Annotated in this window: 212 protein-coding genes, 12 pseudogenes and 1 CRISPR repeat array (2 of these 225 running past the window's edge); of the genes and pseudogenes, 95 read left to right on the forward strand and 129 right to left on the reverse strand. The window is 53.0% G+C overall.

Going from position 1 to position 230,686, the window contains the following annotated elements; all coding sequences use genetic code 11:
- Window positions 1-22, forward strand: the 3' end of a protein-coding gene (locus tag U9M73_RS16265; protein ID WP_157273311.1) for a hypothetical protein. 191 nt of this gene lie to the left of the window's left edge; only the last 22 of its 213 coding nucleotides appear in the window; the start codon falls outside the window, past its left edge; it ends in the stop codon at window positions 20-22.
- Between the two features lies 1 nt (window position 23).
- On the opposite strand, the gene U9M73_RS16270 is transcribed toward U9M73_RS16265, so the two are convergent.
- The 14 genes from U9M73_RS16270 to U9M73_RS16335 form a co-directional block, all read right to left on the reverse strand.
- Entirely contained in the window at window positions 24-1,409 is a 1,386-nt protein-coding gene (locus U9M73_RS16270; protein ID WP_260070938.1) for a diguanylate cyclase, read from the reverse strand.
- A 186-nt stretch (window positions 1,410-1,595) separates the two neighbouring features.
- Window positions 1,596-2,153, reverse strand: a complete 558-nt coding sequence (locus U9M73_RS16275; protein ID WP_009223635.1) for a hypothetical protein — start codon at window positions 2,151-2,153, stop codon at window positions 1,596-1,598.
- A gap of 147 nt (window positions 2,154-2,300) precedes the next feature.
- On the reverse strand, window positions 2,301-3,590 hold the full coding sequence (locus U9M73_RS16280; RefSeq protein WP_260070937.1) for an NCS2 family permease: 1,290 nt from the start codon (window positions 3,588-3,590) through the stop codon (window positions 2,301-2,303).
- A 101-nt stretch (window positions 3,591-3,691) separates the two neighbouring features.
- Window positions 3,692-4,726, reverse strand: a complete 1,035-nt coding sequence (gene hemH / locus U9M73_RS16285) for a ferrochelatase (RefSeq protein WP_323078074.1) — start codon at window positions 4,724-4,726, stop codon at window positions 3,692-3,694.
- A gap of 225 nt (window positions 4,727-4,951) precedes the next feature.
- Window positions 4,952-6,448 (reverse strand): MDR family MFS transporter, encoded by a 1,497-nt coding sequence (locus tag U9M73_RS16290; RefSeq protein ID WP_397376615.1) that lies wholly within the window; start codon window positions 6,446-6,448, stop codon window positions 4,952-4,954.
- Window positions 6,449-6,657: 209 nt separating this feature from the next.
- Window positions 6,658-7,227 (reverse strand): TetR/AcrR family transcriptional regulator, encoded by a 570-nt coding sequence (locus tag U9M73_RS16295; protein WP_260070934.1) that lies wholly within the window; start codon window positions 7,225-7,227, stop codon window positions 6,658-6,660.
- A gap of 103 nt (window positions 7,228-7,330) precedes the next feature.
- Window positions 7,331-8,188, reverse strand: a complete 858-nt coding sequence (locus U9M73_RS16300) for a GNAT family N-acetyltransferase (RefSeq protein ID WP_323078077.1) — start codon at window positions 8,186-8,188, stop codon at window positions 7,331-7,333.
- Window positions 8,189-8,217: 29 nt separating this feature from the next.
- Entirely contained in the window at window positions 8,218-9,198 is a 981-nt protein-coding gene (locus U9M73_RS16305) for an aldo/keto reductase (protein ID WP_009223629.1), read from the reverse strand.
- 212 nt (window positions 9,199-9,410) lie between these two features.
- Window positions 9,411-9,809: an ArsR/SmtB family transcription factor gene (locus U9M73_RS16310; RefSeq protein WP_009223628.1), complete on the reverse strand. Its 399-nt coding sequence runs from the start codon at window positions 9,807-9,809 to the stop codon at window positions 9,411-9,413.
- Window positions 9,810-9,812: 3 nt separating this feature from the next.
- Window positions 9,813-10,238 (reverse strand): SRPBCC family protein, encoded by a 426-nt coding sequence (locus tag U9M73_RS16315; protein ID WP_260070931.1) that lies wholly within the window; start codon window positions 10,236-10,238, stop codon window positions 9,813-9,815.
- Between the two features lie 181 nt (window positions 10,239-10,419).
- The gene (locus U9M73_RS16320; RefSeq protein WP_323079151.1) at window positions 10,420-12,522 is read right to left on the reverse strand and encodes a glycoside hydrolase family 36 protein; all 2,103 of its coding nucleotides are present in this window, start codon (window positions 12,520-12,522) and stop codon (window positions 10,420-10,422) included.
- A 105-nt stretch (window positions 12,523-12,627) separates the two neighbouring features.
- The gene (locus U9M73_RS16325) at window positions 12,628-13,950 is read right to left on the reverse strand and encodes an ABC transporter substrate-binding protein (protein WP_323078080.1); all 1,323 of its coding nucleotides are present in this window, start codon (window positions 13,948-13,950) and stop codon (window positions 12,628-12,630) included.
- Between the two features lie 125 nt (window positions 13,951-14,075).
- The gene (locus U9M73_RS16330) at window positions 14,076-15,728 is read right to left on the reverse strand and encodes a response regulator transcription factor (RefSeq protein ID WP_323078082.1); all 1,653 of its coding nucleotides are present in this window, start codon (window positions 15,726-15,728) and stop codon (window positions 14,076-14,078) included.
- Window positions 15,721-17,550, reverse strand: a complete 1,830-nt coding sequence (locus U9M73_RS16335; RefSeq protein WP_260070929.1) for a sensor histidine kinase — start codon at window positions 17,548-17,550, stop codon at window positions 15,721-15,723. Before U9M73_RS16335 ends, U9M73_RS16330 begins: the two co-directional genes overlap by 8 nt.
- A 187-nt stretch (window positions 17,551-17,737) precedes the next feature.
- On the opposite strand from U9M73_RS16335, the gene U9M73_RS16340 reads away from it, so the two are divergent.
- Together U9M73_RS16340 and U9M73_RS16345 are read left to right on the forward strand one after the other, a co-directional pair.
- Window positions 17,738-18,625: a carbohydrate ABC transporter permease gene (locus U9M73_RS16340; RefSeq protein WP_009223606.1), complete on the forward strand. Its 888-nt coding sequence runs from the start codon at window positions 17,738-17,740 to the stop codon at window positions 18,623-18,625.
- Window positions 18,625-19,455, forward strand: a complete 831-nt coding sequence (locus U9M73_RS16345) for a carbohydrate ABC transporter permease (protein WP_009223605.1) — start codon at window positions 18,625-18,627, stop codon at window positions 19,453-19,455. The genes U9M73_RS16340 and U9M73_RS16345 overlap by 1 nt, the downstream gene beginning before the upstream one ends.
- Before the next feature lie 915 nt (window positions 19,456-20,370).
- On the opposite strand, the gene U9M73_RS16350 is transcribed toward U9M73_RS16345, so the two are convergent.
- Together U9M73_RS16350 and U9M73_RS16355 are read right to left on the reverse strand one after the other, a co-directional pair.
- Window positions 20,371-21,105 (reverse strand): AAA family ATPase, encoded by a 735-nt coding sequence (locus U9M73_RS16350; protein WP_323078085.1) that lies wholly within the window; start codon window positions 21,103-21,105, stop codon window positions 20,371-20,373.
- Between the two features lie 16 nt (window positions 21,106-21,121).
- Complete coding sequence (locus U9M73_RS16355) at window positions 21,122-22,720, reverse strand: glycoside hydrolase family 43 protein (RefSeq protein WP_232282226.1); 1,599 nt, start codon at window positions 22,718-22,720, stop codon at window positions 21,122-21,124.
- A gap of 122 nt (window positions 22,721-22,842) precedes the next feature.
- Here U9M73_RS16355 and U9M73_RS16360 point away from each other — a divergent pair, with 122 nt between their 5' ends.
- Entirely contained in the window at window positions 22,843-23,883 is a 1,041-nt protein-coding gene (locus U9M73_RS16360) for an LLM class flavin-dependent oxidoreductase (RefSeq protein WP_009223602.1), read from the forward strand.
- On the opposite strand, the gene U9M73_RS16365 is transcribed toward U9M73_RS16360, so the two are convergent.
- Window positions 23,838-25,367, reverse strand: a complete 1,530-nt coding sequence (locus U9M73_RS16365; RefSeq protein ID WP_323078086.1) for a response regulator transcription factor — start codon at window positions 25,365-25,367, stop codon at window positions 23,838-23,840. The genes U9M73_RS16360 and U9M73_RS16365 overlap by 46 nt on opposite strands.
- 16 nt (window positions 25,368-25,383) lie before the next feature.
- Window positions 25,384-27,144 carry a sensor histidine kinase gene (locus tag U9M73_RS16370; RefSeq protein ID WP_323078088.1) on the reverse strand — a complete coding sequence of 587 codons (1,761 nt, stop codon included), beginning with the start codon at window positions 27,142-27,144 and terminating at the stop codon, window positions 25,384-25,386.
- Window positions 27,145-27,350: 206 nt separating this feature from the next.
- Here U9M73_RS16370 and U9M73_RS16375 point away from each other — a divergent pair, with 206 nt between their 5' ends.
- From U9M73_RS16375 to U9M73_RS16385, 3 genes are all read left to right on the forward strand, one after another.
- A complete protein-coding gene (locus U9M73_RS16375; protein WP_323078089.1) occupies window positions 27,351-28,676 on the forward strand; it encodes an ABC transporter substrate-binding protein in 1,326 nt (441 codons plus the stop codon).
- 73 nt (window positions 28,677-28,749) lie between these two features.
- Window positions 28,750-29,631 carry a carbohydrate ABC transporter permease gene (locus U9M73_RS16380; protein WP_009223598.1) on the forward strand — a complete coding sequence of 294 codons (882 nt, stop codon included), beginning with the start codon at window positions 28,750-28,752 and terminating at the stop codon, window positions 29,629-29,631.
- Window positions 29,631-30,461 carry a carbohydrate ABC transporter permease gene (locus U9M73_RS16385; protein ID WP_009223597.1) on the forward strand — a complete coding sequence of 277 codons (831 nt, stop codon included), beginning with the start codon at window positions 29,631-29,633 and terminating at the stop codon, window positions 30,459-30,461. The genes U9M73_RS16380 and U9M73_RS16385 overlap by 1 nt, the downstream gene beginning before the upstream one ends.
- 286 nt (window positions 30,462-30,747) lie before the next feature.
- Here the strand turns inward: U9M73_RS16385 and U9M73_RS16390 are convergent, their stop codons facing one another.
- The 3 genes and pseudogenes from U9M73_RS16390 to U9M73_RS16400 all read right to left on the reverse strand — a co-directional run bounded on the left by U9M73_RS16390 (window position 30,748) and on the right by U9M73_RS16400 (window position 33,028).
- Window positions 30,748-31,896 carry a family 8 glycosyl hydrolase gene (locus tag U9M73_RS16390; protein ID WP_323078090.1) on the reverse strand — a complete coding sequence of 383 codons (1,149 nt, stop codon included), beginning with the start codon at window positions 31,894-31,896 and terminating at the stop codon, window positions 30,748-30,750.
- Window positions 31,897-32,074: 178 nt separating this feature from the next.
- A pseudogene (locus U9M73_RS16395) lies at window positions 32,075-32,422 on the reverse strand (sugar isomerase domain-containing protein); the annotation flags it as partial.
- Between the two features lie 426 nt (window positions 32,423-32,848).
- Complete coding sequence (locus tag U9M73_RS16400) at window positions 32,849-33,028, reverse strand: hypothetical protein (protein ID WP_260070198.1); 180 nt, start codon at window positions 33,026-33,028, stop codon at window positions 32,849-32,851.
- Window positions 33,029-33,278: 250 nt separating this feature from the next.
- On the opposite strand from U9M73_RS16400, the gene U9M73_RS16405 reads away from it, so the two are divergent.
- The 5 genes from U9M73_RS16405 to U9M73_RS16425 all read left to right on the forward strand — a co-directional run bounded on the left by U9M73_RS16405 (window position 33,279) and on the right by U9M73_RS16425 (window position 37,322).
- Window positions 33,279-33,962 carry a GntR family transcriptional regulator gene (locus U9M73_RS16405; protein WP_260070197.1) on the forward strand — a complete coding sequence of 228 codons (684 nt, stop codon included), beginning with the start codon at window positions 33,279-33,281 and terminating at the stop codon, window positions 33,960-33,962.
- 48 nt (window positions 33,963-34,010) lie between these two features.
- On the forward strand, window positions 34,011-35,084 hold the full coding sequence (uxuA, locus tag U9M73_RS16410; RefSeq protein WP_260070196.1) for a mannonate dehydratase: 1,074 nt from the start codon (window positions 34,011-34,013) through the stop codon (window positions 35,082-35,084).
- Window positions 35,085-35,131: 47 nt separating this feature from the next.
- Entirely contained in the window at window positions 35,132-35,986 is an 855-nt protein-coding gene (locus tag U9M73_RS16415; protein WP_323078094.1) for an SDR family oxidoreductase, read from the forward strand.
- A 41-nt stretch (window positions 35,987-36,027) separates the two neighbouring features.
- Window positions 36,028-36,660, forward strand: coding sequence for a polysaccharide deacetylase family protein (locus tag U9M73_RS16420; RefSeq protein WP_323078096.1), 633 nt, complete (start codon window positions 36,028-36,030; stop codon window positions 36,658-36,660).
- A gap of 392 nt (window positions 36,661-37,052) precedes the next feature.
- Complete coding sequence (locus tag U9M73_RS16425; RefSeq protein ID WP_407673949.1) at window positions 37,053-37,322, forward strand: hypothetical protein; 270 nt, start codon at window positions 37,053-37,055, stop codon at window positions 37,320-37,322.
- 317 nt (window positions 37,323-37,639) lie between these two features.
- On the opposite strand, the gene U9M73_RS16430 is transcribed toward U9M73_RS16425, so the two are convergent.
- The 17 genes from U9M73_RS16430 to U9M73_RS16510 form a co-directional block, all read right to left on the reverse strand.
- Window positions 37,640-38,623 (reverse strand): aldo/keto reductase, encoded by a 984-nt coding sequence (locus U9M73_RS16430; protein WP_323078098.1) that lies wholly within the window; start codon window positions 38,621-38,623, stop codon window positions 37,640-37,642.
- Between the two features lie 158 nt (window positions 38,624-38,781).
- Entirely contained in the window at window positions 38,782-39,804 is a 1,023-nt protein-coding gene (locus tag U9M73_RS16435) for an endo-1,4-beta-xylanase (protein ID WP_323078099.1), read from the reverse strand.
- A 65-nt stretch (window positions 39,805-39,869) separates the two neighbouring features.
- A complete protein-coding gene (locus tag U9M73_RS16440) occupies window positions 39,870-40,829 on the reverse strand; it encodes a carbohydrate ABC transporter permease (protein ID WP_260070190.1) in 960 nt (319 codons plus the stop codon).
- 2 nt (window positions 40,830-40,831) lie between these two features.
- Entirely contained in the window at window positions 40,832-41,797 is a 966-nt protein-coding gene (locus tag U9M73_RS16445) for an ABC transporter permease (RefSeq protein WP_260070189.1), read from the reverse strand.
- Between the two features lie 80 nt (window positions 41,798-41,877).
- On the reverse strand, window positions 41,878-43,581 hold the full coding sequence (locus U9M73_RS16450) for a type 2 periplasmic-binding domain-containing protein (protein ID WP_323078102.1): 1,704 nt from the start codon (window positions 43,579-43,581) through the stop codon (window positions 41,878-41,880).
- Window positions 43,582-43,711: 130 nt separating this feature from the next.
- Window positions 43,712-45,241 carry a response regulator transcription factor gene (locus U9M73_RS16455; protein WP_260070187.1) on the reverse strand — a complete coding sequence of 510 codons (1,530 nt, stop codon included), beginning with the start codon at window positions 45,239-45,241 and terminating at the stop codon, window positions 43,712-43,714.
- 16 nt (window positions 45,242-45,257) lie between these two features.
- Window positions 45,258-47,054 (reverse strand): sensor histidine kinase, encoded by a 1,797-nt coding sequence (locus tag U9M73_RS16460; RefSeq protein WP_260070186.1) that lies wholly within the window; start codon window positions 47,052-47,054, stop codon window positions 45,258-45,260.
- A gap of 18 nt (window positions 47,055-47,072) precedes the next feature.
- A complete protein-coding gene (locus U9M73_RS16465) occupies window positions 47,073-48,647 on the reverse strand; it encodes a response regulator transcription factor (RefSeq protein WP_323078104.1) in 1,575 nt (524 codons plus the stop codon).
- 180 nt (window positions 48,648-48,827) lie between these two features.
- Window positions 48,828-49,463 carry an alpha/beta hydrolase gene (locus U9M73_RS16470; RefSeq protein ID WP_009223570.1) on the reverse strand — a complete coding sequence of 212 codons (636 nt, stop codon included), beginning with the start codon at window positions 49,461-49,463 and terminating at the stop codon, window positions 48,828-48,830.
- A complete protein-coding gene (locus tag U9M73_RS16475) occupies window positions 49,460-50,413 on the reverse strand; it encodes a ring-cleaving dioxygenase (RefSeq protein WP_323078105.1) in 954 nt (317 codons plus the stop codon). The genes U9M73_RS16470 and U9M73_RS16475 overlap by 4 nt, the downstream gene beginning before the upstream one ends.
- A gap of 35 nt (window positions 50,414-50,448) precedes the next feature.
- Window positions 50,449-51,087: a nitroreductase family protein gene (locus U9M73_RS16480; RefSeq protein ID WP_009223568.1), complete on the reverse strand. Its 639-nt coding sequence runs from the start codon at window positions 51,085-51,087 to the stop codon at window positions 50,449-50,451.
- A 53-nt stretch (window positions 51,088-51,140) separates the two neighbouring features.
- The gene (locus tag U9M73_RS16485; RefSeq protein WP_009223567.1) at window positions 51,141-51,539 is read right to left on the reverse strand and encodes a DoxX family protein; all 399 of its coding nucleotides are present in this window, start codon (window positions 51,537-51,539) and stop codon (window positions 51,141-51,143) included.
- A 203-nt stretch (window positions 51,540-51,742) separates the two neighbouring features.
- The gene (locus tag U9M73_RS16490) at window positions 51,743-52,186 is read right to left on the reverse strand and encodes a MarR family winged helix-turn-helix transcriptional regulator (protein WP_260070181.1); all 444 of its coding nucleotides are present in this window, start codon (window positions 52,184-52,186) and stop codon (window positions 51,743-51,745) included.
- A 212-nt stretch (window positions 52,187-52,398) separates the two neighbouring features.
- Window positions 52,399-52,788, reverse strand: a complete 390-nt coding sequence (locus U9M73_RS16495; RefSeq protein WP_009223565.1) for a heme-copper oxidase family protein — start codon at window positions 52,786-52,788, stop codon at window positions 52,399-52,401.
- A gap of 80 nt (window positions 52,789-52,868) precedes the next feature.
- Window positions 52,869-55,193: an ATP-dependent DNA helicase gene (locus tag U9M73_RS16500; protein WP_323078107.1), complete on the reverse strand. Its 2,325-nt coding sequence runs from the start codon at window positions 55,191-55,193 to the stop codon at window positions 52,869-52,871.
- A gap of 105 nt (window positions 55,194-55,298) precedes the next feature.
- Window positions 55,299-56,789, reverse strand: coding sequence for an FAD-dependent oxidoreductase (locus tag U9M73_RS16505; protein ID WP_009223563.1), 1,491 nt, complete (start codon window positions 56,787-56,789; stop codon window positions 55,299-55,301).
- Window positions 56,790-56,873: 84 nt separating this feature from the next.
- A complete protein-coding gene (locus U9M73_RS16510; protein WP_323078109.1) occupies window positions 56,874-57,581 on the reverse strand; it encodes a copper homeostasis protein CutC in 708 nt (235 codons plus the stop codon).
- Between the two features lie 198 nt (window positions 57,582-57,779).
- On the opposite strand from U9M73_RS16510, the gene U9M73_RS16515 reads away from it, so the two are divergent.
- Window positions 57,780-58,553, forward strand: coding sequence for a sporulation protein (locus U9M73_RS16515; RefSeq protein WP_323078110.1), 774 nt, complete (start codon window positions 57,780-57,782; stop codon window positions 58,551-58,553).
- A 359-nt stretch (window positions 58,554-58,912) separates the two neighbouring features.
- Here U9M73_RS16515 and rlmN read toward each other — a convergent pair whose 3' ends face one another.
- The gene (gene rlmN, locus U9M73_RS16520) at window positions 58,913-59,968 is read right to left on the reverse strand and encodes a dual-specificity RNA methyltransferase RlmN (RefSeq protein ID WP_009223560.1); all 1,056 of its coding nucleotides are present in this window, start codon (window positions 59,966-59,968) and stop codon (window positions 58,913-58,915) included.
- A 367-nt stretch (window positions 59,969-60,335) separates the two neighbouring features.
- Here rlmN and U9M73_RS16525 point away from each other — a divergent pair, with 367 nt between their 5' ends.
- The 5 genes from U9M73_RS16525 (at window position 60,336) to U9M73_RS16545 (ending at window position 64,052) form a co-directional block, all read left to right on the forward strand.
- Window positions 60,336-61,178 carry an MGDG synthase family glycosyltransferase gene (locus U9M73_RS16525; protein ID WP_323078111.1) on the forward strand — a complete coding sequence of 281 codons (843 nt, stop codon included), beginning with the start codon at window positions 60,336-60,338 and terminating at the stop codon, window positions 61,176-61,178.
- Window positions 61,114-61,509, forward strand: a complete 396-nt coding sequence (locus tag U9M73_RS16530) for a glycosyltransferase (protein ID WP_323079152.1) — start codon at window positions 61,114-61,116, stop codon at window positions 61,507-61,509. The genes U9M73_RS16525 and U9M73_RS16530 overlap by 65 nt, the downstream gene beginning before the upstream one ends.
- Window positions 61,510-61,572: 63 nt before the next feature.
- On the forward strand, window positions 61,573-62,781 hold the full coding sequence (locus tag U9M73_RS16535; RefSeq protein WP_323078113.1) for an MFS transporter: 1,209 nt from the start codon (window positions 61,573-61,575) through the stop codon (window positions 62,779-62,781).
- 83 nt (window positions 62,782-62,864) lie between these two features.
- Entirely contained in the window at window positions 62,865-63,401 is a 537-nt protein-coding gene (locus tag U9M73_RS16540) for a phosphatase PAP2 family protein (RefSeq protein ID WP_009223557.1), read from the forward strand.
- 51 nt (window positions 63,402-63,452) lie between these two features.
- Entirely contained in the window at window positions 63,453-64,052 is a 600-nt protein-coding gene (locus U9M73_RS16545; protein ID WP_323078114.1) for a YkoP family protein, read from the forward strand.
- Window positions 64,053-64,113: 61 nt separating this feature from the next.
- Here the strand turns inward: U9M73_RS16545 and U9M73_RS16550 are convergent, their stop codons facing one another.
- Together U9M73_RS16550 and U9M73_RS16555 are read right to left on the reverse strand one after the other, a co-directional pair.
- The gene (locus U9M73_RS16550) at window positions 64,114-64,257 is read right to left on the reverse strand and encodes a hypothetical protein (RefSeq protein WP_323078115.1); all 144 of its coding nucleotides are present in this window, start codon (window positions 64,255-64,257) and stop codon (window positions 64,114-64,116) included.
- 20 nt (window positions 64,258-64,277) lie between these two features.
- Complete coding sequence (locus U9M73_RS16555) at window positions 64,278-65,957, reverse strand: bifunctional metallophosphatase/5'-nucleotidase (RefSeq protein ID WP_323079154.1); 1,680 nt, start codon at window positions 65,955-65,957, stop codon at window positions 64,278-64,280.
- Between the two features lie 181 nt (window positions 65,958-66,138).
- Here U9M73_RS16555 and U9M73_RS16560 point away from each other — a divergent pair, with 181 nt between their 5' ends.
- The 4 genes from U9M73_RS16560 (at window position 66,139) to phnE (U9M73_RS16575) (ending at window position 69,829) form a co-directional block, all read left to right on the forward strand.
- Window positions 66,139-67,155, forward strand: a complete 1,017-nt coding sequence (locus tag U9M73_RS16560) for a phosphate/phosphite/phosphonate ABC transporter substrate-binding protein (RefSeq protein ID WP_323078116.1) — start codon at window positions 66,139-66,141, stop codon at window positions 67,153-67,155.
- Between the two features lie 111 nt (window positions 67,156-67,266).
- On the forward strand, window positions 67,267-68,067 hold the full coding sequence (gene phnC, locus U9M73_RS16565) for a phosphonate ABC transporter ATP-binding protein (RefSeq protein WP_323078117.1): 801 nt from the start codon (window positions 67,267-67,269) through the stop codon (window positions 68,065-68,067).
- A complete protein-coding gene (gene phnE / locus U9M73_RS16570; protein ID WP_323078119.1) occupies window positions 68,067-69,020 on the forward strand; it encodes a phosphonate ABC transporter, permease protein PhnE in 954 nt (317 codons plus the stop codon). The genes phnC and phnE (U9M73_RS16570) overlap by 1 nt, the downstream gene beginning before the upstream one ends.
- Window positions 69,017-69,829, forward strand: a complete 813-nt coding sequence (phnE, locus tag U9M73_RS16575) for a phosphonate ABC transporter, permease protein PhnE (RefSeq protein ID WP_009223550.1) — start codon at window positions 69,017-69,019, stop codon at window positions 69,827-69,829. The genes phnE (U9M73_RS16570) and phnE (U9M73_RS16575) overlap by 4 nt, the downstream gene beginning before the upstream one ends.
- A gap of 378 nt (window positions 69,830-70,207) precedes the next feature.
- Here phnE (U9M73_RS16575) and U9M73_RS16580 read toward each other — a convergent pair whose 3' ends face one another.
- Window positions 70,208-70,894, reverse strand: a complete 687-nt coding sequence (locus U9M73_RS16580) for a hypothetical protein (protein WP_323078120.1) — start codon at window positions 70,892-70,894, stop codon at window positions 70,208-70,210.
- Window positions 70,895-71,070: 176 nt separating this feature from the next.
- A complete protein-coding gene (locus U9M73_RS16585) occupies window positions 71,071-71,553 on the reverse strand; it encodes a glutathione peroxidase (RefSeq protein WP_009223548.1) in 483 nt (160 codons plus the stop codon).
- Between the two features lie 163 nt (window positions 71,554-71,716).
- Between U9M73_RS16585 and U9M73_RS16590 the strand changes: the two genes are divergently transcribed.
- The 3 genes and pseudogenes from U9M73_RS16590 to U9M73_RS16600 form a co-directional block, all read left to right on the forward strand.
- Window positions 71,717-72,178: a MarR family winged helix-turn-helix transcriptional regulator gene (locus U9M73_RS16590; RefSeq protein WP_009223547.1), complete on the forward strand. Its 462-nt coding sequence runs from the start codon at window positions 71,717-71,719 to the stop codon at window positions 72,176-72,178.
- Window positions 72,179-72,239: 61 nt separating this feature from the next.
- A complete protein-coding gene (locus tag U9M73_RS16595; protein WP_036644291.1) occupies window positions 72,240-72,422 on the forward strand; it encodes a hypothetical protein in 183 nt (60 codons plus the stop codon).
- A 221-nt stretch (window positions 72,423-72,643) separates the two neighbouring features.
- A pseudogene (locus tag U9M73_RS16600) lies at window positions 72,644-73,656 on the forward strand (MFS transporter); the annotation flags it as partial.
- 15 nt (window positions 73,657-73,671) lie between these two features.
- Here the strand turns inward: U9M73_RS16600 and U9M73_RS16605 are convergent.
- Genes U9M73_RS16605 through U9M73_RS16625 form a run of 5 tightly spaced genes read right to left on the reverse strand, consistent with a single transcriptional unit; the run spans window position 73,672 to window position 76,901 of the window.
- On the reverse strand, window positions 73,672-74,064 hold the full coding sequence (locus U9M73_RS16605; RefSeq protein ID WP_036644146.1) for a DUF350 domain-containing protein: 393 nt from the start codon (window positions 74,062-74,064) through the stop codon (window positions 73,672-73,674).
- Window positions 74,061-74,702, reverse strand: coding sequence for a signal peptide protein (locus U9M73_RS16610; RefSeq protein ID WP_323078123.1), 642 nt, complete (start codon window positions 74,700-74,702; stop codon window positions 74,061-74,063). The genes U9M73_RS16605 and U9M73_RS16610 overlap by 4 nt, the downstream gene beginning before the upstream one ends.
- A complete protein-coding gene (locus U9M73_RS16615) occupies window positions 74,703-75,905 on the reverse strand; it encodes a glutathionylspermidine synthase family protein (RefSeq protein WP_323078124.1) in 1,203 nt (400 codons plus the stop codon).
- Window positions 75,902-76,666 carry a hypothetical protein gene (locus U9M73_RS16620; protein WP_323078125.1) on the reverse strand — a complete coding sequence of 255 codons (765 nt, stop codon included), beginning with the start codon at window positions 76,664-76,666 and terminating at the stop codon, window positions 75,902-75,904. The genes U9M73_RS16615 and U9M73_RS16620 overlap by 4 nt, the downstream gene beginning before the upstream one ends.
- A 31-nt stretch (window positions 76,667-76,697) precedes the next feature.
- Window positions 76,698-76,901 (reverse strand): hypothetical protein, encoded by a 204-nt coding sequence (locus U9M73_RS16625; RefSeq protein ID WP_036644144.1) that lies wholly within the window; start codon window positions 76,899-76,901, stop codon window positions 76,698-76,700.
- A gap of 490 nt (window positions 76,902-77,391) precedes the next feature.
- Here U9M73_RS16625 and U9M73_RS16630 point away from each other — a divergent pair, with 490 nt between their 5' ends.
- The gene (locus U9M73_RS16630) at window positions 77,392-78,066 is read left to right on the forward strand and encodes a hypothetical protein (RefSeq protein ID WP_323079155.1); all 675 of its coding nucleotides are present in this window, start codon (window positions 77,392-77,394) and stop codon (window positions 78,064-78,066) included.
- 474 nt (window positions 78,067-78,540) lie between these two features.
- Here U9M73_RS16630 and U9M73_RS16635 read toward each other — a convergent pair whose 3' ends face one another.
- From U9M73_RS16635 to U9M73_RS16645, 3 genes are all read right to left on the reverse strand, one after another.
- Entirely contained in the window at window positions 78,541-79,959 is a 1,419-nt protein-coding gene (locus U9M73_RS16635; RefSeq protein ID WP_260070203.1) for a hypothetical protein, read from the reverse strand.
- Window positions 79,960-80,071: 112 nt separating this feature from the next.
- Entirely contained in the window at window positions 80,072-80,707 is a 636-nt protein-coding gene (locus tag U9M73_RS16640; protein WP_323078126.1) for a copper amine oxidase N-terminal domain-containing protein, read from the reverse strand.
- A gap of 178 nt (window positions 80,708-80,885) precedes the next feature.
- A complete protein-coding gene (locus U9M73_RS16645; protein ID WP_009223536.1) occupies window positions 80,886-82,724 on the reverse strand; it encodes a sigma-54 interaction domain-containing protein in 1,839 nt (612 codons plus the stop codon).
- A gap of 230 nt (window positions 82,725-82,954) precedes the next feature.
- Between U9M73_RS16645 and U9M73_RS16650 the strand changes: the two genes are divergently transcribed.
- The 7 genes from U9M73_RS16650 to U9M73_RS16680 all read left to right on the forward strand — a co-directional run bounded on the left by U9M73_RS16650 (window position 82,955) and on the right by U9M73_RS16680 (window position 91,616).
- Complete coding sequence (locus U9M73_RS16650; protein WP_323078127.1) at window positions 82,955-83,869, forward strand: proline dehydrogenase family protein; 915 nt, start codon at window positions 82,955-82,957, stop codon at window positions 83,867-83,869.
- Between the two features lie 35 nt (window positions 83,870-83,904).
- Entirely contained in the window at window positions 83,905-85,473 is a 1,569-nt protein-coding gene (pruA, locus tag U9M73_RS16655; RefSeq protein ID WP_009223533.1) for an L-glutamate gamma-semialdehyde dehydrogenase, read from the forward strand.
- Window positions 85,474-85,909: 436 nt separating this feature from the next.
- Complete coding sequence (locus tag U9M73_RS16660; protein WP_323078128.1) at window positions 85,910-87,178, forward strand: Glu/Leu/Phe/Val family dehydrogenase; 1,269 nt, start codon at window positions 85,910-85,912, stop codon at window positions 87,176-87,178.
- Between the two features lie 3 nt (window positions 87,179-87,181).
- Complete coding sequence (locus U9M73_RS16665; RefSeq protein ID WP_323078129.1) at window positions 87,182-88,585, forward strand: NAD-dependent malic enzyme; 1,404 nt, start codon at window positions 87,182-87,184, stop codon at window positions 88,583-88,585.
- Window positions 88,586-88,708: 123 nt separating this feature from the next.
- Complete coding sequence (locus U9M73_RS16670) at window positions 88,709-88,972, forward strand: S-layer homology domain-containing protein (RefSeq protein ID WP_323078131.1); 264 nt, start codon at window positions 88,709-88,711, stop codon at window positions 88,970-88,972.
- 51 nt (window positions 88,973-89,023) lie between these two features.
- Complete coding sequence (locus tag U9M73_RS16675) at window positions 89,024-90,229, forward strand: lysophospholipid acyltransferase family protein (protein WP_323078133.1); 1,206 nt, start codon at window positions 89,024-89,026, stop codon at window positions 90,227-90,229.
- Between the two features lie 19 nt (window positions 90,230-90,248).
- The gene (locus U9M73_RS16680) at window positions 90,249-91,616 is read left to right on the forward strand and encodes a sodium/glutamate symporter family protein (RefSeq protein WP_323078135.1); all 1,368 of its coding nucleotides are present in this window, start codon (window positions 90,249-90,251) and stop codon (window positions 91,614-91,616) included.
- Between the two features lie 104 nt (window positions 91,617-91,720).
- Here the strand turns inward: U9M73_RS16680 and U9M73_RS16685 are convergent, their stop codons facing one another.
- The 5 genes and pseudogenes from U9M73_RS16685 to U9M73_RS16700 form a co-directional block, all read right to left on the reverse strand.
- A complete protein-coding gene (locus U9M73_RS16685; RefSeq protein WP_407673985.1) occupies window positions 91,721-92,686 on the reverse strand; it encodes an HAAS signaling domain-containing protein in 966 nt (321 codons plus the stop codon).
- A pseudogene (locus U9M73_RS22230) lies at window positions 92,660-92,842 on the reverse strand (PadR family transcriptional regulator); the annotation flags it as partial. The gene U9M73_RS16685 and the pseudogene U9M73_RS22230, both read right to left, overlap by 27 nt.
- Window positions 92,843-93,080: 238 nt before the next feature.
- Entirely contained in the window at window positions 93,081-94,193 is a 1,113-nt protein-coding gene (locus U9M73_RS16690) for a sensor histidine kinase (RefSeq protein ID WP_323078139.1), read from the reverse strand.
- The gene (locus U9M73_RS16695; protein ID WP_260070156.1) at window positions 94,186-94,887 is read right to left on the reverse strand and encodes a response regulator transcription factor; all 702 of its coding nucleotides are present in this window, start codon (window positions 94,885-94,887) and stop codon (window positions 94,186-94,188) included. Before U9M73_RS16695 ends, U9M73_RS16690 begins: the two co-directional genes overlap by 8 nt.
- 42 nt (window positions 94,888-94,929) lie before the next feature.
- Complete coding sequence (locus tag U9M73_RS16700) at window positions 94,930-95,301, reverse strand: winged helix-turn-helix transcriptional regulator (RefSeq protein WP_009223526.1); 372 nt, start codon at window positions 95,299-95,301, stop codon at window positions 94,930-94,932.
- Between the two features lie 195 nt (window positions 95,302-95,496).
- On the opposite strand from U9M73_RS16700, the gene U9M73_RS16705 reads away from it, so the two are divergent.
- Entirely contained in the window at window positions 95,497-96,711 is a 1,215-nt protein-coding gene (locus U9M73_RS16705) for an MFS transporter (protein WP_323078142.1), read from the forward strand.
- Window positions 96,712-96,765: 54 nt separating this feature from the next.
- Window positions 96,766-97,608, forward strand: a complete 843-nt coding sequence (locus U9M73_RS16710; protein ID WP_260070155.1) for an aldo/keto reductase — start codon at window positions 96,766-96,768, stop codon at window positions 97,606-97,608.
- A gap of 58 nt (window positions 97,609-97,666) precedes the next feature.
- On the opposite strand, the gene U9M73_RS16715 is transcribed toward U9M73_RS16710, so the two are convergent.
- A complete protein-coding gene (locus U9M73_RS16715; protein ID WP_009223523.1) occupies window positions 97,667-98,173 on the reverse strand; it encodes a hypothetical protein in 507 nt (168 codons plus the stop codon).
- 245 nt (window positions 98,174-98,418) lie between these two features.
- Here U9M73_RS16715 and U9M73_RS16720 point away from each other — a divergent pair, with 245 nt between their 5' ends.
- Entirely contained in the window at window positions 98,419-98,898 is a 480-nt protein-coding gene (locus U9M73_RS16720; protein ID WP_036644137.1) for a DsrE/DsrF/DrsH-like family protein, read from the forward strand.
- A gap of 137 nt (window positions 98,899-99,035) precedes the next feature.
- Complete coding sequence (locus tag U9M73_RS16725; protein WP_323078144.1) at window positions 99,036-100,586, forward strand: aminotransferase class V-fold PLP-dependent enzyme; 1,551 nt, start codon at window positions 99,036-99,038, stop codon at window positions 100,584-100,586.
- A gap of 136 nt (window positions 100,587-100,722) precedes the next feature.
- On the opposite strand, the gene U9M73_RS16730 is transcribed toward U9M73_RS16725, so the two are convergent.
- A complete protein-coding gene (locus tag U9M73_RS16730; RefSeq protein WP_260070153.1) occupies window positions 100,723-101,685 on the reverse strand; it encodes a DMT family transporter in 963 nt (320 codons plus the stop codon).
- Between the two features lie 130 nt (window positions 101,686-101,815).
- Here U9M73_RS16730 and U9M73_RS16735 point away from each other — a divergent pair, with 130 nt between their 5' ends.
- Window positions 101,816-102,862, forward strand: coding sequence for a hypothetical protein (locus U9M73_RS16735; RefSeq protein ID WP_323078145.1), 1,047 nt, complete (start codon window positions 101,816-101,818; stop codon window positions 102,860-102,862).
- Window positions 102,863-102,951: 89 nt separating this feature from the next.
- On the opposite strand, the gene aguB is transcribed toward U9M73_RS16735, so the two are convergent.
- Both aguB and U9M73_RS16745 read right to left on the reverse strand, forming a co-directional pair.
- Entirely contained in the window at window positions 102,952-103,830 is an 879-nt protein-coding gene (aguB, locus tag U9M73_RS16740) for an N-carbamoylputrescine amidase (RefSeq protein WP_009223518.1), read from the reverse strand.
- Window positions 103,831-103,859: 29 nt separating this feature from the next.
- The gene (locus U9M73_RS16745; protein WP_036644135.1) at window positions 103,860-104,903 is read right to left on the reverse strand and encodes an agmatine deiminase family protein; all 1,044 of its coding nucleotides are present in this window, start codon (window positions 104,901-104,903) and stop codon (window positions 103,860-103,862) included.
- 477 nt (window positions 104,904-105,380) lie between these two features.
- Between U9M73_RS16745 and U9M73_RS16750 the strand changes: the two are divergent.
- Window positions 105,381-105,812: pseudogene (locus U9M73_RS16750) on the forward strand (helix-turn-helix domain-containing protein); the annotation flags it as partial.
- 62 nt (window positions 105,813-105,874) lie between these two features.
- On the forward strand, window positions 105,875-106,099 hold the full coding sequence (locus U9M73_RS16755; protein ID WP_232282221.1) for a hypothetical protein: 225 nt from the start codon (window positions 105,875-105,877) through the stop codon (window positions 106,097-106,099).
- A gap of 8 nt (window positions 106,100-106,107) precedes the next feature.
- Here the strand turns inward: U9M73_RS16755 and pcp are convergent, their stop codons facing one another.
- Complete coding sequence (gene pcp / locus U9M73_RS16760) at window positions 106,108-106,716, reverse strand: pyroglutamyl-peptidase I (protein ID WP_009223515.1); 609 nt, start codon at window positions 106,714-106,716, stop codon at window positions 106,108-106,110.
- A gap of 313 nt (window positions 106,717-107,029) precedes the next feature.
- Between pcp and serS the strand changes: the two genes are divergently transcribed.
- The 4 genes from serS to U9M73_RS16780 all read left to right on the forward strand — a co-directional run bounded on the left by serS (window position 107,030) and on the right by U9M73_RS16780 (window position 109,560).
- Entirely contained in the window at window positions 107,030-108,322 is a 1,293-nt protein-coding gene (gene serS, locus U9M73_RS16765; protein ID WP_323078148.1) for a serine--tRNA ligase, read from the forward strand.
- Between the two features lie 102 nt (window positions 108,323-108,424).
- A complete protein-coding gene (locus U9M73_RS16770) occupies window positions 108,425-108,580 on the forward strand; it encodes an SH3 domain-containing protein (protein WP_260070148.1) in 156 nt (51 codons plus the stop codon).
- A gap of 23 nt (window positions 108,581-108,603) precedes the next feature.
- Window positions 108,604-108,762, forward strand: coding sequence for an NlpC/P60 family protein (locus U9M73_RS16775; protein WP_232282232.1), 159 nt, complete (start codon window positions 108,604-108,606; stop codon window positions 108,760-108,762).
- 96 nt (window positions 108,763-108,858) lie between these two features.
- Window positions 108,859-109,560 (forward strand): guanylate kinase, encoded by a 702-nt coding sequence (locus U9M73_RS16780; RefSeq protein WP_260070147.1) that lies wholly within the window; start codon window positions 108,859-108,861, stop codon window positions 109,558-109,560.
- 142 nt (window positions 109,561-109,702) lie between these two features.
- Here the strand turns inward: U9M73_RS16780 and U9M73_RS16785 are convergent, their stop codons facing one another.
- The 4 genes from U9M73_RS16785 to U9M73_RS16800 form a co-directional block, all read right to left on the reverse strand.
- Window positions 109,703-110,419, reverse strand: coding sequence for an ArsR/SmtB family transcription factor (locus tag U9M73_RS16785; RefSeq protein ID WP_323078151.1), 717 nt, complete (start codon window positions 110,417-110,419; stop codon window positions 109,703-109,705).
- A 220-nt stretch (window positions 110,420-110,639) separates the two neighbouring features.
- Entirely contained in the window at window positions 110,640-111,701 is a 1,062-nt protein-coding gene (locus tag U9M73_RS16790; RefSeq protein ID WP_009223511.1) for an LLM class flavin-dependent oxidoreductase, read from the reverse strand.
- Window positions 111,702-112,240: 539 nt separating this feature from the next.
- Window positions 112,241-113,389 (reverse strand): glycerate kinase, encoded by a 1,149-nt coding sequence (locus tag U9M73_RS16795; protein WP_323078153.1) that lies wholly within the window; start codon window positions 113,387-113,389, stop codon window positions 112,241-112,243.
- Between the two features lie 14 nt (window positions 113,390-113,403).
- Window positions 113,404-114,423, reverse strand: a complete 1,020-nt coding sequence (locus U9M73_RS16800; RefSeq protein ID WP_036644128.1) for an SDR family oxidoreductase — start codon at window positions 114,421-114,423, stop codon at window positions 113,404-113,406.
- A 272-nt stretch (window positions 114,424-114,695) separates the two neighbouring features.
- Between U9M73_RS16800 and U9M73_RS16805 the strand changes: the two genes are divergently transcribed.
- Window positions 114,696-116,084 carry an MATE family efflux transporter gene (locus U9M73_RS16805; RefSeq protein ID WP_009223507.1) on the forward strand — a complete coding sequence of 463 codons (1,389 nt, stop codon included), beginning with the start codon at window positions 114,696-114,698 and terminating at the stop codon, window positions 116,082-116,084.
- Between the two features lie 96 nt (window positions 116,085-116,180).
- Here the strand turns inward: U9M73_RS16805 and treR are convergent, their stop codons facing one another.
- The 5 genes and pseudogenes from treR to U9M73_RS16830 all read right to left on the reverse strand — a co-directional run.
- Window positions 116,181-116,903 (reverse strand): trehalose operon repressor, encoded by a 723-nt coding sequence (treR, locus tag U9M73_RS16810; protein ID WP_009223506.1) that lies wholly within the window; start codon window positions 116,901-116,903, stop codon window positions 116,181-116,183.
- A gap of 20 nt (window positions 116,904-116,923) precedes the next feature.
- A complete protein-coding gene (gene treC, locus U9M73_RS16815; RefSeq protein ID WP_323078155.1) occupies window positions 116,924-118,609 on the reverse strand; it encodes an alpha,alpha-phosphotrehalase in 1,686 nt (561 codons plus the stop codon).
- Window positions 118,610-118,675: 66 nt separating this feature from the next.
- The gene (gene treP / locus U9M73_RS16820) at window positions 118,676-120,103 is read right to left on the reverse strand and encodes a PTS system trehalose-specific EIIBC component (RefSeq protein WP_260070143.1); all 1,428 of its coding nucleotides are present in this window, start codon (window positions 120,101-120,103) and stop codon (window positions 118,676-118,678) included.
- A 153-nt stretch (window positions 120,104-120,256) separates the two neighbouring features.
- Window positions 120,257-120,460 carry a hypothetical protein gene (locus tag U9M73_RS16825; protein ID WP_323078156.1) on the reverse strand — a complete coding sequence of 68 codons (204 nt, stop codon included), beginning with the start codon at window positions 120,458-120,460 and terminating at the stop codon, window positions 120,257-120,259.
- A 58-nt stretch (window positions 120,461-120,518) separates the two neighbouring features.
- A pseudogene (locus tag U9M73_RS16830) lies at window positions 120,519-120,893 on the reverse strand (VTC domain-containing protein); the annotation flags it as partial.
- A gap of 839 nt (window positions 120,894-121,732) precedes the next feature.
- On the opposite strand from U9M73_RS16830, the gene U9M73_RS16835 reads away from it, so the two are divergent.
- Window positions 121,733-121,930, forward strand: coding sequence for a hypothetical protein (locus U9M73_RS16835; RefSeq protein WP_323078157.1), 198 nt, complete (start codon window positions 121,733-121,735; stop codon window positions 121,928-121,930).
- Between the two features lie 112 nt (window positions 121,931-122,042).
- Window positions 122,043-122,231 carry a sensor histidine kinase gene (locus tag U9M73_RS16840; RefSeq protein WP_323079157.1) on the forward strand — a complete coding sequence of 63 codons (189 nt, stop codon included), beginning with the start codon at window positions 122,043-122,045 and terminating at the stop codon, window positions 122,229-122,231.
- 62 nt (window positions 122,232-122,293) lie between these two features.
- On the opposite strand, the gene U9M73_RS16845 is transcribed toward U9M73_RS16840, so the two are convergent.
- The 5 genes from U9M73_RS16845 to U9M73_RS16865 form a co-directional block, all read right to left on the reverse strand.
- Window positions 122,294-122,470: a hypothetical protein gene (locus tag U9M73_RS16845; RefSeq protein WP_009223500.1), complete on the reverse strand. Its 177-nt coding sequence runs from the start codon at window positions 122,468-122,470 to the stop codon at window positions 122,294-122,296.
- Window positions 122,471-122,661: 191 nt separating this feature from the next.
- Complete coding sequence (locus U9M73_RS16850) at window positions 122,662-123,201, reverse strand: NADPH-dependent FMN reductase (protein ID WP_009223499.1); 540 nt, start codon at window positions 123,199-123,201, stop codon at window positions 122,662-122,664.
- Between the two features lie 381 nt (window positions 123,202-123,582).
- Entirely contained in the window at window positions 123,583-124,470 is an 888-nt protein-coding gene (locus tag U9M73_RS16855) for a M15 family metallopeptidase (protein ID WP_260070142.1), read from the reverse strand.
- Between the two features lie 198 nt (window positions 124,471-124,668).
- Window positions 124,669-127,053: a GH36-type glycosyl hydrolase domain-containing protein gene (locus U9M73_RS16860; RefSeq protein ID WP_009223496.1), complete on the reverse strand. Its 2,385-nt coding sequence runs from the start codon at window positions 127,051-127,053 to the stop codon at window positions 124,669-124,671.
- Between the two features lie 170 nt (window positions 127,054-127,223).
- Window positions 127,224-127,643, reverse strand: coding sequence for a hypothetical protein (locus U9M73_RS16865; protein WP_323078161.1), 420 nt, complete (start codon window positions 127,641-127,643; stop codon window positions 127,224-127,226).
- Window positions 127,644-127,851: 208 nt separating this feature from the next.
- Between U9M73_RS16865 and U9M73_RS16870 the strand changes: the two genes are divergently transcribed.
- On the forward strand, window positions 127,852-128,619 hold the full coding sequence (locus U9M73_RS16870; protein ID WP_323078162.1) for a class I SAM-dependent methyltransferase: 768 nt from the start codon (window positions 127,852-127,854) through the stop codon (window positions 128,617-128,619).
- Window positions 128,620-128,700: 81 nt separating this feature from the next.
- Here the strand turns inward: U9M73_RS16870 and U9M73_RS16875 are convergent, their stop codons facing one another.
- Window positions 128,701-129,924 (reverse strand): MFS transporter, encoded by a 1,224-nt coding sequence (locus U9M73_RS16875; protein WP_009223493.1) that lies wholly within the window; start codon window positions 129,922-129,924, stop codon window positions 128,701-128,703.
- 103 nt (window positions 129,925-130,027) lie between these two features.
- Between U9M73_RS16875 and U9M73_RS16880 the strand changes: the two genes are divergently transcribed.
- Entirely contained in the window at window positions 130,028-130,363 is a 336-nt protein-coding gene (locus U9M73_RS16880; protein ID WP_323078164.1) for an isoprenylcysteine carboxylmethyltransferase family protein, read from the forward strand.
- Between the two features lie 71 nt (window positions 130,364-130,434).
- Here the strand turns inward: U9M73_RS16880 and U9M73_RS16885 are convergent, their stop codons facing one another.
- The 5 genes from U9M73_RS16885 to U9M73_RS16905 form a co-directional block, all read right to left on the reverse strand.
- Window positions 130,435-131,532: an MBL fold metallo-hydrolase gene (locus tag U9M73_RS16885; protein WP_323078166.1), complete on the reverse strand. Its 1,098-nt coding sequence runs from the start codon at window positions 131,530-131,532 to the stop codon at window positions 130,435-130,437.
- A 321-nt stretch (window positions 131,533-131,853) separates the two neighbouring features.
- Window positions 131,854-132,549: an NAD(P)H-dependent oxidoreductase gene (locus U9M73_RS16890; RefSeq protein ID WP_009223490.1), complete on the reverse strand. Its 696-nt coding sequence runs from the start codon at window positions 132,547-132,549 to the stop codon at window positions 131,854-131,856.
- 51 nt (window positions 132,550-132,600) lie between these two features.
- Window positions 132,601-134,091, reverse strand: a complete 1,491-nt coding sequence (locus tag U9M73_RS16895) for a protein adenylyltransferase SelO (RefSeq protein WP_323078169.1) — start codon at window positions 134,089-134,091, stop codon at window positions 132,601-132,603.
- A gap of 70 nt (window positions 134,092-134,161) precedes the next feature.
- Complete coding sequence (locus U9M73_RS16900; RefSeq protein ID WP_232282218.1) at window positions 134,162-135,328, reverse strand: MBL fold metallo-hydrolase; 1,167 nt, start codon at window positions 135,326-135,328, stop codon at window positions 134,162-134,164.
- Window positions 135,329-135,477: 149 nt separating this feature from the next.
- Window positions 135,478-136,461, reverse strand: coding sequence for an SseB family protein (locus tag U9M73_RS16905; protein WP_036644120.1), 984 nt, complete (start codon window positions 136,459-136,461; stop codon window positions 135,478-135,480).
- A gap of 187 nt (window positions 136,462-136,648) precedes the next feature.
- On the opposite strand from U9M73_RS16905, the gene cas6 reads away from it, so the two are divergent.
- The 14 genes from cas6 (at window position 136,649) to U9M73_RS16975 (ending at window position 154,058) form a co-directional block, all read left to right on the forward strand.
- Entirely contained in the window at window positions 136,649-137,461 is an 813-nt protein-coding gene (gene cas6, locus U9M73_RS16910; RefSeq protein ID WP_323078171.1) for a CRISPR system precrRNA processing endoribonuclease RAMP protein Cas6, read from the forward strand.
- Window positions 137,462-137,688: 227 nt separating this feature from the next.
- Window positions 137,689-138,603, forward strand: coding sequence for a DUF6602 domain-containing protein (locus tag U9M73_RS16915; RefSeq protein ID WP_323078173.1), 915 nt, complete (start codon window positions 137,689-137,691; stop codon window positions 138,601-138,603).
- Window positions 138,572-140,773, forward strand: a complete 2,202-nt coding sequence (locus tag U9M73_RS16920; protein ID WP_323078175.1) for a Cas10/Cmr2 second palm domain-containing protein — start codon at window positions 138,572-138,574, stop codon at window positions 140,771-140,773. Before U9M73_RS16915 ends, U9M73_RS16920 begins: the two co-directional genes overlap by 32 nt.
- A complete protein-coding gene (locus tag U9M73_RS16925) occupies window positions 140,736-141,512 on the forward strand; it encodes an RAMP superfamily CRISPR-associated protein (protein ID WP_323078176.1) in 777 nt (258 codons plus the stop codon). The genes U9M73_RS16920 and U9M73_RS16925 overlap by 38 nt, the downstream gene beginning before the upstream one ends.
- Window position 141,513: 1 nt before the next feature.
- Window positions 141,514-142,500, forward strand: coding sequence for a hypothetical protein (locus U9M73_RS16930; protein ID WP_323078179.1), 987 nt, complete (start codon window positions 141,514-141,516; stop codon window positions 142,498-142,500).
- Entirely contained in the window at window positions 142,497-143,312 is an 816-nt protein-coding gene (locus U9M73_RS16935) for a hypothetical protein (protein WP_323078181.1), read from the forward strand. Before U9M73_RS16930 ends, U9M73_RS16935 begins: the two co-directional genes overlap by 4 nt.
- Window positions 143,313-143,504: 192 nt before the next feature.
- A CRISPR array of direct repeats spans window positions 143,505-146,409; the repeat unit is 32 nt; unit sequence GTCGCACCTTACGTAGGTGCGTGGATTGAAAT.
- 609 nt (window positions 146,410-147,018) lie between these two features.
- Window positions 147,019-148,482 (forward strand): potassium/proton antiporter, encoded by a 1,464-nt coding sequence (locus U9M73_RS16940; protein ID WP_323078183.1) that lies wholly within the window; start codon window positions 147,019-147,021, stop codon window positions 148,480-148,482.
- A gap of 189 nt (window positions 148,483-148,671) precedes the next feature.
- A complete protein-coding gene (locus U9M73_RS16945) occupies window positions 148,672-149,031 on the forward strand; it encodes a hypothetical protein (protein ID WP_260070386.1) in 360 nt (119 codons plus the stop codon).
- Between the two features lie 218 nt (window positions 149,032-149,249).
- Complete coding sequence (locus tag U9M73_RS16950) at window positions 149,250-149,666, forward strand: hypothetical protein (protein WP_323078185.1); 417 nt, start codon at window positions 149,250-149,252, stop codon at window positions 149,664-149,666.
- A 101-nt stretch (window positions 149,667-149,767) separates the two neighbouring features.
- Window positions 149,768-150,478: a lantibiotic protection ABC transporter ATP-binding protein gene (locus tag U9M73_RS16955; RefSeq protein ID WP_016314426.1), complete on the forward strand. Its 711-nt coding sequence runs from the start codon at window positions 149,768-149,770 to the stop codon at window positions 150,476-150,478.
- Between the two features lies 1 nt (window position 150,479).
- Window positions 150,480-151,211, forward strand: coding sequence for a lantibiotic immunity ABC transporter MutE/EpiE family permease subunit (locus U9M73_RS16960; RefSeq protein ID WP_323078189.1), 732 nt, complete (start codon window positions 150,480-150,482; stop codon window positions 151,209-151,211).
- A gap of 1 nt (window position 151,212) precedes the next feature.
- The gene (locus U9M73_RS16965; protein WP_323078191.1) at window positions 151,213-151,977 is read left to right on the forward strand and encodes a lantibiotic immunity ABC transporter MutG family permease subunit; all 765 of its coding nucleotides are present in this window, start codon (window positions 151,213-151,215) and stop codon (window positions 151,975-151,977) included.
- Between the two features lie 33 nt (window positions 151,978-152,010).
- On the forward strand, window positions 152,011-152,670 hold the full coding sequence (locus U9M73_RS16970; RefSeq protein ID WP_036644107.1) for a response regulator transcription factor: 660 nt from the start codon (window positions 152,011-152,013) through the stop codon (window positions 152,668-152,670).
- Window positions 152,661-154,058 carry a HAMP domain-containing sensor histidine kinase gene (locus U9M73_RS16975; RefSeq protein ID WP_323078193.1) on the forward strand — a complete coding sequence of 466 codons (1,398 nt, stop codon included), beginning with the start codon at window positions 152,661-152,663 and terminating at the stop codon, window positions 154,056-154,058. The genes U9M73_RS16970 and U9M73_RS16975 overlap by 10 nt, the downstream gene beginning before the upstream one ends.
- 36 nt (window positions 154,059-154,094) lie before the next feature.
- Here U9M73_RS16975 and U9M73_RS16980 read toward each other — a convergent pair whose 3' ends face one another.
- Window positions 154,095-155,675, reverse strand: a complete 1,581-nt coding sequence (locus tag U9M73_RS16980; protein WP_323078195.1) for a GmrSD restriction endonuclease domain-containing protein — start codon at window positions 155,673-155,675, stop codon at window positions 154,095-154,097.
- Between the two features lie 88 nt (window positions 155,676-155,763).
- Window positions 155,764-156,108: a helix-turn-helix domain-containing protein gene (locus U9M73_RS16985; RefSeq protein WP_323078197.1), complete on the reverse strand. Its 345-nt coding sequence runs from the start codon at window positions 156,106-156,108 to the stop codon at window positions 155,764-155,766.
- 163 nt (window positions 156,109-156,271) lie between these two features.
- On the opposite strand from U9M73_RS16985, the gene U9M73_RS16990 reads away from it, so the two are divergent.
- Entirely contained in the window at window positions 156,272-156,631 is a 360-nt protein-coding gene (locus tag U9M73_RS16990) for a hypothetical protein (RefSeq protein WP_323078199.1), read from the forward strand.
- On the opposite strand, the gene U9M73_RS16995 is transcribed toward U9M73_RS16990, so the two are convergent.
- The 7 genes from U9M73_RS16995 to U9M73_RS17025 form a co-directional block, all read right to left on the reverse strand.
- Window positions 156,628-158,496 carry a DUF2075 domain-containing protein gene (locus U9M73_RS16995; RefSeq protein ID WP_323078201.1) on the reverse strand — a complete coding sequence of 623 codons (1,869 nt, stop codon included), beginning with the start codon at window positions 158,494-158,496 and terminating at the stop codon, window positions 156,628-156,630. The genes U9M73_RS16990 and U9M73_RS16995 overlap by 4 nt on opposite strands.
- Window positions 158,497-158,509: 13 nt before the next feature.
- Window positions 158,510-158,842, reverse strand: coding sequence for a nucleotide pyrophosphohydrolase (locus U9M73_RS17000; protein ID WP_323078204.1), 333 nt, complete (start codon window positions 158,840-158,842; stop codon window positions 158,510-158,512).
- Between the two features lie 181 nt (window positions 158,843-159,023).
- Window positions 159,024-159,488: a DoxX family protein gene (locus tag U9M73_RS17005; protein ID WP_323078206.1), complete on the reverse strand. Its 465-nt coding sequence runs from the start codon at window positions 159,486-159,488 to the stop codon at window positions 159,024-159,026.
- Window positions 159,489-159,531: 43 nt separating this feature from the next.
- On the reverse strand, window positions 159,532-159,993 hold the full coding sequence (locus tag U9M73_RS17010; protein ID WP_323078208.1) for a DUF2269 family protein: 462 nt from the start codon (window positions 159,991-159,993) through the stop codon (window positions 159,532-159,534).
- A 6-nt stretch (window positions 159,994-159,999) separates the two neighbouring features.
- Window positions 160,000-160,614, reverse strand: coding sequence for a TetR/AcrR family transcriptional regulator (locus tag U9M73_RS17015; protein WP_323078210.1), 615 nt, complete (start codon window positions 160,612-160,614; stop codon window positions 160,000-160,002).
- Between the two features lie 218 nt (window positions 160,615-160,832).
- Window positions 160,833-161,219, reverse strand: a complete 387-nt coding sequence (locus U9M73_RS17020; RefSeq protein ID WP_009223468.1) for a retropepsin-like aspartic protease — start codon at window positions 161,217-161,219, stop codon at window positions 160,833-160,835.
- Window positions 161,220-161,221: 2 nt separating this feature from the next.
- The gene (locus tag U9M73_RS17025; protein WP_323078211.1) at window positions 161,222-161,656 is read right to left on the reverse strand and encodes a hypothetical protein; all 435 of its coding nucleotides are present in this window, start codon (window positions 161,654-161,656) and stop codon (window positions 161,222-161,224) included.
- A 212-nt stretch (window positions 161,657-161,868) separates the two neighbouring features.
- Here U9M73_RS17025 and U9M73_RS17030 point away from each other — a divergent pair, with 212 nt between their 5' ends.
- Window positions 161,869-163,113, forward strand: a complete 1,245-nt coding sequence (locus U9M73_RS17030) for an IS110 family RNA-guided transposase (RefSeq protein WP_016310842.1) — start codon at window positions 161,869-161,871, stop codon at window positions 163,111-163,113.
- Between the two features lie 270 nt (window positions 163,114-163,383).
- On the opposite strand, the gene U9M73_RS17035 is transcribed toward U9M73_RS17030, so the two are convergent.
- On the reverse strand, window positions 163,384-164,112 hold the full coding sequence (locus U9M73_RS17035) for a substrate-binding domain-containing protein (protein WP_323078213.1): 729 nt from the start codon (window positions 164,110-164,112) through the stop codon (window positions 163,384-163,386).
- 502 nt (window positions 164,113-164,614) lie between these two features.
- Here U9M73_RS17035 and U9M73_RS17040 point away from each other — a divergent pair.
- The 9 genes and pseudogenes from U9M73_RS17040 to U9M73_RS22275 form a co-directional block, all read left to right on the forward strand.
- Window positions 164,615-165,847 (forward strand): IS256 family transposase, encoded by a 1,233-nt coding sequence (locus U9M73_RS17040; protein ID WP_323078215.1) that lies wholly within the window; start codon window positions 164,615-164,617, stop codon window positions 165,845-165,847.
- Between the two features lie 264 nt (window positions 165,848-166,111).
- Window positions 166,112-166,397 (forward strand): annotated as a pseudogene (locus U9M73_RS17045) (nucleotide pyrophosphohydrolase); the annotation flags it as partial.
- Between the two features lie 5 nt (window positions 166,398-166,402).
- Window positions 166,403-166,516, forward strand: a pseudogene (locus U9M73_RS17050) (HPr(Ser) kinase/phosphatase); the annotation flags it as partial.
- A 66-nt stretch (window positions 166,517-166,582) separates the two neighbouring features.
- Complete coding sequence (locus U9M73_RS17055; protein WP_260070400.1) at window positions 166,583-166,993, forward strand: hypothetical protein; 411 nt, start codon at window positions 166,583-166,585, stop codon at window positions 166,991-166,993.
- A 476-nt stretch (window positions 166,994-167,469) separates the two neighbouring features.
- A complete protein-coding gene (locus U9M73_RS17060; RefSeq protein ID WP_260070401.1) occupies window positions 167,470-167,838 on the forward strand; it encodes a hypothetical protein in 369 nt (122 codons plus the stop codon).
- The gene (locus tag U9M73_RS17065; RefSeq protein WP_323078217.1) at window positions 167,810-168,217 is read left to right on the forward strand and encodes a hypothetical protein; all 408 of its coding nucleotides are present in this window, start codon (window positions 167,810-167,812) and stop codon (window positions 168,215-168,217) included. The genes U9M73_RS17060 and U9M73_RS17065 overlap by 29 nt, the downstream gene beginning before the upstream one ends.
- 61 nt (window positions 168,218-168,278) lie before the next feature.
- On the forward strand, window positions 168,279-168,800 hold the full coding sequence (locus U9M73_RS17070) for a hypothetical protein (protein WP_323078218.1): 522 nt from the start codon (window positions 168,279-168,281) through the stop codon (window positions 168,798-168,800).
- A gap of 79 nt (window positions 168,801-168,879) precedes the next feature.
- On the forward strand, window positions 168,880-169,050 hold the full coding sequence (locus tag U9M73_RS17075; RefSeq protein ID WP_016314439.1) for a hypothetical protein: 171 nt from the start codon (window positions 168,880-168,882) through the stop codon (window positions 169,048-169,050).
- A 376-nt stretch (window positions 169,051-169,426) separates the two neighbouring features.
- Window positions 169,427-169,510: pseudogene (locus tag U9M73_RS22275) on the forward strand (hypothetical protein); the annotation flags it as partial.
- Between the two features lie 110 nt (window positions 169,511-169,620).
- Here U9M73_RS22275 and rbsB read toward each other — a convergent pair.
- From rbsB to U9M73_RS17105, 6 genes are read right to left on the reverse strand one after another with little or no spacing between them, the layout of a single operon-like run.
- Complete coding sequence (gene rbsB / locus U9M73_RS17080) at window positions 169,621-170,571, reverse strand: ribose ABC transporter substrate-binding protein RbsB (protein ID WP_009223461.1); 951 nt, start codon at window positions 170,569-170,571, stop codon at window positions 169,621-169,623.
- Between the two features lie 34 nt (window positions 170,572-170,605).
- Complete coding sequence (locus tag U9M73_RS17085) at window positions 170,606-171,565, reverse strand: ABC transporter permease (RefSeq protein ID WP_009223460.1); 960 nt, start codon at window positions 171,563-171,565, stop codon at window positions 170,606-170,608.
- Window positions 171,555-173,063: a sugar ABC transporter ATP-binding protein gene (locus tag U9M73_RS17090; protein WP_323078222.1), complete on the reverse strand. Its 1,509-nt coding sequence runs from the start codon at window positions 173,061-173,063 to the stop codon at window positions 171,555-171,557. The genes U9M73_RS17085 and U9M73_RS17090 overlap by 11 nt, the downstream gene beginning before the upstream one ends.
- Before the next feature lie 16 nt (window positions 173,064-173,079).
- Entirely contained in the window at window positions 173,080-173,475 is a 396-nt protein-coding gene (gene rbsD, locus U9M73_RS17095) for a D-ribose pyranase (RefSeq protein ID WP_016314443.1), read from the reverse strand.
- A gap of 3 nt (window positions 173,476-173,478) precedes the next feature.
- Window positions 173,479-174,417: a ribokinase gene (gene rbsK, locus U9M73_RS17100; protein WP_323078225.1), complete on the reverse strand. Its 939-nt coding sequence runs from the start codon at window positions 174,415-174,417 to the stop codon at window positions 173,479-173,481.
- 37 nt (window positions 174,418-174,454) lie between these two features.
- Window positions 174,455-175,441 carry a LacI family DNA-binding transcriptional regulator gene (locus tag U9M73_RS17105; protein ID WP_084770884.1) on the reverse strand — a complete coding sequence of 329 codons (987 nt, stop codon included), beginning with the start codon at window positions 175,439-175,441 and terminating at the stop codon, window positions 174,455-174,457.
- A 269-nt stretch (window positions 175,442-175,710) separates the two neighbouring features.
- Between U9M73_RS17105 and U9M73_RS17110 the strand changes: the two genes are divergently transcribed.
- Together U9M73_RS17110 and U9M73_RS17115 are read left to right on the forward strand one after the other, a co-directional pair.
- The gene (locus U9M73_RS17110; RefSeq protein ID WP_323076815.1) at window positions 175,711-177,036 is read left to right on the forward strand and encodes an ISNCY family transposase; all 1,326 of its coding nucleotides are present in this window, start codon (window positions 175,711-175,713) and stop codon (window positions 177,034-177,036) included.
- A 130-nt stretch (window positions 177,037-177,166) separates the two neighbouring features.
- Window positions 177,167-177,361: pseudogene (locus tag U9M73_RS17115) on the forward strand (LacI family DNA-binding transcriptional regulator); the annotation flags it as partial.
- 75 nt (window positions 177,362-177,436) lie between these two features.
- On the opposite strand, the gene U9M73_RS17120 reads toward U9M73_RS17115, so the two are convergent.
- The 5 genes from U9M73_RS17120 to U9M73_RS17140 form a co-directional block, all read right to left on the reverse strand.
- The gene (locus U9M73_RS17120) at window positions 177,437-177,847 is read right to left on the reverse strand and encodes a hypothetical protein (RefSeq protein ID WP_016314447.1); all 411 of its coding nucleotides are present in this window, start codon (window positions 177,845-177,847) and stop codon (window positions 177,437-177,439) included.
- A 66-nt stretch (window positions 177,848-177,913) separates the two neighbouring features.
- Window positions 177,914-178,831 carry an HPr(Ser) kinase/phosphatase gene (hprK, locus tag U9M73_RS17125; RefSeq protein WP_260070448.1) on the reverse strand — a complete coding sequence of 306 codons (918 nt, stop codon included), beginning with the start codon at window positions 178,829-178,831 and terminating at the stop codon, window positions 177,914-177,916.
- A 20-nt stretch (window positions 178,832-178,851) separates the two neighbouring features.
- On the reverse strand, window positions 178,852-179,646 hold the full coding sequence (locus U9M73_RS17130) for an AAC(3) family N-acetyltransferase (protein WP_323078229.1): 795 nt from the start codon (window positions 179,644-179,646) through the stop codon (window positions 178,852-178,854).
- On the reverse strand, window positions 179,643-180,464 hold the full coding sequence (locus U9M73_RS17135) for a sugar phosphate isomerase/epimerase family protein (protein ID WP_323078230.1): 822 nt from the start codon (window positions 180,462-180,464) through the stop codon (window positions 179,643-179,645). Before U9M73_RS17135 ends, U9M73_RS17130 begins: the two co-directional genes overlap by 4 nt.
- Window positions 180,465-180,526: 62 nt before the next feature.
- Window positions 180,527-181,096: a TetR/AcrR family transcriptional regulator gene (locus U9M73_RS17140; protein WP_323078232.1), complete on the reverse strand. Its 570-nt coding sequence runs from the start codon at window positions 181,094-181,096 to the stop codon at window positions 180,527-180,529.
- 227 nt (window positions 181,097-181,323) lie between these two features.
- On the opposite strand from U9M73_RS17140, the gene U9M73_RS17145 reads away from it, so the two are divergent.
- Window positions 181,324-182,772, forward strand: coding sequence for an MDR family MFS transporter (locus tag U9M73_RS17145; protein WP_323079158.1), 1,449 nt, complete (start codon window positions 181,324-181,326; stop codon window positions 182,770-182,772).
- Between the two features lie 673 nt (window positions 182,773-183,445).
- Here U9M73_RS17145 and U9M73_RS17150 read toward each other — a convergent pair.
- Window positions 183,446-183,904 carry a hypothetical protein gene (locus tag U9M73_RS17150; RefSeq protein WP_323078233.1) on the reverse strand — a complete coding sequence of 153 codons (459 nt, stop codon included), beginning with the start codon at window positions 183,902-183,904 and terminating at the stop codon, window positions 183,446-183,448.
- 463 nt (window positions 183,905-184,367) lie between these two features.
- Between U9M73_RS17150 and U9M73_RS17155 the strand changes: the two genes are divergently transcribed.
- The gene (locus tag U9M73_RS17155) at window positions 184,368-186,608 is read left to right on the forward strand and encodes a bifunctional 2',3'-cyclic-nucleotide 2'-phosphodiesterase/3'-nucleotidase (protein WP_323078235.1); all 2,241 of its coding nucleotides are present in this window, start codon (window positions 184,368-184,370) and stop codon (window positions 186,606-186,608) included.
- A gap of 92 nt (window positions 186,609-186,700) precedes the next feature.
- On the opposite strand, the gene U9M73_RS17160 is transcribed toward U9M73_RS17155, so the two are convergent.
- From U9M73_RS17160 to U9M73_RS17170, 3 genes are all read right to left on the reverse strand, one after another.
- Window positions 186,701-187,192, reverse strand: coding sequence for a pyridoxamine 5'-phosphate oxidase family protein (locus U9M73_RS17160; protein ID WP_009223445.1), 492 nt, complete (start codon window positions 187,190-187,192; stop codon window positions 186,701-186,703).
- A 342-nt stretch (window positions 187,193-187,534) separates the two neighbouring features.
- Window positions 187,535-188,485, reverse strand: coding sequence for an SMI1/KNR4 family protein (locus tag U9M73_RS17165; RefSeq protein WP_009223444.1), 951 nt, complete (start codon window positions 188,483-188,485; stop codon window positions 187,535-187,537).
- Window positions 188,486-188,582: 97 nt separating this feature from the next.
- Window positions 188,583-189,503: a PadR family transcriptional regulator gene (locus tag U9M73_RS17170; RefSeq protein ID WP_323078237.1), complete on the reverse strand. Its 921-nt coding sequence runs from the start codon at window positions 189,501-189,503 to the stop codon at window positions 188,583-188,585.
- Window positions 189,504-189,920: 417 nt separating this feature from the next.
- Between U9M73_RS17170 and U9M73_RS17175 the strand changes: the two genes are divergently transcribed.
- Together U9M73_RS17175 and U9M73_RS17180 are read left to right on the forward strand one after the other, a co-directional pair.
- Complete coding sequence (locus U9M73_RS17175; protein WP_050769687.1) at window positions 189,921-190,550, forward strand: TetR/AcrR family transcriptional regulator; 630 nt, start codon at window positions 189,921-189,923, stop codon at window positions 190,548-190,550.
- Window positions 190,551-190,737: 187 nt separating this feature from the next.
- A complete protein-coding gene (locus U9M73_RS17180; protein WP_323078240.1) occupies window positions 190,738-191,154 on the forward strand; it encodes a thioredoxin domain-containing protein in 417 nt (138 codons plus the stop codon).
- Here the strand turns inward: U9M73_RS17180 and U9M73_RS17185 are convergent.
- Both U9M73_RS17185 and U9M73_RS17190 read right to left on the reverse strand, forming a co-directional pair.
- Window positions 191,102-193,048: a heavy metal translocating P-type ATPase gene (locus U9M73_RS17185; RefSeq protein ID WP_323078241.1), complete on the reverse strand. Its 1,947-nt coding sequence runs from the start codon at window positions 193,046-193,048 to the stop codon at window positions 191,102-191,104. The two genes, U9M73_RS17180 and U9M73_RS17185, sit on opposite strands and share 53 nt — an antisense overlap.
- Window positions 193,032-193,271 carry a heavy-metal-associated domain-containing protein gene (locus U9M73_RS17190; RefSeq protein WP_009223439.1) on the reverse strand — a complete coding sequence of 80 codons (240 nt, stop codon included), beginning with the start codon at window positions 193,269-193,271 and terminating at the stop codon, window positions 193,032-193,034. The genes U9M73_RS17185 and U9M73_RS17190 overlap by 17 nt, the downstream gene beginning before the upstream one ends.
- A 995-nt stretch (window positions 193,272-194,266) precedes the next feature.
- Here U9M73_RS17190 and U9M73_RS17195 point away from each other — a divergent pair.
- From U9M73_RS17195 to U9M73_RS17205, 3 genes are all read left to right on the forward strand, one after another.
- The gene (locus U9M73_RS17195) at window positions 194,267-195,520 is read left to right on the forward strand and encodes a saccharopine dehydrogenase family protein (RefSeq protein ID WP_323078243.1); all 1,254 of its coding nucleotides are present in this window, start codon (window positions 194,267-194,269) and stop codon (window positions 195,518-195,520) included.
- Window position 195,521: 1 nt separating this feature from the next.
- Window positions 195,522-196,649: a carboxynorspermidine decarboxylase gene (gene nspC / locus U9M73_RS17200; protein ID WP_009223437.1), complete on the forward strand. Its 1,128-nt coding sequence runs from the start codon at window positions 195,522-195,524 to the stop codon at window positions 196,647-196,649.
- A gap of 301 nt (window positions 196,650-196,950) precedes the next feature.
- Window positions 196,951-200,937 (forward strand): carbohydrate-binding protein, encoded by a 3,987-nt coding sequence (locus U9M73_RS17205; protein WP_323078245.1) that lies wholly within the window; start codon window positions 196,951-196,953, stop codon window positions 200,935-200,937.
- Between the two features lie 107 nt (window positions 200,938-201,044).
- Here U9M73_RS17205 and U9M73_RS17210 read toward each other — a convergent pair whose 3' ends face one another.
- The 7 genes from U9M73_RS17210 to U9M73_RS17240 form a co-directional block, all read right to left on the reverse strand.
- Window positions 201,045-201,716, reverse strand: a complete 672-nt coding sequence (locus tag U9M73_RS17210; RefSeq protein WP_009223435.1) for a GNAT family N-acetyltransferase — start codon at window positions 201,714-201,716, stop codon at window positions 201,045-201,047.
- A gap of 16 nt (window positions 201,717-201,732) precedes the next feature.
- Window positions 201,733-202,413, reverse strand: a complete 681-nt coding sequence (locus tag U9M73_RS17215; protein ID WP_009223434.1) for a GNAT family N-acetyltransferase — start codon at window positions 202,411-202,413, stop codon at window positions 201,733-201,735.
- Between the two features lie 39 nt (window positions 202,414-202,452).
- A complete protein-coding gene (locus U9M73_RS17220) occupies window positions 202,453-203,310 on the reverse strand; it encodes a carbon-nitrogen hydrolase family protein (protein WP_009223433.1) in 858 nt (285 codons plus the stop codon).
- Between the two features lie 91 nt (window positions 203,311-203,401).
- Window positions 203,402-204,088, reverse strand: coding sequence for a DNA/RNA nuclease SfsA (gene sfsA, locus U9M73_RS17225; RefSeq protein ID WP_260070421.1), 687 nt, complete (start codon window positions 204,086-204,088; stop codon window positions 203,402-203,404).
- 22 nt (window positions 204,089-204,110) lie between these two features.
- The gene (locus U9M73_RS17230) at window positions 204,111-205,712 is read right to left on the reverse strand and encodes a gamma-glutamyltransferase family protein (protein WP_323078249.1); all 1,602 of its coding nucleotides are present in this window, start codon (window positions 205,710-205,712) and stop codon (window positions 204,111-204,113) included.
- Between the two features lie 227 nt (window positions 205,713-205,939).
- A complete protein-coding gene (locus U9M73_RS17235; RefSeq protein ID WP_323078250.1) occupies window positions 205,940-206,200 on the reverse strand; it encodes an S-layer homology domain-containing protein in 261 nt (86 codons plus the stop codon).
- Window positions 206,201-206,211: 11 nt separating this feature from the next.
- Window positions 206,212-206,349, reverse strand: a complete 138-nt coding sequence (locus U9M73_RS17240) for a hypothetical protein (protein WP_198136150.1) — start codon at window positions 206,347-206,349, stop codon at window positions 206,212-206,214.
- Window positions 206,350-206,544: 195 nt separating this feature from the next.
- Between U9M73_RS17240 and U9M73_RS17245 the strand changes: the two genes are divergently transcribed.
- Window positions 206,545-207,834, forward strand: a complete 1,290-nt coding sequence (locus tag U9M73_RS17245; protein ID WP_323078251.1) for an NCS2 family permease — start codon at window positions 206,545-206,547, stop codon at window positions 207,832-207,834.
- Between the two features lie 100 nt (window positions 207,835-207,934).
- Here U9M73_RS17245 and U9M73_RS17250 read toward each other — a convergent pair.
- A pseudogene (locus U9M73_RS17250) lies at window positions 207,935-208,048 on the reverse strand (alpha/beta hydrolase); the annotation flags it as partial.
- A gap of 102 nt (window positions 208,049-208,150) precedes the next feature.
- Between U9M73_RS17250 and U9M73_RS17255 the strand changes: the two are divergent.
- A complete protein-coding gene (locus U9M73_RS17255; protein WP_009223426.1) occupies window positions 208,151-208,600 on the forward strand; it encodes a MarR family winged helix-turn-helix transcriptional regulator in 450 nt (149 codons plus the stop codon).
- A gap of 4 nt (window positions 208,601-208,604) precedes the next feature.
- Here U9M73_RS17255 and U9M73_RS17260 read toward each other — a convergent pair whose 3' ends face one another.
- Window positions 208,605-209,312 carry a MerR family DNA-binding transcriptional regulator gene (locus tag U9M73_RS17260; RefSeq protein ID WP_323078253.1) on the reverse strand — a complete coding sequence of 236 codons (708 nt, stop codon included), beginning with the start codon at window positions 209,310-209,312 and terminating at the stop codon, window positions 208,605-208,607.
- Window positions 209,313-209,463: 151 nt separating this feature from the next.
- Between U9M73_RS17260 and U9M73_RS17265 the strand changes: the two genes are divergently transcribed.
- A complete protein-coding gene (locus U9M73_RS17265; RefSeq protein WP_323078255.1) occupies window positions 209,464-210,348 on the forward strand; it encodes an alpha/beta hydrolase in 885 nt (294 codons plus the stop codon).
- 179 nt (window positions 210,349-210,527) lie between these two features.
- Here the strand turns inward: U9M73_RS17265 and U9M73_RS17270 are convergent, their stop codons facing one another.
- The gene (locus U9M73_RS17270) at window positions 210,528-212,036 is read right to left on the reverse strand and encodes a malate:quinone oxidoreductase (RefSeq protein ID WP_009223424.1); all 1,509 of its coding nucleotides are present in this window, start codon (window positions 212,034-212,036) and stop codon (window positions 210,528-210,530) included.
- Between the two features lie 334 nt (window positions 212,037-212,370).
- Here U9M73_RS17270 and U9M73_RS17275 point away from each other — a divergent pair, with 334 nt between their 5' ends.
- The 3 genes from U9M73_RS17275 to U9M73_RS17285 are packed head-to-tail and all read left to right on the forward strand — an operon-like array spanning window position 212,371 to window position 213,895.
- Window positions 212,371-212,853 (forward strand): DUF2975 domain-containing protein, encoded by a 483-nt coding sequence (locus U9M73_RS17275; RefSeq protein WP_009223423.1) that lies wholly within the window; start codon window positions 212,371-212,373, stop codon window positions 212,851-212,853.
- A gap of 12 nt (window positions 212,854-212,865) precedes the next feature.
- Window positions 212,866-213,078 (forward strand): helix-turn-helix domain-containing protein, encoded by a 213-nt coding sequence (locus tag U9M73_RS17280; protein ID WP_009223422.1) that lies wholly within the window; start codon window positions 212,866-212,868, stop codon window positions 213,076-213,078.
- A 34-nt stretch (window positions 213,079-213,112) separates the two neighbouring features.
- The gene (locus tag U9M73_RS17285; protein ID WP_323078259.1) at window positions 213,113-213,895 is read left to right on the forward strand and encodes a DUF817 domain-containing protein; all 783 of its coding nucleotides are present in this window, start codon (window positions 213,113-213,115) and stop codon (window positions 213,893-213,895) included.
- Between the two features lie 59 nt (window positions 213,896-213,954).
- Here U9M73_RS17285 and U9M73_RS17290 read toward each other — a convergent pair whose 3' ends face one another.
- From U9M73_RS17290 to U9M73_RS17300, 3 genes are all read right to left on the reverse strand, one after another.
- Window positions 213,955-214,764, reverse strand: coding sequence for an alpha/beta hydrolase (locus U9M73_RS17290; RefSeq protein WP_323078261.1), 810 nt, complete (start codon window positions 214,762-214,764; stop codon window positions 213,955-213,957).
- The gene (locus U9M73_RS17295) at window positions 214,761-215,813 is read right to left on the reverse strand and encodes an ABC transporter substrate-binding protein (RefSeq protein ID WP_323078263.1); all 1,053 of its coding nucleotides are present in this window, start codon (window positions 215,811-215,813) and stop codon (window positions 214,761-214,763) included. Before U9M73_RS17295 ends, U9M73_RS17290 begins: the two co-directional genes overlap by 4 nt.
- Window positions 215,814-215,897: 84 nt before the next feature.
- Window positions 215,898-217,037 carry an AraC family transcriptional regulator gene (locus tag U9M73_RS17300; RefSeq protein WP_323078264.1) on the reverse strand — a complete coding sequence of 380 codons (1,140 nt, stop codon included), beginning with the start codon at window positions 217,035-217,037 and terminating at the stop codon, window positions 215,898-215,900.
- A 494-nt stretch (window positions 217,038-217,531) separates the two neighbouring features.
- On the opposite strand from U9M73_RS17300, the gene U9M73_RS17305 reads away from it, so the two are divergent.
- Window positions 217,532-217,909, forward strand: coding sequence for a MerR family transcriptional regulator (locus U9M73_RS17305; protein ID WP_009223417.1), 378 nt, complete (start codon window positions 217,532-217,534; stop codon window positions 217,907-217,909).
- Entirely contained in the window at window positions 217,906-218,667 is a 762-nt protein-coding gene (locus tag U9M73_RS17310; protein WP_323078267.1) for an SDR family oxidoreductase, read from the forward strand. The genes U9M73_RS17305 and U9M73_RS17310 overlap by 4 nt, the downstream gene beginning before the upstream one ends.
- A gap of 97 nt (window positions 218,668-218,764) precedes the next feature.
- Here the strand turns inward: U9M73_RS17310 and U9M73_RS17315 are convergent, their stop codons facing one another.
- From U9M73_RS17315 to U9M73_RS17325, 3 genes and pseudogenes are all read right to left on the reverse strand, one after another.
- Complete coding sequence (locus U9M73_RS17315) at window positions 218,765-220,156, reverse strand: MATE family efflux transporter (protein ID WP_009223415.1); 1,392 nt, start codon at window positions 220,154-220,156, stop codon at window positions 218,765-218,767.
- Between the two features lie 102 nt (window positions 220,157-220,258).
- Complete coding sequence (locus U9M73_RS17320; protein ID WP_323079159.1) at window positions 220,259-220,537, reverse strand: sigma factor-like helix-turn-helix DNA-binding protein; 279 nt, start codon at window positions 220,535-220,537, stop codon at window positions 220,259-220,261.
- A 12-nt stretch (window positions 220,538-220,549) separates the two neighbouring features.
- Window positions 220,550-220,711 (reverse strand): annotated as a pseudogene (locus U9M73_RS17325) (sigma factor); the annotation flags it as partial.
- Window positions 220,712-220,891: 180 nt separating this feature from the next.
- Between U9M73_RS17325 and U9M73_RS17330 the strand changes: the two are divergent.
- Both U9M73_RS17330 and U9M73_RS22235 read left to right on the forward strand, forming a co-directional pair.
- The gene (locus tag U9M73_RS17330) at window positions 220,892-223,282 is read left to right on the forward strand and encodes a glycoside hydrolase family 16 protein (protein WP_323078269.1); all 2,391 of its coding nucleotides are present in this window, start codon (window positions 220,892-220,894) and stop codon (window positions 223,280-223,282) included.
- Window positions 223,254-223,580, forward strand: a pseudogene (locus U9M73_RS22235) (ester cyclase); the annotation flags it as partial. The gene U9M73_RS17330 and the pseudogene U9M73_RS22235, both read left to right, overlap by 29 nt.
- Before the next feature lie 84 nt (window positions 223,581-223,664).
- Here U9M73_RS22235 and U9M73_RS17335 read toward each other — a convergent pair.
- Both U9M73_RS17335 and U9M73_RS17340 read right to left on the reverse strand, forming a co-directional pair.
- On the reverse strand, window positions 223,665-224,132 hold the full coding sequence (locus U9M73_RS17335; protein ID WP_009223412.1) for a hypothetical protein: 468 nt from the start codon (window positions 224,130-224,132) through the stop codon (window positions 223,665-223,667).
- 21 nt (window positions 224,133-224,153) lie between these two features.
- Entirely contained in the window at window positions 224,154-224,639 is a 486-nt protein-coding gene (locus U9M73_RS17340; protein WP_009223411.1) for a GyrI-like domain-containing protein, read from the reverse strand.
- 99 nt (window positions 224,640-224,738) lie between these two features.
- Here U9M73_RS17340 and U9M73_RS17345 point away from each other — a divergent pair, with 99 nt between their 5' ends.
- The gene (locus U9M73_RS17345) at window positions 224,739-225,710 is read left to right on the forward strand and encodes a helix-turn-helix transcriptional regulator (RefSeq protein ID WP_323078273.1); all 972 of its coding nucleotides are present in this window, start codon (window positions 224,739-224,741) and stop codon (window positions 225,708-225,710) included.
- A 558-nt stretch (window positions 225,711-226,268) separates the two neighbouring features.
- Complete coding sequence (locus tag U9M73_RS17350) at window positions 226,269-227,762, forward strand: peptide MFS transporter (protein WP_323078276.1); 1,494 nt, start codon at window positions 226,269-226,271, stop codon at window positions 227,760-227,762.
- Window positions 227,763-228,297: 535 nt separating this feature from the next.
- On the opposite strand, the gene U9M73_RS17355 is transcribed toward U9M73_RS17350, so the two are convergent.
- The 3 genes in view from U9M73_RS17355 to U9M73_RS17365 are tightly spaced (at most 47 nt apart) and all read right to left on the reverse strand, a layout consistent with a single transcriptional unit that may run on beyond the window.
- Entirely contained in the window at window positions 228,298-229,062 is a 765-nt protein-coding gene (locus tag U9M73_RS17355) for an MgtC/SapB family protein (RefSeq protein WP_009223408.1), read from the reverse strand.
- A 35-nt stretch (window positions 229,063-229,097) separates the two neighbouring features.
- On the reverse strand, window positions 229,098-229,874 hold the full coding sequence (locus tag U9M73_RS17360) for an endonuclease/exonuclease/phosphatase family protein (protein ID WP_323078280.1): 777 nt from the start codon (window positions 229,872-229,874) through the stop codon (window positions 229,098-229,100).
- 47 nt (window positions 229,875-229,921) lie between these two features.
- A protein-coding gene (locus tag U9M73_RS17365) for an ABC transporter permease (protein ID WP_260070433.1) crosses the window boundary here: on the reverse strand, window positions 229,922-230,686 show its final stretch. The gene runs 951 nt beyond the window's last position; the window shows 765 of its 1,716 coding nt (coding positions 952-1,716); its start codon lies off the right edge, out of view — the gene reads right to left on this strand; it ends in the stop codon at window positions 229,922-229,924.

A 230,686-nucleotide genomic window follows, 5' to 3' on the forward strand; every position in this document is an offset into this window, starting at 1 on the left:
AAACAGAGGGGAGAAGAAATAAGTCAGCTGGGCAGCGGCGTGCTTGGTTCAGCGGTCATCCGGATCGAATCGCCGCCCCGCTTGACGTCATACATCGTTGCATCGGCGAGCCGAAGCATATCCTCTAAGCTGGCGTTCCCGTCCGGCGACAGGCTGATGCCAATGCTGGCCGAGATGCTGATGCGCATTCCCCGATACACATAACCTTCAGCCAGGCTGGATCGAATGCGGTCCAGCACTTTTAATACCCCGTCCTCCTGCAAGTTCACCAGCAGGATCACGAATTCATCCCCGCCCAAACGGCAAACCATATCCTGTGCCCGGACCAGGGAAACCAGCCGGCCTGCGATATGCTTCAACAATTCATCCCCGGCTTCATGGCCGTATGTATCGTTCACTTCCTTGAAATTGTCCAGATCCAGGAACATCAGTGCGACCGGCTCTCCTCGCCCCTGTGTTTCTTCGTATTTCGCATTAAATTTTGCCCGATTGGCAAGTCCAGTCAGCTCGTCATGATAGGCCAAGAATTGAATCTTTTCCTCTAGCTGCTTCCGTTCCGTAATTTCAATAATGACTCCTTCCAGCCTTACGAGGTGCCCGTGCGCGTTGAAATACGGTCGTGCCCGGTTCTGGAGCCATTTGATTTCGCCGTCCGGCCGAACGATGCGGCATTCCTTCACGGAGTTGGTTTTTTGGAGAATGAGTTCATGCTGGATCTCGAAGAATAGCTTTAAGTCCTCAGGGTAAACGATCTCCTGCACCTGCTTCCCCTTCAAACTCTCGCTCGAATATCCGGTAATTTGCTCGAACCCGGCAGAAACCTCCAACTCCATTGTACTGAGATCATAAGTCCAGACCCCAACGGATACGCTTTCAAGGATATCGTTCAATTGCTGTTTGCCACTTTCGGCGCGCGGCGTCCACATCTTCGTGGTCAACACATAGATCAAGCAAAACGATAGAATAAACAGGCCGTATACCAGAAAAAAAGCAGCGTCGGCGCGTTCCAGCTTACCGGTCAGCAGCGCCCCGCGGTCTGCGAGCGCGAAATACAGCATCGACAGGAGATGAAGTGCACCTGCCACAGCGACCGCAAGATAATGATGATACATCAAGCTGAGGAGCGGAAGCAGCCCCAGGAATATATAACTGGTCACGGACAAATCCGTGAATACCATAACATTGAGGTAAATGAACAGCATCACAAGCGTTAAAATCATCGTAAGACGCGGCCAGCGGCGTCTGATAACAAATCCGGCCAGCACCAAGAGCAGGGAAGCGCCCAAGATCGGTTGCGCCACTTCGACATGCCGATGGACAAGCATTTGCAGCACACTGGCAACGACAAACAAGCCGACAAGCAATTTTAACATCCAGATGTTTTTGTTATGAATTTGGTGGGCGTTCATCCGTTCTCCCCCCTTGAAGTGAGGCTCATCCTAATGGCGCAATAGGAAATTTTAGGTACAAAGAACTATGTCTAAGGAAATATTATACTACAACTGCAAAATTGTGCTACACGATTTTATCAGCAACACCCAAATGAAAAAGCCGGAGTGAACGCTCCGACTTTGGTCTAATGCATATGCAGGATTTCACGGCACATATTGCTGCACGATCCGGACGGCCTTGCCATCCTTCAGCGTGAGATGATACGGGAATTGGCTGAGATCCAGCAGATCCGTGTTTTGGAATAACTTGCTGAATTTCTGTAAGGTTACGGTTTCATTTGCCCTAATTTCGATATCCTCCGGCTTGCCGGTCCGGTCATAAATTTGCAGCACAACTTCAGCATCCGTAGAAACCGGATAAGTCACCGATTCCTCCGTCTCATTTACGATATAATAACCGTCCGGCGGTCCGTCAATCCCGGCATCCGGTTCGCGTTCTGCGAAGATCGCCGCCGCCTCATCCCCCTGATACCACAAGATCGGGTCCGCCGTGAGAACTGCCCCGTCAGAGCCAAGCTTCACAGCGTTCAAGTATACCGTGACCGTATCGGGGAACTTAAGCTCCGCCGTTCCAACGGCCGACGTCTTGGCTCCCGTTCCCGCTCCCGGAAGGAATCCGAAGGACGACGGCGCATGGGCATCCAGCCCGGGCAACATTACAATGAGCGCCAGGGGGAGCAGCGCTGTAAACCAATTTTTCATGTCAGGTCCGCCTTTCTATGTCAGCACATCCAGCGAATTACCGCCTCAGGATTTCCATTGTATGGCTTACAGGTTCATTATATGACGGCCTACCGAAAAAAGGGTCTCACCCAGGTTAAAACGGGTAACAAAATCTTCTTCAATTTCCTAATGCGCCGGGAAAAAGGCCAGCTGAATCACGAAGATCACGCCAAACACGTAAAGCAGCGGATGAACCTCCCGCCCTTTGCCGCTGACCAGCTTCATCACAGGATACGTGATGAACCCGACGGCGATCCCGGTGGCGATGCTGGCGGTGAGCGGCATCATGAGCAGGATGGCGAAGGCCGGAAACGCCTCGTCGAACGATTTCCACTGAATCCGGGCCAGCCCTTCCATCATAAAGCAGCCGACGATGATCAAGGCGGGTGCGGTGATGGCCGGAAGACCAGAGATGGCTCCCACCAGCGGCGAGATGAACATCGACAGCAGGAACAGTCCGGCGACGACGAGCGATGTTAGGCCGGTGCGGCCGCCCGCAGCCACGCCGGTCGTCGACTCGATGTAGGCGGTCGTAGGGCTTGTACCAAACATCGAGCCGATGGTGGTTGCCGTCGCATCTGCGAGCAGCGCGGCCTTGGCCCGGGGAAGCTCGCCGTTCTTCATCGCGCCGGTTTGTTCAGTAACGCCAATCAGCGTGCCGGTCGTGTCGAACAACGTGACGAGCAGAAATGCGAATACGGTTGTATACAGCCCTTGGCTAAAGACGCCGGACAAATCCAGATCGAAGAAGACCGGTGCCGGCGGGACGGATACGAAGCCGTCCAATTTCAGCTGGCCAGTGAAATAACCAAGCACCGCGGTCAGCGCCATGCCGATAAACAGCGCGCCGGGAACACGGCGGGCCATCAGCACCAGCGTGACAAAGACGCCAAACAAGGTCAGCAAAGTCACCGAGCGGTGCAAATCGCCAAACGTCACCAGGTTGTCGGGATTCGCCACGACGATACCGGACATTTTTAGCCCCAAAAAGGCGATGAATAACCCGATACCTGCGGTAATACCGAATTTCAGCGAATCAGGAATGGCGCGGATCAGCGCTTCCCGCAGCCGGGTGAAGCTCAGCAGCAGAAACAGTACCCCGGCAAAAAACACCGTACCCAGCACTGTCTGATAAGACAACCCGGTGCTGGCGACAACGCTCGTAAAGTAGGCGTTTAACCCCATGCCGGGTGCGATGGCGATCGGATGCCCGGCGAACAGCGCCATAAACAGCGTGCCGATGACCGCCGCAATCACCGTAGCCATAAACACCTGATCAAACGGAACCCCCGCAGCGCTAAGCACCGCGGGGTTTACGACCAGGATGTAGGCCATCGCCAGAAAGGTGGTTAACCCAGCGAACAGCTCGGTTCGAATGGTCGTTCCATGTTCCTTCAACTTAAAAAACCGTTCCATATAAACTGATGCCCCTTCCTTATGTACTTTCTTGTTGTCAGTATAGCCATTTCGGGAAGTTGTCTTCCCTTGGAAAGCTTGCGGCTTCAGGCCGCGTTCAATTAGTCGTCGATCCAGCCCTTCGTTTGGGTCCGGACAACCTCCGCGAGGACGTCCAGCCAATCCGGCTGATCGTTTAAACAGGGGGCGACCGTAAATCCATCATCGCCCACGGTGCCGCCGCATCGGGCAATGAACTCCTCTTTCGCCTCAATCCCCAGTTCATACAACGTCTCCAGACAGTCGGTGACGAATCCGGGGGTAAACACCAACGGCCGTTTCACGCCGCGGTCGGCCAAGCGCTGCAGCTGCTCTGCCGTGGAGGGTCCAAGCCACGTCTCCGGACCAAACCGCGATTGGTACGCGATATCCCATTGCTCAGGCGTCCAGCCCATCGCCTCCGCCAAGAGGCGCGCGGTTTCGCGGCACTGCTCCGGGTACGGGTCGCCGCCGTCGGCATACCGCTGCGGGATACCGTGAAAGCTCAGCAGGAAGTGATCCGGCGGCTGCGGCAGGCGCTGCAGCAGTGCGGTTAGATGCGTCTGCATCGCGCGAATATAGCCGGGATGGTCGAAGAAGGCGCCCGCCAGGCGAAGCTCCGGCACAAAGCGCTTCGCGGATGAACCCGAGCGCCGGTCCTTGCCGAGGGCGGCAAAGCAAGCCGCATCATAAATGGCGGCGGTGGTCGTGGACGAGTACTGCGGATACAGCGGCAACACGAGGATACGGTCCACCCCCGCTGCTTCCAGGCGGCTTACCGCCTGGGCGATGTCCGGTTCGCTGTAGGCGAAGCCCAGCTCAACCTTATAGCGCTCGCCAAGGCGCTGCTGCAGGCCGCTTTGCTGCCGGCGCGAGATCGCCAGCAGGGGCGAACCCTCCTCGCCCCAAATGCGGGCATACAGCCGGGCCGAGCGCTTGGGGCGAACGGCCAGGATCACGCCGCGCAGCAGCGGCTGCCACAGCAGCGGCGGGTAATCGATCACGCGCCGGTCGGATAGAAAACGGCGCAAAAAGGGCCGCACCGCCTTGGCCGTCGGCTCCGCCGGCGTGCCGACCTGCGCCAGCAGCACACCGATCATACGGGATGAAATAGGCACGAAAAACTCACTCCGTTCATCTTGGTTCTTGCCTGCTCCCCATTTGCAGGTAAGCAATAATCCCCTATTCCATCATCCCTGTTAGTTGCCGGATGATCAATCGAAATCCTCAAGTTTTCCAGAATGTTCACATTTGGTAAACGCAACAAACCGGTCCGATGGAAGCTTGCCACCGAACCGGTCTTTGCCCGTCTGGAGCATAGACGGCCTTTGAATTCCTTAGGATTAACGCGATTCCGGTTGAACCTCCGGCTTAAACTCCGGATGGCTGCCCGCAGCTGCCTGCGTTTCCTCCGGCGCGTAGGTGCGGCGCAAGAACAAGCCGATCAACAACGCCACCACGCCAACGTACATCGAAATGGTAAAGGCTTGGTGCATGCCGGACACCAGCGCGTTCCCCAGCTCGGCCGGATCCTGCGGATTTGCCGAAGCCTTCAGGTAACGCTCTTGGCCATGCGAGAAGATGCTGATGAACAGCGCGGTACCAATCGCGCCTGACACCTGCTGCAGCGTGTTCATGATCGCGGTGCCATGCGGATATAAGTTGCGAGGCAGCTGATTCAGCCCCGTCGTTTGCCCCGGCATCATCACCAAGGAAATCCCGATCAATAACGTGATATGCAAGGCGATGACCTCACCGGTCGAGCTGTCCGTCGACAAGCCGCGCATGAACCACAAGGTGGCGATAACGATGATGAGCCCCGGCGCGATCAGCGCGCGCGGACCGAATTTATCGAACAGCCGCCCCGCCACCGGCGACATCAGACCGTTGATTACCCCGCCGGGAAGCAAGACGAGACCGGCTGCGAACGGTGCCAACAGCAGTGCGCCCTGCAGGTACATCGGCAGGATAATCAGCGTCGAGAACAAGGTCATCATCATGACCATGAGCAGCATCGCCGACAAGGTGAACATCGGGTATTTAAAGACGCGGACGTCCAAGGTCGGCTCAGAGACCCGCAGCTGCCGCCAAACGAACAAGATTAAAGCGATAAATCCGACGACCAGGCAAGTGTAGACGACAGGACTCGACCAGCCTTCACCTTCGCCCGCGTGGCTAAACCCGTATACGATGCCGCCGAAGCCAATCGTCGACAGCAGAATGGACAGCAGATCCACCCGCGGTTTCGTCAATACCGACACGTTCCGCAAATACAGCGCTCCGTAGACGATGGATAATACCGCGAGCGGAATCACCAGATAGAACAGCCAACGCCAATCCAACACATCCAGAATCAGGCCGGACAGGGTAGGACCAATCGCCGGACCAAACATGATGACCAGGCCGATCGTACCCATGGCCGCGCCTCTTTTTTCCGGAGGATAGATCGTCAGAATGGTATTCATCATCACCGGAAGCAGCAGCCCTGTTCCAATCGCCTGAATGATCCGACCGAGAAGCAGCACGCCAAACGAAGGCGCAATACCGCAAACGACCGTTCCGACCAGGAACAGAATCATCGCCGACAGGAACATCTGCCTCGTCGTAAACCATTGAATCAACAGCGCCGTAATCGGCACCAGAATCCCAATCACTAACATATAAGAAGTAGAAAGCCATTGTATCGTCGAAGGCCCCACGTGTAGCTCTTGCATCAAGTCAGTGTAGGCCACATTCAGCAAGGTTTCATTTAATATGGACACAAAGGCCCCGATGACCAGGGCTATTGTAATTGGTAAACGCCTGATCCCTTCCACACCGGCGCCTTGAGCCGATGACATCGTTGATGTATTCATTTGTAGGGTTACCTCCATCTTCTCCTATTTTTGGACTTTGCGTCTCTCTCTAGGTTTCATATATATGAATAAGGCAAAGCATGCCTTGGGGTTCGTGCTGGCGACTGAATAGACCGTTCTATATATAAAATTTAAAATAAAGGGGCGCGATCTCGCTTCCTTCTTCTGCCGCAAGGGCCTCCGAGCAACGGGGCTCAGGCAGGAAAGAGCCGCGGAATCAAACGAGCTGCCGTGTGCAAAGGTTGGCTGCTCTTTTGCGTTAAGCACATGATGATCGAACCTTCTACGATCCCATTGATCAGAACGGCTAAATCCGCCGATTCTTCCGCACTGTAGCCGGAAGCGATAAATTTCTTCTCCAATTCAGCGATCCAGGCGTCATACACTTCGCAGCAGGCTTGACGAATATTCTCGTTGCTGCGGGCGGTCTCGTGGGCGACGATGCCAATCGGCACCCCTAGCTTCGCATCCTCGCGGTCATAGTTCTCGGCAATGAGAAGCAGCAGCGCTTGCACGGCCCCAATTGCATCTTCTGTGGATTCCAGCACGGCGCGCAAGCTCGCCAAAGTGACGTTCTTGGTGTAAACGACAGCTTCACACGCGAGTTGTTCTTTGCCTTCAGGGAAATGGTAATACAACGATCCCTTGGGTGCACCGCTCATTTGGGTGATTTGGTTCAGCCCCGTCGCGTTATACCCTTGGCTCTGCAGCAGCTTGGCCGTCGTTTCGATCAGCAACTGTCGGGTTGGATTCTGATTGGGCATGCATACCGGTACCTTTCCGCGTAAGATTAGACCGATTGGTCTACATGATGATAAGCGATGTCCAAGGCCAATGTCAACACTTTAGGTCCGGTATGCCCCCATTTTATAAGCGCAGGTACATCTCATGCAGGCTGATTTTATCGCGAACAAACCCGTGCCGGTCCAAAAATCCTTCCAGCAAGGCATTATCGGGCAAAGAGGCTGTGAATTTAACGAAGCCTAATTCCTCGCGGGCAGCGACCAGCATCCGGGTGGCCAAGCCTTGTCCCCGATGCCGATTGCTGACAATCAGCATATTAATCTTGCCAGTTGGACTAATCGAGAGCCCTCCGGCCCATTCACCGTCCACCTGAACGCCGTAATAGACGTTGGAAGGAGTTCGCTGCTGATACTCCAAATCGTTTTGCCAGTTTATGTGAAAATATCTCCAAGGGCCCACCAGATCGGCGAAGGTCTCGAACGTAATCTGCTCCACCGGCACTCCCGCAGAAGCCCCAAGCGGGGCTTCCAGTCGGGAAGCATCGGGAAGGGTGAAGAACGAGACGTCGTACACACGGCGGTATCCTCTTTTTAGATAAAAAGCGATCGCCCGGTCGTTCCCGGCAATGACCTCCAGGAACAACTGCTTGCAACCGGCTTGCAGCGCCTCCTCCCGGTGCAGGCCCATCAAACCTGCACTTACTCCCTTGCCGCGGTATTCCGGGCTGACGGCCAGCGCGCCGCAGCGCATCGTTCGGACGGACTCGTAGACCTTGCTGCCGCCCAAGACAACCCCCACGGGTTCTTCGCCGTCGAGAGCCACGAAGGAGTGCTCACGCGCATTGCCTTCCGGACCAAAAAATCGATCCTCAAACTCCGCTTCGGTCAAATTAAATTGGATGATATAATCGGCAAAACCGCGTTGAAACGCCTGATATATCGTGTTCATGTCCAGGTCCGTGCCCCGTACGTATCGCATCATCGTCTCGTTCTCCTTCCTCGCATAGCCTTTTACCAGGCGTAGGCTTTTGGCGCTTCACCGCCCGGACCCGGGAAGATCTCGTCGATGGCCTTCAGCGTCTCCTCGCTCAGCTCGACTTCGACAACCCGCAGCGATTCCTCAAATTGCTGCAGCGTGCGCGGCCCGATAATCGGCGCCGTAACCGCCGGATGCGCCAGCGTCCAGGCGAGGGCCACCGTGGCTTCCGATTCGCCCAGCTCTTTGCACAGCTGGCTGAACCGCTCCAGCTGCGGGCGCAGCTTCTCGATCCGTTCGGTCTGCTTGGCCGTACGCGAGCCCGGCTGCGGATTCAGATTCCCGCCGAGAATCCCTCCGTCCAACGGGCTCCACGGGATGACGCCGATCCCCAGCTCCTCGGCTGCAGGCAGAACCTCCAGCTCCGGCAGACGGCACAGGAGGCTGTACTTATGCTGCTCGGAGACAAGGCCCAGCGCCCCGCGGGCTTTCGCCTCATATTGGGCTTTCACAAGATCCCGCCCGGCAAAGTTGCTGGCGCCAACGTATCCGATCTTGCCTTGTTTTTGCGCGATGTCAAAAGCATTCCATAACTCATCCCAAGAAACGTTCCGGTCGACATGATGCATCTGGTACAGTTCGATATGGTCCGTGCCGAGCCGCCGCAGCGAATCGTCCAGATGGCGGCGGATTTTGTAGGCCGATAAGCCGGAACTGCCTTCATTCGGATCCGACGCAGGATCGCTCATCGCTCCGTACACCTTCGTCGCCAGCACGACCTTCTCTCTACGACCGCCGCCCTGCGCGAACCAACGGCCGATGATCTCCTCAGTCCAGCCGCGATGCGACGTACCGCCGTAGACGTTAGCCGTATCGAAGAAATTGACGCCGGCATCAATCGCAGCGTCCATGATTTTAAACGCTTCCTTCTCATCCGTCGTTGGCCCAAAATTCATCGTTCCCAGGCACAAACGGCTGACCTTCAATCCGGTTCTTCCCAAACTGACGTACTTCATGTCAACAACCTCCTTGAGCGTTTTTTGGAAGTAACTTGCCATGATGAAATAGTCCACACCCATTATATACCAGATGGGAGACCCGGGGAAGACAGCCTGTCCAAGCCAGAAGGATGTCCGGCCCCCTTTTAATCCCTGAGACCAGTAATCCGCCGTGAACAGGAGGAAAGCCTCCGGCTTACCACCTATTGAGGTGCAGCCGGAGGCTTCATTTATTCGCCCGGAGTCTCGCTTGCGCTGCCGGACGGCGGCGTCGGGACGGGGCGAAGTCCCGCCGGTTCCGCGCCCGGTTCGGATTCAACATAGTGCTTGAGCAGGGACAACTTGTTCTCCCAGAACCGCTCGTAATACGCCAGCCAGCGCTTCAGCTCCAGCAGCGGGTCGGCGTCCAGGCGATAGCGCGTCTCCCGACCGACCTTGCGCTCGCGCACGAGTCCGGCTTCGGCCAAGATGCGCAGGTGCTTGGATACCGCGGTCCGGCTGATCGGGAACCGGCTGCTGATGTCCTTCAACGGCAGCTCTTGCCCGCTCAGCAGCTTCAGAAGCTCCCGGCGCGTTGGGTCGGCAATCGCCTGGAACACGTCATGTTTTGCAGAGGCTGCCTCCGCCATGGCTTACCCCTGTACGTATTCGGCCAGCTTGACGACGATACCGGTCCAGCCTTGATCCATGCGGCCGCGAACCAGCTCGTGCGCCTCGCCGAATTCGGTAACTTGGTCGACGGTCCACCCGCCGTGAATCAATGTAAATTCAGTTTGCTCCCCTTTTTCCTCCAGCTCGAAGGTCACCGTCCAATCCTTGCCCCAATTAAACGATAACCGGTGCGGCGGCTCCAATTCCGTCACCTTGCACGGGGAGTCTCCGAACGGGCCGGCATGCAGGACAAACTCATACCCTAATACCGGCTGGAAGCTGTTTGGCATAAACCAGGCGGCAATCCCCTCCGACGTAGCTACAGCCTCCCATACCCGCGAGATGGGTGCATTGAGCAGGATCGTGTGCCGGATATCCGGCAGCTTGCCCGTATTGTTTTGTTCCATCGTCTATTCTCCTTTTTACTCATGATTGTTCAGTTAATATGAAACCAAAAGGTTTCCTAATAACAGTGATTATATGACACCATTTGGTTTCATGTCAACAACACTAGGATTCCATAGGTTCAAAAAAAAGATCCACATCTCCAGCAAAAAGCAGCGATGCGGATCTTTAGATATAAACTTCCTACCGTTTACGGCGGATTTCGAACAATCGGGCAGACGGTGCGGAAGGCAAGGTGACCGTCAGCTGACCCGCAGCGGCATCCCAGTTCCACGCGCAAACCAAGTCCTGCGGATAGGCACAGCGGATGTCCAGCGCCTCCCCTTGCAGCGCTGGAAGCGGCAAGGCTTGAGACGAGGCTTCCCCGCGCGTACGCCATACGGCCAGATATACCGTATCGCTGTCCGGCCGGCGCAGGCCCAGGCTGATCCAGTCGTCCTGCTGCTTGGGCAGCCCCAGCGGCCAGAACGGCAACGACTCTGGAATGTCCGCGCGAATCGTCTTGTAATAGTCCAGCGCCTGCTTCACCAGCTCCCGGCGCCGCGGGCTTAACTCTGCCAGATGACCGCTCTGATGCACACGCAGCAGCAGCGCATTCACCATGTTGAAGACGACCTCTTCATCGTCGCCTTCCCGCAGCGGATACGACCAGATGGCGGATTGCTCCGGCGTCAGCGCAGACGGGGATGCAGCGGCGATGGCCGCATAGTTCACGTAATTCTCCTGGTCGCTGGTCGATTGGATGCTGTAACGACTTAACATCGCGTAATCCATCCGCATCCCCCCGCTGGAGCAGTTCTCGATGACGAGCTCCGGATAGCGTTCGAAAATCCGATCCAGCCAAGCCAAGTACGCGCGGTTATGCTGCAGCAGTCCGTCGCCGAAGCTGTCTGCCGCTGTTTCCGTCCCGATTCCGGCGTTGATGTTGTAGTCCATTTTGATATAGCCGACACCATAGTCCTCCACCAAGCGGCGAATGACCTCATCGGCGTGGGCCACCACCTTCGGGTTGCGGTAATCCAGCTGGTATCGGCTGCGGTCCATCACCCGTTTGCCGTGCCGGATGAAGAACCAGCTGTCGTCCGTGTCAGCCAGCTTCGGACTGTTGATGCCCATAACCTCCAGCTCAAGCCATAATCCCGGCACCATTCCTTTGCTCCGGATATAATCCAACACGTACTTGATCCCTTCCGGGAACCGTTCTGAAGACGGCAGCCATTCTCCCACGCCGTCCCACCACTCACCCGGAGCGTACCAGCCGGCATCGATGCAGAAGTATTCGCAGCCCGCTTCGGCGGCGGCATCGATCAATGGCAGCAGCTTCGCCGTCGTGGGTGAACCCCAAAGGCAATTCATATAATCGTTGAAAATAATCCGCAGCTCCCGGTTATCCGCGTTTGGCCGGCGAATCCGGCGCCGGTAAGCGGTCAGCTGGCCGATCGCTTCCTCAAAGCCGCCATTGGCCGCGCCAACGGCAACCGGTACGCTGATAAACCGCTCGCCAGGCTGAAGCGATTTCCACCAATGGTTATCGTGCTCGGTCGGACCGCTGAGGAGCAAGGTCAGTTGGTCCACCTGGTCGAAGATCTCCCAGTGCCAAGAGCCGTTATGCTCGATTTGCCAGAACAAGACGCTCCCCGCCTCCCGGTTCTCCAGGACAGCCATCGGGATATGCTCGGCCGCCGACCAGGAACCCGTATTGCTGCAGGAGATCCGCTTGGAGCTGCGGTCCGTCAAATGGGATAAGCCGAGCTCAGGCAATTTGTAAGTGCGCCACTGCAGCTCGCTTTGCCATCCGGTGTGGGGGATGGACAGCCACATTTTTTCGTCCCGATCCTGACTGCCTTCCTTATCCAAACCGGTCAATGCAAAGGAAGAAATGTACTCTATACCTACTGCTTCCGGCCCGGCATTGTACAGTTCTGCCCAAGCCCGGACCGTCTGCACCCCGTCGTAAAATTGGATGTGCTGCACCGCCTGCAGCCCGGTCTTCGGGTCGCGCAGCGCAATTTCCAGCTTCCTCCCCAACTCGTTGCGTCCTTTGGTATGGCCGGCATACACCATCCGTAGTCCCGGGTACGATGCCCGGTGGGTTCGTCCGTGATACTCAGCCCGGTCCTCTCCAGTTAATTGCAGCTCCATCAGGCGGAAGCCCGGTTTCTGCTCCTTCTGGATCACCGCTTCATTCAGCGCGTTTGCCCCAAAATGAAGCAGCCGCACATCCTGCTCGTCGGTGACTTCCAATACGAGATGTAAGCCGTTTTCCCGAAGCTCGATTTGATTCATCACCCTCGCACACTCCTTACCTGTCCTAAGTAAAAGCAAAACCCAGCACCGATAGATGGTGCCGGGTTCATTTTGTGGTTTACGAACAACCGAGATTCTCGATGTTTATTCCGCCGAACCCAGTTGTACCCATGCTTGCTCGATTTCGGTCACAGCTTGATCTTTTGTTTTGCTGCCGCCGATGTAAGCTTGCATGATTTCTCCGAATTTTTGATGGAACGTATCCAGCGAATAGTTGATCGCAAGGTCACCCGATGGCTCAGACTTCAGAATTTCGTTCATTTGCTTCGGCATATCCAGTTCTGGAAGCGGAGCGTCCTTGATTGGAGGAATAACCTTCGCAATCGTGGAGAACCAGCTCTTGCCGTAGTCGGAAGTATACAGCCAGTTAAAGAACTCGATCGTTTCGTTGACGACCGCAGAGTCTTTATTGATGCGCAGAGCTTGGTCCGCACCGGTGATGATCATCGATTGATCTGCTTTGTCGCTGACCGGATAGCCGGCAATGCCGATTTGAATGTCTGGGTTAATTTTCTTGATCGCTTCTTCGTCCCATGCACCTTTCCCTGTCATGATCGCCGCTTTGCCGGATGCAAAGTCGCTGACTTGCGCATTGCTGTCGCGTTCCAGCGGTTTGTCGGTGCCATGCTTCACTGTCGTATCGATGAAGTTAAAGAAGCTGTCGTACAGCGCCGGATAATCCTTGATTTTCGCATCACCGGCAATAAAGCTCTTCACCAGATCTTGCGACGTTACGCCAGCGTCTTGAGCGGCAGCGTTCACGAAATGTTGGAAGATGTGTTTCCATACCCACCATTCTTTATACGCATTCGCAAACGGCGTAATGCCTTTGGCTTCCAGTTTAGCGATGGCGTCGTCCAACTCCGCTGTCGTTTTCGGGAATGTCATCACGCCAGCTTCATTCAACAGCTGCTTGTTATAGATTAAGGAGAATAAGTTCCCTTTAACCGGCAAGCCAAGCACTTTACCGTCGGAGGAAGTCATATTGGCGCGTACCGCATCCGTCATGGCCGCAGCCAGCGGTTGATCCGTCAAATCCGCACTGTACTCAGCAAAGGTGTCGATATCCCCACCCGCCGTAGTTTGGAATACGTCAGGCGTGCTTCCCGCTGCGATTCTGGATTTTAATACGGTGTTGTAGTCCGCCTGCATGATTTCCAGGTTAATCGTCACGTTTGGCTTCACTTTCTTATATTCCTCAATGTAGGCGTTAAACGCGTCGGTATATTCCGGAGAAGCCGTGAACATATTGATGGTTACGGGTTTGGAATCATCCGTCGCCGCGCCATTACCGGCACCTGTGTTGCTTGCCCCGTTATTCGCCGCGTTATTGTTGCCTCCGCATGCGGACAACAGGCCCATGATCAACACCAGGCTGAACGATAAGGCCAGAATCTTTTTCTTCATTACTTTGCCCCCACTTTCTTTATGGTTAATATTAACTATGCTCCCTATTTTAATGAAAGGAGTCGGGTAATAAAATGTAGATATGTGGCGAAAAAAGGGTAAAAAAGTGAAGTCCGGTCGCGAGTTCACTTTTTGCCCCTTTCCTCCTCCTGCTGCTGGCGGTATTCGGACGGTGACAAAGCATAGTAATTCCGGAACGCCTTGCTGAAATAGTTCTTATCCTTATAACCCAGCATTTCCGAGATCTCCTGAATTTTGAGTGACGAATCGTCAAGCAGTTCTTTCGCCTTATCCATACGGACCTTCTGCACATATTCATGGATGCCGCAGCCATACTGTTGCTTAAACAGCTTCATCAAATACTCGCGGCTCAAAAAAAATCTCTCCGTGAACATGGAGATTTTGATGTCCTCAAAATAGTGATGGTCGATATATTCCTTGATCACCTCGACGCTGAATGGACGGCCTGCGGCCATGGAGCGGCGGACTTGCTCGTGATAATACTCGGTTAGATGGAGCAGCAAGGCCTCGAACTGATCAAACGTAGCCACATCCGTGCAGATTCCAAGCGCTTGCAACGAACGATCCACGCCGGGGGAAGGAAGCTTGTCCGCCGGAACGCCCAGCTCCGAAGCCGTGTCATTCATCAGCACGACGATTTCCCGCAGCAACCGATCGGCTGCGCCGATGCTGAAGAAGCCGGCGGCCTTGATGCTCTTGGTAAACTCGGCCATCACCGATTTGGCATGGTTTACATTGCCTGCCTCTAACGCTCCCCGCAAGATCGGCATCCGGTTGGAGAAGGAGAACGTCTCCTTGTTCGCTGCCTTGTCCGCTTCTCCAATGACGGCGGTCCCTTTGAGCTTCAGCAGGTCGATGCTCTGAATGCCGGCAACGGCCTCATCATACGATTCAGCCAGGTTCAGCACATCCTCGCAATACCGGCCGATCCCTCCGGCTGCCAGCATGCCAAACAGATCGCTTAACGTCGAAACGATTTTCCGCATCAGTTCCCCTGCACGAAAAGCGATCTCTTGCGGGTAGCCCCCCTTCACCGTGTAGACGGCGATCACTTCCCGCTCCTGCTTCGGATTGGCAAAGCTGAAGCACTGCAGATTGTCCACCACGATCTCATTAATCACATTGGCCACCGCGAAATGGAGCAGCTCCCGGTCGCGATGGAACCGGCTGTCCTGCACGGCTTCCATGTTCAAGATTCGCAGGACGAGCGCCCCAAATCGATGATCCGGTTCATCCGCCCCAATTAACGAGAGGAACGCCTGGCTGCTCTGCTTCTTAAAGCTCCGTTCAATAATGGAAAAGTAGATTTTCTCCTTTAATTTCGGGAGCGACATATTAAACGCAATGTTTCGAGTGATCGATTCCTTCTGTCGCTCGCGTTTGGCATTCAGCACATCTACCGCCTTGCGCAGCGCCTGATTCAAATCCTGACGATTGACCGGCTTCAGCAAATAATCGACCACTTTGGCATGAATCGCCTGACGGGTGTATTCAAAGTCGTCATACCCGCTGATCACAATGGTCAGCAGCTCGGGATACTTCTCCTCTACAATCCGCAGGAAGTCGACCCCGTTCAGCTCCGGCATTTTCATATCCACCATAACGATATCCGGCTTGTATTGTTCCAGCATGGCGAGTCCCATCTTGCCGTCCGTTGCTTCCCGGATTTCATCCACCTCAAGTTCCTGCCAATTCCCTAAAATCCGAATCGCTTCGCGAAGCGGTTCCTCATCGTCGATAATCAATACTTTATACATGACTGCTGCCCCCCCGCGGTATTAACATACACATCTCCGTCCCGTGCTCATCGCTCTGGATCCGTAGCTCCGCTTCTTTCCCATAGAGAAGCTTCAAGCGGGTATACAGATTTTTGAGCCCGATGTTCTCTCCTTCCTGCTCCTCCCAATCTTGGAGGAAGGACGCCTGGATTTGCTCCATCTGTTCCGGAGAAATACCTGGACCGTTGTCGCTGACGGAGATTACCGCATGCGTGTCCCCCAGCTCGGCACGAATACGAATGGAGATGCCGCTCGACATTTTCTCTAGCCCATGCTTAATGGAGTTTTCAACCAGGGATTGAATGGACAGCTTGGGAATTTGCAGCTCCTTGAGCGCTTCCTCCCACTCGACCGTTACCTGCAGACGACTGCCAAACCGGGCCTTCTGTAACGCGAGATAACGTTCGATATGCTTCAGCTCCTCCCTAGCGTTCACGATGTCTTTTCCACTTATGCAATATCTTAGCGTCAGCGCCAAGGCATCCACCATATCGGCCACTTCGTCATCCCCGCTCTTGAGCGCTTTGGTCGAAATTGCCTGCAGCGCATTATACAGAAAATGCGGGTTAATCTCGGCCTCCAGTGCCTTGAGGATCGCGTTCTTCTCAACCAGCTTCATCTTGTAGCGCTCATTGATCAAATCGTTGGTCCGCCGCACCATCCGGTTGAAATGCCGGGATAAATAAGCGATCTCGTCCCGACCTTTCACCGGGATTTCCGCGTCAAAGGTCCCTTCGCTAAAGCGGCGCATCTGAAGAGACAAATCCTTGAGCGGACTCGTAATTTTATTGGAAAACAAAGTCACCAGAATGAGCGAAATCAACAAAAAAATCAAGCCGATCAAATATCCGATATTCCGCGTGGCTCTGGCAGCCGCGTAAAGGTTGCTGTACGGAATCGGTTTGACCAGCTTCCAACCTCCGTTCGCTTCAATGTTGTAAATAATCAAATATTTATCGCCAGCCTCGTCGGTCCAGGTGACCGGCTTCTTAGAACCGTTCTTGTCAAGCCGGGCGAGCCATGGCGCATCCTCAATCTGCTCCAAAAAAGCAGGATCATCCACATGAAAAGGAACATTGTTCGGATCCAGATAAAGCAGATGCTCGCCTTTCTCGAACGGAACATCCTTCAGAATCTGGTCTTTGACCGTTGGCTTCAAATAGAAGGAGACGATCGCTTTCGGCTCGCGAGTCACCAAGGCGCGCAGCACACGGTGGTACCCCATAAAGTCAGGTTCCACGGTCATGTTGTAACCCGACTTCGCCCCCGGCACGATAAACGATTGATAGGCCTCGTTATGACGGCTCTCCATCGCCTGCTTGTACCACGGCTGATTCGGAATGTCTTCCTGATAGCTCACCCGAACCGAAACGTTATAAGCTTCGCGCGTAATGGAGTAGTATTTGTGTTGGTCGATCAAATAGAGATAAATGCTCTCCAGGTCGTTCCGCGAGTAAAACAGTTCACGCAGATAGTCCTCCAGGTACATTTTCGACGCATAATCCGATTCTTCGTTCATAATCGCCTGCAGGATGTCCTCGTAGTGAATCTGCGGAAGAGACATCTGTTCCACGCCGGCGAGGTAATCTTCCAGCTTCTGATTAATCAGCTTCAGATTGTTGGTGGTGCTGATCATGCTGTGCTCCACGGATTCTTGTTCTAGCATCTCATAGGAGATAATCGTCAGAAGACCAACCACTAGAATAATAATCGTCGTAAACAACAAAACAAGCTTATTGACCAGCCTGCGCGAAATCCGGTCAGTAAGCGTTGTCAGCATGCTTCGGATGCGGTTGAACATAGCTCCTCATTTCTAGTACCTCGGGCAAAAAAGCGAGTTCACCTTTTTACCCTTAACTGTTTTCTTAAATCCATTTTGACGGCAAAACCGCTGTTTTATAATCATTATAGTCGAAAAAGCCCAAGTGTATAGGGGAGACGGTAACACCGCTGTTTAAACCAATACGTCACGAAAAAGAGGTGCCATTATGTTCAAACTAGGGAGAAAACGGGACGAGAAATTAGAGTTTGGCGCATTTACCCTGCCGATTCTAATTGCCATCATCGCGGTCTTCTATTATCCGTTTGTCATGACGATCCGTTATTCCCTGACCAAGTGGAACGGGATATCCAAGCATCCGAAATTTATCGGACTGGACAATTTCAAGCAAATTTTCATGGGCGACGCGAACTTCTCGCAGGCCGCCTGGTTTACGATTAAATACGCGATTCTGTATATCGTAATCATCAATGTACTGGCGATTTTGCTGGCGCTGGTGCTGGATATGAAGCTGAAGACGACCAACTGGCTGAGAGCCGCCTTCTTTATTCCGTACATTCTCAGCTTGGTGATTGTCGGCTTTATCTGGAAGTTCATTTTTATGCAAGGCTTTGAGTCCCTTGGCGAAAGCACCGGATGGGGCATATTCTCGCTAAGCTGGCTGGGGGAACCCGGACTCGCCTTCATTTCGATATTGTTTGTCTCCATCTGGCAATCGATTGGTTTTTACATGGTCATTTACATTGCAGGTTTGCAATCGGTTCCAGATGACTTGAAGGAAGCAGCAACCGTGGACGGCGCGGGCCCATTCCGCAGATTCTTTAACGTGACGCTGCCGCTGCTTGCACCATCGATTACGATCTCCGTCTTTATGGCGTTGACCAACTCGATTAAGGTATTTGACGTCATCCTGTCCTTGACCGGCGGCGGCCCTGGCGGCACGACGTACAGTGTGGCGTACGACATTTACCGCGATACGTTCCAGAACAACCTGTACGGCTATGGTACAGCGAAAGCGCTGATCCTGTTCGTCGCCGTGCTGATGATTACAGCGATTCAGCTGACGATCTTCAAACGCAGGGAGGTTGAGGCGTAATGAAAAAGAATACGGCTGGCCGCATCATCCTGGAAATCGTGATGGTGCTGCTCTCAATCCTGTTCCTGTATCCGTTGTTCCTGACGATCATCAACTCGCTGAAGAGCTTCTCCGAGGTCATGACCGACGTCATCGCCTTGCCGAAGAAGCTGGCTTTCGAAAACTACAGCTATGTATGGGAGTTTATCAACTACCCGCGGCTGTTCCTGAATAATGCGGTGGTGACCATCCTCGGCTTGGCCGGGATCGTGTTGATCTCGTCCATCGCCGCGTACAAGCTGGCCCGCACGAAATCCAAAGCCAGCTCGATCATCTACTTTATCTGCATCATGCCGATGCTGATTCCGTTCCAATCGATCATGCTGACGGTGCTGCAGATGGCGAAGAACCTCCATCTCTCCGACAGCACGTGGGGACTTGGTATTCTGTACTGGGGCTTCGGCGCTCCGCTGGCCCTGTTCATCTACCACGGCTTCGTGAAGGGGATTCCGAAGGAAATCGACGAAAGCGCTACGATCGACGGCGCCTCCGGCTTCCGGTTATTCTTCAGCGTCATCTTCCCGCTGCTGAAATCGGTCACCACTACGATCATCATCATCGACGTAATGTGGATCTGGAACGACTTCCTGCTCCCATTGCTGATGGTTAACGGCTCGCCGGCAACCAAAACGCTGACGCTGGCCGCATACACCTTCGTCGGACAATACACCTCCGACTGGCAATATGCGATGACCGCTATGGTGATGGCGGTACTGCCTTCGATCATCGTCTTTATCTTCCTGCAAAAATACATCGTCAAAGGCGTTGTCGCCGGCGCGGTGAAAGGGTAATGAATACAGCCCCTGGTCCAATGGATCGGGGGCTGTTTGCGCGCTTAGACAATAACTGCAAAAGTGTCAAAAGTACAGTTATATTCGGCGAAAACCCGAAATTCCGGCGAAAGCCCCCTCATAAGCGTTAGATTCTCAACGCCCCCGTTTTGGGCCCAATAGCGTTGCTGGCAAGCGTTAGAGCGCAGGTTCGCTGTTGCGCCTAACTGCGCTTACCTGCTACGAACCCACCAGGCGACGTGTGCAGCTCCGGCTAACGCTTGCTACAGCGCTTATTTGCGCCAAATGAGGGGGATTTCATTTCTAACGCTTGCCAACGAGCTTATTTGCGCCAAAAGGCCCCGTTTCGAGGGGGAAACCGGCAAATAAGCTCTCTCATAAGCGTTAGATTCTCAACGCCCCCGTTTTGGGCCCAATAGCGTTGCTGGCAAGCGTTAGAGCGCAGGTTCGCTGTTGCGCCTAACTGCGCTTACCTGCTACTAACCCACCAGGCGACGTGTGCAGCTCCGGCTAACGCTTGCCACAGCGCTTATTTGCGCCAAATGAGGGGGATTTCATTTCTAGCGCTTGCCAACGAGCTTATTTGCGCCAAAAGGCCCCGTTTCGAGGGGGAAACGGGCAAATAAGCTCTCTCATAAGCGTTAGATTCTCAATGCCCCCGTTTTGGGCCCAATAGCGTTGCTGGCAAGCGTTAGAGCGCAGGTTCGCCTCAACGGTGTTCGCCGGAGCCCATCAACGCACACGAGTTCCCTCACCGAGTCAGCGGCCCACTCACCGCGATATCGACTCGCTCAGGCTACAGTGGCTTGCTCACGTGACAGCACTCGCTCACCGCAACAGCAAACCCGCACCGGGACTGACATGACTTTGTAACACGTAGATAACTCAACAATATGAGATGTCTTCTTCATTTGCCTAAACCAAGTCCCCCTCGTCCTCGTCTTCATCCTCAAACAACGTGTGAAGCACGCTGTTCCGGTTTTCGAGGAAACGACGCGTAATTTGGTAGTGATCCGTATCCTCGTAACGGATCCGCCCCAGCTGATCGCCATCGAAATTCAGGATGTCCGCGTCCGGATAACCCATCAGAATCGGCGAATGGGGAGCTATGATGAACTGGGCACGATCCGATAAGTCGTGGATGATCCGCAGTAATGACAACTGCCGGGCCGGGGACAAGGCGGCCTCCGGTTCGTCCAACAGATAAATGCCCCGGCTGCCAAATCGATACTTGAACAAGCTGAGGAACGACTCGCCATGCGATTGACTGTGTAAGGACACCCCGCCGTAGGCCCGCGTTGCTGCGACATCATCGATATGCGAGGCAAATGAATAAAACGATTCCGCCCGCAGAAAGAAGCCGTTCGTCACTTTCGGGTTCCATGAGAGACGCAGATAGTCGCCAAGCGCCGATTCCGATCGGTCCACCTCGTAGACGTTGTTTCTCCCGCCCCCGGCTGGATTAAACCCGCATTGGTAGGCAATCCCCTCCAGTAACGTGGATTTCCCCGAACCGTTCTCCCCGACAAAAAAGGTGACCGGACGGCGGAGATGAAGCTTATTCATCTTCCGGACCAGCGGGAGCGAGAAAGGGTACTGGTGGAAGGAGGGCATTTTCTCCTTCAAAAGCGTTACCTCTCTTAAATACACCCTCTTACTCCCCCCTTCACATTGAGAATGAATCAAGCTCCTTATAAATAAAATAGTCGAAATCGGCAGGCTTGCGCATCCCGCTGAGGTCCTGGGCGCAGACGCCAAGGAAGGTGCCGGTGAAGCGCACTTTCTCTGCGGGATCGTCGGATAGGTGGCTAACGTCAACGGCTTCGCCTACGGCATGCCAGGTTTCCCCGTCCAGGCTGTAGTAGAAGCGTGCCAGCTCGCGTTCGATGACCACCCGCAGCCAGCAGCGCGAAGCCCCTTCGATCGAGATGTCTTCCGCCAGCAGCTCGTCGTAGACGCCATATTTTGTCTGGATCAAATTCAGGCTCTTGCCTTTCGTCTCATCTCGGGAAATCCGCAAATACACATGATCGTTCGTATCGTAAAACACGGTCAGGCCGGCCATCTGCTGGAACGTCTCCGGCTCGAACTCCACCACCGTCTCCGCCAGGCAATGGAACGATTGCTGCCGCCGCGCCACCAGACTCTGCCGGAACAGCGAGTTCATCGACTCACGGCCATACAAGCGCAGGAAGCCAGGGCGCTCGCGGAGCGTCAGCCAATCCTCCGTGGCCGGAACGCGCAGCGTGCTCCAATGCACCCCCAGCGTCACCGCCTCGAAATCATCCCGTTCCGGCTCCGGCTCAAACGGGTGCGGCGGTAAAGCGGGAGCGGGCACCTTCACCTGCGGCTCATTCCCGCCGGTTTCTAACCGGAACCAGCCGTCTTCCGTCCAGAAGCCGCGCTGGATCGCCGTTTCCCGACCGAGCGTGCAGTAGATGTCCTTCGTTGGCCGCCCGGTCAGGTGCACCATGTACCACTCGCCCGTTTGCGTCTCGACCAGCGAGCCATGTCCCGCCTTTTGCAGCTCCAGGTGCGGTTTGCCCGACGAGGTGAGGATCGGATTGGTTGGGTCCACTTCATACGGTCCGTCGATCGTCCGCGACCGGGCCATTGTGACCGCATGATCGTAATACGTGCCGCCTTCTGCGGTAAGCAGGTAGTAGTAGCCGTTTCTTTTATACAAATGCGGGCCTTCGGTTAACCTAAGCTCGGTGCCTTGGAAAATATTTTTCACCGGACCCACCAACTTCTGCTGCTTCGGATCATATTCTTGAAGCACGATCCCGGCAAACCGGTTCTTCCCTTTCCGGTGATCCCACAGCATGTTGACCAGCCATTTGCGCCCGTCGTCATCATGGAACAAGGAAGGGTCGAAGCCGCTGCTGTTCAGATAGATCGGATCCGACCAGGGGCCGCGGATATCCGGGGCGGTGACCAGAAAGTTTGGAGTGTCCTTGAATGCGCCGTGGCGGCTTTTGACATCGGTATAGATCAGATAGAACAAGCCGTTATCATAGCTGAGGCAGGGGGCCCATACCCCGCAGGAGCCGGGGTTGCCCAGCATGTCCAGCTGAGACACCCTTGTCAACGGGTGACCGATGAGCTGCCAGTGCACGAGATCCCGAGAATGATGAATCTGCACACCCGGGAACCACTCGAAGGTAGAAGTCGCAATATAGTAGTCATCTCCGACCCGCAAGATCGAGGGATCGGGGTTAAAGCCGCGTAAAATCGGATTCGTGATCATTGGACGTTCGCTCATAATTTCCTCCCGTTCAAAACTGTTATCGATTTGATTATTGTTTTTTCGCTCATTTCTTTAAATTCGATTATAATAGAAATTAGGTTTTTGCATTTCATTCCTGCCTAAGGAGGCTAGATTTTATGCCTGATTCAAGAACAACCAACGATTCATCGCATCGTTTATCCCATATTCCGGTCTCGATTCTCGACCTCGCGCCGATTACCGCCGGCAGCACCGCGGCCGAATCGCTGCGCAATTCGCTGGACCTCGCCCAGCATGCCGAAAACTGGGGTTATCACCGCTATTGGCTTGCGGAGCATCACGGCATGCCCGGCATTGCCAGCTCGGCGACCTCCGTCGTGATCGGTCACATCGCCGGCGGCACCAAGAAGATCCGCGTTGGATCCGGCGGCATCATGCTGCCAAACCATGCGCCGCTCGTCATCGCTGAGCAATTCGGCACGCTGGAGTCGCTGTACCCGGGGCGGATCGATCTCGGCCTCGGTCGGGCGCCCGGCTCCGACCCGCTGACCTCGCACGCGCTGCGGCGCGGGCCGGGCAGTGACGGGCAGGATTTTCCGGAGCGGCTTGCGGAGCTGCGGAATTACTTCCAGCCCGTCTCCGGCTCATCGATGCGCGTGCGCGCGATTCCCGGCGAAGGCCTACACATCCCGATCTGGCTGCTCGGCTCCAGCGGCTTCAGCGCGCAGCTGTCCGCCCAGCTCGGTCTGCCGTTCGCCTTCGCCAGCCATTTCGCGCCGGACTACTTGCTCCCGGCGCTTGATCTGTACCGCACGCACTTCCGCCCGTCGGCGGAACTGGCGAAGCCTTACGCGATGATCGGCGTGAACGTGATCGTCGCCGATACCGATGCGGAGGCCCGCCGTCTGGCGACCTCCCAGCACCAGCAGTTCTTGAACCTGATCCGCCGGCGTACCTCACAGCTTAACCCGCCGGTGGATCAGCTCGATTGGACGCCGCAGGAGCAAGCGGTGGTTGAACGCCAGCTCAGCTATTCGGCAATCGGCTCACCGGAGACGGTGCGGAACCGGCTGGAGCACTTGCTGGCGGAGACCGATGCCGACGAGATCATCGTCGCGGCCCAGATCTATGACCACAAGGCCCGTTTGCGTTCTTACGAACTGCTGTCAGAGCTGTTCGGAGGACAACGCTCCTTGTAATCCGACGGACTGTATCCCGTGTACTCCTTAAAGACTTTGGAGAAATAGTGCTGATCGCTGAACGATAAGGCGTCAGACACTTCTTTAATTCGCATTTCCGGCTTGCAGGCGATCAGCCTGCAGGCCTCTTTGATTTTTAGGCCGGTATAATACTGCACGAACGTGCTTTGAGCATATCTCTTCATGACCCGGCTGACGTACGAGGGGCTGACGTGAAATTTCTGCGCCACATCGGCGAGCGAAAGATACGAGTACAGGTTGAGCTTGACGTATTCCTCGATTTGCCGAAACAGCTCCTCCCCGCTTTTCCGGTTCAACGCCTGCAGCCACTCGAAGGATTGCTTGGCCCATTCCAGCAGGTTCTCACCAAACCTCTCAAAGCTGTCGGCTTCAAGCAAACGGCGGGAGGAAGCCTCGAGCTCCAGCCGATGCCCGGTCTCCTGATCGCCTCCCGCTTGCGAGAAGGCATCGGCCAAGAGCGCGACGAACCGTTCCAGTTCCGCCAGCCGAATGTTGTCGCCGGACCATTTGGTCAGCAGTTCATTCAGCTTCAACAAGAACTGCTCCTTCCTCCGCCCCAGAATGAGCTCGGTAAAGGCTGCCGCGGTCGCCCGATCCAATTCGGATCCCCCCGGTTTGCCCAACGCATGGGTAATCTCCGTATCCATCACGATTCCCTGGTGAATAGGCTGCCGTTCGTCCAAAATGCCTGACATGCGGTGATACAGCTCAGGCAGCCGATCTGGGTCCCCGGACTGCAGCTGTCCGCCAATCGTCGCCGCAAGCCCAGCCGCCTCCAACGCTTTGCGGACGAACTCAAGGCATTCATACACCGAGGAATACGAGTCCACCACGGTTTTTGGCACCAAAGCAAGAAATTGACCGGGCACTTGAGTCGGGAACACCCAGCACAGCTGCGGAGCAAATAAAGCATCCAATCTGCGCTGAAGCTCATCCGCACGCCAAAGCTCCCGCACGCCGGCAAACGGCTGCCTCCGGATGAGGATCAACAGCTTTCCGTAATGACGGAATTGGTCCCCGAGCTGCAGTTCCTCGTAAACCTCCGGAGCTACAATTTCCTGGAATAGCTCCGCTTCACTGGGAATCCGGCTGCGGAGGCGCTCAAGCGCCCGTTCCATCACTTCCGACAGCTGCTTGCGTTCGACGGGCTTGAGCAAATAGTCAAACACCTGCAAATTAATCGCTTTGCGCGTGTATTCGAAATCGTTGTATCCGCTGATCAAAATAAATAACAGCTGCGGGCGGATCTGCTTCGCCTGTTCAATGAACGCGAGGCCGTCCAGCTTCGGCATGCGGATATCGGTCAGCACCAAGTCCACCGGCTGCTGCCGGACGAGCTCCAACGCTTCCTCTCCGTTGGCCGCCGTGGCCGTCACCTGAAACGGAAGCTCCAGGGAACCCAGGAGCGTTCGAATGTTCCGCAAGATCGGCTTGCTGTCTTCCACGATCATGACGTTGTACATGCTGTGCCCTCCTCGTTCAGTAGAAGTCCTTCGTTAACGAACCGATGATCTGAACCGTGGCGCCCTTTTCCCCATCCGCATGGTTAAACAGATTGAAGAACAGCCGGTTCTGGTACATTAACTTCAGTCGGCCTACGCTGTTCACGATGCCCATGTTGCCGATCGAGGCGGGCCGTTCGTCCCCCTCTCCGGCAGCAGCTTCGCTCTTCCGCAGGTTGTCCATGATTTCATTGATCTTCCCGGGCGGAAACCCGTCTCCGTTATCCTTAATCTCCACCGCCCATAACCCGTTGAACTGCTTCACCGTAATCTCGATCCGCCAAGGCGGGTCGCTGTGGGTGAAGGCATGCTCGATGCAGTTCTCCACGAAGGGCTGGAGCACCAGCCGTGGCAGCTGTACGTTCCGCGCCGATTCGTCCGCATGGATCTCCCAAACGAGATCGTCTTCGTACTTTTGCTGGACGAGGGACAAGTAGTGCCGGGTATGCTCCAGCTCGTCGGCTAAGGTGACATGCGCGTATGGTGAAGATACGATGTAACGCAAGCTGTCCGATAAGTGCTTGCACATATCGGTGACGACATCGGTCTTGCCCTCCTGGGCCGCGATGCTGATCAAATACAGCACGTTATGGATAAAATGCGGTGCAATTTGGGCCTGGAGCGCGGAGTTTCGCGCCTTGACCTCCTCGTGCAGGGCGATTTTCTCCCGTTCAATCGATTCTTGCAGCCGTTCCATCAAATCCTGAAAGGCCTCGTTTAATAGAATTAAATCGTTATTTTGCGTAGGGTTGTCCCATTTGAGATTCATATTGCTATAGCTGATCCGCCAAATCTGGCTGCGCAGCTTCCGGATCGGCAACAGCAGATTTCGCGTAGAAAAATAAATATATACGAAAGACAACAGCATCAACGACGTAATCAGCAGAATGGACAAGTATTTCACCGAGTTGACGGGCCCCAGCACATCCTGCTTGGGTGTCACCAGATAGGTTGTCCACCCGGTGCTTTCCGACCGGGCGTAAGCTACATAGTTCCCGTGATCGTCCACATACACACCGTCAACTGGATTTCGTGCGGTCAGCTCGGCAAGCTCCTCGTCGGGGATGGAACCGACCACCGGCTCACCATTCCGGTCCAAAATGTACACCTGGCCGCTGCCCACGCCTTGCGAAATTCTTTGCAAGAACGCATTGTCCAACAGGATGCTCAGATATCCGAATACGGTGCCGTTCTGATTATTAATTGAACGAATAAACGAAACGGCCTCTCCCTGCCGTTCCAGGATATATCCGCTGCCGCTCCAGCTTCCGTCGATGAGGCTCTTCTTCAGATAGCTCTCGAAAGAGGCCGCGTCCCCTTGTAACTCAATATAGGACACGATCTTGCGGCCGGCCTTGTCGTAAATCACCATATCCTTGATACTCATTCTGGGGCCGATGGCCTGAAACATCAGATCCTTCAGCCTGCGGCTTTGATTCAGCCGTTCGAGATTGACGTCGGTTTGATAACCTCTCTCCAGGATCGAGAAGAGGTCCTTGCTGGATAGGATCCGCTGTGACAGTTGGTTTTGGCTGTCCACATAGTCGTCGAGCTGCTGGCTCACCTTGGTCGCCGCCGCCAGCTTGGCCTCCACCGTTTTCTCCTTCAGCGGTTTGATGACGACCAGATTCACGTAGACGATAAAGCAACCAAGTATAAACAGAAGCAAAGCCACAAAAGTTAAAAAGACTTTATTTTGCAGGCTAAGCTGACTTCTGCGGAGGAAGAAAGGTTTCATGACGTTGGCTTGGGCCTCCTTTGGCTATGGCCAGGTTGCATTAGGATGGTTTAACTGTACCACTTCGCTTCACGTCATGACAACGGTTACAAGTTCACAATTTTACACCTCATCAGTCACCCTCAGACATGTACCTTAGACTCCCAGAAATCTATAATCAAGTTGCAAGCGCATTCAAAGACATATCAAACAGAGGGGGATTTGCCTTGAATTACGCACTGAAAAGAACAACCATCGCAGTCATCGCGGGTTTGCTGGCGCTATCGCTCGCAGCCTGCGGATCCGGAGGCGCCAAGTCCAACAACGCAGCACAAGACGGCAATAACAGCGGTGCCGCCAAGGGCGACAAAGTCACCATCGAGTTAGCCATCTCTAAGAGCTCGCAGGACTCCGCCTTTATCCAACAAGATATCCTCGACGAATTTGAGAAGCAGACGAACATCAAAGTTAATTTGCAGCTGATCCCAGCCGAGCAAACGACAACCGTCCTGCAAACGAAGCTGGCCGTTGAAGAAACGCCGGACATCATTCAATACAATCTGGCCAGCGCAACCACGGACCTAAATCTAGAGCGCAACTTTGAGATTCTTGATAACGAGCCTTGGGCCAGCCGGATTTTGAACAAAGACGTCCTTTCCGCTTACGGGCATATTTACAGCTTCCATGTCAGCCAAGATACAGGGATGCAAGGCGTTGTGTACAACAAAGACATCTTTGACGACCTGGGCCTGTCCATTCCGAAGAACTTTGAAGAGTTCCTCGCTGTCTGTGAGAAGATCAAAGCCAGCGGAGTTACTCCAGTATTTATGCCGTACAAGGACAACTGGGCCGCGAATATTTGGCCGGCTGCCGCTTTTGCGAACTTCGTAGCCAAGAACGATCCAACCTTCTTCGACGACCTGAACAGCAATAAGAAAAAATGGTCCGACATCCCAGAATTCCAAACGTTCCTGCAGCAGCAGTACGAGGTGTATAAGCAAGGTTACACCAACGCCGACGTTCTGAGCGACAGCTACGATATGGCGGTGGGTAAATTCCTGAACAAGGAAGTTGCCATGATGTTCATGGGCGACTGGCTGATCGAAGGCGTGCTCAAGCAGGATCCGAACATGCGTCTTGGCGTCTTCCCGATCCCTTCCGAGGAAGATGCAAGCCTGGGTGCCAGCCCGCTGGGCGGTCAGCTGTTCATTCCGAAGAAAGCCAAGCACTTGGCGGAAGCCAAAGAATTCCTGAACTTCTTAGGCTCGAAAGAAATCGCCCAAAAAATCGTCGATTCCAAAGGGTACGTGTCCAACCTGAGCGATGTCACTACGCCAGAATTGCCGGATTACAAGCAAGAAATCGTCGATAACTACATCACGCCGAAGAAAACCGTATTGACCACCGACGCCTACATGCTGGTTGACCGCAGCGAGCTTTATCGGCTGCTCCAAGACCAATTCGCCGGCGGATTAACCCCGGAAGAAGTGCTGAAGGCTTGGGACGAGAAGTTTAGTCAACTGATGGCAGATAAAGAAATCCCCGGTTTCTAAATCGGAAGAATGGCAGGCAGCATAAGTCCCGTCCGGGGGTTATGCTGCCCCAGTCCATAGTGGGGTGGAGAACATGAAATCAAAAGCATCGGTTAAAAATCTATATTCCTATTATCTCGTATTACCTGCGTTACTCATTTATACGATCTTTTTTGTCATCCCGGCGTTTACGGGCTTTTATTATTCCTTTACCGATTGGCGGCTGGATCGCCTGACGATCAAATTCATCGGATGGGAGAACTTCCAAAAGATCTTCTCCGATAAAACGCTGCTCCTCGCACTCAAAAATACCCTGATCTTCGCCGTCGTCACCGTGGTCGGGAAAAACCTGATTGGGATCGCCCTAGCGGTGGCACTCAATATGCGGCTCAAGACGCGGAACTTGCTGCGGGCAATTTTTTATTCCCCGTCCATCCTGAGTATCCTGGTCATCGGGATCGTGTTTACACCGATCTTGCGCACGGAAGGCGCGATCAACCGGATGTTCGATGCGGTTGGGCTGCACGCGTTAAGCCAAGCTTGGCTCACCAATCCGCATCTCGTCATTTGGACCATTGCCGTCATCTCGATCTGGCAGCATGCCGGCTTTCAGATGGCGATTTACTTGGCTGGACTGCAATCCATTTCCCAGGATTATTACGAAGCGGCCACCATCGACGGGGCCGGCTCCTGGAAAAAGTTCACGAATATCACGCTGCCGCTCCTGCTGCCAGCGATTAATATTAACCTCATGCTCACGCTGATCGGCGGTCTGAAGGTCTTCTCAGAGGTCTTCGTCTTGACAGGCGGAGGGCCGGGCAATGCTTCTCAAGTTGTCGGTACGATCATCTTGCGGTCCTTCGGCGAAGGAAGCTGGGGGCTGGGTACCGCCATCAATACGCTGTTATTCATAGCGGTCACGATCATTGCCATCCCGCTGCTCATCTTCATGCGGCGTAGGGAGGTCACCGAATAATGGGATTTACACGCAAACTCGCCATTCGTAACTATATTGTCGAAGGCCTTCTGCTGCTGGCTTCATTGCTGATTCTTTTGCCGGTGTTAATCATGATCTTTGGTTCCTTTAAGACGAGCGCCGAAGTGCTGGACTTCTCGCTTAAACTGCCCGAAAAGTGGATGTTCTCCAACTACGTGCGCGTTTTTGAAGAAGGCGGGCTCGCCCGGGCGTTCTGGAACAGCGTGTTGATTACCGGCATTTCCTCGATCATCAACATCGTGGCTTCCTCGGCCGCCTCCTTTATTCTGGCGCGGCGCGAGACGAAACTCGCCAATACGCTGTACATGTATTTCTTTATGGGCCTGATCGCCCCGATGTCGACGATCACGACCATCCGGATCGTGCAGGCGCTGGGCTTCTATGGCAGCATCACCAGCGTTATTCTGATCTACGCTTCGCTGAATACCGCCTTTAGCGTGTTTCTGTACAGCGGGTTCATTAAGACGATCCCAAAAGCGCTCGATGAAGTGGCGTTCCTGGAAGGCGCCAACGTGCTTGGCGTATTCTTCCGGATCGTAACGCCGCTCATCCTCCCGGTCAACGCCACCGTTGCGATCATGGTGTTCATGTCGGTGTGGAACGACATCACGATTCCGCTGTACTTCCTAACCGACAGCTCGACCTGGACGATGCCGCTGTCGATCTACAATTTCTACGGCAAGTACAGCCGGGAGTGGAACCTGATCTTCGCCAACCTCGTGCTGACTTCGCTTCCGGTATTCATTCTCTATCTGTTCGGCCAAAAATACATCGTCAGCGGCCTCACGGCCGGCGCGGTGAAGGGCTGATCGTCACTTTTGAAGCGAGCCAGGGAAGGAATTCCGGGCTCGCTTTTTGTACTTACTGTAACGGACCGAAATGACGTTATTTCTCTATTTCCCGACCATTTCCCGATTTAACGGACACTCCAGCCCTTATTTGCCACAACACGATGGTGTAGGACAGAGATTTGCCCCAATAACGTCATCTCAGTCCGTTAGAACCCGATTCCCCACGGATCAGGGGAAATAAAGGCACTGGAGTCCGCTAGATCGACTGCTCCCGCTCCATTACTGCCACCGTTCTGGTTTAGCCTTACGCCTCACCCTGCGGCATCCATATCCGGTAGTTCCCGCTCAGCGCCAACAGCGCAAACAAATACAGACAATTGTCGTAATAGCGGCGCTTGCCGGTGCGGACCGGGGTGTTCCAGAACAACTCAACGCATGCTTTGGCTTGGGGGCCTTCGGCCGCCAGCGAAGCCATCGCGTTGGTTGCCAGCAACCCAACCGGATGCAAAGCCGGTTCCTCAAACGGCTCCCCCGAGATCGTGTAGCGGCGATAATCCTCCGGTTCTTTATCAGCGAAAAACGCCTGAATCTTGCCCACAGTCTCCCGCTGCCAAGGATCGGCGGCAAACCATTCCCAGTCGAGGCCAAGATTTGCCGCAACCCGATACGCATCGCTAAAGAAGTGGCCGTACCCCCTCTCATTATTCGGCGTTCCATCATAATATGCATACTCCGGCGCAAGGCCGGTGACCGGGTGGCACGCAAGGTGCAAATATTGCCGGCTCGCCTCGGCCGCCTCCTTCCAGAACGAACGGTCCTCTGGATAAGCCCACAGCGCAAACAGTTCATAGAAATGAGGAAGATGGTAGGAAGGATCGGAAAACTCACAGTTCGGAACAAATTTGATCAGCTTGTTGTCCGGATTCCACATCGGATAACCTGTTCCGTCTTCCCCCTTATGCAGGCAGGTGCGCAATAAGTCCCGAGCCTGGGTGCCGTAGTCGAATGGCGACTCCCGGTCGCCCCAGCGATGGGACGCGAACAGCAGCGCCAGTGCAAAATATTCCTCCCCGTCCGGCGCCGGCCCGTTCGATAGACGCTTGCCGTCCGGCGCACAGGACCAGGCAAAGTACCCGGCGTTATCCCCTTCAGTCAGGTACATATAGGTTTTCGCCCATTTCCAAAGCCGGTCGAACACATCCTGGCGGTCGTACTGAACGGCCATCATCATCCCGTAGGACATTCCCTCCGTCCGCACGTCCAGATTGCCGGTATCCAACATATAGCCCATATCCTCGCCGGAAGGGTAATAGATACGCGTCTCCTCGTCTCCTTCAAATAACTGCTTCCACGTTTCATCCAACCGGCGCTGAATCGCCTCTTCCCCATAACCGTATTCGGCCAACAAGTTCCGGTACGTTCCCGTATAGTAAGCCCCTTGACGCTCCATCATCCCTTCGCCTCCTCCTCGAGTACAGCTGGTTTTGTCGTGATTTCAACGTTAAGGTAACACGCTCCCCCGCACAATTCCATGTGCATTTCGCGCTTATATTTATCCAAATCGAGCCATCATGAAAAAAAAGCCGCACAGTCAAGGGCGGATCAACTCCTCCCATCACTGTGCGGTTCGATTAGGATAACAAGGGAATCCGATCGCGGTAACGAGCGATCAACTGTCGGTTTCGCTCATCAGCCCCGTCGATATTTCCGCTTAAGAATACGGAAGGCTCATAGCCCTGATCGATCATCATCACGATCGCCTCGGCAAAGATGCCGTTCAGAACGGCAGCCCCGATCACCGTTGACGTCGGCGCAAACGGATCCGGCACTCCCGGATAGGACAGCACGGTGTCGCCCTTCACAGCATAATTATCGATGGCCAAGTCGACGGCCTCGTATAAATGCTTCCCGCTGACATGCCGAGACGGTTGGCTCTGCGAATACTGGAGCGAGGTGATGCCAATCGTGCAGGCCCCCTTCCGAACAATTCCCCAAGCTCTTCGGCGATTTGCGTCGCCGCCTTGAACTGGAGCGTTTCCCGTAAGGCCGCCTTCTCCTCTTCATCCAACTGAACCGTGTGACCTTGCTTCATGCGGTTGGCGGACAACCAGATGCGCAGGGTCAAATGCATAATCGTCTCGTCCGTCCATTCCATGCCAATCCGCTGCTCCGTGGAGACGATTATCCGGTATACGGAGGCCCGCTCCTCTTCCCGGAACGCTGAAAAGTGACGCCGGAATAAATCCGCGTGGATGAGGCCGTCGATGGTGGGAGACGAAGGATTCCAGTCGGCATACAGCAGTTGCTCGAACAAGAAGCGTGACAGGGCGGCCCTAATGTCTTTCTCATTCCCCTGAATAAAATAGCCCTGTTTTCTGTCGAACTGGATGCTCAGCGCGTAAGCTTCATTGCTGCGGCTGCATGGATTGGGCCATGCTCGGAAGCTGGGATCGCGAGGATTCGGGGAGCAAGAAGCCCCGGCTGCGCACATACTGCACGGGAGCTAGCCCGCCTTGGCGAAGCCAGTGATTGATTTTGTCCATATCATAGTAAATCGTCCGCTTTGAGACATGAAAGACGTCCATCAATTCCTGCACCTAAAATTGGATCAAGGGGTATTCCTACCTCAACCGCGCAATTGTTGTATTTTCGATGTTTGCAAATTTATACGGAAGGAAACATGCGGCGTGCATCGATTTCCTCTTGCTAACCAGCGGTTTCCATACTACCATACAAGTATGGTAGATTAACTGCATCAAAGAAGAGCATGAACAAGAACAAGATTGAACTAGAACAACTGCTAGAGCAGGGCCCCGGCCTAAAGGAGGTGAAAGGATGAGCGACAAATGGCTAACACAGACGGGATCGGCGGGCAACGCGGTATATGCCAAGCTGAAGGAGCAGATCGTCACGCTAGAGCTGCCTCCAGGGACAACGCTATCTGAAAAAGAGATGTCTCTAGCCTTTCAGGTGAGCCGCACCCCGGTTCGGGAGAGCTTCGTGCGGCTGGCGCAGGAAGGGCTGGTGGTCGTCCTGCCGCAGCGCGGCACGCGGGTATCGCTGATCGACCCCGAGCTCGTGGAGGAAGCGCGGTTTATGCGGGAACAGCTGGAGCGCGCCGTGATCCGGCTCGCCTGCGAACAGTTCCCGGAAGCGTTGCTGACCCAGCTGGCCGACAACTTGGCCCGCCAACAGGACAGCATCCGCCGGCACGACAACCATGCGATGTTTGCGCTGGACGAGGAGTTCCACCGCATTCTGTTCGCCGGCTGCCGCAAGCTGGGCACCTGGGACGTCATCCAACAGATGAACGCCCATCTGAACCGGACGCGGGTGCTGTGGCTGACGACCGATCCGCATTGGGAAAATCTTTACGAGCAGCATCAAGCCATGTACGATGCGATGGTTGCCCGCGACGCCCATCGGGCCGACCGGCTGATGATGGAGCATTTGCAGCTCAGCATCTCCAATTTACCGGTGTTGCAGGAGCGGTATCCGGACTATTTTAAGCAAAGTTAAAAAAACCATCTCTACCCCAAATAACAAGATAGGCGGTGAAGGTAAAGTATGCGTATGACATTTCGTTGGTTCGGCGAAGGCAACGACACGGTCACGCTGGATCAGATCAAGCAAATCCCCGGAGTCGAGGGCCTCGTGTGGTCGCTGCACGACGTCCCTGCCGGAGAAGAATGGCCCATGGACAAAATCGAAGAGGTGAAGCGGCAAGCGGACCGCTACGGGTTTCACCTCGATGTTGTGGAAAGCGTCAACGTGCATGAGGACATCAAGCTGGGCTTGCCATCGCGCGACCAGTATATCGAAAACTACAAACGGACGATCGAGAAAGTAGCCAAGGTGGGCGTCAAGGTGATCTGCTACAACTTCATGCCAATCTTCGACTGGCTGCGGACGGATTTGCATAAGCCGGGGGCGGACGGTTCGACGGCGTTATTTTATGAAAAAGCCCGCATTCACAATATCGATCCGTTTGAGCTGGTGAAGGTCATCAACCAAAACAGCGCGCTGACGATGCCCGGCTGGGAGCCCGAGCGGCTGGAGCATTTGACCTCTCTGTTTGAGGCGTACCGGGGCGTCACAGAAGAGGATTTGTGGCGGAACCTGGAGTATTTCCTGAAGGAAATCGTTCCGGTGGCTGAGCAGCATGGAATCAAGATGGCTATTCATCCGGACGATCCGCCGTGGTCGATCTTTGGGTTGCCGCGCATCATCACGAATCAGGAAAATCTGCGCCGCTTCCTGAAGCTCGTCGATAGTCCATCCAACGGAATTACCTTGTGCAGCGGATCGCTTGGGGCTAATCCGGACAACGATATCATCGCTATGATCCATGAATTCCATGACCGGATTCCGTTCGCCCATATCCGCAACGTGCGCGTGTTTGATAACGGCGATTTTATGGAAACGTCGCATCGGACTCAGGACGGCACCGTCGATATTGCCGGCATTGTGAAAGCGTATTATGACACCGGTTTCACGGGGTATGCCCGTCCTGACCACGGCCGCCACATTTGGGGCGAAGAATGCCGACCGGGGTACGGCCTGTATGACCGGGCGCTCGGCATCATGTATCTGTGGGGCTTGTGGGACGCCTATGCCAAGCAAGCCGGCCAATTGAACTAATCCAGGATCATCCTTTATTTATGGTGAAAAAAGGAGTGAAGCAACCGATGAGCAACTTGCCAGTACATCCTGCATTGGCCGGCAAAACGGCCGTCATTACCGGCGGCGCCGGGGTGTTATGCCGGGCGATGGCCCGTGAGCTGGGCCGCCAGGGGGCGAAGGTGGCGATCTTGAACCGCACGCTCGCCAAAGCCGAAGCCGTGGTGGATCAAATTCGCACCGACGGCGGCGTGGCTGCGGCATTTGCCTGCGACGTGACGGATGTCGAGAGCGTGAAGACGGCGGAGGCCGCGGTGCGGGAGCTATTTGGCCCGTGCGATATCCTCATCAACGGAGCCGGCGGCAACAATGCCAGCGCCAATACGACAAATGAGATTTTTCGGCCGGAAGATGTCACGAATCCAGAGGTCACCAGCTTTTTTGACCTGAGCATCCCCGGCGTGCACGGCGTCCTGGATTTAAACTTCATGGGGACGTTGATCCCGACACAAATCTTCGCCAAAGACATGATCGGGCGCCCCGGCGCTACGATCATCAACATCTCCTCCATGAGCTCGTACAGCCCAATGACGAAGGTTCCTGCCTACAGCGCGGCAAAAGCGGCGATCAACAACCTGACGCAGTGGCTGGCCGTGCATCTGGCGGAATCCGGCATTCGCGTGAACTCGATTGCCCCGGGATTTTTCCTGACTGAGCAGAATCGCAGCTTGTTGACGAACCCGGACGGGTCGTTAACTGAACGCTCGAACAAAATCATCACCCATACCCCGATGCGCCGATTCGGCGTGCCGGAGGATTTGCTGGGTACGCTGCTGTGGCTGGCAGATGCTGAAACGTCCGGATTTGTGACCGGAACGGTGATTCCCGTCGACGGCGGATTCATGGCTTATTCGGGTGTTTAAAAGGTACGCGGGACTCGATGAAGAAGGAGATGGGTTAGAAAATGGCTGACTTTCAAGTGATCAACGAGCTTCCCGTCCGGGCCAAAGCGATTGCCTTCACGTTCGACGACGGCCCCAATCCGCTGTACACCCCGCAGGTTTTGGAAATCTTCCGGGAGGTGCAGGGCAAGGCAACTTTCTTTATGATCGGCACGCAGATGGAAAAAAGCCCGGAAACCGCCAAGGCCGTCCACGAGCAAGGCCATGAGATCGGCAACCACACGTACACGCACCCGCACCTGCCCGATCTCAGCCCGGAGGAATGCCGCCGGGAACTGCAGTTGACGGAGGAGCTGATCCAGCAGGTCACCGGGGCGAAACCGAAGGTCTTCCGCCCGCCTTATCTCGCTGCCTCCGAGGAGGTTGCTGCCATCACCGCCGGTGAATTCGGTTATCCCGCGATTGGAGCGGTCAACGGCGCGGCGATGGACTGGGAGATGCCCGGCGTGGCGCACATTGTGGAGAAGACGCGGGAGCAGGTTCGCCCGGGCAGCATCCTGCTGTTCCACGACGGCTTCGACGACCGTTCCCAAACCGTGGAAGCCGTGCGCATCCTGGCCGCGGAACTGACAGCCGCCGGATACCGGCTGGTCACGGTCAGCGAGCTGCTGGCGTTAAGCGCTGCCGAGTCGTAATGTCGTAAAAAGGCCAAAAGGATCCGCGCTGATGAAGCACTCCTTTTGGCCTTTTTTCTGGTGCGTATTGGCAACTTTTTTCTGTACGTGCTGCTCTTTTTTTCTCTGCGTGGCGAACTGGATGGCGAAATGCAAAAGTGCAGGCGAATCTTGTCGAACGTACCTTGTAACGGTGGATGAAATGCAAAAGTGCAGTTCACTTGGCCGCCTAACGCCCATTTCCCCTCAAAACCCGCTTACTCAACTGTACTTTTGCACTTCATCTCGCAAAAAAGCGGATTTTTCTCGAAATCAACTGCACTTTTGCAGTTGGGGGAGAAATGATGGGGAGTTGAGCGGTAGTAAACAGTAGTAAACAGTAGTAAACAGCAGTAAGCGGTTGTTAGCAGCAGTTGAATGGTATTGAACGGCAGCAGCTGCACGTTACCGAACAGGTGCTGCAAGGCCAGGCGCACCCGGCTTACGTGAATCAGGTGCTGCTGAACGGGGCGGTCCGCCTGGAGCTCGCCGGGCGTGTCGATTCGATCGAAGAGAGCATTTACACCTGCAAGGCACTCCTGGACGACGGCAGTCCATGGGCGACTTACTGCAGCTGGCGAGACACGCTGCGCCTGGAGCAATCGGCCGCCGCAGAACGTGCAAAAGCCCCCCATCAAGCCTGATACCAAGGCAGATGGGAGGCTTTCTCTGAATAGCAGGCGTATTCGCGATTAGCAATCATCGAAATAGCGGTAAATATTCACCTTATTTCGTTTAACTTGGCCCGTTGGCCGAAAATAACGCCTTTTCTTCACCTTATTCCCGGGAAAAACGCCAAAATGCTGGCCTCGATCGGTGAATAAGGTGATTTTTTACCTCTATTTGGGCGTCCGGACGTGAATCGCGCATAATAAGAACATTTTTTCACCTTATTTGCCCCGCTCCGCTCCGCTCCACGCCATCCCGTCCTCGGCAGCCTACGTCCGGCGCATCTCCAGAATCAGTACGCCCCGCGAATATGCTGCGCGACTTCGTTCTGGTAGAAGAGGGCCAACCGCTCCAGCTCTTCCTTGCTGAAGGAAGGCACGTCGATCGCGCCGAGGTTGTCCTCGACCTGACGCACGTTGCGGAAGCCGGGGATCACGCAGGAGACTTGCGGCTGGTCCAGAATCCAGCGCATCGCCGCGCGGGCCATGTCCCCGCGGCCTTCCGCGATCCAGCTGAGCTGCGCTGCCAGCTCGACACCTTTGACGAACGGCAAGCCTGCAAACGTCTCACCGACGTTGAACTGCTCACCGTTCGCGTTAAAGTTGCGGTGATCGTCGGCAGCAAACGTCGTGTCCGGCGTGAATTTGCCGGTCAGCAGGCCGCTGGCCAGCGGAAGCCGCACAAGGATGCCCACGCCGGCTTCCTGCGCCTTCGGCAGCAACTCTGCGAGCGGCTTTTGGCGGAACAGGTTCAGGATGACCTGCAGCGCCTTAACCCCCGGCACCCCCAGGCAGAACAACCCTTCCTCCACCGTCTCTACGCTCACGCCGTAGTGGCGGATTTTTCCCTCCGCCTGCAGCTTGTCCAACACTTCAAATACCCGGCCGTCCTTCAACACGGACAACGGCGGGCAATGAATCTGATACAGATCGATACGCTCGCGCTCCAACCGTTTTAAGCTGGCTTCGCAATAAGCCCGCACCCGCGCTTCGGAATACGTCTCCAGGTCATGAATATCGCCAGCGCGGCAAAATTTTGTCGCGATATAGATCTCGTCTTCCTTCCCTTTGGTCGCTTTGGCAAGCAGACGCTCCGCATGTCCGTCGCCATAAACGTCCGCCGTATCGAAGAAATTGACACCTTCTCCAATCGCTTTATCCAAGCCCTTCAGGGCCTCGTCATCATTCGTGTTGCCCCAGCTTCCGCCGATGGCCCAAGTGCCAAAGCTCACCTCGCTGACTTGAAGACCCGTATTACCAAGCTCCCGATATTTCATCGATTCTCCTCCTAAGGTTCGATAGGTCTAATCCGAAATAGGTTCAACATACTTCAAAAGAGGCCCTTCCAACCAGAAGGGCCTCTACCATTTTACACCGAAAACGCCACCAGAATAAAGCGTTTTCCGTTATCGTTGTTTTCCCCCATGCGCTGCCTTTATGCCCGCTGCTCCGCAGCCAGGGCCGCAACGCGATGGAACGCCTCCTTCGGCTGGTGCTTGGCGTCGAACAGAAACGGCCAGTTCTTGCGGCCGCGCACCGGAAAATCGTCCAGCCAGGTGTAATCGTCCGCCGCTCCCCAGAAGGTGACTCCGCTGATGACGTCACGATACGCCAGCAACAGCCGGAATACGGCCTCATAACGTTCGGCCTGCCGCTCCAGCATCGCCGGCTCCGGCGCAGTCAAGTCGGTTCGCCGGTCATCGAAGCGGAACATCGAGAGATCCAGCTCCGTCAACTGCAGCTGCAGCCCAAGCGAAGCATACTTCTCGATCGCCGCCTTGATCTCATCCAGCGATGGATCGTACAGGTTCCAGTGCGCCTGCAATCCGATCCCATGGATCGGCACCCCTTGCTCCAGCAGCGATTGGACGAGCGTGTAAATTTTATCGCGTTTCAGAGGGTTCGATTCGTTATAGTCGTTATAAAACAACAGCGCCTGCGGATCGGCTTCATGCGCATATTCGAACGCTTTGGCGATAAATTCATGTCCCGCGATTTTCGTCCATTTGGAAGTGCGCAGCAGCGCTTCCCCTTCGTCCGCGATGACCTCGTTGACGACGTCCCAGGCGTAGATCTCGTTCTTGTACCGGCCCACAACGGTATGAATATGCTCCCGGAGCCTTCCGAGCAGCACCTCCTTGCTTACCCTCCCGCCTTGGCGATCCTGGAACAGCCAATCGGACGTCTGGTTATGCCATACGAGCGTGTGTCCCCGCATGGCCATGCCGTGCTCTCGGGCGAATTCGACCAGCCGGTCCGCCGCCTCGAAGGTATAGGTTTGCTCCTCCGGATGCACGCTGACGAACTTCATCTCGTTCTCCGCAGTCAGGCTGTTAAAATGATAAGCCAGCAACGCCTCCTGCGTCCGGATCGTCGTCGGATTCACCGCCGCCCCGATGTTGAAGTCCGCCGCAAACAGCTCCTTTAATGCCGGTACGGAACTGAACGTTGGATTCATGATGGATCCCCTCCTCTGCCACGCTGGGAAAATACTCAAACGAGCGGTTCACGAAATAAAAACGATTATTCTTTGACACTCCCTACATTAAGGCCTACCACGAAATATTTTTGCATGAAGGGATATACGAGCAGGATCGGAACAGATGCCACCACGGTAACCGCCGCCCGGATCGATAACGGAGTGACCATGGAAGCCGCCGTATCCTGGGTCATGCCCGCCCCGTTGGCAACGGCCGGATTGCTGTTGGCATTCATGCTGGAAGACAGCAGTTTCATCAGCTCATATTGCAGGGTGCTGAGCTCCTGTCTCGAGGACGTATACAGGAACGCATCAAACCAGGAGTTCCAGGCCCCTACGGCCACAAATAACGCGATCGTCGCTAATACCGGTTTGCACAGCGGGAAGATGATGGACCAGAAGATTTTGAAATCGCCTGCCCCGTCAATTCTCGCCGACTCCACCAAGCTCTCGGGAATCGTGCCGATATACGTCCGGATGACGATCAAGTTAAATGCGCTGATCATCGAGGGAACAACGTAAACCCAAAACGTGTTGATCAAATGCAAATCCTTCATCAGGAAATACCCTGGAATCAACCCCGCATTAAAATACATCGTAAGCACGAAAATCAACGTAATCGGCTTGCGGAACACATATTCCCGCCGACTCAGCGTATAGGCGAGCATCGTTGTCAGGAAGATGTTCAGAATCGTGGACAACACCGTTCTCGCCACCGAAATCAGGAAGGCATCGTAGATCGTGCCGGAGACGAAGATCGCCTTATAGTTCTGAAGCGTAAATTGTCTCGGCCACAGGTAGATCCCGCCGCGGATCGTATCGTTCCCCGCGTTAAACGAAACCACGATGGTGTTCAGAAACGGATACAACGTCACGACGACGAGAAAGATCATGAAGATGGTATTCAGTGTATGAAAAATCACCGGCTCCACCTTGCCTCGTCCGACCCGTCTTTGCAAAGCAGCAGCAGATACTCGCTCTGGGGTGATCGTTTGGTTTGCCATCTCTATAACAGCCTCTCTTCCCCTAGTCGTTTGGCGATCCAGTTCGCGAAGAGCAGCATGGTTACGCTAACGACCGTTTTGAATATCCCGCCGGCGGTTGCCAGGGAGTAGTTGCCTTGGGCAATCCCGTATTTCAGCACGAAAATATCAATCGTTTCCGCCCAGTCAACCACCAGACCGTTCCCGAGCAGGTATTGGACCTCGAAGCCGGCTTCCAGAATATGACCGATGGACATGATCAGCAGAATGACAATCGTTGGCTTAATGCCGGGAAGTGTGACATGAAGCATCTTCCGGTATCGGCTGGCTCCGTCGATATCCGCAGCTTCGTATAATGCCGGGTCAATCGCCGCCATCGCAGCCAAATAAATGATCGTGTTCCAGCCAACCTCTTTCCAGACATGGGATGCACCAACGACACCCCAGAAATACTTGCCTTCGCTGAGCCACAGGATCGGCTCCTTGATCAGATGCAGCCGCATCAGAACGTCGTTGACGATGCCATCGGAGGCAAGGGAGGTCGCGACGATCCCGGTGACGATGATCCAGGACAGGAAGTGCGGAAGATACGAGATGGTTTGGACGGTTCTTTTCCAGAAAATCTTCTTGATTTCATTCAGCAGCAAGGCCAGAGCGATTGCGGTGACAAAGCCTAGCACCAGGTTGATGATACTCATTCCCAGCGTATTGCGCAGCACCCGAAGGAAGCTGTCGTCCGTAAACAGGAACTTGAATTGCTTGAACCCGACCCATTCCTGCTGGCCAAAGCTTCTTGCCGGCTTATAATTTTGAAACGCCATCGTCCAGCCCCACACCGGGACATAAGCAAACAATATAATATAAGCCAATAACGGGACCGACATGAAGATCAACTGCCGTTGACTCTTGATCAGGGACCAGGTTATTTGCTGTTGTTTTCGTTTTTTCGCTTTCGGGACGGCGTGTTTTTCCATTAAGGTCTCATCCATAATTTGTTCTCCCCACAAAGCCTAAGATTTCGAAGAATGGAAGGCTTGGATGCCTTCCATTCTCCGCTTGAATCCCTGGATTATTTTACGGTCCAGTTGTCAATTCTCCATTGCAACACTTCGTTGATGCGGTCTTCATAAGCTTTAATGTTGAGCTTGTGGATTTCTCCCACGTATTCATCCCATACCTTGTTGAAGTCGGCTGGGTCAGCCAAAATTGCTTTAGGCAGATATTTCGTAGACAGATCATTTTGTTTGGTGTTCACTACCTTGGCTTCCGAACCCTCCACTAAGTCAACCGACCATGCCGGATAATAGATCGGGTTCTCTGGAGCCGGGCTGAAGAAATCGACATAACTGTTGTATCCGTACGCTTCAAGGAACTTCTTATCATATTCCTCCAGCGAAGCTTTGTATTCTTCCGGTTGAGCGGCGGCATCCGTCGCATTGCCGTCACTGAAATAACCTTGCATTTTCGGGCTGAAGCTATAAAGCGTATCCGCCTTATTGGCCAGCTTCCAAGTGGCATCCGTAAACCGGTCGCGTTGTTCCTGGGTTTTCATAAAGCGGCCCTCTTCGTTCACGATGTAGTCTTCGCCTTCGATCCCCCAGGAGAGGATTTTTTGCCAATCTTCTTGAATCAGGCGATCCCACAGCTTCAGGATCTTGATCGCTTTTTCCTTACCGGCATTTACGCTGATCCCAAAGCCGTTGTTCAAATTCAACGCCGGGCGGTCAAGATAGTAATCTTTAATGCTTGTATCATAAACCAGCGGCAATCCCACATAGGTTCTTTCATGTTTGTCCGCCGTAATCAACACGTTCTCCGCACTTTGGAAGTTCCAGTGTTGATCGAAAAATCCGAGCACCGTGCCGCTGGAAATTTTCGCTTGATATTGGTCATAGTTCTGCGTAAACGTCTCTTTATCGATCAAACCTAAGGCGTTCATTTCATTCAGCTTCTTGTAGTACCGCATCGCATAATCCTTGTCGGCGAAAATCTCCGCTTTGCCGTTATTCACGACAACGCCGCCGTCATTCGGGTGTCCGATCAGATGCTGCGGCGCATTAAACAGCCCCCAGTTTCTCCAGTCATAATTCAGAATTTCGAAACCAATCGTGGGGCTTCCATCGATCGTCGGGTGCTTCTCCTTGTACTTCACAAGCAGATCAAAATATTCGTCAAGCGTTTTGACCTGCGGATATCCCGCTTCCTCCAGAACGGCCTTTTGGATCCAGAACGCCGGGCCCGAATACCAGGTCGTGCTGACTTCCCCGTTATAAGCCCCGTAGTTTGGCAGGATGTAGATATGGCCGTCGTTCGGGTCCTTCATCATGTTCCAGTACTTCTCATAGTGCTTCTTCAAATTCGGAGCATGTTCTTCAATCAGGTCTTCCAAAGGAATATAAGCGCCTGCCGCCGTCAACTTCGTATTGCCGGTCATAATATCGGGATAATCGGAGCCCGCGATCATAACGCCAAGCTTCTGGTTAATATCCCCGGCAAGAAATTCAAATTTGAACGTGACGCCCAGCTCATCTTTAATCTTCTTGTAAATCTTGTTGTCCGGCGTCGGCTGTTGGCCGGCTTCACCGATAAACGCAGTGATTTCAAACGGTTCGACTTTATCTCCGGCATTGTTTCCTGTAGTGGCTGGATTGCCGGTGTTGGTTTCGGCTGTGGTAGCGTTGTTATTACCGCTGCCGCATCCCGCTAGGATGACGCTGAGCGATAACAGCAGGATGACGCTGAGCCGGAGCATTGATTTGGTCTTGCCCCCCATGTAAAGCACCTCCGTAATGATTTGTTGATGTTCAAGCTTTTTTGAAAGCCCTTTCACCAACTTATCTTTAATTCTAAAAGCGCTACCCAGCCGCAACTAGTTCACAATTAAAGGTTCAACCTTCAAAATTTCAGTTCCTGTTTCGGTATTCGTTAGGCGACATTTGCAATCTTTTTTCAAATTGCTTGAGAAATTGGCCATAGTTCGCGTAACCCACTCGCTCGGCCACCTCGCCGTTATTCAAGCTTCCGTCCCGGAGCAGCCTGACGGCTTCTTCAATGCGATAGTTATGGATCATTTCGTTAAAATGAACGCCGTTCTTCTTCTGCAGCAATTGGCCTAAATAGACCGGATGAAGGTAAAACACCTCTGCCAGCTTCTTGATCGTCAATGGCTCGCGGTAATGCTCCCGGATATAGGCGTTGATGTCTTGGATCACCCCTTGGGACCGTTCGGTTTTGTCCTTCAGGAGCCAATCGATGCATTCCATCCCAAACGCATGGATACGGTCCATTAATTCCCGCAGGGTTGGTGCCGCCGAGGCCATGCCGGGAATATCGTATTTGCTCTGCAGCTCCGCCGCCTTGTCCGGGAGTTCCTCCAGGTGTTCCACCATCAGGTAAGATAAATGAATCACAAATTTACGTACGATGTCCGGCGTAAGGTAATGTTCACGGAACTTATGCTCCGCCTCGGACAGACCTTCCTCCAAGCCCGCTTTGTCCAGCAGCTGGAGCGCCCCCACGATGCGATCCGCCAGCTCCGTTTGATCGTACTGGCGGTGGAACTTCAGCGCGGCCACGTTACGGTATACCCTGATCCCGGCAGGGCCCTCCGCATAAAACTGATGCTGCATCGCTATCTGAGCCTGGCTGAACGCTGCTGCAATCTCTTGCAGGCTTGCCACGCCCTGACCCGCGGATGCTACTGCTCCGAGACCGCAGCACAGGCTCTCCAATTCGCGTATCCGTATAGCGCCGTCCGGTCCATCCTCCCCGGGATGAAATCCGTACACCAAGACCAGGCCGCCATAGTCCAGATCGATGAAATACATCGCTTCCCGCTCCCCGGCATAAGCTGCAACTTGCTCCCGGGCCTCGGCGACGCTGCAGCCTCTAGGCTGAATGAGGCAAACATTCCACACCTCCCGAAGGCTCGAGAGCGCAGCGATCCGCCCCGCATCCATGGGAAGCCCCGGCGAGGGGTGGATCAATCCCTTCAGCAGGCTGACCGTTTCCTCGTAGGAGGCGATTCGGTTAATGCGCTGACGCTCCTGTTCCTCCGCCAGCTCCTCATAAATCGCCCCGAGCTCTTCGGCAGCGATCTCCTCGTCAATCGGCTTCAGCAAATACCGGGTGACGCCGAAGCGGAGTGCTTTTTGCGCATATTGAAATTCACTGTACCCGCTGACGATCGCAAAGCTGACCTGCCGGGAATTCTGCTTCTGCCACGCCTCGATCATTTCCAGTCCGTCCATCCCCGGCATCCGCACGTCGGTGACGACCAGATCCGGCTGCAGCTTGCCGATCTTCTCCAGCGCCTCCGCGCCGTTGCTGCTGGTCCCGCAAATTTCAAAGCCCAACTCCGGCCAGTTGATCCACAGCTGCATCCCCTCTAAAGCTGCCGGCTCGTCATCCACCAATAACACCTTGAATCTCATGGCTATTCCCTCCCGATTAATCTTCCTGGTGTTGAAGCAGTTTGACCGGGATTTCGATGCATACTTCCGTCCCTTGTCCCGGCTTGCTGTTGATGTTGAAGCGAACCTGATCGTTGTAGTACAACTCAAACCGGCGATACACATTGCGGATGCCGATGCTGTTCCCAGGCGTGTTCTCACTCCGTACGGAAAGCAGGATTTCCCGCAGCTGCTCCGGTTCGATGCCTTTGCCGTTATCCGAAATGACGATGCGAAGCCGGCCGTCTTCCACGCGGGCTTTGACGGCGACGAGCCCGGTGCCCTGCACCGCCTGGATTCCGTGCTTGCAGGCGTTCTCGACCAGCGGCTGGATGCTCATTTTTGGAATGGTATAATGCAGCGCCTCCTCCTCGATGTCGAAGACGTACTCGAATTTGTCCCGGAAGCGGAACTTCTCGATTTTCAAATACATGTCGATAAACCGAATTTCCTCCTCCAGCGTGACAAGGTCCTCCTTCCAGCGGAGCAGCCGGCGCAGCAGCCTGGACAGGTTTTTAATGATGTCCGTAACATCGGAGTAGTTATTTTTCGTACAGACAACCAAAATCGCGTTCAGCGTATTAAACAGAAAATGAGGGTTCATCTGACTCTGCAAGAAGTTCAGCTCTGCCCGCATCCGCTCGGCTTCGAGGCTCTTCTGCTGGATTTCCAGCTTGTAAACGTTATTGATCAACGCGTTGATACGGGCGGTCATCATGTTAAAGTTGCGGATCAAGCCGCCGATCTCATCGCGTCCTTCATCGATGTTGATCAAATCGAACTTCTCGTTGGTGACCTTCTGCATATGGCGAGACAGCCGCTTTACCCGGTAATGGTAAGATCGGAGCATCACGTAGATAAAGAGCGACGTGAATAAAGTGATCGCTGCCGCCAACATCCCGACGAACAGGCGCATATCGAGCATCGCCTTCGATACCCGGGTTCCCTGCGGAATCCCGATCAGCCGCCAGCCTTTCACATATTTGGCATTGCCGATGGCAACGGACACTACGCCCTTCTCCCGATCCTCGGCAGACAATTCAAGCTTGGGATAACCGACGCTTGCGTCCTGCCGATAGCCGCTGTCCGCCGACACGATGATTTCATCGTTCCCGTTGACCAGATACAAATCCAGGTAGTCCCGCTCCCGGACGATCACGTCGTAAATTTTGCTGAGGTCAATGTCGATCCTTAGCAGCTTGTCGAAGGTGTTATAGGAATCGTAGTAGTCCATCTCCTCGATCACGCTGAAATAAGACTCGGTATTCGCCCGGTTAAAGGCTTGAGAGGCACGGTACGCAGCGACGACCACCGGGTCGGACGAGCTGCTCCAGATCCGGTACCATTCGCTGTTCTTCACCTCATCATCGATCAAATGATAATTGCCCCCGGGGACGATCGTCGGATTGGTCGTGTATATCCCGATCCGCAGAATCTGATTATTGACCGGAATGTAGCTGGTAACCCGATTGCGCAGCTGCTCATCAAACGTTTCGTAAAAATCGACCGGGTCCGAGTAGGTCCGATCCATCTTTTCATACAGCGTCTTATCCGTGTTCAGGGCATGACTGACAGCCACCCCGCCGTCGATAAAATCATGAATGTCCTTTCGGGCACGCTCCATGGAAATCTCCAGGTTCTGCTTCTCGCGTTCTTTAATAAAACCGGTCATCCGCCCCATAAACATCAGGTTAATGACCAGGATCGGCAGCAGTACGCCAATCAAGTAGATCAGCAAAAATTTCGTCTTCAGCGGAATATCGTTCACTTTTCCCCGGAATCTCCATCTTCCCATGCTCGCACCACCTTGGGCTTATTCGGCCGATCTGGACCCTTCCACTTTCTTGGAGCCGTCATTTTGAAACTCGGATTTGTAGGCAGAGGGCAGCATACCGATCGACTGTTTGAATTTGCTGATAAAATAGTCCGTATTCGGATACCCCACCTGCAGCGCAATATCGGAAATTTTCATCGAGGTGCGCTTCAGCAGGCGTTTGGCCTCTTCAAGCCGTTTCTCGTTGAGATATTCGTTGAAGCTTTTGCCCGTTTCTTTTTTGAACACCTGCCCCAAATAGGTCGGATTCATGTGAAACTTCTTGGCGAGGGTTTGCAGCTTCAGCTTGCTGCGGAACTCCTCATCTACGTACTGAATGACCTGAAATACCGTGTTATTCTCGTTCTTCCGGCGCAATCCGGCCAGCAGCAACGAAGCCTCCTGGCACAGCCTATGAAGATACTGCCTGAGCGCCAGGTAGTCGCTGATGCCGTTCGAATCCCCTTCGTCCCCCTGCATGCGGACCATAAAGGCGTCGGCATCACCGCCGGCTTTCTTGATCCTGCGGCATAACGTCAGCTCCATATTGGCTGCGAAGGCCCGCATGGTTTCCACGCCGATCTGGCTGCAGGCAAGTGCGCCAAACACCTCTTCCACCGCCGCCCCCGCTGTTCCGGGATCCCCTTGAAGCACGGCGTCCAGCAGCAGCTCGACCTTTCCCTTCAACACATCCTCCGTACTCTGGAGCTGCGGGTGATGGCAAGGCAAGAAGAAGCCAGTTCTCCCCTTCTCACGCTTCGCTTTGACGGTCTCCATCGTTTGCAGATACAGCTCCCGGATCGAGCGGATCCCCTTCCCGGCGCGGCTGACGGCGATCACTGCCGGCGAACCTATCTCCGAAAGCTCACTGCTGATCGCCAGTCCCATCTCTTCGATACGCGGCTGCGGTATTTCATCTGTCCGAATAATCATCCCGACCCGGCCTGAGCCGTCCAGGAAGGAACGATCCGCATCCGCAGGTTTCGAGAAATAACCAAGCACCCGCTGCTTTAGAGCTTGCGGATCAATCCCGGCGTCGAACAGCATACACCGCAGCTCCGGCTCGCCCCCGAGCTGAAGCGCGGCTGCCGCCTCCTGCTCCAGCCGGGCGCCTTCTTCCCCCTGAATCAATCGGTTCAGGAGGTTATTTTTAAACAACGTCTGCTTCCTTAGCTTGGACTGCTCCATTTCCCGCTCCTCGGCGATCATCTGACCGAGACGGTCCAGAATCGCCCCGAACTCGTCTTCGTCAATCGGTTTTAGCAGATACTCCGCCACCCGTTGCCGCATCGCCGTAAGTGCGTAGTTAAAATCGTCGTATCCGCTTAAAATAACGAACTTAGGGGGCCTTGCGAGCAGCTGTTTACTCCGTTCAATCAGCTCCAAGCCGCTGATGACGGGCATATGGATATCCGTGACGACCAGCTCAGGCCGCAGCTCCTGCATCTTGGTTAAGGCCTCCGGACCGTCCAGCGCTTCGCCGCAGACTTGAAAGCCGTGCTTTTCCCAATTCACCATAGTTCGAAGACCTTCCAGCACCCAAGGCTCATCATCGACCAGAAGCACTTGCAGCATGACTGCCATCCCTCCCCTTTTACGTAAATTCCATGCATCTATAGTTCAACCAATATCCTCCATGTAAGCGCACACATTTTATGCTAGCACAAAATCTCTCATTTGTGGGCACTTAATTTATCCAACAAACAAAGGCAGTCCAGAGCGATGTGCTCCGAACTGCCTTTGATGATACCTGTCTTATTGGTTCAGCAGATGGTCCTGAAACCACTCTGCCGCAGCCTGAACCTCGGTTTCGGTCAACTGATGTCCATAGGGCTCCCAATGCACATGCACTTGGGCACCCGCACCTCTGAGCACCCCTTCCAGTTCCTCGGTTTCTTCCGGCTTACACATCGCGTCATTCCGCCCCGCCCCGATGAAGACAGGGATTCCTGCCATCTCCGGCAGCGGCACGCCCCGCCGCGGGACCATCGGATGGTGCAGAATAGCCCCGCTTAGTGCGGCCGCATGGTGGAACAGGAGGCTCGCTGCGATGTTTGCTCCGTTCGAATACCCCACCGCAACGATGCGGCTCCGATCGAAGCCGTAGTGCGCCGCCGCCTCGTCCAGGAAATCGTGCAGCTCCTTCGTGCGCAGCACCAGATCCTCCTCGTCGAACACGCCCATCGCCAACCGCCGGAAGAAACGCGGCATCCCGTTCTCCAATACGTTCCCCCGGACGCTAAGCACTGCCGAAGCCGGGGAGATGATTTCTGCCAATGGCAGCAGATCCCGCTCCGTGCCGCCGGTGCCGTGGAGAAGAAGCAGTGTAGGTGCCGCCGCTTCACCGCTGGCCGTTAGGGTCCCCGGCTTGAAGATATGCTTCAGCTTCATCCCTGCAGATCCTCCTTCAGCGCCCGGACTTCAAACGGGGTCAGATTTTGTTCGATCAGTGCACGGTGCGGTTCATACCAAGCGGGAAGCATCAGCTTTTCACCCAAATGCTCCGGCGACTCGTCATTGGCGAACCCTGGCGGATTCGTGGCAATTTCGAACAAGATGCCGCCTTCCTCCCGGAAATAAAGCGCGTGAAAATATTGCCGGTCAACGATTGGCGTCGGATGGTAGCCGTGCTCGGCAACCCGAACTCTCCATTCTTCATGTTCCGCGAAGTCCCGGGCTCTCCAGGCGATGTGATGCACCGTTCCGGCTCCGCCCGCGCCGTATTCCATCGATTTGACGTTTACATCGATCACGTCGCCAAGGTCACCCTCGGCTTTAAAACGGGTATAATCGCCCTCTGTGCCAAGCTTCTGTAAGCCCATGACGGTTTCGAGCAACGCGGCAGTTTTCTCCGGGGCCATGCTGTAGAGCACCGCGCCGCCAAAGCCTTTGATCGCCTTGTCGGTTGGAATGCCGCCAAACGACCAAGTGCTTAGCGGGCCGGTAGCGCGTTCCACCAGCTCGAGCTGGAGTCCGTCTTTGTCACGGAAATGCAGATAGGATTCACCGAATCGGCGGGTTTCGGTCGTGGAGATGCCGAATTTGTGCAGACGCTCCTGCCAGAATCCCATTGTGCCAACCGGTATGGCGAAGGTAGTGACGCCGACCTGGCCGCCGCCAACCCGGCCACGCCGAGCCCCGGGCGTCGGGAAGAAGGTCATAATCGTTCCCGGATTCCCATCCTCATCGCCGAAGTACAAATGGTACACCTCCGGGGCATCGAAGTTGATCGTTTTTTTGACCAATCTAAGCCCCAGCACTCCTGCGTAAAAATCGACATTCGCCTGCGGATCGGTAGCAAATGCGGTAATATGATGAATCCCTGAAGTTGGATGTACCATGTGTAGCTCCTCCTTGTTTTGGGTGATAAGCATGCTCAAAAACGGTTAAAGCTGACGAACTCGCCAACCGGCTTACGGTAGCCGCGCGGACGGAAGCTCGAGCTGTCTTCTTTGCCGATCGCTATCAGCATCACCGGCACGTAATTGTCCGGAACGTTCAGCAGGCGGCGCATGGCGTCGGGATCAAACCCGATCATCGGGCATGTATCCCAGCCGCGGTCCTTCGCGATGAGCATCATCTGCATGGCCGATAGGCTGGCGCTGCGAATCGCCTCATCCCGCATAAACGCTTCGCCCCGGCTTTCATAGAACCCGATCGTATCCGACACGAGCATGTCGTACTCCTGCTTGCTGAGAACGCCCAAATTCAGAAGGCCTTCATTCATCATCCCGACATCCTTATGGGCATCCAATTTTCCCAGCACCAGGATCACCGCGGAGGCAGTTCGGACTTTATATTGCTTGGCCGCAGCCTCATACACTTGCTCCTTCAATTCGGGATCCTTCACCACCACATAATGGGTATGCTGCAAGTTAAACGCCGACGGCGCGAATTTCGTAAGATGAAAGATTTCTTCCAGTTCCTTGTCTTGGATTTCTACACCCGGGATAAATTTATTCGCCGACCGGCGGGATTTGATAACCGTGGTAAAATCATGCTCATGCGAATTCATCGATAACTTCCTCCTCAATTAAACCTTTATTGCGTTCATAGTAATCTGATTTGTTATAGCAGAGCATCGAGAGAGTATTCCCCGGCCCCGGACAACATCAAGCCAACCAAAACAGCGATCAGCAGCAAATTGTATTCAAAGCCGCCTGACGTCGACCAGAACCCATTCTTACCATGAACGGATACGATCGCCACGATCATCGTAAGAATCAACAGCGCCGTACCGATAGGCGTAAATAAACCTGCCGCCACCAGCAATCCGCCGCCAAATTCAGCGAGACCCGCTAACACGGCCATCAGCACCCCGGGCTTCATCCCTATCGTTTCAAACCAACCGCCGGTTCCTTTAGGGCCGTGACCGCCAAACCAACCAAACAGCTTTTGCGCACCATGCGCCATCATCGTCAATCCCAACACCAAACGAACAATTAATAACGCCAATTCCAAATTCATGTTTAACTCCTTTGTTTTTTGATTTTATTTGTGTACGTACCTGACATACTTTCCTATCAGATATCTCTTAATGTATAGAATCTTTATATTAAGATATTAGACCTGAAAAGACGTCCTCTGACGCCCTTTCCGCCGCCTGTCGGAGCTTCGTTAAGTCAATTTCTTTCGCGAGCAATGATTTGGGTCCCCTTAATCCCTTGCCGCTATTTAAAGCCGGCCTGCGCCGATTTCCCAAGCTTCTTCAGCAGCATCCCCGCGATCTGCTTCTCTTCCGGCGAAAGACCGCTGACTGCCTCCTCGATGATGCCGGTAATCTGCGGGAACACCTCTTCGATGAACTCGCGTCCCTGCTCGGTGAGTTCTGCGTAAACTAACCGTCGGTCTTCCACGCAATCCTTCCGGGTGACGTACCCCTTCTTCTCCAGCTTATCCACGACATACGTAATATTGCCGCTGCTCATCAACACCTTAGAGCCAATTTGCTGAATCGGCTGTCTGCCTTTATGATACAGCAAGTCTAGTACGCCAAACTCGGTCCGGGTTAATCCGTATTTCCGAATCTCCTTATCCGCATGCGCATGTACCCACTCGCTGGCCCGGGACAAGACGATGAACAAATGCAGCGCCTCATTCTTCGTTGGATCCATCTGTGAACTCACCTCCATGTCGTGTTCGGACTATGATAACTATAGCATAGGGTAGCCTCAAGCGTCTTGAATAATTCTTAATATGAGATATCTTGATATTAAGATACATGATATCGAGATAAGTGTCAACCCAGCTTTGCAAAAAAAACAGCCGACCAGATCGATCTCCCGGGCAGCTGATGAAGAATGCACCTCTTTCACTCGTGCTATAGTTACTTTCTGCCGCGAGCCGACGCGCTGGTCCGCACGTTCGTCAGCACGTTGACTGCAAATATGATGACACTGATCACGACAAGGGTTCCGCCAATCGCTACCAAAGGCTCCAGTTGTTCGGAACCGTTCAGCACCAGAGATAAACTGATCATCATGACCGGAAGCCCGATGGAGTACGTCCAGAACTGGATTTTGCTCAGCAGACTTTCCCCTGCTCCCGGAAACAACACATAAATGACGCCAGCCAACGCAAAGGACGCCCACCCCAGCAAATTCACATGGGCATGAACGCCCGATAAAGTATAGTCATGTTGCATGGACATGTACATGCCTAGCAATACACCGATGACAAAATAAACAACCGAAACCTTAATATACGTGATCCCCAAACCGTCGCCTCCCCCAACCGGAACAAGTTATCCTTACATGTTCAAAATATGTCACAATTGAAGGGAATATTCGGAGTGCTCTAGCGCCATTCCTCCGGCAGCAGCCGTGCGTAATGCGATTGAAGGTAACGGTCGTCGATCAGGGCCAAGCGGCCATAGTCGGTCTCCGAGCGAATCAGGCGCCCGCCGGCCTGCAACACCTTATTCATGCCGGGGTACACGTAAGCATAATCAAAGCCATCTCGTCCGGTCGCCTGAAAGTAGTCGCGAATCAAGTTGCGTTCCGGACCGATTTGCGGCAAGCCGACACCGACGATCGCCACGCCTGTCAACCTGTCGCCAACAAGATCGATGCCCTCCGAGAACAAGCCTCCCATGACGGCAAAGGCGATAAAGGTCCTGCCCGGTTCAGGGTTTGGCACAAAAGCGGCTAAAAACTGCTCCCGATCCTCCTCGGTCATCCCCGCCTGCTGAAGCAACAGCTCTGTCCCTTTGTCCTTGGAGGCGGCAAATTCTTCGTAAATCATGTTCATATAGGCGTAGGATGGGAAGAAAAACAAATAATTTCCCGGCCGGCCGCGGGTCACTTCCTGTAAAGCACGAACGAGCGGACCACGTGTCTGTTCCCGGTCTTGATACCTGGTGGACAGCGGCACAACCACCACTTCCAGCTGATCCCGGGAGAAGGGAGAAGGCAGCGATATCGAATAATCGTCCGGCCCGGCGCCCAACATGTCGCGATAATACCCCATCGGCGACAACGTCGCCGAGAAATAAATCCGCGAGCGAAACCCCTTGCTCATCTCCTGCAGCAAATGAGAAGGATCCAAGCAAAACAGCTTGATCCGCACGTCCTCCCTGGCGATCTCAGCGTAGGTGACGAACCGCTCATCGTACAGCTTGCCCATTCGGCTGAAATGCAGGGCGTCAAAATAAGCCTGAAGCAGCAGCTCCCGCGCCTCGGCTTCCGAACTGCCTGGAGCATTCGCCTGCCCGGCGGCGGAGGGATCAATCGCCAGCTCCCGTTCGGCAGCCTTGGAAAAAGCTTCCACCCGCTGCAGCAGCAGCTCTGGCGCGGCCCGATCAACCCAAAACGACCCTTCCGCCTGCTTCCGCAGCTCGATGAACCCGGCGTTTACCGCCTTAGCCGCCTTCGCGACGGAGGGACTCTTCGCTTTATAGGCCCGTTGCAGCGTTAAGAAGCTGGATTTCAGCAGCTCGGCGGAATACATCTCCCGGGCCCGGTCGACCAGATTATGCGCCTCGTCGATCAGCAGCACGGTTTCCTTCTTCTGCTCGGCGAACATGCGCTGCAAGGACACTTTGGGATCAAACACATAATTGTAATCACAGATCGTTACATCGGCGGCATAGGAGAGGTCCAGCGAAAATTCAAACGGGCACACCCGGTGCTTCCGGGCGTATGCCTCAATCACCGGGCGGGCAAGCTGGGTCTCATTCGCCAGAATATCCTGGATCGCCCCATTAATCCGATCGTAATATCCGTCGGCATACATGCAGTCTTCCTTGGTGCAGCGGACTTCTTCGCGAAAGCAAATTTTCTCCTTGGCGGTCAGCGTGACGACCCAAGCTTGCAGACCCTGCGCTTCCATCAGCGCGAAGGCGTTCTCCGCCGCAGTCCGGGTAATCGTCTTGGCGGTAAGGTAATACAGCTGATTTAGCTTGCCTTCCCCCATCGCCTTAAGCGCCGGAAATGTGGTGGAGATCGTCTTGCCAATGCCTGTTGGCGCTTGGGCAAACAAACCAACGGCTTCCTCGATCGTCTTGTACACCGCGCCCGCCAGCTTCCGTTGCCCGGCCCGGTATCCGGGAAACGGAAACGCCAGCTCCGCGATGCTCCGGTTCCGCTCGCGACGATGGTTGCGAAGCAGCCGGGCATACGGGGCATATCGCTGAACAACGTCATACATAAACGTCTCCAGCTCGTCGATCCCGGCGCGCGTCCGAAACTGCTTCCGCTCCCCCGTATCCAGCTGCACATAAGTCAGCTGGATGCCCATCTCGCTCAGCCCGTTGGCTTTGGCGTACATGTAGGCATAGCACTTCGCCTGGGCCCAATGCACGGGATAGGTGTCCTCGTCGATGGCCGACAAATCGCCGGCTGTCGATTTGATCTCGTCCACGGTCAAGCTTCCGTCCTCACCGGCCAGCAGCCCGTCGCAACGCCCGTCCACGACGAAGAGGAGATCCCCGCAGGGAATCTCCGCCTTCAAATACACTTCTTTCTGGTCTCCTTCGCCGTATTGCTTCTGCACCTGCTGATGCGCCTTCGTGCCTTCCGTCAGCGAAACCGCGGCACGAAAGCCGCCTTCCAAGCTGCCGCTGCGGAACACATACTCCACCAGAGGGCGCACCGCGATCGTAACCGTGGACTCTTTTGCCATAATTCTTTGTGTCACCCGCCGATATCCCTAGGGAACATTTGTTCCACCAGTATATCACGATATGACAGGGATCGCCATGCAAAGCGGTGAACTTCCGTGCGCAGATCATTGATCAATCCGGATGTTGTAATCCTTCTTCAAATATTGGTGGATTCGGCGGAAATCAGCTGGGGTCAGCTCGCTTAACCGCTTATGGCCCTTCTTCCATTCGCGCGCGAGCAGGATGCCCATCGTTTCCGCGGCCAGCGCGGTGGTTGGAATGATGCGGGCGCTTCCGTAGGCTTTGATATCCGCACCGATATTTTTGCCAGCTACCAGGACGTTGTCGTAGGACTTCAGCTCAAAGGAACGCAGGGGAATCCCGTAGCGATCCGGCTTACCGTAACCGATGCCCTTCTTCACGGCGCGGGTCGCCTGCAAATCGACGGGATATCCTCCAAGCGTCACATTGTCCCAGAACATCCGGCTCGACATCACGTCCTTATAAGTCAGCACGTACTCCGTTTCATAACGGTTATAGTCGCGGATGTACAAATATTCGGGATACCCGTTCAGCTCAGCTTTGCTGAAGCCGGGAATATGCTGACGCAAAAATTTGGCGATATACGGCGCTTCGGCCTTGCCCTTAGCCACGGCGGAACGGACCGATTTCGGATCGGCCGGATCGACATCGTAAATCAGCAAGCCATTGACGATCACTTCGCCGTCTTTCTGATAGGTGGCATTCAGTCCTCTCAGCAGTAATTGGGAATCCCGCGGCTTGTACTGGTAGGTGATGTTGCTGAAGCCGGTGGCAAAATCCCAATCGACATATGTATTGGGGCCGTATTTCTTGACGACATTCGTCAGCGGATAATCCTCCAGCACCGCTTGATGCAGCTTCCCCCAGTTGACGCCCTTGAACCGCAGCATATAAGTAGCCGCCATATAATCCGGCTTCTTGCCGTTGTACAAGCTTTCCATCCCTGGGATCCGTTTATTGCCAAGATGGACGGTGAGTGCGTTAAAATCGGTATTTTCCACAAAATACCCCGCCTGTACTTGATACAACTTGCCGTCTTTGGCCAGGTAGGTGATCGATTTCAGCGTTTTCCCTTTCCCAGACTTGCCGGTCTCTTCAATCTCCACGCCGTCGATGGCGATGCCGCTGCGCATAGGAATCCCGCGGATCAGCTTGCGGTAATAGCTTTCAAAGGCGGACAATTTGCGAATCGTCCCGGCATTGTAGCCGTCGTACAGGGATTTCATTTCGCCTTGCACCAAGCTGCGCTTGCGATTGTCGTTGGGTTCGTCCAGCACGAGCATCTGCCCTTGGATCAGCTCCCCGCCCGGCTTCTCGCGCGGATCGAGGATCAGTACGCTTAGCCCGGCATCATGCGCTCGCTTTGCCAAGAGCACCCCTTCAATTTCGCTGCCGATCATGACAATGTCATAACGATTGCAGCCCGGCCCGCAAGATACGGGAGATGCAGTTGAAGTTGATGCTGCCATCGCCGAAGTTGACGCGCCCACCGTTTCAAGCATTAGCAGTACGCACAGGAAAGCCAATACACATCGTTGAGCAAAAGTTTGTTGGTTCTTGGGATGAATTGACATAAATTCAGGAAACGCTCCTCTTTATGGGATATAATGACATCTTATCTCCCGAAGAGGTGTCGTATCCAGTAAATTTTTGTTATATTATGGTGTTCCCTGTCGATTTATGCCACGCAATAAACGAGATAAGCTCAGCAGCTTGGAGGGGTCGAGGGGAGCCAGCCCGTCCCCGCCGATTCGTACGGCAGAACCGAAATGCACTTCGGTCACGCCCGTATTGGCAATGACTTGCGAGACCGTCTCCAGGGTCAAGCCGTGTCCAGCTAAAATGCGCAGCGAGCTGCCGCGTGCCAGCTCCACCAGCTCCCGAATCTCGGAAACCGCCTGCGGCGCAGAGCGCGGTCCGCCCGATGTCAGCACCCGGTTTACCTGCGGGTACTTCATGAGCGTGCGCAATCCGGACGGCAAATCGGCCAACTCGTCAAACGCCCGGTGAAACGTAACGTTAAGCCCGCCGGTCAGCACCAAAATCCGCTCCAGCGCAGCCTCGTCGATCTTACGATCGGCCGTCAGCGCGCCAAACACGATGCCCGCCGCCCCCGCTTCGGCAATCGCTCGGACTTCGGCTTCCATCGTCAGCAAATCGGCTTCTCCGTACACAAAAGACCGGCTATGCGGGCGCACCATCACGTGAACGGGAATGGCCACCGCCTTCACCACTTGTTGAACCAAGCCAATACCGGGGGTCAGTCCCCCTTCCGTGATCGCCGTAATCAGCTCCAGCCGATCCGCTCCATTCGCCTCCGCCACGATGGCGTCCTCCACACAGGTTGCTATAACCTCTAGCAGCACCAGAATACCTCCTTCACCTCGAGGATTACGATTGTACCCCATATGTTAGCTTGTCTATGAAAAAATAACAAACCGTTTATAAAGGATCATTGGGAATGAATGAAACCACAACCATCCTGAATACGTAATAATTTCCGAATCGCACTCATACTTACAAAATCAGTCAGAACCAAATCCATGTTGGAGGTAGGTTGAACTATGTCGTTTATCAAGAAAATGCTAGCCAGTGTGGGGATCGGCTCGGCGCAGATCAATACGGAGCTGGATGTCGACGAAGTCCGGCTGGGCGGTGAGATCAGCGGTACCGTTTATGTGGATGGCGGACAGACTGAGCAATCGATCGGTAACATTTACTTGAAGCTGAAAACCAACTACCTGCGCGAATCCAATGACCGCAAAATAAGAACAACCGGCACGATCGCCAAATACCTTGTCACCGAAGGCTTCGAGCTGCGGCCCGGGGAGCGGAAGCAGATCCCGTTCCGGTTCCGGCTTCCAGAGCAAATGCCGGTGACGCTGCATAACGTGCCGATCTGGGTAGAAAGCGGACTCGACATCGAGATGGCCTTGGATCCAAAGGATGAGGACCTGATTCGTGTCCTGCCGGACGCAAAAATGCAAACCGTGCTGGATGCCGTCGATTTGCTGGGCTTTCGGTTGCGCGAAGTGACCAATGACTATGCCCCAAGACTTGGCGGCGCTCTGCCGTTCGTGCAGGAATTTGAATATGTCCCCGGCACCAAGTTCCGCGGATACCTCGACGAGCTGGAGATCCTGTTCTTCCCGCGGGGCGACGCCTTGGAACTGGTGATGCAGATCGATCGCCGGGCCCGCGGCTTAAGCGGCTTGTTCGCCGAGGCGCTGGAGCTGGATGAACGGTTCGTACGACTGCCTCTGTCGAGAGAGGTACTCCAGAGCAGTCCGCATGCGGTGGCCAGCTTACTGGAGGACGTTATCCGAAGACATCTCTAGTGGAGATTCGGTCGGGGCGACCACCCGCTTGTCGCAAGCGCGGTACGCCACCTTTCCACGAAATGCAAAAGTACATTTCATTTGCGTCAAAACCGGGCATTTTTGAAGGTTCAAGTGTAAAAGTGCAGTTCATTTTCCGAATATCAGCCGAAATCCATCCTAGGTCTCATTTTCAACTGTACTTTTACAGCTAATCGCCCTAAATTTCAAAAAACCCCCGTTTCAGATGTACTTTTGCAGTTGAACGAACGGACGGATACGAGTTGGTCCTATTCCAGCGCCCACCTCCGACAGCCCAAAAGAAAAGGACTTGGAGCAATTCTCCAAGTCCTGCCATTATCCCGCTCGCTCAGCTTAGTTCAGCTCGGCTGCTTCAGCTGCTTGCTGCGCAGCTGTCCGCAGGCCGCATCGATGTCGGCCCCGTGCTCGAGCCGGACGCTGACGCTGAGGCCGCGTTTTTTGAGCGCATCGTAGAAGGCCAACACGGATTTCTGTTCACTCCGCTGATACTGGCTGTGCTCATCCACCGGATTATACGGAATCAGGTTGACGTTCACAAACCGGTCTCCCAGCAGATCCGCCAATTCCTGCGCATGTTCCGTCCCGTCATTCACGCCCTTGAGCAAAATATACTCAATCGTAAGCCGCCGGTTCGTCCGCTCCAGGTAATAGTCGATCGCCGCCATCAGCTTCTCAATCGGAATCGCCTTATTGATCTTCATGATCCGCGTGCGCAGCTCATTGTTTGGGGCATGCAACGACACAGCCAAATTCACTTGCAGATCGGAATCGGCAAACTCGATGATTTTGTCCGCCAGCCCGCTGGTCGACACGGTAATATGGCGCGGACCAATCGCAAGTCCTTTGGGGTCTTGGATGACCCGCAGGAAATCAGCCATATTGTCGTAATTATCAAAAGGTTCCCCGATCCCCATCACCACGATGTGGGAGACGCGTTCACCTTTGCCCTGCCGGTCCAAATGCATCTGCACCTTCATGACCTGCTCTACGATTTCTCCGCTCGTCAGATCCCGGCTCTTCTTCAACAGCCCGCTGGCGCAGAAGCTGCAGCCGATATTACATCCAACCTGGGTTGTCACGCAAACCGACAGACCAAATTTATGGCGCATGAGCACCGTCTCGATCAGGTTGCCGTCCTGCAAGCGGAATAGGAACTTGATCGTCCCATCGATCGACTCTTGGCGGACATGCTCCTCCAAGGTTTCGATAACAAACTGTTCCTTCAGCAGGGCGAGGCATTCGGGATGAACGCCTTCCATTGCATCGAACGCAGTAACCCGTTTGCGGTATAGACCCTCCCATACCATCTCGGCCCGGCCTCGTTTATGTCCACGGTCCAGCAGCCAAGCGGCCAGCTGATCCTTCGTCATACCATAAATCGATTGTTTATTCATCCATATCCTCTTTCTAAACGAACTCAAGTCATTTTTTAATTATACCTAATCCGCCATCCCGAATGCCACAGGTAAAAAAACGAATCCCATCGCCTCACCTCAACGCCCATTTACACAGATACCTATCCCCCTTAAACGAACGTTAACATTAACACTCTAAAGTGAAGGTATATTCACTTGGGTTACTCGGATGTCCTAGGGGGGTTATAATCCCAAGCGGTCCGGCCCGCATACTGGACTAAGGTCGGAATGAAATCACGCCGAACGTCCGGTTTGATTCTTCCAACCTTCCTATATACTGGAACTCGGAATAAATCAACGGAATGAACCGTGCATTTTCGATTTCGGTGGAAAGGCGGCAGCTATCATGAAGCAAAACATGCATATCGTCATCCTGACCGCCGGATACGGCAACGGCCATATCCAGGTAGCGCGGACGCTGGAGCAATCCCTGACCCGTTCGGGCGTCCGTTCGGTCAGCGTGATCGACCTGTACCGTGAAGCCCATCCGGGACTCAATTCTATTTCCCGGCATCTCTACTTATACAGCCCGTGGTTCTCAACCTACGGCTTAGATTATTACGGTTGGAGCTATTACGCAACGAAGGATCTCCAGCAGACGAGCGCTATAGCGAAATGGGGAAACCAGCTGGGCATGAAAAAACTCATCGCCCTGCTCCAAAAGCAGCGGCCAGACGCGATCATCAACACCTTCCCCTTCGGCGGCATTACGGAACACTTGCGAAAACACGGCATTCGGGGGCCGGTCTTTACAGTTGTGACCGACTTCAGCCTGCACAACCGCTGGTTGTTCACGCAGCCGGACCGTTATTATGTGGCGACCGCCGATTTGAAGCGGGAGATGATGGAGCGCGGCGTGCCGGCAGAGGCGATTGTGGTCAGCGGCATCCCCGTGCGGGAGCATTTTTATGAGCCGGGGCGATCCTCAAATCCGCTGACGCAGACCCAGGCAAGGCGATCCTTGGAGAGATCCCGCTCCATTCTGGTCATGATGGGGGCGCATATTCCTTTGCCCGACGCCCAGCGGATCACCGCCAAGCTGTTGGCACTGCCGGACGTGCGAGTGGACCTCGTCTGCGGAGGCAACGAGAAGCTGCGGAGGCAACGAGAAGCTGCGGCGTCGCCTGGAACGGCGTTTTGCCGGTCACGAACGGCTCCGCCTATTCGGTTACGTCGAAGCAATCCATGACCGTATACGGGAAGCCGCTTGCATCGTGACGAAGGCTGGCGGTATCACATTGTCGGAAGCGATCCAGATCCGCACGCCGATCGTGGTCTACAAGCCGTTCTCCGGCCAGGAGCGGGAAAACGCGAGGTATCTGGAGCGCAAAGGCGCAGCCGTAGTGGCCTCCTCGCCGCGAACCTTGGCGGAGCAGGTGCAAGAGCTGCTTGATTCCGAGGTCCGCCGGGCCCGGATGCTCCAGCAATACGACGAACTGGCCGCGGGTTGCGCCACCGAGACGATCGTCCGGGACGTACTGCGCCTGGCGGGCCGACTGCCGGCGTTGGCGGACGGCTAATGATTCAGCGAGCCGCACCGTTGACGATGAAGGCACGAATAAGAAGCAAGGGGTCTTACACATATGAAAAGTACTCGCCGATGGATATCCAGTCATCATCTTACTCCAGCATTTCTGCACTGCGCGGCCATTTTGTTTTTCACAGAAATCGCCCGCAGCGCCTTTCTTATCTCATTCCTGCCCGCCTATGCCAAAGAACGCCAGATTACGCTGGCGGCGGTTGGTTTAGCGATCTCGGTCCATTATTTGGCCGACACGCTGATTAAGGTCCTCACAGGATACGTGCTGGATCGGTTCCCCGCCCGGGTGATCTTGAATATCTTCCTGCTGCTCGGACTGCTCGGCCTGTTCGTCTCTTACGGAGTTCATGCTCCTTGGGCGATTGTCCTTGGGGCGGGCCTGATCGGGATTGGGGTCTCGCCCGTCTGGCTGCTCTGCCTCTCCGAGATCCGGGAGGACCGCCGCGGCTCACAGATGGGATCGATTTATACGATTTGGCTCGTCTCGCTGGGCCTAGGCCCAGTTGGCGTCAATTTTCTGATCGACCGCAGCTATGTGTTATCGTTCTGGCTATTGGCCGGATGCTGGGCCGCGGGGTGGCTGCTGGCCGCCCTGAAACGGATGGATTTCTCATCCCGACGCTTGCTGGAGTCTACGGTCCCATTTAAACAGCAAATACGTGAAATCGGGAGCAAGCTTGCGCAAATGAAGCCGCTTGTGCCCGGCATGATTGTGCAAACGCTTGCCGCCGGTCTGCTGGTGCCCGTCCTGCCGAGCTTTGCCTCCGAGTATTTGGCGCTGGATTATTCGGATTATTCCATCGTGTTGATGGCTGGGGGCTGCATGACCGTCCTGCTGCTCGTTCCGATGGGCCGGCTTGCCGACAAATGGGGTTACAAATGGCTGTTGATCGCCGGTTTTGGCGCCTTAGCCGCCTGCCTTGGATTGCTGATCTACTCCCGGCAGATCTTCAGCACGATGCTGCTCGCCGTCTGTCTTGGTGCGGCGTATGCCGCTGTACTCCCGGCATGGAACGCCATCCTGTCCCACTACGTTCCTGCCGAACAAAAAGCGACCGGCTGGGGCGTCCTCTCCGGCATCGAAGGGATTGGTGTCATCCTCGGCCCCATTCTGGGCGGCTGGATGGCAGAAAGCTTCGACGTCACGGTGACGGTTGGGATCAGCTCACTGTTGTTGTTCGGCATCATGCTGTTTTACTGGATTCGTCCCGTGCGGCAGCATCAACGGGGACAATACCGGCAGCGTAGTTGAGTTGGAGGTTTGGTTTAAATGGTTAGAGTAAGTGGTTTGGGGCGTGTAGAACGTGTTCTTTTTCAGGGATTGGAGGGGTTGGTATGAAACATCGCTATTATCTTCGGCTGCGCGAGTACGATAACCGGCTGTTTCGGTGGTGCAATCATTCGCTGAGTCACCCGTGGCTGGATCGGATTCTGAAAGGACTTACTCATCTGGGGAGTGCTGCGTTTACGATCGCTTTAACCCTTTCTGTGGTCCTCTTCACCACGGGTTCATGGCAACGGGCAGGATGGCACAGCCTGATCGCTCTAACCGTTAGCCATCTGCTTGCGGTAGTGATTAAGAAGCGATTCCAGCGTACGCGCCCATACGAAGCGTTGCAGAATGCAAGGATCTCCATCCACCCGCTCAAGGACTACTCGTTCCCATCCGGGCACACAACGGCCGCTTTTTCGACGTTTATCCCGCTCCTATACGCGGCTCCGGGTCTGGCGCAACTGCTTCTGCCGCTTGCTTTTATCGTTGGCCTGTCGCGAATTTACCTTGGCGTCCATTACCCCTCCGATGTGCTGGCGGGCGGCTTACTTGGAGCCATGACTGCCCTCCTCGTTGTTTTAAGCGCCGGGCTGGTCTAGATGCAGACATCTAAGCACTTCACGATTTAAAAAAGAAAGTGAGGACATTCCATGCAAGTGAAAACGATCATGAAGCAATCCGTCCAAACGGTTTGGATGGGCTGGGAGCGGGTATTTGAGCTGTTTAGCCGACTGCGCTCCAAGTACGCCGGAGAGTTCGGCATCTGCAAAATGTTTGTCACCCAATACCGCGGCAAAAGCATGCAATGCGAGGACGGGACGTGGATTCAGGATGGGGATTGGATTGGGGAGCTGCATTTGGATAACCGCCAAATCCTCGCCATGCTGCAATCCAATGAGGCGAACCGGGTCGCCTTGAAGGTCGCCCGGCTTGCAAAAAACGCGATGTCGCAAATCTGCGCCGAAATGCAAAGAAACCCGCAGCTTAGTCAGGTGAAGGCGCTGCAAGGGATTACGTTGCTGCATCGGGGCATCACGCATGGGTTGGGCTTCGAAACGCACCACGTTGAACAGGGGGCCTTCCGGACATTGACGACCACCTATCTGCGGTTGCTGCTCACCGTCTTTCATCCGAGCCATCGCAAACGGATCACCGGCCATGCGGACAAGCTGATTCCGGTGAAGCTGGTGATGAGCCGCGCGTCACTGTTCCGGAAATTTGGGCAATTGGGGATGGAGAAGGTGATGTAAGGCACGGCAGAGAGGTACGGTTTTTCAGGCTAATCGATGGATCCGGCAAGTCCTTGCTCCGTTAAATAATCCATCTCCAATTCGGATTCGCCTTCGCTAGGGCCAAGGCCAATGTTCCCCAACCCGCTCCCACCTCAACGATGGGGTTGATGAGGGCCTGCAGAGCCACTCCCGCAAGGGCAGCGGCCCGTTCCAGCTGCTTCATTTCCGTAATGACCGCCTGCCTCACGGGAGCGGAAGTGGGCGTGGGCGAAATGCCGTTTCGCCAGCTCCGGTAGACGATCCCTTAATCACTCTCCAGTTCCCATCACATGACGCATAAATCGTACCGTGCCGCTGAATGTACTCCGCCACCAGCTCCGCCATGTCGGTCTGGATCTCGCGAATCACCGGCTTGCCTCGGTACATCTCGTAATCGCCGCCCCCACTGGCGCGGTAATTGTTCATCACGACGTCAACCACGGTGTCGTCTTGCAGCGGCGCTCCGTTCCGGGTCAGCTTCACGACCCGTTGCCCTACAGGCCGGGTGATGTCAAGCTCGTATTCAATGCCCTCCCACATGTCGTAATTGTAATGCTGCGCCTTCGGCCGAGAGTATGCCGGATTCACCGCGATTTCGCCATCCTCACCCATAACAAAATAGTTCGCCGTCTGCTCCAGCGCCTCCCGGATATCCTTCCCGGTCAAACGCAGGACGGTTAACGTGTTCGGGTACATGAAGTTCGTCAGCACGTCCCGCAACGTGATGCTGCCGGCAAACCCTTTGGATGCCTCGCTCAGCAACGCTGCATTGGAGACGTCTACTCCAGCTGCCTCCATCTGAACCCGGTTAACAAACTCCATAAACGGATGATCCGCCAAGCGGCAGGCGAGCGGGCTTTCGATCGTCATATCCCCCTCCACCCGGCCGATCGGCTGGTCGAGCCAAGCCTGCGTAGCCGATTCCAGCGGCCGCACCAGCTCCAGCACCTCTGCATCCGCCTCCACGGCGGCATCCGGAACGAGCAGCTCCGCCGTTTTCTCGCGGACGATCCAGCGTCCGTCAGCCCCGCGCTTGAAGCGGACGGTGATTTGCCCCAACGCTTGTCCGCCTGTCCCCGGCTGGAGCACCGTGACCCCGCCGACTTCGCCCGCGATCATCCGATGCTGATGGCCCGTGATCAACACGTCGATGCCTGGCACTTCGAGGCACATCGCGTAGCCCTGATTTTCGCCGGTTAACCGTTCCGTTGGCGCTCCCGTCGCCAAATCCCGCTCGAACCCGCCGTGATAGCTGACCACCAGCAAATCCGGTTGCTCCGCTTCCCGGATGCGGGGAACCCAGGCTTTCACCGTCTCGAGTGCATCCTGAAACGTCCAACCCGGGATGTGCCGGGGGTGCTCCCAATGCGGGATATAGTGGGTTGTGACACCCAAGATGGCGATTCGCACGCCCTCCTGGGTGGTCTTTATCACGTAGGGCTTACCAAACGCCGGTTCTCCCGACCCCTCATCCAATATCCCCGCCGACAACCACGGAAATCGGGCATCCTTTATCGCCTTCCCTAGCAACTCTTGCCCGTAATTGAACTCGTGGTTCCCTGGTACCGCGGCGTCATACCCCAACAGGTTCATCACCGTGATGGACGGATGAACGTCGTGGGGGTGATTTTTGACGTGAAACGTGCACAGCGGCGTCCCCTGAATGGCATCCCCGTTATCGATCAGCAGCAAGCCGGGCGTATGGGCGCGCTCGCGCCGAATGAGCGTAGCCAGCTTGGCCAGACCCAGCGGCCGTTCCTCCGTCGTACGGTAATCTGTTGGATAAATAAAGCCGTGGATGTCGCTGGTGACCAGGATTTTACAGAGAACTTCCTCCTGCCTCGATGAGATCGCACCAGCACCACGTTCCGTATGTTGTTCCATCACCTTCACCTCGGATTCCAATTCATTGCACTCCTCATTCTAGCAACGAAGATCGCGAGTTTTGTAAACTCCTGAAAAAATGGAATTTTTACATACTTCCACCATTCCGCTGACGGCAGGTTAATAAATCTTTTTTATAGTAGTCACGAACCTAAAAATGAGAATAGTGGAGGTCATACGCTTGAAGAAGATGGGTAAGTTTGTTTTGCCTTTATTTTTGACAATCTCCGTGATCCTGAGCGCTTGTGCAAACAACGCTCCGGCGAACACTAGCGGAAATGCATCGGCCGAATCCGGTCAATCGAATGCTGCGTCTTCCAATGCCGGATCCAACGCATCCACGAATGCGGCTGACACGTCCGCAGATACTGGCTACGTTCCTGAAACGCTGACCGTCCAATTTGTGCCTTCGCAAAACGCTGATACGCTGGAAGCTAAAGCGAAGCCGCTCGAGAAGCTGCTGTCCGACCGTCTGGGCGTTCCGGTTAAAGTCAGCGTGTCGACTGACTACAATACGATCATTGAAGCGATGGCTTCCAAGCAAGTGGATGTCGGCTTCCTGCCTCCCACGGCTTACGTGCTGGCCAAAGAAAAAGGTGCCGCCGAGGTCATTTTGCAAGCACAGCGTTTCGGGGTACAAGATGAGACCGGTGCACCAACGGATGAACTGGTAGATTTCTACAAAGCGATGATTATCGTCAAGAAAGATTCCGACATCCAGTCCGTGGCCGACCTGAAAGGCAAAAAAATCGCCTACCAAAACGTAACGTCTTCCGCCGGTTATGTCTGGCCGGCCGCCAAGCTCCAAGAAGCTGGCTTGGATCCGCTGTCCGACGTGGAGCCGATCACGGTGAAAGGCCATGACCAAGGCGTTATCGCGGTCCTGAACGGCGATGTCGATGCTGCGGCGATCTTCCAGGATGCCCGGAACACGGTCGTGAAGGATTATCCAACCGTGTTCGAAGACACTCGCGTGCTGACGTACACGGAGCCGATTCCAAACGATACGATCTCCGTCCGTTCCGACATGAGCGCCGAATGGGCGCAAAAGCTGAAGGATGCCTTTATCGAGATCGGCAAAGATCCGGAAGGGCACCAAATCATCGCGGATATCTACAAGCATGAAGGCTATGTCGATTCCAACGACAGCGTGTTCGACATCGTCCGCGAGTATAACGAGAAAGTGAAAACGGAATAGGCAATTGTACGAAATTTGACGAATAGCCCCTGCAAGCCAGTCGGAGCACTGTATGCTCCCGGCTGGCTGTGCGTTTTTCCAGATTATTTTTTGTGAAAAAGGAGCCCAAACGTGATAGAACTGCGCAATGTAACAAAAACGTATCCGAACGGCACCAAAGGTCTGGATCAAATCAACCTAAAAATCGAGCCCGGCGAATTCGTAGCCATCGTGGGCTTGTCCGGTGCCGGCAAATCGACGCTGCTGCGGTCCATCAACCGGCTGCACGACATTTCGGAAGGCGATATCCTCATCGACGGCAAGTCGATCACGCAAGCCACCGGCAAGCCGCTGCGGATGATTCGCCGCGACATCGGCATGATCTTCCAAAGCTTCAATCTCGTAAAGCGCTCCTCCGTGTTGCGCAACGTGCTGGCTGGCCGGGTCGGCTACCATTCCACGCTGCGCACCCTGTTTGGCCGTTTTCCGGAGGCGGATGTGGAGTTAGCTTTTCAGGCGCTGGAGCGCGTGAACATCGTGGAAAAAGCCTACGTCCGGGCCGACCAGCTCTCCGGCGGACAGCAGCAGCGGGTGGCGATCGCCCGCGTATTGGCGCAGGAGGCCAAAATCATCCTCGCCGACGAGCCCGTGGCGTCCCTGGATCCCTTGACGACCAAGCAGGTCATGGATGATTTGAAGCGCATTAACGTCGAGCTTGGCATAACGACGGTCGTTAACCTGCATTTTATCAACTTGGCGCGCAGCTATGCCACGCGCATTATCGGGCTCCGCGCGGGCCAGGTTGTCTTCGACGGACCTGTGTCGGAGGCGACGGACGAGCGGTTCGCGGAAATTTACGGCCGCGCGATCGACCGGGAAGAGCTGTTGGCCAGCCGACTCCCGGGGCCGCAAGTGCTGGAGGCGCAGGCTTGATGCACACGAATCCACGTCCAAGCACCGATACGAAGGCCAAAGCTGGAGCAAATATTGCTCCTAGCGCTGATGCCCATGTCAGTACGAGCGCCGACACTAAGACCAATACTAACGCCTACACCAACGCTAACATTAACGCCAGTCTAAGCACTAACCCGTCCGGCCAAGCCGGCTTTAATCGGAATTGGCCCCAGGCCCCCAGCAAGCTGAGGCATTATTTGACCGCTGTGATCATTCTGCTCCTGCTGTGGGGCAGCGCTGTGGACACCGACGCCTCGTGGGGCAAGCTGATCCAGGGCTCGCCGAACATGCTGGATCTGCTGCGGGAGATGTTCCCGCCGAAGTGGAGCTACTTCGACAATATCGTTCCGGCGATGCTAGAGACGATCCGCATGGCGCTGATCGGCACGACGTCTGGCGCGATCCTCGCCGTACCGGTGGCGCTGCTCTGCGCCTCTAACCTCAGCCGCAGCGCTTGGATCTACCAGCCCGTCCGCTTCTTACTGAACCTCGTGCGGACGATTCCAGACCTGCTGCTGGCGGCCATTTTCGTCGCCATCTTTGGGCTCGGCCCGCTTCCCGGCATCATGGCGCTGACCGTCTTCTCGTTTGGCCTGATCGCCAAACTGACATACGAAGCGCTGGAGACGATTGACCGCGGGCCGCTGGAAGCGATGACGGCCGTCGGGGCCACGCCCGTCCAGCGGATCGCCTTTGGCGTTGTGCCGCAGATTCAGGCCCATTTTATTTCTTACGTGTTGTACACGTTCGAAATTAACATTCGCGCCGCGGCGGTGCTGGGTCTGGTTGGGGCCGGCGGGATCGGACATTATTACGAAGTCACTTTAGGTTTCCTGGAGTATGACAAGACGTGCATGATCATCTTGTTTACGCTCGCGGTCGTCCTGTTGATCGATTATGCAAGCACTAAACTGCGGGAGAAATTATTATGACAACAAACACAACGACTTGGCAGCACAAAGTGCCGAAGCCCAAAAAGAACCGTTACCGCTGGCTGATCTATATCCTGCTCCTTCTTCTCTATGTATGGGCTTTTGCTGGAATCCCATTTGACGGAATCAAACAAACGGCCGGCCAAATTACAAAGTCGATCCTCTCGGGCTTGTTCTCGCCAGATTGGGATTACGTCTATTTGCCGGACGGGGAGGATCTGCTGCGCGGCCTGCTGGAGACCCTAACCATCTCGATCCTGGGCACGTTCGTTTCCACACTGGTCTGCCTGCCGTTCGCCTTCTGGGCGGCGGCCAATCGGGGCAAGTCGCGTTTCGTATCCGGCTCAGGCAAAATGCTGCTCAGCTTTGTCCGCACCTTCCCGGAAATCGTGATGGCGCTGCTGTTCATCAAAGCGGTGGGACCTAACGCTTTTGCTGGTGTGCTGGCGCTTGGGCTGCACTCGGTCGGCATGCTCGGCAAGCTGTTCGCCGACGAAATCGAGAACATGGATCACGGTCCCGCCGAAGCGTTGATCGCAGCCGGGGCGAACCGCCTGCAAATCCTGTGGTTTGCTGTGCTCCCCCAAGTGCTGCCGGGATTCCTGTCCTACACGCTGTACCGGTTCGAGATCAACCTGCGCTCCGCGACGATCCTTGGCGTCATCGGTGCCGGCGGCATCGGCACCCCGCTGATCTTCGCCCTGAGCTCGCGGGATTGGGAGCGCGTTGGCATCATCCTGCTCGGAATCATCGCGATGATCACTCTCGTGGACTGGATGTCCGGTTACCTGCGGAAGAAGCTGGTCTAGCCCTAGATCATCAGCAGCCATCCCCGGCCAGTATACTTTGTCTTGCCCTAAGTTTGAACTAGGTCTTGGTATGGACCTGGCCTTGGCGTGGGTTCTGGTGTCGCTCTGGTGCAGCTCTTGTTCCGCTCTGGTGCTGACGCCGTCTCTGAACTGATGCTGGATCTGGCCCTCATTCTATATGATTTTTCGAATACATTTCCTCGAATCCCCGCCAAATCGCTCATTCTATATGAAATTTCGAATACATTTCACCACTTCGCTCTCAATTCGGCCTAATATATATGATTTTTCATATATATTGGGCCATTTCCATCCACTGAGGCCCAAATGTATATGATTTTTCGAATACATTTCCCCAAATCAGCGCCACCCCGCCACTCACACCAAATCCGGGCTCAGCAACGAACCCACATACTCATATGAAGTGACGCGTCCGGAGCTCCCTTTGGCTATGGCGCGGAACTTCCCTTTTTCCACGAGGATTCGGCAGTACTTAATGACTGTCAACGTGTGCAGCTCCAGTTCTCGCGCCACCTCGGTTGGGCGAATGACCCGATGATGGCGAATGGCGGCACGCATGAGCTCCCTTTCAATCTTAGTGTAGGCCCGCGGCGTCACATCCAGGGATCCCCCCTGAACGACAGATAAATACGGTGCCAGAATACTCCGCAAGGAGGAGAGGATAAACGCAGGGTTCTCCTTCATCTCATCCAATGCAATGTAGTAGATCTGAAAGCCTTGGGACTGCAAAAACAGCCCCCTGTTCAAATCCATCCGATATTTCGTTCGATCCGTGCCATGAGAGCCGTAATCCATAATTTCAAACACGACCCGTGCAGTTCCAACCTCCCACATAAAATCTGCAAAGTAGGATCTCCCCCGCCAATCCTTCACCTCGTATTCGGGATGCAATCCGTCAAAGTGTCCCACCAGCGGCCACCAAATCCGCTCGACGAACAACCGATTCCCATAACCATGCCCTCGCCGAAGTGCATCCAGGCGCTCCCCCGTTCTTCGTTTCATATGCTCTTGCAGCCAGGTATCATGTTCCGCTTCGAATCCCATTTGAAACCCTCCCTACATATCCATAGTAAAAAATAAAAAGCCCCGCTCCTCTCCATCTTAGAAAGGAAACGGGGCAGGCTTTGCCTCACGTAAGTTGCTCTATTGATACTAGTGTGACACAGGAGAAAAAGTTACGCAATAGGATCTCGGTCGTTTCCGCGCTGCGCCACGTTGACTTAAACCCCAAGCAGCTCGCGAATCTGCCCTTCGATGCTCTCAGGTTCATCTGTTGGTGCGAAACGCTTAACAACCTTGCCGTCCCGATCCACAAGGAACTTCGTAAAGTTCCATTTGATCGACTTAGAGCCCAGCAAGCCCGGGGCTTCCTTGGTCAAATGCTTGAACAGCGGATGAGCGTTCTTTCCATTCACATCGATTTTCGAAAATAACGGGAACGACACGCCGAAATTCAGCTCGCAAGCCTGTGCCACCTCTTCATCTGTCCCGAGCTCCTGGTTGGCGAACTGGCTTGAAGGAAAACCTAACACCGTGAAGCCTTGGTCCTTGTACGTATCGTGCAGCTTCTGCAGCCCTTTAAATTGCGGAGCAAACCCGCATTTGGTCGCCGTATTCACAATCAGCATCACTTGGCCGCGATAAGGCTCCAGCGTTTGCACTTGGCCTTGAATTGTTTTGACTTCAATATCGAATAATGACATCCATGACACCTCCATCACCAATTTAATTAAGTGTAATTTAATTGTATACAATCTATATGCGCGTGTCAATTTCGACCTCTTCTCTTTACGTAAAAGAAGAAGCAATGCTATAATGGCTCAACAGCAATTACATTGTATGCAATTAAATGGCAGGTGGATATGGATGAATACAGACGAAATGTTGAAGCTGGAGAATCAGCTTTGCTTTGCTTTTTATACTTGCTCCCGGGAGATTATGAAGCTGTACCGGCCTTTGCTGTCGGAACTCGGCTTGACCTATACGCAATACATTACGTTGCTCGCGTTGTGGGAGCGGGACGGGATCACGGTGAAGGAGCTGGGTTCGATGCTATACCTTGACTCGGGCACCTTAACTCCGCTGCTCAAAAAGCTGGAGCACATGAACCTGGTCACCCGGACGCGCGACAAATCCGACGAACGCAACGTCATCATCGCGTTAACCGATGAGGGCAAAGCCTTGAAGGACAAAGCCTGCACCGTACCGATGCGGCTGTTTGAAGGCACCCATGCCGAGGTGGAGGACGTCATTTCCATGCACCGACACATCAACGAGTTTCTCCGCAAAATTGGCGGCGGCTCCGTTCAACCCGAACAATCTGAATAAGCCCAACCTAAACCCTCCATAATAGGAAAGAATCACGGAGTAACCAATGGAGGAGATCAGCATGCTCGAAAATCTCGAGAGTGACTATAACTGCGCCAACGCAGGCGAGGACCTGCACCGGTTGAAGCAAGAACTTGCCGAGATGCGAGGCTTGGGCCACGCCGATCAGGAGACGCAGGAGAAAATCAACCGGCTCGAAAACCAAATCAAGTTTATCATGAACAAATGCGATATTAACCATTAAGATGGTAAAGCACCCGTTTACGCCGCTGAACAAGCGTGTGGTAGGCGGGTGTTTTGGGGGCCGGGGATAGATCGAAGCCCAAAAGTGTGTTACGATTTGCCTGACATCAGAAGGGCTTCCCCTTGAAAGCGCAAACACAGCTCGATGCGGAGAAAACACCGGCCGCTTCCGCCGACGCCAACCCCCGCGCCGCTTCTTCCAAACGAAATTATGTATTCCAACTGTTAACGGTCTTTATCGGTTTCTTGATCTTTGGCTTCTCGGAAAATATTAAAGGACCCGCGATCCCGCGCATCCAAACCGACTTCGGCCTCGACGAGATGCAGATTGGCACGCTCTTGTCGCTCAACTCGCTGGGGTATCTGCTGGCTTGCTCCTTCACGGCTTATTTAACACGCAAATGGGGCGCCAAAACGGTGACGATGCTCGCCTTTGGTTCCATGGCCGCGGCTGGGATCCTCATCTTTGCATCACGCAGCTTCCCGGCGTTATCGGGCTCCTATTTCCTGATGTACATCGGCAACGGGATGCTCGAGATCGCGCTCGCTATCTTGGCCGCCCGCATTTTTGTCGGCAACACCGGTACGATGATGAACCTCGCCCACTTCTTCTACGGGCTGAGTTCAACGGTAGCACCGTTGATCGCCTCGGGGCTGATGACCGTCTCGATTGGCGGGCATACACTTGATTGGAGCGGCATGTACTTAATCATGCTGTCCCTCTCGGTGATCCCGATGATCCCAACGCTGCTAAGCCGGTTCCCCGGCGAAGAAGAACAGGGCGGCGAGCGGGTTCCGTTCACACAGCTGATGCACGATCCGGCGATCTGGTTGATCGTGCTGGTGCTTTCGTTTGGCGTAGTGTCGGAGCTGGCGGTAGGCGGCTGGCTGGTTAATTTTTTGGAAAGAGCATATCACTGGAACACCACAATCGCATCCGGGATGCTGTCCGCTTTTTTCCTTTGCTTTACGTTCGCGCGGCTGGCGGTGGGACCGGTTACCGATAAGATCGGGTTTACGCTCTCCTTGATTTTGTTGCCATCTGGGCTGGCGAACCCGGAGCTTTCCTGTTCGCAGCGGCCGGCATCGGTATCGCCCCGATCTATCCGACCGTCATGGCGTTGATCGCCAAGAAGTATCGCTCTTCCAGCGATTCAACCATTACCTTCATCGTTACACTGATGGTGGTGGGCAATGTCATCGGCAACTATCTGATCGGCTGGATCACGGACGGGACTTTGTCCCCTGCTTCAGATAATTAGGCTGCTCACGGCAAACGCCATGCCGATAAACACCAAGCACAGCAAGGTGCCTACCGCAACGTTCCCCTGCTTCAGCTGATCGGAAATCTTAAATCCTGGGGTTACCAGTTCAAAAATCCAGTACGACGCCACAAGGCACACATAACCTACGGCAAACCACAGGACCATATGTAGTATGGAAGTGTTCGTAAAGGCGGACACCCCCAAAATGATCGCCGTGCCCAGGAATTTGCCGCCCAGCGCCAGGGCTACGGCGACATTGCCTTTTTTCAACTCCTCCATGTCACGGTACGGGGTCATCCAATTGAAGACCACCATCCCCAGCAATTGCAGCAAAATCATCACGACGACACTAACCACAATATTGATAACGATCGTCAATTCGCCCACCCCCGAAATTTCGCAAACGCCAAATCATAATCGGCAAAATCATGCACTTCCTCCAGCACAACCGACACCGTCTTCGCGTTCTCTAATGCCGCATACCGCTCTTCGTCGATCGGCTGCTTGATCCGGTTCCCGGTTGGCAGCTCCAACACGGCGAAGCACCGTGTTTTGCCTTGATATTCCGTTTTGTACACGCCAACTAGGTCGACGTCGGTCGTAACCGATACCTTCAGCTCGGTCAGGTCTTTCTCGGCAGACGCCTGATCCGGATAAGACTTCAGCGTCGTCCAGGAGGATAAGCGCACTTCGTTTTTCTGGTTTGCGTCCGTGGTCAACTCGGCGTCCATAAACTGCAGGATCCAAATTTTATCCCCAGTGGCGTAATTGTTGTCATTCGGCAGCAGATCGTTATCGGGCAAAATCGTCATATCACTGCCCACCAGATCGCCGACCGTCGCTTCCACGATTTTATAATCCCAAGGTACGCGAGCGGTCGTTAATTCCGACTCCGAGCCGCTCTCGGTAGAGAAGACGCTGGTCGTATCCCCGCAGGCTCCAAGTAAGCCCACCGACAACACCAGCATCAACGTAACGAGGAAACGCCGCGCCCAAGGCTGCTTCGAACTATGCATCTATTTCACTCCTAACGCGATAAAATGACTGGTATTGCCCGTAATCGGTCCGCCGGCCCGACCCAACAAGCCGCAAGGCGTCCCGTTCAGGACGAACAGACCGGTCAGCAAATGGCGCTCGCCGAAGACGGTATCGATTCGCGCCAGCTCGGCTCTTTTTTGATACACCGTAGGGAACAAGACGCTGCTGTCAAAGCCCTCCTGATCCTCCATCTCCAGCCGGCCCTCCTCATCAAACAAGCGGACAGAACCGCCTTCACGCCCAAACATCGACTTGGATACGAAGCCGCCGGCGAAGACTGGCTTGTTGTAGGTCGGCAGCATGTACTTCGCTATCGCCTGGCGTTCCTCCGCATCAAACAGCAAGCCCAGCTCGTAAAGCCCCCAGACGGCGGCAAGCAAGCCTTTGGATTGCAGCAAAATGCTGTGCGGCCCGTTGAAGATGGTCAGGCGACCGGTTTCAATCGCGTAGCTGAGCGCCTCGCCGGCATCGTCCACCGCCATCCATTCTTTCGGGTACAACGCGAACATGCGCTCAATGGTACGACCGTCCTTATTTTTCAGGGTGCCTTCGTCAATCCACAGCTCCAGGCAATCCTCATAGTGCAAATCCAGTCCGCTGTGCCGTCCCAACGCTTCAATCGTTCCGGAATCCTCCAGATGCCAGCCGTAATCGACGCAAGCCACGGTATCCGGCCGCTCGATGGCCCAGGCTTCCGCGACCAGGTCTTTCATCCGCGCATTTGGCGAGTCGTATCCTGCCTGCTCCATCAGCCACGGGGTGGCGATCGAGGCTTCGACGTAACCGGTCGGCGTATCCGCGTTCAGTTCCAGCAGCTTGATCGTGCCGTCGTTGGCCACGGCAAAATCAAACCGCGCGTAACGGCTAATCAATCCCGGCTCCGGGATCGGCAGCTCATCAAGCATCGTCCACAGAATCGGCGGAATCCCGATCAGCTCATACAGATCCGGCCGGCGATGGACGTAGCGTGCGGCTTTGTCGAGAATGCGCCACAGCGCAGCGGCGGCCTGCTCGAGCTCCGCATAGGTCTCCTTTGGCATCAACACCAGCTGATCGATCCAATACTCCTCTTCCTCGAGATCCGCCCAGGTAAACCCCAGCTCGGCCAGCTTCGCCACCCGCTCGCTCCGGTCAGGATGCGGCCGGCCCACGACTTCGAAAATGTTGTTCCCGTCCGTCATCCGCCGAAGAACCCCTTGCTGGTACCGCTGGATCTCGAACCGGAAATCGAACTCTTGGAAGAGCCGGTCGAGGAACTCGACGACGAGCCCAGCGAGCTGGATTTCCCGCCGATGCCGCCCGCCTTCGAGGAGGTCGAGCGCCGGACGATGGAGCCGGTCGACGAGGTCGAAGTCTTCGGACGAACGACGGAGCCAGCCATCTGTTTATTTTGGAACGTCTCGCTGGAGTACGTTCTCGGCTTGTACGGCGTCGACGTTCCGGCATAATAACCGCGGTGGTTGTCATACCAGCGGCTGGACGAATAGCTGGACCCGCTGTTAAACAGCAGGTGATACAGCAGCATATCGTCCCAACCGAATCCCCCGCCGTAATGATTGATGACGGTGGTGCCTCCGGAGCCGTTTGAGGCGTTTGCGCCGTCCGCGCTGCCGCCCCCCGAGGTCTCCCCAGATGCCTCTTCATCTTCCTCCGCCGGAAGCGGGATGTTCCAGTCTACATTTTTGTCGAAATATTGCTTTACTTCCTCCGTCGACCAGGCAACGAGCTTCGGTTCGTCGGCCGACGTATCGCTCCCCGCAGCCGTAGCCCCGGCCCCCGGAATCAGAAACGCGTTCGCCAACAGCGCGATGCCAAGCGAGGTGGACAAGACGCGGATCGGCTTCCCTTCCGGGGTCAGAAATTTGGATGCGAACGGCTCCTTCGCCGTTGTCTCTTGTGCGGCAGTGATTTCCGTTCGTGTGGCTTCCTCTTCTTTTGCCAAGACCCATTCCCTCCTACGAAAAAAACTCAGCTTATTCGTGCACAACCGGAACGAGCAGCAGCTCCAGCTTGCCCTCGTCGACATTCAGCCGACCTTCCACCGTTTCAAACTCCCGGTTGCCGACGACCAAATAGTTGACATGCTCCAACGCAGCGACCATATTAGCGTTCCAGACGCGCTCTTCCAGCTCCCGCAGCTCGCCGTCCGGCAATTTTTCGTACAACTTCACACTCATGCCGTTCTCCAATGCAGTTCACCCTTTCGTTATACACACTAAATATTGTTACGCGCACATTCCCGCTTCGTTTCATCCTTTATGCAGGGAGAAGGTGGGAATGAACCAGGGAGTGGACTTGTTCAGCTCTAAGGTTCGGCGCCAGGTGACCGTAAACAACCCGCTAAGCAACAGTTGAAATTCTCAGTTGGAAAACCCTTCCGTTAGCTTACGTCCGTTACTGGAGAAATGCAATGTTAAAATGGGTGGGCGCGAGCACCATTAATCTGTGGGTCATATCCCTAACGTACTCCCACGCTGGACGGAACCATCTGCCGGCACTATACTGAAGCTAAGACGAAGCACGTCCCGTATAGCTCAAGTTTGAACCAAATTCAAGGGCTGGCACCATGACCTTTAGGTTGATGGCGCGCCTGGCGATTAAGGATCAAACTGCAAGGGCTAATGCGGGGCGTTTTTTATTGGAGGAGGCGATTGGCTGATGAGTTCTATGAGTTTTGAGGAAAAGTACACGGCATTTCTGGAGTATCATTTGGCCCGGAGATCCGGGGAACGCCGAGGCAGGCTCGAACGTGGACATGCCCATGCGGAAGCATTGTTCCTGCGGAATGTATGGTGGCCGCTGCGCAGCAACTTTGAAGACCTTCATCCGGAATACGAGGTCAGCGATTGGCGGGGGCGATCGTACTTTGCCGACTTCGCCTGGTTGCCGGGGAACGGAGAGTTAAAGCTGCTATTTGAGATTAAGGGCTACGCTACACACGTCCGCGACATGGACCGGCAAAAATACTGCCACGAACTTAACCGCGAAACGTTCTTGCACGCCATGGGCTACCAGGTGATCTCCTTCGCGTACGACGACGTTGAGCAACGCCCGGAGCTCTGCATCAACCTGCTGCGCATGGTGCTCAGCCGATACCACCCGGAACATATCCCCGTGACGCGCGGTTTGCTGGCGGAAAAGGAGCTCATCCGGCTTGCCGTGCAGCTCGCACGACCGATTCGTCCGGTGGATGTCGAACGTCATTTCGAGTTAAACCATAAAACGGCGGTCCAAATGCTGCAGAAAGTTACTGCTAAAGGATGGATGAGACCGGTTTACCGCGGAAAGGGGAAACGCATCGTCAAATATGAGCTGGTGCGTGGGGTGGTGAACTATTTGTGATGGAGGGTGCTGTAGTGGAACGGTGGGATGACCGGAATGAGGGGCAGTGAGGGGGGCTAGAAAGTTATTAGTGAGTGATTAGTGAGTGATTAGTGAGTGATTAGGAGGTAATGTGGCGGGATAAAGTGGACGGGGGGATGGGGCTAAATGAATTAACGGTAAAAGCTACTGTTAATTTAGGCGGATCGCGGGGTTTTGTCACAATTAGCGGTAAATCCTACTGTTAATTTAGCCAAAAACCGCGATATGGGGCAAATATGCCGAAAATAACGGTAGGTTTTACATGTAATTTGTGCGGAGAGCTCAAACTTACGAAATTAACGGTAGGTTTTGGAGCTAAATTAGTTTACGGGATGTCGGCACAGATTTGGGCGGGTGTCGGCACAGGTTGGAGAAGGACTATCCCCGCCAAAAAAGCAAAGGAGGCGGCCCCCGCCTCCTTCACCGAGCACAAACCAAATACTCTCCCTGGTGTTACACCAGGAACATCGCCACCACGGTGGTCACGGCGAGGCCGATGAGCACCGGCTTGAGGTTGCGGCGGGCCAGCTCGAACGGACTCACGCCGCAGATAGCGGCGGCCGGGATGAGCGCCCACGGGATCAGCGTGCCGCCGCCGACCCAAATGGCGGCGACCTGCCCCAGCGCCGTCAACACGGCCGTGCCGGAGCCGATGGCGGTGCCAAACAGCTGGGCGATCGAGCCGGCCAGCGATATGCCCGAGAAGCCGGAGCCGTCCAGGCCGGTGATCGCTCCGGTAACGGCGAGGGTCACGGCGCCGATGATGCCGTTCAGCGGAACGACGTCGGCCAATGCCACGCCGAGGTCGTTCACGATCCCATGCGACGTTTCGGGCAGCACCTGCCCGAACAGCTCCTGAAACGCCGCGTCGCCAAGATAAAAGAACGCGGCGATCGGGATCACGGGGCCAAACACCTTAAAGCCGAAGGTCAACCCTTCGATCAAATACGAAGTGACCTTCTCCAGGCCCCGGTTCCGGTGTGCCAGCAGCGTCACGCCGATCAGGATCAGCACCGCCGTGCCGCCAACCAGCGCCGTCGCATCGCCGCCTTGCAATTTCAGCAGGAACATGGCAACGACGTCCGCGGCGAACAGCAGCGGGATCAGGAGGGCCAGCCATTTTTTCGCTTGAGGGGAAATGGCTGCGCGATCCTCTTTGCTCGTCGGACGATCCTCGCTAAGCACACCACCTGTGCCTTTTCCGGCCACCAGGCCGTCGCGCCACGTGCCGTTCCGCTGATCACGGCGCATCATCCAAAAAGCGGTCACCGTGCTCACCAGGCCCATGACGAGAACCAGCGGCACGCTGGCCGACATCACGCTGGAGACGGGCAGGCCCGCGGCGTCCGCCGTCAGCTTCGGCGCTCCCTGGATGATATAGTCGCCGGACAAGGCGATGCCATGCCCAAACAAATTCATCGCCATCGCCGCCCCCAACGCCGGCAGCCCAACGCGAATCGCTACGGGCAGCAAAACGGCGCCGATCAACGCAACCGCAGGCGAGGGCCAGAAAAACAGCGAAGTCACCAGCATGATAATCCCGATGCCCCAATACGCCATCGATGGCGTGCGAATAAACCGCGTCAAAGGGGACACCATCGTTTCATTGATGCCCGTGCGGATCAGCACCCGACTCATTGCCACGATGATCGAGATGATCATGATCGTCCCCATTAGCTCCTTGGTCGCATAAATAAACGAATTAAAGATGCCCGAAACCGAGCCGCTGAGCGTTTGTGTCGCAAGCAGACCCAACGTAAAAATCCCCGCCACACAAATCATCGTCGTATCGCGCCGCTTGATCAACAACGCCATGATGAAGACGATAAACGCCAGATACACATAGTGAATCGCCGACAACTCTATCCCTATCATGGAGTCACGCCCCTCTTCCTGCAAGTGTGCTATATGCTATGCAGGAGCCCAAGCAAGGGTTCGGCCCATGTCGAGGTATAGAGCAACCGATTCATGGCTACTTTACATGTTACTTAATTGTGATACTAAGTTTATTAGAATTATCCGCCTTTAAGCTCGCTTCAAGACCTTTAACAAGGCTTTGCAACGGTACATAAGTGACTCCTTTGACAATCATTGGAGCCACATTAATCGTTTCAGCTTCCCCATTGTAATACACTTTTTTGCTTCCTATTGTAAATGTGACCTTATTAGAATTTTTACTTACAGTAATGACACCACTTTTGGCATCATAATTAAAGGTTGCACCTAGTAGATCAGAAATTTCACGCAGAGGAACCATGTTTGTATTTTGATAAATGATTAAATCACTATTAAAATTTGCTTTCTCCCCATTAATAAATACAGTCAGTTTAGATTTCTTATAGGTTGGCTCTGTCGATTTGGGGGCAGAGGAACCTTTGGAAGAGTGTTTGGTAGAACTTTTAGAGGATGAGGAGGAAGAAGAGGATTTCTTACTAGAACTAGAAGAAGAGCTTCCCCCATTATGGTAATGATATTCGCCCGTTGTTAATCCCCATTTTGCGCAATTTGTCCGACACGTATGACCGCCATTAGCATCCGTTCGACCTGGATGTGCATTAGCTACAGTGCTAGACAAAACAAATAATAGTAAAAAAGAACTGAGTAACACTTTCTTTTTCATTGATAGAATCCCCCATTTAGTATAATATTCCAAGGTAATAGTACCATGTATATAATATTGAGGGAATGTTTACTAAGGCCAAAAATTGCCTTTTATGAGGAATACACTCTATAGATTACTCAAAGCAGCGGGGCCTTTGTGTTCTATCACAAAGGCCCCGCCTGTTCTGAAAAAATGGCTATACCAAATTATAATCTCGAATCTTTTTATATAGCGTCCCACGGGAAATACCCAGCAGCTTGGCTGCATTGCTCTTATTCCCCGCCGTTCGCTCCAGCGCTTCCTTCATAAGCTCCATTTCCTCTTCGGGGGTGATGCGCGGACGCAGCATCTTGTCAAGACGATCCGCCTGTTCCACAGAGGACAGCTTCGTTCCCCGCCCGAAGTCGGAACCGGCAACGGCTCCGCTGCCAACCGGCATGCCCACCGCAGAGTCCGCCGCTGCGAACTCCAGCTGAGCTTGCCGCTGCTGCAACACCTCCGGCAAGTGCTCCAGCGTGATTTGCTCGTTCTCGCTTAAAATCACACAGCGCTCGATCACCGCCCGCAGCTCGCTTACGTTTCCCGGCCAGTCGTAATTCGCAAACGCCAGCATCACCTCCGGCGAAACGGCCGGCAGCGGCTTCTGATACTGCAACGAATACACGCGCAAATACATTTGCACCAACGGCCCCAGGTCCTCCCGACGCTCACGCAGCGGCGGCACCTTCAGCGACACCACGTTCAGCGCGTAATACAAATCCGCACGGAATTTGCCCTCCCGCACGAGCTGGCCCAGATCCTGGCTGGTGCCGGCGAAGATTCGCACTGATACCGGCACGGCTTCCGCGGCCCCAATCCGCGTGATCGTCCGGTGCTTGATGTAATGAGCTAACTTCTCCTGTACGTCTAAAGGTAAACACTCAATCTCATTCAAAAAAATCGAGCCGCCGTCCGCCGCCTCCAGCCGACCAGCCTGACCCGACGGCTGTCCCGAGAAGGCGCCGCCTTGATAGCCAAACAGCTCCGCTTCGGCCAATCCCGCCGGGACGGCCCCGCAGCTCAGCGACAGGAACGGCCCCTCCGGCCGCGCGCCGGCGCGATGGATCACCCTGGCCAGCTGCTCCTTGCCCGCTCCAGTCTCCCCGATCAGGAGCACGGTGGAGTCGGTTTCGGCCAGCTTTTTGGCCAGTTTGATCACTTTGCCCATGCTTTCGCCACGCCCGCTGATTAAGCCAAACGGATCCTCGTCGCCGATCCGCTGGGTCAACAGACGGGACGTCGCTACCGTCAATTCGTCGTTCAGCTTCACGAGATGCGTAATATCCTGCTCGGTCGCCACGCCGCCGATAATCCCCCCGCCCGGCTCCACGATCGGCGACGCATTGATCAGCACATGCGTGCCTTCCCGCGGACGATGGTAGGCCCCGCGCAGCCGCCGGCCTTCATCCAGAATCCCCAGCACAACCAATGCGTCGGGATCAAAATGCTCACCGATCGTGCGGCCAACGATGTCCGCTTTGGCGATCCCGTACACTTCTTCCGCCACCGTGTTCCAGCCGATCACCGTACCGTTGCGGTCCACGACCGTTACCGCATCACTGACCGTCTCCAGCAGGGCGTCAAAATACGCCTCCGCCCGCTGCTGCCGGTCCGCCGCTATTTTAAGCAGGTCGATCATCGGAAGATACCCAACGGGCTCCTGTCCATCATTGACCACCAACGCCGGCCGCCCGCTCGTATCTGCGCCGGACCATCGGGATGCCAGTTCGCTGATCGGAAGCGCCAGCTCCGACTCCTTGAACACAACCGAAACGACAAACTTCATCCCGTCAAGCCGCAGTCCTTTGCCGATACTCCCTTCGCCAAAAGCTTCAAGCCGCCCGGCATCATCCGGCGTCAACAGATACAACGCTCCGTCCAGCTCGACTGCCGCCGCCTGACCGCCCTGTAACGCTGCAAGTAATGCACTTGTATTTTCTTCCGGTTTGAAACGGGTCAAGTCCTGCCGGAAGGATATCCGTTCATGATTAAACATAATTACCTCACGCGTAATGAAATTTTACTTGTAAATCTAACACGAAAGCAGGCGAGGTTCAATATTCCCGTCATAAAGATTGCACCTTCACTCAGCCTGGAACTGTTCAATATTGAACATTTTTTCTTTAATTTAAAATTTTTTTGTTTATTTTTTCAACTTATATTGTTCAAAAATCTAAAATATTGTATATTTTGTGTACAATGAGAAATGGAAAAGGATGGATGCCTATGGACGCGTTACTCCGCACCCTGTTTCAATCCTTCGCCAAAAGCCAATCCGTGGGACGTATGGCCCGCCGATACGGACTGCGCTTTGGTGCCGGTCGGTTTGTGGCCGGAGAAACCATTGATGGTGCAATTGAAGCTGTACGCGCATTAAATGCGACTGGTCGGGTAGCCACCCTCGATCATCTCGGCGAGTTCGTGTCCACGGAAGCCGAAGCAGAACTATCCATGCGGATGTGCCTCAAGACGCTGGACGCCATCAACGAAGCCGGAGTCGAAGCCAATCTCTCGCTGAAGCTCACTTCGCTGGGGCTTGGGATTAGCGACGAAATCTGCTTACGTAACCTGACCACGATCCTGAACCGGGCCCGAATGTACGGACTGTTTGTGCGCATCGACATGGAGGATTTTGCCCACTGTGAAAAAACCATCTCGATCTACAAGCAACTGCGCGAACAAATCGACAACGTTGGCATCGTCATCCAAGCTTACCTTTATCGCTCCCTGGAAGACGTCGAGGATCTGAAGCCCCTTAAGCCGAACCTTCGCCTCGTGAAGGGAGCTTACAAGGAATCGCCGAAAGTCGCATACCCGGCCAAGCCGGACGTCGACGAAAATTTCAAACGCCTCATCTCTACCCACCTGATGAACGGCGGTTATGCCGCCATAGCAACCCATGACTCCCAGATTATCGACTACGCTAAGAAAACAATTCAAGATTTAGCCATTCCGCCGGACCGCTACGAATTTCAAATGTTATATGGCATTCGCGAAGATTTACAGCTTGCGCTCGTTCGCGAAGGTTACAAGGTTCGGGTGTACGTCCCGTTTGGCAGCGATTGGTTTGGCTACTTTATGCGCCGCCTCGCGGAGCGTCCCGCCAATGTATGGTTTGTCTTAAAGAACTTATTTAAGTAAATATCCAAAATCTTATTCGTAAGGAGCGCGCCCCTATGAGCACAACCGCAAAACTGGAAGCTTTCCGCAACGAACCGTTTACCGACTTTAGTCAGGAATCGGCCCGCCAGGCCATGGAAGCCGCGATTTCCCAAGTGAAATCGGAGCTGGGACGGGAGATTCCGCTGCAGATCGGCGGTGAGAAGATTTTTACGGAGGCCAAAATCCGTTCAATCAACCCCGGCAATCTCGATGAAACGATGGGTTGGGTCAGCAAAGCCGATCAGGAGCTGGCCGAGAAAGCGATGCAGGCTGCACTTACGGCGTTTGAATCGTGGAAAAAGGTGCCGCCCCGCGAACGCGCACAGTACCTGCTGAAAGCCGCCAAGCTCATGACCGAACGGAAGCATGAGTTCTCCGCCCTGATGGTGCTCGAAGCCGGCAAGAACTACGCTGAAGCGGACGCCGATACGGCGGAGGCGATCGATTTTCTGAATTTTTACGCACGGGAAATGATCCGCCTGAGCGAGATCAACGAAACGATGCCGCTGACGCCAGTCCCGGGGGAGCAAAACCGGCTGACCTACATCCCGCTCGGCGTTGGTGTCATCATTCCGCCATGGAATTTCCCGCTGGCGATCTGCGTGGGCATGACCTCGGCGGCGATTGTGGCTGGCAACACCGTGCTGCTCAAGCCCGCCTCCAACACCCCGGTCATCGCCTACAAGTTCGCTGCGCTGATGGAGGAGGTTGACTTGCCGGCCGGAGTGCTGAACTTCATCCCCGGCAGCGGCTCTGAGGTTGGCGATTATCTGACCACGCACCCGAAAACCCGGTTCATCAGCTTCACCGGCTCGAAGGAGGTCGGACTGCGCATCAGCAAGTTGGCAGCCGATACGGCACCCGGGCAGATCTGGATCAAGCGGCTGGTCGCCGAAATGGGCGGCAAGGACGGCATCGTCGTTGATGAAACTGCAGATCTGGATGCGGCTGCTCAGGCCATCGTGACCTCAGCTTTTGGGTTCCAGGGACAAAAATGCTCCGCCGGATCCCGCGCTTTCATCGTAGAGTCCGTCTACGACGAAGTGGTGGAGAAAGTCGTGTCTTTGACGAAGCAGCTGGAGATTGGCCTCCCCGAGCACAATAAAGCGGTTGGACCGGTGATCGACGAGGCTTCTTTCCGCAAAATCCTCGATTACATTGAGGTCGGCAAACAGGAAGGGCAGCTCCTTACCGGCGGACAGCAAGCCGAAGGCAACGGCTATTATATCGAACCCACCGTGTTCGCCGGCGTTGATGGGAAGGCGCGGATTATGCAGGAGGAGATTTTCGGGCCGGTGCTGGCGATCGGCAAAGCGAAGGATTGGCGCGAAGCGATCGCGTTGTACAACGATACTGAGTTTGGGCTGACGGGGTCGTTCTTTTCCCGGGATGAGGATCGCATCAGCGAAGCGCTGGAAACAATGCACTGCGGCAATCTGTACGTGAACCGCAAATGCACCGGGGCGTTGGTCGGCGCCCACCCGTTTGGCGGCTTTAATATGTCGGGAACCGACTCGAAAGCCGGCGGCTATGACTACCTGCTGCTGTTCACCCAAGCCAAGCTGACTTCCCGGAAGCTGTAGGCGATGCACGATTGCTGGATGCTCTTTTGCTCTCTTGTTCGCTTGCTCGCTTGGTTGTTTGGTCTCTTGCTCTCTAGCTCGTTTGGTCATTTGCTCGTTGATCGCGAGGCCGGTGCTCCCTGCTCTAACGCTGATACAGAACGCTATTGTTGCAAAAACGGCATGTCAAAAATTCTAACGACGCTGAGCCACGCTATTTGGACAAAAACACCTCAATTCACCCGAAAAATGGTGAAATAAGCTCCGTGATCAGCGTTAGATTCGCAAATAGGCGATTTTTGCTGCAATAAGGTTTGTGGCAAGCGTTAGAGCTGCGGCAGCAACGTTAGAGCTACAGAAGCAAGCGTTAGAGCTACAGAAGCAAGCGTTAGAGCTGCGGCGGCGAACTTAGCAAACTTCAAATATTTCTCCAATACGGACGGAAGAAGGGTAACCCATGATTATGAACGGGAAACGAACACTTTCGGAAAATATGGACGTTTTGACCAGCACCCAACAGGTCATTCGCATGGCGCTCCAGACGATGAACGAGCCGCCGGCGATGTTTGACCTGCTCAAGGAGCCGCTGCGGATGCTGACCGTACGGATTCCGGTGAAGATGGACGACGGCTCGGTCCAGGTCTTTACCGGTTACCGCGCTCAGCACAATGACGCGGTCGGGCCGACCAAAGGCGGCGTGCGGTTCCACCCCGACGTGACGGCGGAGGAAGTGAAGGCCTTGTCGATGTGGATGAGCATCAAATGCGGCATCGTGTCGCTGCCCTACGGCGGCGGTAAAGGCGGAATCGCCTGCGACCCGCGGACGATGTCGATGCGCGAGCTGGAAGCCTTAAGCCGCGGGTACGTCCGGGCGATCAGCCAATTGGTTGGGCCGACCAAGGATATCCCGGCGCCTGACGTGTACACCAATTCGCAGGTGATGGCCTGGATGATGGACGAGTACAGCCGGATCCGCGAATTCGATTCGCCCAGCTTCATCACCGGCAAACCGCTGGTGCTCGGCGGCTCCTACGGACGGGAATCGTCGACAGCCCTTGGCGTCACGATCGTGCTGAAGGAGGCCGCAAAGATGGCCGGCATGGCGGTGGAAGGCTCGCGGGTCATCATCCAAGGCTTTGGCAATGCCGGCAGCTACCTGGCGAAGTTTCTGCATGACGCCGGGGCCATCATCGTTGGCATTGCGGATGCGCGCGGCGCGCTGTACGATCCAAACGGGCTCGATATCCTCGAGCTGTTGGATCGGCGGGATTCTTTTGGCGCGGTGACCCACCTCTACTCCAACCGGATCACAAATCAGGAACTGCTTGTGAAGGAATGCGATATCCTCGTGCCGGCTGCGATCGAAAACCAACTCACCGAGGAAAACGCGCCGCACATCCAAGCTAAGCTGATCGTCGAAGCGGCCAACGGTCCAACGACGTATGCAGCAACGGAAATTTTGTCCAAGCGCGGGGTTCTGATTGTGCCGGATGTCCTAGCGAGTGCGGGCGGCGTGGTCGTATCCTATTTTGAGTGGGTGCAAAACAATCAGGGTTACTACTGGCCGCTGGAGGAAGTGAACGCGAAGCTGGAGCAGCTGTTGGTGGACGCTTTTCACAAGGTTTATCAGACTTCGGTGACACGCCGGGTGAACATGCGTCTTGCCGCATATATCGTGGGGCTGAAGCGAATGACCGAGGCGGTAAAATGGCGGGGGTGGATTTAAGTTATGGCACGTACGTTAATTATTATCCGATTGGAGCTCGACCATAAGAAGGCCAGCTTCGGCGATGTCGCTGCTGCGGTGAGCGGTGCCGGAGGCGACATTACGTCGATCGACGTGATCTCCTCGGCTAAAGGATCTTCGGTACGCGACATTACCGTCGATACGGGCGACCAAGACGAAACGGCGTTCGTCAAGGCGCTTCGCAAGCTGCATGGTGTCCGGCTGATCAACGTCTCCGATCGCACGTTTCTCATGCATCTCGGCGGTAAAATCGCCATCGAGCCAACGATGCCAATTCGCAACCGCGACGATCTGTCGCAGGTGTATACGCCAGGGGTCGCCAAAATCTGCACGGCGATCCACGAAAGTCGAAACAAGGCGTTTTCGCTGACGATTAAACGCAACACTGTGGCGGTCATCACGGACGGAACCGCCGTGTTGGGGCTTGGCAATATCGGTCCGTACGCCGCGGCGCCGGTGATGGAAGGCAAGGCGATGCTGTTTAAGCAGCTGGCCGGGGTTGATGCTTTTCCGCTCTGCCTGGATACGAGCGATACGGAAGAAATCATTCGTACCGTTAAAGCGATCAGTCCGATTTTTGGCGGCATCAATCTGGAGGACATCAGCTCCCCCCGGTGCTTCGAAATTGAGCAGCGGCTGGCGGAGGAACTGGACATCCCGGTCTTCCATGACGATCAGCACGGAACAGCGGTGGTCGTGATCGCCGGGTTAATTAACGCGCTGAAGGTCGTCGGCAAATCGATGTCCGAGGTGCGGGTCGTGGTAAGCGGTGTTGGGGCAGCGGGTGTCTCCATTTGCAAAATGCTGCTGTCCGCAGGCGTAACTAAGCTTGTGCCGGTGGACAAGGAGGGAGCGATTGTCCGCGGTGGAACGTACAGCCACCCGATGTGGCAGTGGCTCGCGGAGCAGCCGCAGGTGGAAAGTCAGCCCGGCTCGCTGCAAGATGTCCTGCCTGGTGCTGACGTGTTCATCGGCGTCTCTGCGGGGAATCTGCTGACCGGTGAACATTTGCGGACGATGAACGAGCAGCCGATCGTGTTTGCCCTCGCCAACCCGCACCCGGAGGTTGATCCGGAGGTAGGGCTGGCTCACGCAGCTGTCTTCGCGACCGGCCGAAGCGACTATCCGAACCAGATCAACAACGTGCTTGTGTTCCCCGGCGTCTTCCGCGGCGCGCTCGATTGTCGGGCCCGCGTGGTCAACGAAGCGATGAAGCTGGCCGCAGCACAAGCTATCGCCTCCGCCGTTACTGACGAGGAGCGGAACGAGCAGTATATCATCCCGAGTATTTTTAATGATCAGGTCGTCCCGCTCGTGCGCAAAGCCGTCATCAACGCGGCCATTGCCACCGGTGTGTCCCGGCGCATTCCGCCGGATTTCCGGTGACGCCGCGTAAGTGGATACCTCATCCTGCTATACTTCCCTTTTGGCCCTTCTGTCTTTGGCAGCAAGGGCTTTATTATGTTCCCAAATCAATAGTTCAAAATTTGATTGCATGCAGCAACTCAAATGTCGGACATTGACGGTTCCTATGCGAAAGATGCCATTATGGAGCTGGTCAACAAGGGGATCATTAACGGAAAAGGAGACGGAAAATTTGAGATTGCCGATTATGCCTTCCAGTGGGTGAGGAGCGGCGTCTCCCCGTCGAATTTATTGATTCCGAGCCTCTTGAAGGCTAATCTTTCAAAGCCCCACCCCAAGAACGGCCCCCTGGCCGTTCTTTTTTTCTACACCAACAAGTTCCCGCCAACGAATTTATCCAAAATATGATATAACAATATTAATGTGTTTTTTGAAATTAATCCTTCAGGATGTGACTCTGTGAGCATTGAGAAAAAACCGGGAAAAATCGCGCAGCGGCTCGTGTTGTCGGCCCTACGCGCATTCCTCCAAAGCCGTTCCCAGATCAAGGTGGAGCGCAACGATACCGTGGGCTTGAAGCCGCCGTATCTGATTTTGGCGAACCATGTAACCAACTGGGACCCGTTCTATATCAACTGTTACGTGGACGAGCCGATCAGCTTCGTGACCGGAGCTTCCCTGTTCCGGAACACGTTGCTGGCCAAGCTGCTGAATTACACCGGGGCAATCCCCAAAATGAAAAATAAAAACGATACGCGGACGATCCGCAGCATGATCAAAGCCAAGCAGAGCGGACGCGTCATCGGTCTCTTCCCGGAAGGGAACCGGAACTGGGACGGGACGACCGAGCCGTTGTTCTATTCCACGGCCAAGCTGGTGAAGTTGCTGGATGTTCCGGTGGTCATCGCCACCATTTCCGGCGCTCATCTGTCCTCTCCCCGTTGGGCGGAGAACCATCGCAGGGGACCCATTCACCTCTCCTTCGAGAAAAAATGGGACGCTGGCGCATTCGCCAACCATACCCCAGATGAGATCCATCACCTGCTGACGGAGGCGTTGGCGCATGACGATGCAGAGTGGCAATCCCAAACCGGGGCTGCCTATTACGGTAAAGCCCCGGCGCATTACCTGGAGCGCCTGCTGTTTATCTGCCCGCACTGCGAAGTACCAGGCCGCCTCCGCTCCGAACAAGACTTGTTCGGCTGCACGGCCTGCGGCTATACCGTTCGCTACACGCCGCAGGGCAAATTCGCGCAGTTTACCCATCCGCTGCGCTTCTCGACTACGCGGGACTGGAATCGCTGGCAGCTGGAACGGCTGAATCAAGTAATACAAGAACCGGAACAGCTCACCTCCTGGGAATCCGTCATGCAGGATCCCGTGCATATGTATGTGTCGGAAGGAGAGCAGCCCTTTCAATCGCTGGGAACGGGACAACTGCGCTGGAACGCTGATCACGAAGATTCCCTTACGTTTCAAGGGGATAACGGACAGCCGTATTCCTTCCCATTTACCGAGTTGGAGGGGATCAACGTACAGCTTCACCACAAGTTTGAATTTTATGTCGGCGATAAGCTGTATCGGTTCCTGTTTTACCAACCGCGAACCTCGGCTTACAAATGGCTCAAATTTATGACCGCGCTGGAACAGCGTGCACTCCGGTAGAAAATAGGAGGTTCTCCCTTTGGATAATTCATGGTCTTTCGTGATCGACTTTACGCTGCTTTCGCTGCTGATGGTCGTATCGGCCGTCCTCAAGGCGCGCATTCCACTGTTGCGCAAAATCATCGTCCCCACCTCCATGGTCGCCGGCATCCTCGGATTGATCGTGGGTCCGGAGCTGCTCGGGTGGCTGAATTTCAACCTCGATCGTCTGGGGCAACTGGTCTACCATCTGATGGCGATCGGATTCATTGCCCTCTCCCTCAAAGAACGGGAGGTGTCCAACAGCCCGGCGGTCATGAAATCTGGGATGCTCATCGTCTCGACGTACCTTATCCAAGGGCTGGTGGGATTTGGTCTGCTCCTGATCCTGACGGAGCTTTTCTATCCCGACATGTTCCCAGGCATCGGCTTGCTGCTCCCTCTCGGGTATGGACAAGGTCCGGGACAAGCCTATTCGATCGGCAGCCGTTGGGAGGCTTTGGGGCTTGAAGGCGGCGGGAACCTCGGCCTAACCATTGCCGGGTTCGGCTTCATCTGGGCCGTGATTCCCGGAATCATTCTGATGAACTTCCTGATCCGCCATCCGAAATTTAAACAGGCGGCATCCCGCCCACTCAAAGAACGCACCGAGGTCACGGAAAAATCAGAAGAAGGCGAAATTCCGCTCAGTGACGCGATCGACAAGCTGACCTACCAAATCGCGCTGATCGGCTTTATTTACCTGGTCACTTACTTGACGTTACGTGGACTGGAGGCGGTGCTGACTCCACTCGGGACCTATGGGGAAACATTGGCCCAACTGCTGATTGGCTTCCACTTCCTCATCGGCAGCCTGTACGCCATGTTGTTCCGGTGGATCCTCAACCGTTGGAAGCAAGCGGGCTTCCAGTTGGAGCATTCCCCGAACAACTACCTGTTGCAGCGGATCTCCGGATTTTCCTTCGATTACATGATCGCCGCCTCGATCGCTGCGATCTCGATCTACGCGTTGAAGCAATACTTGACGCCGGTACTCATCCTAACGACAGTCGGCGGGTTAGTAACGGTATGGTTTATAGTTTGGTTAGTGCCGCGGGTGTTGCCGGAGGACAAATTGCCAAACGTTCTCGGTTTTTACGGGATGCTGACCGGAACGATTTCTACCGGGCTTGCGCTCGTCAAAGCCGTCGATTCGAAATTTCAGTCGAATACGACGGACAACTTGGTCATGGGCAGCGCGTCCGCAATTATGTTCGGATTTCCACTGTTGCTGATTTTGAACATCCCCATCGTCGGGTATCTGCAAAATCAACCGGTGATGTACCTGTACACCTTTGGCGCCCTATTCCTGTATTTCGCGATTCTGACGGGCTTGCTGCTGTACCGGTCCCGGAAAACGACCGCCTAAGTGAGCTTCTAAACGAAAATCCCCACCCTCTTTCACCAAGAGAGTGGGGATTTTTTGACGATTGTTTATTTTGCCGGTTTGGAAAGGTTAGCTTTCTGGAACCCTTAGTAACTGTCCAAGGCTGCGAACAACATGTAAGCAAACAACACCACCCACATGATCCATCCGGAGTTGAAGCCGGAAACTCCCAATCCGAAAATATCCTCCAACTTCGCGATAAAACCGGGGGACAGCAGCTCTGCATTTCCGATGATGGTGCCGAACACCACCAACGAAAGGACGTGGTTGGCCACGTTCAGGAACGCGATCTTCACGTTCCATTGGGCAACGATCCATTTGTAGATCGCCAGAGCAACATCCAGCGCAAGAACCACCGCGATAAACGGCCAATACGAAAGCAGTACCTCCTGATTAAAGATCGGAGTCGTCATTTCTATGCCGTTTCGGCCTTTCTCATATACGCCAATCAACCGATCTGCGTTAAAATAGACGCTTCCCCATATCGCCCTCCACATGAGGCTGGCGAATACCTCGCTTTTCTTGATCACTTTCTTCGCAGAGACATATCGGGTATCCTTCAAATCATCCGGCGTCCAAGCTTTGAACTTGCCGTTCAGCGGCAGTTCATTGCCGGTTCCCGTCCGTTCCAGAATGACAAACGCCAGGATAATCCAAAATACGGTCTGCACCCCCGTGCTAAACACCGTCCCGATAGCTTTGCTGAGCAGGACCGCCGCGGCCTCCGCCGGAACGACTTCACCAGAATACGTAATGATTTGGTTGGCAATCAGCGAAAGGAGGGTAATTACGACCACGATCGGGACAATCATTTTCAAGACCTGAACATAAGTTTCATAGAAGCGAGGCCCGATCAAAAACGTTGGTTGGTCCCGATACTGAGCGGCCAACACGGCCGGATCGCCCAATTGAGTCAGCGCCTCCTTCACTTCGGCTTCGCTGGGTTCCTCCGCCAGCATATCCTCAATCGTGGAGCGCAGCTCCAGCGCGATGTCCTCCCGGCTCCGTTCCGGCAGCCGGTGAGTAAGTTCCTGCTTCTCCAGCCGGCGCAGCAGCGGATACAATGTGCTTTGATCAATGGTGATCCCGGATTGATCCAGCCGTTGAACGAGCGAATACCCGTATTGCGGCGTTCGCAACTGGCTTAGCACCGCCAAGGTCAACGTTCCGCGACGGAGCTCCGTGATCAAGGAAATTATTTTTCGTATACTGTGTGTCGTCTCCCCAAGGGGTCCTTCTCGCGCCTCTTTGCATGATTATCCCTTTCGTTCAGCGGAAAAATGAGGAGATCAAGGGAGGGCAAGATAAGGTTACCTGGTGACTGGTAATGAGATGCGCACTTTCTGAGGCAACGGGATAATCATCAAGGGAAGGCGGCTGGCATAGGTGCCCTACGGAGGCCCTAACGACAAAAAATCCCGCCTCACAACGAGACAGGATTTCAACTCATAAGTTTCTAAGCTTTGGCAACCTCACTTCAAACTCGGTCCGAATCAGATCGCTTTGCACCGAGATGGTGCCTTCGTGCTGCTCCACGATATTTTTGGCGATAAACAGGCCAAGACCGGTGCTGCCTTCCTGATACGTACGCGCACGATCGCCGGTGAAGAACATATCAAACACATGCGGCAGCTCGTCCGGCGGAATGGAGTCCCCGTAGTTGGTCACGCGCACGACAACCTCTTCCCCGTCCATCTTCCCATGGACGTCAACGTACTCCCCGTCTTTGCCGTAACGAACGGCATTGGACAGCAAGTTCTCAAAGACGCGGGCAAGCAGATCGCCATCGCCGGAGATCATCAGCTGCGGTTCGGTTTTTAGGCGAACGGTCAGCTCATTTTTTTCAAACACGGGGTACATCTCTTCGGTTAATTGACTCAGCAGCTCGCTCAAATCAAGCGGCCGGCGATGGATGTTCAGCTTACCGTAATTCATTCGCGTAACTTCGAACAACTCGTCGATCAGCTTCTCCAGACGCTGCGATTTGGTGTAGGCGATCGTGGTGTAATGCTTCATCTGCTCGGCGGTGAGGTCTTTCCCTTGCAGGATGAAATCCAGATATCCAATCACAGAAGTTAGCGGGGTCCGAAGATCATGGGCCAGGTTCAGCACAAGTTGCTCCTTGCTGTTCTCGGCAAAGTCGCCCCGTTCCACGGCTTGCTGCAGCTTCTCGCTGGCCAAATTGATGTCCCGTGCAATCTCTCCGAACTCGTCGCCGGAAGGAATATGAACCCGATGGGTGAAGTCTCCTCCCGCCAGTTGATTGATTCCCCGGGAAATTTCCCGGAAATACGCGACATAACGCCGAGTCAGCAAATAGAAGTATAAGAACGAGAGCGGGATAAAGATAATTAGAAACACGTTGATGTCACCGATCTCACGCATCATCCGGCGGACGTTATACAACGGGTCTTCACGCAGCAGCGTATGATAATACTCCCGCAGCGCCAGATAAGTCAGAAAGGTTGTCCCTGCAGACAATATCATGCTCAGCCCGAACAACCGGATCATTTGGAAGCGAAAGCTGCGAAATTTCGGTTTGTCGGTGTGATTATCCATTGAACGTGTACCCTACTCCCCAGACGGTTTTGATCAGCTTGTTCTTGTGCCGGTCTTCCCCCAGCTTCTTGCGCAAGCTTCGGATATGCACCATGACCGTATTCCCGCCTTCATAATAAGCCTCGCCCCAGACCTTCTCAAAAATATGCTCCGAACTGAACACCTTCTTCGGATGATTGGCCAGCAGGACCAAGATATCAAACTCTTTCGGCGTCAGCTCTACCGGTTCGCCGTAGAGGAACACTGTCCGGTGCTCGGGATGGATCACAAGCCCTCCGGCCTCCAGCACCGGCTCATCCGGGGGACCGGCAACCGACGGGTTCAGCTGGATAAAGCGCCGCAGTTGGGCGTTCACCCGGGCCACCAGCTCCATCGGATTAAACGGCTTCGTCATATAATCGTCCGCCCCGCGTACCAGGCCGGTGATTTTATCCAGATCGGTTGCTTTTGCACTTAAGAAAATGATCGGCAGATGGTGCTTCTCCCGGATTTGCCGGGTCACTTCATACCCATCGATCTTCGGCATCATAATGTCCAAGATCGCAAGATCCACGGATTGCGTCTGGATGACATCCAGCGCCTCCTGCCCGTTGGACGCTTTGATGCAGCGGTATCCTTCCCGGGCCAGGTGCAGCTCGATCAAGTCGGCGATTTCCGGCTCATCGTCCGCAATCAATACCGTGATAGGTTTCATCGATCATCGCTCCTTTTCATGGACAGCATAACCGAAGAGACCTTACGATTTCAAATGTTCATTCAGCACGTTCTCTTCCAGAACATCATAGCTGCCATACACCTTGTGGATATGCTGCTCTCCCCAGGCGCACAGCGCATCCAAAATTCCCCGTAAGCTCTCCCCGTATTCGCTTAGCTCATACTCGACCCGAGGCGGGACCTCCTGGTAGACGATCCGGCGAATAACGCCGTCGGCCTCCAGTTCGCGAAGCTGTTGGGTCAACATTTTCTGAGTGATGTCGGGCATCAGGCGTTTTAATTCACTGGTTCGTTTCCGACCGTGCGTCAAGTGGCACAGGATCACGCATTTCCACTTCCCGCCTATCACCTCAAGCGTCGCTTCTACGGAGATATTATATTTCTTCTCTTTCATTGAGATTGCTCCTTCTTTTTAATAGGCACAAAAAAGTACCTACATTACTTTTAGGTTCCTATATTACTTCAAAGTGCGTACTTCTCAAAAACTACCCTATCTCCCATAATAGCATTTGTCGCTCGCTTCTGCATCATTCCCCGGCAGATCAGCGGCGACCTGCAAACCATTATCTTTTGGGAGGTAGATTGACTCATGAATCATCAAAGAAGCACCTTGGCGCTGCTCGCCTTGGCCATTAGTGCCTTTGCCATCGGGACAACCGAATTTATCAGCGTCGGTCTGCTGCCTTTGATCGCCGAGGACCTGCACATTTCTACGACCACCGCAGGGCTGACGGTTTCCTTATATGCGTTAGGCGTCACTTTTGGAGCACCGGTACTCACGTCGCTAACCGCACGAATGTCGCGCAAAACACTGCTGCTGTGGATCATGGTCGTCTTCATGATCGGCAATGCCTTGGCTGCGGCGGCAACTAGCATTGTCATGCTGCTCGCGGCAAGGGTGATCTCTGCTTTTTCACACGGCGTGTTTATGTCGATCGGTTCAACGATTGCCGCTGACTTAGTGCCGGAACACCGCCGGGCCAGCGCGATTTCCATCATGTTCACCGGCTTGACCGTTGCGACGGTCACCGGCGTGCCGCTTGGCACCTTCATCGGTCAACAGCTCGGCTGGCGCGCCGCCTTTATCCTGATCGTCGTCGTGGGGCTCATTGGCTTTATCTCCAACAGCCTGCTGGTGCCATCCGGCTTGCGGAAAGGGGGGCGAACCGCGTTCCGTGACCAGGTGAAGCTGGTGACGAACGGACGGCTGCTGCTATTGTTCCTGATCACGGCCCTCGGGTATGGAGGCACCTTTGTCGTTTATACCTACTTATCGCCGATCCTTCTTGAAATTACAGGCTTCAAGGAAAGCGCGGTCGCCGTCATCTTGCTGGTCTACGGCATCGCGATTGCCATCGGCAACATGGTGGGCGGCAAGTTGTCCAATCGTCAGCCAATTCGGGCCTTGTTCTATATGTTTATCGTACAGGCGCTGATCCTGCTGGCCTTGCTGTTCACGGCTCCGTTCAAAGTCGCCGGCTTGGTGACCATTTTCCTCATGGGACTGCTGGCCTTCATGAACGTTCCGGGGCTGCAGGTTTACGTCGTGATGCTGGCAGAGCGGTTTGTCCCGTCCGCCGTCGACGTGGCCTCCGCGATCAACATCGCGGCCTTTAACGCCGGGATTGCCCTGGGGTCTTACCTGGGCGGGGTCATCACCGATTCGTTGGGTCTGATCCATACCTCGTGGATTGGCGCACTGATGGTCGCAGCTGCCGTACTTCTCACGGGCTGGAGCCGTGCTCTGGAAAGAAAAGACCGGCAGGAGACGATCATTTCACAACCATCGCTTCAACATAACTAATCATCTATTTCATCACCAAACTCAACTTCAAAGTTCATAGGAGGCTATTTTGATATGATTACCCATTTGCAAGATACCACCACCCTGCACAACGGAGTGAAGATGCCTTGGTTTGGCCTTGGCGTATTCAAGGTCGAGGAAGGACAGGAGCTGGTAGACGCGGTGAAGTTCGCAATTACCCACGGCTACCGCAGCATCGATACCGCAGCAATCTACGCGAATGAAAAAGGCGTCGGACAAGGCATCCGCGAAGGCTTGCAGGAAGCCGGTATCCCGCGTGAAGCGCTGTTTGTCACTTCGAAGGTATGGAACGCCGACCTCGGATACGAAGAGACGCTCGCTGCTTATGAAACCAGCCTGCAGAAGCTGGGACTAGACTATCTGGACCTGTATCTGATTCACTGGCCCGTCGCCGGTAAATATAAAGAAGCTTGGCGTGCGTTAGAAACGCTCTACCAAGCCGGAAAGGTCAAGGCGATCGGCGTCAGCAACTTCCAAGTTCACCATCTGAAGGACTTGATGGAAGACGCGGAAATCGTGCCGATGGTCAATCAGGTCGAATACCATCCTCGTCTGACGCAGCAGGAAGTGCAAGCCTTCTGCCGCGAACACGGCATTCAAATGGAGGCATGGTCCCCGCTCATGCAAGGGCAACTGCTGGATCATCCTGTGTTACAAGAGCTTGCCCGTAAATATGGAAAATCGGTCGCCCAAATCATCCTTCGCTGGGATTTACAGAACGGCGTGGTAACGATTCCGAAATCGACCAAGCCGGATCGGATTGCCGAGAACGCAGACGTGTTTAATTTCGCGTTGACGGAAGAGGATATGGCACGGATCAGCGCGCTTAACGAGAACCTTCGCGTGGGTCCGGACCCCGACAACTTTGATTTCTAAGCCTACCAAAAAAGAGCAGATACCGTGGATCCGCTGGATCCTTCGGGTCTGCTCTTTGTCAGCTGTAGGGACCGATTTCGATGTAATGATGCTCGGTCTCATAGGTGAGACTCTTGTATTTTCCATTCTCTTTGATCGAAAATTCGGCGACCGCATATATTTCATACGTTCCGATCCGATCGATCCGGGTCTCGAAAAACTCGTTAATATCCGTTTCTCCCCCCATGCTGCGAACCACCGCACTGTCCACCTGGGTGATCGTGTTCACCCGGTTGCCCAAGCTGTCCACGATCAGGTAATGGAACACCCGAGGGCGACTCATCAGCTCATATTCGGTTTTGGACAAATTATGCAGGCTGGCGATTAACGTAAAGGTCTCGTCTATCCCAGCACGCTTCGGAACAGACAACTCTACGGTAAAAGGACCTTCCGCATCCTGCGCTGGATCTTCGGGTACGGCCGGTCTCAGCTTATTGATCGCTTTGTTCACCGGATCGAAGGTGCCGCATCCGACAAGCAGGAGCGCCAATAGCATCACGGTCAAACCTAACGCGTATTTCCTCAATCCGCATCACCTCAAAATGTAAGACGACATCCCGCCTGTTTTGTTGCAGAAGGACGTTCTTAAATCATAAAGAAAGGGTACCCTAAAGGCACCCATGAAATCAAGGACCCTCGGTCAGCCCGCGGATGAACGCGCATGGACAACCGCCATTTTTGAGCGATTTGTGAACCGAGGATAGGCTGCCTTCCCGGAACCATACTAATACCAGCTTTATCCAAATCATCAACGATGGAGGCTGGACCGTAATGGCGCAAAAAAGAATGAATCTGCTGATGTTCAGCGGGGATTACGACAAAGCAATGGCCGGGCTGATTCTGGCGAACAGCGCGCGGGATATCGGTGTGGAGGTGACGATGTTTTTTGCCTTCTGGGGCCTGTTTCTCGTGCGCGATCCGGAGAAGATGACGCTGGAGGACAAAACGCTGTATGAGAAGCTGATGACTTGGATGACCCCCAAAGGGCCGGACGAGCTGCCGCTCTCCAAAATGAATTACAGCGGGCTGGGCAAATGGATGTTGGATGAGATGATCGAGGACCAGGAGGCCCCCCGTCTGATCCACTTTCTCAAAGGAGCCCGCAAGAAAAACATCAAGTTCTACGGCTGCAAGCTGTCGGTGGAGATTATGGGCTTTAAGCCGGAGGAATTCCTCCCGGAGGTGGAGATCATCGATGCCCAAACGTACCTGCGCGATGCCTTGGAATCGGATATTCAGCTGTTTATCTGAAGACGAAGCCTACGTAAGGCGCGCCGCTGTCCGCTTTGTGGAGGTTTTCTGAACTTTCCCCCGCAGCCCTAACCCCCCTAGGCGAATGCACATAACCTAAAGCGTTATTACAGTAACCTAACAGGGGGAGACTTGGTTTGCTGGAGATAGAGGAATTGGAATTTGAGGTTTACCGGAAAAATACGATCGGCTACCGCCATCCTTTTGTTACGCCGTACGGGACGCAAACGTTGCTCTATGCCGATTGGGCCGCCAGCGGCCGCCTATATCGGCCGATTGAACAGAAGCTAGCCCAGGAGATCGGCCCGCTGGCGGGCAATCCCCACACCGCCGCCAGCTTGACCGGCACGGCCATGACCGCCGCTTATGAGGAGGCGAAGCGGATCATCAAGCACCATGTCCACGCCGGCCCCAACGACATCCTGTTATTCGAGGGAACGGGGATGACGGGGGCGGTGAACAAGCTGCAGCGCCTGCTTGGATTAAAGGTCCCCGCCGCTTGGCGGGCAGCTTACCGGAGCGGAATGGCCGAACGGGAGCGGCCGGTTGTTTTCATCACGCATATGGAGCATCACTCCAACCACATCTCCTGGGCGGAAACGATCGGCGAGGTCGTCTGCCTCCCGCCGGGGGCCGACGGCCGCGTGGATCCGGCTTGGCTGGACTTCCTGCTCCGCCGCTACCGGGAGCGCCGCGTCAAAATCGGCGCGTTTACCGCCTGCTCCAATGTGACCGGCTTCGTGACGCCAATTCATGAGCTCGCGCGGGTGATGCATCGGCACGGCGGCATCTGCGTGGCGGATTACTCCGCCAGCGCCCCTTACGTCCCGATCAATATGCATCCGCCGGGAGCGCCGGAGGAGCGGCTTGACGCCATCCTCTTCTCCCCGCATAAGTTTCTGGGCGGCCCCGGCACGAGCGGGGTGCTGGTGATGAATGCGGGGCTCAGCGCGGGGGCGTCGCCGGACCGCCCGGGCGGCGGCACGGTGTCCTGGACCAGCCCGTGGGGCTTAGTCCAGTATCTATCCGACGCCGAATCACGGGAGGATGGCGGGACGCCGGGGGTGATGCAGGCGGCACGCACGGCGCTATGCCTGCGGCTCAAAGAGAAGATGGGCGCAGGCCGCCTGCTCCGCCGGGAACGGGAGCTAACCGACCGGTTGCTGTCGGAGCTGGAAACCGTCCCAGGGCTGACCATCCTGGGCGGGCCTAGCCGCGAGCGTCTGGGGATCGTCTCGTTCACCCTGGATCAGGTTCACTATAACCTGGCCGTCAAGCTGCTGAACGACCACTTTGGCATCCAGGCCCGCGGCGGCTGCTCCTGCGCGGGAACGTATGGCCATTATCTGCTGGGCATCGATCAGGCTACCTCGCAACGGATCGCCCGCCGAATCGCTAGCGGCGATTTCACCGCAAAACCTGGCTGGATCCGGATCTCCCTGCATCCGATCATGACGGCCGACGAGGTCGCCTTTATCGGATACGCGCTCCGTCAGGTGGCCGCCCGAGGCCAAGATTGGGCTAGAGATTACAGCTACGATCCCCGAACCAATGAGTGGTCCCATCGGCGCGGAGAACCGCGGATCAACCTCGACGAATGGTTTCGCTTGCCGGATCCCAGCGCCAAGGGCAAGGGAATCCTTGCAGATGAACCCCGCCAAACGATAGCGGAACTTCACATCCCCTAAGCCAAGGCGATTCAGAAGATGTTCAACTTGGCGGAACAGGTCCTTGGGGTATTCGGCTCCTTGCGCGACCAGTTCCAACACCGTTTGCTCAACGCAGCCAAGACCGTTCACCACATGCAGCATCGCTTCTCCTCCTTCATAAAGATCGCGGTACATCAGGGATGCTTGCTGCATCCGGGTCGGAGACCACCGGCAGCTCCTGGCGTTTGGCCTCCTGCCCGGCACTGCCCGAGCCGCTTCGGTTCGCCAAGTACACCCCGCCGAGGATGAACACCAGCCCGACCAGCAAGCGCCAGCTCACCGGCTCGTTCAGCAGCGTGAACCCCCAAATAATCGCGCTCGCCGGAACGAGATACGTGACGGTGGTGGCGAATTGCGGGGTTCCTTTTTGGACCATAAAGTAGAACAAAATATACGCCACCCCCGAGCCAAACACGCCCAGCCCGATCACCGCGCCAAGCGTAGGGAGCTTAGCCAGCGGGGCCAGCGAGTCCCGCTCGGCGATCAGCGCCATAAGACCGCTGCCGCCCATCGCGCTGATCAAGGTGCCGAAGGTCACCTGATACATCGACAACCCGCCGGACAGGCGCTTGGACAGGTGCGTGCCGACGGCATAACACAACGTTGCCGCCAGCATGCAGGCGAACCCAAGCATGTCTACCGAGGCAAGCGAAGTTGGGCTGACGCCTACAAGTACGAGCAAGCCGAGGAAAGCGATTCCCATCCCGGCCCACTGCATCCGGCTCGTGGCAACGCGAAAGAAGATGACGCCTACCACCAGAGTCCACAGCGGAGTCGTGGCGTTGAGCACCGACGCCAGGCTGCTCGTCAGCCGCGTCTCGCTGAAGCCGATCAACGCCCACGGAATCGCCGTGTTGATCAGCGCCATGATGACCATCGCCAGCCAAGGAATCGAGCGGAACCCAAACGGCTTGCGCAAGACGAGCATGACGCCCGTAATCGTTGCCAGCCCGAAGGCAGATCGCAGGAACGCTACGGTCCAGGGGCCGAAGTCGGGCAGCAGGATTTTGATGAAGAAAAACGAACCGCCCCAAATTAAACTAAGCATAATTAAGGCAAAATACAGCGTACGTCCCACTCTTATCCCTTCTTTCTAGGATCTCTCGGGCATATCTAATAACGTAACCCGGATCTCTAATGATCTTGATTGTATCACGAGGATGCCTCGATGTTCATCGAAGCATGCCTGCAAATTTGAGGAGGTATGGATGAAAGTCGAGGAAGCTCGAAAGGCTGCCGCCCGATGGGTCGACCAACATGCCAGCCGGGAAGCCGGTTTCCTAGGTGCTTACTTCAGCGGCTCCACGGTGGGATTACCGGGAGAAGCAGATCTGCCGGAAAGCTCCGACATCGATCTGATCGTTGTAACTCAGCCGACAGAGCCTCCGCCGAAACTGGGAAAATTCCGTTACGAGCAAGCATTACTTGAAGCAACCTACCTGTCCTGGAGCCAGCTGGCATCGGCGGAAGCGGTACTATCAGATTATCATCTGGCCGGGAGCTTCCGGACGGATACGATCATCGCCGACCCTACGGGGCGGCTACGCCGGCTGCAAGCGGAAGTGGCCCCCCGCTTCGCCGAGAAGCCTTGGGTCCTGCGGCGCTGCAAGCATGCGCACGATCGGATCGAACGCGGGCTCCGCAGCATCGATCCCGAGGCGCCGCGGCAGGACCAAGTCTTAGGATGGTTGTTCCCAACCGGGGTGACAACCCATGTGCTGCTGACCGCGGCCCTTCGCAACCCCACCATACGGCTTCGTTACCTAGCGGCCCGCGAGGTGCTCGAGGCGTATGGGCATAGCGAGACCTATGCCGAACTGCTGCCGCTCCTGGGTTGCTCACAGCTCACCGCCCAAAGGACGGAGGAGCATTTGAAGGCGCTGGAGCGTACGTATGACACGGCGGCAGCGCGGGTTGCCACGCCGTTCCCCTTCTTAAGCGACATCACACCCGGCGCGCGTTCGGTCGCCATTGACGGCAGCCGCGAGCTGATTGAGCGCGGTCGCCATCAAGAGGCGGTGTTCTGGATCACCGCCACGTTTGCGCGTTGCCATAAGATTCTGGCAGCAGATGCCCCGGAGATCGGGGAGCAGCTTGCCCAGGATTTCCTTGCCTTGCTGACCGACCTGGGCGTCGGAACAACGGAGGCGTTGTTTCAACGAGCGGACGAGGTGCTCCGCTATTTGCCCCGCCTCATGACCGTTGCGCAGGCCATCGTGGACGCCAACCCCGCTATCAAACCCGGCTCGACTTGACTCGCCGGGCCCGCCGCATCAGCACAAAGCCCCCAATCACAAAGTACGATGCAATTGGGGGCTATCTCATCTAGCGTTGCTTATGTGGTTTAGTCGATGCGAAGCTCGCCGTCGTAAGAGGTAATGATTTTGTAGAGGTCCGGCCGGCGGTCGCGGAAAATCCCCCACTCAATACGCTGGATCTCCAGCTGATCGAGGTCAAATTCCGCTACCAGCACCGTCTCCTCTGTACGGTTAGCTTCTGCAACTTTGTTGCCCTGCGGCCCGGCGATAAAGGACGAGCCATAGAACGTGATGCTCGAATCCTCGTCGGACTCAACGCCAACGCGGTTCGAGGCGATCACCGGCACCAGGTTGGAAGCGGCATGTCCAAGCATGCACATCTGCCAGTGATCCTTGGAGTCGATCGAGCTGTCCTGCGGCTCCGAACCAATCGCCGTCGGATAGAACAGCAGCTCGGCGCCCATCAGCGCCATGCAGCGGGCCGCTTCCGGATACCACTGATCCCAGCAGACGCCAACGCCGATTTTGGCATAACGCGTCTTCCACACTTTAAACCCGGTGTCTCCCGGATTAAAATAAAATTTCTCCTCATACCCCGGGCCGTCCGGGATATGGCTTTTGCGGTAAAGGCCAAGCACTTCGCCGTCCGCGTCAATCACCGCCAGCGAGTTGTAGCGTGCGTTGTTTTTTTTCTCATAGAAGCTGATCGGCAGAACCACTTCCAGCTCCTTGGCGACCTTGCGGAAGTGCTGAATCGCGGCATTCTCCTCCAGTTCAGTTGCGTAGACGTAGTAGTCAGACTTTTCTTTTTGGCAAAAATACGGCGTTTCAAACAGCTCCTGCAACAAAATAATTTGCGCCCCCTGCCGGGCCGCTTCCCGGACCAGTCGATCCGCCTTTGCGATATTTTCTTCTTTATTGGATGAACAGCTCATTTGCGTAGCCGCAACTTTTACGTTTCTCATGTCGTTGGTCGAACCTCCTTCATTCTCGTTTATGCGCGTCTTGCCGCCATTTGCTGCGTTGTGCAGTGGACGTTGCCGCCTTCACGGATGATCGCCATCCCGTCGACGGTGCGGATCTTGCGATCCGGGAAGGTGTCGCTCAGCACCTGAATGGCCTTGCGGTCGGTTGCCTCCGCTGCGCCGCCAAAGATCGGCAAGATGATGCCGCCATTGACGAAATAGAAATTCAAATAGCTCAGCGTCAGCCGGCTATCCTCATAAAAAGCCTTCGGCGGCTGCGGGATCGGGATGATCTCCAGCTTGCGGCCTTGGGCGTCCGTTGCTGCGCTGAGGATGGCGATATTTTCCTGGGTGATGGCATAGTTCTCGTCGCTTGGATCATCGCATACCTGCAAAATGACCTTACCCGGTGCGGCGAAGCAGGCCACGTTGTCAATGTGACCGTCCGTTTCATCCCCGTCTAGACCGCGTTTCAACCAGATGATTTGGTCGACGTTAACATAGTTTTTCACAGCGGCCTCAATTTCTTCCCGGCTCAGCTGCGGATTCCGGTTCTCGTTTAACAAGCACTCCTCGGTCGTCAGCAGCGTACCTTCCCCGTCCGTATGGATGGATCCGCCCTCCAGCACCAGCGGGGCATCAAACCGCTTGACGTTCAGGGCTTCCAGAATTTGCGGCGCTACCGCATCGTCCAGATCCCATGGCGAATATTTGCCGCCCCAAGCGTTAAAGCGCCAGTTGACCCCGGCCAGCTCGCCTTCCGGATTCACGAGGAACGTCGGGCCGTTGTCACGCAGCCAGGCGTCGTTATGCTCGATCGGCATAAAAGAGATCCGTTCCGTGTTCGGATCCTGCGCAAAGCGAGCCTTCACCTGAGGTAAATCGTTCGGATTCACAACCACGGTGATCGGTTCAAACTCAGCAATCGCCGTAATAAATTCGGCATATCCGTCGCATACCTCGGCATACCGATCCGGATAGACCATCGACGCCTGCACCGGCCAGGAGATGAAAGTACGTTCATGCGGCGCCCATTCGGCCGGCATTTTATAGTTCAAATCTTTTGGATACATCGTTTCCTCCACTAAAAAATAATTTATCGTTTTCGAGCTAAATCCGGGACTGTCCTCATCGCTGCTTCTCCATGAGATGCCCCCATGGGTGCTGCTTCCCATGCCCTAACGCGGATGAGAAACGCTATTGGACGGATTTTCGCGTTGTTCAATTTCTAACGATGCTGTGGATCGCTATTTTCATCAAACCGCTTGATTCCGGCTCGAAAAATCGGATTTAAGCGCGGTGAGCAGCGTTAAAATGGTATCTCAGCGATTTGAGCCGACTTAAGCGCTGCGGCAAGCGTTAGACTTGCGGATTACCCTGAAATTCTAGCGCGTTCACCCAATTTACCATGATATCATATAACAAATTTTCCGCGCCTACAAATGGAAGTGTTGTCCGAAAAATCAATGCCTGATTTTCGGCGACATCGTCTCGTCGCAAGCGCTATAATGGGGGCATCAATCAACACGTCAAGGAGGCTTTCGTCCCGCATGATTCCCGCTGAGCGAAAAGAAGAATATTATCAAGCGTTGCTGGAGAAAAACTCGGAGTATGAAGGAGTCTTTTACGTCGGCGTTAAAACGACCGGCGTCTTCTGCCGCCCGTTGTCCCATCCAAACCACGTGTCTGATTGGCTCCGCATGCTGGTGGAAGCTGTAGAAGCGAATCCGGAGAAGCGCTGGAGGGACGAGGATTTTCGGCAGCTCTCCGTCGATGCGTCCACAGCGCGCCGCCAATTCAAGAAGCGCTTCGGCATGACCTTCGTGGAATACGCCCGTGCCCGGCGCATGGGACTAGCCCTGGGGAACATTCGCGCTGGCCGGCCGGTCATCGATGCTCAGCTCTCCACGGGATATGAATCGAGCAGCGGCTTCCGGGATGCGTTCTCCCGCATGATGGGGGCTGCGCCAACCCGCCTGGGTGGTACCACAGAAGCCAACGCGATGGGCGAGGCTTGATCCACCGCGGCAAGGAGGTCGTGATCGTGGTGAACGACCAAGTTGTCAAGCTGCCCCGCGGCCAGCAAAGCGCCGCCGCCACGCAGGTGGCCAGCGGCGGCGGACGATATAGCACGGGCGGCACCAACTCCGCCATCAGCAGCCCCGGGACGCGCCAGCAGCACGCCGTCGGCGGCGGCAGCGGCAGCGTGGCTGCGAACAAGTACGGTCGCGGACGCCATAAGAAACACGGCCGTAAACGCAGAGGGTGATCTAAACGTTACTCCCCCAACACTTCGATCGCCCGTTCCAAGCCGATAACCAGCTGTTCCAGCGACATGCTGGGGGCGCCGGGATGCCGTTCCGCTTGCTCCGGCAGGTAAGGGACATGGATGAACCCGCCGCGGATTGACTTCCCGCTGACGGCGAGGTGGTGCATCAGCCCGTAAAAAAGGTGGTTGCACACGAAGGTACCGGCCGAAAGCGAAAGCGACGCGGGAATCCCCTCGCCCCGTAGACGGTCGACCATGCGCTTGACCGGCAGCGTGGTCCAATAAGCCGCCGGGCCCACTGGCACGACCGGCTCGTCAACCGGCTGGTATCCGGCATTGTCGGCGATGTTGGCGTCGTTTAAGTTGACGGCGATCCGTTCGAACGAAATCCCCTCTCGGCCGCCGGCCTGTCCCAACGCGATTACCACCTCGGGTTCGTATTGCTGGATGGCGGTCAGCAGTCGCTCGGTGGATTGTCCGAACACTGTGGGCAGCTCCAGACCTACAATCTCAAAGGAGCCGATCACACGGCCCTGCAGCCGGCGCACCGCTTCAACCGCCGGATTGACGGGTTCGCCGCCAAAGGGTTCGAAGCCGGTAAGCAATAATTTTTTCATTGGATCTTCCTCTCCCTCTTGATAACCGATGGTCGCTTACGTTATACTGCTAAACAAATCAAATCTCGGAATCATGCCTATGAAGAGCATCCAACTCGGAGGCGTTTTCGTCAAGGGGAACATCGCGTTAAATGCGTAAGCCCTTCCCCCTAAGCTAACCGGGTCCGCCCGTTACCGCGGAACTAAAGGGGATTGAACCGGACCTGCCGGTTTGATCAATTTGGGTGGCACCGCGAGTCGATAAGCGCTCCTCGTCCCAATCGGACGAAGGGCGCTTTTTTGTATTCATATCGAAAAAAGGAGCGGATCACCTATGTTAGACATCAAATGGATTCGTGAGCATCAAGAACAGGTTCAAACGGTGGCGGAGGAAAAGGGCATCGAGTTGTCGGTTCCCGAGCTCTTGCGCTGGGACGACCAACGCCGGGCGTTGCTGCAGGAGACGGAGCGGCTGCGCCAGGAGCGCAACCGGCTGACGCCGCAAATAGAGGCACTAATTCGGGAGCAAGAGCCGGAGGCCGCCGCCGCATTAAAAGACGAAGTCAAGCAGCTGAACCGGCGGCTGAACGGATTGGAGAAAGAGCTGGAGGAAGCCGAACACGAGTATCGACGACTGATGCTGCTCGTCCCTAACCGGGTCTCTCCCGATACGCCCAAGGGCCGGTCGGATCTCGACAATGTTGAGGTGAAGCGGGTCGGCGCACCTCCAACATTTGAATTTACACCGCGTGACCACGTCGCTTTAGGCGAGCTCCACCGGATGATCGACATCCCGCGCGGAGTCAAAACGGCTGGCGCACGCAACTACTACCTGAGCGGCGCAGGAGTCCTGCTCCACCGGGCGGTGCAGCAGCTCGCGATGGATCTCCTCGGAGCCAAAGGCTTCACCCTGCTGGAGGTCCCGTTAATGGTGCGCTCGGAGGCGCTCGTGAACACCGGGTTCTTCCCGCTGGGTGCGGATCAGACGTATCGGATGGCGGAGGACGACCGCTGGCTGGTCGGCACCGCCGAGGTTCCGCTCGTGTCGTATTACGACCGCGAAATCGTTGAACTCACCCAGCCGATCAAGCTTGCAGCGGCCTCGTTATGCTTCCGCAGCGAAGTCGGCTCGGCAGGCCGAGATGTGCATGGCTTATACCGCGTGCATCAGTTCTCGAAGGTCGAGCAAGTGGTGCTCTGTGAAAACAATCTGGATCTGTCGGAGCAGCTGTTTCAGGAAATCACCCAAAACGCCGAAGAGATGCTTCAGCTGCTGGAGCTGCCTTACCGGGTGATGGCGGTATGTACCGGCGACATGTCGCAAAAAACGTATAAACAATACGACATCGAAACGTGGATGCCTAGCCGCGGCGCTTACGGGGAGACCCATTCGTCATCGCAGCTATTGGATTTTCAGGCACGGCGTTCGAACATCCGCTTCAAGGACCGCAACGGTAAGCTGCAATATTGCTACACATTAAACAATACCATGGTGGCCTCGCCGCGAATCTTGATCCCGCTGCTGGAAAATCATCAGGAAGAAGACGGCAGCATCCGGATTCCGCTGGCGCTTCGTAAATATATGAATGGACTAGAACGCCTGACACCATTGGACCTGCAGGGATAGGTAACATTTTCCACAAAACAAATCCGCTTGGGTTTCGTCCAACTATATAAATCCATCCAGAAAATAGGTGATTTATGATGACGAAACCATGCTATACAGGATGTGAGCAGCGCTACGGTCAGCGAGGAACTGCTTCCTGCCGGCAGCAAGCTGCATGTCGTTCGTGAGGCCAGCGCGCTCTGGCTGGAGGTGCGTACCCCCGACGGGCGCTCCGGTTATGTATCCGCCAAGCCAAAGAGGGCAAGGAGGTTAGTCTAGACGAACTGCGCAAAGGGGATCTGCTGTTCTTCAGCGCACGCGGGCTGGACATCGGCCATGTTGGCATTTACATCGGGGATAATCAAATTTTGCCCACCTACTCCAAAGAGAAAGGCGTCCATATCGAAGCGTTTGACGGCCAGTGGAAAAAGCGGTTTGTGACCGCGCGGCGGGTGCTCTAGACGTCTGCTGGTTCTAGATCGAGTACATTCAGTTTTCCTCCGGGTTTGCCGACATAATAATTAAAGAGTTGGCAAAGGAGGTGAATCCGTGCGGTTTTGCCGGCGACGTACAAACTAATTAAGCCGGATAAGGCGCATGGAGACGCGATGTGGAAATGGCTGAAAGGCTCGAAAGCAACCTCTGATCCTGCCCGCAGCGAAGCCGCCGCGGCAACCCAAGCTGACGCGCCCCTGACGGATGATCTCCCCCCGCAGCCCAAGGTCATCATTATTACCGGGACAAGCGGCTCCGGCCGCAAGAGCATCGCCAAGCAGCTGAGCACTGACCTGGGCCTTCCTTATGTGCTGCCTTATACAACCCGTGCTATACGTACGGGGGAACGGGACGGCGAGCACTACCGTTTTATTGCGGAAGCGGACTTTCAGGCGATGGCCAGCCGACAGGAGTTCAGCCAAAGCGTTCGCTTGGAGCGAGGCAGCTACGGCATCGCGGAGCGCGATCTAAGCGAAGCGCTGGAGCAGTATGGCGCGGCGGTCGTCGTCGTGAATCATGAAGGCATGCAGACGCTGCGGAAACGGTTTGGCCCGCAGGCGATTCGGATTTTCCTCTACGTGACGAAGGAGGACATTCGACTGCGCGAGGAACGGGAAGGGGCGCCACCCGAGGTCGTCGAAGAGTATTTAAGGAACTACTCCGAGCAGGTGATTTACAAGAAGGAATCCGACTATCTACTGCAAAACATCGATCCCGCCGAGACGCTGGCGAAGATTAAGGTTTTTTTGCAGGACAAAATCTAAACAGAAGCGGGTTGTCTCGGCCGAATACGGCTGGGCAGCCCGTTTTTTGATGCGTGGAGCCTAGTTAGGCGGATAAAATAAGCCAGCATCGAGGGTCCTTTGGAACGACTAAGCCGGTACCGCCTGTACCGGCTTGTATGCGTTAGCCGATCCCTTCCTCTGTGTCCATATCTAGAGCAAAGGTTTCTTTTAACCCTGCCCGCCCTTTCGCGGTCAGCTTAACGGCCCGGCTCTGCGGACTTCGTTCCACCCACCCCAGCTCCAGCAGCCGTTCCAAGATCACGTTGCCAAGCGCCCCGGCCAGGTGATGTTGGCGTTCGCTCCAATCCAGGCATTTATGAGAAAAAGAACGGCGCTTGCTCTTCGCTCGGTCGATATCGACTCCAAATCGGTTCAGCACGGCTTCGCCCTCTGCGGTAACTTCAAATACGCCGTCTCCTTCGGCAAGGATCCCAGCGCGCACCAAGCTTTGCGTCAGGCGAACACCGAGATTCCCTGCCAAATGATCATAGCAGGTTCGGGCATACCGCAGCGCCTGGTCCTCCGTCGCCTGTCGCAAGGATTGGACCGGGGCCGGCGGTGCAATCGACAACAACGATTCCAACACCCGGGCGACTTCCGGGCTTGCAATCCCGTAGTAGCGGTGACGGCCTTGTTTTTCGACGGCAACTAATCCGGCCTCCGTCAGCTTGGCCAAATGAAAACTGGCGGTTTGCGCCTGAATCCCGGCCATCCGGGCCAGCTCACCGGCCGCGTGATATCTTCCGTCCAGCATGGCCGTCAGCATCGCCGACCGGCTGGGGTCGCTGACGAGCGAGGCGATAACCGCCGCTTGTGTAGGCATGGATGCAACTCTCATGGCGATTGATTCCTCCTTTTTGAGGATGTCATCCATATTTCGATCCTCATTGTAATGTTCCCATTATACAATGAGCGAGAAGCCACTGAAAACCAGGGAGGGAACTCATTTGTATTCTTCGAACTACTTCGGGCTCGGGGAGCCGCTGGGGAGGACGTTTCGGGCGAAGGTACGAGGGGGGGAATGCAGCCGTTATCCTCTAGCCCCTTTACTAAAGATCTTACTGAAGATCTCCGCCCTCGGCTTCCCAGCGCGCAACTTCCTCGCGGACGCGCGGCGCAACCTCCGTACCGAGAAGCTCGATGGCCCGCATCACATCCTCATGCGGCATGGTGCCAAGCGGACAATGCAGGAAGAAGCGGGTGATGCCGACATTTTTGCGCAAGTAAATGATCTTATTTGCCACGGTCTCCGGATCGCCGACGTACAGCGCACCTTCCAGGCTGCGAGCCGAATCGTAGGTAGCTCGACTGTAATGGCCCCAGCCGCGTTCGCGCCCGATGATGTTCATCACCGCCTGCGTCGAAGGGAAGAACTTCTCTACGGCCACATCATTCCGATCGGCGACAAAGCCGTGCGAATGGGAAGCCACGGTCAGCTTCGAGACATCATGCCCGGCTTGGGCTGCAGCACGCTTGTAAATCTTAACAAGCGGCGCAAATTGAGTCGGCCGGCCGCCAATGATCGCCAGCACCAGCGGCAAACCAAGCACACCGGCTCGAATGACGGATTCGGTATTGCCGCCGCTGCCGATCCAGACCGGGAGCGGGTTTTGTACAGGACGCGGATAGACGCCTAGATTGTTGATCGCTGGACGGTGCTTGCCTTGCCAGGTTACTTTTTCCGACTCGCGCAGCTTGAGCAGCAGATCCAACTTCTCTTCAAACAATTCCTCGTAATCGTTCAAATCGTATCCAAACAGCGGGAACGACTCAATAAAAGAGCCCCGCCCAGCCATAATCTCCGCGCGCCCGTTTGAGAGGCCATCCAGCGTCGCGAAGTCCTGGAACACGCGGACCGGATCATCGGAAGACAGCACGGTTACGGCGCTGGTCAGCCGGATACGCGTCGTCTGCGGAGCAGCTGCAGCTAACACCATCGCAGGCGAGGAAGCCGCATAATCCTGGCGGTGATGCTCCCCTACGCCAAACACGTCCAATCCGACTTTGTCGGCCAGGACGATCTCCTCTACCACCTCGCGCAACCGCTGCGCATGACTGATCGTTTCACCCGTGACAACATCCGGCGTCGTCTCCACAAACGTGCTGATCCCGATTTCCATGTTTCGTTCCTCCGCTTCGTCTTCGTTTATTAACTATATTTTTGTATTTTACTATACTTTTTTCATTAGAGCAAAAGAAAAACTGCTGAACTCGTCCACTAGCTGGTTGAGCTGTATTTGTAGGAGCCTTTGGAGGAGCCTGGGGGATGCCCCTTCTTACGCCTCTTTGCATGATTATCCCTTTTGTTCCTCTTTACACCACTATCCCTTTCATTCAGAAGTGGAGGTTGGATTTCTCCACCCTGATGCAACGGGATAATCGTCAAAAAGAGCGGATTGCATTGGTATCCCCTCCAACCTCGAAATATTAAAAAAGGGAGAAATGTTGTAGGTAGGCCATACAACATTTCTCCCCTTTGAGCTGCTGCGCGGGGGCGGCGGCATGAAGGTTCTTCTCGCGCCTCTTTGCACGATTATCCCTTTCGTTCAGAAACGGGGAATGGATATCTTCTCCATCCCCTGATGCAACGGGATAATGGTCCAAAGAGAGTAGACGGCATACGTCCCCGCAGGCCGCGACGACGCTGCCCGTGCACTCATCAGCCAAGCCGCAGCAGGCGGCCGATGTTTTCGCAGGCGCGCTCCACGTTGCGCGGCCCGTCAGCGAGCAGCTGCGGCAGGGCGGCCGCGCCGGGGGCGATGCCGAAGATCGCGTCGATCCCTTCGGCGTAAAGCGCGTCTGCGCCGTCGCCGATCGTCCCGGCGATCGCGATCACGCGCTTGCCGGCAGCCTTGGCGATTCGGGCGACACCGTAGGGCACCTTCCCAAACTTCGTTTGGAAGTCGATGCCGCCCTCGCCGGTGAACACCACGTCCGCCGCCGCCACCTTCTCCCGCAGGCCGGTAAAGTCGAGCACGATCTCGACGCCCCTGCGCAGTTCGGCCTGCGTAAAGAGCAACAGCCCGGCGCCTAACCCGCCGGCTGCCCCTGCGCCAGGGACGTCACGCACGTCCCGGCCCAGCTGCCGCCGCGCCACCTCCGCGTAATGCGAGAGCGCGGCGTCCAACTGCTCCGCCATTGCGGCGGTGGCGCCCTTCTGCGGCCCGAACACCCGGGACGCGCCACGCTCGCCGCAGAGCGGGTTGTCGACGTCGCAGGCCACGATCAGGCGCGCCTGCTGCAGGCGGGGATCCAGCGCGGACACGTCGATCCGCGCCAGCTCCCCGAGGCGGCCTCCGCCGCGCGCCAACGGCCGGCCCGCCGCGTCCAGGAAGCGCGCGCCCAGCGCCTCGGCCATGCCGGCGCCGCCGTCGTTCGTCGCGCTGCCGCCCAGGCCGACGATGATCCGGCGCACGCCTTGATCCAGGCAGGCGCAGATCAACTCGCCGGTGCCGTACGTCGTGGTCTGCAGCGGATTGCGCCGATCCGGCGGCACCAGGTGGAGCCCGCTGGCCGAGGCCATCTCAATGGCCGCTGTCTCCCCGTCGCCCAGCAGGCCGTACTGTGCCAGGACCGGCTCCCCCAGCGGGCCCGTCACCTCCAGCGAGCACAGCCTGCCGCCCGTGGCGTCAACCAAGGCTTGAACGGTTCCTTCCCCGCCATCGGCCATCGGGATGTGGACGTAATGCGCATCGGGGAACGCTTTGCGAAGCCCTTTTTCCATAGCCTCACACACTTCCTTGGCGGTCATGCTCTCCTTAAACGAATCCGGCGCCAACACGAACGTAGGTTGACGTACGATACTCATCGATGGCCTCTCGCCTATTCCTTCATGAACTTCGCGGCGGCTTCCATCGCCCCGACCACGCGGTCGCACCAGGCGTCGAATTCAGGGTCAGCCACTTGAAGCTCAGGGTGCGCCAGAATATGCTCTACCGTTCGCCGAATCCCCTGATCCACGCGAACCGTAGCTGTAAAGCCAGGCACGAGCCGCTTCAGCTTGCTATTGTCAAAGACAACCGTATTGGCCTTGTCACCCAGCAGTCCGCCGCGGAAGTCGTACGGGCCGTTCTCCGCCAAAAATTCAGAAGCGACATGCACCGCGCGCAGCTTCACGCCCAGCGCATCCGCAATGATTTCGTAAATTTGGTTCCAGGTCACGCTTTCGTCCGATGTAATATGCACCGACTCTCCTATCGCATGAACGTTGCCCATCAGCCCGATAAAGCCTTTGGCAAAATCGCTGTTATGCGTTAACGTCCACAGCGACGAACCGTCCCCATGAATCAGAACGGGCTTGTTCAACAGCATCCGCTGGGCCACTTGCCAGGACCCTTTGTTGCCGTGAACGCCCAACGGGATCGAACGCTCATCATAAGTGTGGCTCGGCCGCACGATCGTGATGGGGAAGCCGTTCTCGCGATACTCCTTCATCAAATATTCCTCGCAGGCAATTTTGTTGCGGGAGTAGGCCCAATATGGATTGGACAGCGGCGTCCCTTCGGTGATTCTGTAATCCGACAAAGGGGTTTGATACGCCGAAGCCGAGCTAATGAAGATAAACTGCTTTGTCTTCCCGGCAAACAAGCGCACATCACGTTCCAGCTGCGCCGGTTCAAACGCGATGAAATCCGCCACCACATCAAAGGTATAACCTTCGAGCTTCTTCGCCACCTCGGCTTCCTGATGAATATCAACCTCAATGACATGTACGCCCGGCGGCAAATCCTTATTGCGAGTCCCCCGGTTCAGCAGATACAGCTCCCAGGAGCTGTCCTCCGCCAATTGTCGGGTAATCGCCGAGCTGATCGTTCCCGTGCCTCCAATAAATAGCGCTTTCAAAATAATCCCCTCCCAAGTCAAATTCACCCAATCCCCTACATCGTACCACCTCTAACCGCAATTTCCAAATGTCCCCCGTCTCGCCAACTCCCCCCGCAACAAGGATCGCTGAAATGCATTGACATGGCTCCTTCGGAAATGGTATCTTCAACCCTGCCCGGCGATATCCGGGTTAGTTGCTTAGTTGCTTTAGCCTGATTACGAATTATCCGATAATAAGATTAATGTGTTGGCTTGATCTACCAATTATAAAGAAAAGAATGTGATGACGATTGAAGCCCCTATTTTCGCGTCTGCAAAATAACGCCTTCCTCGAAAAGCATCTGTCCGGCGAGTCCATGGACTATCGGCAGATCTTTGCCTTGTTTCTGCCTATTCTAATCGATCAGGCTTTTATCGTTGGCCTTAATCTGGTCAATACCGCCATGATCAGCTCGTCCGGCGTCGCCGCTGTCAGCGCGGTGAACATCGTGGACTCGCTGAATATCTTCCTGATCAGCGTGTTTGTCGCTGTCGCGACCGGGGGAACCGTGGTGGTCGCCCAATACAAAGGCAGCCGCAACGACCGTAACGTCTCCCGCGCTTCTGCGGCTACGGTTACGGCGGTAACCCTGCTCGCCGTCGTAATTGGGCTGCTGTTGATCGGCTTTCACAATCCGCTGCTCAAGCTGCTGTTCGGCGCCGCGTCGGCCGATGTATTGGACAATGCTCGCGTCTATCTGATCGGCAGCAGCATCTCCTACGTCGGGCTGGCCGTCGTTCAGGCCGTCTGCTCCGCACTTCGGGGCATCGGTAAAACTCGGGCGTCCTTAACCCTTTCCCTGATCATGAACCTGCTGTACGTATTGCTGAACCTCTTGCTGATCACGCTTCTGGACATGGGCGTTCTCGGGATGACTCTAGCGATCAATATCGCCCGGTTCGCCGGTGCGGCCTGTGCACTTTATTATTTGTTCAAAATGGAGGCTTCTCTTCACCTGCATCTGATCGACCTGTTCCACTTCCCGATTGAGATACTGCGAAAAATTCTTTTCATTGGCATCCCGTTCGCCGCCGAACAGCTATTCTTTAACGGCGGCAAGCTGCTGACTCAGGTGTTTATTGTCAGCCTTGGCACCTATGCGATTGCAACGAATGCGATTGGCGGTTCCCTGGCCGGGGTGTTCCAAATTCCTGCCGGCGCCCTCTCGCTGACGATTGTCACCGTCGTTGGCCAATGTATTGGCAGCGGCAGCGTTAGTGATGCGCGGAAGTTCATTAAGTCCTTCCTCTGGCTGGGGTCCGGATCGCTGGCCTTGATTAGCTTAATTTTGCTGCCGTTGTTCCGACCGCTCGTGAGCATCTTCTCGCCGCCGTCCGATATCGTTGGCGACATCTTTCTCGTGCTCCTGGTGAGCTCCATCGCCCAGGTTCCGCTCTGGCCGATCAGCTTCATTCTGCCATCCGCCTTGCGGGCGGCGGGCGACTCGCGCTTCACCTCAATCACTTCGATGCTGACGATGTGGCTGTTCCGGGTCATTCTCGGCTACGTTCTTGGCATCACGCTTGGCTTCGGCATCCTCGGAGTTTGGGTGGCGATGTGCAGCGAGTGGGGCGTGCGCGGGGCCATCTTCCTCTGGCGCTTCCGCGGGAAGAAGTGGTATGCGCATAAGCTGATTTGAATGTCCAACTGCATCAAAAAAGGCCGCCCCATTTCAGGGCGGTCTTTACTTTACGCTCCAAACTTTGCTATCTTTCTGACTTAGCGCGGGTAACGCTCAACCATTGGAATGGATCCGCCGCGCGAAGTCCACGAAGCGGAATTTGTCCGGCCGGTGCCGGGATTCCGTGTACTGAAACAAGCTGGCGTCCTCCAGATAGACATGGCTGCGGATGACGACCATGTTGTGGAAGCCTTCCAGGTCAAGCAGCTGCTTGTCCTCGTGGGTAGGCTCCTCGATGACGATTTCTTTTTTGGCGAAACTGATCTTCAGCCCAAGCTCCTTCTCCAAATACTCGTAGATCGAGTTCTCGCAGATTTCCCGGGTTAAGGACGGCACGTACTTCGCGTTCAAAAAATCCTTATCAAGCAGGACCTTCCCCCCGCCAAACTCCCGGATGCGCACAACTTTCCATACCTCGTCCTTACTGGAGATATTGAGCTGCTGCTTCACGTAGGCATCTGGCTTCACCCGGGACAGCTCATGCACCAGGGTCCGGGGCTTCTCGCCCATCTTGCCGGCCAGCTCCTTAAAGCTCACCAGCCCGGATACGGGAAAATCCACCATGCTGCTGCGGATCACAATGGAGCCCTTGCCTTGCACCTTCTGAATATACCCGTTCTGTGCCAGCAGGGTTAAGGCTTTGCGAATCGTCTCCCTCGACGTGTTGTAACGCTCCTTCAGCTCATGCTCGGACGGGAGCAGCGAGTGGGGCGCAATCTCCCCGGCTTCGATCTGCCGCGCAATGTCGTTGTGAATCGCCAAATACTTGTTTGTCATGCTTCCGACCCCAAACTTTTTTACGTTCTATGAAGATAATATACCACAGATTCGTAGGGTCTTAGCCGAAGATGTTGCGGGTCCGCCGGGGAATCTGCGTAGTTGGACAGCAGCAACCGGCTTTCGTACTCATGCCAGCCGTCTCCGTCAGGCAGCCGAAATTCCGTCTCCTCCGCAAAAAAGTTATTCACCACAATCAACTTCTCCGCCCCGCCGTCACGCACATAAGCAAACACCGCCGGGTCTTCTTCGACCAGCAGTTCAAACCGCCCGGTTGTAATCACCTCATATTCCTTGCGCAGCCGGATTAACTTCTGATAATGATAAAAAATCGAGTCCGGATCCGCGAGCGCCCGCTCCGCATTGATCTCCTTGTAATTGTTCGCCGGGTGAATCCACGGCGTACCGGTCGTAAACCCGGCGTTGGGTCCGTCATTCCATTGCACCGGCGTTCGGCCGTTGTCCCGCGATTTTTGCGCCAGAATCTCCAGAATGTCGGCCTCGGACATGCCGCGCTCCTTCAGGATGCGGTACATGTTGAGCGACTCCACGTCGCGGTAATCCTCGATCCGCTCGAAGCCCGGATTCGTCATCCCGAATTCTTCCCCCTGAAAAATATAAGGGGTCCCTTGCAGCATGTGCATCGCTGTGGCCAGCATTTTCGCCGATTCCCGGTGATACTTCCCGTCGTCTCCAAACCGTGACACCACGCGGGGCTGATCGTGATTGCACCAGAACAGCGCATTCCATCCGCCGCCTTCGTACATTCCGGTCTGCCACTCGGCCAAAATCTGCTTCAACCGCAGGAAGTCAAGCTCGCCTTTCGCCCATTTCTCCCCGTTCGGATAATCCACCTTCAAATGATGGAAGCTGAAGGTCATGTCGAGTTCCTTCCGTTCCGGATGCGTATAGCGAACGCAGTGCTCCAGCGAAGTGGACGACATTTCCCCGACGGTCATCATATCGTACCCGGCAAAAACTTCGCGGTTCATCTCCTGCAGATATTCGTGGATTTTCGGGCCGTCGGTGTAATATTTCCGCCCGTCTCCGGGAGCCACCGATCCGTCGTCGTCCAGAAACCGCTGGTCCTTGGAAAGCAGATTGATAACGTCCAGCCGGAAGCCATCTACCCCTTTATCCAGCCAAAACTTCATCATCTGGTAAATTTCCTGGCGCATCCGGGCATTCTCCCAATTCAAATCCGCCTGGGTCACATCAAAGAGATGAAGATAGTATTGGTCCGTTGTTTCGTCGTATTGCCAAGCGTCCCCGCCGAATTTGGACACCCAATTGTTTGGCGGCCCGCCTTCCTTCCCGTCCCGCCAAATATAGTAATCCCGATAGGGGTTGTCCTTGGACGACTTGGCAGCGACAAACCACGGATGCTCGGTTGACGTATGGTTGACGACGATATCCATCAGAATCCGGAGACCGCGCCGATGGGCTTCCTCCAGCAGCTGGTCGAAATCCTCCATCGTGCCGTAGGGCTCAAAGATCCGATAATAGTCGCGAATATCATATCCGTTGTCCCGTTGCGGTGAGTCGTACACTGGCGTCAGCCAGATCACGTCGACGCCCAGCTCCGCAAGGTAATCCAGCTTGCGAATGATTCCTTGCAGGTCGCCGACTCCATTGCCCGTCGTGTCGTTGAAGCTCTTCGGATAGATCTGATACACGACCGCTTTCTTCCACCAAGGTTCCGTCATTTCCAACACCTGCCCTTTCCCACAAAAATCGCAAAGGAGGAACAATCCTGTTCCTCCGCCATGAGCTTAATTTTTCTTGAACGATACTTTGCCGATGTTTGCTTTCGCAAAAACCATCGTGAGGATAAACGGGATAACGATCGCTACGGCCATCGCCAAAGCGAAGGTCACCATGTGCTGCGGCTGGATGGACAAGATGCCCGGCAAGCCGCCAACGCCGATGGAATTGGCCATGACGCCCGTGCCAACCGAGATGACCGCCGCCACCAGCGACCCGATCATCGCCGCGAGGAACGGGTACCCGTATTTCAGGTTGATCCCGAACATCGCCGGCTCCGTAACCCCTAAGTAACAAGAGATCGTTGCCGGAATGGAGATCTGTTTCTCCTCTTCATTTTTTCGATTGATAAAGATCATGGCCAGCACGGCCGAGCCTTGCGCGATATTCGAGAGCGCGATCATCGGCCACAGGTTTGTCCCACCGAGCTCGCTCATTAATTGCAAGTCAATCGCATTGGTCATGTGATGCAGCCCCGTGATGACCAGCGGCGCGTACGCGAATCCGAAGATCGCGGCGAACAGCCAGCCGAACGACGAAGTCAGACCGGAATAAACCACATTCGAGATAAACGAACCAATATGCCAGCCGATCGGCCCAAGCACCGTGTGGGCAAGCAGAACGGTAGGCACCAGCGCAAAGAACGGAACAACGATCATCGAGATCGATTGCGGCACGATTTTACGCAGCTTCAACTCCAGGAAGGACAACACCAGTCCCGCCAGAATCGCCGGAATGACCTGTGCCTGATAACCGATCATTTCCACCTTGGCAAACCCGAAGTCCCAAAACGGAATGTCCGTTGCACCGGCAACGCTATAAGCATTAAGCAGCTGCGGCGAGACGAGCGTGATCCCCAGCACAATACCGAGAATCGGCGTAGCCCCCATCTTCCGTGCGACGGCCCAAGTGATGCCGACCGGGAGGAAGTGGAAGATCGCTTCACCAATCAGCCAGAGGAACGCATGGGTTCCGGCCCAGAACTGCGATACTTCGACCAGGGTTTTCGTACCGTCGTCCAGCATTTTGATGTCCCCGATAATGTTGCGGAAGCCGAGGATCAGACCTCCAACTACGATGGCTGGAATCAGCGGGGTGAAAATATCCGCCAAGTGCGCAATCATCCGCTGCAGGAAGTTCATGTTCTGCTTGGCGGCTTCCTTCGCTTCCTCTTTCGAGGTGTCGCTGACGCCGGCGATTTTAATGAACTCGTTATAAAATGAAGCCACTTCGTTACCGATGATGACCTGAAACTGACCGGCTTGGGTAAACGTGCCTTTCACCAATTTGATCGCCCGAATCTGTTCGACGTCCGCTTTCTTCGGGTCATTTAACACGAATCTCATGCGGGTCGCACAGTGGGTGACAACCGAAATATTTTCGCGGCCGCCGACATGCTTCAGCAAATCGTTTGCCGGTTGCGTGTAGTTACTCATGGATGGTTCCTCCTTCTTGATGTCCTAAAAGATGATCAATTTATTTTGCAGCAAACGATAGAACATGATGCCAAACCGCCTTTATTCAACTTGTATATACATGTTTTTTGTTTGCGTTTTCATTTTAACTTGTATATACAAATCCGTCAATCCCTATTTTTCGACAACAACAGTACCACCCGAGTACTTTCCATCTGTATAAAGTCCGTCCTTCGCGCTGCCCGTCGATGTCCCGCCGGTGTACAGGTTATAGCTACCTTTCTTCAACTTCGGCGAGCTGATCACGACGTTTTGGAAATTCTTCGTCGGGGCAAACGTCAGGATTTCGTTGCCTGCTTTATCCTCCAGATGGACCAATGTCCCTGCATTCTGCGTTTGCGAGAAGGTCATCGCATCGACATAGAGATATCCACCGCATGTAGTCCTTATACTCCGGCTCGATGCCCGTCCGTACAAACTCATAGGCCTCCTGCAGCCTCAGCGACGTCCGGCGTTTGTTCACCAGCCCGTACACCTTTTTTTTGATCTCCAGGTACACCTTCGCATTCGGGTCCGGGACGCCATAAGCTCTCAGTCGGAGCTTCTCCTTATATTTGGGCTTGGCCAGACTCGTGCGGATCAAGGTGTCATCCTTGGTATCGAAGTACAGGTTGCTGATGGAGTAAAATTCATGTTGTTTGTTGTAATCGTCCGGTTCCATATATTCCAGCAGCTCTGCATATAACCGTCGGTAAGCCGCATCGTCGAGCAGGTATTTGTTCTCGTATCGGTTGAAAACCTTGATCGCCATACACTTCAGTTCCTTCCTTTCTCTCCTAGTGCTATCGGCCTTGCAGCAGGTGATCTCCCGCTTGCCATGGTTGTATCATAGCCCCCTAACCTTTAACGAACCTTAAAGATGTGAAAGGCATGTTTAAAATGCCTCCCCACCTCGGCTACTCCGGGCTCAAGGGCAAGACAAGCAACAGCTATTCGGCGCGGAGCATAGCCGTAACGGACCTCAGAGAGGCGTAATTTATTCGTCCTCGACACTTTACCGCGAAGGATCTAACGCTTGCCACAGCGCTTAAATTGGCTAAAATGCTCTTTTTATGACTCTAACGCTGATCAACGTGCTTATTTCCTCTTTTTGCGACTAAATAGTAGTGATTTTGTTGAAATAGTGCTCCTCAGCAGCGTTAAAATTTCCAAACCCTCGATTTGGTCACATTAGCGCTTCTCATCAGCGTTAGGGCATACAATCAAGTGCATACAAGCGTATACGTGCCATTCGAGCGCCTACAAGTGTATACAAACGCATACGTACATACGAGTGTCTACAAGCAGCCCATTAGCAGATCAGATCATTCGCAGCTCATTAATGAAGCAACCGCATCCAAATCTGAGCTTAAGGTTGATTAAAGGTAACGTGAACAGCGACATCAATATGGATTTACACAAAGTCATGGATTCCTATGAAAAATCCCCCGGCCGCAACGGCCCCCCATAGGCGCTGGAAGCGGGAGCAGCAGTGTCGAAAGCGGCGCACCGGGCAAAAACCGGCCCCTGGATCGTTCCGGAGAGGCACCGCCTGATCGGTCCATTTCATTTATGCTGCAAACGGATCAAGAATTCGAGTTGATCTCCTACATGTCCATATTTGACATGGATGAGGATTTTTACAACGAAGCGTTGGAGAAGGCGGTGGACAAGCGCCAGAGTAGCGGGCAATTCAACCTAGACGGAAGCCGCTGGATTTACAACGTACGCTCTACGGACAGCGGATATATACTCGTCTTCCTGGATGTCACAGCCCGGAAGGTTCTATACGTTTTCCGCAGGTGGTGATGATCCTGCTGGACAATGCGATCAAATACGCCAATCCTAAAGGAACGATCACCTGTCGCTCAAAAGGCAGCAAGGTGACACTGTCCTGAAGGTCTCCAACACCGGGGAAGGTATCCCCCCCGAACACCTGCCGCGGATCTTCGACCGTTTCTACCGGACAGATACTTCCAGGGCACGCAAAGAAGGCGGTTATGGACTTGGGCTGGCCATCGCGAAATCGATTGTCGAACAGCACAAGGGAAAAATTTATGCCAAAAGTAAGCTGGGTGAATCCACCACATTTTATGTACATCTATACTAAAAAGCAGGGTGCCCCTCATGTCACTTCGTGACAGGGAACACCCTTTTTTTCATTGCTGCTAATTATTCAATGTAGCCTTGTTCCTTCATGGCTTCATAAGCGGCTTTCTCATTCTCATTCTTAATCTGATATTCCAACGTACCATCGACAATTTTTGCGCAGCGACCGCCAAACGGTTTGAGGGATTCCTTGATCTCTTTGAGATCCGGAGTTCCCTTCAAGGGATAATTGACTTTCATGCGTCGTCCACCTCCTAAGGTACAATTAGCAAACGTGCCGTCTCATCGATATGACAAACGTCACAGCAATAGCGCGCCTCAGGAGATCGATATCGTTATACGAGGTATTACCTGCACCGGCAATCATGCAAAAAACCCCCGCGCCATATCATTAGGCACAGGGGTTTCAAAATCGAAGTCGGAAATGAATCTTAACGCAGCGTCTTCAACGCGCCGCTCCAAGCAAGCACTTGGTCCAGCATGTCGTTCAGGTTCTTCAAGTGCAGGTCTGCCGGCTTGAAGACACTGTAGTTCTCGAAATCGGTGAACAGCGACAGGGCAACGTGTACACGCACATCCGCAACCAGCAGTTCGCCCAGAATGCCGCGCAGGTGTTCTGCTGCACGAGCGCCGCCTACGGAACCATAGCTGACGATCCCGGCTGCTTTGTTGTTCCACGCTTCACGCGCATAGTCCAGCGCGTTCTTCAGGGCACCTGTGATGCTGTGGTTGTATTCTTGCACGATGAATACGAAACCGTCCAAGCTGTTCAGCTTGCTATTCCAAGCCGCTGCTTGCTCGCTGGCATCGGCTTCGCCGAGCAACGGCAGTTTGTAATCCGCGATATCAACGATTTCATAATTGGCGTCGCCGCGAGCATCCGCATGCTTCTTCACCCATTCTCCGACCTGCGGGCTCACGCGCCCATCGCGGGTACTTCCCAGGATAATCCCGATGTTCAATTTAGACATGGCTATTTTCCTCCTCGATTGATTTCTTGGCTTCGTTAATCCACCTGACATTATTTTGCCCCAAAACAATGCTGTTACACCATCAGGTACGATTCCGAACTTCTCCAATATCCTTTATTTGAATTAATCAAACTTGAGTTAATGATAGTCACCAAGATTCCTTTTGTCAAGAAACTTACAAAAAGTTTGCAAAACAAATGCTCTCACCAAACACGCGAAACAAGCCGAACAAACCAAAGGCCGCCGAATCCGGCAGCTCTCGAAAGGGAACGATCATCGCCCCCGGTATTCCCATATTCAGCCCTCTCTTGTATATTGCAATCGTTCCCATTGGCCCCATTGGATCCCCTCGCTTTCATGATCTCCTGCCTCGCTGCCGGATTACTCGCGAACGGTCACAATAACTCCGTCCATGTTGTTGCCGGAAATCTCATAACTGCCCTGCGCCGGCACCTCAATGGTCCGATCTTTGGATACCGGATAGTAGAAGACGTGATACTTCTGGCCTTGTACTGTGATGCTCACCGACTGTTGCTCCTTCAGATAATCCAAGTATTGCTCCAGCACAAACCCGTTTTCGTGAATGATGGCGCTATGCGGCAGACCCACGTACCGGAAGTGCCAAGGCTCGAACTGAATGCCTGTGATCGCCGTTTTGTCGTCCGGGTATCGCAAAATAAATCCATATTTCCATGCATTCTCCTTCAACCACCGGCCTTCCGGGGCGACATTCATCTCCGCTTGGGACGACCCGATGTCCAGCGACAGCCCCAGGTTATGCTCGCTGTATCCGGCAGGCAGCGCCAGCTTGGAACCCATTTGGCGGTACAGCTCGTCCTGCTTCTCTTCGTCCCGGTACCCGCTGCTGATCAGGAAATGGTTGATTCCTTCCTCCCCGGCGGCCTTCACCATCGTTGCAAAGCGTTCCGCCATGCGCGGCGACAACAGCACTTTATTATCCAACACTCCAAATCCGTCGATCAATTCGGGGTTCTTCACCAGACTAACGGCTTCCTTATCGGGGTGCAGCCCCTTCGGAACCGGATGGTCCTTGTTCACCAGCAGCAAATCGCCCTGATATATCATCTCCTTGGTGACGTGGATCGTCATTCCTTCTGCAGCCAGCGACGAATCCGAAACCTCATTCGGCTCAACGTCCTCTACGGGCGGCGCTGAATCCTGAGGTGATCGGGCCGTTTCGGTCTTAAATTTAGAAACCCCGTATCCCAGCAGCACCAGGAGCATTAGGCAAATTATCCACTTTTTCACGTCGATTTCCCCCTAGCTTTTCTTCCCCCTTAGGATAACTTTTATAATTTAAGAAGAATGGGAGGAAAAATAAAGTTTTTCTTAAATTGCAGGAGGGAGACGCATGAAACACAGGCAACGCGAAAAAAAGCGCAAGCGCAGGGGATCTTCCCCGACACGCTTGCGCTTCTTGCTTCTTCTTGCTTCCGCCGCTTTCGCTTACGCTCCGGCTGGCAGCTTCACCTGCACGCGGTAAGTCTTGCCCGGCTGCACATTCCGCAGCACGCCTTCCGGCAGCCGCTCGCCATCCGCGTAAACCTCGGTCTCTGTTACCGCTGCGTCCCGCCGGATATCTACGTGCAGCGTGGCACCCCGGAATTCGCGCGTGATCGCCGCTTCGTTCCAATGGGACGGAAGCTGCGGGCTCACGCGGATGCCGTCCTTCGTGCCCTGCACGCCAAACAGCCCATCGATTAAGCAGCGGTACACCCACGGCACCGTGCCCGTGTTGAACAGATGGCTGGAGCGTCCTGCCGTCCGCGGGAATTGCCGATAGGCTCCCCGGTAGTAGTTCGGGATGAACACCGGCAGCTGTCCCCGTTGCACGATATCCTCGAGATCCGGGCCGGGCAGCATTTTGCGCAGCAGCCGAAAGGCATCGTCCCGCTCACCCACCGTATATAACGCGTAGATGTAGAAGGCAGCGGCATGATTGTACACCGCGCCGTTCTCCGCCGAGCCCGGGTGCTTCTGCGTGACCCGGCCGACATCCTCGCGCATCTTCGTGTAGGAAGGTGCGAGCTTCTCAACGCCGTACGGCGTCTCCAGCTGCTCGCGCACCGCACGCATCAGCTTCTCGCGTTTGTCGGCGTCGGCCGCGCCGCTCAACATCGACCAGCCCTGCGGGTTGATGAAGATCCGGCCTTCCTCATCAGTGCTAATCCCAAACACGACGTTATCATCGGTGATACCCCGTGCATACCATTCGCCGTCCCACAAGTAGCGGTTCACCACTTCGTTGGTCTCCTCCGCCGCCGCACGGTAATCCCGTGCAGCCTCAGGCCGTCCGCTGTTCTCGCAAATGCCGGCCCAAACCTGGAACGCATACGCCGTGGCGATCGTCAGCCAGCCGGACACGCCCTTCCCTTTGTAGCCAACCATATTCATCGGGTCGCACCAGTCGCCTTGGTTGATGTAGTTCAGCCCCCGCTCGTCGCGGTCGTTCATCAGCCAACGCATCGCTTTATCGACATGGACATATACAGGTTCGGCTTCCTCACTGTCGGCATAGGCCACCTTTTCCTCCAGAATCGAGTAGTCTCCCGTCTCATCCAAATACGTGCTGAGACAGATGGGCAGCCAGACACAGTGGTCCGTATGCGGCACCTGGTTGATATATTTCAGTTCAGCGTCCGGATGCAGCACGATTCCGTCCGGCATGGCGCCGTTTGCTTTCTGCTGACTCAGCGCCGTCAAGAACGATGCCCGTGCCACCTGCGGCTTGATATAGCTCATGCCCATGTGATCCTGCAAATAGTTCCGGGTTTGCGGGTCGGTGGTCAGGCGGTTCGTCTGTCCATGATAATAAATTTGCCGCGGCAGCCAGCGATTGACGAACAGATCGAGATCCTTGTCGGGGGTGGAGATTGTCAGGCAGCCCCGTCCTTCCCGAATATACTGGTCGTATTCGCGTTCGGCAGCCAGAAATCCGTCTTCTCTCAGATCGCCAGCCTTGCCGAAGTATGTCTCCCGAATTTGCGCAATCTCCTGCTCATCCCGGGCCGGGCCGAACAGGAAGCGGTATTCCCGCGTTTCCCCTGCCGCCAGTTCCATCCGGTATTGCATAACGGCTACTGGCGTCTCGTACCGCGCATCTCCCTTCGCGAGCTCCGCTTGTTCCAAGGCGGACGGACGGGTGATCCCGCCTTCTCCCTCGAACGCCTCCTGATTCACTTCCCAGGACACCGGCGGTTGTTCGGCGATCAGGAACGTTTTGTCACGGAAAAACTTGATCTTATCGTAATCCTGATATTTCTGATACGGCGTCACCGAAGAGCAGACGATTGCCTGCAGGTCCTCATGGTATTCGCCGGATTGGTTCATCCAAGACATATAACCCACAGTGAAGTAAGGGTAGATACTCAGCTTCCGCGCCCGCTGCGACACATTCGTCACCTTCACCCGCCAAAGCTCCAGCGGATCCTTCTTCGGCAAGCTGAGGCTCATTTCGATCAACACGCCCTGATGCTCGACCTTCCAGACGATCCGGCTCTGTCCCAAGGCAAAGGCATAGCTGTCGGTCTTGACCCGCATCGGTTCATATGGCGCAGAAAACAGACTTTGATCTTCCTCGTCCTTCACAAACACGAAACGGCCCGGATGATGCGCATAATATGGCTGTTCCGGCTGCATAAACGTCTTCGCTTCCAGATTCGGGGCATGCGAATACTTGGCCGGCTCCGGCTGCATGAATTGGGCAACAGCATATCCCCGGCAGTTCATGTGAATCATCATCGTTTCGTTCCATAGGAATCCCGACGCTTTAGGCAGAAGTGTAGGGCTTAGCAACTCGTAGAATTCCTGGTCCTCCGTGGCTCTGAACATGGTTCAACCTCTTTTCCGCGTAATCTTGTCTACTTGTCTACAACTATGTTCATTATACATCGGAAAGCCCTTTTATGAAGCGTTTTCTTCTGCTTCGCGCATAAAAAAAGAGCCAATTTTCGCGTAAAGACGAAATTGACTCGGATCGCCGCATGACGGCACAGGCTTCATCAGATAAACAAAAACGGAATAAGGAACAGCAAAGCGATCGCCGCCCAATCCAGCGCATAGGCGCCATAAGGATTGCCCGGAAAACCGTACCCCGGATATCCTCCATAAACCGGATACCCCGGCCCATAGCCGTACGCCTTCGTTTGTGCCTGGTCGTTGGCTTGGGGGACCGCTTTGGTTGAAGCTTTATGGTTGCCTTTGGATTTGGATTTCAGCTGCTGGATCTGCTTCTTGGCTTTGGCGGGTTGGGTAGAGAGAACGTTGGCCCCCGAAGCGTATCCTCCGTTCAGCTGAATGCCCTTTTCGTTCACATCGGTGATCGTACCAATGTAATAGCGGCCGTCCCGAAGTACAGCGCATACGGTTTTGCCGATATGCGGCTTGCAGGTTTCTACGCCAAGCGGATAGATCTGTTGCATAGACTCGTGCCTCCCCTCTCGAATGCTCATTTATCCTATTCACCACCCGGATATTTGTACAGGGCGAATGTCCTGCTCACGAAACAAATCTTCAAAACCGAGGCCTCCTCCCGAGGTGAAAGCCTATCTTAATCGCGCTGGAGACGCGGCGGCATATTCTGCTGTTGAGAGAAGTGGGGGAAGTTGATAAAGGAGGGGCAGCTATAGGATGAATTATCACGAAATCATCGCCGCCGTTGGGGAAGGCTCGGCACATCCGGGGGGATTTCAGGGAACCCTCGATTTTATTCAGTTTGTTGGCATTGCACCTGGAATGCGCGTGCTGGAGGTTGGTTGCGGAACGGGCAGAACGGCCTGCCTGTTAGCCCAGATGGGAGCGCAAGTCACGGCGATGGATCAAAGTATCGTGATGCTGGAGAAAGCCGAGCACAGAGCGCAGCAGCAGCAACTGCAAATCGAATGGATTCAAGGTGATATCACCGCCATCCCGCTGCGCTCGGACACCTATGATGCGGTCATCGCCGAGTCGGTGACGGTGTTCGCCGCCGATCCCGTGAAGGCGTTCCGTGAATATCACCGCGTCCTGCGTAAGGGCGGGCAAGCGTGGGACCGTGAGCTGTTTCGGACGCAGCCTCATCCGGCGCTGGAGCGGGAGATGCGCGAGCTGTACGGCAATCCGCGTTTGCCTGACGCTGCTGCCTGGATGCGGATGCTGCGGGATGCCGGTTTTCAGGACGTTCGGCAGTGGGGACCGGAAACCGGAATAGACCCAAGTGGACAGCAGCAGGAGAAAGGGGGCGCAGACGGAGCGATGTCCTTCGATTGGCAGAACGCTTTGGATCCGTACCGTATCATTGATTTAGAGGCGCTGCAGGATCCCGCCGTGGGCATATTTTTCAGAGAAAATGAAGCCTTCCTGCAACGTTACCGGAAGCATTTATCCTATGGCGTGTTTCTAGCCAAGAAAGCCGGTTGACGGATGAAAATCGGGGGCATGAAAAAGAAGCTGGCTCATAGGGTTTGACTCACCTACGAAGCTAGCTTCTGAAGGGACGGACTATTGCGGAGAGACCACGCTCTCTTGCGGGGCATGGCTTCTCGCTTTCAAGAAGACGTTCAACCGCTCGGAGAACAGCCACATGGCTGCCGCCGACAGCACGATGTACACCGGGAACACGCCAATCGTCGAGTGCGAAGCCAGGAACCCGAGCAACGGCGGCATAAACGTGCTGCCGGTATACGCCACGGCCATCTGGTAGCCCATGATCGTCGGGGATTGCCGCTTGCCGAAGCGGACCGGCGTTTCATGCAACATACACGGATAGATCGGGGCGAGGCCAAGGCCGATGATCAGTAAGCCGACCAGCGACAGGGCCGCGGGCAACGGCAGAACCAGCACGACTGCGCCGAGCAGGGCGATGATCTGGCCAGCGCGAATCATCACGCGGTTGCTAACTTTGAACGTGACGAATCCGGCTATAAAGCGGCCAACCGTGATACCGGCAAAATACAGCGAAACCCAGCTCGCCGCCGTCGCCGCATCAACCCCTTTGATGCCAACGAGATAGCTGCTGCCCCATAGGCCCACCGTGGATTCTACCCCGCAATAGAACAGAAACGAGACGAGGGCCAGCTTGACGCCGGGAATCCGCAGCGGCTTCACCGGACCGGTGTCCGGCTGCTCCGCTTCCAATTCACTTAGCTCTTCCTTCCGCGAACCGCCGGCGATCCGGGCCACACGATCCCAAAGCGGCAGGGAGAAGAGCAAAATAACAACCAGCGCAAATTGAATCATCGACACGGTCAAGTACCCGCTGCGCCAGTGACCGCCGCCGGACATAAACCCGGCCATGATGACCGGCCCCAGCGTCGCGCCAACACCCCAGAAGCAATGCAGCCAGCTCATGTGATGCGCTTTGTAGTGCGCGGCCACGTAGTTGTTGAGGCCGGCGTCAACCGCCCCGGCACCCAGGCCAAGCGGAATCGCACAAACGGCCAGCCAGAACACCGACGGTGCCGCCGAATAGCCAAGCAAGGCTGCAGCCGTCATCAGGCAGCTGACCAGGGTCACCTTGCCCGTGCCGAACCGGCCTAGCAACGAGCCGCTGGCCAAGCTCGATACGATCGTGCCGGCGGCGACGATCATATATAATACGCCGGCGGTGCCCAGCGGAGCGCCGAGCTCACCGCGAATGATCGGCCAGGCCGAGCCCAGCAGCGAGTCGGGCAGCCCTAAGCTGATGAAGGCCAAATAAATGATCAATAGAAAAAATGTTGCCATCTGTTTTTATCTCCTTCTCCTTATCCACGGGTTGAAATCATCAGATGAAGTCCCAGCTGCTTTGCACTTGGATTTCGTTCAACAAGAGAACACTGACCTCATCATGGCAGAACACGACCGTATGCGGATTGATCAGCGCTGTACAGGCCGCGACCAACCGGCTGACGGCGTCCACTCCCTCAGGCCAACGCTCGGACGCTTTTGGACCTTCAAAATCTATATTGTCAAGGGCCACCAGTTGATTGAAACCCCGCTGTTCAGGCGCGTCAAGCACCCCAATTATTACCTGAACATCATCCCGGAGGTGCTTAGCTTCGCGATCATTTCGCAGGGCTGGGTCGTGTTTACACCTTTGTTCGTGCTGCATCTGATCACCTTGTTCAACCGCATTCGGCTGGAAGAGAAGATCATGAAGCAGACGTTCCGGGGGTATAAGTAGATTCTTAGCAAAAAGAGGCTTTTCCTAAGTGCCGCCACCTCGGGAAAGCCTCATGTTCGTTATGGCCTGCATTAAGCCCACCAGGCCTCTTTGGGATAGGCCGGGTCTCCGATATAGACCGATTCGCCGATTTTCGGCGTGGCGATGGGCACGTTCCGGCGTTCGGCTTCTGCTGTCGCACGGCGAATAGGGTCGTTCCAATCATGCAGCGACAACGTGAACGCCGCCCAGTGAATCGGGAGGAGCAAGCCGCCCTGTACGTCCACATGGGCTTGCACCGACTGTTCGGGGAGCATATGGATGTCGATCCAGCGTGGATCGTATTGTCCGCATTCCATCAAAGCCAAATCAAACGGCCCATACTTCTCACCAATCTGCTTGAAATGTGGACCATACCCGCTGTCCCCGCTGAAAAATATTTTACGCTCCGCCGACGCAATCACCCAGGAACACCATAACGTGCCGTTCCGATTCGCAAGGCCCCGACCCGAGAAATGACGAGCTGGCGTACAGGCGAGCTTCAAGCCGTTCCATTCCAGCTCTTCCCACCAGTCATGCTCACTGATCCGCCCCGGATCCACGCCCCAGCGTTCCAGGTGACTGCCCACCCCTAGCGGGACGAAAAACCGCCCCACCTTATCCTTCAACTTCTTGATGGTCCCATAGTCCAAATGATCATAATGGTCATGGGACAAGATCACCGCATCAACGGCCGGCAAGTCCTCCAGATCAAACGGCAGCTGCTGGTTAAACCGCTTGCCGCCAAACGGAGGGACCGGCGTGGGCGACGGGCCGAGCATCGGGTCAAGCAGGAGACGCTTACCTCCGAAATGCAGGAGCAGTGCCGAATGGCCCAACCAAACGACCATGTCGCGGTCCAGGTTCCCCAGTGTCTCCGGCGTCAGCTGCACGACCGGAAGCGGCCGATCCGGCCTTACCCGCGGATTCCCCCGCAGGTAATCCCGCAGCACCGAAACCATGCTGCCCGAAGCAGGCTGGAGCAAGGAAGTGGGTGCGGTGTACACAAACTTCCTTCCCTGCCGGTTCGGAGATTGCGAGTAACGCGCCAGCTCCGCAGGAGAGGCCTTCCCGCCAAAGGCCAGGTGCAGTCGGAGAAAGAGCGTAACGCCGATGAAGATGACAAGTAAAATACCTAAAGTGATATACATGTAGGATACCGCCTTTTCCTATGTGAAGAGTGGATGATCGAAGGATTCAAGCAGAGTATACTGCATTGCGGGGGGCGTTGCCAAATGGGGGGGTATGAGGCTACTTAAAAAAGAAATAGACCGCCCACTCACCAAGGAAACGGTCTATTTCTGATCGTACAGCACCAAGAAGGAAGCCGAACGCCGATAGGCGTAATTCGTGTGCAGAGCCGAGGATGTTAGCCGCCTCCTAAGCTTTCTGCTTCTATTCTTGATTTTTCTTTGTAGATAATGTTACCAATCCTGCCGAACTTATACAAGGCGTAGACGAAGGATAGGCGGTTACCGCACCCAGGTCACGATGTCGTCCAGCGCCTGCCTCGATTTGGGACGCGGCTCCTTCACGCGGTAGCCAAAGGCGGCGAAGCAAGCAATGCCAAACCGGTCATCTTCCAACAGACCTTCCTCCCGGAGGATCTGCTCTGCCTTGTCTCGATCAAAGCCTTCGATCGGACAGGAATCTACGCCGATCAGCGCCGCGGCTGTCAGCATGTTGCCGAGGGCGATATAAGCCTGTTTGCACGCCCAGTCGAACATCGCACGGTCACTTTCGAGCAGCCGGAAATCGGACTCCTGGAAGGTCCGGTAATTCCCCATCAGCATCTGGTCCACAATTTCGTCGGGGATGTGGTGGACCTCTTTCATCATATGCGTGACGTAAGGGGCGTCATATCTCAGATCCTTCATCGTCCGAGCCAAAATCACGACAAAATGGCTGGCGGTCGGCAGTTGCCCTTGAGCTCCCCAGGAGACGGCGCGAAGTTTCTCGCGGAGCTCCGGCTTCTGCAGCACAACGAATTTCCACGGCTCTAAGCCAACCGAGCTGGGGGATAAGCGGGCTGCCTCCAGGATAAACCGGAAATCTTCCTCCGGAAGGGTTCGGTCCGGATCGAATTGCTTGCAGGCATGACGGAAGTGATAAGCCTCCAGAATCGCTTGTTTGACATCGGATTTATCCAGTTTCGCAATCAGGCTCATAACGAAAAAAATCACTCCTCAACGTAAAAAAGTTGCGTACCCGCCGCACGGTTATGTCCCGCAAAACGTCCGGTACGGCCGGTCGCTGGCTGGCGGCAGCTCGGCGTAGTCCGCCTGCTCCGGCGTATGGGCGAAAGGCTGTGCCAACGCTTGGAGCAGCCGCTCCATCACGCTGTAATCCTCCCGCTTCACGGCGGCTTCGAGCGCTTCCTCCACCCGATGGTTACGCGGGATGACCGCCGGGTTGCTGCGGCGCATCAGCTCCCGGACCGCGTCGTCCGTTTCCGGCTGTCCTGCGAGCCGTGCCCGCCAACGCTCCAGCCATTCCGCCCATTCCGGCGTGTACGCCATCGGCGGCTCCTCCAACCGGCCAAAGGTCAAAGCGAGGAACGTATTGGTGTAGTCGGCATGGTGCTGGTGCATCAGGCCAAGCAGATCATGGATCAGGGCGGCGTCCTCCGCCTGTTCGCCAAACAAGCCCAGCTTCGACCGCATCCCCTTCAGCCATGCCGCTTCGAACTGTCCGGCGAAGCCCTTCAGCGCTTCTTCGGCGAGCCGGACGGCTTGCTCCTCCTCGTCATGCAGCAGCGGCAGCAGGCTTTCGGCGAACCGGGACAAGTTCCATACCGCAATGGATGGCTGATTGCCGTAGGCATAGCGGCCATGACGGTCGATGGAACTGAACACGGTCGCGGGGTCGTACGCGTCCATAAAGGCGCAAGGCCCGTAGTCGATCGTCTCGCCGCTGAGGGTCATGTTGTCGGTGTTCATCACGCCGTGGATGAACCCGACAAGCTGCCACTGGGCGATCAGGGCGGCCTGGCGCTGGATCGCCTCCCGTAACAGCGCCAGGTAGCGGCCAGCCTCGCCGGTGTCGGCGAGCTCGGCCAGCTGCGGGTAATGGCGCTGGATCACGTAGTCGGCGAGCGTGCGGACGTCCGTCAGCTCGCCGAATTGCGCGGCGTACTGGAACGTGCCGACGCGCACGTGGCTGGACGCCACGCGGGTGAGAATCGCCCCGCGTAAGTCCTGTTCGCGGACCACCGTCTCGCCGGTGGTCACCACCGCCAAGCTGCGGGTCGTCGGAATGCCCAGCGCGTGCATCGCCTCGCTGATGATATACTCCCGCAGCATCGGCCCCAGCGCGGCACGCCCGTCCCCGCCGCGCGAATACGGCGTCCGGCCGGAGCCCTTGAGCTGGATGTCGAAGCGATCGCCGCCAGGCGTGATCTGCTCCCCGAGCAGCAGGGCCCGGCCGTCCCCCAGCATCGTGAAATACCCGAACTGGTGGCCCGCATAAGCTTGGGCCAGCGGCTCCGCCCCCGGCGGCAGCCGGTTGCCGGCAAAGACGGCCACGTTCTCCTCACTTCGCAGCGCCTCCGCATTCAGCCCAAGCTCTGCCGCCAGCTTGTCGTTGAGCACGATCAGCTGGGGTGCCCGAACCGGCTTGGCCTCCTGCTTCGTGTAGAAAAACTCCGGCAACCTAGCGTAACTATGATCGAAATTCCATCCGGCGTTCGGATTTGCGCTTGGTTCGTTCATCACGTTCTCCTTCTCATCGTCCTTGCAAGGTTACCCCTGACGGATCTCCCCGCAAGACGTTCATCGTTCCCTACTCCATTGTACCGGAGGGACGAGCCCCACGAAACTTGGGAGTCTTTCGCGCTGCGCTGACGGCTGGCCACCAAACCTCGGTCGGGTATTCCGAACTCCCAATCCGGACCGGCTCCCCGATTTTAGGCGTCGTTAACGATATCTCCCGCAACCTAGCTTCTATACTTAGCCGGCGAATGGGATCATACCAACTGTGCATCGCCAACGAGAAAGTCCCCCAATGAATGGGAAGCAACACGTTCCCCTTCACGTCCTGATGAGCCCGTACCGTTTGCTCCGGCAGCATATGGATATCCCACCATCGGTCGTCATACTGACCGCATTCCATCAAAGTGAGGTCGAAGGGGCCGTATTTGTCGCCAATTTCCTTAAAATGCGGGCCATACCCGCTATCCCCGCTAAAATAAACCCGCTTCTCCGGCGTGGTAATGACCCAGGAGCACCAGAGCCCGCCGTTTTGGCTAAGCAGCCCTCTGCCTGAATAGTGCCTAGCCGGCGTGCAGACCAACCGGACACCATGAAGCTCCAGCTCCTCCCACCAATCGTATTCGCTGATTCGAGCAGGCTTGACGCCCCACCGCTCCAGATGACAACGGATGCCCAGCGGTCCGATGAACTGCCCGACCCGATCCTTAATTCGCCGGATCGTCCCGTAATCCAGATGGTCATAGTGATCGTGAGACAACACGACAGCATCCACCGGAGGAAGCTCGTCCAGATGGCCGAAGGGCAGCTCACGGTTGAATCTTTTGCCGCCTCCAATCGGCGACGAAGTCTGGCCAAACATCGGGTCTAACAACAGCCGGGTTCCCCCGATCTGCAACAGCAGCGCCGAATGGCCAAACCAGATCACCGTATCCTCCTGGATCTCTTCCATCACCTCCCGGTCGAGCTTGACTTGGGGCAATGGCCGCTTTGGCTTCAGTTCGGGTTTCCGCTGCACATATTCGCGCATCGCCGTAAAGAAACTGCCCAGTGACGGCTTATATATTTTTGTTTCCAAGGGGTACTCGAACTTCGTTCCTTTATAATTCGGAGATTGCCGGTAGCGCTGCAGGTCTGCAGGCGACGGCTTCCCTCCAAAAGGCGGGTACAGCTTCCGAAATAAATCCCATCCAACCGCCAGAAGCACCACAAAAGCAATCAAAACAAAGAGCCACATCATCAGCCCCATCCACCTTCCCTGAACAAATGACATCCATGCAGGAAGGTTGTGCCAAAGTCGGGGGATTTATGCGAAAAAGACCGCACTGCTACGGGGCTTCGGCAGACAGTAGCCGGGTTACTTTGCACTATAGCGGCGGACCGCTGCGGCTACACACCGCGCTCCTGACGAAAGGCTTCGATCCGCTCCCGATTTTTCGCGTCGATTTGCAGGGAGATGCCGCGGCAGTTAATGACGACCCCCTCCAAGTTACCAGATACCGTCAGCAGGTCGTCATAGGATGCGATGTTGCTGCTCCAAGTCGTTTTATCGTAGACCTTCTCGAACTCCGGCCAATCCGTAAATGCCGGCAGCCACGCCGAGCCATCCTTCGCGCTGAGCACGCCAAATTGCAGGATTGTCCCTTGCTTTAAGGTTTTCATGCCGTGCTCATCCGCGGGCGAGGCGTCGGACTCCTTCACTTGCATGGGCACCAGAAACTTCGCCTGCAGGATTTCATCCAGCATCTCAGCCTCCAGCGCGTTCAGCTGCTGCCCCCGGGCCTCCGGATCGCCAGTCGGTGCGTGCAACGTCTGGAAGAAACGAATCATTGCTCGCTGCAACCCCGGATTCGTGACGGGAATGCTGATCTCCGGCGTCCCCGTCCAATCCGGTGGCGGCAAGATCTCATCCCGCTGGATTTCAATATGATATTGCCCGTTGTCCACGAGGACCTTCGATAACCCCAAAATATGAAGCTGCGCGAACGTCTTTAGCACTTCTTCCCCGCCGATCGGTTGCATCTCCAGCATCAGCAGCTGCTGCCGGAAATAATCCTCCGCGTTCTCGGCGAATACCTTCCGCGAGAACATCCATACCCGATCGTCCCCATCCACGTAAGGATATCCGGTTGCCTGGTCGCACGCGAGGTAGAGCGTTTCGGCGGTTTTTATTTTTTCGTACAGCACGCCAATAAAGGCCTTCATCCGTTCATCCAAATACACATCCGGAAAAGCCTCCTCCGCCTTAAACCGTTTGGCCGCATGCACCAGAAAAATCAGCTCCTGAATCTCCAGCCCATCCAGCTCTTCCTGCGAAATCTCCGGCGTCAACAGAAAACTCCGCCCGATCTCGTCTCTCCGTTCCTCGTTCATCTGGCACCCCATTTCCCATATCGTTTGAATCTAGTATAGCTCATAACGGTGTAGTGAAAGTAAATAACTGGTACAATAAATTTTTGAATACGACTGAATTTTGGAATTGGAGAAGATTATGGACAGACGAGATGTTATTTTTTCTTTGACGTATTTGCCATTGTTAATACGATTAAGATGTAAGGAAATGGCTAAATTACCGGCCTTTCTGGGATCAACTTTACATGGTGTTGTAGGATGGACATTGTTGAATAACAGGGAGGTGTATGAATATCTTTTTGAAAACCGCAGATTGGGCGGGGCGAAGCAGGATATTGTGAATCCTTACATGATTGAACCTCCAAGATCCCGAAGCGTCTATCATCCGGGGGATGAACTTTGCTTCAGGTTTGTTCTGTTTGGAGAGGCAATCCGTTATGCGGAGGAAGTGGTAACTTCGATGGTTAAGGCTGCTTTTTTCGGAATAGGTGCCGAGCGGAAGCAATTTGAATTATTGGATATTCTACACGCTGAACACCTTTATCCAATCTGGCAGCAAGGACATAGTTATCGCGATTCTATGGCTGCCGTTAATATCGAGACGGTTGCGGTACCCGAGCCTGCTTCATGGTGTTCTGTGCATTTATTAACGCCAGTCCGGATTAGACGTGGTGGAGAATTGGTGCAAAACATCAATTTTCCCACAATTATACGAGGTGCAACTCGCAGAATCCAGGCTTTAACTGAGCGTTACGGCGGCTATATCGACCAAGCTAAAGCAGAGGAAGCCATTGCCTTTTCAAAAAACATAAGAGAGCTGTCCTCCGGCTTGTATTTGAACGAAATGCACCGATATTCTAATCGCAAGAGCGAGTCGCTGGATTGGAGCGGAATGCTGGGGGCCATAACCTTTGCGGGCGAGCTTGACCCATTTACACCGTGGTTAAAGGCTGCGCGAATTTTGCATATCGGACGAAATACAACCTTCGGTTGCGGACAGTTGGATGTTATTTTTCGATAGAACTGAAAAAAAGTGAATATATGATTTCCAACGCGTGCGATCCGGCAGATGTCGGGAGGCACGTTTTTTATTGGTATTTTAGTCCTAATTAACATGACGGGAAAATTAGCCTACTTTTCAAAATATCAGATGCGGAAAAAGAGAGAAAAGAGGATTTTTTGGAATAATATGCTATAATAATGGGGTATTTTGCCATTTTAATCTACTGAATCGAGGTGTTACTTCTTGTGACTAAAGAACTATCAGATGAAGAAAAGAAGCAAAAAATCGTAAACAACATCAGGAAGAATTACCGTCAGGTAGAGATGTCTATTGTAAACCAATTATTTATGAAACACGATTTGCATGGAACAACCATAGGTTCAGAACGGGAGAGCATTTGGGGACAGTTATTTGAAATGATTGTTCCCAAAAAGTTTGTTATCGAGCCGTCTGTATTTATTATCGATTCCGAAGGGCGCGTCTCGCATGAAGTAGACTTTGCTATTATGGATGAAATGTACACTCCATATATCTTCCGCTATGGAAAAGTAAAGTTTGTGCCTATTGAGGCAGTTGCTGCTGTGGTTGAATGCAAGAGTCAGAATGTGGATGAGGCGCAGATCAAAAGATGGGTAGAAAGTATGAACCAACTGCGTACTTCGGGTGAATCTGTTGCCCGAATGGCACATAAGATTGCACGCGGTGCTACACCAACGCAGCAATCAACTCGTCCGATTCGTATTTTGTGTGCATTACAAGACACTTGTAGTGATGGTTTAAAGAAGCATTTCGATTTTACTTTACTTGCTAGTTACAAGAAGGAAAATCAAAGTGACGGGAGGATTGAGATTCATCTCAATCCACAGAAAGCTCAGTCATCATTGAAGGATTGGTATAAGGAGCTTAACTTTCATAATGTCGATCAGAAGATTAATTTTGAAGGGATAGGCGAGCTTGAAAAAATATCTTTAGATGACTTTAGAGTTCAGAATGAAAATGGCATGGTCATTTCCTTGCTCACTTTCAACTTCCAACTGAATCAACTGCTGATGCTGATAAACAACCCGATTTTATTCCCACATCGCGCCTATGCCAAGCTATTCAATTATCCTGGAGAGGAGGGCAATAATGGAGAAATACGTAGTAGCCGTATCGATTGACAGGGTTCAGACCTTTTTATATGAGGTGCTTTATTCGCGAGTTCAAGACAAGCAGACCAACAGCGGTACGCTAAGTACGATTATCGAATCCTCCCAAATGATCTCTGGTCAGTTCTATAAAGACATTGGCATTGAGGGAACCGGTCCGTTTGCCGGTGATATCGATGAGCAATTGCTGACCACTTCCGGGAACTGTGTGTTTATCACCTCTCTTCCCAAAAGTCAGATTTCTAAAAAGCTGGATGAAATATTTGAAAAATACTACACGAGATACAGCGGGCAGCTGCTTATCAAATACATCTATTTTCCGCTGGCCGACTTGCAGTTGTCCCATCAGGCCGACGGTGAGGAATTATATAAACTGAATGCCATCAAGGAAAGCAAACGGAGGTTGCGTGAGGATGCATGTCTTAACGAGATCATTGAACGCAATCAAGATTTGCTGTTTAATTTTCCCGCCCCATTGGAAACGAACTCGGATTCGGAATCGGCATTGTCGCAAGCTAAATCTCCATCGGATTGGGAAAATGCCTTTTCGGCATTCTCGCAGACAATCAACCAATTGTATGATGACCAGGATGCAGAGAATGAAAACCACTTCCGTATCGCGGTTATCAAGGGCGACCTGGATGGCATGGGTGAATTATTCAAAAGCATCCAGAACTATGATACGTATAATGCGGTAAGTAAACTCTTGAACGAATACGTGTCGCTTCAGAATCTCCATCAGATCACGCAGCAATTTCAGAAGCAGGATGCAGAAGAACAGCGTGATAGGCTCAGATTGTATCCGCTATATATCGCGGGCGACGATATTTTCTTCGCTGTTCCTGCGTCGCAATTAAGTGCTGGGATTGATATTTGTAAACATATTCTGAAGCAGTTAAATGAGGGAATTATACAGGCAGTTCAGGAAGATAAGCAAGGTGGCATGAACATAGAACTGTCCATGAGCATTGGCGTAGATTTCACGTTTAATCGTGAACCCATTCGATACTACTATGCTCGCGTGCAGAAACAACTGGAGACGGCTAAACAAGAAGCAAGCCATCCAAAAGCTACAAAAAACTATCGTCCAGTTCATTGCATGAAGATCAGCATCAACCATCTTGTGTTCCACGATTATGAGGAGGATAAAGGAAGTCGCCGTAAAGAAGGAGTTTCAGATGACTCCAGCGAGAACAACGCAGATCTCCTTACTTGGAAAACCATAGTTCATGGTGTAGAAAGATTGAAGCACGCGATGAGTTGTGGTTTTGCAGCGCATCACTTCCTGTATGGCCTTCTAAACAAAATCACAGACCCGGAGACATACAACAGTAATCTAAAATATAGCAACGCCGTGTTCTATCATTTGATTCCTCAGCACCTGGAAAGTGGAAATGAACAGTTAAGAGAGGCCGAACTTTGGCTTTTAAAATCAATAATAGACCAAATCATGAGGAGAACCGAAAAAAGAGATAAAGAAGGAAAGTTGATAAGCACTCGAAATATTTTCCTTGATGACGAACATAAAAAGCGACTCGAGGGCTATGTCCGTATTCTCCTGTTGTTTACAGACCCCAGATTCAATAAGTCAACTCAGTCTATTAGATTCAACGCAACACAAGTCAAAAGTGACTTGTTTAACAAGCCATTAAAGTATATTTATGAGACTAGTTTGGGGAGTTCCGCTGTTCAATCCTTACGAGATGTATTCATAAAGGCAGATTATTATGTGCCAAAAGATTTTGAAAATAAGAAGAAAAAAGGTCGAGCGCCAAAAGTGGGCATATATCGCACATTGCGAATCTCCAATTCTTTATTTCATAGAATTAAACACAATTATTTAAATCATCCTGAAACGGTAGCCAAGCTAATTGCAGCAGCAAATCCCCAGACGCTTGATGAGGTTGAGAATCTTCTGGAAAAATCAAAACAGGAGCATAAAGCGCTGCCAAGTTTGGCCTTCGATAGTCAAGAATTCTTGCAAGCAACAAGCAATCCGGAAGTGTGGACAACTGATCATGTTGATGCGTTGTCTGTCTTTTATAAACTGAAAGATAAGTCTATCCAGTTGAAGGGTATATATGATTTCAAAGCATTAAGAGCAGCTCAAAACCGAAATCGAAAACGGTCAGGAGGAAAGCCGAATGGCAAAAGGAAATATCGTCCCCAAAATAAGCGTTAAAGTAACAACAAAGTCCAATTTATTCATCGGTGGATCCCCAGCAACATTTGAAATTGGCGGGGTCGATCTATTCACTGTAACGAATGCGAATGGTTTGCCTTATATTCCGGGCTCGTCACTCAAAGGAGTGATGCGTCATATGGTTCGTCAGCTCATCTCCAGCAACCCATCAGAGCAGCCAGATGATGAGCTTCGTGTATTGGCTAAAGAAATCAATCAATGGTACAAGGGTTATTTACAGAAAGTTGCTTTGGAGCAAGAAGAACAGTTGACACTTTTGAACATAGAGAATGAACGTAAAGAGCGGGCGGTGCGTCGGATGCAGGACGCCATTGACCGCGCATCCGCTGAGTATTTATTTGGCATTGAAGGTTTTAACGATACGCCAAAGCTGTTGTTTCATGATCTAGTGGTTGTTTCAGCCGAGTCAGCTGCGGATCGGGATGCCCTGTTCTCCATTGACACCAAAAACAAGATTGAAGATGTAAAAATCAAAAATAGAGAACATATTGTTGCTAATCCGCGTACCTATCGGGTTGTTCGCCCCGGAGTCACCTTTGTCGGCGACATTATACTGTATCAGTTTGAACTTCTAGGAGATGCGAGCAAGCAGCAAAAAATAATCGAATTTATTGAGCGTCTTCTGCTTCAATTTAATGAAGGAATTTATCGTCTGGGCAACTCGGGCAGCCGTGGCTACGGCCGAGTGCAGGTTAATATTATGAAGGAGGAGGTCTAGCTTGGCTGAGTGGGTGAAATATCGAGTTGATTTAAGGCTCGTTGGACGCATGACACAAATTCCAGACTCCCAGAAAATATTTGGAGCCTTGATGCACCGTTATGCAGAGTATACCTCAGGGGATAAAACCGCAGCATTTGTCGCTGCTGTAAAGGAATCTTCATATGGTTTTATGTTATCCAACCTGATGCCTAAGGGGTATTTGCCTATGCCCCAGACGTATGTGTTAAGCAGATTAATGAGTACTTTTAAAGAGCCGAATAAATCGTTCTATAAATTACTCAAAAAACGCCTGTTTGCCCCTATAGAGCAGATGAAGCAAATCGTCTCAAGACCGGGGAGCTTACCCGATCCCTATATCGAAGTAGAGCAGACCCAACAGATTCATGCGGCTATTGATAGCAAACGCTATAATATTCCCGCCTTGGACCCCAATTTATATTCTGTACCTGAGGTCGTAGTTCGGGAGGTTGCGGCTTCAACAGATGAGAAGAAACCAGAAGCTCGTACCCGTCTCATCCAAGATTTTTCTTTTTATATCGGTCTGGAGAAACGTTCAGAGCATGACATCATGATCGAAATGTTACATCACGCTAAAACTAGCGGTAGAGCATTCGTTCTTGGAGCCAGGAGTTCACAAGGTCTTAACACCTTTGAAATCGTTGATATTCATGCGGAGACATATGAGTCCTCGGTTGGTAAAGGTTTCTATTTAAATCTGGGGATGATGCTTCCTCGGAACATTGATTTTTCCAAGTCCAGCTTGAAGTTGTTTACTTCAGAGCGTCGTCCATTCAATCCAAAGTTAGGCTGGAATGAATCGATGAAAGGTCACTTCATTAGCTTTATTGATAGTGGAAGTGTGGTGTATGTGAACGATACAATCGAAACCGCAGGCGGCTGTGTAACGTCTCCTTTTCACCAGAAAGAGATTGTGTTTGGCAGGGCTTATTTACACCCGCTTGCCGGATTGGAGGCTGTGAAATGAAACGCTACAAATATCGATTTCAGACCATTTCCTGTCTTGCTCTATCACCGCGGGAACATCAGGGATTCTATAAGGATGCTGGCGATTTTGAGACTAAGGATATTCGTATATCTAATCATCGGGACAAGCTAGGGAATCTGGAAAATAAGATAAACATTATATATCCGTTCTATCAATATGGGACATATCCAAAGTATGATCCAAAGCATACCCAGTATTATATTCCAGGGTCATCGATCAAAGGGGCTATCCTCGCTAAGGACTCCACAGAAGCGGATGAACAATTAGGGATCAAGCTTATGGTGGATGATGTATCTGTAAAATCCGAAGACCTTCGACTCCATCTGCTCTATAAAGTACAAAATTTGGCACCCGAATCGGAACATGCTATTGAACTTGGTGATTTTTTTCCTAATGTGGCAGTAGAGATGCTGACTCGTAACTGTGAATACACGGGGGAAATGTTCGGGAACGGGGAGTATATTCGCCGACGTTTATCCTGTTCACAGCAGGCAACAAAAGAAAAGTTGGGGCAGTTTATAGAGCTGTTGGATAATGCCGGAATGAATGGACGGCGAAAAGTAAAGGAAAGTTCTTATGTTAAGCTCCAGAATATGCAGAATGGTGTAAAACAAATCCTAAAGGAGATGGAAGGAAACAAGGATTCTTTTATTTTGCTAATGGGTGGCTTTAAGGGATTATCCTTATCCAGGCAGCTTTCGTCCATAGATGGAGTAAAAAGTGCAATCTATGTGGATCATGTTGAAGGATCTTATTTGCCCCATGGCTTGGTAAGGATTATACTCGAGTAATGTCACAGTTACTGCGGGAGTTCGGTGCGAACCCCAAGCTCACATGATTTCCCTGGGGGGTTCGCACCACGCGTCGTGCGTGGGCTGATAGCGTTTTGATCTCTTTTTTGCTATGCTTAAAACAGCCATTTTATAAGGTTCGCACTTTTGAGCCTCTGAGTCCTTGCTGGGCCTGGGCTCATTTCGGGTGCTGTCGCACCTTACGTAGGTGCGTGGATTGAAATTTTTTGATATCCCGGGCTTTATCAACCCGCTCCCCCAGTCGCACCTTACGTAGGTGCGTGGATTGAAATTCCGGTATACTCGCCCAACTGCATCATGACACGAGGGTCGCACCTTACGTAGGTGCGTGGATTGAAATCAAAACAGGTTAACGGATGCGGGAATCACTTTGGGTCGCACCTTACGTAGGTGCGTGGATTGAAATATATAGAACTCAGTCGCAAACCCTGCAGCCTTTAGCGGTCGCACCTTACGTAGGTGCGTGGATTGAAATAATTCAGCGTCCGCAGTGTTGTAGTCCGCACCACCGTCGCACCTTACGTAGGTGCGTGGATTGAAATTCACGTGAGTCGATGCCATAGCGAATACCTCCCGTCGCACCTTACGTAGGTGCGTGGATTGAAATAATAAGGGGCAAACCGAGCAAAACGAATATTACCTGTCGCACCTTACGTAGGTGCGTGGATTGAAATTTCGGCGCATATTCCAAATAAGCCTCCAAGTCGGTCGCACCTTACGTAGGTGCGTGGATTGAAATGAGGACGTAATTTAAGCACCCTAGCAGGCTTGTACGTCGCACCTTACGTAGGTGCGTGGATTGAAATGGTAGAGCCGGACCAGTTGGTCAAGCCCTTGGATGGCCGTCGCACCTTACGTAGGTGCGTGGATTGAAATGGAAGCTTCAGCGTGAGAAAATCCACGCTTGGCCGTCGCACCTTACGTAGGTGCGTGGATTGAAATCTCGAACTGACTTCGGACAAACCACCAGGGCGCTTTGTCGCACCTTACGTAGGTGCGTGGATTGAAATTGAATCGAACAGTTGTGAAAACGGAACACCTACGTCGCACCTTACGTAGGTGCGTGGATTGAAATGTCCGACTATGATAGTGTATCGCTGAATCTTACCGTCGCACCTTACGTAGGTGCGTGGATTGAAATCGTCAAAATGATATAGGCGTTTAAAAGCTGCCTTGTCGCACCTTACGTAGGTGCGTGGATTGAAATACGCGTGATCGTACAAGCGAGCTGATAGGCGGTAATAAGTCGCACCTTACGTAGGTGCGTGGATTGAAATCCTTTGCTCATATCCCCCGTTGCAGCATCTTGGGCGTCGCACCTTACGTAGGTGCGTGGATTGAAATGTCCACGCGCCGTAGGTTTGCACCGTGGCCGTGACCGTCGCACCTTACGTAGGTGCGTGGATTGAAATGCTGTGCGCTCCAGGGCTTTGACCTGAGCCTCAGTCGCACCTTACGTAGGTGCGTGGATTGAAATTCAGTTGGTTTGATTGCATCGGGCAAGGCATTATACGTCGCACCTTACGTAGGTGCGTGGATTGAAATGGTCTCATCACGCAGCAGGTCGCGGTCGAAACGAAGTCGCACCTTACGTAGGTGCGTGGATTGAAATAAAGCCCGGCGGCTCATCATAAACTTCAACGATCGTAGTCGCACCTTACGTAGGTGCGTGGATTGAAATCTCGAGGCCAGCCGCTTGCGGTGACGTTTTGCGTCGCACCTTACGTAGGTGCGTGGATTGAAATCGCTTTGCCGATTTGACGTAGGCATCGACGTTCTGTCGCACCTTACGTAGGTGCGTGGATTGAAATACCGTGAGCCCGCGGGCTTCCCGCTTCTGCCGGCGTCGCACCTTACGTAGGTGCGTGGATTGAAATGTGGAGACAGCGTGGACATGACCATACGGCATATAGTCGCACCTTACGTAGGTGCGTGGATTGAAATGGATCAGCAGTCCGCAGAGGTCACGATCTATTGGTAGTCGCACCTTACGTAGGTGCGTGGATTGAAATACCTCACCTCCAATTAAAAAAGAGCCATAATCTACGTCGCACCTTACGTAGGTGCGTGGATTGAAATATCAAATCATTCGTGGCCAGCAATGGATATCCTCCGTCGCACCTTACGTAGGTGCGTGGATTGAAATTGTCCGCACTTTCTCAACCTGAGCTTGCATGAGCTGTCGCACCTTACGTAGGTGCGTGGATTGAAATTTTATTTTCCGCCTGGCACCTACACAATTAATGTCGCACCTTACGTAGGTGCGTGGATTGAAATCTCCCTCCCGGCTGCTGTTTTGCACAGCCAAGGGTCGCACCTTACGTAGGTGCGTGGATTGAAATTTTGGGCGATGGTCTACACCGTCTGCTCCGACCGCCTCGTCGCACCTTACGTAGGTGCGTGGATTGAAATCATTCGCTCTTTGTACCGTTGCCCGGATCGCGTTTTGTCGCACCTTACGTAGGTGCGTGGATTGAAATGTCCATCATCGGAAACTCTACGTTGTATGGCTCCGTCGCACCTTACGTAGGTGCGTGGATTGAAATGGATCATATAGGCAGTTTATAGAGCAGATGGGGCAGTCGCACCTTACGTAGGTGCGTGGATTGAAATATCATCTCAACAATTTCCTTGATTTTTTCAGGTGTCGCACCTTACGTAGGTGCGTGGATTGAAATGTCCACAAATACCGCCGACAGATACGTTTTGCCGGTCGCACCTTACGTAGGTGCGTGGATTGAAATTCGACGTTAACGCATGGCAGACGGATTATAACGCGCGTCGCACCTTACGTAGGTGCGTGGATTGAAATTATAAAGATGCGGTATATCGAATTGATGGCAACCGTCGCACCTTACGTAGGTGCGTGGATTGAAATCCTTGGCATCCTTGAATTGTGTCTCTGCATAAGCGTCGCACCTTACGTAAGTGCGTGGATTGAAATGGCGGTATAGTTTTCCATCTTCGCGCTTTTCAGGTCGCACCTTACGTAGGTGCGTGGATTGAAATCACCAAAACGTAAAGATGTCTGCTAGAGCCTTCACGTCGCACCTTACGTAGGTGCGTGGATTGAAATATCTTGAAGTTTTATAGTGACACAAGAAGTCAAGGCAGTTTTTTGAAATTTTTAAGTTGTGATATCATTCGCAATATGTGATCGTGATAAGGTTCTGGAGGGGAACCCCCCTGCCGAAAACTGGTAGATAATCCGCGGTAATTAACCTGGTTCCCCCTATAGATAGCACGCTTGCACTGCCAGTATGGGCTAGATCACGGATAGGCTAGAGTTGTGTTCAAGAGGTGGCTTTGCCTCCTCAAGGGAATTCCACCTGGATTCTCCTTCTGCCCTTAGCGACACCGGCCCCAAACTTCCTAAAAACAACAGGGCGGCAAAACAAGATAATATTGCCTTGTTTACCCTCATACAAATTCCCCTCTCCTTCCATATTAAGGATTTGTTCCCCTATCAGCCTCCTCCATCGGTCAATAAACGGACATGCAAAGGACAGGAGGCGGCCAAAAAGCGGACTTATTTGCGAAAACATTCACTATATCATGAATCTAGGTATGGATTAAATAAACACGAAAGGTCGAAAAAATCGGTACGAGGCATATAAATGAATTGTCGAGCACCTCAACGAAAAGTTAAAATATAGTTATCAAGCAGATAAAGGAAGGTGATCGTTTGCCCTTTACCATCGACAATACGATTCTTCTCTTCTCCCTGCTGTTGTTCATCGGAGTGTTTACCACCAAGTTTTCCTCGCGGCTCGGCTTGCCTTCCCTCGTTTTCTTTATTGTCGTCGGCATGATCCTAAGTAAATTTATTTACTATGACAACGCCGTGATCACCCAGCTTTTTGGCATCATGGCACTGATTGTCATCTTGTTTGAAGGCGGGCTGCAGACCAAATGGCAGAACGTCCGTGGAGTGTTGGCTCCTTCCTTGTCACTGGCGACCCTCGGTGTTGTTTTGACCACGCTTGTCATCGGGGCCTGCGCGAAATACATCCTGGATGTCAGTTGGCTGGAAGGCATGTTGTTTGGCTCGATCGTCGGTTCGACGGACGCCGCGGCTGTATTTGCGGTACTAGGTGAGAAAAATATCAAGCAAAGGCTCACCTCCACCCTTGAAGTCGAATCCGGGTCGAACGACCCTATGGCCGTCTTTTTAACCGTCTCGGTCATCCAACTGATCCAATCACCGAACGCCAGTATGTTCACGATGATTTTGAGTTTTTTCTGGCAGATGGGATTGGGGCTAGCGATGGGCTTGCTCTTAGGAAAAATCGCGGTTTGGTGCATCAACAAAATCAACCTCGACTCCTCTGGGCTGTATCCCGTGTTAGCAATGGCTTTTGCGATTTTCACCTACAGTTCCACGTCTCTGCTCAAAGGGAGCGGACTCCTTGCCGTCTATGTCATGGCGATGTGGGTTGGCAATTCAGACCTCACCTACCGCCACTCCATCTTCCGGTTTAACGAAGGCTTTGCTTGGATGATGCAAATCCTCATGTTTATTCTGCTAGGACTTCTGGTCTTCCCCTCTGATCTCATTCATATCATCTGGCAAGGCATGGCGTTATCCATCTTATTGATGTTTGTCGCCCGGCCGATCGGTGTCTTCCTCAGTACGATGTTTATGCAATTTAACGTGAAGGAGAAGATTCTGATCTCTTGGGCCGGACTACGCGGCGCAGTGCCGATCGTGCTGGCCACCTATCCACTCATTGCCGGCATTGAAGATGGGCACCTCTTTTTCAATGTCGTCTTCTTCGTTGTGTTAACCTCCGCTTTGATCCAAGGAGCGACAATTTCCCCTTTAGCGAATCTTCTGGGCCTGTCCGAAGGCAAAAAAACCATTGTTCCTCATGCGCTAGAGCTTGTATCCATGGGGAAAACCAATCACGAAATTGTAGAAATCCAAGTGAGCGAACATTCCGCCGCAGACGGACAAGAGCTCAGGCAGCTTAAAATGCCGCAAGATTCGCTGGTCAACGCGATTATCCGCGACCAGAAAATGATCACCCCAAGGGGCCACACCCGCCTGCAAGCCGGTGATACCTTGTACGTTCTGGCGCGAAAAGGACAAACCGAGGAAATCAAAGCGCTGTTTCACGAGCAGGTGCTATTGCAGGAGAATAGTTGAAGAGGGAGAGGAGACAGACACGGCCCTATTGGACAGGTCGAAAGCGCAGCCTCCGGTGTTCCGGGGGCTGTTTTTTTGCTTGTACCGAGGCCCGAAGAGATGGAACGCCTGTGAAGAAATGACTTGGTATCCATTATCCATTGCCTTATACTAAATTTAGTTGCTAATATTTAGGAGGTCATAGGTCGAATGCATAAATACAGTAATATCATTTGCAGCCTGATTCTCGCTGCTGCTTTTTTAGGAGGATGTTACATCTTAGCTGAAAGAGGAGAAGACAAGTCAGAGCAGGAGGTTCATGCTAAGACGGTTATCGGGAATAAATCGATCCTAACCGAAAGCGAATTAGCCGATTATTTAGGCATTACCATGAGTGATTTGCAGGACCTCCTGGAGTTGGATCGGAAGAAAAGAGAAAATTTACAGGGAGCACGCTCATATGATACCTACTCGATTTTGCCTAGTATGGAGCTTCCTAACCGGAGTCACCTTTTTTTGAAGAGCGAAGTGGATAAGTGGGTGGAGTATCAAGTCATGCACGGATTGTGAGGCGGGAATTATGAAGAGATAAGAGCGTTGACGTTTTTCATAGTATCATCTTCGGTATTCTTACAGGGTTAATGCTTGGAACTAGTGAAATTATGGCACCATATTGTTAGGTTGCATTTTTGGGTTGCTGACTTTTGTTTATGCGAAACTCCCCTCTTCGAAGGCCTCAAATGATCCAACTGAACAGAGAAGAAGAACGGATACGAAGGAGCAGTAATATGAAACGAAAAATCATGCTGCTCACGATTCCCCTAGCGTTTCTCACCATGGTGGTGCTTTTCCTCAACCTGTATCCCACTCTGGTCAGGAACACGAAACATGATCTCCAGCTTGGGTTTATCCAAAACCAAGAATTCCCTAGAATCAACGATCATTCGGATCATTTTAAGAACAACGCCGGGCTCATCGCTATGGCCATCTACCCGGATAAGAAGGAAAGTCTGCGCCAGGCTCAGTTATATGTCACCAAACGCGGAGACAGCGAAATTCTTCAAGTTGAGAAAATGAGAGAGACGGCTGACTTAGCGGCTTTTGAAATGCGGCTGAAAAATCTGCAGTGGGAACCTGGAGAGTACACGTTATACTTCAAACGCGGATCGGATATTCAGATGAAGCTTGATTTTACGTTGGAGTAAATCAAGCTTCTTTTTTTTCGAATTAGCTCCGCAATCCTTATCAAATTCTTATAATTCCCCCTTACCATAGGTTCCAGAATGGATGAAAAGGATGAGTACACATGAACAATAACCTTATTCTGCAGACGCAGAACCTATGTAAAAGCTTTAAGGGGCAGCAAGCCGTCCGTAACGTCTCGCTTGCGATTCAGGAGAACTCCGTTTACGGGCTGCTTGGTCCCAACGGGGCCGGAAAATCCACCCTTCTTAAAATGCTGACCGGCATGCTGCGGCCAACTTCCGGCGAGATTGAATTTTTAGGCGCCCCCTGGTCACGCGAACATTTATCCCAAATTGGCGCTCTCATTGAGTCGCCTCCGCTCTACGAAAACTTAACCGCCCGCGAGAATCTCAAAGTACGGACTACACTTCTTGGTCTACCGGATACTCGAATCGACGAAGTGTTGCAGACGGTGGGTTTAACGAACACCGGGAAAAAACGCGCCGGCCAGTTCTCCATGGGAATGAAGCAGCGACTGGGAATCGCCATTGCCCTGCTCCACCGCCCCAAACTGCTGATTCTGGACGAGCCGACCAACGGTCTCGACCCGTTTGGCATTCAGAAGCTGCGCGAGCTGATTCGCTCTTTTCCAAAGATGGGGATCACGGTTGTCTTGTCCAGCCACGTCCTGTCCGAAGTGGAGCAAATCGCGGATCACATCGGCATTATTGCAGGAGGTGTTCTGGCTTATCAAGAGGCGGTCACTCCGGGAGAACATCTAGAGTCGCTGTTTATGCAAATTGCTCGTGAGCACCGGAAAGGAGACGAATAGGATGCAGGCATTCCTCCGTGCGGAATTTCTTAAAACCAAACGAACCTTTACGAGAAAACTGACCTGGTTGGCTCCTCTGCTAACCTTGTTGCTATGCACAGGATTGATGGCTGGGCCGTTCTTTCAAATCGCCAGCTACAACTGGTGGTATACCCTTTTGCTTCCCGGAGCGCTCACCTTGATGTGTACGGGTGTGATCCAAAAGGATAGCAAAAAGCTGAAATATCGAGCGATCCTCGGATTGCCGGTGTCTCTGCCAAAGATTTGGCTCGGTAAAATCGGGGTTATCGCTGGGCTGCTTCTTGCTTCTTCGGTCATTTTAACGCTCGGAGTTGCGCTCAGCGGTCTGGTCTTCCCTGCTGGATTGACTTTGGCGGACCACGCCTTGGGCAGCTCGCTGCTCTTTCTGACCTTCCTTTGGCAGATCCCGCTCTGTCTGTTCTTAACCGACCGGATCGGCATGTTTGCTACGATGATTCTTAATGTGCTGGGGAACATCGCCTGCAACATTCTGTTGGCTACTACAGCGTTCTGGTGGGCTGTCCCTTATGCGATTCCGTCTCGGCTGATGTGCGCTGCGATCGGCGTGCTTCCTAACGGACTGCCGGTTCCCGAAGGCGATGTCCTGTGGGACAAGAGCGTTATTCTGCCAGGGGTGCTGATCACGCTTGGCCTGTTCTTCCTGCTGTGCATCCTGACGATGCGTTTATTTCGCCATCGGGAGGCCAAGTAAGATGAACACCTTTTTCCGTTGTCTCCGATCTGAACTCATCAAGCTCCAAAGACAACCGACCCTGTGGGTGCACTTGCTCGTCCCGCTGGCCGGGATTGTGATTTTCTTAGGTTATTACGCCTATACTCCGTTTACGCCGGCTTCTAAAGTGAGCGCTTATTTGCAGGTGCTTGCGGTTTCTTTTCCAACGATTATAGGTATCGTCTGTGCCATCGCTGCGGACCAGGAAGCTGCTGCCGGAAATTATCAACAGCTTCTCACCCTGCCGAACCGCCTCATCGCCCTGGCTGGTAAGCTGACCGTACTTCTACTGCTGGGCTTGGGCAGCACAATTCTGGCTTCGGTGGGGTTCGGAGTGGGCTTCCTTTATCTTTTGTCTCAATCGCCCTATGGGCTCGGGTTCTATTTAGAAGCTGCTTGCCTCCTGGTTGGAAGCAGTCTGTTTCTCTATGCCTTGCACCTCTACGTGAGTCTGCGATTTGGCAAAGGCGCATCGATCGGTCTCGGAATTCTGGAGAGCCTCGTGTCTGCCCTCCTGCTGACCGGCCTCGGGGATTACAACTGGATCTACATCCCTTGCGCCTGGGCTGCCCGGTTCGTCAGCCTTTGGATGCAGTACGGTGGCGCGAATGCTGTCTCCCTCCCGATCCCGGCGGACACTTTGCTTGAACCCGGAATCCTTGCCTGCGTCACAGGGACCTTGGCGATCATGGTATTATTAGGAGTGTGGTTCCGGCGATGGGAAGGTACGAAGTCGCTGGAGTAAACTCAGATCTCATCAATAAAGAAGGGATAGAAGATGGCCCATATTCTTGCGGTAGATGATGATCCGGCCGTGCTGACCTTAATTCGGAATATTTTGCAAAAAGAAGGACATCTCGTCACAGCTCTCTCCTCTCCTTCTGAAGTGTTGGCGCTGCAATTGGGAAGCTATGACCTGATCTTGCTGGACGTGATGATGCCAGAGCTGGACGGGTTCACCCTCTGCCGGCAAATTCGCAGCAAGGTCGACTGCCCAATCCTGTTCCTGACCGCCAAATCCATGGAGAATGATCTGGTGGAAGGCCTGAGCATCGGGGCGGACGATTATATCGTCAAGCCGTTTGGGGCAGGCGAGTTACGGGCGCGAATTGCCGCCCACCTCCGCCGGGAAAGCCGGGAACGACGCAGCGTGCTCTGCATCGGCGAAGTTCATTTTAACCTGTCGGGCAAGGAGATGCGGGTGCAGGATACCTTCATCCCGTTGACCAAAAGCGAATATGCGATCTGCGAGTTTTTGGCGTTAAATCGGGGGCAGGTGTTCTCGAAAGACCAAATTTATGAATCCGTGTTTGGATTCGACGGAGAAAGTGAAGCTTCCACCATCGTGGAGCATGTCAAAAATATCCGCGCAAAATTAAACCAAATGAACGTCAATCCGATTGAAACCGTGTGGGGGATAGGATACCGATGGAAATAGCCCGCGTCACGTCAGGACCGAAAGAAACCAAGCTGCGTACGCTGTTTCTAAAATATTTAGCCGCTTTTTGTCTGGGAACGATTGGGCTTGCCCTGTTGCTATCCTTGATCTTTGTGGGGCTGCTGTTCACTGGAGCCGTTCTCCCAGCAGATTATGCCGAGAAGCAAGTGCAGGAGGCTAAGTCTCGCCTCATGGCGGGACAGGAGCTGCAGTTGGACGCCCCCTCTGTGTTGTACCAATATGCGAAGTACACAGTAGATGGGAAGCTCTTGGAGCACAGCTTATCCGCCAAGCAGGGAGAGGCGGCGTGGAAGCGTCTGGAGGGCGATCAAGCGAGAGGTTATTCTTTTCTATATCATTATATGAAGGTCACGCATGGCCAAGAGGTCTATATCTTCCGGTATTCTCTTGCCGCCCAGTTTAACCAAGCGACTCTGCGCCGCTTACTGCCTAGTGCGGAACTGGCCTTTTTCGTCCTGTTCTGTGTCCTCTTTCTGCTTCAAGCCGTTCTGTTAGCCTCTTCGTTTGGTCGAAAGCTTGCCCGCAAAATGAGCGGACTGCAGGAAGCAACCCAGCGCATTCAGGAGCAGGAGCTGGACTTCTCCATCCAATACAGCGGGATCGCTGAAATTGACCAAGTGCTTCGATCCATGGATCAGATGCGGGATGCCCTGAAGAGCTCGCTGGAGCAGCAATGGAACCTAGAGCGCCGCCGCCGGGCTCAAATCTCAGCGCTCGCCCATGACGTCAAAACCCCACTCACCATCGTTCGCGGCAATGTCGAGCTCCTCTCTGAAACGGAACAGTCGGAGGAGCAACGAGAATACACCGAATATATCGCCCAAAGCGCCCGTCAGATGGAAGCTTATATCAAGACCTTGATCGAAATCACGAATACGGAAACTGCGGCTTCCTATCAGCCCGTAAACCTCGATCTGAAAGAGTTCATCCATACGCTCGAAGCGCAGATTCAAGCTCTCGCCGCAGTTAAAGAGCTTTCCGTCGCAGTCCACTTCGTTGACGCACTGCCAGACGAGCTCTATGCCGATCCTGGCTTGTTGGAGCGCGCCCTCATGAACGTCATCGCCAACGCCATGGATCACACCCCGGCGAAGAGTACAATCTCGCTATCGGTGGAGGCTGCAGGCGATCGGATTCAATTCCGCGTGACTGACGAAGGCCCGGGCTTCTCGCCTGAAGCGCTCAAGTACGCCACCGAACAGTTCTACATGGGCGACCCGTCCCGCCGAAGCGACGGACATTACGGCATGGGCCTCTATATCACCCAGTTTGTTGCCCAATTACATGGGGGTGAACTGCATATCGCCAACTCTGATGTGACGGGCGGGGGTGAGGTGACGATAGAGGTGCCGGTGAGGGAAAAATAAACAGAAGCACCCTATGGAAACGATGCTTCTAAAACTTTATTTAATTAATTCCCTTGCATAGTTCACTAACTTTTCGACCCTAATTTTTAGAAATTCATTATAATCCATATCAAGTGCATTAGGGGGACAAAATGCTGTTTCTAAAATAGCTGGCAGATTAATAGGATCAATTAAATTCTTATAACTTGAAGGCGCCTTATCCTTAATCTTTTGATTATCTGCATTATTTAAAAAGCAAATATTTGCAAGTAAGTTGATATCCTTTTTATTAGTTATTCCCAAGGAATTCTCTAAGTAATGAACAGGGAATATATGATGAAATTCATTTCTACTCACATTTTTCAAAACTTTACTTAGGTCAACTTTTGCACCTGAAATAAATGATCTAGGTCCTCTGTGAGCTAATAAAGTTATAAATGTTTTCGTATTTACAGTGCTTACATTAAATTGATTGTTTTCAAAAAAGGAAGAGTCTACCGTGCACTCAAAACTTGCAATGTCATATTCTTCGTTTTTCCGCAGTTCATCCATGGCTCTTAAGTCAGCCTTATGTGCATCAGTGACACCACTAGAATATCTACGGGAAAAACACGATCTCCAAAACCATCTTACAAGTTGTTTCCTTTGTTTTTCAGTATATAAAACTCCATTTTCTTTATCAGTTGCGAAAAATCTTGTGAGTGCTACAATCATCGCGGGATACGGCATCGATTTAAGTGAGAATATATTTAGTTCTCTCTGCAGAAAATCAATACTTGATTTTATACCATTTTTAATTTTAGTAAAATTATTTCGAACTTCTTCTCCTTTCAGATTTATAATTGCAGCGGGGGCAGTATCACCAGAAATGACACCACTACAACATTTTAATTGCAAATCCTTATCGTATGATAGATCACCAAACCCAAATGGTTCTATTTCCTCGGCTAGCTGTGAAAACTCATCCTGTAAATCAAAATCGGTGCTCCAACTCCAAGCAGATAACAACTGAAATGTATCAAGTTGTGTACCGAATCTATTAATTCGTTCGAAGACAATTGCAACATGATGCTTATCTTCGGTCTCCATTATTTGAATTGGTATTAGAGTTTCCTTAAAGCGTTCTTGTAATTTATCAATAACTACTATAGTTTCAGCATCTAATCCTTCAGCAGCTTTCCGATATTTCACCGAGTCAAAAAGGCAATTCATTGGAAAATATCTAGTCGGATCAAAATCTTGAGCCTTCAGTGGTACAAACTTACTCTCTTGGATAACATCCTTACTTGTAAAATCGAAATAAATATCTAGCCACTCATCATTTTGATTAGGGGATAGTTCTGTTTGAAATACGCTGAAAAGAGAGGTGAGTCTCTGCTGACCATCAAGTACATAATCTATAGGATAATCCTTCCTTGGATCAGGAAGTGTAAAATTACCCAAGTCTCTTTCAACCTTTAATCGCTCCCTTGTCCGCCAAAGTAATATAGTTCCGATAGGAAATCCTTTATAGATACTATCCAGCAAAAATGAAACCTGCTCAGAGGACCATACGTACCCTCTTTGAAATGCAGGTATACGAATTTCTCCCGATGTTATCTTTTCAATGAGTTTCCTTATCGTTAACGGTTCCGACAATATAATTCATCTCCTATGCAAAATTAATGAAGTTACATAACTCATATGTGATCAGATGTGATCCAAGGTTTTTATAGCTTTATTTTCCTCATACATCCTTGGTATCCAAAACATCCTTTATTACCCGATAGATAAGCTTATTCTCTTCCAATGACCGATTATAAAGTAGTGAATTCACTACCTCAATAACCTCCGCTTTATCCTTCCAAGAGTCTACGTTCTTTGTTTCGTGAAACTGAAACATCACCGCCAAAGGCACATCCAGCCCTTGTATGATCTTCTCCAGAGTCTCGATGGAAATATTTCGTGCTCCACGTTCGACAGTTCCTATGTATGATGCGTTTACCCCAGCTCTTTCAGCAAGTTCTTCTTGTGTAAGACCTTGTTCCTTCCGCAATTGCTTGATTCGTTTTCCTATTATCTTCAGCAGCACGGTTTACCACCTCTCTATCAGATTAGAGAAGCATTGTGCCCACAAACAGAACAACATATACATTATTTTGTTGATTTTAATGTATATATGCACTAAAATATAAATTGTCACTAGTTTATTTCCACTAATCCCTTGAACTTCCAAATATAAAGAAGGAATAACAATGGAGTACCTCAACATTTCTTTAGAACCTATGGATAATGAGAATTCAATTATTTATTGTGGTGACACCATTATAGTTGACTGCAGTTTACTTCATAATGCTTCCCACAACTGCTGTACCATCATGTTTAGGAAAACCAGTGAAGCTATGGAACAACTGGTCAATCAATCAACAAGCGAAACGCACATCAACCTGTTTGTAGAACAGATTGATCCTGCAACGTATGGGGCTATTCACGGCTTTTTGAAGTCAGCACTGGACAAAAAAGAAAACCATCCGCCTTCTGTAATAAGGCTGATGGTTTGGGTATTCGATCAAAAAACGCAAGATTTCATTGCCTATGATTTTTACGAGGTTTAGCCACTAGTCACCCTTTTTAACTGCCCCTCCAAATACCCCCTCAACTCCGGATCCCGACAATACAAATAACATCCCTTCATCCCTCGGGAAATCAGCACCTTGTAGATGTTTTTGATCAGCTTGGTGAGTTGACCGGGATTGTTCTTGAGGCCTCTTTTGCCCATGGTGTCTTTGTATTCGTTGTAATCAGCGTAGAGTTGCATAGTGGTCGGGTCATATTTTAGATCATTGCCGATAATAACCCCAACGTAGTCGAATTCTAGCCCTTGCGAGGTGTGTACGCAGCCGATTTGCTCGACACCATCCTCATGGATAGCCCAAGTGCTGGAGATGGCACGGCCATTCCACGGCATCTGAAAATCGTGTTCTGGGATGGTAACGTCCGCGACTTCACCGTTGCGGTTGCCTTCAGTATCTTTGGTCCAGTCCCAGGCAAATCCGGCGAGCATCCGCGCTTTGTACCCTGCCGCTACCTTCGCTTTTATCTCTTCATAGACCGCATTCGGCGTATCGAACAGCTTGAACTCAAAGCTATCTTGGTCCCAGCCATCAAAATTAGCTGTCGGTCGGATTTGCAGTACGTGATCAATCCAGTTAATGAACCCTTCAGCTCCCGAGCAGCGGAACTGGGCGGATAGAGTGTACTCATGAACTTCGGAGCCATAGGCCTTTGCGATTCGCTCAATTTCGGCCACAGTCCCGATATCATCCGGACGAATCCGCTGGTACTCATCGATAAAGAACACGTTGACCTTTGAGGCCTTGATGATGTCCTCGATCTGATTCACACCGCGGTACTGGTAAGCTCCTTTTCCCTTGAGACGGTGAGCTTCATCAACGATCAGCACATCAAAGAAGTTCTCCGGGGTATCCACAAATTGCCCCGATCCCGCAAACAATCCTCGAACTCGTGCCTTGTTCTTAGGTTGCTGTTTCGCTAGCGTCTCTACCATGACCGTCCGGAAGGAAGCGTTAGGCGCGACAAACTTAGCGTTTAGCTTGTGCTTCAGCAAGCCGCCCAGGGCATTCATAGAGATGACGGATTTTCCGGTGCCCGGGCCGCCTTTGATAATGATTGTTTTTTTACGACTTGGATCCTTAGCTAGGCTGATGATCGTCTCGTAAGCTACCTTTTGCTCGTCCAGCAAGATAAACTCGGCGTTTCCTCTGAACAGCCCATCCACATGGTCGATCAGTTTCTTAGAAGGCCGAATTTTCCCGTTCTCGATGAGGTAAAGCAGGTTAATGCCTTTTCCCTTACCGACATGTTTGTATAGAAACTGTTGAAGCTTCGTTGTATCATCCGCTTTAAATAGCGGGGCTTCTCTGATGATGTTTTGATAGCGTTCGCTCTTGAGCGGATCGGGTTCCGGGACACGATAGTTATGTAAATAAGCGCAGGAATAGCTCTTAAGATCGCTACTATGAATCGCTTCATTCATGTCTTCAAGAAACTGGCGGTAAGACCATGCTTGGTAGGAGGGATGCGGAATCTCGCGTTGACGTCCGTTGATATAAGCCACAACCACGTCCTCCCGGTCTGTTGCTTCGGCTGCATCCCACTGCTTCAATTCCACGATCACGAAGTTATCTCGGCCCTCCGCATCCTGCCCTGCCACGATAAAATCAATACGCTTGCTGGTTGCCGGGATGTTATACTCGATCATTACGCCACAATCATCGGCGATATTGGCATTACGAATGACGCGTTCCATGAATTGCATGGAATTATTCCAGGCTCTCTTTTCCCCTGGGCTAGGTCTCATCCCCATCTTGTTGATAAAAGCCTGCTCTATCTCCACCGTAATCTGATTACGATCCACCGACTCACGAAACTGCAACGCATTGCTGCTATATATAATCAAGCTGTCTGCACTCCTATAGCTCGTTATATTTATTCATTTTCCCAAAAGACTTGTCCACCGGATACTTCACTCCATTCCGCCGCATCTTGTCCCGAATGATTTCCTCGATATTGAGGCCAAGCGCAGCGGCTAGGTACACTGAGTAGATCAGCACATCGGCCAGTTCGTCGGCGATGTCTTGTTTCTTCTGCGATACGGCATCTTCGGACGTTCTCCACTGAAAATTCTCTAACAACTCGGACGCCTCAAGACTTAGCGAGATCGCTAAATCCTTCGGATTGTGAAATTGCGCCCAGTTACGCTCCTCCCGAAAAGCAAGCAGCATTTGGATCAGCTCTTCATTCATGTTTGTACTCCTATCATTCCGTCATTTAATTCGAGCCACTCCATCCACGCAAAAAAGAGGCGGTCCTCCCCTTTACTCGGGGCCCGCCTCTAGTCGTCTCTTGGTGTGGCCATGCTTTGGCCCTTGGTACATTCTTCCTAATACCAAGTTATTACAAAATGGAAGATTCGTCAAATTCCGCCTAAATCCGCCTTACACTTCGGTAACGCATGTAATAGATCATGATAGCGAGTGTCGCCGACAAAAAAACAATCTGCATCAACGTACGAGGCAGCAAAGCTTGGTGAGCGGCCGTCGCTAGACCGGAAAGAGCGTAATAAACGTTTGCCGGGAACATGCAGATGAGGAGAAGCGAGAGACCTCCCGCCGCCCAGATGACTGTCGGACGCCACAGCAACCCAAGTGCCCCGGCCAGTTCTAACACGCCAGTGAGCGTTACAATAAACCCAGGGTAAGGCAAAACAGGCGGCACCATACTTATCAGCTCTTCCCGCATCCCAACAAAATGAACGGTGCCAGTCAACACAAACATCGCCGCAACTCCGCCCCGAAGGGCAACAGGCCAAGTACGCAGTCGTTTGACTCCCGCCGCTCCCAGAGCAAGGATCGCTAGCGTGACAACGATAAGGGTGATCAGGGGCTCCATGCGCAAACCTCCGTTATTTTCAAATTTTGCAAAACCCGTGTCCTTAGAAACCTTTGGAGATCATTAGATACAGAATCACAAGTGGAAGCAAAGTAGCGATCGTCCCGTAAACCGCCCAATTCCGAGAAGCCTTACGATATGCCGCTGAGACGGTGCCACTCTCGATGTCATCGGAGCTCAGGCGAATCATTTTGCGCTGCATCGGAATGAGGATTAACAGCCAAATCAGCCCGGTCACGGCAAACAATATCAGTGAGAAGGTAAGCCAATTTAACCCCGTCAAGGAGTAGCCCAGGCTCCCCGTCATCATGCCGCCGGAAAGGACGATCAGGACAAGTCCAGGAATCGTAAAAATATAATCTGCGATCATCACGTTCTTAGCAGCATAGTGCATGATTTGAGGATTTCCGGTCCGGTCTGCCCGGATTTTCCAAAATGCTGCCGTTATGATATTTCCCACCATCAATAAGACACCAAGTACATGCAAGGTTAACCAAAATCCCACAACCGCTCACCCTTTCTCTTCCCGTTCTCTGACGGGGTTCAAAATGTCCGTCATCAGTGAAGTTAAGTCCTGTGCATTAACCAGCGCTTGCACGTTCGGAATTCTTGCGCGAATTCGGAAGCCAAGTGTCATCAGCGTGAACAACTCCGCCGTTTTGTCCGCCTCAACGGTTTCGGGAATGACGCCGTGCTGCTGACCTGTTTCAATCCAGAGCTGGGATAAGAATACGGTCCGTTCGTAAAACTGCTTCAAAGCCTCCGCAACTGCCGGGTCCTCTTCTTTGCCAAACAAATACACAAGCACTTTGTTGGTCACGTTCTGCGGGTTTTCAAATTCAACAATGCTGTCCTTAATTTTCTGCATCGGATCATCAAAGTTCCGACGTCCTTGCTCAATCTCATTCATGAAGCGTCGGTTCGTTTCTTCAAGCCCCTCTTGCAGGATCAGCACAAAGATATCGTCCTTGCTGTTGATATAATGAAAAATTGCGCCTTTGGACAGGCCGGATCTGCTCATGATGTCCTGCATCGTAATCGAATGGCATCCTTTCTCCTGAATCAACTCTTTCGTTGCATCGATCAGCCGTCTTAACGTCCGTTGTCTGCGCTCCTCCTGTTTCAACACGAACCCTCCGGAAAATTCTTCAAATTTGATGTATCTTCATTATAAATACCGACCGTTGGTTTGTAAATAGGAGGGCTCCAGTATTTGTACTCTACAATTCTGTTTTTGATTTCGAACCACAATCCATTTACACAAAAAGAGGCAGTCCCCTTTGATTGGGAACCGCCTCATATTAATTATTGGATTATGCCATGCTTCAGCCAATAATTAATAACTTAACTGATTGACTCAGGTAATCTGAGTTCAAGCTTGTCCAAATCAACGACAAAACCGTTTGCTTGTAAAATATCCAAGCCTAGCAATCCCTGATGTGACTTAGGCAGCATGCCTACATCAACTTCGACTCGCTCCAATCTAAGAGAATCTATGATAATCTCGTCAAGAATTTTCGTGTAAAAAGGGACAGTTCCACCAATTCCATACGCCTCGTAAACCGGATCACCATTTTCATAAGTAACCCCAATTTTCTCCAGGACATCCGGACTGAATACCGTATGCGAAGAACCTGTGTCAACAATAACGTCCGAGATTTTCATAGATTGACTACGATATTGTACGGTCAGCTCTACCGTAAGCAAGTTGCCATCATAATGGATATCCATACTTAATGCCTCATTCTAACCAACGGGTTATTTCGTATATGGATGACACATTCTTCGTTTGAGGTGTGATACACAATCTGACCTGGCTCCACATTAAAGAACGCCTTGTTAGCCTCATGGTCAGGAACAGTTCTTACAGGGGCGACTTCTGTAACAATCTTCTTTCCCTCTTCCTCGCGATAATCAAGAACGGAAAGAAGGACGAATTGATCGGGAAACAGCTTTCTTACCTCCTGCCACTGCATCGTAAACCCTCCTCGTATAGTATCTTTAAAAAGCTCTTTTAGGTTCATTTCCATCCCCCGGGGGATGGAAAACAGCCTCCAAATTTCCAGCTTGTTCTTTGAAAATTCCATCAGGGACTGGACTTTCCGGTATGCCTCTGGACAATGGAACGTAGGGTCCATTCGGGGAAATCCTTCTGCCTCCAGTAGCATCGTCTACTCCTTAAGTCTGTTTCTCCGGTACGCGTCTGAGCTTCTTACCCGCTGGCTGTTCCCTTCGGCATCCCATGCCCGGTTTTAGCAGATCCGGGGCAGCTCATGGCCCGAAGTGTGTCCTCATACGCGAGGGTGATAGATCTGCGCGTGCGCCGGAGGCATCCCGGAGCGTCCATTCCCTGAATCCCTAGCGAAAGGAGGAATTTCACTTGAAGCTTTTTGTCGGTATTGACGTGAGCTCGCAAGAGCTCGAAGCGTGTTTCATGAACGCTGACGGTGACAAGCTTGAGACACTCACCGTCAAAAACAATTTGAATGGCGCCTCGCACTTGCGTGACCAAATCGTCGCTGCAGCGGACAAGTTGGCCGTCACCGAGATTCACATCGGCTTGGAAGCCACTTCCGTCTACAGCTGGCACCCTGCCATGTACCTGCATCAGGATCCAGCGCTTCGAGAGCGCAAGGCCAAGGTGTTCACCTTGAACCCCAAGCTCATCAGCAAGTTCAGAGAAGCCTATGCGGATATGGACAAGACCGACCGGCTCGACGCCTGGGTCATTGCGGATCGCCTGCGCTTCGGCCGCCTGACGACCACCATCGTCATGCAGGAGCAGTATGTCGCCCTTCAACGCCTCACGCGCATGCGTTTCCACTTGGTCCATAACTTGGCTCGCGAGAAGCAGTACTTCTTGCAGAACCTGTTCTACAAGTGCAATGCGTTTACAACCGAGGTCGACAGCTCCGTGTTTGGCCATGCGCTCATGGAGATGCTCTCCGAGAAGTTCAGCCTCGATGACATCGCCGAGATGGACGTGGCCGATCTGGCCGACTATCTGCGGGACAAGGGACGCAATCGTTTCCCCGATCCCGAGCGGGTCGCCCGCTGCATTCAGCAAGCTGCCCGCGCCTCCTATCGGCTGTCCAAGGTCGTGGAGGATTCGATTGACCTGGTGCTCGGCACCTCCATCGAATCCATCCGCAGCATCCAGAAGCAGCTCAAGGATCTCGACAAAGCGATCGAGCGGGTCCTCGACGGCATTCAAGGCGCTCAGTGCTTGCTGTCAGTGCCCGGCATCGGCAAAGTCTATGCAGCCGGTCTGCTCGGCGAACTCGGCGATATTGAACGGTTCAAGGATCAAGCCGCCGTCGCCAAGTACGCGGGTCTGACGTGGCGCAGGCACCAGTCCGGCGTCTTCGAGGCGGAGGACACCGCCCGCATCAAATCCGGCAACCGATTCCTGCGCTACTACCTCGTTGAAGCTGCCAACTCGGTTAGGATGCGCGATGAAGAATTCGGTGAATATTACCGGAAGAAGTATCACGAAGTGCCCAAGAATCAACACAAACGCGCCCTCGTCTTAACGGCAAGAAAACTCGTGCGTCTGGTCGATGTGCTGCTACGCAGCGGCCAACTCTACACGCCTCGAAGGAAGGTGAATAGCGCCAAGGATTAACGCCTCCTTTGCCTTAGTCCTTCACGAATTCCCAGTAAAAATCTGGTATCTGACATGGTTTTTGGCTGGGTTTGGTTTGATGCGCCCTTTTTTCGTGACTCCGCGCTCAACAGGCACGGGAAATTTCCAATTCGATTAAATCAACAGCTTGACATCATACCGCTGGACTTATTCAATGGATATCCGCATAGCCGATCGCGCTAGTTGATTATAGTTTACCATAATTCTCTGGCTTGCCTTAGCATTTTATATTGTCGGGAAATAGTCTTTTTAAATCGTATCGATATTATTTTGTAAATTCTCCTTTAATGCATCAATAATCATTATCGTCGTGGGATAATTTCGAAATTTGATATGATAAGCCAGATATAGTTCATTCGTTACTCTAAACTCAGGATAGATTATTTTTACGGTATGATTGTGAATAGATTTTTCTAGCATATAATTTGGAAGAATGCTGATTCCAGCTCCATGTTCTATCGCCGTCAATATTGAATGAAGATCCGGGAGAACATGTTTGATTTGCATTTGCGGTCTTTTCTTAAAATATTCTCTCCAAAATCTTCTGATGATCGGTAATTCACTGCCATAACTGAGCCAATCTTGTGAACACAACCAGGCTTCAAAGCGTTCCTTATCTTCATAATGATGTTCTTCAAAGTGATAAGGTGCAACCAGTACAAATTCTTCTTGAACATAATGGATATATTCAATGCCAGGGGCAGGGATTTTTTGGGACGTTATAATCATGTCAAGTTTTTCCTCGATCAGTAATTCAAGAATATAGGAGGCCACCCCAAAAGTTGCATTAACTCGAAATGGAAATTTATTTAAATTACGAGCTAAATTCTCACGGAAGTATTCGTATCCTGTACCGATTTTAACCATGGGGACGGTTAATGAGTTTTCCATTTTGAATTTTTGTGTAGTCTCCTCCAAAGCTTCAATAAGAGGAACCACTTGTGTGTAAAGCTCTTTCCCTTTTTCGGTGGGAATCATTTTTCTTGCAGTTCTCGTAAATAATTTATCATTAGATTAATGCTATATATCCATAAATAAAATTATAGATAAACCGGAGTAAAGAGAATTCAAAACGAGGACGTAAAGTATCATGCGCCCAATTACAAGATAAGGGCCCGCCAATCGATAGGCAGTGGGCACGCTGTGAGCAGGATATCGGCGGATTCCCTAACTTGAAGGCATGTTTACCACAGGCACCGGTCAGGGATTTTTGTATCTGATGCAGTGGAATCGAGCCAACCCGAACCTCTCACTCCAAGGCTGCATGGTGACTCAAGCGGTAGTCGCCCTTATCTTTAACCTCGGAGCGCTTTATTTTCTTAAAAGGAGAAATGTTTATCATTGGACAAGCTAAATGTAAATATAAAAACTGACGCGGAGGACGCCGTCCATGCCATCCTATGCCAACAAACAACCTTAATCTCTGAAATTCAGAAAACCGCTCGATTATTTATCGATTGAGAAAGGTTGGATGGAAAGGATGAACACAGTGGCCCCAAAGTTCAGCAGAGATCAAGTAAAAGCCTTCATTAAAGACAACGATTTAAAAACAATGGCGGATGTTCAGTCTGCCCTAAAAGAATTATTTGCCGACACGCTGCAAGAAATGTTGGAGACGGAGCTTGATCATGAGCTGGGCTATGCTAAGCACGACGTTGCAAATAAGCAGACAAAGAATAGTCGCAATGGGAAGAGCAAGAAGATGATCACCAGCGAATACCGTGAACAGGAGATTCGTGTGCCCCGCGATCGTAACGGTGAGTTTGAACCCATGATCGTAAAGAAGCATCAGTCGAATGTAACCGGCATTGAAGAGCAAATCATTGCGATGTATGCCAAAGGCGTTAGCACTCGGGACATCCAAGATCACTTAGCTCATCTGTACGGCATTGACGTGTCTCCGACGATGATCTCGAACGTGACCAATAAGCTCATCCCCCTCGTTAAACAATGGCAAAACCGTCCGCTGCAAGGCGTGTATGCCGTTGTATTTATGGACGCCATTCATTTTAAGGTGAAGCAGGACGGCGCGATCGTAAATAAGGCAGCCTACATGGTCATCGGCATCGATCTCGACGGAAACAAGGACGTTCCCGGCATGTGGATCGGGGAGAATGAGTCCTCGAAGTTTTGGTTTAGTATGCTCAATGATCTGAAAAACCGCGGCGTTCAAGACATTCTCATTACATGTGTGGATAATCTCACCGGCTTTTCGCAGGCTATTACCGCTTGCTATCCGAATACGGAAATCCAGAAGTGTGTGATCCACCAGATTCGCAATTCAACGCGCTATGTATCCTACAAGGATTTGAAGAAGGTCACGGCTGATTTGAAGCCCATCTACAAGGCTGCAACGGAGGACATGGCCTTAGTAGAACTTGATCGATTCGAGGAGACCTGGGGCAATAAGTATCCGCTGATCGTGCGTTCTTGGCGCACAAACTGGGATGAGATTGCAACTTTCTTCAAGTATCCTCCGGAAATTCGTAAGCTCATCTATACGACCAACATGATTGAAAGCTACCATCGTCAACTACGTAAGGTCACGAAGGGAAAGAGCATATTCCCATCTGACGAATCCTTACTCAAGATGCTTTATCTCGCTACGATGGATGTTACTCGCAAGTGGACAGGCCGTGTCCAGAATTGGGGACAGATCTTGCTGCAGCTCTCCGTTTTCTTTCCGGATCGCATCGGCCCCCATCTACGTTAATTGATTCCGGCATTTTCACTAGGAGGGTTTACACAAAATTCTTGACAGACTCACCAAAATATAAATTACCTTGAGCTTTTGTATACTAAAGTTCAAGATAATTTGTTGATATATACACGTCATAATGGGCTATCTTATACCTCTGAGGGACGCATAACAAATGAGTATACGGAAGACAAGCAATTTGAGATGTTCGCGGAAGCAGTGGGCGCTAAATAACTTCAGCATCCATGACTTGGACCATTTCAAAGTAACCCGGAGTGGAATTGGGCGCAATTCCACAATCCGAAGGATTTGGCGATTTCGCTAAGCCTCGAGGCATCCGAGCTGTTGGAGAATTTCCAATGGAAATCGTCTGAAGACGCGGTATCGCAGAAAAAACAAGAAATCGCCGACGAACTGGCCGACGTGCCTGATCTACTCGATTTATCTGGCCGATGCGCTGGACCTCGACATCGAAGACATCATTCGGAACAAAATGCGGCGGAACGGCGCCAAATATCCGGTGGAGAAGTCTTTTGGCAAGATGACCAAATATAACGAGCTATAGGAGTGCGGGACGTCGCCGGCCTGATCGAAGCCGCCGCGAACAACTGGTATCTGAAGCAGCTCGGCTACAGCGCGGTAGATGAGTTTATGAAGCGGATCGAGGAGGAGATAGGGTCGTAGGGGCTGCTGGCGAGCTCCTATGATCCCAACGAACCCAATGGTGAGTGAGGGAGGTTCAACGCAAAGATGTTGTGGAAAGTGAACGGAGTCAGCGTGCTGTATGCTTTTTCTCTATGTGTTCAAGTGGAGCTTCTGATGAATGTGTATCGGCTGGAAAGAGTCACTGGAATCGCCCATATGGATCGTTATGTTCCTGTGGCGGTGCTCCTTCTCTTTGTTCTGTTCTCCATCCTATCTTATGTTCTGACGAAGTTCCAGCTGAGCCCAGGAAAACGAAAGTACCTAACAACGATCTTGTGGATTCCTTATTTCCTGCTGTTCATCAAAGGATTTGCCTCTGCCTATCCGATCACCGATCCCCAAGAGGTGCCGCTTCCGGGGATGGGGTTGGTCATGATCGCGGCGTGTGGGTTGTATCCGTTCTATATTGCGGGTTTGATGTTTTGTGAGGATCTTAGAGCAAGAGAGGTCTGGTAGTGTTTGGCAAGGTTTAGTATTAAGCAGTAAGAAATGGGTTTAGAGGGACACATTTTTAGGAGATTAGAGAAAATTTAAAGTGCCTCATAATAATTAAATCTATTTGCATTTTATTAATCCAAAATCTACCATAAAAAATTTTTTTAAAGTTATAAAAACTATTTTGCCTGTTACGCAATCAAAAACTAATTTTGGGTGATTGAATTATATCCTTATAATTTTAAATTCGTAGATGGAGCTTCTCCAATAACATTAATTTCGAATATGAACTGTCGAAAATTGACACATTTTTTCTAATAAATGATTCTTTAATCCCATATAAAAACATCTTTTTTTCGACAAATGACAATTATTTACTTTGTTATAATATATATGGGATTATTAAAAAGTCATAAAGAAAGATAGAAAGGAGGGGTGTAAGTACCTAGGGCATGAATGTTAATAACTTAAAATTATTTAAGGAGGAGGCTAAGCAAATGTTGGAAAGAATTAAAAATGAATTTAATTTAGAAAACAAGCTCGCTTATTTATTCGCCGTACTATCAGCGGCACTAATTTCGTCTTTATTATACGCTACTAACGCTTACGCTGATTTACAGGGTATATTTTATCCAAACTCCAGTAAGGCTACATATGGCACTGCAAATAACGGTTCAGGTTATACTGATGATTTGGCTTATTCCTATTGGAGGTCAGAAACTGCGCAAGGAAATAGTAATACACCTACTACATTGAGATTTTTTAATGTAAAAACAAGTAATGGGGCTAGTAAGCCATTTGGTGCTCAATATGGCATTTATAAAATCGTAGATCTACGTGAAAAAAGCAAAAGATTTGATGGATAATATTGATCTGCAACTACCAACTCTTTTACCTGATAACTTTAAACAAGAAAGTGTTATTTATAATGAACCACCAGCAATAATTAGGAATTCACTGCATAATTTTGATGAAGATTCCGTAAAAGAAGTAACAATTAGGTATAGAGATCAAAAGGACCCAACAAAATGGATAGATTATACCACTAAAAAGATGGAAATTGAACTAGTTGACAAAAACGTTCAACAAATTGAAATTAACGGAGTTCAGGGACAGTATTTAGAAAGTAAAGAGAAGGGAATTAGAGTGTATAATTGGTTTTCAAATGGAGCAAGTCATTTCGTTGTTGCTAAATATGGAATTGAGGAATCACAAATTTTGAATTTTATAAATTCGATAAAATAGTTTTAAATTATCAGGACCTTAAAACTAGGTCCTGATAACAATTTTAGTACAAGGAGGAACCATGAAAAAAGAAAAAGTTATGGTGGTTGTTTTATTGCTAATGACAATTTTAGGTTGTTCTTCAAAAGATAATCTTACAAAAACGAATGACATGATAAAAGAATATATTGATACTGCAAAAGTACCAGTTATTCAGGGTTTGGAAGTAAAAGAAGTCCTTGTTAATCTTGACAAAGAGACAGAAGAAGGGCTCCGAAATACTGTCATTATTTCGTACACGGATGAGAAGGGAAAACTCACTAAAAATGTAAATACGGATTCAAACGTATCGATAATTTATGGTCCTTATGATGGTGAGAAAGTTTTAACGATATCCATAAGCAAAGTTGAAGTTGAGCACGCTAATGAGATGCAAACTAAAAATATAAATAACCTTGAGCTATTGTATACAAAAGTTCAAGATAATTTGTATATTTATACACGTCATAATGGGCTATCTTATACCTCTGAGGGTCGCATAACAAATGAGTATACGGAAGACAAGCAATTTGAGATGTTCGCGGAAGCAGTGGGTGGATGGTAATTAACTTCAACTAACCAGGGTCTGTAAAATAAACTGTGTAAACTCTCCAACCAATCTATTAAACTAGGAGAAAAGTTGGATGGAAAGGATGAACACAGTGGCCCCAAAGTTCAGCAGAGATCAAGTGAAAGCCTTCATTAAAGACAACGATTTAAAAACAATGGCGGATGTTCAGTCTGCCCTAAAAGAATTGTTTGCCGACACGCTGCCAGAAATGTTGATTTCCATATTTAATGACATTATTCAGTAGAACAAGAACCGATCAATCCGATAAGTAGAACATTCTCTTTTCAATCCAAGATTTGCTCTGCTCTTCATATTCAGGAGTATTTATCTTGTGCTGATGAGGTATTCATATTTTTTCACTAAAACGGCAACACTCAAGACTCCGAATCCAGAAGAAGCAGAAAACCGGCCCCCTCGGACCGGCTGATTCAGGCTCCATATAGCTCGTCCACCCTTACCTCACAAACCGCCCGTTGCACACAAATCGCACCGTTTCCTGACGTTGGTTCGTGTTCACAATTAGATAAGGATAGAAAAGAATGGGGGCAACCACAGTTCAAGCGTTATTCATTCACATGACCCGCATTGGGGCGCAAGCCTGTCCATTCTTTTCTTAGTTCAAAACAAACCTCGCTGATTATATTGAATTTTACAATCACGAACGTTTGCAGGGTGAACCTTCCCCCAGACGAATGTTTTTATAATCTAGCTTTTGCTAAAATCGGCAAACCGCTCCGGCTGATGGTTAAACTATTTGCGCAGCTCGGGGCTTGGGGCGATCTCTTTCACCCATTCGCCAGCGGCGGCTTCCGCGTTATTGCTTAGTCACAAGCTCCAGCTCGACCGGAATCGAGCTTTCTACCTGCTCGCCTGCGGCCACTTTCATCGCCGTTTCGATCGCCTTCTGGCCGATCAATTCCGGCTTTTGCGCTACCGTAGCCGCCATCGTGCCGCTATTCACGGCGCTTACCGCGTCGTCCGTGGCGTCGAAACCGACGACGATAATGTCTTTTTTGCCTGCGGCTTCAATCGCCTGCAGCGCCCCGAGCGCCATTTCGTCGTTGTGGGCGAATACCGCCTGAACGTCGCTGTTGCTTTGCAAAATATTTTCCATAACCGTCAGCCCTTTGGCCCGGTCAAAATCGGCCGGCTGCGAAGCGACGACTTTCACGCCGTCTTTGCCGTCCACGGCGCTGTGGAAACCTTCGCCGCGATCCCGCGCTGCCGATGTGCCGGCAATGCCTTGCAGTTCAACGATGTTCCCTTTGCCGCCGAGTTTTTCAAGAATGAACTCCCCGGCCATTTTGCCGCCCGCTACGTTGTCGGAAGCGATGTGCGATACGACGGTGCCGCCGTTTGCCGCCCGGTCTACCGTAATGACCGGAATATTGGCGTTGTTGGCCGATTCTACCGCCGTCACGACGGCGTCGCTATCGGTAGGATTAATGAGGATCACATCCACTTGTTGCTGAATCAAATCTTCGATGCCGCTGATTTGTTTCGAGGTGTCGTCTTGCGCATCGACGACGATCAGTTCCGCGCCGGCGGCCTGAGCCGCTTTCTCCGCGCCTTCCTTCAAAGTGACGAAAAACGGATTGTTTTGCGTGGAGATCGACAAACCGATTTTCACTTTGCCGCCGTTATCCCCCTTGCCAGCGGCATTCCCGGCGTTGCCTGCCGTCCCGCCTTCATTCCCTGTCGTGCACGCGGCAAGCAAGAGAAACAAAGCAAGCGTTAGCGGCCATACGATACCATACTTTTTCATTTTTCCAGGCTCCTTTTCGTTTAATTTTGCGCTTTTACGCTGTTCTTGTTTTCGAACGGTCGAGAAGCACCGCGATCAGAATGACAGCCCCTTTTACGACTTGTTGATAGAACGACGATACGTTAAGCAAGTTCAGACCGTTGTTCAGCACGCCGATAATGACGGCGCCGATCAATGTCCCGACGATCCAGCCTTTGCCGCCCGACAAGCTCGTTCCACCAAGCACGACCGCCGCGATGGCGTCCAGCTCATAAGAGACGCCTGCCGTCGGCTGCGCGGAGTTCAACCGCGAGGTGAGGATGAGGCCGCTGATCGATGCCAGCAGGCCGCTGATCGAGTAGACCAGCAATTTGACTTTGGATGTGCTAATCCCCGATAGCCATGTCGCCTCCTCATTGCTTCCGACCGCGTATACGCGCCGGCCGAAAGTGGTATGTTTCAGAATGATGTATACCACTGCAAACGCGAGAACCATCCAAATAATCGGTGTCGGTATTTGCAGAAAGTACCCTTTTCCAAGCAGAGCAAAATCTTTGTTTAAGCCGGTAATCGGCTTCCCGTCGGTGTAAACGAGCGTAAGTCCGCGGTAAATCGTCATCGTAGCCAGCGTGACGATAAACGGAGCCAGCCGTCCTTTCGCCACGATAAGCCCGTTGACCGCGCCCATAGCCGCTCCGGAGGCAATCCCGACGGCCACGGCCAGCCAGGTGTTCATTCCGCCGGCCATAAGCCCCGCCGTAAGCGCACTGGATAGAGCGAAAATGGAGCCGACCGATAGGTCGATGCCGCCGGTCAGAATAACAAAGGTCATCCCGAACGCAATCAGAGCGTTGATCGAGACCTGGCGAAGCACGTTAAGCAAGTTGTTGACCGTCAAAAAATTGTCGGCAAAAATCGACAGCGCGATCATGATGAGCGCCAGCCCGATAAGCGGCCCGATCCCTTGCAAGTTGAACCGTTTCAACGTTTGGGCGCCCGGCGTTTTAGCTAGCATATTGTTCTCCTCCCCCTGTGGCACAGATCATAATTTTTTCCTGCGTTGCCTCTTCTCTCGTAAAATGCCCCGTCAGCTTTCCTTCATGCATGACCAGAATTCTGTCGCTCATGCCCAGAATTTCCGGAAGCTCGGACGAAATCATCACAATCGCGACGCCCTCGGCCGCAAGCTTGTTCATCAGATCGTAAATTTCCTTTTTCGCGCCGATGTCCACGCCTCTTGTCGGCTCATCCAAAATGAGCACCTGCGGATTCGTCGCCAACCACTTGCCGATGACGACCTTTTGCTGATTGCCTCCGCTAAGCGAGCCGACCGCCTGCGCGCCGCTTGACGTTTTGATGCGAAGCCGCTGAATCATCGTGTCCGCCAGTTCCCGTTCCTTGGCCTCACTGAGAAATCCGCCGTTTGAAACCGCTGTCAAATTGGTCATCGACAAGTTGTCGCGGACGCTCATTGCAAGAAGCAGCCCTTCGTCTTTCCGGTCCTCCGTCACTAGCGCCAATCCGGCCCGGATCGCATCGCTCGGCTTGCGGATTTGCACCTTCTTGCCGTTGATGGCAATCGTTCCGCCGTCGATGGGCGATACCCCGAACAACGCTTTGGCCAGTTCCGTGCGTCCCGCTCCCATCAGGCCGGCGATGCCAACAATTTCACCAGCCCGGACGGAAAAGGAGATGCCGTGCAACACACCTTTTTGCGAGAGGTTCTCCACCCTAAGCTTCTCTTCGCCAAAATCGATGTGCGCTTTAGGGAAACGGTCCTTGATTTCCCGGCCAACCATCATTTTGACGATTTGATCCATGTTCGTCTCGGCCACCTTCTCCGTTCCGACATAGCGGCCGTCCCGCATCACCGTAATCCGGTCGCAAATCTGAAAAATCTCCTCCATCCGGTGCGAGATGTAGATCATCCCAACCCCTTGCCGCTTCAAGGAAGCGATCACCTGAAACAGCCCTTCAATTTCCCGGTTCGTCAGCGCAGCCGTCGGTTCGTCCAGCACCAAAATTTCCGTATTCATCGACAGGGCCTTGGCGATTTCGACCATCTGCTGCTGGCCAACAGACAATTCTCCGACTATGGCCTCCGGAGGAATCATCAGCCCAAGCTGCGACAAATACCGGGCCGACTCCCGCTTCATTTTGCGCCAATCGATCAGCCGGGTGGGGCCAAGCGTAAATTCCCGTCCGAGAAAAATATTTTCCATCACCGTCAAATGCGGGATCAGATTCAGCTCCTGGTGAATCATCACGATGCCAAGCTCCTGCGCGGCCGACGGCGACAAAATGGACCGCTCCTTGCCCTTAACCCGCACCGTTCCGCTGTCTTTCGTATAGATGCCGTTTAATATTTTCATCAGGGTCGATTTTCCAGCGCCATTTTCCCCCATCAAGGCGTGCACTTCGCCGGCTTCAAGCGTAAATTTCACCTGCTCCAGCACTTTTACGCCGGAAAAGCTTTTGTCGATTCCTTCCATCTCCAAAAGCGGCGTATTCATCTATAGCCCCCCCATCCTAAAAAATGACTCCCGCGTGCAAAATTACGTTGGCGTACGGCGTACATTCGCCGGTACGAACGACCGCTTTGGCCTCGCGGGTCAACTGCTTGAACCGCTCGTGCGTTACGTTGCCTTCGGCCGCCCCTTCAAGCAGAAGCGCCGTCTTTTCGTACAATTCCGGGCTGGCCTCCTTCATTTCAGCGGCGACCGTGTACCGCTCCACCTGCATTTCCTCCAAAATCGTCTCCAGCGTCTCCACATATCCGGGCACCCCGCGCTTCAGCGCCAGATCGATCCGTCTTACGCCGGGAGGAATCGGCAGTCCGCAATCGGCAATGACGATGGTGTCCGTATGGCCGAGTTCGCTGATCACTCTTGACAATTCGCTGTTGATGATTCCGATTTTTTTCATCGCTCATTCTCCTGTCTTGTTTTTCAGCTTTGCGGCGAACCGCTCCGCTTCCGCTTCGGAAGGCATGCCCGCCTGAGCGCCGAATTTCGTAACGGCGAGCGCGGATACGAGCGCCGCATATTCAACCGCTTCGCGCAAGCTCCGTCCCTTAGCGAGCGATACGGCCAAACCGGCATTGTAGCAGTCACCCGCTCCCGTCGTATCCACCACCTTAACCTGATGGCCCGGGACGGTTCGCACCTCGCCGTCCTCCGTCAAATAAGCGGAACCGTCCGCTCCAAGCGTCGTAATAATGTGCTTAGCTTCCATCTCTTTCATACGCCGCATCGCCGCCGCAAGCTTTGTCCCGTCCGCATCCATACCGGTGTAACGGCTTAGCTCCGTACGGTTTGGCGTAACGTAGTCGACATAGCCGAATAATTCCGGCGGCAAAGGCTGCGCGGGCGCGGGATTCAGCACGACCGTCTTGCCGAGCGACTTCGCTTTCTGCGCCGCGTAGAAGACGGTGTCCACCGGAATTTCAAGCTGCAGCAGCACGATATCCGCCCGGCGAAGCTTGTCTTCGTTCTCATCGATGTCCTCCGGGCTCACCCGGTAGTTTGCGCCGGGCACAACCACGATGCTGTTGTCTCCTTCCGCGACATAAATCGAAGCTACGCCCGTCGTGCAGCCGGGCAGGCGCTTCACGCCGCTGATGTCAACGCCATCCTGCCGCAGAGCTTCGAGCAGTTCCCGGCCAAAAGCGTCCTCGCCAACCGCGCCGATCATCGCCGTCTCCGCGCCAAGCCGCGCCGCCGCAACCGCCTGGTTCGCTCCTTTCCCCCCGGGGATGAAGCGAATCTGTTCGCCAAGCAGCGTTTCCCCAACCTGCGGATGCTGGCGCGTTTCCACCACAATATCCATATTCAAGCTGCCAATGACCGCCACTTTCGGTTTATTCATCGCACTCTATCCTTCCTGAAAATTGGGTATCTTTATCTTATTTAGGATCAAACGCCAACGTCGAGTCTCTGGCGATCAGCTTCACGTCAAGCTCGTAAAGCCGATCCTCCTCCAGCGTGCCTTCGATCTTCTTGATCAGCAGGCGCGAAATCAGCGCGCCCATTTCATAAATCGGCTGCGCGATCGTCGTCAGCTCGGGCACCGTAATTTCCGTCGTCTGGATGCCGTCGAAGCCGCACAGCGCCACCTGCTTGCCAACTTTGATGCCCATGCGGTTAAGCGCTTTCAATGCGCCGATCGCCATCAGATCGTTGCCGGCAAAAATGCCGTCGATATCAGGGTGACGCCGCATCAGCCGCTCGGTCGCGTTCATCCCGCCGCGAATCCGAAAGTCGCCTTCTTCAAGCAAGGTCGGCGTGTACCAATTAAACCGCTGCACCTCCTCTTCAAAGCCGATCAGCCGCTCCTTTCCGGTGATCAAATGCTGCGGGCCGTAGATATGGGCGATTTTCCGGCAGCCGATCTCAAGCAGATGCCGAACCGCCATCGCCGCGCCTTCTTTGTTTTTTGATCGGACGACGCTGGAGCTTTGCTCCGACGGGCCGCGGTCCAGGCAAACGTAAGGAATGCCGAGCTTGGTCAGCATTTCCGCATCGCCGGGTCCGAACGTCTGGGAAGCGAAAATAAAGCCGTCGATATATTTCTTCTTGAGCGTTTCGATATATCGTCTTTCCTTATCCCCCTGATCGTCCGAATTGCCCAAAATCACCGTATATCCGTAAGTGGCGGCGACGTCCTCCACCGCTCGGGCCAGATCCGAGAAAAACAGGTTCGAAATATCCGGCAAAATGAGCGCAATCGTCTTCGTCTTCTTTCCGGCCAGCCCCCGCGCCACCTGATTCGGCGCATAATCGAGCTTCTCGATCGCGGCTTTGATCGACCGCTGCGTTTCCCCGTTGACATAACCGCTTTTGTTCAAATAACGCGATACGGTCGAGACGGACACGCCGGCCAATTTGGCCACATCACGAATCGTTGCGATAACAATCCCTCCCGCCGCTAAACATGGTATCGGTACCACAAAAATTTAAATAACATATCACGGAAAATTTATACATATAGAATTAAGATTTGTTATTTGAATGTGGTAACGGTACCACATTTCTTGCTGTAAATATACCATGCCGGCGAAAAAAAAGCAACCCGGCTTGTCGAATCCTGTTGTTCTTCTGTGATAATGTCACCCTATAACTGTTCTGAGATAATGTCACTATGGGACAGGAGACATTAACTTTGACAAGAACAGAACTAAAGAAGGTAGTTGTGGTGGAGAAAGTCCTTGAGGGACATATGACAAACAGAGAAGGAGCAGCAGCCCTAGGGCTGACGGAGCGGCAGATTATTCGACTGAAGAAGAAATATTGTGTTGAGGGAGGAGCGCAGGGAATCATTCATAAAAATCGAGGAAGGAAACCGGTATATGCTTTAAGCGATGAACTAAAGGAACAAGTTGTCACCTTATATCAGACGAAGTATCACGGTAGTAACAGTTGTCATTATGCGGAGTTGTTAGAGGAACATGAAGCGATACAAATTAGCCCCTCGAGTGTGCGTAGAATCCTGCTGGATCAAGGGATAAAACAAGTGAAACCAAGACGGCGCAGTAAAGCACATCCGCCTCGTCAACGTAAGGCTCAGGCCGGAATGCTATGGCAAATTGATGCGACACCTTATGCCTGGCTTGAAAACCGGGCCCCCGCCTTTGCACTACACGCAGCCATTGACGATGCGACAGGCATTGTCGTCGGTGCCGTATTCCGTAAGAACGAGTGTCGTGAAGGCTACTTCTTGGTGATGCAGCAGGGCATTGAGCAATATGGTGTACCCCTTGGTTTATACAGTGATCGGCACACCATCTTCCGATCGCCGAATGAGAAGCTCACCGTGGAGCAGGAGCTTGCCGGAAAAACCAAACCTCTATCCAATTTCGGTAAAGCCATGGCTGACCTACATATTGAGCATATCAAGGCGATTACGCCTCAAGCCAAGGGACGTATAGAAAGGCTCTGGAAAACGTTCCAGGACCGTCTGGTGATTGAACTGCGGCTCTTGGGTGTGAAGTCGATGGATGAAGCAAATAAGGTGCTTCCTCTTCTGCTCGACAAGCACAATCGCAAGTTTGCCGTTCTGCCGAAGGAAGCTGACTCGGCTTATATACCACTTGACTCTGCCGTCCATCTTGGGCATATCTTCACGGTTCGTGAATATCGCCAAATGGGTACTGGCAACACGCTTTCATACAATGGAAAGATCTACACTCTCGCCAAACCGATTCCTCTCCGACTTGATGCCAAGTCTACAGTCGAAGTACGTGAGACTTTAAACGGTGAAATTCTGTTGTGGTACCAAGGACAAGCCTTACCTTTAAAAAGGACGGAAAAACCTCAACGAGTGGCTGAAGAAACAAAAAAAGCGAGTTCTGCGCAGCCACGCAAACCCGCTGTAGATCATCCGTGGAGATCCACGGTAAACACCATGGCTAAGCTTAGCACAAAACGAAGCTCATTCCAAGATGCTATATACTCACAGCATAACAGCTATGCGGAGACCTCCTGGTAAAACAGGAGGCTCTAACAAATAAAGTGACATTTTCATAGCACAGTTAAGGTGACATTTTCACAGACGATTGACACCCGGCTTGTCGAATCCACAAACAGCAGGTTGTAATCTTCGTTTTTAGCGAGGTGCCATGGTTACTATTAAAGATATCGCGCGGGTCGCCGGCGTCTCGCATACCACCGTATCAAGAGCGCTGAACGGAAACCCGCTGATCAAAAAAGAGACTCGTGAGCGGATTGAAAAAATCGCCGCCGAACTAAACTATATTCCCAATTACAGCGCCAAAAGCCTGGTGATGAAAAGGTCCTATACGATCGTCCTCTTCAGAAAGACAAAATCCCCCAAAATTGTGAACCTCTGAACCCATTTCTTACTGCTTAATACTAAACCTCGCCAAACACTACCAGACCTCTCTTGCTCTAAGATCCGCACAAAACGTCAAACCCGCAATATAAAACGGATACAATCCACACGCAGCGATCATGACCAACCCCATCCCCGGAAGCGGCACCTCTTGGGGATCGGTGATCGGATAGGCGGAGGCAAACCCTTTGATGAATAGCAGGAAATAAGGAATCCACAAGATCGTTGCCAGGTATTTTCGTTTCCCCGGGCTTAGCTGGAACTTCGTCAGAACATAAGCGAGGATGGAGAACAGAACAATGAGCAGGAACACCGCCACAGGTACATAACGATCCATATGGGCGATTCCGGTAACTCTTTCAAGCCGATACACATTCATCAGAAGCTCCACTTGAACAAATAGGGAAAAAGCATACAGCACGCTAACTCCATTCACTTTCCACATCATCTTTGCGTTGAACCTCCCTCACTCACCATTGGGTTCGTTGGGATCATAGGAGCTCGCCAGCAGCCCCTACGACCCCATCTCCTCCTCGATCCGTTTCATAAACTCATCCACAGCGCTGTAGCCGAGCTGCTTCAGGTACCAGTTGTTCGCAGCGGCCTCGATCAGGCCGGCGACATCCCGGCCGGGTTGGAGCTGGATTTCGATGTGCGGGATTTGGACCCCTAAGTATTCCGTACACTGCGGCACCGTCTCCAGTTCGTTGTTGAGGGCATGTTCCTGCCACGGCACCAGCTCGATATCCAAGACAATCCGTGTCTCATCCTGAAAAGCCCGACGTCCATACTGCCGTACCACGTTGATCAGCCCGATGCTGCGTAGAGCCAGGAATTCGCGGGTCGTTTCGTTATGGGTTCCGAGCAGCGTGGTTGGGCTTAATTTTTTTAACACGACAATATCGTCTGCGACCAAACGGTGCCCTCTGCGAATCAGGGTATGCGCTGTTTCGCTCTTGCCGATGCCAGACTTGCCGCGTAGCAGGATGCCGATCCCCGAGACGTTCACGCACACCCCATGGATCGAGATCTCCGGAGCCAGCGCCTTAACCAAATAACTGTCCAGCTTGGCGATAAACTCCGTCGCTGTCTCTTCCGTACGCAGCAACGGAATGCCTTCCTCCTCGCAGTACAGCTCTAAATATGGAATCTCCTGCTGCCCGGACGTCACGATAAAGCACGGAGGGTGATATTTCACGATGTTCCCGATCCGCAGCTTGCGTTCCTCCACGCTTAACGTCAAGAGGTAGTTGATCTCCTTACGGCCCAACACCTGCACCCGATTCATTGGAAAAAAATCGAAATATCCCACGAACTCCAGCCCCGGCCGATGCGTCCGAGGACGAGTAATCTCCCGATCCATCCGTTCCGCCCCTGCGAGCACTTCCAATTTAAACGTGTCCACCAGCTTCTGTACGGTAATCGTCTTCATCTGATTCTCCTCCTTCCGGTTCATTCCGACCGGCCTCCCATCCAGCGTCCCGGATCTTTAAGCGGTTCGTTATCGGAGAACAAATCCGGCTCCTCCTTCAACATTTCCGTAATCACTTCCGCCACGCCGGCCGCATCGCAGACCCGTACCACGGCATCTCCCAATTTCCCCTTGCGCAAGGCACCTCGATGCTCAAGCACTTCTTCCACCTTCCAAAAATGCTCCGACCAAGGCAACCCGCAATGTCTGCGGGAAGGGACCGGAATTTCTGCACCGTCCGGCGTGATTGTGTACAACATTTCGTGATCGTCCGTGAGTCTTCCCGGGATATCCACCCACTCCTCGACCCCATGGATGAAGGTATTCCGTCTCAAATCGACCCCAACGAGCAGAATTGTCGCTTTGCGGTCGAGCAGCTTCCCCCACGAGGATCCTCGGGCACAAGGCGTATCAAACAGATGATCCTCCGCCGTAAACGCCTTAGCGTCCCATCCTAACGCGGCGACCGAATGGGTGGGATGCCACGACCGGATGACGCCGGGTCTCTTGCGGAACAGCTCCGGCAGAATGCCAACGCACACCGGCGAATGCTCCACCTCAAATCGGGGGCGATCCTTATTGATATATGACCAAGTATGCGTGGGGAACACCAGCAGCCCCTGCGACATATACTCTGAAAACGCATCCAAAACTGTATCTGCGCCGCCCTCTACCTCACCTAGGCTTTTCATGGAGGAATGGACTAGCACGGTTCCTGCACTGTCCAACCCTAGGGCCTCCAGTTGGCGGATTAAACTCTCTTTCGTATGCCTCATCCTTGGCCTCTCCCCTCTCGTACAAACCTTGCTGCTTCAGCACACTGCTCCTCCGTCACCGCCTCCAGTGTCACGAAGCTAAGGGGCTTATGCTGCTCCAGCAGCCTCCAAAACAGCGGGTAGTTCAGCTCCCCTAGTCCTGCGGCGGTTTCTATCAATTCGCCGTTTGCGCCGCGTCGCAGATCCTTGGCATGGGCGCTGACGATGCACGAGCCCAGCAGATCGAAGGCCGTCTGGATCACTTCGTCCTGGCGGTCGAAGTTAGCGGCATTCATCAAATTGCATGGGTCGAGAACGACGCCCACACAGGAGGAGGGGAAGCGTTCCAGCGTTTGCGCCATCGTCTCTGGCGAGTCGATCAAGTGCCCTTGGGCCGCTTCAAGGCCGATGGTGACGCCCCAGCGTTCGGCTTCATCGACCAGCTCCTCCAATGCGCGGTTGAGGCGCACCCAATACTCCGGCAATCGTTCCGGGTCCGCCGGCTTGCCAACCTCCGTCGCCACGATCGGCGCACCAAAATGCCGCGCATGGCGCAGATGCTCCTTGAACCGGTCCACATTGTGCCGGTAGCTCTCCTCATCCAAGTCGATCAGGCTGGCATAACAGCCCAGCACGGCGATCCGCACACGGTGGTCCGCAAACGCGCCGCCGATCTCAGAAGCCAAGCCCGGGCTTAATTTGCCCAGCGAGCAATCCACGTCCGAAATGGCTTTGGACAACGCCAACTGCACATAAGGAAATTCATAGGCGGCCACCTTCGCCGCCAACTCTCGAAAAGGCTGCTTCCCCAACAAATGCGCCAAAATTCCTGCCGACACTTGCCTCTCCTCCTTTTTCTCATATCCCATAGGTAAACGATAGAGCACGCTCAACATGACCCTCAAGCCTTCGATGGACTGCTTCTTCGATACAATTGATTGATTTGGTTCGCTAGATAGCTCGGACTATAAGGGGTACCTTCCTCAATCCACCAGGTGACGATCCCCAGCGTCGATGCGGCAATGACCTCTATCGGAACTTGCTTGGAGGGATCTGCCGGCTTCCTGCGCTCCCGCCGCGTCGATACGATGTTCATCATGATCTCGAACAGTTGATGGCGGAACTCTTTATTTTCGAGCAGCACTTGGAATAACGCCGCGTTCTCATAAATCTCCTCCAGAAAGGAAACGAGCGGATTGTTGTCCTTCGTCGGACCGCCCTCGGTGAGCGGGTGAATTCTCCGGGCCAACTCGTCTAACACTTCCTTCGTCAGCTGCTCCAGCAAATCCTCCACATCGCGATAATGCAAGTAAAACGTAGCGCGGTTTAACCCCGCCCGATCGGCCAAGCCTTGCACGGTGACTTTGCGCAGATCGTTGTTCTCTTGCAGCAATGCGATCAACGCCTCCCGGAACATTCGCTTGGTCCGAATGACGCGGGGGTCCACCTTGCCCTCCTTATTGCTCGACATTTCGTTTCTCCTTTGACGATCATCTGCAAATTATTCAACACAGACCCGGTCAACTGTTGATTAGTCTACACTTCGGCGGAATGTGTAAATGGTCTTTTGAATCGTTGCGTGGTAGTATTTTTTATCGACAGAATATCAATTACTTGACTGCCCGTCAATGAATTCCCCTTTGTGAAAGGAGCAACACCGTGAACACCGCAACACCAAATGTGAATAAAAAAATCCTGATGCCCGTCCTGCTCTTGGGCTCGTTCTTATCGATCTTGAACCAAACGATCCTGAATGTCGCCTTGCCCGACTTAATGAAGGAATTCGCCATTTCGGCCACGACCGTGCAATGGCTGATTACCGGCTTCATGCTGGTGAACGGGATCCTCGTGCCGATTACAGCTTTTCTGATGCAACGATTCACGACCCGGCAGTTGTTCATTAGCTCCATGCTCTTGCTGCTCGCCGGAACGTTCATTAGCGCCGTCGCTCCCAGCTTTCCGTTTCTATTAACGGGGCGGTTGATTCAAGCCGCAGGGGCGGGCATTATCATGCCGCTGTTGATGATGGTCGTGATGGTGATCTTCCCGAAGGAAGGGCGCGGCGCAGCGATGGGACTCATCGGTCTCGCGATGATCGTAGCCCCGGCGATTGGCCCGACTTTGGCCGGCTTGGTGATCGAGCATTTTTCCTGGCGGTGGATTTTTATCGGGATGCTGCCGCTGGTTGCGATCGTCATTCCGTTAGCGTTGAAATATATGGTGAATGTCTCGGAGACCTCGAAACCTAAGCTGGACCTGGTTAGCATGGTCTACTCGACGCTGGGGTTCGGCGGTCTTCTTTTTGGCTTCAGCAGTGCAGGAAATAAAGGCTGGGGGAGTGCCGAAGTGCTGGCGTGTCTGATTGTCGGCGGTATTTTCCTGTTCATGTTCTGCTGGAGGCAGTTTACTTCGTCCACACCGCTGATGGATTTGCGAGTATTTAAGGAAAAGATGTACTCCGTCACCACGATCATCAGCATTATGATTATAATGGTGATGTATGCGGATATGATCCTGTTGCCGATTTACTTGCAGACCAGTCGGGGCTTCTCGGTGCTGGACACCGGCTTGCTGCTGCTGCCAGGGGCTTTAATTAATGCGTTATTGTCGCCGGTTTCCGGACGTTTGCTGGATAAATTCGGGGTCAAGCCGATTGCGATTATCGGGCTGTTGTTTACGATTCCGGCGATTTGGGGCGTTACGCATTTAACGGAAACAACGTCGTATACGTACCTGGTATTCCGTACGATTGTACTGCGCATCGGCTTGAGCTTCTTAACGATGCCGCTAAATACCGCGGGACTCAACGCTCTGCCGAAGCAGCTAAATGCCCACGGTTCGGCCGTAACGAACACGGTCCGTCAGGTCGCCGGTGCGATCGGAACAGCCTTGGTGGTCACCATTTATACCACGCGAACCAAAAGTCATGCCGCCGAGCTGATGCATTCCGGTCAAACCTTGTCTAAGGCACAGCTGAAAGAGATGTCGACCATTCTAGGAACCAACGACGCTTATCTTTGCATGGGAATCCTGAGCATCGTGATCCTGGCGGTGACGATCTTCATGCCAAATCGCCGAGGCGAAGCAAAGCTGAAGGGAACCCGAGGAACGCAAGAAAACGTACAACCGTCCATGAAAGAATCTTAAGGGGAACATTTTGGATAAAGTCAGAGAGGACCTCCTAGCGTAAGACTGATTATAAGCTACAATGTGCAGTTAGCTTGTAAATGAGAAAAAAAAGCCCCCCTAAATAAGGGGGGAATAAAGTTCCGTGAAAAATGATATATCATGGTATCTCCGTTCTAAAAGGTTATGACCCACCACTTATAAATTGAATTACACCAATTAAAAATAGTAATAACCAAATAGAGATGATAATAGTTATTACCTTTTTTATTAACTTCCATTTCTTGTCATGAAAATCCATTCGCTTCTCTAAATCATTTAAACGTTGTTCAACGTCTTTATGTTCATTATTAGCATTCATATATAGATTCCTTTCGTTGTATAATATCAAGCTACCACCTTCTGACAAGGTGGTAGCTTATGATGAAATGAAATTCTTAGCTGAAAGTCATATAATATGCTTCTGCTTTTGTAAGAACATCACCAACACCTTCCCAAATTATTGAGAGGGTTCTATCTCCTCTAATCCAGGCCCATCCTGAGAGTCCGCCAGAGTTGATACCATAAGTTGTTCTAGCGTCGCTGTGTCCCCAGGAATTCCCTGGATGGAATCCACGTAATACACTATCGGTATCAGTCACTTTTACTATTTTATAATCACCAGACTTGTCATGTCTTTCAAATTGTACAATACCTACAATCCAGGAAAGGTTTGTTCCCCCCCACCTAATCCGTCTCCCCAAATTGTTTGTTCAGAATAATCGGTGTATGTAGCGGTTGGAGAAACGGAATTAAGAATATTCGAATTATTATACATTTTTTCCAAATCAGCGTAATACTGTAGTAATGCTGCATATTCATCAAAACTATTAACAATAATCGCTCCGTTTTCAAACTTCATATCGCTAAGTTTTTTCGATGTTACTCTCTTAAATCCTGTAGCCTCTAGTACTGCTTTCTTTGAGTGAAATTTCCCCTTTACTGATTCAAAGTATTTTGAAGGTACAATATCACGAACAGAAACTGTCTGTAAGCTTGCATTGTTACTTACATCACTCTTTTTAGAAAATTGATCATCGCTAGCATTTGCAGCTCCTAAAGATGTAAACAATAGCACGATAGATAATAAAAATATTGCTCCTTTTTTGAACATAATTCTCATTATATCCCATTTTTGTTAATAATGATTTCGCCTAAATATTACCATTAAACTCATTTTCACGTCAACCGCAATTGTGTTATTTTTACATATAATCTATATACAAGCTAACTTTTACTAAAATTAACTCTTTAATTGCTTGCTCGACAAAAGAAAGGATTGAGAGACATCAGAAACGATTTCAAGTATAGTGGCAGAAGAGAAAATAAATGGAGAAAGTTGTAAAAGATTGAGAGTGAATCATAGCGATCTGTAGAAATTGATGAGTTGGTTGGTTAATTATTACGTTTCTGTTCCTCCATTACAATCTATTAACCTCATGCATGAAATAAAAAACTCCAAATGACATACTCTTCCAAATCATATAAAATAAATAAGACAATTTGAACTATTATCTCAGTACAAAATTATTGCATCACATGTTAGGCAATACTCAAAAATTTAAGGAGGAGTGAACTTGATCAAATCCCGCAGTCCTAAATTTATCCTTGCATCCTTGCTTGCGGCCAGCCTGGCAGCCCTGCCATTCACGGCGTCTGCAGCAGACACGAGCAATGCAGCAACCGTAGAACTCCGCATTATGGAGACGACCGACCTCCATGTGAACATCGTGAACTACGACTATTTTGCGGATAAGCCTACCGATGAGTACGGCTTGGCCAAGACCGCCACGCTGATCAAGCAAGCGCGTGCGGAAGCGAAGAACAGCTTGCTGATCGACAACGGTGACCTGATTCAAGGGAATCCGCTGGGCGACTATGTCGCGACGGTAGACAAGCTGCAAGAGGGCGAGACCCATCCGGTTTACAAAGCGATGAATTTGCTTGGTTATGATGTCGGCAACTTCGGCAACCACGAGTTCAACTACGGTCTGGATTTCCTGAAGACGGCGGTAGCAGGCTCGGATTTTCCTTACGTCAACGCCAACATTTACTTAGATGATCAAGATCAAGACCCTTCGAACGACAAAAACGCCTTCACTCCATACATCATCCTCGACAAAGAGGTGACCGACAGCACCGGAGCGAAGCACACGCTGAAGGTTGGCGTGATCGGCTTCGTGCCTCCGCAAATTTTGTCTTGGGACAAGGCGAATCTTGAAGGGAAAGTTATCACGAAGGATATCGTAGAAACTGCAAAGAAATTCGTTCCTGAGATGAAAAAAGCAGGCGCAGACCTCATCATCGCGGTACCGCACTCCGGCTTCGAGGACATTCCGCAAACCCCGCTGATGGAGAACTCCGTCCTCTACCTGAGCAAGGTGGAAGGCATCGACGCGATCCTGTTCGGTCACGCGCATAAGGTGTTCCCGGACGCTTCCTTCGAAGGCAAAACCGGCGTCGACCTGGCCAAAGGGACGATCAACGGTGTTCCTGCCGTAGAACCGGGATATTGGGGCAACAACTTGGGAATCATCGACCTGACGCTGGAGAAATCCGGTGATACTTGGACGGTGAAGAATTCCAAAGTCGCTGTGAAGCCGATTTACGATACGGAGAATAAGAAGCCGCTGGTAGATGCCGACCCAACGATCTGGGACGCGATTAAAGAGGACCACGAGGCTACCCTGGAATACATCCGCGGCCCGGTGGGCAAGACAACGGCTCCAATTAACAGCTGGTTCGCCCTGATTCAGGACGATCCTTCCATCCAAATCGTGACCAACGCGCAAAAATGGTACGTCGAGAAGCATCTGCAAGGCACGGAATACGAAGGATTGCCCGTACTGTCGGCAGGCGCTCCATTTAAAGCCGGCGGACGTCAAGGCGCGAACTACTATACGGATATTCCTGCCGGGGATATCGCGATTAAGAACGTAGCCGACCTGTACCTGTACTCCAACACAGTAAACGCTGTGCTGGTAACCGGCGCCGAGCTTAAGGAATGGCTCGAATGGTCCGCCGGACAGTTCAACCAAATCGATCCGAACAAAACGGAAGAGCAAGAATTGGTGAACTACGATTTCCCTACGTATAACTATGATGTGATCGACGGCGTAACGTATCAAATCGACGTGACGCAACCGGCGAAATACGATGCGAAAGGCAACTTGGTCAATGAAAAAGCCAGCCGGATCGTGAATCTGTCCTATAACGGCAAGCCGATTGATCCTGAGCAAAAATTCGTTGTCGCCAGCAACAACTATCGCGCGTCGTCCAGCAAATTTGCGAACCCGGACGGCAAGCGCATCATCCTGGCTTCGCCGGATGAGAACCGCCAAGTCATCATCGACTACATCCGTGAGAACGGCACGATCAACCCGACGGCAGACGGCAACTGGTCGCTCGCTCCGTTCGGTAACGCCAACGTGACGTTCGAAACTTCGCCAGCCGCTAAGGAAGCCGCTGCGAAGGCCGGCAACCTGGAGTATGTAACTAATACGGAAGACGGCTATGCCAAGTTCAAGCTGAGCTCGGCAGCGGAGTCGGTGAACCCGACTCCGGAACCAACGCCAACGCCAACGCCAGAACCGACACCGGAACCTGCACCTGCACCAACACCGGCCCCTACGCCGAAGCCTGAACCTGCTCCTGCAACTGAGAAGGACATCGTCCACATCGTGAAGAAGGGTGACACGTTGTACCACATTGCACTGGAGCACGGCACGACGTGGCAAGCACTGGCCAAGTACAACAAACTGAAGAATCCGCACTTGATCCGGATTGGACAGAAGATTTTGATTCCGGTGAAGAAATAAGAACAGCGGTTTAAACCCAAAAGCCAAAGCCGCCTCCTGTAGGTCGTCATCCGACCCGCCGAGAGGCGGCTTTTCTTGATAGGTGCGCACACCTACAATTTCACCGTCTTGTTCAGCTCCGCTTCCGTTTCCTTGCCCGTCAGCTGGGAGAACATGCGCTTGATCACTTTGACGAGATTGCCGGTTTCCCAATATTCCGCCGCTTCGGCCTTCACTTTGATCAGGACTAGATTCGGATCGTCGCTGGTCGTATGCAGGAACTTGGCATAGGCGGCGTTCCAAAACTGCTTAATCTTCTCCCGGTCGTTGACCACCTCCGCCGTCCCGCGTACCGATACGTAGGAATCCCCAACGTACGACACGTTCACATGAGGATGATCCTTCAGCTGGCTGTATTTATCCGTCTCCTCTTTGGTGAGGAACCACAGATCCCCGTCAAATTCGACTTCCTGGGTTTTCATCGGACGCGCCACCAGCCCTTCCTTCGTCACCGTGGTCAGCATCGCGATGTCGATGCCCTTGATCAATTTCCGCACCGTCTCCACCGCTTCTTGGTGCGCCGTCTGGTTATTTGTCACTGTCATGTCTGTTCACTCCGTTTAGGTTATTTTTTCTTACCTGTTGTTAGATTGAACAGAACTTCTAAAAATAACCGCTAATCACGCTCCCGAGCTAACGGACCTCATTGGCGCTATTTATCCATTTCCCGAGAATTTCCCGTTGTAACGGACTCCAAGTACCTTATTGGGCTCTTTTTCTCATCATTCGAGTTCATCTTTGGCTAATAACGCCCCGTGAGTCCGTTAGAGCTGCGAACATCCCCTGCAAGGACATTTAACGTCTCTGGAGTCCGTTAGCTCAGTTGCCCATCCCAAAAAATCCCCCTGACAACACCTCTGTCCGGATTACATACACGAATAACATTTTTACTCTTGCGTTCCGCCCGTCAATCCCCGTACGAACGCCTCGAAGTTCGGCGCGAGAGGAGTGGCCTTCTTGCTGGCCTTCTCAACGTAAACCACCTCCGGCTCGCCAACGTTGGTGGATTCCCGATAATCAAGCATCACGACCCCGGTGTCAGACGGCGTATCGCAGAGGACCACACCGAATTCGGGATATCCTTCCCGCTCGATCGTGGCACGGCTTCCGGCTGCCCCGCACAGGGAGTGCGGTTTTTCCCGTCCGATGCCCATGATTCCTAGAATCTCGATGGTCTCGCCGGTTTGAGTCCGGAAGTATCGGTTCCGAGGGATTCCACCATTATGCACTTTCATCAGGTTCACATAAAAAGCCGGCAACCGGAAAACAAGTGACTCCTCCACAGACTCGACCAGCGCATCTGTAGGTGGCGCCGAGACGTACTTCTCTGCCGCAGGATTGTCATCGTCCCAGAAGCCCTCCGCGTCAAAATCCCCTTCGAAAACGACCGGTTCCGCCGCGATTTGCTCGCCCTCCGAACCCTTAGCTTCCGCCGCTTCAGACGCAGACGACTCCGATGTTGCTTCCTCGTCCCCAGCCTCGCCTGCAGCTGTCTTCTCTTCGATCCAACTCAAGAACTCCAACGTATCCTCGTCTCCCGGCTCCAACCGATCTGCCGTCTCAAACGCGATCCGCGCTTCGTCATACCGATCCAAATAGTAATACGCCAAGCCGATCCGATAATGCCACAACGGGTCATCCTGACCCTCATCAGCAATCTTCAGGAATTGCTCAACCGCCTCTTCGTACCGTTCCAGATTATTCAGCGCACGCCCCAAATGGCTGATCAGCTGATAATCTCTTTCTTCCTCCGGCACGTCCATGACCGCTTGAACGATCTTTTCGTATTCATCCTCTTCATGCCACGTTTGCAGCTGTTCCAATAGCTCTTCTCTCATTGATTGGCCTCCCAAGCGCATTGTCCATAAGAAAATTATACCATTCCCGGGACATGCATCACCAGCGAAGCCCATCGGAGTTGAAATGTTGCCCGTCTTAACTTTCTGCTAACCAATTCTCCGCCTCGGCTTGGCTGGCAAACACCCGAAGAGTATTCCCCCGATGGGACTCTGCGAGCAGGTCCTTCATCCGGCCTTTAATGAGGCTCCCGTCGGCAACCACAAGGGCAGTCCGAAGCGAGAAGTTCACAAATTTCTGCAGAATCTCTCCGGCCAATCCCGTTCTCAAGTTGAAAAAATCCTCGGACAACGCCTCAGCATAAACAATGAGCCGTCCGGCGTTGTGCTCGATGCACGCTTCGATGAGGCGAATCGCGTCCTGCCCGGTGGTGATCGGCGGTTCGGCAGACGTGACGACCACGATGGTTTGGTTATTTTTCTCCACAACTTGATAGTTCACAGGTTTCTCCCCTTTCTTATTCGAACGAATCCCCAAATCCTCGCGAAGTTGGCGGATCCAGTCCAGCTCGCTCCGGTATTGCTCCAGAACCCGTCCATGAATTTGATCCCAGAGATAGGCTTCCCGAGGGGTGCGACGCGGGGAAAACTCACCCCGGCGCAGCTTCTCCTCCTCTGCGGCGAGCAGCAGATAAATTTCGTGCTCATACCCCGTAAGGAGGGCGTTCAGTTCGTCTTCACCCAACGAATCCGCCCAGGCGAGGCGCACGAGGAAGGTATTTTTGAACTCCGGCAGCTCTGGCGGGGACAGTACCCAGGCCTTCAGTTCTTCCCGCCCGGCATCCGTGATCGTGTAGATCTTCTTCGATGGGGCGCTGTCTTGATGCTGGACCTCGTTCGTCACCCAGCCCTCCTCCAGCAGCTCAACTAACGCCTTGTAAATTTGATTGTTATTGCCCGACCAAGGCATAAACGGTGAATCCTGAATGATCTTCTTCAAATCGTAACCGGTCAGAGACCGGGCGCTCAGCATCCCCAAAATCGCGTAATTAATCGACATGTTGCTCACCTCTGTTTTGTTTAACGTATGTTAATAGTAACATATGTTTTCTAAAACGCAATAGTCTAGGGTAAGGCGTAGGGGGAGAAGAAACTGGGAGAGCTAAGAAGACGAAGGGTGCTCCGGTGGCTAGTAGAACTAATTGGTGCGGATGAGCTAAGGGACAGGAGAGCCGCTATTGGAGCAAAATAGGTTGGCTCCTAATACTTAACGGACTCCACAGACCTTATTCAGGTTGGTTTGGCCAAATTCTTGCCTGTACCCGACTCATAAAGGCACTCCGATCCGTTAAAACGGGAAATCGCCGGGAAATTGAGCAATAAGGACATTACGGTCCGTAGCTGAAACGTCGGCTCGATGTCGTAGCCCCGCCATACATTTCTGGATGGGGGACTCCATTTTTGCTATACTAAGACTATGAAAACCACGATAACTACACCTAATCCGGAACCAAAGCTTACGAAAAAAGGGAGAGAAACGCGCAGCCGCATCATCGCTGCCGCTGCTAAACTGATGTTCGAACGCGGGGTCGCGGGGACGAGCGTGGAGGATGTGCAGAAGGAGGCGAAGGTCAGCTCCTCGCAGCTTTATCATTATTTTAAGGAGAAGCGGGATCTGGTGCTGGCCGTCATCCTATACCAGACCGAGCAGGTGTTAGGTGCACAAGAACCCTTGCTCAGCCATCTGGACAGCATGGAAGCCCTGCAGGCCTGGCGTGACGCCGTGATCCAATCGCAGATTGACCGGAAGTTTCAGGGCGGATGCCCCATCGGTTCATTGGCCAGCGAGCTGGCCGATATGGAACCAGCGGCCCGGTCTGCGCTGGCTTCCTGCTTCCTGCAATGGGAGCAGGCGATTAGCCAAGGGCTTCGTGCGATGCGGGATCGCGGTGAAATGCGCGCTGACGCCGATCCGGACCGGCTGGCACTGGCGCTGCTGACGGCGCTGCAAGGCGGACTGCTCATGACGCAGGTTCGCAAAGATATCTGCGCACTAGAGGCCGTGCTCGATGCGATGCTGGAGCATATCCGCTCCCATCTGGTCTAGAAACCACCCAGAAATGAAAATACGATATGAGGTACTCAGAAGGAGGGAAATTCGCCGTTTTCATCCCCCCGCAACCGGCGGAAAGCGCTTGGTTGCGGGGTTTTTGCGTTTTCGGGCCGGGGCTCGCCAACAAAATAAAAAAATGGAGTTGACAATCCAAAAAATCCAAATAAGAGGTGCGTCGATCATGTCTTTCACTCAAAGCTTGGACCAGTTAAAACAAGGAGTCATTGCAAATACACCAGCAGATGCGTATAACGAATTGCAGCGCTTGATCCGTGAGCAGCAACAAGCGGGCAGAGAGTACGGTTTGATGGAAGGTGAGAAGGCAAAGGATTTTACTCTGAAAAACCCGCTGGGGGAAACCGTGAACCTCTTCGACAAGCTGTCCCAAGGTCCGGTTGTGCTGACCTTTCAGAACATCTTCCTGAATCAGTTCAATCTGAATCTGGCGGAATATAACGCCACCAACCTTTGGATTCTGCCGATTCCGTCTACGTTTATGATCGACGAGTCCGGCATCATCCGCTCTGCCTATGTCGAACCGTACTTCATGAAACGCCCCGATCCGGAGGATATCCTGGAGCGGTTGAGACAGTTGTAATCATCGCCTTAGGATCGACGTTGCGACGCATGTTCCGGTTGGTCCTGGTGCCCCTCCCTCGCCATGTCAGACGAAGGGCGTTCAGAATCACCAAAATCACGCTGAACTCATGAATAAACATCCCCGAGGCTAAATAAATATGCCTCGTTAATACCCCCGCCAGCAACAGAACCACGACCGCGATGGCAAACGATACGTTTTGCTTCATATTGCGGACCGTGCGCTTCGCCAGCTGGCGGGCATATACGAGCTTATCCAGCCGGTCAGCCATAATGACCGCATCCGCAGTCTCTATCGCAATGTCCGTCCCCGCACCTCCCATCGCCAGCCCGATGTCCGCGGCGGCTATAGCCGGCGCGTCGTTGATGCCGTCTCCAAGCATCGTCACACGTCTGCCCTGCCGTTGCCATTCCTGGATCAACGCCACCTTATCTGCCGGAAGAAGCCCGGCGTGCACCTGGTCAATCCCAAGCCGGTCCGCAACCTGCTGAGCGGCATGCCGATTGTCGCCGGTCAGCATCACCACTCGCTTCACGCCTTTCCGCTTAAGCCCTTGGATCGCTTCCTGCGCTTCGGCTCGAACCGGGTCTGCGATGGCGATAACGCCAATCAACATTCCATCAGCAGCGGCGAACACAACCGTATACCCTCGCTTCTCTTGACGTTCTGCCTCGCCCCACACATCCTTGCTTATGGCAACGCCTTGCTGCTCCAACCATTCCCGCTTCCCGACCCGAACCGTCCGTCCGCGAACCTCACCACGAATCCCGCATCCTTTGTGCACTTCCACCTGCTTCGGCCGACCCGCCGGCTCTACATTCCGAGCCTTCGCTGCGTTCACAATCGCTTGTCCAAGCGGATGCTCCGATGCCGCTTCCAATGCAGCCGTCAGCTCCAACAGCTCGCGTTCCTGCACGCCGCCATAGGTGTGTACCGAAACCACGGTTGGTCTCCCCTCCGTTAAAGTCCCGGTTTTGTCGAACACAACCACCTCCGCCCGGGCGAGGTTTTCCAGGACTTCCCCGCCTTTGATCAACAAGCCGTTTGCGGCGCCGTTTCCCAATCCGGCAACCATTGACACCGGTACGGAAATCACCAGAGCCCCCGGACAAGCGATCACCAGAAACGTCAGGGCAAGCTCGGGATTCCGAGAGACGATGAACACCAGAACCGCCAACAGCAACATGCCCGGCGTATAATACGAAGCGAATTTGTCCAAAAACTTTTGCGTCTTCGCCTTGGACTCCTGGGCTTCTTCCACCAGCTCGATGATTTTGGCAAAGGTGGTGTCCTCCCCAACCTGCTCGGCGATGACTTCAAGGTAGCCCGTATCCACGGTTGTTCCGCTAAACACGTGGTCGTGGACCTGCTTGGCAACGGGCACCGGTTCGCCGGTAATCGCCGCCTCGTTAACGAGGGCTTGGCCGGAAGCGACCTGGCCGTCGACCGCGATCTTGCTGCCGGACGACAGAAGCACCCGGTCCCCGCGCACCACTTCGGACGCGAGCACCTTGACCTGAACGCCGTCCCGCAGGACGATGGCTTCCGCCGGGGCCATATCGATCAGGGCTTTCAAGGCGGAGCGCGTCTTGCTCAGCGTGATGGCCTCGAGGTATGCCCCGAGCCGGAATAAGAAGGCCACCGCAGCCGCCTCGACGTATTCGCCGAGGATGATCGCACCAATCATCGCGATCGTCACCAATAGCTCGATGCTGAAGACGCGTATGAGAAGCGAACGAACAGCTCTCACTGCGATCGACCAACCGGATATCGCCGAGGCCAGCAGCAGCGCGGCGCTTCGGGCCACCTCCCATCCCAGGAGGTGGAACAACCCGGCCAGGGCCAGCAGAAGCCCCGACGCCAACAATGCCGCCACTTTACGAGGCTTGGCCATCGCCACGCCCTCCTCCCGCCAGCACTGGATACCCAAGCTTGGCCAGCATGCTCTGAAGCAGCTCCTCCTGCACCAGGCTCTCATCGAACCGGGCCTTTACCTGGCTGGAGTGGAACAACACTTTGACTTCCTGTACCCCCGGCTGTTTCGACAGCGCGCTTTCGATTTTCTTGATGCAGCTTGGGCAGGTTAACTCTTCTACTTTCCATTTGACGGTAATCATTGGACATATCCCCTTTCGGTTATCGATAGCTTCATCGTAACTCGGGAACCAGGGGCATTCCTTGATTCGCGTCAATTTGAGGACGACCTAGAGACCAGAAGACCCCGCGCCAGCCGACCAGCCGCGACGGATTGATCCGGGATGCTAGACCTCGCGATCATTGATCGGGATGCCATCACTCGCAACGGATTTTTTCGAGATGCCTCCTATTGCGACGGATGGATTGGGATTCCGCCTCTCAAGTAAGTGTAACGCTTGTGACAAACGCTATTTGCGCCAAAATAGGCTGTTTCCAAATGTAACGCTTGCCTAGCACTCTATTGGGTCCATTTTCCGTGTTCCGCGGCGTATTTTCCGTCCATAAGCACGCTGACAAGCGTTAGAACGCCAGCCCCCCTGTTTTTCGCCAAATAAGCTTCGTGGTAAGCGTTAGCGTAAACAAGTTCCTCCCTTACCAAAAAAATATTTTAAATTAGCTATTGCCCTCCGAATCAGTTCCTGCTAATATTAAGGAGCATGATTTTTGGAAAGGTTGTATTCAATATATCGCGAGTCTTTCCAAGCAGATAATTTTTTGACCACTTCTCTCTGGGAAGTTAAGGCCATACGGACAGCCGGGTCAAATGCCGATTGGCAACTTAGTTGCCTTATTGATTGAGTTAAAAGCTCAAATTTTATAAGTTGGTTACTTTACAACCAGTGCATAATGCACATCAACTTGTGAAACGGTCAATAAGAGTGGTAAAGGCGAATTATTTGCTAAATAGACTCTGATCAAACATGATATATTGAATATTAAGAATTCCAGTGCGTGCGTTCGTACGAAGCCATTTCGTGCGGCGATGAAGACGGGCGTTCGTCCGTTGTGATGGAGCATTTCTTAATATTGACTATATCAGAAGCAAGTGATGCGCGGGTTATGCGTTCAATCACTTGCTTTTTTTACGTTTCACACCACTATTGTCAAATTATTAAAGAAGGTAGGAGATGGACAAATGGGAAAAGCACTAATCATCGGCTGCGGCGGCGTGGCTTCCGTGGCAATCCACAAATGCGTACAAAACAGCGAGGTATTTGAAGAAATCTGCATCGCCAGCCGCACCAAGTCGAAATGCGACGCCCTGAAAGCGAAGCTGGACGGCGGCAAAACGAAAATCACGACAGCTCAAGTGGACGCTAACAACGTCGAAGAGCTGATCGCGCTGATCAACGAAGTTAAACCGGACATCGTGATGAACCTGGCTCTGCCGTATCAAGATTTGACGATCATGGAAGCCTGCTTGGCGACCAAGACGCACTATCTGGATACCGCCAACTATGAGCCGGAAGATACCGCGAAATTTGAATACAAATGGCAATGGGAATACCGCGAACGCTTTGAGAAAGCCGGCATCACCGCACTGCTGGGCAGCGGCTTTGACCCTGGCGTAACCGGTGTATTTTCCGCTTATGCGCTGAAACATCATTTTGACGAAATCGAGTACATCGACATCCTCGACTGCAACGCCGGCGACCACGGCTATCCGTTTGCGACCAACTTCAACCCGGAGATCAACATCCGTGAAGTGTCCGCGAAGGGCAGCTACTGGGAGAACGGCCAATGGGTCGAAACCGAGCCGATGGAAATCAAACGCGTCTACAACTTCCCGGAAATTGGGGAGAAAGATATGTACCTGCTGCACCATGAGGAAATCGAGTCCCTGGCCCTCAACATTCCGGGCATCAAACGGATCCGCTTCTTCATGACGTTTGGTCAAAGCTACCTGACCCACCTGAAATGCCTCGAAAACGTCGGCATGACTTCCATCGAGCCGATCGAATTCGAAGGCAAGCAAATCGTGCCGCTGCAGTTCCTGAAAGCCGTCCTGCCGGATCCATCTTCGCTGGGACCGCGCACGAAGGGCAAAACGAACATCGGCTGCATTTTCAAAGGGAAAAAAGACGGCAAAGATAAAATGTACTACCTGTACAATGTCTGCGACCACGAAGAATGCTACAAAGAAGTTGGCTCCCAAGCCGTAGCTTACACGACGGGCGTTCCGGCCATGATCGGCGCAATGATGATCATCAACGGCACTTGGAACAAACCGGGCGTTTACAACATCGAAGAGTTCGATCCAGATCCATTCATGGATGCGCTGAACAAGTGGGGCCTGCCTTGGAAAGAAAGCTTCAATCCGGTACCGGTTGATGCCTATCCGGATGAGGAAGTCGCCGAAGAGCGCAAAGAAACGGAGTACATTAGATAATATGCGCTTCGAGGAACTGCCAACACCTTGTTACGTGGTCGATGAGAAACTTTTGGAGCAAAACCTGAAGATCCTGGCCGGGATTATGGAGCGGACGGGTGCGAAGATTATTTTGGCGCAAAAAGCATTTTCGATGTACACGACCTACCCGCTGATCGGTAAATATTTAAGCGGCACGGCGGCCAGCGGCTTGTATGAAGCTCGGCTCGGCCGCGAGGCGATGGGCAAGGAGAATCACGTCTTTGCCCCAGCCTACCGGGAGGATCAGATCGACGAAATCATCGAGCTTTGCGATCATGTGATCTTCAACTCGTTCTCCCAAGTGGAGAAATATCGCGATCGGGTGCTGGCGGCTGGCAAAAAAGTCGGCTTGCGCATCAACCCGGAATGCTCCACCCAAGTAGGCCACGACATCTATAACCCTTGCGCGTATGGCTCGCGGTTTGGCGTGACGATCGAGCATTTCCGCCCTGAGCTGCTGGATGGCATTTCTGGCTTTCATTTTCATACCTTGTGCCAGCAGAACTCAGACGATTTGGTCACGACGCTGGATGCGGTGGAAGAGAAGTTTGGTCCATGGCTGTCGCAAATGGAATGGATCAATTTCGGCGGCGGCCATCATATCACGCGCGAGGACTACGATATTCCGCTGCTGGAAGCGTGCATTCGGCGGATGCAGGACAAATACGGCTTAGAAGTGTATCTGGAACCGGGCGAAGCGGTGGCGCTGAACGCCGGTTACCTGATCACAACAGTGCTGGATACGATGAAAAACGGCCTGGATATCGCCATCGTTGATGCCTCGGCCTCCTGCCATATGCCAGACGTGCTCGAGATGCCGTACCGTCCGCCGCTGTTTGGATCGGGCGAACCTGGCGAGAAGCCATACACGTACCGGCTGGGCGGACCAACCTGCCTGTCCGGGGACAATATCGGCGACTACTCGTTTGATGAGCCGCTGAAGCCCGGCGACCGTCTGGTGTTCGGCGACATGGCCATCTATTCGATGGTGAAGAACACCACCTTCAACGGCATGCCGTTGCCGGCACTCGTGTTGCAGCACAAGGACGGCGACTGCGAAATTTTGCATGAGTTTGGTTATGAAGATTTCAAAATGCGGTTGGCGTAAGGCGCCTCGATCGCTTAATCGGGGACTGCCCGGTCAGTGGACTGACGGGTGGTCTCTTTTTTTGTCCAAAACCATAATCCTGCACACCATTTCCATAGAAATACACCTTTATTTGGAAACGAATCCTCCTTACGATGGAAGTGCAGTACTTATACCGATCCTTGGGAAGAGGGGGAATGCGCCTTTTTGTGATATCGCTTACATTGGTATATTGAACAGAATTCGTAAGCCGTGCCGCGGGGCTCACCACGACAACTCTGCCAGATGTAAGAAAGGGAGAAATCTTGAATCTGAAAGGAGAATGAATGACGTGAAAAGCCAAAGACGCATCATCACATGGATATGTATCGTCGCTATGTTCGCCACAACTTTCTTCACTTCAGCGGGGTGGACCGCACCTGTTCAGGCGGCAGGAGGGGCGAACCTGGCTGCGGGCAAACCCGCGACAGAATCCGGGCACGCCGATGTGTATCCCGCCTCCAACGTCACAGATGGCGATGCCAATACGTATTGGGAAAGCACGAATCAAGCTTTTCCCGGGTGGGTGCAAATCGATCTCGGCAGCACGGTTCAAATTGATCAGATCGTCTTGAAGCTGCCTTCCAGTTGGGAAAGCCGGACACAAACTTTATCCGTGCAAGGCAGCACCAACGGGTCGAGCTTCACCGATCTGAAGGCTTCCGCCAGCTATACCTTTGACCCGGCTTCGGCCAATACGGTGACGATCAACTTTACAGCAGCCAGCGTTCGGTACGTGCGGATTCACATTACGGCCAATACCGTCTGGCCGGCGGGTCAACTCTCCGAAGTGGAGGTGTACGGCGCTGCACCAGCCGCGCCTTCCGTGATTCCGGGCAAGATTGAGGCGGAAAATTACTCCGCGATGAACGGCATTCAGACCGAACCTACCACGGATACGGGCGGCGGCCTGAACGTCGGCTGGATTCATGTCGGAGATTGGCTGGACTATAACGTCAACGTCGTTAGTGCGGGCACCTATACCGTCGAGTACCGGGTTGCGAGCAATGCAAGTACAGGCGAAATCCAGCTGAAGTCCGGTGGAACGACGCTGGCTACAACGACGGTGCCCAACACCGGAGGGTGGCAAAATTGGCAGACCGTGACGGCCACCGTGACGTTAAATGCCGGAACGCAAACTCTTCGCGTCTATGCCAGCGGTTATGATTTTAATATGAACTGGATCCAATTTACCCAGGGAAGCTCCGCAGATACGCAGCCGCCGACGGCTCCGACCAACCTGGCCTTCACTCAACCGACCTCCGGCTCGATCAAGCTGACTTGGAACGCCGCAACGGATAACGTAGGCGTAACCGGGTACGACATCTACGCCAACGGTCAGCTTCGCGACAGCGTCAACGGATCGACGCTGACTTATACAGACTCGCAGCCGGCGAATGTTACCGTCTCTTACTATGTCGTCGCCAAGGATGCGGCCGGTAACGTTTCGCCGCCAAGCAATACCGTGACGCGGAACGGCTCCGGAGGAGAAGCCGGAACCAATCTCGCCATCGGCAAGACGATTACCGCGTCCTCCTCAACGTATATTTTTGTTGCCGCCAATGCCAACGATAACGACGTCTCGACCTATTGGGAAGGCAACGGCCATCCGAGTACGCTCACTGTAGATCTGGGTGCCAATGCCAACATTACGTCGATTGTCCTGAAGCTGAACCCTTCCAGCGAATGGGCAACACGTACCCAAACCATCCAAGTGCTGGGCCATGATCAAAATTCCACAACCTTTACGAACCTGGTTTCAGCCGCTTCCTATACGTTTAATCCTACTACACAGAACACGGTCACCATCCCCGTCAGCGCCACGGTAAGCCAAGTACAGCTGCGGTTTACGGCCAATTCCGGGGCCCCCGGCGGGCAAGTGGCGGAGTTCCAGATCTTTGGAACACCTGCACCCAATCCGGATCTGACCGTAACCAATCTCTCCTGGTCGCCGGCCTCTCCGGATGAGACCCAAGCCGTTACACTCAACGCGGTGGTCCGTAATGCGGGGACCGTGGCATCCGGCGCTACGAATGTGAACTTCTACTTAGGAAGCACCCTTGTTGGTACGGCTCCCGTTAGTGCGCTTGCCCCTGGTGCAACGGCGAACGTCTCCACCACAATTGATGCAAAAGACGCTGGTTCTTACGCCGTGATCGCCAAGGTGGATGAGGACAACGCGGTTTTTGAAACCGATGAAGCGAACAACACCTACACGCATCCCACGCCGCTCACGATCAACCAGGTACAAAGCTCCGACCTGATCGCAACCGCGGCTTGGACGCCTTCGAATCCGAGCGCAGGCAATACCGTCACCTTTACCGTGAACCTGAAAAACCAAGGCACGATCGCTTCCGCCGGCGGAGCGCACCCGATCACCTTAGAACTGAAGAACAGCTCGGGGACAACCGTACGAACGCTAAACGGTTCCTATAGCGGGACGCTTGCTCCGGGAGCATCCGTCAGTGTGACGATGGGAACGTGGACTGCAGTGGACGGCAGCTACACGGTAACGACAACGGTAGCTGACGATGCCAACGAGGTCGCAGTGAAGCGGAACAACAACAGCAGCACTGTCAGCTTATATTCCGGTCGAGGGGCTAACATGCCATTTACCGTGCTGGAGGCCGAAGCTCCTTCGAACAGCACCAATGGAACGCGGCTGGCGCCGAACTTTACGCCGGGTGATTTTGCCGGTGAAGCCTCCGGACGTTCGGCCGTTTATCTGGATGCCACAGGCGAGTACGTGGAGTTTACGCTGACTCAGCCCGCCAATGCGTTTGTGCTCCGGAATGCCGTAGCTGAGAATACCAACGGTACGATCAGTATCTATGTGAACGGCGTGGATAAAGGCAATTTTACCGTGACTTCCAAATTCTCTTACGTGTACGCCACACCTTCCACGCTTGGAGAACTAGGGTACAATAACTCCGGCTCTAAGGCTTACTGGCTGTACGAAGACTCCCAGCTCTTGCTCGACCAAGTCTATCCGGCTGGCACGAAAATCCGAATCCAGAAGGATGCTGGGGACGTTCCCTGGATTTACGTAGATATGATCGAGACGGAGAACGTAGCGCCGCCAGCCTCAAATCCGGATCCTAGCAAATATGTTGAAGTTTCGACGACGAAATCGATTGAACAAGCGCTGAACGAGTTCCGCCAGGATCCGTTCAAGAAAGGGATTTTCATTCCGGCTGGGGAGTGGACGATTTCGTCGAAGATTTTCCTGTACGGCCGGGCAACGGAAATCATTGGAGCCGGTCCTTGGCATACCAAGCTGGTTGCACCGCAAAATCAAACGAACACCGACGTTGGGTTTAACATCAGCTCCACCGCAAACGGATCCACCATCAAGGACTTGTCCGCCTGGGGGAACTACGTCTACCGTCAGGACGGTCCAGGCAAGTTCATAGACGGGAACGGCATGCAGAACGTCACCATTGAGAACATTTGGGCCGAGCATTTCGTTTGCCTGTATTGGGGCGTGAACTCTTCCTACAATACCTTCAAGAATAACCGGATTAAAAATATGTTTGCCGACGGCATCAACATGACCAACGGCTCTTCCTACAACGTGATCGACAACAACTATGCCCGCGGTACGGGCGACGACGCATTTGCCTTGTTTAGCGCAATTGACGCCGGCGGCTCGTACAATGTGGGGAACAAGTACACGAACCTCACCGCCGTCAACGTACGCCGGGCTGCCGCCTTCGCCGTCTACGGCGGCCAGAACAACCTGTTCCAGAACCTGTATGGCGCGGATACGCTCACTTACCCCGGCGTCACCATCAGCAGCTTAAGCTTCGGCTATAATACGCTGGGCTTCGGAGACCAAGATACCGTCATCGACGGCGTCACGCTGGACCGTACCGGCGGTGATTTCTGGACCAGCGTCGGAGCGGACGACAAGATTAACGATTATCAGAACTTCGGGGCGATCTGGTTCTTCGGCGGAGACCGGGACTTCAAGAATATCCTGGTGAAAAACGTGGACATCAATAATCCGGTGTACTTCGGCTTGATGTTCCAATCCAAATCGCCGGAGAATCTGCCGATGCAGAACGTACGGCTAGAAAACATCACGATCAACAACCCAACCCGCTACGGGATTAAGCTGGTCGTGAGAGCGGAACAAGGCCAAGGACCTGTTGTTGGCGAAGCCCGCTTCACCAATGTTAGGGTCAACAATCCGGGAATTACGGCCATCTATGGCGAGAACCAGACGCCGAATTTCAATGTGATTCGGGTTTCGGGCAATAACTGGTGATCCCAAAAAAGCACACAAAGGCGGTACCTGTCCAATGACGGGTGCCGCCTCTGTGCTGAAGGAACGGGATAATTATGAAAAAGTCGATCAGGAGAGAGATTCCTGACTTAAATCGGCAGCAGCTTCATGCGATCCTGCGCTTTCAGGCCTTCCACCATGTCGTACCACGCTTGCGGCTTGTTCGGCAGCACCGTGTAATACCGCTCCAGGAATTGCACGATCAGCGCCGTTTCCAGGCTGTCATCGTTGCCGTCCATCGGCAGGAAGCAAAGATCCAGCCCGCTGACCGCTTCTCCGTCATTGTTCCAGGACGGATGCACGTACGGAAAGTCCAGGCGCATGTACCCGAGGTGGGACAACACTTCGCGGCGTACGTATGGATCCATCGGCTTCACGCCGCCGAATTCGTGATGCTCCACCCGGTAAGGATTGTAGATTTCCGCGAACATCCCGCGCAGCTTCTTCCCGTTCGCCTCCGCCAAAGCGTGCAAATCGCGCAGCCGGCGATCCGCCAGGAACCGACCAATGCCAAGCCCGGCTTGGCCGATAATCGTGAAGTCGGTCATCGCCACGTTGAAGTCCTCATAATAACGGTACTCCGTCGCCCCAACAACCTGACCTTCGTGCACCGCGACGAAGACGCGAATGCCGGGGTCTTCCAGCGGCTCTTTCCATAGATCAAATTCCAGCACTTCCTCCGGCGGAAATACGTTTTGCATCAGCTGATGCATCGATTTGAACAAAGGATCCTGAATATTCGTGATTCGGATATATTCCATAACCTTATAACGCCTCCTATTCAAAATTGCGCTGGAGAAACGGATTTCTCCATTCCATCAATGCGGCGTAATTCCGCGATTCCTCATCTTCCAGATAATCACGCACGACCGTGACCGGCGTACGGCCGCAGCGCAGCAGGAAGGTGATCACCGGATCCTTCAGCTCACCTCTCACAACGGCGTTCAGATATTGCTCTGCCGTCATTTCCGCCGCGTACTTATGGTAGCCCGGCATTCTGCCGCCGCCCAGCAAACGCTGGAGGCCTTGGTGCACCACCAGCTCATACATGGACAACATCAGCCATTTGCCTAGGCCCCATTGCCGGTAGGACGGCCGGACGCTGATATCCACGACGTACAGCGTGTTCCCATCGGGGCGGTGGTTGCGGATGTACCCGTTATCGGTGATGTCCGCCCAAGAATGCTCCGGCTTGCCGGGGTCGAAATCGACCTTAAGCCCGGTCATGGAGCCTGCCAGCTCCCCGTTGACTTCGACGCATAACGCGCCTTCCGGGAACAACCGCACATGGTTGCTTAGCTGTTCCTCGTTCCACCATAATTCCGAAGGAAAAGGAGGCGGGAAGCTCTCCTGCTGAATGCGGATCAACCCCGGAAAATCCTTCTCTTCGTAGTTCCGAATCACGGCCGGCACCGGCCGACCCTGATCATTAAACACGTACCATTCTTTACGATACATCGCGTCTCTCCTCCATGGGCAGCCTGCGTTCTGCTTGGTTTAGTTCCAGTCGGTGTACAGATCGGTCCGACGATCTCGCCAGGTGGTGACGGAGCCTTTCTCCCGAACCTGATAGAGCAGCTCCAAATCCAGATCGGCGGTAACGATCATATCGTCATTGATCTCGCCTTCCACCAAAATGCCGCGCGGCGGAAACGGTACGTCGTTTGGCGTGATGACCGCCGCCTGCCCGAAGTTGCCCCGCATGAAGTCCACCGTCGGCAGCGATCCGACCGTCCCCGTGGTGACGATGTACACCTGGTTCTCGACCGCTCTCGCATGGCAGCAGTAACGAACTCGATGGAAGCCATGGCGGTCGTCCGTGCAGGATGGACAGAAAATGACGTCCGCGCCTTTCGCTTTGGCCATCCGGACGATCTCCGGAAACTCGATGTCATAACAAGTCAACATGGCGATTTTGCCCTTGTCGGTTTCAAACACTTCCAGGCCGTCGCCCGGCGTCATGTTCCATTCCGTCACTTCGGTAGGCGTAATGTGCAGCTTGGCTTGCTCCGCGATTCGCCCATCGGGATAAAACAGATGCGCCACGTTGTACAACCGGTCGCCTTTGCGCAGCACATGCGTGCCGCCGATGATATGCATTCCGGTCTGCCGAGCCAATCCGCTAAACAGAGTGCGGTATTGCTCTGTAAAATCCGGCAGCTCCTGGATGGTCAACGCTCTGCCGTCCGGCGAGCCGATCGACATCAGCTGCGTGGTAAAAAACTCGGGGAACAGCACGAAATCCGAGCTGAACTCCTCCGCGGTTTTGATATAGTGTTCGGCCTGACGGGCGAACTCGTCAAAGCTGCCAATCGTATGCAGATGATATTGGACAGCGGATACTCTTAATTTCATGGGGCTCCCCTTCCTTTTCTTGTTCCGTCTTCGTAAATTTCATCATAAAGTCAGCAAGAATGCAATTCCGTCGCCCTGCCGTGAACCCATCTCATAGATGAACCGGGAGACCGCCTCCCAACACGATCTCTTGTTCCGTCACGACGGATTCATAAGCCAAAATCCGCACCCCTTGCCGGGAGGCCTCTTCCAAGGCGTCCGCAAAGGCCGGATCCATGTCCCGGTAAGGCGTAAATTCGCGGCATCCCTGCATTTGCACCACAAAAAGCACCGTCCCGGTGTATCCTTCCTGAACGGCCTTAGCCAACTCCAACACATGTTTGGTTCCCCGCGCCGTTGGGGCATCTGGGAACATAGCGATACATTCCTGCTGGAGCGTGACGCCTTTGACCTCGATGAACCCTCGTTCCTCGTCTTTTTCGTAGTAGAGATCAAACCGGGAATCGCCGTAGGTGACTTCCCGCTTCACGCAACTGACCAGCCCGATCTCCGCGATCCGCCCTGCCTTCAGTGCCTCGAACGCTACCGGATTTGGCGCTTGCGAATCGACGTTCACCCAGCCTCCGTCCTTGGCAGCCGCAATCAAGGAATATTTCGTCTTCCGCTCGGGCCGATCAGAAACCTCCAGCAGAACCTCTGTATCCGTTAGCAGGAGCTCCTTCAGCCGACCGGTATTTTTCACATGCACCTGTTCCAAGGCACCGTCCACCACAACCTCGGCGATAAACCGGTTCACCCGCCGCTGGAGCTGTCCGTGTACGATGTTCCCATACTTCATCTTTCTTCACTTCCCTTAGGGATTACCAAGCCGCGATCATGCCGTCCGTCCGGGATTCCGTCCCGCCGGCCAGCACGCCGGTTTGCGGATCCCGCCAAATGATTTGGCCGCGTCCGAAGCCTCCTCCGTCCGGCATCACTTCGATGGCATGCCCCTTTTGCCGGAGCGCCTCGATGAGCTCGCCCGGAAACTCCGGCTCTACCTGCACCTTCTTGCCGCCAACCCATTGCCAACGCGGGACATCCAGTGCCGCTTGAGGATTCAGCCGGTAATCCACCGTATTCATGATAACCTGCATATGGCCTTGTGGCTGCATGTAGCCGCCCATCACCCCAAACGGTCCGACCGCTTCTCCATCCTTGGTCAGAAACCCGGGGATGATCGTGTGATACGTCCGTTTCCCCGGCTTCACGAAGTTTGGATGCCGTTCATCCAACGAGAAGTCGGCCCCGCGATTTTGCAGACTAATTCCCGTCCCGGGGATCACGATACCCGAGCCAAAACCCATATAGTTGCTTTGAATATAGGACACCATATTGCCTTCCTCATCAGCGGCAGCCAAATAGACGGTCCCGCCCTTCGGCAGATCCATGGGTTTCGGGTCAAGCGCCGTGTCGCAGATCTCTTGGGTCCGTGACGAGGCGTATTCCCGGGACAACAGATATTCGGTCGAGACCGGCATATCCGCCGGCTCCGTGATCCAGGCCTGGCCATCCGTAAACGCGAACTTGAGCGCCTCGATCTGACGATGCACTGTCTCCGCGGAGAGCCACTCGGGCTGCCCCAGCTGCTCATAGATATTTAAGGCCATCAACGCGACCATCCCCTGCCCGTTCGGCGGAATCTCCCAAACCTCATAGCCCCGGTAATTCGCCGAAATCGGCTCAACCCACTCCGGCCGGTAGGCAGACAAATCAGATTTTCTTAAAAAACCGCCATGCTCTACCATAAAGTCGTCGATCCGCTGGGCCAGCTCCCCTTCGTAAAAATCCCGCGCCTCACTGGCAGCAATCCGGCGCAAACTCTCCGCATGACCTTTCGAACTCCACACTTCCCCGATCTCGGGAGCCCGTCCTTGCGGAGCGAAGGTGTGGAACCAGGCTTCGAACTCCGGTCCCTCCTGTTTGCGGTACGCCTGGTAAGCCCTCGCCCAATATTTGCCCAAGATCGGCGTCAGGGGGTACCCTTCCTCGGCATACCGGATCGCCGGCTTCAAGCTCTCCGTCAAAGGACGTCTGCCGAACTTCTCGGCCAGCTCCGCCCAAGCCGCGGGGACTCCGGGGACCGTGATCGGCACCAGCCCCAGCTTGGGCATTTGCTCATGTCCCCGCCGCTTCACGGCCTCGGCCGTCAGCAGGGCCGGCGCCGGCCCGGAGGCGTTCAAGCCGTGGAGCTTCCCCTTCGTCCAGACGAGGGCAAACGCATCCCCGCCAATCCCGTTGGAGGTCGGCTCGACGACCGTCAGCGCCGCCGCAGCCGCAATCGCGGCATCAATGGCGTTCCCCCCTTGCTGCAGGATCTCAAGCCCGGCCTGTGCCGCCAATGGCTGGGACGTAGCTACCATTCCTTTTTTCGCGAATACGGTATAACGCTTGGACGCAAACGGGTGATGCAAGTAATCCATTGACCTCACTCCTTTGGCTTAGGGTTCATGCAGAAGTGTCTAGGTGCAATGTAGTCTTATCTCATGCTGGTATAATAACATAGAACATTTCGCAGGAATAGAACGGTACAAAAAAGACCCCCATAGCCTAAACACTTTTCTCTAAGTGTCCAGTCTATGGGGACCTGTCTAGCTAGCCTCTCCTTTTCATCCAAATCAATCAAATGAATGCGGTCACCATGAGATCATCAATCAATCATGCCAAGTGCTTGCAGCGTTCTTACGAACACGTTAGCAGCCTGGGCGCGTGTCGTTTCACCCTTCGGACTGAAAGTATCCTCGCTTGTGCCGGTCATGATGTTCAGCTTGACCATCAGACGAACGTTCTCCAGGTAGGCCGCGTCCACACTCACCATATCCTTGTATCCGTTCAGAGTCACATTTTCCTTAGTTATCGGCAGCTGTTCAAGGGAAATTTGGATATACGGCTTACCCCAATGATTCTTCACATCGGTAAAGCTTACCGTATCGCGCCTAGGACTTTGCCTTCGGGCATACGGCTTGCAAACGCCGCCAGGATGTCCTTGTCGTCGGATTTGTCGGTCAAGGTGATCTTGAAGCTGATATCCTCGGGTTTCAGGTTGTTTGCGGCAAGCAAGTCCGTCAGCCCCGGAATCAGACCTAATCGCCGCCAGCTTTGTTATCATTGGCCATCGATCCGTATCAAGGAACAACTTGTAAAGGGCATTCCACCACAAACCGTGGTATAATAGCCTCTGGCATAAACGATAGGAATGAAAGTTCCTCGTTTGATGCGGGTGGGAGAGGGATATTTTGAAAGTGTGATTTCATCATGAAAGGAGTTTTTAAGCTTAAGCAACACCAAACGAACGTGAGAAGAGAGCTTGTCGCTGGATTGACCTCGTTCTTCTCTATCGTGTACATTATCGCCGTCAACGCCAACATCCTGAAGGATGCAGGAATTCCGCTGGAGGCCGGGATTATGGCCACCGTGCTGTCTTCGCTTGTCGGCTGTTTGCTGGTCGCGTTCGTTGCGAACGCACCGTTAATTCTCGTCCCCGGCATGGGGATCAACGCCTTGTTTACTTATACGATTGTAGGTTCGATGGGACTCAGCTACCAAGAAGCCTTGGGCGCAACGGTGCTTGCGGGCATCCTGTTCGTCGTGGTTGCCTTTACGGGCTTGTCTTCCCTGATCTCCAGGGCCATTCCGGCTTCCCTGAAGGAATCGATTTCCGTGGGAATCGGACTGTTCATTGCCTTCATCGGCTTGCAGAAGAGCGGCATTGTCACCGGCAACACCAGTCACTTTGTGGCGCTCGGCGACTTATCGGCGCCGCTGGTTCTAGCTTCGATCATCAACCTGATCGTTACGCTGTTCCTGTTCTTGAAGAAGGTTCCGGGGAATTTTCTGATCAGCATTATTTTAGGGACACTGGTGGCTTGGTTGTTCGGAATCGTTGACTTGGGATCGTTCACATCCGCATCGCTGTCGTTTCAAAGCTACAGTGACGTCTGGATGAGCGCAGACCTCCGCCATATCGCCAGCGTACCGTTCTTGACGGCTTGTTTCTCACTGGTGCTGGTGCTGGTCTTCGAAAATATCGGGCTTGTCCACTCGCAAGTGGATGGCATGCTGAATGCTCCGGAGAAGAACGGGAAATCGATGAAAGCCGTATCGATTTCCGCAATGGCTTGCGGCCTCTTGGGCACTAGCCCAACGGTTTCGACGGTCGAGACAGCTGCCGGCATTACCGCAGGCGGAAGAACCGGGTTAACTTCGGTGACGACCGGGCTGTTGTTCCTGGGCGCACTGTTCTTTATGCCCTTGATCAAAATGATCCCGGACGCCGCAATCGCCCCGATCTTGATCATCATCGGCGGACTGATGCTGACGAATATTACGAAGATCGATTTCAGCGATTTTTCCGAGGCGTTCCCTGCGTTTCTTGTGATTCTGATGATCCCTTTAACGTATAGCATTGTTGACGGCATTGCTTTTGGCTTTATCGCTTATCCGCTGCTCAAGATGTTTTCGAAGAAGCGGGAACAGCTGTCGATCTCCATGTTCGTCATCTCGTTCCTGTTCCTGGCTAACTTCCTGCTGCAGTCGGTTTTATAAAATAATCATTCATGAAAAAAAGTCGATCAGGATATACTCCTGACCGACTTTTTCTATTTATGTTATGGCCTCATCGGATCATTAATCATGTTCCCGCAAAACGGGCGAACGCCGCGATACAATCCAGCGTACCTTTCGGGGAGGCAAAAGCTGCGAAATCGCGGTTATACAAGCGGAACGGTTCGCTGACCAGATCGGTTCGGCCTCCAGCTGCTATATTGTCAACAATTAAATTGCAAAAAATATATATTCTTTTTGAATCATCTGCTATGATGAAGGTAAACCCTATAAATAAAGCCAATCGAGGTGCATCGTCTTGGAAACGAATGAGCAAAACTTGAAATTGGGGGAACATCTTTGTTTTTCGCTATACGCTTGCTCCCGGGCCATCCTTCGGATGTACCGCCCTTATTTAGATGAGCTGGAACTGACCTATCCGCAGTATCTGGTCTTGGTCACCTTATGGGAGAAGGAGAAGAGCACTATTAAAGAGCTCGGAGAAGCTTTGGATCTAGACACCGGCACCTTAACGCCTTTGCTCAAGCGGATGGAAGCTGCCGGACTCATTGAACGACAACGCGATTCCATAGACGAGCGCGTGGTAAATGTGCTGATCACGCCGAAGGGGAAGGCGCTGCAAGCGAAAGCGGCCTGCGTTCCGCAGTCACTGATTGACGCCACAGATATGAATCTCGAGGAGATCAACCAGCTCAATGACAGCATCAATCTGCTGCTGCAGCAAGTGAATGCCGCCGCTAGAAAATAAAAGGTCAAACTAGAGATTGAATATGGATATAAGCCATCAGCTCAGCGATTCCTTGATATTGGATCCTGAGCTTTTCATTGAGCTTCTCAAGCGCAACCTGGAAGGAACGATCGATTTTGGACAACCGGAACATGTCCAGGTCCTGCAATAGCTCCCGCAGATTCTCGATATAATATACCGTTCTGCGCAAACTGCTGATCACCAGAATCTTCCGCAATTCAGTCACCGAATAGATCCGATACCCGCTGACCGGATGCCGGGTCGAGGTAATCAGCCCCTCCTTCTCCCAGTGCCGAATAGCGGAAGGATTTACTCCCGCCAGCTCCGCCACCTTCCCGATCGTCATCGCATTTGTCAGCTTCCGGTTCTTATACATCCTGAAGTCCGCATGGCGAACCATCGTTAACAACTCCTCCACCCGCTGCTTCTCATCTTCAACCTGGGACAGTTGATGATTAATCAGCCACAGAGCTTCCATGACGCGGCCGGCCTTGATTTTCCGCATCACTTCATAGACGACGGGAATTTCATAACCCGCTAACAAGGACCGGATGGCGACAAAGGCTTGGTAATGCACCTTCGTATAGATTCTATGGTTGCCTGCCGTTCTCAAGACCTCCGGAATCAACCCTTGTTTCTCATATCTTCTCAACGTTGTTGTGCTAATATTCAACCGCTCAGCGATTTGTCCAGGCGTATAAGTCTCTTCCATAACCTCACCCCTTACTTTAAGTAAAACCTTAAGGTGCTACGTTAATTTGTTGGTCTAAAATCACTATAACATCGGGGATTCCATGCGACAAAACCGAAAGATTGCATGAATGTTATATCCTGTAGGTATCACATGTAAGGGAGCGATCTGAATGAGTCAAATCAAGCTTGTCACTCTATCCGACGGTTCAACGTTAGAGGTCGGCCTGACCGGGAAACCCAGTGGCCCTATCCTCATGTTGCCCATCGCCAAAAAATCCGTCACCGGCCAAGAAGCGGAAAGTCTTAAAATGTGGGGCGTCGACCCCGAGCTAGGAAAACATTTCGTGGAGGGCTTGTCTGATTTGTTCCAGGTGCTGCATTTTGATTATGAAGGCCATAGGTTTCAGCATTACCAGCCCGATCGGTTGACAGCGGAGTATATCGCACTTGATTTCTTGCATATCGCTGATCAAATGGGAGTCGATACGTTCAGCTACTACGGCTATTCCTGGTTAGCCTTAGCCGGCCTGCAGCTGGCGCTCCGGACAAATCGATTGGAGAGCTTAATCATGGGAGGATTCCCGCCTTATGAAGGACCTTACCGGGAGATGTTGACGGTCACCGCCAAAACCCATGAACAGGCGCTGCAACCGTCCTCGTCCTCGTCTACGGAGGAACAATTTCAGGACTTCGTTAGCCCGGAAGAATATGATTGGGATCAGGTGCAGGTGACATTAGATCCGGCGCAAACAAAGCAATTTCTGACCCTGTACCAAAGCTTGTCCGATTTCGATGACACGTCTGTACACGACAATCTCACGTTTCCCAAGCTTACCTTCGCCGGCGAAGCGGACCGAATCGTGTATGGCGAGAACTTTGGCAGTGTGACCGTTGATATCGCAGGGGCTTTACGTAAGAATGAACAAACCTTGCGCCAGCTCGGCTGGGATGTGGCCATTTTACCGGGGAACGCGATGGACCATACGAAAGCCATGCAGCCTGAGACCGTACTTCCCTTGATTAAGCCCTGGCTGGCTACTAACTTGTTAAAATAAACAGAGGTCGCCGCCCTCAATGCCCCTTCTCACGCCTCTTTCCCACCATTATCCCTTTCGTTCAGTGCTTGCTTGCATGACCTGATGCAACGGGATAATCCTCAAGGGAGGGCGCAAAAAATAAAGAGCTAACCGCAGATTGACCACGGCTTAGCTCTTTTCTAATCACCTAGATGAAATTATGATACTGAAGCTTCTTGCTTGGTTCCCGACAATCCAAGGGCCAGCGCAGTTGATTGTTGTAGAGTACGGAAGAGTTCCGGGTTCTCCGACAGCGACAAGCCGTACGAAGGAATCATCTCTTTGATCTTCGGCTTCCAAGCTTCGAGGTGCTGCGGGAAGCATTTCTCAATAACCTCCAGCATGACGTGCACCGCAGTCGAAGCTCCCGGGGAAGCGCCAAGCAAGGCGGCAATCGAGCCATCCGCAGCGCTGACAACCTCGGTGCCGAATTGCAACGTGCCTTTTCCGCCTTCCACCGTATCCTTGATGACCTGCACCCGCTGACCGGCGACGATCAGATCCCAATCCTCGCTCTTGGCCCCTGGGACAAAATCCCGCAGTTCCTCCATCCGTTGTTCCTTCGACAACATAAGCTGCCCAATCAGGTATTTGGTTAACGCGATCTCTTTGACCCCCGCCGCCAGCATCGTCAGAAGGTTATGCGGCTTAACAGAGGTGATCAGATCAAACATGGATCCAGTCTTGAGGAACTTCGGCGAAAAACCGGCAAACGGTCCGAACAACAGCGATTTCTTGTTGTCGATGAACCGGGTGTCCAGATGGGGAACGGACATCGGCGGTGCTCCCACCGAAGCTTTGCCGTAAACTTTGGCATGATGCTGTTCCACCACTTCCGGATTGTTGCACACCATAAACAATCCGCTGACCGGGAAGCCTCCAATCCGCTTGCCTTCCGGGATGCCGGATTTTTGCAGCAAATGCAAGCTCCCGCCGCCGGCACCGATGAAGACGAATTTGGCGGTATGGCGCTCGATAGCCCCGCTGTTCAAGTCTTTTACCTTCAATTCCCACAACCCGTCCGGCGTCCGTTTCAGCTTCTTCACGCTGTGCTTGTAGCGGATGTCCACGCCTTTATCTTTCAAATGATTCAGCAACATCCGCGTCAAGGCGCCGAAGTTGACGTCCGTACCCGAATCGATCTTCGTCGCCGCAATCGGCTCGTCAGTCTTCCGATCCTTCATCATCAGAGGAACCCATTCTCTGAGTTTCCCCGGGTCCTGGGTGAACTCCATCCCTTGGAACAGCGGATGGGCAGACATCGCTTCATAACGTCTTCTCAGAAATTTGACGTTCTGCTCCCCGCGCACATAGCTCATATGAGGCAGCGGCATGATGAAATCCTGCGGATTTCGGATCAGTTGGCGCTGAACCAGATAAGCCCAGAACTGTCTGGATACCTGGAACTGTTCATTCACCTTAATTGCTTTGCTAATATCAACGGTTCCGTCCGACCGCTCGGTGGTATAATTCAATTCGCACAGAGCCGCATGACCGGTTCCCGCATTATTCCACTCGTTTGAGCTTTCCTCCCCTGCCCGCGCAAGTTGTTCAAACACCGTGATGTTCCAGTCCGGCGCCAATTCCTTCAGCAGGGTCCCCAACGTCGCACTCATAATTCCGGCACCAATCAAAATAACATCTGTACTTGTTTGTCCGTGATTCATGTTTACCGTCCCTTATGACCTTATTTTGCTGAAAGGATGTAAGCGCTCTCGATTTGTCCTCGCTTCAAACTTCGAGACGAGCTGGCCCACACCTTTTCCGTAATTATTGATCTAATTCAAGTGTAACAACAATAGTGAGGGATTGAAATATTTATTTCTTAGATATTAATAATTGATTTTTTTAAGCCATCCAAAAAGAACTTATCGGTTTAATCCTCCAATTTTATTCTTTTTCGATATATACACCTCATTTATTAATAAATATTTATTGATTATCAATAAAAAACATGCTAAATTAACCTCACACTAATCCTACGCGAGGTGCTGTTGTGATATGAAACGTGAACAAGGCTCTACCCTGTTCTTAAGGGGCGTCGTATTCCTGATGGGCATCGCGATCCTTGCCGTCTGCGTCTTCGGGGTCCCTGAGGTTGCCAAAGAAATGGTGGAATATTATCCGCCATACATCTATCTGACCCTGCTTATTCCGATGTATGCTTCGGCCATTCCGTTCTTCTTTGCGCTTTACCAGACGCTGAAGCTGCTAAGCTATATCGATAAAAATACGGCTTTCTCCGAAGCCTCGGTGAAGGCTTTAAAGAGCATTCGAAACTGCGCGATCGCCATCTGTATCTTGTATGCGGTCATTTTGCCGATTCTGTTGATTATTGCGGAGAAGGATGACGCACCGGGACTCGCCGCGATCGGACTGGTCATCTGTTTCGCTTCGCTCGTCATCGCCGTCTTTGCCGCCGTGCTTCAAAGGCTCTTAAGAAATGCCATCGACATCAAATCGGAAAACGATTTAACGATCTGAGGTGAGGAATCCATGGCCGTAATTATCAATCTTGATGTCATGCTGGCAAAACGGAAAATGAGCGTCACGGAGCTTTCGGAGAAAGTGGGCATTACGATGGCGAATCTGTCGATTCTGAAAAACGGGAAGGCCAAGGCCATTCGTTTCTCCACGCTGGAGGCGATATGCAAGGCGCTGGATTGCCAGCCCGGAGATATTTTGGAGTATCGAGATGATGAAGAGTAGCTCAAATTCGATACAAAATAAAAGGGTGTCCTCTATGGGCGTACAATTGGGATATGCTCTGCAACAGTTGGTTCGCTTTGGTTGGCAACAAGCGTTGTCCTGCGTTTTTCCCGTCGTCATCTTCGCTTCGCTGGCTTTAACGCAGTGGTTTCCTCTCCCCTGGCTGCCCCGCTATGACTGGCTGCTGATCATCTGCCTCGCCATGCAGGTATGGATGGTTCGTTCTGGACTGGAAACCCGCGACGAATTGAAGGTTATTACTGTATTCCACCTGATCGGCTTGGCGCTGGAGTTGTTTAAGGTGCATATGGGGTCTTGGTCGTATCCCGAGGAGGGTTGGACGAAGGTGAACGGCGTTCCCCTCTACAGCGGGTTTATGTATGCGAGTGTGGCCAGTTATCTGTGCCAGGCCTGGCGGCGCCTGAAGGTGGATCTCGTTCGCTTTCCCCCGCTCTGGCTGGTCGTCCCGCTTGCTGCCTCCATTTACCTGAATTTCTTCACTCATCATTATTGGATCGATGTTCGGTGGTGGCTGTCGGCGCTGGTGCTGATCGTCTTCTGGCGGACTTGGGTCACCTATGAGGTCGGCGGCAAGCCTTACCGGATGCCGTTAACCCTTTCGTTTGTACTGATCGGGTTCTTCATTTGGATCGCGGAGAATGTCGCCACCTTCTTTAGCGCCTGGAGGTATCCAAACCAATCCGACGGCTGGCATCTCGTCCATCTTGGCAAGATCAGCTCTTGGCTGCTGCTGGTCATTATCAGTTTCCTGATTGTGGCGGCATTAAAGCGGGTGAAGGGGCGGAAGACACAATGAAAGACCATCCTAAATGGATGGCCTTTTCCATTAACCGCATAAGCTAACAGTCCAGTCTCTTATCTTAGGTTGCTCCATAAAAATCGAGGGATTCGGCCTAATGCGCCCGGTAGGACGCTAAGATGCTCTTCCCCGGCAAATTCGTTGAGCACGGTATACACCTTTCGCTTCGAAAGCTCCTCCATACATTGAGCTGCCTTCTTCGCTCCCTCGACCATATCGGGAAGCTCCTCTGCTCCAATCGCCAGCATGAGATGAATGGGATGCTCTCCGCACCAGGCTTCCTTCAATCGCTCCAACTGCCTCAGCACTTCGTATTCTCCCCACCAGACTGATGGGCTGATGGCTACATAATGAGAGTATAACCGCGGTCTTATTGCTAAGGCATACAGTGTCAGCAACCCTCCAAGTGAATGCCCAACCACAGCTTGCCTTGTTGAATCGATGGGCCACTCCTTCCCTACCCACGGCATGAGATCTTGTTCCAGAAAGTCAAGGAACGCATCCGCTTCACCATAAGGCGGCCAAGCTTCACCACCGGGACGTACCGGCAACGTTTCAGGCGCAACAGGCAGCGTGAAGTCGCGGCAACGTCGGTGCATATCATAGGGAACTTTTGATGGGTAAGCAATCCCAACAACCAAGATTGGATCGTATCCCTTGGGTTTGCGCGTCTGCAGCTTGACGGTTTCAGCCAACGTCTGAAAGAGCGCATCTCCATCCAGTGTATAGACAACGCCATACCCGCCTTCCGGGGGAGGATCTGCTGGAGCCGCAATAAGGATCCGGTATTCACTGCCTGCCTTAGATGACATGAGGAACTCAAAGCATCGCTCCGGTTGGTAAGGAATCCTCGTGATCGTCGTCATGGCGCAAGGAAACCAACCACATCGTCAATGACTTTTCCTTGGGCAATCAAACCGCCGCTCAGCCAGTAATCGCTATTGGTTTCATAGACATGCCCTGCTTTCACGGCTGGAACGGTCTGCCACAACGAACTTTTCTTCAGTTCCTTCAGATATGCATCCCCCTGGTTGCCGTCATTGGCCAGGAAGATATAATCTGCATCCAGCTCAGGCAGGATTTCAAGGGAGACTTGAAAAGCGCCATCCTTCACCAAAGTGCTCTGTTCAAAACCAAGCTCGTGATTCATGACATAACCGCTGTAATACTGATTATTCATAAAGAACATGCCTTTGGCGTTAAAACGGATAATCGCCGCCTTTTTACCTTCTACCAGGGTGGACAATTTTTCGCGTGTGCTAGCGACCTTGTCGTTATACTCTTTTAAAGCCTCTTCGGCCTCACCGGACTTGTCTAACAGTTCCCCCAAAATTTGAATTGAGCTGCTTAGATCGGTGGCTGCGTTCTCGAACACATAGGTTGGGGCAATTTTGGATAATTGCTCGTAACCGCCTTTCTCCGCGTAAGCTTGATTATTCAGAATAATCAAATCAGGTTCCAGCGCCATAATAGCTTCTGGCGAAGGCATACCTCCAGCGAAGCTGATCTGTGGCACATCTCCCAGTTGATCCTGCAAGTACAACTGAGGTTCGACGCCGTTGGACCATTGGACCACCGGTTTTACTCCTAGCACTAGCAGAGAATCCTCCATCATCGGGGCAAAAATTCTAACCGGTTTTGACGGAATCGTGACTTCGTGTCCGAGCTCATCCGTAACTGTGAGAGGATAAACCTGCGCTTGATCCTCTGCTGATGAATCAGAGACGGCGGCTGCACTTCCTTCTCCGTCTGACGCCTTCGCGGACTCTGCTACGGAACTAACCTGGCTCCCCTCACCCTCGGTTTTACTCGAGCCACATGCGGGAAGAACCGTTACAACAGCCAGTAGCAGGACTGACAAACCTATCGATTTGATCACACTCAAGTATGGATTCACAGCTTTTGAGCTGTTCATATTTACCCATAACCCCTTTCTCATTGATAATCAATCTCAATAAGATGATTATAATGAGAGGCTCCCCCCTAGGCCATGGACAGTTCAAGGAGGGGAGATTGGACTTTTTCCGGTTAACATCAATACCCCTTCCTCCAGCATTCGATTCACCGCGATCGCGGAATACTCAAACCAAGGATTGGACGGGATCTGATATAATTGCCCCTTCTTTACGGCGTTCAGCCGCTGCCACGAGGGATCGTGCTGCAAGGTTAGCCAATGTACGCGTGTAGCCGCATCCGGGCAAACTAAGAGGAACAACCGGTCAGGGTTCAGCTCTTGGAGTTGTTCCCGAGAAATCGGCTCGTTACATAACCCAAGCTGTTTAGGGATGGTATGTAAAGCCAGATCTTGATACAACACATCCCGTATCCCCCGATTACTGTACAGGAACATCTGATCTTCGCATAATCGTAAGGTCACGGTCAGCTCCTTCCGGGATGCGGAACCCATGGTTTTTCTAGCTTGGTCTACCCGCTGCTCATAATCTGCAATCCAGCTCTCGCCTTTCTTCTGTTCCCCAAGCGCTGAGGCCATCTCCATGAGCTGTCCTTTCCAATCCCTCGATTCGATCGGGATCAGTTCAACGCCGTTTGCTCTAAGCTCACTAGCCATATGTTGCGATAACGGCTCAATGAAGAATAAGCAATCGGGTTTGGCCTGGACTAGCATTCTGATGTTCTTCGCTTCCGTCTCCAAATGTGAGCAATCCAAATGTACCTGAATCTCGTTCTGATAGTATATGTAATAGTAAGGGGTCCACTTCGGATCAATAGGAGCCGCTACAGGAACGATGCCAAGAGCGAGCAAGTTCCCCATGGCCCCGACAGATATCACCGCAATCCGTTTGCGCCAGTTCTTCCGATAAGCGGAAGGCGACTCCCCAACTTCCTTCTTGAACTTTTTGCTCAAATAAAATTCATCGCTGTATCCGGCAAGCTTGGCAATATCGCGTAAACACATATCCGTCTCACGAAGCAACTGCTTGACTCTCCCGATCCGCAAGTCCGTAAGATAATCCATGACATTTTGCTGGTAGGCGTTCTTGAACGCTTCTCCAAAATAGTTTGGACTCAAGCCGGTTAACTGCGCCAGATCGTCAATCGACAACGGTTCATGGTGATGATCCGCCATATATTCCCGAATATCTTTTAACGACATGCGCGTCAAGTCTACCTCTTTCATCGATTATGCCCCCCCCTGGACCAGATATCCATCCGCTTTATTCTGGCATTAGTATAAAATTACTGATAATGATTATCAATATCATTTTGTCGGTTTCAAAGAAAAAGAGCACCTCCAGTAGGTGCTCGTCTCTTTTGAACGCAAACTATGTACTTTGTTACACTCTAACGTCAAAATGACCTTCACTATCCGTGGTAGCGGTCTGGTCACACTCCTTGTTTTCGTCGTCATCTAGCTGCCGCGTCACGCACCAAAGGCAACCGCGGTTGCTTTGCCGATCCCCCGGGCTGCTCCGGTGATGATCGCAACTTTTCCTTTTAAGGATTGTGCCATTTTCTTTGGCTCCTCTCTTTTTTGGTCTTCACTCCTCCCTTATTATACTGCACTCGGACAGGCAAACGTAAATACGAAGAAGCACAGTTGACTTAAACCAAGGTTTAAGTCGTATGATAGTCATGTCGACAAGAAATCCTTAAGATTTGGAGGCCTCCACTATGAAGTACTATACCATTGGCGAAGCTGCAGCCATGTATCATATACCAGAGTCTACCTTGCGCTTTTATGAGAAAAAAGGCCTTCTTCCGTTTATCGAACGGGACGAGGCGGGGAGAAGACTATTTTCGGAACGTCAATTGGCGTTGCTGCAAATCGTAACTTGCCTTAAGAACACCAACATGCCCATCAGCCAGATTAAGCAGTACATGGACTGGGTTGTGGAGGGAAATTCTACAGTAGAGAAACGACTCGACATGCTGTTGAAGCATAAGCAAAACGTGCTAGATGAAATCGCATTAATGCAGGAATACCTGAAGGGGATTGAAGATAAAATCGATCGTTATCAAAAACAACTTCGTGGAGGAGAGAACCTATGAAGCTTACAGGAAATACGATATTGATTACTGGCGGCGGCTCCGGGATCGGGCTCGCCTTTGCAGAGAAATTCGTGCAAAACGGAAATACCGTCATCGTTATCGGCCGGCGGGAAAGCGTGCTTGAGCAAGCTCGGAAACAAGTGCCGGGCTTAATCACTCAAGTTTGCGACTTGGCTCAAGAAAGCGATCGTGTAGCCTTGTTCGATTGGGTGACAACAAACTATCCCGACGTGAACGTGCTGATTAATAATGCCGGGATTCAACTGCGCTACAACGTGCTCAAAGCGGACGCGAGAGACAACTGGTACGATTATAGCAAGGAGATTACGACGAATATCGAAGCGCCTGTCCATTTGTCCATGTTGTTTGCCCCTTACTTCGCGAAGAAAGAAACGGCAGCAATTATTAACGTCACTTCTGGTTTGGCGTTTACTCCTTTTGCAATTGCGCCGGTGTATTCGGCAACAAAAGCGGCGCTTCACTCTTACACCATGAGCTTAAGACACCAACTGTCTGCAACATCCGTTGAAGTCATTGAAATTGCTCCTCCTGCAGTGAACACAGATCTGGGAGGCAGCGGTCTGCATACGCATGGGGAACCGCTGGATGCCTTCACGGAAGGCATTTTCCAAGGTTTAGCCGAAGGCAAGCAGGAAATCGGGTACGGTTCCTCGATCGCACGCCTGCGGATGTCCCGAGACGATATCGACAAATATACAGAACAGCTGTACCAAGCCAACAAAGACTCTATTGAGTAATGAGGCTGGAGCGTAAAAGGAAGAAGGGGATGTCCCAAAAGTCATCGTAGATGACGGAGGGACGTCCCCTTTCTTGTTTCTCTTGCTTATATAAGGTTTAAGCGGAGGCCCCGAGCGCCTCCTCCGTTGCGGAAACCGGCTTGACGAGCGCTTTCTTCTCCCAAGCCCGGCTTCTCCAGCGAAGCAGCATGATCAGTCCGCGCAGCCATTCATCCACGGCAAATGCAATCCATATCCCAAGGAGTCCAATCTCCAGGTGAACGCCCAGCAGGTAGGCCAGCGGAACCGAGACGCCCCACATCGAGCATACGCCCATCAGGACGGGGAACCGCGCATCCCCGGCGGCGCGCAGCGAATTGATGATGACCATATTGAAGGTCCGGCCAGGTTCAAGCACGATCGACAGCAGGAAGATGCTAGCTCCGGTTGCGATAATCGCAGGATCTTCGGTGAACAAACCGATGAGGTCATGGCGGAAGATCGAAGCCGCACCAACAATGGCCAAGGTGAGCAGGAAGCTGATCCGTACGCTTTTCATCAGTCGCTTATAGGCGGCCTTCATCTCCCCTGCTCCAACCATTTGACCGACGATAATCTCTGTCCCTGCCCCAATCGACGCGGCCAGTGCCATAAAATAGTTGGAAATGTTCATCACGTAAACATGCGTATTTAGGGCGGTAATGCTAATCATGTTCACGAAACCCATGATCATCAGGTACTGCGATTGCCAAGCCAGATGCTCTCCCGCCGCCGGCAGCCCAACGCTTAGAATCTGCTTCGCATAAGTCCCGTTCCAAGTCACATAGTCCTTCCCGTGAATCGGAGCAGGAACCCGGCGATACAAGATGAAGAACAGAACAATGATGCCGACAAAACGGCTGACGACGGTCGAGATCGCCGCACCGGTCACGCCCATTTCCGGAAAGCCGAGGTTCCCGAAGATCAGCAGATAGTTGCCGGTGACGTGGAGAAGATTCACGCCCAGCGTTACATACATGACGCTTTTGGTATTGCCGCTCGAACGGATGACCGACGATACTGCGTAAGACAGCGCCTCGATCCACATAAAGCCGCCGATGATCTTCAGATAATGGCTGGCGATGCCAATCTGTTCCTCATTCAGGTTGAGCAACCGCAGGAGCGGCTCTCCAAAGCCAACGAGGACCAGGCTGACGAAGATCCCGAAGATCAGGTTCATCGAAATCGCAAGCGCCGAGACGCGGCTCGCTTCTTTCTCTCGCCCAGCACCGATATACTGGGAGACGGCCACACTCGTCCCGATGCCAACAAATCCAAACATCAGAATGCAGAAATAGATAATCTCATTCGCTAAGCCCACCGCCCCGGTAGCCGTATCGGAAATTCGGCTGAGCATAAACACGTCGACGGTGCCAAGCATCATCCGTAACACCGAATCGATAAAGATCGGCCAGGTCACGGCAAATAGGCTAAGTTTCTTCCATGATGGTATACGTTCAGTTAAAGTCACGTTTTTACAAGCTCCTACTAGGTGAATTCTTTGTCGCCTTCCCTAGTGTAGCTCTCATCAACTGATCCGTCTATGGGAAAAATTATGTTTAGACAAGTTGCCCTAAAGAAAAAAGGCACCCCGTCGGGTGCCAGTTTCGTTTCTTAGGATTTGCTTGGACGACCAGTCAAAGACATCCTTCAAAATCAATACGGCCCGTTGACGAGGAGGCAAAGTCTGCAGAAGCGCGATGAAGCAGAGTTGCAGGGTATCCTTGCGGATGAGCGCCTCCTCGGGATTTTCACCAAAATCAGGGGCCAGCCAAATCCAAGTAGAATCGGGCAACGTCTCCCGAGGTTCCACGATGGAGCTCGCCGGATCGGACAGATCGACGGGAAGCACCCGACGTTTCGCTTGCCTCAGTTTATCCAGACAGAGGTTGGAGGCGATCCGATAGATCCATGTCTTCGGCGAGGATTCCTGCCGGAACGAGCTCCAGCTGGAAAAAAGTGAGGAACCTTTAATTATATTCTTTTCCCCCTCCCGAATCCCTTTCAGAGGAAGGTCCCCTTCCACAAATTATTTAAAATTTTCGTTACTTGGTTGCTCCCCCAAAAAAAGAGCACCTCACCCGAAATCTGGTGCCTACTCATCAGATGACCGGATTGTTAGAATGAAAGCGTTCTCCCATGTAAGTAAGTATTTTCCTTGGTGTGCATAGGTTGGGAGGATGAGAATAATAAAGGGAGGGTATTTATGAAACGGACTCACTTTGCAGAAAGGCGGCTCGCTCGAAACGTATTCAGCTTGCTCCTGGCGGTCATCATGGCAGTTGGCGTCAGTTTCGTGCCGACGCCGAAGGCTCAGGCAGCAGGGACAACGATTACTTCGATGAGCTACTTCTCACCGGCAGACGGGCCGGTCATCACCAAGTCGGGGGTCGGACAAGCGAGCTACGGCTTTGTTATGCCTATTTTTAATGGCGGTTCGGCTACCTGGAGCGATGTGGTGCAGGATTTAGGCGTCAAAGTGAAAGTTAATGGCAACTGGGTCGACATCGACAGTGTCAGCAGCTTTGTCTACAACCAGAACTGGGGGCACTGGAGTGACAGCGGCTTTAACGGTTATTGGTTCGTCCTTTCCGCAACCACAGAGATTCAACTGTACTCCAGAGCAAACGGGGTTACGCTTAATTACACTCTCGTCTTTCAAAATATCAACAAAACCACGATCACGGCGATGACACCAACGCAAGGTCCGGTTATTACCGCAGGATTTACGGGCGGGGCTGGCTTCACCTATCCCGTGTTCAATAACGATCCGTCTATTCCTTATGCCGCGGTTGCCGACGATTTGAAGGTGTATGTGAAGCCAGTGAACAGCAACACCTGGATCGATATCGATAACAATCCGGCCAGCGGCTGGATCTATGACCAGAACTTCGGCCAATTCACCGATGGCGGCGGGGGTTACTGGTTTAACGTCACGGAGTCCATCAACGTGAAATTGGAATCGAAAACTTCGTCAGTGAACCTCGTGTATACGATTATTTTTAATGAGCCGGTAAGAAATTCGTATACCCTGACTCCTTATGAGGGAACGACGTTCACTGCAAATGAAAGCGGTGCCATCGGGTTGCCCCTGCCGAAAATCGACGGAGGCGCTCCCATTGCCTCGGAGCTGGAGAATTTCGTTTATCAGATCAACGTCAACGGTCAGTGGGTTGAACTCGCCGATTCCAGCCAAAGCGGATTCGTCTATTCCGCGAATGGTTACAACAACTTATCCAGCGCCAATCAATGGGGCTATTGGGCTGACTACATCTATGGCCTGTGGTTCCAGCCGATCCAACAGGATATGCAAATCCGTATCGGATATCCTCTAAATGGGCAAAAGGGCGGTAACGTCGGCAACAACTACGTCACGTATACCTTCATCGGCAATCCTAACGCCCCGCGGCCGGATGAATCCGACCAAGAGGATATTCCGCTCAGCACGCCAAGCAATCCGAACATTGACGGTTTGACGCTCATCTGGCAGGATGAATTTACCGGTTCCCAGCTAGATATGAGCAAGTGGAATTATGAACAAGGATATTACCTCAATGACGATCCGGGCACCTGGGGTTGGGGCAATGCGGAGCTGCAGCATTACACGAACAGCCCGCAAAATATTTTCGTTCAGGATGGAAACCTAAATATCCGGGCGTTAAATGACCCTAAATCCTTCCCGCAGGATCCAAATCGTTATGCGCAATATTCTTCCGGCAAGGTTAACACCAAGGATCACTTCTCGTTGAAATACGGCCGAGTGGATTTCCGCGCGAAGCTGCCTACGGGGAACGGGATTTGGCCGGCGCTGTGGATGCTGCCTCAGGATCAAGCCTACGGCACCTGGGCCGCTTCCGGTGAAATCGACGTCATGGAAGCTCGGGGGCGTCTGCCTGGTATCTCCTCCGGCGCCATTCACTTCGGCGGACAATGGCCGGCCAATACGCATCTTTCCGGCGAATACCACTTCCCATCCGGGCAAACCATCGCCAATGACTTCCATGTCTACTCCGTCGTTTGGGAAGAGGACAACATCAAATGGTATGTAGACGGCAAGTTCTTCTTCAAAGCGACCCGGGATCAATGGTATTCCACGGCAGCACCAAACAACCCGAACGCACCTTTCGATCAGCCGTTCTATCTCATCATGAACCTGGCCATCGGCGGGAACTTCGACGGCGGCATCGCCCCAGGACCTGGCGATATCCCGGCAACGATGCAAGTCGATTATGTGCGCGTCTATAAGGACAACGGCAATGGCGGCGGCGGTCAGAATCCCGGAAACCCGGGAGATCCGGGCACGCCCTCCACGATTGTGATCGGCGATCAAGTGAAGGGGCTGAAGAAAACCGGCGATAACCTGTTGTTCTACGTCAACGGCGCGACTTTTGCGGATCTGCATTATAAGATCAATAACGGTGTGCAACTCAATGTCGCCATGACCCCGGTGGGGAACGGCAACTATACCTATGCGGTTAACAACCTGAGCCAAGGGGATGTGGTGGAGTATTTCTTCACCTATAACCCCGGGCAAGGGGCGCTGGATACCCCGTGGCAAACCTACATTCATGGGGTTACACAAGGAACGCCGGAATAAACCGGTGAGACTGCTCAATAGCCAATCATCAATACTAGGGCTCCCTATCGGGGGCCCTGGTTCTCTTTTTGCATGCGTACGAAGTTCGTCGAATACAATAAATCGGGATTTGGGGGATTATCTAAACAGTGAGCCGCCTTATATTTCGAGCCGCTTACGCTTTGATGTCACGCCCAAGGGGCAATTTCTGGGTCTACCTGTCAATGGCAGAAGTGTGTTGTTCTATGAAAATGTCATTTACAAGTACGAAGACGGGAAAATCAAGCAGGTGTGGTCCGTCATCGACAAAGCGGCGATTGAAGCTCAAATTTTTGATCCCGCTCCCTTGTCGCGGAAGATGAAAAAGGCCGCTCACGTTGAACGGCCTTCCTTTCAGCTTTTTTTAATACTCGCCCTTAATCACGAAGAACGAGCCCCGGATCGTACCAGCCAATTTCGACTTCTGTCGGGCAAACTTAAACTTCTTCTCCTCCAGTTCCTTAGGGACCTCCATCCCTTCAGACAGCTTAAATCCCACGGCCCGCTTCTTCGGATCGTCCAAGGTGTACATGACGTTAACCCCTAAGCCATCCTCATAGAAGACGAACGCCCACCGGATGTTTTCCACTTGAAAAAACGACGTTTCTAACGGCTTCGCCGAGAACTCGATCCCCCGTTCTTCTTTTAATATCCGGTTCACATAATCCAGGGTTTCCTGGCTTTCGCTGGCCGGTTCAACCGTAAACACATGCTTATATTTGTTCATAAAATAACGCGCCTCATTGGCTCGCAGCCCGGCTAACGCCTCTGCTACAGGAGAGGATTCTAAACCGATGGTGGATACATTTTTGAAATCAACGACATAGGACATGCTTAACCCTCCTCTTCTTCTCTATTTCCTTACGACGGGGATCCACATTTCTCCCACGACGCGACCATTCTCTTGCTCCATCAATACCGAGGCGTTTGGCCCACCAACATAAGCGACATGATTCAATTCCGGCAGGACTTGGCCAAAAGCGATCCCCGCCAGCTGATTACTGAATTCATCCGCCGTTGTGCCTTCCCCTTTGACAATCAGGTACTCCCCCTTCGGGAATTGAATGACCCGAGAGTCTTCCGAGTCCGGCAGCGTTTCGCGGCTCAATACGCCGACGTAATACATCATTTTGTTATTGACCGCTTCATTTACGGCAAAGACGTAGTCGTTCTCCGCGATCGCTTTAAGCTGATCGAGTCGGCCGTCCTCGGTGACGGCTTGCCAGAAGCTCGACTTTTCCTTGTTGATGCCGGCGAAATCCGTGTAATGACTTTTTAATTCCGTACCCAGCCCAAATACCGTAAAGCTATCCTTCTCTTCCAAAACATAATTTGCCATGTTTCAAAACCTACTCTCATTTAAAATTTGTTTTCTGTTCTTGATGGGTTTATCATAACTTTAAATCATGTCAAAAAATGAACCTGTTTAGGAGTCCCGATGAAAAAAGTTGAACGGATTAACACCATCATGCGCTATATCAACAACCGGTCCCACTTTACTATCACGGAAATTATGCAGGAATTTAACATCTCCCGCTCGACGGCAATCCGAGACATCCGCGAAATCGAAGCTTTGGGAATGCCGCTCGTTGCTGAGGTTGGACGGGACGGCGGCTATTCGGTGATGCACAACTCGATCCTGCCCGCCGTGCGGTTTACGGATAACGAGGTCAAAGCGCTGTTCATCGCCTTCATGGCCACAAGAAACGCCCAGCTTCCGTATCTCAAGAGCCGCCAGTCCTTGGCTGAAAAATTGCTGGGGCTGATCTCGAAAAACCAGCAGGACGATCTCCTGCTCCTGGATGAAATTCTGCTCTTTGAAGGGACCAACCCGCATAATCCCGACCTGCTGGAGCTTTCGGATCTCCCTCACCCAATGCTGGAGAAGCTGATCCGACACCTGCTTCTCGACAGCTATTTATGGATTACCCTTGAAGAAGGGGAGGGAATCAACTCGTATCCTATTTTTCTCTTACACCTTTATCATGAGAAAAGTCTGTGGTGGATGGAAGTCTTTGATTTACAGGAAGAGAAGAGGAGAATGTTCTCCGTTGACCAACTCACCCAAGTCGAGCTCTACTACCCTAAGAAGCGAATGAGCCGGAAGAAGATTTTGGAGCTCCTTGGCAAGCAAGAGGAAGCATACAACCTGATCCTTGAACTCGGCCCCCGTGCCATTGCCCAATACAAAAAATATCATCCCTTAAAAGCATTCATTTCCTATACCAATCCGTATCAAACCACCGCCATGATGAAGATGGTTGTCCAAGCCAACGAACCCGAGGAGCTAACTGAGACGATCAACTGGCTGCTGTTCCTGGGGGAAGACCTGGAATTCAGAAAAGTGCCGGAAGAAGTCATGGAAGGATTGCGTCAGAGAGGTAAGGAGATGGAGCAGTTGTTCTTCTAAAAGCGCTCAAAGCAATCGTAATTGCGCTGACGATAGAACTCGGGAGCGCCCTTGGCGTCGCGATCGTGGGTACCGTATTAACCGAATCCTTTACCCGGCATCTACCGGCAAATCTTCAGCAAGATTCAGTCCCTCACACGGTCGCGGATGCCATTACCGCGGCCCCTGATCAACAAGCCGCCATCATCAACGCCTTTGTCTCGGGAGCCCAATCCGCGCTGCATGTCGCAAGCGTCGTTACGCTCCTCGTCGGCATCCTCGTTGTCGCAGCAACCTTTCGAGCTAGTCGGCGACTGCTCGATCAGAGCCTGAACGCTGCAAGTTCAACAACCGCTCCCAACAGATAGAACACGCTGTCCCGAGGGCAGCTCGAAAACGAGTCGCCGTCCAAATCCGAGTAGGGATTGGGGACGGCGATATTTTTTAGGTGGCTGTGAGAAACCCATTGTATAGTTAAGCCCAGCTTCCTTATGCTATACTATATTTTCCGTATCCAGTTGAAAATGGGTGATACGGGGTATTCTTATAGTGATTGCCGCTTAGGGAGGATATGACAGCATGACGGATTTAACCAAACAACAAGTGGTGGAGAGCGTTCCGCAACGAGGATTTTTTGGACATCCCAAGGGATTGTTCACTCTGTTCTTCACGGAGTTTTGGGAGCGGTTCTCCTATTATGGAATGAAAGCCATTCTGACCTACTACATGTATTACGAATTGAGTCGAGGCGGACTTGGCATGGAGGAGAGCGTGGCTCTCGCCATTATGTCCATTTACGGCTCCCTGGTGTACATGTCCGGCATTATTGGCGGTTGGTTCGCGGATCGGATCTTCGGTGAGTCGAAAGCGGTATTTTACGGCGGCATCCTCATTATGTTGGGGCACATCGCCTTGGCGATCCCGGAAAGCGTCCCCTTATTTTTTGTGTCCATGGTGCTCATCGTCTTGGGGACAGGCTTGCTGAAGCCCAACGTATCGAGTGTGGTCGGCGAGCTTTACAGCGAGCATGACCAGCGCCGGGATGCAGGCTTTAGCATCTTCTATATGGGGATCAACCTGGGGGCGTTTATCGCTCCGCTGATCGTAGGTACCGTCGGCCTGGATTACAATTTCCACCTGGGCTTCGGCATTGCCGCCGTGGGGATGTTCCTTGGACTTGCTATTTTTGTCTTAACTCGAAAAAGAAATCTCGGCCTCGCCGGCACAATCGTTCCTAGCCCGCTTTCACCGGCGGAACGCAAGAAAGTGTTCCTGCAAATCGGCCTCGGCCTATTGCTTCTTGTGGTGATCGTCGCCATTACCATCCCGCCCGGTTGGTTAACCTTCGATTCGTTTATCGTGATCGTCGGCATCCTGGGGCTCTTGGTCCCCACTGCCTATTTTGTGGCCATGTACCGCAGTCCACGAACGAGCAAGGTGGAGCGCTCCAGACTGATCGCGTATATTCCGCTGTTTATTGCGGCAATCATGTTCTGGGCGATTCAAGAACAAGGGTCTACCATCCTGGCGAACTATGCAGATAAGCGGACGCAATTGGATTATGCCGGATTTCATATTTCGCCGGCTTGGTTCCAATCGTTAAACCCTTTATTTATTATTACCCTGGCCCCTGTCTTTGCCTGGTTCTGGCTCAAGCTGGGCAAGCGGCAGCCTTCGATTCCAAAGAAATTCGCTTTGGGCTTGTTGTTCGCCGGCTTATCATTCCTGGTGATCCTTTTGCCGGCTTACTTTGGCGGCGAGAATTCCTTGGTGAATCCGCTATGGCTCGTGCTGAGTTATTTCATCGTTGTGCTGGGAGAGTTGTGCTTGTCTCCGGTAGGGCTGTCGGCGACGACCAAATTGGCGCCTTCCGCCTTCTCCGCCCAGACCATGAGCTTATGGTTCTTGTCCAGTGCGGCAGCCCAATCAATCAATGCGCAAGTGGTTAAATTCTATTCGCCTGCCACAGAAATGGCGTACTTTGGGGTCATTGGAGGAGCGGCCATTGTCCTCGGCATCCTGCTCTTCGCTTTCTCCTCGAAAATTCAGGGGTTTATGAAGGGAATCCATTAAAAATAAACCACGCAAAATTACAAAAACGGCGATTCTCCAAGAACGGAGGATCGCCGTTTGCGTGCATTGACCTACCCCAATCCCTTCACGCTCGTCCGTATGTTCAAAAACATAATGAGGGCGAAAAGACATAAATCCGATCACTTGCTCTCGATCCAGTACCAGCAAAAACGCTTGTTCCTTTAACCTTTCAAAGTATCACTTCAGTAAAGTGGTTGCCGCTGCGCCAGCGGTCAGATCGGACTGGTAGGTATGCTCACGAGCGGATAAGGGCGGGATAAATTCATGATCGTAACGGCACAGCAAGTCCCATACCCCTTCCAGGAGAGCGGGGTCCGTCAGCGTTTCGTAATATCGGTATTAGATCGACAAAGTGGGTTCACTCCTCTAGAGTTCCTAAGATGTATTTATCTATCATACTTTATCCTTTGAAACCTTTGGCGATTAAACATCGTTTGAATTTCATCCTCCGCGGCTGCAGACCATCTGTAACAACAAATAGAGCTATCCCTAGAGGGATAGCCCTTGACCTTCATTATAACATTCTGGAGGCGGACACGCTGGAATGCGCCGGATGCGACTTCAACGCCTCAGCCGTTTCAAAGGAATGGATGCAATCCAGAGCAAGCAGCTTATCGAATACCCGAAGCAGATCCTTTGAGCGCGGCTTATGCAGCTTGATTCGCAGCGTTCGTACGCCTTCATCTTCTTGATCATCGTTAGGAGCGTCTAAGGACATATGCACAATGAGCAGTCCCTCCTGCTCGAACAATTCCGCAACCTTAGCGACGCCGCCCTCCTTATTCAGGATCCGAACGGTCACTTCATTTCGGCTGCGTTTGTTATGGAAGCTCTTCTCAAACTTATTGAGCAGCACCAGAATAATAATGACCAGTACTGTCACAAGCACCGCTCCAAAAAAGAAGCCCGCCCCTACACATAAGCCAATCGCTGCCACAACCCAAATGGAGGCCGCCGTCGTTAACCCTGAAATACTGGAGCCGTTGCGAATGATGGCCCCCGCGCCCAGGAAGCCGATGCCGGATACCACTTGAGCAGCCAGCCGCGCCGGGTCCATCCGAACGTTATATTCGTTGGAAAAGTCGCCAAACCCATAAATGGACAGCAGCATAATCATCGTTGACCCTACGCAGACCAGAATATGCGTACGGAAACCGGCTGCATGGTTATGCCATTCCCGTTCTAACCCAATCAAGCCGCCTAACAGAAGCGAAATCACGATTCGCAGCGATAAGTCCACATAGGAAATATTCCACAAACCCGCGTCAATCAGCTTCATCGCAAAGACATCCCCTTATCTACTCGTCATGGTCACTACAACGGTGACACCTCGGCGATCACGGGATAATGATCCGAAGGATATCGTCCTTCATATAGCTCTCGATCGACCCTAACGTTCTGGATCTGCAAGTCAGGGGATACGAAGATATAATCAATCGGCTCTCCGGATTCGCCACCTAAAAAGTGATGAACCGTCGCCCCCACTTCCTTCTTCTCTTGCTGCAGAACGGAATAAGCATTTCGATATCCCTCCTGCTCCAATCCCGTAATGACAGCGTTTGCCGGTTCAACGTTAAAATCGCCCGTTAACACGACCGGAAGACCCGTCTGCGTACGAAATTCCTTCATTCGCTCTCGAATTAATTCCATACCTTTCTGTTGAGCTTCTTCACTAATATGGTCTAAATGCGTATTAAACGCAGCAAATTCAGCGCCCGTCTGCGACTTAAACGTCACCCAAGTGCACATGCGCGGGTGGGAAGTGCTCCAGCTTCTCGCACCTAACTGCTCCGGGGTTTCCGATAAACTGAAATGCCCCGCCTTTCCTACAGTCCAATTCTTCTTTTTATACAGAATGGCAGCATATTCGCCTTTGTTCCCGCCTTCCCGGCCTTCTCCAATCCAAGCATATTCCGGAAGTAACGGCTCCAAGTCCGTAAGCATGTCATGTAGACCCTCTTGAATGCCAATGATGTCCGCATCATGGCGTTTAATCACTTCAGCCACCGCCTTCGTACGATACGGCCATGCATTCTCCCCGTCTGACGCCACATTCAGTCTTAAGTTAAAAGTCATAATTTTCGCAAACATTGATTTCCTCCACTTCTGGGAACATCCACGCCAGATTCTAGTGATGCTTATTTATCTTTATTACCTCTACCGTAAACAAAGTACATCGTAATTCCAGACATGATCATCAACACGACAGAATAAACCAGTGACATCGCACGCGCCGCAACCCCTGCTTCTGCGTCCGTACTGCTCTTGATCACAATTCCCAGTGTCTGATACACGGGGTGATATAAGAAAACGGTCAAATCGTAGTCGTCCAATATTTTAATAAAGTTTAACGCAAGGACAGCGAGGGTGGACGGCAAGATGATCGGCAGCAGTACCTTTCTGAAGGTATAAAACGATTTGGCCCCCAGGTTCTTGGAAGCATCCTCTAAGTTGCTGTCCAAACTAAAGAAAGAGGCTTTGACCATTCGCATCGTAAACGGGATGTGGATGATGACATAACCAATCAATAGCATCCAAAGCGTACCGGTAAGTACCGTGTTCCCCGTCACTAAGCGCGGCACATTATAAGTGACCACCAAGCCAATGGCAATCAGCGTGGACGGCAGAACCCATGGAATCAGCAAGGAGTATTCCAGCGCTGCTGCCAGCTTGCTATTCTTGTGTTTGTGCAGGATTCTGGATGCAAATAATGCAAGGGCCACCACTACTACTGACGCTGCCGCAGCATACAAAATACTTACCAAGTAAGGCTTAAACGCGCTCATCGTGGTAAACAATCTGCCGTAATTCTCCAGCGTAAAGCTATCGAAATGAATCGTCGATGTAGCAATGCTTTGGGAATCGGTAAATGAGAAGATGACAATTAAGGTTACCGGAATTAA

Source organism: Paenibacillus phoenicis (assembly GCF_034718895.1).
GTDB lineage: Bacteria > Bacillota > Bacilli > Paenibacillales > Paenibacillaceae > Fontibacillus > Fontibacillus phoenicis.

What these genes read in the sequence shown, in the direction of transcription:
- U9M73_RS17290 (WP_323078261.1), bottom strand. Translation starts at nt 214,764, where the DNA reads ATGACGACGATCACGAGGATTCCTTACCAACCGGAGCGATGCTTTGAG.
- U9M73_RS16660 (WP_323078128.1), top strand. Translation starts at nt 85,910, where the DNA reads ATGATTATGAACGGGAAACGAACACTTTCGGAAAATATGGACGTTTTG.
- U9M73_RS16790 (WP_009223511.1), bottom strand. Translation starts at nt 111,701, where the DNA reads ATGGAAATCGGGATCAGCACGTTTGTGGAGACGACGCCGGATGTTGTC.
- U9M73_RS17130 (WP_323078229.1), bottom strand. Translation starts at nt 179,646, where the DNA reads ATGAGGCATACGAAAGAGAGTTTAATCCGCCAACTGGAGGCCCTAGGG.
- U9M73_RS16370 (WP_323078088.1), bottom strand. Translation starts at nt 27,144, where the DNA reads ATGAAACCTTTCTTCCTCCGCAGAAGTCAGCTTAGCCTGCAAAATAAA.
- U9M73_RS16970 (WP_036644107.1), top strand. Translation starts at nt 152,011, where the DNA reads ATGGCCCATATTCTTGCGGTAGATGATGATCCGGCCGTGCTGACCTTA.
- treP (WP_260070143.1), bottom strand. Translation starts at nt 120,103, where the DNA reads ATGAGTAACTACACGCAACCGGCAAACGATTTGCTGAAGCATGTCGGC.
- U9M73_RS16385 (WP_009223597.1), top strand. Translation starts at nt 29,631, where the DNA reads ATGGGATTTACACGCAAACTCGCCATTCGTAACTATATTGTCGAAGGC.
- U9M73_RS17075 (WP_016314439.1), top strand. Translation starts at nt 168,880, where the DNA reads ATGGAAAGGATGAACACAGTGGCCCCAAAGTTCAGCAGAGATCAAGTG.
- U9M73_RS17305 (WP_009223417.1), top strand. Translation starts at nt 217,532, where the DNA reads ATGAAGTACTATACCATTGGCGAAGCTGCAGCCATGTATCATATACCA.
- U9M73_RS16505 (WP_009223563.1), bottom strand. Translation starts at nt 56,789, where the DNA reads ATGTCAATTCATCCCAAGAACCAACAAACTTTTGCTCAACGATGTGTA.
- U9M73_RS16625 (WP_036644144.1), bottom strand. Translation starts at nt 76,901, where the DNA reads ATGAGTGTGAAGTTGTACGAAAAATTGCCGGACGGCGAGCTGCGGGAG.
- U9M73_RS17090 (WP_323078222.1), bottom strand. Translation starts at nt 173,063, where the DNA reads ATGAATACGCCGCTTTTGGAGATGGAAGGAATCGACAAAAGCTTTTCC.
- U9M73_RS16580 (WP_323078120.1), bottom strand. Translation starts at nt 70,894, where the DNA reads ATGGGATTCGAAGCGGAACATGATACCTGGCTGCAAGAGCATATGAAA.
- U9M73_RS16485 (WP_009223567.1), bottom strand. Translation starts at nt 51,539, where the DNA reads ATGAATTTGGAATTGGCGTTATTAATTGTTCGTTTGGTGTTGGGATTG.
- U9M73_RS16590 (WP_009223547.1), top strand. Translation starts at nt 71,717, where the DNA reads ATGAATACAGACGAAATGTTGAAGCTGGAGAATCAGCTTTGCTTTGCT.
- U9M73_RS16895 (WP_323078169.1), bottom strand. Translation starts at nt 134,091, where the DNA reads ATGAACGAACCAAGCGCAAATCCGAACGCCGGATGGAATTTCGATCAT.
- U9M73_RS16650 (WP_323078127.1), top strand. Translation starts at nt 82,955, where the DNA reads ATGGACGCGTTACTCCGCACCCTGTTTCAATCCTTCGCCAAAAGCCAA.
- U9M73_RS16450 (WP_323078102.1), bottom strand. Translation starts at nt 43,581, where the DNA reads ATGGGGGGCAAGACCAAATCAATGCTCCGGCTCAGCGTCATCCTGCTG.
- sfsA (WP_260070421.1), bottom strand. Translation starts at nt 204,088, where the DNA reads ATGAAGTATGGGAACATCGTACACGGACAGCTCCAGCGGCGGGTGAAC.
- U9M73_RS16965 (WP_323078191.1), top strand. Translation starts at nt 151,213, where the DNA reads ATGAACACCTTTTTCCGTTGTCTCCGATCTGAACTCATCAAGCTCCAA.
- U9M73_RS16535 (WP_323078113.1), top strand. Translation starts at nt 61,573, where the DNA reads ATGAAAAGTACTCGCCGATGGATATCCAGTCATCATCTTACTCCAGCA.
- U9M73_RS17220 (WP_009223433.1), bottom strand. Translation starts at nt 203,310, where the DNA reads ATGAAATTAAGAGTATCCGCTGTCCAATATCATCTGCATACGATTGGC.
- U9M73_RS17205 (WP_323078245.1), top strand. Translation starts at nt 196,951, where the DNA reads ATGAATGACGTGAAAAGCCAAAGACGCATCATCACATGGATATGTATC.
- U9M73_RS16885 (WP_323078166.1), bottom strand. Translation starts at nt 131,532, where the DNA reads ATGTATATCACTTTAGGTATTTTACTTGTCATCTTCATCGGCGTTACG.
- U9M73_RS16860 (WP_009223496.1), bottom strand. Translation starts at nt 127,053, where the DNA reads ATGTTCAGAGCCACGGAGGACCAGGAATTCTACGAGTTGCTAAGCCCT.
- U9M73_RS16865 (WP_323078161.1), bottom strand. Translation starts at nt 127,643, where the DNA reads ATGCAACAGATCTATCCGCTTGGCGTAGAAACCTGCAAGCCGCATATC.
- U9M73_RS17035 (WP_323078213.1), bottom strand. Translation starts at nt 164,112, where the DNA reads ATGATTCCCACCGAAAAAGGGAAAGAGCTTTACACACAAGTGGTTCCT.
- U9M73_RS17190 (WP_009223439.1), bottom strand. Translation starts at nt 193,271, where the DNA reads ATGATTACCGTCAAATGGAAAGTAGAAGAGTTAACCTGCCCAAGCTGC.
- U9M73_RS17345 (WP_323078273.1), top strand. Translation starts at nt 224,739, where the DNA reads ATGAAAAAAGTTGAACGGATTAACACCATCATGCGCTATATCAACAAC.
- U9M73_RS17140 (WP_323078232.1), bottom strand. Translation starts at nt 181,096, where the DNA reads ATGTCGAGCAATAAGGAGGGCAAGGTGGACCCCCGCGTCATTCGGACC.
- U9M73_RS16695 (WP_260070156.1), bottom strand. Translation starts at nt 94,887, where the DNA reads ATGAAACCTATCACGGTATTGATTGCGGACGATGAGCCGGAAATCGCC.
- U9M73_RS16525 (WP_323078111.1), top strand. Translation starts at nt 60,336, where the DNA reads ATGAAGCAAAACATGCATATCGTCATCCTGACCGCCGGATACGGCAAC.
- U9M73_RS16890 (WP_009223490.1), bottom strand. Translation starts at nt 132,549, where the DNA reads ATGAGCCTGATTGCGAAACTGGATAAATCCGATGTCAAACAAGCGATT.
- U9M73_RS17230 (WP_323078249.1), bottom strand. Translation starts at nt 205,712, where the DNA reads ATGGATTACTTGCATCACCCGTTTGCGTCCAAGCGTTATACCGTATTC.
- pruA (WP_009223533.1), top strand. Translation starts at nt 83,905, where the DNA reads ATGAGCACAACCGCAAAACTGGAAGCTTTCCGCAACGAACCGTTTACC.
- U9M73_RS16475 (WP_323078105.1), bottom strand. Translation starts at nt 50,413, where the DNA reads ATGGTACATCCAACTTCAGGGATTCATCATATTACCGCATTTGCTACC.
- U9M73_RS16870 (WP_323078162.1), top strand. Translation starts at nt 127,852, where the DNA reads ATGAATTATCACGAAATCATCGCCGCCGTTGGGGAAGGCTCGGCACAT.
- U9M73_RS16465 (WP_323078104.1), bottom strand. Translation starts at nt 48,647, where the DNA reads ATGCTGCAAGTGCTTCTGGTCGATGATGAGCCTTGGGTGCTGGAAGGT.
- U9M73_RS17195 (WP_323078243.1), top strand. Translation starts at nt 194,267, where the DNA reads ATGGGAAAAGCACTAATCATCGGCTGCGGCGGCGTGGCTTCCGTGGCA.
- U9M73_RS16990 (WP_323078199.1), top strand. Translation starts at nt 156,272, where the DNA reads ATGGAGTACCTCAACATTTCTTTAGAACCTATGGATAATGAGAATTCA.
- U9M73_RS16700 (WP_009223526.1), bottom strand. Translation starts at nt 95,301, where the DNA reads ATGAAAGAGAAGAAATATAATATCTCCGTAGAAGCGACGCTTGAGGTG.
- U9M73_RS16835 (WP_323078157.1), top strand. Translation starts at nt 121,733, where the DNA reads ATGTCCATATTTGACATGGATGAGGATTTTTACAACGAAGCGTTGGAG.
- U9M73_RS16905 (WP_036644120.1), bottom strand. Translation starts at nt 136,461, where the DNA reads ATGAACGAGGAACGGAGAGACGAGATCGGGCGGAGTTTTCTGTTGACG.
- U9M73_RS16745 (WP_036644135.1), bottom strand. Translation starts at nt 104,903, where the DNA reads ATGTATCCAAAAGATTTGAACTATAAAATGCCGGCCGAATGGGCGCCG.
- U9M73_RS16690 (WP_323078139.1), bottom strand. Translation starts at nt 94,193, where the DNA reads ATGGATAATCACACCGACAAACCGAAATTTCGCAGCTTTCGCTTCCAA.
- serS (WP_323078148.1), top strand. Translation starts at nt 107,030, where the DNA reads ATGTTAGACATCAAATGGATTCGTGAGCATCAAGAACAGGTTCAAACG.
- U9M73_RS16415 (WP_323078094.1), top strand. Translation starts at nt 35,132, where the DNA reads ATGAGCAACTTGCCAGTACATCCTGCATTGGCCGGCAAAACGGCCGTC.
- U9M73_RS16340 (WP_009223606.1), top strand. Translation starts at nt 17,738, where the DNA reads ATGTTCAAACTAGGGAGAAAACGGGACGAGAAATTAGAGTTTGGCGCA.
- U9M73_RS16300 (WP_323078077.1), bottom strand. Translation starts at nt 8,188, where the DNA reads ATGATGCGATACGTACGGGGCACGGACCTGGACATGAACACGATATAT.
- pcp (WP_009223515.1), bottom strand. Translation starts at nt 106,716, where the DNA reads ATGAAAAAATTATTGCTTACCGGCTTCGAACCCTTTGGCGGCGAACCC.
- U9M73_RS16720 (WP_036644137.1), top strand. Translation starts at nt 98,419, where the DNA reads ATGGCGCAAAAAAGAATGAATCTGCTGATGTTCAGCGGGGATTACGAC.
- U9M73_RS16960 (WP_323078189.1), top strand. Translation starts at nt 150,480, where the DNA reads ATGCAGGCATTCCTCCGTGCGGAATTTCTTAAAACCAAACGAACCTTT.
- rbsB (WP_009223461.1), bottom strand. Translation starts at nt 170,571, where the DNA reads ATGAAAAAGTATGGTATCGTATGGCCGCTAACGCTTGCTTTGTTTCTC.
- uxuA (WP_260070196.1), top strand. Translation starts at nt 34,011, where the DNA reads ATGCGTATGACATTTCGTTGGTTCGGCGAAGGCAACGACACGGTCACG.
- U9M73_RS16665 (WP_323078129.1), top strand. Translation starts at nt 87,182, where the DNA reads ATGGCACGTACGTTAATTATTATCCGATTGGAGCTCGACCATAAGAAG.
- U9M73_RS16945 (WP_260070386.1), top strand. Translation starts at nt 148,672, where the DNA reads ATGCATAAATACAGTAATATCATTTGCAGCCTGATTCTCGCTGCTGCT.
- U9M73_RS17040 (WP_323078215.1), top strand. Translation starts at nt 164,615, where the DNA reads ATGAACACAGTGGCCCCAAAGTTCAGCAGAGATCAAGTAAAAGCCTTC.
- U9M73_RS16420 (WP_323078096.1), top strand. Translation starts at nt 36,028, where the DNA reads ATGGCTGACTTTCAAGTGATCAACGAGCTTCCCGTCCGGGCCAAAGCG.
- rlmN (WP_009223560.1), bottom strand. Translation starts at nt 59,968, where the DNA reads ATGAATAAACAATCGATTTATGGTATGACGAAGGATCAGCTGGCCGCT.
- U9M73_RS16490 (WP_260070181.1), bottom strand. Translation starts at nt 52,186, where the DNA reads ATGGATCCAACGAAGAATGAGGCGCTGCATTTGTTCATCGTCTTGTCC.
- U9M73_RS16615 (WP_323078124.1), bottom strand. Translation starts at nt 75,905, where the DNA reads ATGACGGACGGGAACAACATTTTCGAAGTCGTGGGCCGGCCGCATCCT.
- U9M73_RS16540 (WP_009223557.1), top strand. Translation starts at nt 62,865, where the DNA reads ATGAAACATCGCTATTATCTTCGGCTGCGCGAGTACGATAACCGGCTG.
- U9M73_RS16320 (WP_323079151.1), bottom strand. Translation starts at nt 12,522, where the DNA reads ATGAATCAAATCGAGCTTCGGGAAAACGGCTTACATCTCGTATTGGAA.
- phnE (WP_009223550.1), top strand. Translation starts at nt 69,017, where the DNA reads ATGACAACAAACACAACGACTTGGCAGCACAAAGTGCCGAAGCCCAAA.
- U9M73_RS16670 (WP_323078131.1), top strand. Translation starts at nt 88,709, where the DNA reads ATGTCGGACATTGACGGTTCCTATGCGAAAGATGCCATTATGGAGCTG.
- U9M73_RS17055 (WP_260070400.1), top strand. Translation starts at nt 166,583, where the DNA reads ATGTTGTGGAAAGTGAACGGAGTCAGCGTGCTGTATGCTTTTTCTCTA.
- U9M73_RS17285 (WP_323078259.1), top strand. Translation starts at nt 213,113, where the DNA reads ATGGGCGTACAATTGGGATATGCTCTGCAACAGTTGGTTCGCTTTGGT.
- U9M73_RS17060 (WP_260070401.1), top strand. Translation starts at nt 167,470, where the DNA reads ATGTTGGAAAGAATTAAAAATGAATTTAATTTAGAAAACAAGCTCGCT.
- U9M73_RS16335 (WP_260070929.1), bottom strand. Translation starts at nt 17,550, where the DNA reads ATGTTCAACCGCATCCGAAGCATGCTGACAACGCTTACTGACCGGATT.
- U9M73_RS17000 (WP_323078204.1), bottom strand. Translation starts at nt 158,842, where the DNA reads ATGAATGAAGAGCTGATCCAAATGCTGCTTGCTTTTCGGGAGGAGCGT.
- U9M73_RS16785 (WP_323078151.1), bottom strand. Translation starts at nt 110,419, where the DNA reads ATGAGAGTTGCATCCATGCCTACACAAGCGGCGGTTATCGCCTCGCTC.
- U9M73_RS16950 (WP_323078185.1), top strand. Translation starts at nt 149,250, where the DNA reads ATGAAACGAAAAATCATGCTGCTCACGATTCCCCTAGCGTTTCTCACC.
- phnE (WP_323078119.1), top strand. Translation starts at nt 68,067, where the DNA reads ATGCACACGAATCCACGTCCAAGCACCGATACGAAGGCCAAAGCTGGA.
- U9M73_RS16920 (WP_323078175.1), top strand. Translation starts at nt 138,572, where the DNA reads ATGGAGAAATACGTAGTAGCCGTATCGATTGACAGGGTTCAGACCTTT.
- U9M73_RS17165 (WP_009223444.1), bottom strand. Translation starts at nt 188,485, where the DNA reads ATGAGAGAAGAGCTATTGGAACAGCTGCAAACGTGGCATGAAGAGGAT.
- U9M73_RS16275 (WP_009223635.1), bottom strand. Translation starts at nt 2,153, where the DNA reads ATGAAAAATTGGTTTACAGCGCTGCTCCCCCTGGCGCTCATTGTAATG.
- U9M73_RS17025 (WP_323078211.1), bottom strand. Translation starts at nt 161,656, where the DNA reads ATGCTACTGGAGGCAGAAGGATTTCCCCGAATGGACCCTACGTTCCAT.
- U9M73_RS17280 (WP_009223422.1), top strand. Translation starts at nt 212,866, where the DNA reads ATGGCCGTAATTATCAATCTTGATGTCATGCTGGCAAAACGGAAAATG.
- U9M73_RS17300 (WP_323078264.1), bottom strand. Translation starts at nt 217,037, where the DNA reads ATGAAAGAGGTAGACTTGACGCGCATGTCGTTAAAAGATATTCGGGAA.
- U9M73_RS16845 (WP_009223500.1), bottom strand. Translation starts at nt 122,470, where the DNA reads ATGAAAGTCAATTATCCCTTGAAGGGAACTCCGGATCTCAAAGAGATC.
- U9M73_RS16345 (WP_009223605.1), top strand. Translation starts at nt 18,625, where the DNA reads ATGAAAAAGAATACGGCTGGCCGCATCATCCTGGAAATCGTGATGGTG.
- U9M73_RS17310 (WP_323078267.1), top strand. Translation starts at nt 217,906, where the DNA reads ATGAAGCTTACAGGAAATACGATATTGATTACTGGCGGCGGCTCCGGG.
- U9M73_RS17170 (WP_323078237.1), bottom strand. Translation starts at nt 189,503, where the DNA reads ATGTCGATTAATTACGCGATTTTGGGGATGCTGAGCGCCCGGTCTCTG.
- cas6 (WP_323078171.1), top strand. Translation starts at nt 136,649, where the DNA reads ATGGCTAAATTACCGGCCTTTCTGGGATCAACTTTACATGGTGTTGTA.
- U9M73_RS16630 (WP_323079155.1), top strand. Translation starts at nt 77,392, where the DNA reads ATGAGTTTTGAGGAAAAGTACACGGCATTTCTGGAGTATCATTTGGCC.
- rbsD (WP_016314443.1), bottom strand. Translation starts at nt 173,475, where the DNA reads ATGAAAAAAATCGGAATCATCAACAGCGAATTGTCAAGAGTGATCAGC.
- U9M73_RS16640 (WP_323078126.1), bottom strand. Translation starts at nt 80,707, where the DNA reads ATGAAAAAGAAAGTGTTACTCAGTTCTTTTTTACTATTATTTGTTTTG.
- U9M73_RS17180 (WP_323078240.1), top strand. Translation starts at nt 190,738, where the DNA reads ATGTCTTTCACTCAAAGCTTGGACCAGTTAAAACAAGGAGTCATTGCA.
- U9M73_RS17270 (WP_009223424.1), bottom strand. Translation starts at nt 212,036, where the DNA reads ATGAATCACGGACAAACAAGTACAGATGTTATTTTGATTGGTGCCGGA.
- U9M73_RS16435 (WP_323078099.1), bottom strand. Translation starts at nt 39,804, where the DNA reads ATGAATCCAACGTTCAGTTCCGTACCGGCATTAAAGGAGCTGTTTGCG.
- U9M73_RS16975 (WP_323078193.1), top strand. Translation starts at nt 152,661, where the DNA reads ATGGAAATAGCCCGCGTCACGTCAGGACCGAAAGAAACCAAGCTGCGT.
- U9M73_RS16405 (WP_260070197.1), top strand. Translation starts at nt 33,279, where the DNA reads ATGAGCGACAAATGGCTAACACAGACGGGATCGGCGGGCAACGCGGTA.
- U9M73_RS16555 (WP_323079154.1), bottom strand. Translation starts at nt 65,957, where the DNA reads ATGGAACAACATACGGAACGTGGTGCTGGTGCGATCTCATCGAGGCAG.
- U9M73_RS16595 (WP_036644291.1), top strand. Translation starts at nt 72,240, where the DNA reads ATGCTCGAAAATCTCGAGAGTGACTATAACTGCGCCAACGCAGGCGAG.
- U9M73_RS16430 (WP_323078098.1), bottom strand. Translation starts at nt 38,623, where the DNA reads ATGAAATATCGGGAGCTTGGTAATACGGGTCTTCAAGTCAGCGAGGTG.
- U9M73_RS17275 (WP_009223423.1), top strand. Translation starts at nt 212,371, where the DNA reads ATGAAACGTGAACAAGGCTCTACCCTGTTCTTAAGGGGCGTCGTATTC.
- U9M73_RS16295 (WP_260070934.1), bottom strand. Translation starts at nt 7,227, where the DNA reads ATGCCCAATCAGAATCCAACCCGACAGTTGCTGATCGAAACGACGGCC.
- U9M73_RS16365 (WP_323078086.1), bottom strand. Translation starts at nt 25,367, where the DNA reads ATGTACAACGTCATGATCGTGGAAGACAGCAAGCCGATCTTGCGGAAC.
- U9M73_RS16330 (WP_323078082.1), bottom strand. Translation starts at nt 15,728, where the DNA reads ATGTATAAAGTATTGATTATCGACGATGAGGAACCGCTTCGCGAAGCG.
- U9M73_RS16850 (WP_009223499.1), bottom strand. Translation starts at nt 123,201, where the DNA reads ATGTCTAAATTGAACATCGGGATTATCCTGGGAAGTACCCGCGATGGG.
- U9M73_RS17185 (WP_323078241.1), bottom strand. Translation starts at nt 193,048, where the DNA reads ATGGCCAAGCCTCGTAAAGTGGCGGCATTGTTGGCGTCGGGGCTTCTG.
- U9M73_RS16955 (WP_016314426.1), top strand. Translation starts at nt 149,768, where the DNA reads ATGAACAATAACCTTATTCTGCAGACGCAGAACCTATGTAAAAGCTTT.
- U9M73_RS16645 (WP_009223536.1), bottom strand. Translation starts at nt 82,724, where the DNA reads ATGTTTAATCATGAACGGATATCCTTCCGGCAGGACTTGACCCGTTTC.
- treC (WP_323078155.1), bottom strand. Translation starts at nt 118,609, where the DNA reads ATGACGGAACCTTGGTGGAAGAAAGCGGTCGTGTATCAGATCTATCCG.
- U9M73_RS16480 (WP_009223568.1), bottom strand. Translation starts at nt 51,087, where the DNA reads ATGAATTCGCATGAGCATGATTTTACCACGGTTATCAAATCCCGCCGG.
- U9M73_RS16875 (WP_009223493.1), bottom strand. Translation starts at nt 129,924, where the DNA reads ATGGCAACATTTTTTCTATTGATCATTTATTTGGCCTTCATCAGCTTA.
- U9M73_RS16290 (WP_397376615.1), bottom strand. Translation starts at nt 6,448, where the DNA reads ATGTCATCGGCTCAAGGCGCCGGTGTGGAAGGGATCAGGCGTTTACCA.
- U9M73_RS16470 (WP_009223570.1), bottom strand. Translation starts at nt 49,463, where the DNA reads ATGAAGCTGAAGCATATCTTCAAGCCGGGGACCCTAACGGCCAGCGGT.
- U9M73_RS16900 (WP_232282218.1), bottom strand. Translation starts at nt 135,328, where the DNA reads ATGATGTGGCTCTTTGTTTTGATTGCTTTTGTGGTGCTTCTGGCGGTT.
- U9M73_RS16610 (WP_323078123.1), bottom strand. Translation starts at nt 74,702, where the DNA reads ATGCATAGTTCGAAGCAGCCTTGGGCGCGGCGTTTCCTCGTTACGTTG.
- U9M73_RS17215 (WP_009223434.1), bottom strand. Translation starts at nt 202,413, where the DNA reads ATGTATCGTAAAGAATGGTACGTGTTTAATGATCAGGGTCGGCCGGTG.
- U9M73_RS16315 (WP_260070931.1), bottom strand. Translation starts at nt 10,238, where the DNA reads ATGGAACAAAACAATACGGGCAAGCTGCCGGATATCCGGCACACGATC.
- U9M73_RS17120 (WP_016314447.1), bottom strand. Translation starts at nt 177,847, where the DNA reads ATGATGTGGAAAGTGAATGGAGTTAGCGTGCTGTATGCTTTTTCCCTA.
- U9M73_RS16305 (WP_009223629.1), bottom strand. Translation starts at nt 9,198, where the DNA reads ATGAAGTACGTCAGTTTGGGAAGAACCGGATTGAAGGTCAGCCGTTTG.
- U9M73_RS17350 (WP_323078276.1), top strand. Translation starts at nt 226,269, where the DNA reads ATGACGGATTTAACCAAACAACAAGTGGTGGAGAGCGTTCCGCAACGA.
- U9M73_RS16400 (WP_260070198.1), bottom strand. Translation starts at nt 33,028, where the DNA reads ATGGACGTCTTTCATGTCTCAAAGCGGACGATTTACTATGATATGGAC.
- U9M73_RS16445 (WP_260070189.1), bottom strand. Translation starts at nt 41,797, where the DNA reads ATGGATGAGACCTTAATGGAAAAACACGCCGTCCCGAAAGCGAAAAAA.
- U9M73_RS17245 (WP_323078251.1), top strand. Translation starts at nt 206,545, where the DNA reads ATGAAAGGAGTTTTTAAGCTTAAGCAACACCAAACGAACGTGAGAAGA.
- U9M73_RS17150 (WP_323078233.1), bottom strand. Translation starts at nt 183,904, where the DNA reads ATGTTCAAAAAAGGAGCAATATTTTTATTATCTATCGTGCTATTGTTT.
- aguB (WP_009223518.1), bottom strand. Translation starts at nt 103,830, where the DNA reads ATGAGAAACGTAAAAGTTGCGGCTACGCAAATGAGCTGTTCATCCAAT.
- U9M73_RS17145 (WP_323079158.1), top strand. Translation starts at nt 181,324, where the DNA reads ATGCCCGTCCTGCTCTTGGGCTCGTTCTTATCGATCTTGAACCAAACG.
- U9M73_RS17210 (WP_009223435.1), bottom strand. Translation starts at nt 201,716, where the DNA reads ATGGAATATATCCGAATCACGAATATTCAGGATCCTTTGTTCAAATCG.
- U9M73_RS17085 (WP_009223460.1), bottom strand. Translation starts at nt 171,565, where the DNA reads ATGCTAGCTAAAACGCCGGGCGCCCAAACGTTGAAACGGTTCAACTTG.
- U9M73_RS16795 (WP_323078153.1), bottom strand. Translation starts at nt 113,389, where the DNA reads ATGAGTATCGTACGTCAACCTACGTTCGTGTTGGCGCCGGATTCGTTT.
- U9M73_RS17020 (WP_009223468.1), bottom strand. Translation starts at nt 161,219, where the DNA reads ATGGATATCCATTATGATGGCAACTTGCTTACGGTAGAGCTGACCGTA.
- U9M73_RS16390 (WP_323078090.1), bottom strand. Translation starts at nt 31,896, where the DNA reads ATGATGGAGCGTCAAGGGGCTTACTATACGGGAACGTACCGGAACTTG.
- U9M73_RS17265 (WP_323078255.1), top strand. Translation starts at nt 209,464, where the DNA reads ATGAGTCAAATCAAGCTTGTCACTCTATCCGACGGTTCAACGTTAGAG.
- U9M73_RS17355 (WP_009223408.1), bottom strand. Translation starts at nt 229,062, where the DNA reads ATGAAGCTGATTGACGCGGGTTTGTGGAATATTTCCTATGTGGACTTA.
- treR (WP_009223506.1), bottom strand. Translation starts at nt 116,903, where the DNA reads ATGACAAACAAGTATTTGGCGATTCACAACGACATTGCGCGGCAGATC.
- U9M73_RS16515 (WP_323078110.1), top strand. Translation starts at nt 57,780, where the DNA reads ATGTCGTTTATCAAGAAAATGCTAGCCAGTGTGGGGATCGGCTCGGCG.
- U9M73_RS16735 (WP_323078145.1), top strand. Translation starts at nt 101,816, where the DNA reads ATGAAAGTCGAGGAAGCTCGAAAGGCTGCCGCCCGATGGGTCGACCAA.
- U9M73_RS16280 (WP_260070937.1), bottom strand. Translation starts at nt 3,590, where the DNA reads ATGGAACGGTTTTTTAAGTTGAAGGAACATGGAACGACCATTCGAACC.
- U9M73_RS17335 (WP_009223412.1), bottom strand. Translation starts at nt 224,132, where the DNA reads ATGTCCTATGTCGTTGATTTCAAAAATGTATCCACCATCGGTTTAGAA.
- U9M73_RS17340 (WP_009223411.1), bottom strand. Translation starts at nt 224,639, where the DNA reads ATGGCAAATTATGTTTTGGAAGAGAAGGATAGCTTTACGGTATTTGGG.
- U9M73_RS16585 (WP_009223548.1), bottom strand. Translation starts at nt 71,553, where the DNA reads ATGTCATTATTCGATATTGAAGTCAAAACAATTCAAGGCCAAGTGCAA.
- U9M73_RS16935 (WP_323078181.1), top strand. Translation starts at nt 142,497, where the DNA reads ATGAAACGCTACAAATATCGATTTCAGACCATTTCCTGTCTTGCTCTA.
- U9M73_RS16355 (WP_232282226.1), bottom strand. Translation starts at nt 22,720, where the DNA reads ATGAGCGAACGTCCAATGATCACGAATCCGATTTTACGCGGCTTTAAC.
- U9M73_RS16880 (WP_323078164.1), top strand. Translation starts at nt 130,028, where the DNA reads ATGGCAGAACACGACCGTATGCGGATTGATCAGCGCTGTACAGGCCGC.
- U9M73_RS17070 (WP_323078218.1), top strand. Translation starts at nt 168,279, where the DNA reads ATGAAAAAAGAAAAAGTTATGGTGGTTGTTTTATTGCTAATGACAATT.
- U9M73_RS16380 (WP_009223598.1), top strand. Translation starts at nt 28,750, where the DNA reads ATGAAATCAAAAGCATCGGTTAAAAATCTATATTCCTATTATCTCGTA.
- U9M73_RS16705 (WP_323078142.1), top strand. Translation starts at nt 95,497, where the DNA reads ATGAATCATCAAAGAAGCACCTTGGCGCTGCTCGCCTTGGCCATTAGT.
- U9M73_RS17260 (WP_323078253.1), bottom strand. Translation starts at nt 209,312, where the DNA reads ATGGAAGAGACTTATACGCCTGGACAAATCGCTGAGCGGTTGAATATT.
- U9M73_RS16545 (WP_323078114.1), top strand. Translation starts at nt 63,453, where the DNA reads ATGCAAGTGAAAACGATCATGAAGCAATCCGTCCAAACGGTTTGGATG.
- U9M73_RS17330 (WP_323078269.1), top strand. Translation starts at nt 220,892, where the DNA reads ATGAAACGGACTCACTTTGCAGAAAGGCGGCTCGCTCGAAACGTATTC.
- U9M73_RS16310 (WP_009223628.1), bottom strand. Translation starts at nt 9,809, where the DNA reads ATGGCGGAGGCAGCCTCTGCAAAACATGACGTGTTCCAGGCGATTGCC.
- U9M73_RS17175 (WP_050769687.1), top strand. Translation starts at nt 189,921, where the DNA reads ATGAAAACCACGATAACTACACCTAATCCGGAACCAAAGCTTACGAAA.
- nspC (WP_009223437.1), top strand. Translation starts at nt 195,522, where the DNA reads ATGCGCTTCGAGGAACTGCCAACACCTTGTTACGTGGTCGATGAGAAA.
- U9M73_RS16550 (WP_323078115.1), bottom strand. Translation starts at nt 64,257, where the DNA reads ATGAAGCAGCTGGAACGGGCCGCTGCCCTTGCGGGAGTGGCTCTGCAG.
- U9M73_RS16925 (WP_323078176.1), top strand. Translation starts at nt 140,736, where the DNA reads ATGGCAAAAGGAAATATCGTCCCCAAAATAAGCGTTAAAGTAACAACA.
- hprK (WP_260070448.1), bottom strand. Translation starts at nt 178,831, where the DNA reads ATGAAGACGATTACCGTACAGAAGCTGGTGGACACGTTTAAATTGGAA.
- U9M73_RS16460 (WP_260070186.1), bottom strand. Translation starts at nt 47,054, where the DNA reads ATGGGAAGATGGAGATTCCGGGGAAAAGTGAACGATATTCCGCTGAAG.
- U9M73_RS16500 (WP_323078107.1), bottom strand. Translation starts at nt 55,193, where the DNA reads ATGGCAAAAGAGTCCACGGTTACGATCGCGGTGCGCCCTCTGGTGGAG.
- U9M73_RS17005 (WP_323078206.1), bottom strand. Translation starts at nt 159,488, where the DNA reads ATGGAGCCCCTGATCACCCTTATCGTTGTCACGCTAGCGATCCTTGCT.
- U9M73_RS16440 (WP_260070190.1), bottom strand. Translation starts at nt 40,829, where the DNA reads ATGGCAAACCAAACGATCACCCCAGAGCGAGTATCTGCTGCTGCTTTG.
- U9M73_RS16710 (WP_260070155.1), top strand. Translation starts at nt 96,766, where the DNA reads ATGATTACCCATTTGCAAGATACCACCACCCTGCACAACGGAGTGAAG.
- U9M73_RS17295 (WP_323078263.1), bottom strand. Translation starts at nt 215,813, where the DNA reads ATGAACAGCTCAAAAGCTGTGAATCCATACTTGAGTGTGATCAAATCG.
- U9M73_RS16270 (WP_260070938.1), bottom strand. Translation starts at nt 1,409, where the DNA reads ATGAACGCCCACCAAATTCATAACAAAAACATCTGGATGTTAAAATTG.
- U9M73_RS17360 (WP_323078280.1), bottom strand. Translation starts at nt 229,874, where the DNA reads ATGTTTGCGAAAATTATGACTTTTAACTTAAGACTGAATGTGGCGTCA.
- U9M73_RS16360 (WP_009223602.1), top strand. Translation starts at nt 22,843, where the DNA reads ATGCCTGATTCAAGAACAACCAACGATTCATCGCATCGTTTATCCCAT.
- U9M73_RS16325 (WP_323078080.1), bottom strand. Translation starts at nt 13,950, where the DNA reads ATGAAGAAAAAGATTCTGGCCTTATCGTTCAGCCTGGTGTTGATCATG.
- U9M73_RS17160 (WP_009223445.1), bottom strand. Translation starts at nt 187,192, where the DNA reads ATGACAGTGACAAATAACCAGACGGCGCACCAAGAAGCGGTGGAGACG.
- U9M73_RS16455 (WP_260070187.1), bottom strand. Translation starts at nt 45,241, where the DNA reads ATGAGATTCAAGGTGTTATTGGTGGATGACGAGCCGGCAGCTTTAGAG.
- rbsK (WP_323078225.1), bottom strand. Translation starts at nt 174,417, where the DNA reads ATGAATAAACCGAAAGTGGCGGTCATTGGCAGCTTGAATATGGATATT.